The organism is Pseudoclavibacter sp. CFCC 14310 (genome assembly GCF_008831165.1).
Lineage (GTDB): Bacteria > Actinomycetota > Actinomycetes > Actinomycetales > Microbacteriaceae > Pseudoclavibacter_A.
In genome coordinates, this window is the sequence record NZ_WBKC01000001.1 from 1 (window position 1) to 230,686 (window position 230,686).

Consider the following 230,686-nt stretch of genomic DNA (forward strand, 5'->3'; position numbering starts at 1 on the left):
CCACACACCCTCACCAGCAGCAAAACCATCACCAGCAGGATACGAATACGTGCCCGAGAACACCTGATCAGCAGGCACCAAACCAGCACCATCACCAGACACGCTCTTCGTCACCGAGAACGCACCCGTCGATGTGGTGTGGATCTCTGCGATGTTCGAGTTGAACGACACCGGTGACAAGGTCCCGTTGTTGTCGTACACAGCCGTGCCCTGCGTGTTATTGAAGGCATGCTGCCCGAACGGCAGACCTGACGGAACCGACGTCGGCAGCAGCAGCGTGAAGTTCGCGAAGCTGGCGAGCTTCGCGGTCTTCACTCGGAAGGCAGTTGCCTGAGCCGGATTGGTCGTCCAGGTTCCTGTGTCCACAGCAGTTGCGTCTGTCGAGTACTCGACGGTTGCGCCAGAGGGAAGTCCCGTCACCGCACCGTTGAGAACGACGTCAAACTGGGTACCACGGTCATCGCCCTTGTAAGGCAGCCGATCGAAGATCGTGACGTCGTCGAGATCGAACGTGAACGCGTTGAGCACGTTGACCTGCCAATCAGGTGTGCTCGGCGACTTGACACCGGTCGAGGTCGACCAAGGCTCAGAGTCTGTCGCACGAACCTGTTTGCCCATGTAGAGCCCGCCAGCCGCGGTGATATTGCCATTGCCCGTATCAGCTGCAATCTGCTTGTTCGGATAGCGATCACCGCTGAGTCCGAAGGTGTCGTCCTTCACACGGTTGTCCCAAGTCTGCGTCATGTTCAGACCATCAGTCGACGAGTCTTGCGTCCAGGCCCATGACTTGGTGTCGACCGCCTGTCCGCCCGCGGCGATGAATGCCTGCGGCAGGACAGTCGTCGGAATCGTGTAGCAGAAGGAACCGTCCCACGCCGTTCCAGGCGAACGCAGCGACTGCAGCTCATCGAAGGTGAGCGTCACAACCTGCTGTTTGCCGTTGTTGACGAACTGCGAGCTGTCGACAGTGACTCCCTTGCCGATCTCAGGAGCTGCGATGTTCTCAGCGTTGGTCCCTGACTTCGGTGTGATCGTCTTTGTCGGATCGAGCTGGATGCCCTCAGGCAGAACGACCTGAAGCTTCGAGTTCTTGTAAGCCACGCCTGACGGATCGAGGTTTGCGATGCATGCACCGAAGTCGGCGTTGCCAGTGCCGTTGGCCATTGTGATCGCCTTCGGGCTGCTCACGGTCGTCATAATCGGAACCGCGTCGCGGATAATGACTTTCTCTGCATCTTCAGCAGAGAGGTCTTTCGGCGTCTGGTGATCTGTGCTTCCCAGTACCTGTGCCGTGTTCGTGGTCGTGATCTTCGGCGCGCCATCGGTATTGTCGACTGGCAGCCCAACCGTGTTCTTGTCGTTCACCTGTCGGAACGAGGCAACCGTCAAGAAGTTGGCTTTGATCTCACTGCCGCTAACGATGCCCGAACCTGCCGGCGGGGTAACGACGACACGCCATCCTGTGATGAAGTCGCCGCGTTCCAGATCGATGCGTGTGAACTCATTCCAGTTGTAGCCCGAGTCAGACCCCTTCTCAACAGGAGTGATGTTGAGGTCATCTGCGGTGGTCTTCCCCTGCGTGTCATAGCTCTGCCACTGTGGGTTCGCGTTCGTGGTGTATTCGAACGTGTACGGGAAGGCGCCCTGCTTGAGCAGATCGTTGAAGCCGATCGTCATGCGATAGACGTTGTTGTGCAGGTAGAAGTCTTTGTTCTCGTGCAGATCATTGCTGTCCTGCACGGTCATCGTGGACAGCTTGGCATCATCGTTCGTGTTGATGTAGCTGGCATCGACATGGTTGGTCGTGCCGCTGGACCACTTCTCACCACTGTTGATGGTGACGGGGTCACCGCCATCGGTGTACTTGTTGATCGAAACCTGCGTGGTCTTCGTTCCGTCGGTAATCTCGGGAGACTGCCAGCTGGCCTCAGCTGAGCCCTTGTCCGCACCTGTCTTCGACGTCGTGTCGAGCTTCACTGTATTAAGTGGCGGCTTCGAACCGACCTGGAACTTCGCCTTGTCCTCATAGAAGACAGTGAGGTAGATGTTGTTCCCCGCGGCTGAGTTGTCGAGCTTGTCCCAGCTCGGACCGTACGCTCCTTCATGCGTCCAGGTCCAAGTCTGCGAGCCGTCGGCATTCGTCGTGCTGCTCCACTTGCCACCGTTGTAGTCGGGCGACGGAGTCACCTTTACCCCTGCAGGAATCACGTCGGTCAGCTGCTGCTTCCAGCTGGTGAACGTCTTGGTGTCCTCGTTCGGGTTCTTCGTTGCGACGTTGAAGCTGTATTTCACCGTGCGGTTGTCGCCGCCAGGATAGGTTTCGCCTTTTTTCGAGACGGTGTAGTCCATGTCGCCAGTGACGTGACTGACAACCGTTGACGGGTCACCGCAGCCGGTAACCTTCGACGTGTATGTCGTCGCGCTGTCAGCGATGTTCGTGTTCGTGGGGCGAGCGCTGAAGCCGACTTGCGCCACGTCAATGTCGGCCGCGATGTGCAGAACGACCGTGTTTGTCGAGGCATTCCAGTCGAAGCCAGTGACGGGGCCCTTGGCTGCGTCGACCGGGATGCTCTCATTGACCAAGGTCAAATTCGAATCGAGTGTGACCGAGATGTCCTGAGGAGCACCCTTTTCCTTGTTAATGGCCAAGTTATAGGTCAGGTCACGATAGACAACAGTCGAGGCCGGCCCGGTGGCCGTCACTTTGCAGGCGCCAGCCGCACGTGCAGTAGGAACGTTCATGTTGAACGTGCCCGCCAAAAGCGCGAAGATACCCAAGAAAGCCAGCAAGGCTCTCAAAGGTGACTTAGCGCGCACATATGTGCCGCCACCTTCATTCAGCGAAGTCATGGTCTTACCCCTCATCTCTCAAATGCTTCGATCATCGGTGCTCGGACGCATGCGCTCCGGATGCACCATTTGCGACCGTAGCAAGAAGACACCGCCCCGAAGCATGGCCCATTGAGCGTCGTGTGGAGGCTGTATAGTCAAGGAATGGGCGTAATCAGCCCCGCAACTACGTGGAATACACACCTGGTTGGCAGATCGGCCGTCATCATGACCCCAACCACATCAGGCATAAAATCACCCCATCACACACCCCCGCACGCGCACTTCGACCCCGGCATGTGACGCAGAAGCAGAGCTCCTCTCGCATAGGCCTCGTACTGGCCGCTCCAGTCGACAGTGCACATGCGCCGAAAGGGCGAATCGCAGAACTGTGCGTGCGTGGGCCCGCGGCCTCGGCGTGCAGGGTTTGCAGTTTGTGGGCGCGCAGAACTGTGCGTGCGTGAGCCCGCAGCCTTGGCCACAGGGTCACGTGCACCGTTGGGCCGGGAAGTGCACCATTCCGCTGCAAAGGGCCCATAGTCAGCGGAACGGTGCACTTATCAGCGAAACCGTGCACAAGTGTTCGTGTGCGATCAAGCCGTACCCACACCGGCCGCCCAGATCTTGGCTGCAGTGCCTCTCAGCTGGGCGGCTAGCTACAGGCCCACTCGCAGTCCGGCCGCACTGCATCTTGGCCGCACTGCATCTTGGCTGGAGGCTAGCCCCCAGGCCTACTCGTGGCCCGGGCAGCCTGCTACAACCCCTGCGCCCCTACTCCTGGTGCGGCTGCCCGGTCGAAGCGGTGGTGCCGCCGTCGACCGTCAGCACTGTGCCCGTGATGTACTTCGCGTCGTCACTGGCCAGGAAGAGCACCGCCGGTGCGATGTCATCCGGCGTGCTCGGGCGCCCCAGTGCGATGCGATTCGTGAACGCCGAGATGTCGCGGCCGTCGGCCCACATATCGGCATTGAGATCGGTCTCGGTGAACGCCGGTGCCACTGCGTTCACTCGCACGCCGCGCTCCCCGTAGTCGAGCGCCAGCGAGCGCACCAGCCCGTTGACGGCGTGCTTCGTCGAGTTGTAGACCGACTGCCCCCAATCACCGGCAAGACCAGAGACCGATGTGATCGCAATGAAGCTGCCACGCGTCTCGGTCAGCTGCGGCAGTGCCGCCTTCGCCAGGTGGAACACCCCATCGACGTTCACGCTGAACAGTCGGCGCCAGGCGTCTTCGGCGGTCTCGGCGATGTCTCCTGTCGTATAGATCGCCGCGCAGTTCACCACGACGTCCACACGGCCGAAGCGTTCGACGACCGTGTCGATCAGCGTGCGCACGGCATCCGCATCAGAGATGTCAGTGGGAATCACCGCCGCCCGCGAGACGGGCGCATCGCCCAGCGTCTCTTTCAACGGCTCGGGTCGGCGACCGACGGCCACAACCGTGGCGCCGTTGCCCAGAAAGGCTCGTGCGATGGCGCGCCCCATGCCGCTGCCGGCCCCGGTGACGATCACCACCTTGTCATCGAGTGCGTAACGGTTGACGGTGCTTCCGGTCGCCTGGACGTGTGCAGTCATGCTCACTCCTTCTCGTAGCCCCCTCGTTTACCGCGCAGCGTACCACCCACGGAATCGCCTGCAGCGATCTCGCGCAGTCACGACTAGAATCAGTACTCATTGCAACGACACGGCACAGTATCGGCGTGCAAAGACCAAGTGCAACGATGAGGGAGTATCCAGTCATGTCCAAAGTTCTTTCGGCGCTTCCTGTGGGCGAGCGCGTCGGCATCGCCTTCTCCGGCGGCCTCGACACCTCGTGCGCGGTCGCGTGGATGCGCAGCAAGGGTGCGATCCCCTGCACCTACACCGCTGACATCGGCCAGTACGACGAGCCCGACATCGAGGGCGTCGCAGGTCGCGCGAAGCAGTACGGCGCCGAGATCGCGCGTCACGTGGATGCCAAGCGCGCGCTGGTCGAAGAGGGCTTCGTCGCACTGCAGTGCGGTGCGTTCAACGTGCGCTCGGCCGGCAAGACCTACTTCAACACCACTCCGCTGGGCCGTGCCGTGACCGGCACGCTGCTGGTGCGTGCGATGAAAGAGGACAACGTCGAGATCTGGGGCGACGGGTCGACCTATAAGGGCAACGACATCGAACGCTTCTACCGCTACGGGCTGATGGCCAACCCGGCGCTGCGCATCTACAAGCCGTGGCTCGACAAGCAGTTCGTCGCCGAGCTCGGCGGTCGCCACGAGATGAGCGAGTGGCTCGTCGCGAACGGCTACCCCTACCGTGACGCCACCGAGAAGGCCTACTCGACCGATGCGAACATCTGGGGCGCGACGCACGAGGCCAAGAAGCTCGAGTTTCTGAACGCCGGCCTCGATACGGTCGAGCCGATCATGGGCGTCGCCGCCTGGCGTGAGGATGTCGAGGTCGTGACCGAAGAGGTGTCGGTGCGTTTCGAAGCCGGTCGCCCGGTGGCGATCAACGGCGTCGAGTTCGACGACCCGGTCGCGCTCGTCTACGAGGCAAACAAGATCGGCGGTCGGCACGGCTTGGGCGTGAGCGACCAGATCGAGAACCGCATCATCGAGGCGAAGTCGCGCGGCATCTACGAAGCGCCCGGCATGGCGCTGCTGTACGTGGCCTACGAGCGCCTCGTGAACGCGATTCACAACGAAGACACCATCGAGACGTATCACAACGACGGCCGCCGCCTGGGCCGGCTGATGTACGAGGGCCGCTGGCTCGACCCCCAGTCGCTCATGCTGCGCGAGTCGCTGCAGCGCTGGGTCGGCTCGGCGATCACCGGCGAGGTGACGCTGCGTCTGCGTCGCGGCGACGACTACACAATTCTCAACACCGAGGGTCCGAACCTCAGCTACCAGCCTGAGAAGCTTTCGATGGAGCGCACGGCCGGCGCAGCGTTCGATCCTGAGGATCGCATCGGTCAGCTGACCATGCGCAACCTCGACATCGCCGACTCGCGCCAGCGCCTCGAGCAGTATGCACGCCTCGGCCTGGTGCAGGGCGAGACGGCGGCGCTGCTCGGCGAGCTCGAGAACGGCGGTGCCAGCGAGATCGCCAGCAGCGTCGACGGCGTCGACCCCAAGGCCGACAAGCTCGGCCTCTCGGCCGCGTTCGACACCGGCACCGACTGATCTCGCCGCTGCTTTCGGGCAGTGACATCGCTGAACGCCCCGCGGCGCCTCTGCTCAAGCAGGCGCCCGGGGCGTTCAGCGTTTTCAGTGACAGCCTTCGGCGGCAGCTCTCATGCTGGGGCTTTCGTCAGGCCGTGCCGCTCTGGGTCAGTGCTCAGAGAGATACGCATCCAGCCGAGCCAGCAGCGCCTCTCGCTTGCCTTCGTCGACCCAGCTGATCTCGAGTGAGTTGCGTGCCAGCTGCGCCAGATCGTCGCGTGTGAGGTGCTGTTTGTCGGCGAGCGCGACGATGTTGTCGACGACGTAGCCGCCGAAGTAGGCCGGGTCGTCAGAGGCGATCGACACCTTGACGCCGTCGTGCAGCAGCTGTTCGATCTCTGCGCCCTTCATGTCTGCGGTGACGAACGAGTTCGACACGGGGCAGCAGGTGAAGCCGATGCCGCGTTCTTTCGCCTCGGCGACGAGCATCGGGTCTTCGACGATGTTCGTGCCGTGATCGATGCGCTCGACTCCGATGGTGTGCAGCGCTGTGCGAATGTGATCGATCGATCCGACCTGATCGATGTCGCAGTGCATGGTCAGTCGGTAGCCCAGCTCGCGAGCGCGGGCGAACACCTCGGCGAATTTCTCGGGCGGGTTGTCGCGCTCGTCTGAGTCGAGCCCCACGCCGACGATGCGGTTGCGGTACGGCGCCGACGCCGTGAGCGTCTCCATCGCAGACTCTGGCGACATGTCACGCAGAAAGCACATGATCAGCGCGGCGTCGACGCCAAGCGAGGGAGCATCCTGCACAGCACGCCAGAGCCCGTCGATGACGGTCTCGAAGGCGACACCGCGGCTGGTGTGCGCCTGCGGGTCGAAGAAGATCTCGGCGTGCACGACGCCGTCGGCGGCAGCGCGGCGCAGGTAGTCCATGGCCAGGTCGTAGAAGTCGTCTTCGGTGACCAGAACGTTCATCGCGGGATAGTAGACGGCCAGAAAGCTGGTCAGATCGTGAAATTCGTAGCTCGCGCGCACCTGCTCGACTGTCGTCTGCCCGATGTCGACCCCGTTACGCTGCGCGAGACGCAGCTTCAGCTCGGGCTCGAGCGTGCCCTCGATGTGCAGATGCAGTTCGGCCTTCGGCAGGCCGGTGATGAATTCTCGGGTGGATGTCATGGTTCGGTTCTTTCTCTCGGTGCTGTGGCCGGCCCGCCTGAGGGCCTCGCGCAGCACTGCCGGTGCGACTTTCGCACGCTGTGCTCCCCCACCAGCAACCAGTCTAGGTCTAGCCGCCGTACGATGACCTGCTGTCGTCAGCCTGAACGAGTGAGATCAACCCCACGTCGATTAGCGCTCTCGTTCATCGCCGCCGACTGGTCATAGAGCGCCCCACCACTCTTCGTTGCTGCGATACCAGTCGACCGTCGCGCGAAGTCCGTCCCCCAAATCGGCGTGATGCGGCTTCCACCCCAGTTCGTCGCGCAGTCGGGTGGCGTCAATCGCCAGCCGCTGATCGTGTCCCGCGCGATCTGCGATGTGTTTCACGTGAAACGGGATGCCCCGCTCGCCCAAGATCGTGTGAAGCGTTTCGAGCACCGCAAGATTCGATCGCTGCTCGCCCGCGCTCACGCCGTAGCTCTGCCCGAGCCGACCGCGCTCGATGATCGACCAGATCGCTTCGCAGTGGTCGTCGACGTGCAGCCAGTCCCGCACGTTGAGGCCGCTGCCGTAGACAACAGCGGGCTCCCCGCGCAGCGCCCGGGTGATCTGCTGCGGAATGAACTTCTCAGGGTGCTGGTACGGACCATAGTTGTTGCTGCAGTTACTGATCGTCGCGCTGATGCCGTATGTGCGCACCCAGGCGCGCACCAGATGGTCTGCACTGGCTTTGGTCGCCGCATATGGGCTCGACGGTCGATAGGGGTCGCCTTCGCGAAACCCTTCTGCTCGTTCGTCAGGGCAAGCGCCTGCCGCCGTCTTAGATCTGCCTGCGGCACTGCTCGGGTTCAGCGGCAGATCACCGTAGACCTCATCGGTCGACACGTGATGCAGACGCACCCCATGGCGGCGAACGGCTTCGAGCAGCGTGAACGTGCCGACGATGTTGCTCTGCACGAACGGGGCGGGGTCGGCGATCGAACGGTCGTTATGGCTCTCGGCGGCAAGGTGGATGACCACGTCATCAGCATCTGTCATCTCGCCGACCAGCGCGCTCACCAACGCAGCGTCCTCGACTCTTCCGCGAACGAAGCGAATGCGCTCACGCACGTCTGCGAGCGAGCTCAGGCGCCCCGCGTAGGTCAGGGCGTCGAGCACCGTGATCTCAGCGTCAGGCCGGTGTCGCAGCGTCCAGCGCACGAGGTTGCTGCCAATGAAACCGGCGCCCCCGGTGATCAGTACGTGCATAGTGTCATGCTAGGCGACAGACCCGCACCGTCTTCGTCTTCCCGGCGCTGCACTCAGCCCAGCAGGCGTCGTACAGCACAGTCCGAATCCGATTCTCGTCCATGCTGTGCGGTCGCTGACAGAGACGATCATCAGTGCAGCTTTCGCGTGCACTGCCAGCAAGCGCTGACGGTGTTCAAGAAGGCGGCATGCCCCAATTCAGGAGACATAACTGCTATTCGGACTCCAATGGATTTCCCCTCCAGAGAAGGACTGCACTTTCCCTCCAGGAGTTCCCGGGTCGTCGCGCTCGTCTGTCGTGGGATAGCCCAGTCTTCCAGTCTCCCATCCCTGAGCTGCCCAAATGCCTTGGATGGCTCCTTTGGTGATATGCCCACCTGTGCTCGGCGACCAGTGAATCTGGGAACCACTGCGGAAACTCTGGGAAGCACCTCCGGAGAGCGCGCGCTCATCGCTTGAAGGAAAGCCGAGTTCTCCTTGTTCCCAACCAGCTGATTCGTATTTCTGCCGGATAGCCCCTCGCGTTCCGAATGTCCGTCCCGACTCCTGATCCCAGAACAGAGTCGCGGACTCGAAGCGCTGGGAGGCCCCTCCGCGTACAGAGAGCTCATCGCCGACGGGATAGCCGGCATAGGAGTTTTCCCAATTGTTCGCCCCCCAATAGGAGTTGATCGCTCCACGCGTGGCATGTGCGCCAGTTCCCGACGACCAGTGAATCTGTCCCTTCTGGAAGCTCTGGAAAACACCCCCGTCACGAAGACCACCGATCTCGTCGGTCAGAGGGAACCCGAGTTCGCCGCCCTCCCAACCGGTGGCAGCGTACTCATCGAGCACAGCGGCTTTCACCAAATGTGCTTGAGAGGAAGGAGACCAAAACACCGTCCCTCCTTCGAAACGTTGCGAGGCTCCGCCCTTCACTGCGAGCTCTTCTCCGATCGGATACCCCAAGGCCCCGAATTCCCACCCGCTGTGGGCCCAATAGTCCTGCACAGCTCCGCGAGTTGCATGCGCGCCGGACTGCGGCGACCAATGCATCTGTCCACGCTGGAAAGGCTGGTATGCACCACGACCGTCTGCAGACTTGGACTCAGTGCCGGTCGGCAGCCCAATTGCTGACCTCACAGATGCGTCTCCCAGATAGGTATCTCGGATCGCTCCAGACACCATGACTGCCCCGGTATCCGGCGACCAGAAAATGGCACCATTCTGAAACGTCTGAAAACGAGCACCTGTGCCATCGACGTCAGTGGCCTCCGCCGACTGTGGAGATCCCAGCCACTGGTTGTCGCGCCATTTCGCTCCGATAGCCCCATAAGGCGCGACGCTCTGAACCGGTGTCATCGTCACATAGTCGACAACATCCGTTCTTGTCTTGAACGCAGCGTTGTGATTGGGCCCGGGAATCCATCCCGTCTTGTCTTCAAAGACTCTCGAGTCGAAGATCAGCTGCCACGGGTAGTCATTCATCATGCGGTTGAAATCAGCGTCCGACAGCCCTAAACTCGCGGCGGTCGTCTCATACTCCGAATGCGGACTGTATCGAAGAGGCACTGGGACCCCATCGAGGAAGTAGCGAATGGAGTAGCCGTTCCACTCCATACGATAGGTGTGCCATGCACCGGCGATCTGAGCGTCGAGCTGGTTGTAGTTCCGATTTGTGTCAGTGGAAGATTTGCCTTCACAGCCGATGTGTGAGGTGTTCGTCGTAAACTGGCGGCCTGGATCTGTGAACACCTCCATCGTGTCGATCTCGGCGATGTCAGACTTATTGATCGTCGGGCTGCAGTACGGCTGATTGTTTCGCACCCAACCGGCGAAGTGCAGCCCGGGGATCGTCCCGTCGCTCATCCGGGCGCGCACTTCCATAGTGAAGGGCCCCTGGGTGCCATGCGCAGCGCTGTTGTAGATGAAATCTGTGCTCACTCGTCCCGAACTGAACACCGAGCGCTTGCCACCCTCGCATGGCTTCTCACTGACGTTCTCGTCACTGAGATCTTCGTCAACTTTGCCGTCCCCATCCACTCGGACACAATGGCGTTTTGTGATCAGCTCGAGTTTGCCGTCCTTCACTTTGACATTTGAGGCGAGGTACACCGTGTTCTGACCTCGTGGCAGCCCCTTGCCAGCGTTGCGATAGACAGACCAGTCTTTGGCCAGCAGCTCCGAAGGATCGTCGAATCCGTCTCCGGACGTGAGAGAGTACGTAGGTCGTTTGGGAAAGATATGCTCCCACTCGGTCTTTCCGCTCAGAATCGCTGTCGCTGAAACTGGTCTCGCTTCGACTCGAATCCTGACGCCTTCAGAGACTCCGTCAGACTCGGTGTATGTACCGGGTTTTGAGAAGTTCTGAGAGGCGTCCTTCGACAGAGGAACATCGCTGTCACCGACATAGATGTAGTACCGAATACCTGAGTCGGACGGAATGTAGACAGAGGAGCCGTCATCACGGAACGTCGGGCCAATCGGGGTCTTCGCGGGGAACACGTGCTCCCACGACGTCGTGCCAGACAGAATTGACGAAGCGGATACAGGCTTCGCCTCTACCCGAATCGGCTGATCCGCGACCAGACCATCGCTCGATGTGTACGTACCCGGCTTTGCGAAGTCCTGCGACGCGTCTTTCGAAAGCGTCACGTTGCTGTCACCGACATAGATGTAGTACCGAACACCTGGGTCAGAAGGAATCGTCAACGTCGATACGTCATCACGAAACGCCGGTCCACGTGGCGTCAGCACCAACCCAAACTTGTGCTGCCAGCTGCCGAGCACGTCGTCGGAGGTGCCATCGGCGAGCCTTGCCACCACGCTCACATTCGAGCCGCCGGGCATTTCATGTCTGCCTGCATCCGCCTGTGCTCCATTGATGCTGAACTTCACCCCGGCGACATCAGGAATGGTGACAGTGGTCTCTTTGTCGTCAAACGCTGGCGATGAGGCTTCGTCGAAGAACAGATGACGCCAGACGACAGTACCGGAAAGCTGCGGACTCGATCCTGCAGCCCTCGCTTCAACGCGCACGACCTGCCCTGGCACGACACCATCGGCAAGTGAGTACGTGCCTGGTTTCGAGTACGGCAGACCGTCTTTCACCACAGGCTGTGTGTCATTCCCGACGTAGATGTAATAGCGCACACCCGCATCCGACGGGATATAGACAGCAGAGATATCGTCACGGAACGTCGGACCCTTGGGGGTGACAGTCGGGACGGCAGCTGGGAACGCATGCTCCCAAGACCGGATGACTTCACCGTCTGCTGAGAACCGAGCTGCTACATCGACCGATTCGCCAGAGGCGTACTGATGGGTTCCAGGTTCGATGACATTCTCACCGACGGTGAACACGATGCCTGAAACCTCAGGAATCGTGATCTTGGCCTGCGCATCATCGAATACCGGGGCTTGGCCATCGGAGAAGAAATGCGTCTTCCAAGTGCTCTGCCCCACCACGAGATCCTGCGAGCTCGCGGGCTTCGCTGAGACTGCGACGTCAGCTCCGTTCGACAATCCGTCTGCGGCAGAATACGTGCCCGGTTTGGAGTAGTCGAGCCCGTCCTTTGCCACGAGCGACTTCTCTTCACCGACATGAATGTAGTAGCGAACTCCAGACTGGCCATAGGGAATCCTGACAGTCAGCGCAGAGGCGTTGAATTCAGGTGCCTCAGGTGTGCGAAGAGTCGGGAACTTGTGCGTCCACACCCCCACTTCGTCATTGCTCTGCGTCGAGCGCGCAGTGACAGTCGCTGTCTGCCCCTGTTGCCCAGAGACAGTGCCGGATGCATCGGTGCCGTTGACGGCGAAGGTCGCCCCGGGCAGCTGCGGCAGTGTGATCGTGGTGTTCTCGTCAGAGAACTGAGGGGCTTGGTCGGCGGTGACGAGAGCATGAGACCATGTGAGAGTACCTGTGAGAACAGTACTCGACCCCGCGGATCGAGCCTCAACCCGGATGACTGCGTTCGCAGTCACCCCATCTTCAGACGTGTATGTGCCTGGCTTCGAGTATGCCAGACCCTCTTTCACCACCGGCTGTTGGCTCTCGCCAACATAGATGTAATAGCGCACGCCGGCATCCGAGGGGATATAGACAGAGACAGCCGACCCCTCATCTCGAAATGTCGGCCCCTTCGGAGTGACGGCACCTGCTGCAACCGCATTTGCGCCCGAGGGCGTGGCAGCTGCGGGCAATGGCCCCTGCGTCACCACAAGCGCGAGAAGCGTGATGACTGCCGAAAGTGAAAAGAGCGCTGTTCTCAGCGTCTGCGAAGCATGATTCTTCCCCATCGACACAGTATATCCACAGGGTCCCTGGTCTCCTCTAGTGGGATCCAGCCAAGGAGGTCATGTTCAACGACGGTGCGCGGCGACCCACCAGACATGAAGCAGCAGCCAGACCACCGCAGCGACGACGATCGCCGCGGCAAACCCTGCGATTGCGAGGTCGAGGCCGCCCAGCAGCACGCCTGCGATCGGCAGCGCAAACTGCAGCGCGGTCTGTGACAGACGCCCGATCAGCAGCAGCCGCGGGGTGAAGTGCCCGCGAGCCACGAGATAGGCGAAGTAGGCGAAGGCGTTGCCGAAGACGTAGAGCGCAGCAGGCAGCGCATAGTGCGCGACGTCGCCGAGCACACTGTGAAAGACGCCGAGCCTGTTGATGATCGCAAGCACGGCATACGCGGCACCGGCGAGCGCTCCCCCGCCGACGGTCACGCCGCCGAGCACACGCCAGTTCAGAAACTCTCGTGAGCTGAGTCCAGAGATCTTCGGCCGCACTGGATCCAGCAGCAGCTGCACGGGGGTGCCGACGCTGGTCAGCGCCCGGTAGATGCCGAACTGACCGAGGTTGAGCCAGAAGAGCAGGGTCAGCGGCGCGAAGCTGCCGCCTGCGTCGAGCAGAATGGTGTCGCCGAGCAACGGCAGGGCCTCGCGTCGGTGGTCGCGAATCCAGCGTCCGGCGCCTCGTGGAGAACCGACCGCGAACGGGGCGAGAGCGATGAGTCCGGCAAGACCACCAGCTGCCCATCCGCAGAGCACCCATTCCAAAGCCGTGTCCTGGATTCCGCGAGCGAGCACGACGACAACGACCCCGAGAAAGCACACCGCAGTCAGCAGGTCTGAGACGATCACCCGTTTCAAGGTGACAGCCGATTTCATCGCCTCGAAGCGAAGTGCCACACGCAGCAGGCTCGCACCGACCGCGACGAACACCACAGCCCAGAGAAGTGGCTGCTCACCGAGAATCATCGCGATGATCGCACCCGCCACCGCGCCGATCAGTGCGATCGTGGTCTGAGCACCGCGAAAGTGCTCGTCGTTCACCGCCCCGCCGCGGCCCTCGACGCGCAGCCGCACGTCACTCGTCGTCGACAGCATGGTCGACCACATGATGATGAAGGCCATGTAGATGATGCTGAAGCGGCCGGACTGCTCGGCACTGAAGACCAGAAAGGGCACCAGAGGCACCAGAGCGATGCTGAGAGCTCCGGTCACAGAGCTGATGAGAAAGCGGGTCTTCATCGATTCGAGTCGTCTTTCGGGTTGTCGCCGTTCCCATCGCGCATCTGCGTCGGGAGGCGTTCAATGCATGACTTCGGCGCATCGGAGGATGCGGTGCTCCCGCTGTCATCAGGTTGGTCGTCAGATGCCTGTGAAGTAGCGATCGCGCCCTCAAGAATGGCACACCGCAGACGAAGCAGAGCAACCTCTTCGGCCAGACGCCGTGTGCGCTCCTCCGTTCGCGAAGACTCCCACGAGAGATGCACGAGAATGCCGGCCAACAATGCGAGTGTGACGGCGAACAGCAGATTCGCCGGTACCTGCACTCCCACAATCTCTGCGGCCCTGAACAGCAGGCGCGGAAAGAAGAGCAGCACAAGCGTGACCGTGCAGAGCAGCAGCCAGAGAATGGCGTACTTCTCTTTGAGCTGGCGTCGGCGCACGAGCTGAATGATCGTGAAGAAGCCGACCAGAAAGAAGAGTATTGCGAGAACTCTCATTTGAACACCGACGCTCTCTGCACGATATCTGCCGGAGGCCGATGGTCTCGCCCCCTGATCAGCGCAAAGAGCAGCGCGATCATCGATCTGCCCAGCGACCAAGCGGCAGCCAGCGGCGAATGGCTCGGCCGGCCGCCCTGTCGTGGGCGCATGCCGACCGGCACCTGAGCGACTGAGCAGCCTGCGCGAACAGCTGCGACCAGCGAGTCGATCGTGTCACCGAGGTATTCGGCCGGATACTGCCGAACGTACTGATCGATCGCCTGTCGGTTCGCGGCGCGAAAGCCCGAGGTCACATCGGTCAGCTTCGTTCGGGCAACACGAGACAGTGACGCAGCAAGCATTCGCATCGCCCAACGGCGAGGGCCTCGCACCTGGTAGTCGCCGACCGTGGAGAATCGCGCGCCGATCACGATGTCAGCCCCTCCCCGGTTCAGCCGTTCGAGAAGCTTGGCGATGTCGGCAGGGTTGTGCTGTCCGTCGGCATCGACCTGCACCGCTCGGGTGAACCCCCAGCGCTGGGCGAACGTGAACCCGGCACGCATCGCAGCGCCGACGCCCATGTTGTACGGCATCTGCAGCACGATCGCGCCGGCCTCTCGTGCCAGGCGTGCGGTCGAGTCGGTCGAGCCGTCGTCGACGACCAGCAGCGTGCAGGCCGGCCCGTTCTCCAACACGTCCCGCACGGTATCGCCGATCACCTCTGCCTCGTTCCACGCGGGCATGACGACGAGCGGCAGTCGCTCGTTCAGAACCCGCATCGGCGATGGCACAGTCTCGGTTCTCGTCAGTCTTGAGAGACGAAGTCGTTGAGCCAGGTGCGGAAGGCGGGCCCGAGATCGTCGCGCTCGCTGGCCAGCGTGACCACGGTCTTCAGATACTCGAGCTTGTCACCCGTATCGAACCGACGACCACGAAACACCACGCCCAACACCGGGCCGGCAATCGACTCATCCGCCGCCAACGTCTCCAACGCATCCGTCAGCTGAATCTCATTACCCCGACCCGGAGCCGTGCGCGCCAACACATCGAACACACCCGGCTGCAACACATACCGACCGATCACCGCAAGATTCGACGGCGACGTCCCCGGCTCCGGCTTCTCCACCAGACCCGTGATCCGCACCACATCAGCCTCACCCGTCGCCTCAACCTCGGCCACACCATACAAATGCGTACGATCAGCCGGCACCTCCAACAACGCCACCACCGACGCCCCCCGCGCCGCCTGCACATCCAACATCCGGCTCAGCAGGTCCTCATCAGCATCAATCAGGTCATCACCCAACAACACCGCGAACGGCTCATCCCCCACATGCTCACGCCCACACAACACCGCATGCCCCAAACCACGCGGCACACCCTGACGCACCGAATGCACATCAGCCACCCCAGTCGCCTCACGCACCGACGCCAACAAAGCATCCTTGCCATCAGCAGCCAGACGAGACTCCAAATACGGCGCCGCATCAAAATGATCCTCGATCGCACCCTTGCCCGACCCCGTCACCAACAACACATCAGAAAGCCCCGCACCCGAAGCCTCCTCCAACACATACTGAATCGCCGGACGATCAACCACCGGCAGCATCTCCTTCGGCACTGCCTTCGTCGCCGGCAAAAAACGCGTCCCCAAACCCGCAACCGGCACCACCGCCTTCACCGCACGCTGAGAGATTTTGTCGCCAGAGAAATCAGTCATAGGGTCGAGTCTACTCATCTCGACTAGACTGACTCGCTGCAGCACCAGGGCGACTCTGCGCTGGTTCCCGAAAAGAGAAGGATGCGATTTGTCCGCTGACCTCTACGCGGGCATGACCAAGCCCGGCCGCGGGCATGGCCTGCTCGACGTGTTTCACCGCAGATATCTGCTCAGTCTGCTCGTGCGCAAAGACGTGCAGATTCGCTACCGCGGTTCGGTACTCGGGTGGTTTTGGTCATTCTTGAAGCCGGCTGCCCAATTCGTGGTCTACTACGTCGCGATGGGTCAGTTTCTCGGTCTGAACCGAGGCATGGAGAACTTCGCCATTTATCTGTTCTCGGGCCTTGTCATCGTCAACCTGTTCAACGAAGCGTTCGGGAACGGCACACGGTCGATCGTCGAAAACGCTGCCCTCGTCAAGAAGATCTATCTGCCACGAGAGCTGTTTCCGGTCTCTTCCGGGTTCATTGCGTTGGTGAATTTTCTTCCCCAGGTCGTCGTGCTGCTCATCGTGTGCCTGTTCTTCGGCTGGCACCCCAACCTCAGCCAGATCATCGCCATGCTTTTCGGCATTGTCATCATCTTCGTACTCGCCCTCGGGCTCTCGCTGCTGTTCGGCGCGATCAACGTCAGCCTGCGTGACGCCGAGAGCATCGTCGAGATGATTCTGATGTTCACGACCTGGCTTTCGCCGGTGCTCTACACGCTCACCCTGGTGCGTGAGACGACGACGCCTTTGATCTATTTCATCTACCAGCTCAACCCCATCACGGCCGCAGTCAATCTCTTCCATTTCGCATTCTGGGCGCCGACGATCACCTCGCCAACGCCTGAGAACGTGCTGCCCTTCGTCGGTGAGCATGTGATGCAGTACGGGGTCTACGGATTGGTCATCGCCTTCGCCTTCTTGGCTGTCGGCCAGCTGGTGTTCCGTCATCTGGAGAAGAACTTTGCACAAGACCTCTGAAGACACAGCTGTGAGCACGAACCCCGCGATCGTGCTCGACCACGTCACCAAGGAATTTCATCTGCGGCACACGCACTCGATGAAAGAGACCGCGATGGCGTGGATCAAGCGCAAGCCGATCGCCGACGACTTTCAGGCTCTGAACGACGTCTCGTTCACCATCAACGAAGGTGAGTCTGTCGCACTTCTCGGGCTCAACGGCTCGGGCAAGTCCACCTCGCTGAAGCTGGTGAGCGGTGTGCTGCTGCCGACGAACGGTCAAGTGCTGACGCGCGGCCGAGTGGCTGGGCTCATCGAGGTCGGCGCTGGCTTTCATCCCGACCTCTCGGGGAGGGAGAATGTGTTCCTCAACGCGGCCATTCTGGGAATGAGTCATGAGGAGACCGAGGCTCGCTTCGATGACATCGTGGCGTTCTCCGAGATCGGGCAGTTCATCGACACCGAGGTGAAGCACTATTCCTCTGGCATGTTCGTCCGTTTGGCATTCGCCGTGGCCATCCACACCGAGATGGACACTCTGTTGGTCGACGAGGTGCTCAGTGTCGGTGACGAACCTTTTCAGAAGAAGTGCTTCGCCAAGATCACGGAACTGCAGCAGCAGGGCAAGACGCTGATGGTTGTCAGCCACGATTTGGATTCAGTGAAGAAAGTCTGTCAGCGGGGAATCCTGCTGAAACAAGGACAGCTCATCTTCGACGGACCTGTCGAAGAGACGATTTCGGCGCTCAGAGCAGGCTGATCCTCGTCATGGATAACGTGTCGTGGTGGGCGGTCGCGTCGGCCTTGGCCGCCGGATGTCTCGGGCTCAGCGTCCCCGGCCTTCTGGCTACATTGCCGCTACGGCTGCGCCCGCTGCCCCGTCTGGCTCTGGCGGCACCTGCTTCTCTGGCGCTCATCGGATGTGTTGGGGTCATCGATGGCCTCCTCCATCTGCGGTTCCACTGGTCTCACGTTCTCATCGCAGCGGCAGTCATCGCTGCGGTGCTGTGGCCCATCCGAGAGAAGAGACCTCTTTGGAGCTGTCCTCGTCTCAGTGCACTTCTCCCGGTCACAGCTTCGGCAGTGTCATCCGTCGCCTTTGCATTGGTACTGCTGCATCAAGTGCCGTCGTTCGACCTGTTCTCGCAGAGCTATGACAACCTCTTCCACCTCAACGCGACACAGTCGATTCTCGAGACGGGCAACGCCTCCTCGCTGCAGCTGCGCACCCTGATCAACACCGACCGCACGCTCAGCACTTATCCGGCAGGCTGGCACACGGCTGCCGCAATGATCTGTCAGATCACAGGCGTGAGCATCGGCGTCGCGTTCAATGCCTTGGCGATCGCCGTCGTCTCGGTCGCCTGGCTGCCCGGCATCGCCTGGCTGACCAGTCTGGTCGTCCCCCAGCGTCAGCGCACGGCTGGTCTGTGCGCATCCCTGCTGCTCGGCACGGCTTTCGGGTTCTTCCCGTACGCTCTGCTGATCTGGGGTGTGCTGTACCCGACGTTTCTTGCGTACGCCCTCTTTCCCAGCGGCCTCGCGCTGGCCATGCTGCTCGCGCACGTCTGGCTGCCCCGTTGGGCCCCAGCAGTCAGCGATCAGGTACGCCCCTGGGCTTGGAACGACCGGTGGATGCTGCTCGGACTCGCCGCAGTCTGGTGGCTGGGCGCATTCTTCACGCACCCCCGATCTCTCGTCAGCATGGTGCTGCTGATCGTGCCGCTGGTGCTGTGGATATGTGCTCGCGCGATTGCCGTCGCCTGGAAGGCAGGCGGGGCCAGGCGACGTCGGATGCTGTGGTGGCTCGGTGGGGCGTTCGCGTTCGTCTCCGTTGCGGCGGTCGCTGCCATCCTTGTGGTTTTCCGAGTCTTCCACGTTGCGTCACGACCCGTCGGCGACCATCTGAACGGCCCTCAGGCTCAAGCTGTGCAGACGGTCTGGGACGGGTTGTGGCAGGTGCTCACCCAGAATGCCTTGGTCGGTTTGGGCCTCGATATGACTGGCTCGCTGATCATTCTCGCCGTCGTCGTTCTGACAGGCCTCGTCATTGCCTTGCGCAGGGCTGATCTCAGGTGGATGGTCGTCGCCTACGCACTCATAGCCGTGCTCTTCGCGCTTGCCGCTGGGTCGAACTCCGACATGACGAAGATTCTGACCGGTCTCTGGTACAAAGATCGCTATCGACTCTCCGCACTCTTGCCACTGCTCGGCGTGCCGCTGGCGACGCTTGCTGTGCTCCGCATCGCCGCGCTGACTCGTTGGCCGCGAGTTGTGGCACTCGGGAGCGCCACAATCGTCGCTGCGTCAGGCTGGGCGGGTCTGTGGGCCCCGGTCGGCGCAGCCGCCGCTCATGAGTACCGCCTTGAGAACGTGAAGACAACGGATTTCGTTGATTCGCGGCAAATCGCCTTCATGCAGCAGGTCGCCGACGTCGTGCCCGCAGATCAGTTGCTTCTCGGAGATCCATGGGACGGATCAGGGCTGTCGTGGCTCTACGCTGACAGACGCCCGGTCTTCCCGCATCTCAACGGTCAATGGGATCCGGATCGCCTGCTCATCGCCCAACACCTCGATCAAATTGAGTCGGATCCTGCCGTCTGCACCGCCCTTCGGCATTTGAACGTGCACTACCTGCTCGTGTCCACCGGCGAGTTCGACGGCGGTGACCCTTCTGGAAACAAGTTCGCCGCGATCGATGCAGCTGTGAGCCAAGGTCTTTTCACGCCGGTGCTGAGCGACGGCGAGTCGGCACTGCTGCGCATAGACCAGTGCTCATGACACTCCACTCGCACGAAGCACAGTGCAATTACCCGTTCCACAACCTGCACCACCTCAAACAGTAGAGTGGAAAGCGTGTTTTCCCACCTGCGTCTGCCCAAGACACTTGCCATCACCGCTTCAGCAACGGCTGTCGCAGCATGCGGGTTGCTGACCACCGCGTGCGCCCATACTGACGCGAACATGGCGGATTCTCCGTCAAGCTCTGCTGCTTCGCCCTCAGCCTCGACCTCTGTGTCTGCGACGCCTTCTTCAGATGCCATGCCGAACGGTGAAGCCAGCCCGTCGCCTTCGCCACAGGGGTCTGGGACTGCGCACGAGCAGGACAACGACCCTGGTGATGGCGTAGCCCGAGACACACCAGCGCCGACACCTTCGCAGACAGCGCAAGACGGACGCGCCGAAGTCTCCGTCATTCTGACCCGGTGGAGCACATCGCGCCCCTTCGAAGTGGGCGGGTTGATCACTGATATCACTGAACAGGGCGGCACCTGCACCCTCACCGTCGCACGAGGCGAGACTTCGCTGCGGGCGTCAGGCTCAGGGGCAGCGGGGCCAAACGGTGTGAACTGTGGTGACGGCCTGAGCATCGACGATGCCGCCCTGAGCGCAGGAACGTGGAACGTCACCCTCAGCTATTCGTCGTCGGCATATGTCGGCACTTCGGCCACGCAGGAGGTCACTCTGTCATGATCCGCGTTCTCAAAACGTCTTTTGCAGTCTTGGCGACCATGGCTGTGGTGGCCGCTGCGCTCACGCTCGCTCCAGCAGAAGCTGATGAGGCCCAGGCCGCCAGCGCATGGGATTTCGATGCCGGCTACATCATTTCAGACGCCAACTTCTACGACTCCAACTCCATGACTGCGGGCGACGTGCAGAGTTTTCTCAACGCTCGAGTTCCGAACTGTGAACCATGGCGCGACAGCAACCCGCGCGACGTCACGTGTCTGAAAGACTACTCGACGCAGACGACAGCCAAACCTGCTGACACCTACTGCTCTGGATACCCGTCTCAACGACAGACCGCCGCCCAGATCATCGACGGAGTCGCACGCAGTTGTGGCATCAGTCAGAAGGTGCTCCTGGTCACCCTGCAGAAAGAGAACGCACTCGTCAATCACACGTGGCCGAGCTCATGGCGCTATCAGACTGCCATGGGCTACGGTTGCCCGGACAATGCCGCCTGCGACACGCAGTACTACGGCCTGTTCAACCAGATCTACCGAGCAGCATGGCAGTTCAAGTACTACGCCGCACACCCGAATTCCTACGCCTACCGGGCCGGCCAGAACAACTATGTGCAGTGGAACCCCAACGCCGCCTGCGGCGGTAGCACCGTCTATATTCGCAATCAGGCGACTGCTTCGCTGTACATCTACACCCCGTACCAGCCGAACAATGCCGCGAAGAACGCCGGCTACGGTTCTGGCGACGACTGCTCGAGCTATGGCAACCGCAATTTCTTTCTCTGGTACAGCGACTGGTTTGGCAGTCCGGCTGGTTACGCCACGTCCGGAGCCATCGGCGCAAAGTACACCGCGCTTGGTCGTGAGCGAAGCTATTTGGGCCCCGCCGCATCTGCTGAAGGCTCAGGGCTGCGTGGAGGCGGTGCGTATCAAGTCTTCGTTGGGGGTCAGATTCACTGGTCGCCAGCTACCGGTGCGCATGCGACCAAGCGCGGCAGCGCTATTCAGTCTTTCTGGGCAGGCCTCAGCTGGGAGAATGGCCCTCTTGGCTATCCAACCTCCGATGAGATCGTAGGGCTCAGGGACAACGGAGCCTCACAGGTATTTCAGAACGGACAGGTACATTGGTCGCCGCAAACCCCTGCGCGCATGACTCGCGGAGCGATTCAAGACCGCTGGGCCAGCAGCGGGTGGGAGTCAGGCCAAGTGGGCTATCCAGTGAGCAACGAAACAACTGGTCTGAAAGACGGTGGAGCCACTCAGCAGTTCCAGTACGGCAGGATCACCTGGAGCCCTCAAACCGGACCTTGGATTACACGAGGTGCCATCGGTGACTTGTGGGGAGAAATCGGCCGAGAAGAGAGCACACTCAGGTATCCGACGTCACCTGAATACACGAATCTCTCCAACGGAGGATCGGCGCAGGTCTATCAAGGCGGCCAGGTCCATTGGTCCCCAACGACCGGCGCACACTTGACTCGCGGGGCTATTCTCACAGCATGGGCCGGCACCGGCTATGAGCGGGGTCTTCTCGGCTACCCCGTAGCGGAAGAGCAGACAGGCCTGAGCGCCGGAGGTGCGCTCCAACGCTTCCAGAACGGTCTGTACACCTGGTCGCCACAGTCTGGTGCGCACAGCGTGCACGGAGGAATCGGTGACGCGTGGGCCGCTGCCGGTGGAGCCCAAGGGAAATTGGGGTACCCCGTGTCAGAGGAAACATCCTCACCGAGCGGCGCTCGTCAGCAGTTCCAGAACGGTTCTATCGCGTGGAACGCCACAAACAACACCACCAGCATCGCTTTGTCTTAGGCAGTCAGCTCGAACGAAGCTCGCGTTGGCGAGTCGAGGCACCATACTCACGGCGCGAGGAGTCGCTCAGACTCCCATTCGATACCGAATGATGAATGTGACGACTGCTGACAAGATCGATACCGCGCAGCATCCGATCACCCATACTCTCCAACTCTTGCGGGTGTCTACAAATCTCTGCCAGCCACCGGCCGATCCTGAGGCTGGGAGTGCCAACTTCGCAGGAATTGCAGTTGCTAGGAGCACGATTCCCAGAACAAAGAAGGGGTAGAGGTACCTCCCTTGAACGCCCTCGACGAAATTGCGCCCCAAGACAGTGAAGTTCAGGTAGAGCGTTCCAACAATGGCGCCCAAGGATACAAGAACTATGACAGATGTCGCCCAGCGGGCAAGCCGCAGATTCTTCTGGGGCAGGAATAGATTCGCGACTAGCGTGAGTGCGATGAGTGACGCGATCGGCGTGACGGCTGATGCTGCGAGAGTTCCATCGTGGAAGTATCCCATCTGGCCGAACGCCTGTGTGAACCAATCGTTTCCGTCCATGAAGAACGTTCTGATCACACTGTTCACAAAATACAGAGGGTCATGGATGACTCCCTGAAGTTGTTCGTTCGGCAGCACTTGATACCGGTCTTCTCTGACTCGCATCCACCCCATTCCGTAACCGGCCGTACCGGTCATCTTGTACCAGAAAGCGAAGAGCACAAGGGCTGCAGCCGTCACGCTCACACGGAGCCAAATCCGCATGCTCTTCACGAGGAGGAGCAGAGGGACGAGCAACACATACGTTGGCTTCATCAGTGGAAGCGCCAGTGCGGCAATGAGCAGCACAACGAGCTGAGACTTCACCAGCCGCTGCTTCAAGAAGACGTCCAGCGCAGCGATCGAGCTAAACGCAACGACCACAACGTTGGTGAGAGTGTCTGCGGAGACAATGCTCGCTTGGAACAGACCAACAGGCACGAGCGCAACCACCGCAATGAGCCACTGCATATTTCGGTTGCGCACCAAGACGATCACGAGCGCTGTCAACACCAGATAAGCGACTCCGCCGAACAGCCGCATGAGCACGATTGTCGTGAGCACGCTGAAACCACAGCCCCAGGACAATCCATAGGCGAGCAATGCAGGCAGGTATGGTACCGGCGAGTACACCTCAGTATTCGGGATGTTGACCGGCACAGTGCCTTCTTGTGCGTTGATGGCCTCGTGGTAGGCGCTTGTGACTGTAAAGTCAGGGGCCTGTGGCAGTGTATGCAGAGCATGATGCAGCTGTTCTGGAACTTCGCCTCCCCAAAGAGGCATCCCCTCGGCCTCTCCGTACTGATGCGGGAGAATCCAGCCATTCGCGATACCCGCCACGCGGTAGATGTGGTTCACCTCGTCCGGGCCTGTTCCCGCTGGCGACAAGATGGCAAAAGCCAGGATGGAACAGGCCCCCATGATGAGAAATACTGCCATCGGGCTCGCTGTCAGCGCCCAAGCACGTACGATGAACCCTTGAATCATCGTCTTCCGGGTGGATACCACGGTTCAACTCCTGTCAGAAGATTTGCAATCGCCCCAAGGTCTGGCAGCACGGCAAATCCTACCGTCTCAGAGGCGCGACATGCGGCCGACGGGCAGCGGCTATACTATATCTGCCGTATAAACACACGAAACCAAGGATTGAATCTGCATGGAATCACAGGAAGTGCCGCTAGACGTTTCTGGTTTCTCGATTGCAGCGATTGTTCCCTGCCACAATGAAGAGGCGGCGATCCGTAAGGTCGTGCTGGATCTCAAGGCTGCAGTCCCAACCATGGACATCTACGTCTATGACAACAGGAGCACTGACAACACCGCTGAAATCGCTGCGGAAGCCGGAGCGATTGTGCGTCATGAGTACACCAAAGGCAAGGGGAACGTCGTACGCCGGGCCTTTGCAGACATCGACGCAGACATTTATGTGCTTATTGACGGTGATGACACGTATGGAACCGATGCACTGCCAAGCATGATTCAAACCCTACTTTCAGGGCCCTATGATCACGTGCTCGGTGTCCGCAAAGAGACCACTCAATCGGCATATAGGTCAGGACATTCCCTCGGTAACCGTGCCTTTAACTGGCTTGTGAGCAGCCTTTTCAAGAGCCAAGTCACCGACATGCTGAGTGGTTACCGCGTTTTCTCACGACGCTTCGTGAAGTCATTCCCAGCAGTGTCCAAAGAGTTCGAGATCGAGACGGAGCTCACCGTCCACTACCTCAGTCTGCGTATTCCGCATGTTGAGGTTCCGGTTGGATTCAAGGATCGAGCCGAAGGCACTGAGAGCAAACTCCACACCTTCAGAGATGGATTCAAGATCCTCCGGCTCATCACCGACCTGGTTCGACATGAGCGCCCAATGGCCTTTCACGGATTGTTGGGGGCCCTTGTTGCACTGGTCGGGGTCGCACTCGGAGTTCCAATCCTGAACGAATTCATGGAGACCGGCCTGGTTCCGAGACTTCCGACGGCTGTGCTCGCTTCGTCTCTCGCGACTCTAGGAGTTATGATCTGGACCGTCGGTCTGGTCTTGGACGGGATCACTCGGAATCGCCATGAGAACGCTCGCCTCGTTTATCTCGCTTTGCCCAGCGTTGAACCGCGCGTTCAAGAATCTGAGTGATCACACATACAGATAGCGCAGAACACTTAGTAGTGCGTTCGCACAAACTCTATGTCGAGGAGACACGGTAAGCCGCGTGTCTCCTCGACATATTTCAGCACCCGCCCACTACCAGTAGTGAACTACTTCTGCTTGTGCCCAGGGTCTGTAACTGCATTACGTTCGAAGGTCTCTTCCCACGCCTGAACAGAGGTGAAGGCGTGATGCTCACGAGCGTACTGTTCCGACAGCTCATCCCAGCGCCCCACTAGCTCCCTGTGCAGTTTGACGGACAGTGCAAAGAGCCGACGGAACGTCTCCGGATCACGACGATACACACTGGCCCCGTTACCGTCGGAAGCTGACACCAGCGAACTGTCACTGGCAGCGATGCGCCACCATTTTGCATCTGCAGCAGAGATTCGGCTCTCTGGATGGCTGGTGCTGGGCTTCCCCTTCACCAGATTCTTGAGCATGGCAGACCCAGCCATGCTCAGCCACTCCATGCGATTCTTCGGGTCTCCGGCTGTGCGCCCTCGGCGTGCAGGTCGATCTTGGCTGACCTCGGGATAATCTGAGACATGCTTGATGAGCTGGCCGTCAGAGTACTTCTGTCGCAGCTTTCTGGCATCGGCTGCTCGGTGGCCGATCGTCTCGTGGAGATGCTGCGGGCCTTTCAGGAGATCCTGCAGGGCAAGGATGCGCAGGGCGACCGCAGAGTACTGTTGCGCCAACAGATGCTTCACATCAGTTGCGAAGCTCTCTGCAGGCAGCGAGCCTCCATGTTTGTAGCGGGAGTAGACCATGGCTGCGACCCACCTATTGCGCTGGTGGAAGTACGCTTGCCAGTCCAGCCGGTCGTCTTTCTCTACGAAGGGCATATGCCAGACACCGACACCGGGCAAGGTCACCGTCGAGAATCCTTGTCGGTCTGCACGCACGCCGTACTCGACGTCGTCCCACTTGATGAACACCGGCAGAGAAAGGCCGATCTCACGGATGACGTCAGTGGGGATCAAACACATCCACCAGCCGTTGTACCCAACGTCGATGCGTCGGTGAAGTCCCGGCGTAGTGCGCAGATCGTTCTGAGCGAAGTCAAAGTCGACGAGGTCTTCATTCACAGGACCATAACGGAACGGGTACTCCTTGACGTACTCTCCGAAGTTCTGCACCTTTGACTTCTCGTACAGGTTCAGCATGTGCCCACCGACCAGCGTCGGCTTCCGGCAGTAGTCAGCGAACGCTACGGCACGAAGAACCGCGGCAGGCTCGATGAGGATATCGTCGTCAAGGAGGATGACGTAGTCAGCTTTTGACCGCTCACCTTCGTACATGCCTCGAGCGAACCCACCTGAACCACCCAAGTTGCCCTGTCGAATAAGCGCGAACTGATCACCCAGTGCTTTCTGCGCCGCGTCGTACCCAGAAGCCTCCTGCACAAGATCCGTTCCCTGGTCGACAATGGTCAGACGAGTCAGACGGTCGTGCAACGAGGTCTCGCTGGCGAAGCGCTGCATCTGCGTCACGCAGTCATCGGGGCGGTTGTAGGTCGTGATAGATGCTGCAAACGTTCCCGGGTGATCTAGGCGACGGCATGACGAATCAACCTGCCACTCGGCCTCGATCAACTTGGAATCAGGTTCGTTGGCAACCAGTTCGTACCAAAGCCAGCCGCCGTCACCAAAGTTCTTCAGAGGCAGCTCGAACGTGGTCTCTCCCTGCGCGGAGAGCGCACCTCCGATACGGTTGAACGTTCCTCGTGAAGTCGACCGGTACACATCGATACGGATGTCACCGCTGACCACAATCTTGAGCTGGACGGCAGGCACATCGGTCCACTGCACCCAGTACGCCGCAGGAAACGCATTAAAGAAGGTGGCAAATGAGACACGCTGTCCGACAGGGAGCAATGCGGAGTAACGAGCCCGGTCAGCAAGCTGGGGATTCCCGTCTTTCACCTTGGCCCCGACTGCGACACTTCCCGAATCGGTCGCACGGCGAAGTCCAGAAAGCCTCTCGGCATCCTGCGTCTGCGTTCCGGATCCACTGAGCGCCTCGCCCCATGCAACGTATAGAGGCTCGACCAGCGGGTCAACGTCGATCGGAAAGACGGTCTTCTGAACAGTCTCCCATTTTGTATTGGTCTCAGTCCCAGTAGTTTTACTCATTGCATACCGCTCTCTGTTGCTGTCGACTCAGTTCTGAAACCAGTCACGCACGACGTTGTCGAAACGACTGAGCGCAGATCCGATTGCCATGTGCATGTCGAGATACTTATAGGTGCCGAGGCGCCCGCCGAACAGCACTTGCGGTTCTGCCTCAGTGAGCTCGCGATACCCTTCCAGCTTCTCGCGATCCTCTGGCGTGTTCACCGGGTAGTACGGCTCGTCGCCTCCACCGGCGAAACGTGAGTACTCGCGCATGATCAGGGTCTTATCGGTCTGGTAGTCACGCTCCGGGTGAAAGTGTCGGAACTCGTGAATGCGCGTGTACGGCACATTCTGATCGGCGTAATTCATGACCGAGGTGCCCTGGAAGTCGCCCGTCGGCTTGACTTCTTTCTCGAAATCGAGAGTGCGCCATGACAACGCACCAAGCTTGTGATCAAAGTATCGATCCAAGGGGCCGGTGTATACGATCGGGACCTTGCCGACCAGGGCAGTCTTATTCAAGGGCTGCGACTCGTCGAAGAAGTCCGTGTTGAGCTTGACCTCGATGTTTGGGTGATCTGCCATGCGCTCCAGCCACGGTGTGTAGCCGTCGACCGGCAGGCCCTCATGCGTGTCACGGAAGTAGTGGTTGTCATACGTGTACCGCACGGGGAGACGATTGATGATGTCCGGGCTCAGCTTCTTCGGGTCGGTCTGCCACTGCTTGGCCGTGTATCCCTTGATAAAGGCTTCGTAAAGCGGGCGGCCGATCAGCGAGATGGCCTTTTCTTCTAGGTTCTCCGGCTCTTTTCCTTCGAGCTCAGCAGCCTGCTCGGCGATGAGCGCACGGGCTTCGTCAGGGCCATAAGCCGCATTGAAGAACTGGTTGATGGTGCCAAGGTTGATCGGCAGAGGGTAGACGACACCGTTATAGTTCGCGTAGACCCGATGCTGGTAGTCGGTGAACTTCGTAAACTTGTTGACGTACTCCCACACATGCTCGTTTGACGTGTGGAAGAGGTGCGCACCGTACTTGTGGTACTCAATGCCGGTCTCTGGATCGATCTCACTGTATGCGTTGCCTCCGAGATGGTTGCGACGCTCAATGATGGTGACTTTCAGTCCGAGCTGGGTCGCCGCCCGCTCCGCGATGGTGAGGCCGAAAAAGCCGGAGCCGACAATGAGCAGGTCCACGAGGAAACTCCCTAAACAGATAAGTGCGGAATGTGCCAAACCCTTGAATAATGCCTGGACACCGTTGCCTACTCTACCAACTGAGAGGTGCATTTCTCGCGACGAGCGCACACTTCGAATCTGTGCACAGACTTTGCAGGCGGTAGCCGCCCCCTCTACAATGAACCGTCATGCCCCGCTCACCCCTGGAAGAGGCCGCCCCAAAGCCGCATTACCGCAAGGACGTTCAAGGACTCCGGGCTGTGGCAGCACTGCTCGTCGCCGTCTATCACATCTGGTTTCACAGGGTATCCGGGGCAGTCGACCTCTTCTTCTTCATTTCCGCGTTCTTCATGACGACCTCGCTGCTGCGACGGTTTGCCGCCCAAGAGACACGGCCCGCCAAAGAAATCCGTCGTTTCTGGGGCAATCTCATGAAGCGTATGCTGCCGCAGGCATGGGCAGTCTTGGTCTTCACCCTCGTTGCGGCTTGGGCCATCACCCCGATGACGTGGTGGCGCCAGCTCATCGATGAGTTCATCGGTGCGGCAACTTTCACGGTCAACTGGGTACTCGCCGCCAACGGGAATGACTACCTGCACGCCGGCGACATCGTCAGCCCTGTACAGCACTATTGGGCAATGGCCGTGCAGTTGCAGGTGTACCTCGTCTGGCCATTGCTCATCTGGGCCTTCGTGTGGCTGGCGCGAAAGCTAAAGCGCAACGCGACTGCCATGACTGCTGTAGGGCTGGCAGTCGTCGGAGTCTCATCCCTGGCCTATTCGATCTATCTCACGGGCCAGAATCAGCCCGTTGCCTATTACGACACGTTCACGCGAGTGTGGGAATTCGCAGCAGGTGCCCTGTTCGCCATCGCCCTGCCGCACATCCGACTTCCTCGGGTGCTGCGGTTCCTCGCCGGGTGGGTGGGCTTGCTTGGGCTGCTGTGCTTTGGCATGGTGTTGAACGTTTCAGCCAGCTTCCCGGGGATCGTCGCCGCGGTGCCGCTCACGTTTGCTGCACTGATCTTCCTCGCAGATGACACCGGCAGCCGATTCGGAACCGATCGACTGCTTGCATCTCGGCCTCTCGTCTGGCTGGGAGGTATCAGCTACGGCATCTACCTCTGGCATTGGCCGCTGATGAACCTGTGGCTGGCCCACAACGACCAAGCTCAGCTGACTTTTCCGCAGGGCGTGGTCGTCGTCGAGCTTGCCATCGTGCTCGCCTGGCTCACAACCCGGTTCATCGAAGCGCCGATCAGGCACTCTTCTGTTGCGAAACCGTTTCAGGCCACAGACGGCCAGACCCGTGCGGCTGTCCATCCACGTCGAAAACTCAAACTTCTGACTCCATCACGGTTTCGCCTCGCCGCATTGGGTCTCACCTTGGTCCTCGCCATCACCACTTGGGCTGGTAGCGTCAGCCATCTGACGAAGAAGAGTGACGGCACGCAGAATCCCGGTGCTGCCGCTCTCACCGTCGGCTATGACGGCCCGCAGATTTTCACGCGCCTCTCGCCTTCACTCACCACGCTGACCACACAGTGGCCTGAGGCAATCGGGGAATGCTCACGCGCAGCTGGGACTGACAACGGTCAAGACTGCCGAAACTCTGTCAGCGCTGCCCAGAGTACGCTGCGCATCGCTGCGGTGGGCGACTCCCACACCGCCACGTGGATGACTGCGCTGGCCCCACAGGCCGAGGCACAAGGCTGGGCACTGCGTCAGCTGCACATGGACATGTGCCCGTTCGAGCGAGACGGCGACGCGAAGCTCGACCCCAGCGACACCGCCAGCGTGTTCAACTGCGCTCGTATGAATGACTACCGCATGTCCACTCTCACCGAGCAACGACCGGACGTCGTCTTCACCAGTGCGAATCTGTCACAGCCAGACAGCCCGGCCTTCGTCTTGGGGCACTCATTTGCAGACACTGTGAAATCCCTCACCGCTCAGGGCATCGCGGTCATCATGGTTCGAGACACCCCTCGATACGTGGTGTCACAGAACGACTGCGCCGCACGCCTCGCCAAGACGCCTGACCTTGCCTCCACTGCATGCACAACCGACCGCAGTCTTGTGCTCGACAGTCGGCCCTTCGACGAACTGCTCCCGAAAGAGCTCACCGACGATCCTCTGGTTGCGACAATGGATCTTTCCAGCGAGTTCTGCCCAGAGAACAGTTGCCCTGCGGCTATTGGCGGAGTTGTCACCTACATCGACAACAACCATCCGACGCGTCAGTACATCGCCAGCCTCAGCAGCTCATTCGACGACCAGTTCACCAGCGCGCTTCATGAGCTCTTCCCAGATCGCGATATCACATCCGACGCCAGCGACAGCTCTCTTGGCCACGAAGACCCCCTCCTGACTGCCACCTGAGACTCAGATACCCGATCGTCTAACCTGTACAGACGATGAACTCCAAGCAAACGAACGGATACAGAACCGACATCCAGGGCCTGCGCGCACTCGCCGCCCTGCTGGTCGCCGCATATCACATCTGGTTTCACCGGGTCTCAGGCGCCGTCGACCTGTTCTTCTTCATCTCGGCGTTCTTCATGACAGCGTCTCTGCTGCGCCGCTTTACCACCGCCACGCCACGCGAGGGCCTGCGCGAGCTGCGCCGTTTCTGGGGCAACCAGTTCAAACGCCTGCTGCCCCAGGCCTGGACAGTGCTCGCCTTCACCGCGATCGCCAGCATCCTGATCACCCCGATGGCCTGGTGGCGACAGATCGTCGACGAACTCACCTCGGCAGCGATGTTCACCGTCAACTGGGTGCTCGCCGCGAACAACGTCTCATACATCCACAACGACGACATCGCGAGCCCTGTGCAGCATTACTGGGCCATGGCCGTGCAGATGCAGGTCTTTCTCGCCTGGCCGCTGCTGATCGGCCTCGCTGTGGTCGTCGCACGCCTGCTGCATCGCAGCCCCAAGAAGTTCGTCGCCGTGGCCCTGCTTCTCGTCGGCGGCGCCTCGCTGGTGTACTCGATCGTCACCACGGGCACGCGCCAGCCGTTCGCCTACTACGACTCGCTGGCCCGCGTCTGGGAGTTCGCCGCCGGCGGCCTGTTCGCCATGGTGCTCCCCTACCTGCGCGTCGCGCGCCCGATCCGTCTCGTGGCCGGCTGGGTGGGCGTGATCGGCTTGTTGGTCTTCGGTCAGATTGCGGATGTCTCCTCAAGTTTTCCGGGAGCCATCGCCGCGGTGCCGCTCACCTTCGCCGCCCTGATCTTCATCTCGAACAAGACCGGTCGCGTTCCCGGCACCTCGAGCCCCTTCGGCACCGACCGTCTGCTCTCGACCAGGCCGCTCACCTGGCTCGGCGGCATCTCCTACGGCATCTACCTCTGGCACTGGCCGCTGATGACACTCTGGCAGGCGAACACGCGTTCCACTGAGCTCAGCGCGTGGCAGGGCGTCGTGGTCATCGCCGCTGCGATCGGCCTCGCCTGGCTGACGACGACCTTCATCGAGAAGCCGGTTCGCGCCCCGCGCCAGCCAGCGGCGAGCGCGGCAGCACGTGTGCCGTTTCTCACACGGCATCCTCACATCGCCCGTGCGCTTCGTGCCAGCCGCCGCCCCGCCATCCGGGTCGTGGGCATCGCCGCCGTACTGGGCATGGTGGTCGTCGGCTGGCAGGCCGACATCAACCGCATCACCGGGCGCAGTGCGAACGCCGATAATCCCGGCGCCAGCATCCTCACCGCCGACTACCAAGGGCCCCAGCTGTTCACCACGCTGCAGCCTGCCGTCACCGGGCTCGACAACGAGTGGGCAGACTGGTCGTCACAGTGCGACCCGCTCGACGCACACGGCAGCGAGCTGATCACCTGCGTGAACCAGCCGGCCAATGACCCGACCGTGGCCGATGACGCCACCGACCCAGCGACGCTGCCGCATCGCACGATCTTCGTGGCCGGCGACTCGCACATCGACACTTGGATGACCCTGCTCGCCCCACTCGCCGACCGCAACAACTGGACGCTGCGCACGTTCATTCTCGGCGGCTGCCCGGTGCAGTCAGAGGGAACCGGCAAATACTGGCCCGATGAGACGCAGCGCATCGCTGACTGCCAGGCCATGAACGACACCATGCTCGACGCCGTCGCGACCGAGCACCCCGATGCCGTGTTCACCGTCGGCAACGTGTCGGTCGCCGACTCGCCTGACATCCATTTCGAGGATGCTCTGGTGACGCAGGTGCAGCGCATCACGCAGCTGGGCACCCCGGTCGTGCTCATGCGCGACAACCCGCGCTTCTCGACGGCGCCGAGTCTCTGTGTCTCTCAGGCGCAGGACACGATTCTGGCGGTCGACCAGTGCGCGACGCCGCGCGACCAGGTGCTCGCCGACGTCGATCTCGCCGACGTGCTGCCGCAGCCCCTGGCCGATGACCCCGGCGTGCTCACGCTCGATCTCGCGCACCTGTTCTGCACAGCCGACAGCTGCCCGCCGGCGATCGGCGGCCGGCTGATCTACATCGATGACAATCACCCCACGCGCAGCTACGTGCAGACGCTCGAACAGTGGTTCGATCCGGCATTTGCCGACGTGCTGGATCAAGCGGTGCAGCACCGCCAGGAGATCGCACACCTGGCGGCGTAGCAGTCCCCCACTGCTCGCCGTGAGGGTCAGATGTTTCACGTGAAACGTTGATTCCTCTGCGGCTCACCCGATCAAAGGCTTCAGCGCAGTCTGCTCCTCATCGGTCAGCACCTGTTCGTAGTACCGAAAGATGTTCCCGGTCATCAGTCGACGGGACTCAGTCGGGTCTCCCTGCTTGATCGCCTCAAGCAGACGCCCTGCGTCTTTGGCCGACTGCTGCACCACGCGTTGACGGTCACCGGGCTCATTCAGTCGGCTCTGCGCGATGTGCGTGAGCGCGTCGCTCAAGGCCGCGCCGCTCACTTCGATGAGACGGTTCTTGGCGGCGGCCCGAATCGCCTGGTGAAAGCGTTTGAGCCATGGCCCGAAGGCTTCTGGGCCGACCTGGCCAGATTCGAGAAGCCGATGGATCTCATCAGTCACTCGTGCGATCTCGGCGATCGCCTCGTCATCGTGATGTGCGGCAGCAAGCAGGGCCGCCTCACCGTCGATGATGAAACGAAACTGCAGCAGCTCGACCCTGGTGGTGCCGGCCTGCGAAGCCATTCTCTGCAGCGGCCCGTCGAGCACCTCGGCGGTGAACGGCAGCACCACAGGACCACGAGGGTCGCCTGGCCGCGAGTCGACCAGGCCCGTCGCGTGCAGTACCCGCATGGCCTCACGAACCGTCGATCGGCTGACAGAGAAGGTCTCGACGAGTTTGCGCTCGCCGGGAAGCCGGTCGCCGGCCTGCAGCTCGCCCGAGATCACCGCCTGCTCGATCTGCTCGACGATCTGCTCATACGCGTTCACTCGTCGAACCGGGCTGAACTCCATGCTGTCTCCTCACATCGGTGCGGCCTCCCAGCCGGCGTGGGCACCTGTGGCGCTGCAGCTCTCTTCCGGCGACATGGCAGAGTGAGAGAACAGCAGCCAGAGCTGGCCCGACCAGTATTCTACGCGTTCGCCGACGAAGGCACCCGACCTCAGCTGGCGGCGCGATCCAGGCTCGGAATGGCCTCCAGCAGACGCTCTGTGTAGTCATGCTTCGGTGCGTCGAACACGGCGTCGACGGGGCCGGCCTCGACGATCTGCCCCGCTCGCATCACGGCAACCGTCTCACACGAGTGGCGCACGACATGCAGATCATGCGACACGAAGACCATGGTCAGGTTCTCTTCGTGCACCAACTCGTCGAGCAGGTTCAGCACCTCGGCCCGCACCGACACATCCAACGCCGATACCGCCTCATCGGCGATCAGCACCTTCGGCTTCATGATCAGGGCCCGAGCGATGGCGATGCGCTGTCGCTGACCGCCTGAGAACTGATGCGGAAAGCGATCAGCCGCCTCTGCGGCAAGACCCACCCGTTTCAGCAGGGCGACGACCCGCTCGCGGCGCTCCTCGGTCGAGACTCCGCGCAGACCCTCTGAGACGATGTCGAGCACGCGCATCTTGGGATCGAGCGACCCCATTGGGTCTTGAAAGACGATCTGCACCGACTCACGCAGCCATCGCAGACGTGACTCTCTCGTCGATTCGATCTGATTGCCCAGAATCGACACCTCGCCAGACGTGGCGTTGTCGAGCCCCGTGAGCAGACGCAGCAGCGTCGACTTGCCACAGCCCGACTCACCGACGATGCCGAACCGCTCGCCTCGCCGCACATCGAAAGAGATGCCGCGCAGCGCTTCAACCGTTCGTTTGCGCCCCAGAGGGCCGCTCGAGGTTCGATAGGTCTTCACCAGATCGCGCACCCGCAGAATCGGCTCGGGCTCTGATGCGGCAACGGCATTAAAGACCTTGTCGGTAGCCGCTTCGCCAGAGGGCTCGAGCCAGGTGTGTGCGGCCGGTGTCAGCTGCGGCCTGGTCGTGCTCGAATCTCTGACAGCGGCCGGCACCTGGGCGGCGCGGTCACGAGCCTGCGAGAGATCGACCACTGTGGCGAGACGCCCGTCTGCACGTGTGCGCAGCTGTGACGCCGCCAGCAGCGCGCGCGTGTAGTGATGCTGAGGCTGGGTGAACACCCGATCGATCGGCCCGGTCTCGACGACGTCTCCTCGCTGCATGATGACGACGCGATCGCAAAGCGACGCAACGACGCCCAAGTCGTGAGTGATGAACAGCAGCGAGGCGTCATGCTGCCGCACCTGTCGACGCATCAGCTCCAGCACCTGTGCCTGCACCGTCGCATCGAGCGCCGTCGTCGGCTCGTCGGCCAGAAGCAGATCGGGGCGATTCGCCATGGCCATCGCCAGCATCACGCGCTGGCGCTGCCCTCCTGACAGTTCGTGAGGGAACGCGGTCGCGGCGCGTGCAGGGTCTGGCAGCTGCACCTCGTCGAGAAGCTCGACCGCTCGGCTTCTGCACGCCGTGCGTGGCAGAGACGAGTGAAGGCCGATGATCTCGGCGACCTGATCGCCGACTTTCATCAGCGGGTTGAGCGCGGTCATGGGCTCCTGAAAGACCATCGAGAGACGATCTCCACGCACCTTCGACCACTCCCCCTCGTCCAGCTGCGACAGGTCTCCGACGCCGTCAAGCGCGATCGTGCCAGTCGAGGTCAGCGGATCGGGCAGCAGCCCGATGATCGACAGGCAGGTCAGCGACTTGCCTGATCCCGACTCTCCGATCAGGCCGATGCGCTCGCCGCGCTGAATCGTCAGATCCAGCCCGTGTACCAGCTCTTTGCGACCGGCGTTGACACGCAGCCCGTCTATCGTCAACAGGGTGTTCATCGTGTTGCCTCCATTCGCGGGTCAAAACGATCTCGCAGGCCATCGCCCAGCAGGTTGAAGCCCAGCACAGTCACCGCGATGGCGAGACCGGGCCAGACGAGAGTGAGCGGCTGCACGTAGAGAAAGCTCTGAGCCTCCTGCAGCATGCGCCCCCACGAAGGTGTCGGTGCCGGTGTGCCCGCACCAAGGTATGACAGCGCTGCCTCGGCCAGAATGGCCACAGCGAATCCGACCGAAGCCTGCACGATGAGCATGCCCCGGATGTTCGGCAGCACGTGCCGGAAGGCGCTGAAGATCGGGCCACGACCCGCAGCACGAGCGGCCATCGAGTATTCGCGACTCAGCACCTGCAGGGTTCCGGAGCGCACGAGCCGGGCGACACCCGGTGCCGCACCGATGCCCAGGGCGATCATGGCCACTGTCGTGCTGCCACCGAACACAGCGGCCAGAATGATGGCGAGCAGCAGCGGAGGGAATGCCTGAACGATGTCGTTCCACCGCATCATGACGCCGCCGATACGTTTGCCTGACATCGCCGAGGTGATGCCGAAAGGCACTCCCAGCACGAGAGAGATGCAGACCGTCACCGCCCCGACCATCAGCGGCGGTCGAGCGCCGGCCATGATCTGACTGGCGATGTCTCGGCCGAGACCGTCGGTTCCGAGCAGATGAACGGCGCTCGGCCCTTCCAGACGATGGGTGGGGTCTGTCGCCAGCGGATCCATCGGAGTCCATACCAGCGAGACCAGTGCGAGCAGCACCATCAGCGCCACCAGGATGGCACCGACGATCAGCGATCCGTTCAGCCGCGAACTCTGTCGGCGCACCGCGGCCAGAGAGAGAGCTACGGTATTGACACTCATTCGACACTCCTCAGACGTGGGTCAACCAGCGTGTGGATGACATCGACGATTAGGTTCACCAGCAGCACCAACATGACGATCACCATCACGATGCCCTGGACCTGGATGAGATCTCGGTTGGCCACCGAGCGCAGCAGCAGGCTTCCCATGCCGGGGACGACGAACACCGTCTCGATGACGACCGCCCCAATGATCAGCGCGGGAAACTCGACTCCGGTGACCGTGATCACCGGCACGATCGCGTTGCGCAGGCCATGCCGGCGCATGGCCTGCCAGGGCTTAAGCCCCTTCGCCCTCGCGGTGCGCATGAAATCCTCTCGCAGCACATCGAGAACCGATCCGCGCATGTATCGAGAGAGGATCGATCCGCGCACCAGCCCGAGTGCGAGCGCCGGAAGGATGAGATGCTGCAGAAAGCCGACGAAATCCTCACCCGGCGCCGACCATCCGCCAGAGGGCAGCCAGCCGAGCATCACGGCGAAGACCGTCACCAGAATCAGGCCCGCCAGAAAGCTGGGAATCGAGATGCCCACCTGACTCACAGCCGAGTAGAAGGCCCCGTCAATGTGCTTGCGACGTACTGCGGCCAGCGTGCCGAGTGGCAATGCGATGATCAGGGCGACGATGATGCCCGAGAGCACAAGAATCAGAGAGACCTGCAGAGCCTCGAAGATCTGTGGGCCCACGGCGGTGTGACTCGCGTATGAGGTACCGAGGTCACCGCGCAGAAACCCGCCGATCCACTCGAAATAGCGCACGATCAGTGGACGATCGAGACCGAGCTGCTGCTGCAGCCGCTCGACATCGGCCTCGGTGGCATCCGTGCCCAGCTGCGCTCTGGCCGGATCACCGGGCATGACGCTGAGCAGCAGGAACACCACGACCGACGCCACGATCACCGACGCCACGAACGACAGGACTTTTCGTGACAGGGACACAAGCATGTTGTTCAGTCCTTTCCGACCGAGACAGAGAGAGGTCAGGTTGCCGGATGGCGGGCAGTCGGGCGCACAGGCCCAGGCTGCCCACCATCCGAGCGCGGCCTACTTGCTGACGGTGACCTGCGAGAAGTCGATGCCCGCTCCGTAGTAATCCGTGGGAAGACCTGTCACCGAGGCCTTGGAGGCCACGATGTTCGGAGTGTTGTACAGCCACACTGCCGCTGCGTCGTCGACGATCTGCTGCTGTGCCTTCTTCATGGCTGCCGTCTTCGCCGAGTCATCGGTGGCTGCCTTCGCCTCGGCGAACGCCGACTGCACGTCGGCATTGTCGTATGACCAGTAGTACTTCGGATTGCCGAAGTTCGTCATGTTGTGCGCCTCGATGTGGTTGGTCACCGTGAGGTCGTAGTTCTTGCCGGTCATCGTCTTCTCGACCCAGACCGCGGGGAACTCCTGCACCTCGAGGTTCACCTTGATGCCGACCTCCGAGAGGTTCGACTGGATGACCTGAGCGGCTGCCTGCGCATACGGGCGGTTCGGAACGGTGAAGGTCAGCGACAGGTCAGACACCCCGGCCTCTCGCAGCAGCTGCTCAGCCTGATCAGGATCGTGCTTTCCGGCTTCGCCGAACTCCTCGAACCAGGCGTCGGTGGGCACTGACGGGCCGTTGAGCACGGTGCCGTGACCGCTGGTGGCCGCGGCGAGCACGGCATCCTTGTCGATCGCGTGTGTGATCGCCTGGCGCACGCGAACATCCTTCAGCGCCGGGTTCGCCTCGTTCATCGGCATCACGACGACCGATTGCGTCGACCCTTCGGTCACGGTGTACTTCGAATCGGATTTCAACGCATCGATCTGGTCGTATGCCTCAGCCTGGAAGAGCGCGTCGGTCTCGCCCGTGCGCAGCGAGTTCGCTGCGGCCGAGGCGTCGGCGTAGTATGCCAGGTCGACTTCGGCGTTCTTCGCCGGCGTGCCCCAGTAGCTGTCGTTGCGCTTCAGCTTCATCTTGACGCCGGGCTCGTACGACACGAACGTGTAGGGGCCGGTGCCATTCGCCGTGGTCGACATGGTCGCCACCGAGTTTGGCGCAATCATCGAGCCCAGCACCGTCGTCAGCCAGAACAGCAGATCTGAGTCGGGCTTCGACAGCACCACGTCGGCCTGCGTGGGTGAGACGACTTCGACATGGTCGATCGCAGCGAGGTTCGACGGGGTGTTCGCCTTCCACTGCGGCACACGCTCAAGCGAAGCCTTCACCACATCCGCATCGAATGCAGTGCCGTCGTGAAATTTGACCCCGTCACGCAGGGTGAACGAGTACCGCAGGCCGTCGTCGCTCACCTTCCAGTCTGTTGCCAGCAGCGGCTGAATCTGGCCCTTGTCGTCCAGCTTGACCAGGCCTTCATAGACGTTGCCCGCGAGCGCCTGGAAGATGGCCGCTCCGCCGCTGGTGGTGAAGTCCAGGCCAGCCGGTGACGCGGCCATGCCCACAGTGACGGTGGCCGCGTCATCGGCCGCGCCGGAGCCTCCAGAGCCGCTGCCCCCGGCCGAGCAGGCCGAGAGAGAGATGGCGACTGCTGTCGCGACGAGACCTGCGCCGATGCGGCGCAGAGTAAGTGATCTGTTGACTGACATGCTTGCTCCTCAGGGTTGTGCAGGGGGGTTACGGTTCGACTGTGCAGAGCTCGGAATCGGTGGTCATGGAGGTGGATCAGGCCGAGAGTGTCGGCCAGGGGCGTACGGCGCTCGCCGGTCGCTCACTCTCGAAGAAGTGCGCGGCCGCCAGAGCGAGACGATCTTCATATCGGGCTGCAGCGATCTGCACACCGACCGGGCTGCCGGCCTCAGTGAATCCTCCGTTGACGCTGACTGCCGGCTGTCCTGACATGTTGTAGGTTACGCAGAATCCGATATGCGACATGGGATCGTTCACATCGTTGCTCGGCATCGGCCACTCAGCGGGGAACGCCGCACCGGGTGAGACCGGCGAGAGGATGACGTCCACATCTGCAGTCGCTGCGATCGTGCGCCGTGCGACGTCCAACTGCGCATCATGCGAGCGCAGAGCATCCTCACCGCTGATGCCGTGGCCTCCACGGCACCACTCGGCGATGAACGGCAGCAGCAGCTTGCGGCGCTCGGGATCCATTCTGCAGTAGTCGTTCCAGTGACCGATGCGCCAGAAGAGGTCGATGAGGTCGATCGTTCCGCTCTCGAGGAAGGGAGGGATCTCGACGATGGTCGCCCCGGCCCGCTCGAAGACCTCTGCCGCCTGTCGCACGACATCCAGCACCTCGGGGTCGGCCGCAGCCCCGTCGCCGACGTCGAGCACGAGGCCGATGCGTCGACCTGCCGGGTCGAACGTGAGATCCGCCCAGTCGATGCGCTGCTTCGGCAGACTGTAGGGGTCACGGTCGTCGGGCCCGGCGAGCGCACCGGTAGCCAACGCGAGGTCGGCGACGCTGCGCCCCATCGGCCCGATGTGCCGACCGAAGTACGGCGGATCAACCGCGATGCGACCGAACGTGGGTTTGAAGCCTGCGACTCCGCACCAAGATGCGGGCAGTCGCACCGAGCCGCCGATGTCTGACCCCAAGTTGATCGGGGCGTAGCCGATCGCCGCCGCCGCGCCGCCGCCGCTGCTCGAACCTCCCGGGCTCCAGGCCAGATTCCACGGATTGCGCACCGTCTCATGCAGCGACGAGACGCCCGATGAGAGCATTCCGAGCTCTGGCATCGTCGTGCGCCCCAGAATGATGGCGCCTTCGCTCTGCAGCCGGTCGATGACGGGAGCGTTCGACTCAGCGGGAACCGGCGTCGTGGCCGCCGAGCCCCATGGCGTCGGGCGGCCTTTGACCTTCTGATTCTCTTTCAGCGTGACGGGCACGCCGTCGAGCGGCCCGAGAGCGTGGCCGCTGGCCCAGCGTCTCGCCGATTCCTGTGCTGCCTCAAGAGCCTCCTCGGGAAAGCTGTCGTATATGGCGTGCAGCGCAGGTTCGCTCTTCTCGATCAGCTCGAAGCTGGCCGAGACGACGGCCTGCGGCTCGAGATCGCCCTCTTTGTAGGCGGCGACCAGTTCGGCAGCCGAAAGCCCGGTCAGGCTGGTGCCGCCGGGTTCTGCGGCCGGGTCATGTGTTGTCGAAGCAGACATCTTTGCGATCAACTCCTCGGTTGTGATGAGTCCATCGTCGGGGTCGTTTGTTACCAGCCAGTGTCAGACAACAGCCAAGTGTGTTACTGATCAGACCAGTAGCACGAGTCCACTGCTCGCTGACGCGCTGTTGGTCAAAACCACCCCGCGAGCGCTGTATCGTACGTATATGGCTTCTGTCTCAGTGATCGTGCCTGCGAGAGGGCAGGCTGCACGGCTGCGTCACGTGCTCAAAGACCTCGAGGCGCAGACGCTGCGCCCCATGGAGGTCATCGTCGTGACCTCTGCGAATCAGACCGAGCTCGAGCATCAGCTTGACCTCGCCAATCTGCAGGCTCGGGTGATCGGCGTCGCGCACGGAGCCGACGAGGCAGACGCCCTCAACGTCGGCGTGAGTTCGTCACACGGCGATCTCGTCGTCGTGCACCCAGAGAGCGCGTCGTGGGCACCCACCGTGCTCGAGTCGGCGACCGACTGGCTGCAGTCACACCCCGCGATGGATGCCGTGGGCGTCTCCGCCTCCACTGGCGAGTCCACCGTCTCAAGCTCCACTGCCCCACTCGTGTATCGGCGCACGTCACATGCCGTGCTCGGCTACTATCGCGCCCCCGAACACGGCAATGAGACCGTCGCAGAGAACTGGCTCAGGCGCCTGAACGACCGGAACCCCGTGTACGCGCTGCCGAATACGGTCACCGGGCACGGCGAACCACAGCTGCTGCTCGCCGGCGACTCGACGTCTGCCGAAGGTGCTCTGCGCATGGCCAAGCAGGGCTTCGCCCGCGTGCGCAGCCTGATCTCCAAGACCGCGACCGGTCGACTCTCCCCCTCATCGTTCACGACACGCGACGCCGCCGAAGAGCAGGAGGTCACTCTGCACTCAGCGGTGCGCATCGGCGCCGTCGCGCTCGGGGTGGTCGCCATTGCCGCGATCGCGCTGACCAGCCGTCGACGCAGCCCCGGCGAACCTGCTGACATCTGAGGCTGTCTCACGCGTGCTGCGCCGCTCCAGCAGCGCGTGCACGACCAACCCGGCCACGAGCGCCCAGAATGCGGCGCCCACACCGAACACGACAATGCCGCTGGCTGCCACCAGCATCGTGACGATCGCCTGCGTCTGCTGCCCGGCTGCTTTGAGCGCTGACGTGAGCGCCCCACCGAACGCCCCGATCAGGGCCAGACCGGCAACAGCCTCGATGAGGCCCTCAGGGGCGACGGCGACGAGAGTCGTGAGCGCACCCGCCGTCGCAGCAAGCACCAGATAGCTGCATCCACAGGTGACGGCCGCGATCCAGCGGCGGCTTCTCAGCGGATGCGCATCGGGCCCCGCCGCCAGCGCTGCGGAGATCGCGGCCAGGTTCACGGCATGCCCTCCCGCCGGAGCGGCGACGGCAGTGGCCACCCCGGTCACCAGCATGCTCTCGCGCCACGGCACATCGAATCCGTTGGCACGCATGACAGCGACGCCCGGCACGTTCTGCGACACCATCGTGACGAGGTAGAGCGGTGCCGCGATGCCGAGCACTGCTCCGAGGGTGAAGCTGGGCATGGTGAGCGACACCGAGGGCAGCATCGAGGCGAGGGCGAAGGCGGGGGCGACCGAGGCATCCGCCGAACGCCCGACGCCCATCGCGAAGGCCACGGCGATCGCCAGCGCAAGCGCGAACGCGGTGGGCACGGCCCACTTGGGTGCGAGTCTCAGCAGCACCAGCCACACCACGATCACCGGCGCGACCGCAAGGGGCGAGACGGTCAGGGCGTGCACAGGGGCAAGGCAGAGCGGCAGCAGCACGCCGGCGAGCATCGCCTGGGCGAGGGCCGCGGGAATGCGCGCGATGAGGTCGCTGAGCCCGCGCCAGAGGCCGGTGAGCAGGATCAGTACGGCGACGACGAGAAAGGCGCCGACTGCCGCTGACCATGCAGCGGGGTCTGCACTGGGGGATGCGCCGGTGAGGCTCGAACCCGCGGCGCCGGCAAGCAGAGCTGCGCCCGGCGTCGACCAGGCGAGGGTGATCGGGGTGCGGTGTCGCAGCGCGAGCCAGATGATCCCGAGGCCCTGCACAAGGCAGAGCGCGACGAGACCTGAGGTCGCCTGATCGAGGTCGGCGCCCACGGCGCGCAGGCCGGCGATGACGATGGCCGACGAGCTGGTGAAGCCGACCAGAGCCGTGGTGATGCCCGCGAGGATCGGCTGAAGGCTGCCTGAGCCTGTGCCCTCTCGTGTGGCCGCGTGGGACTGTTCCATATATGGAACATAGCGCGACGTCGGCGCACCGCCAAACTCGCAGCCCGGCCAACCTCGCAGCACTGACGAAGGCGGTGCGCCGGCAGCCGGTGCTACTCGCTGACGCGACGCCGCAGCAGCAGCATGACGCAGAGTCCGATCGTCAGCGCAACGCCGGCGGCACCGAGGCAGGGCCACACCCACTCTCCGCTTCCGCCGGTGTGCGCCAACGCATCGTTCGAGGTTTCGGCTGCCGTCTCAGACGGTGCTCCGCCCTGACTCGCCTCGGCCACATCGTTCGCGGGCGTCTGTGCCGGATTCGTGGGAGCCGGGTCTGTCGGAGCCGGGCCTGTGGGCTCCGGGTCTGTGGGCTCCGGATCGACCGGCGTAGGGTCGACCGGCGTGACCGCAGACTCGTCCTTGAGCGACACGACGCGCACCGAGGGCCTGGTGTCGTCCCAGGTGAAGAGCGCGGGGGCACCGATTGCGAACTGCACCGTAGTGCTCTGTCGGGCAGGGTTCTCAGTGAGGTCAGCGAACGACCTCCCAAGGTGCTCGCCCGCGCCGGTGCCCATGATGACAGCAGCCCCGGGGACCGCCCCGTCGGCGTTCACAAGATCGGCGGCATTCAGCACACCCGTCGTCGAAGTCGGCAGGGCACCCGTCACCAGTGCGTGCGAATCGAGCGCGACCGCGTATCCGGCGCCGTCCAGATCTCCGCTGGGCGACCCATCCATACCGCCGACCAGAAGCATCGACCGGTTCTGCATGCGTGCAGCGCCAACGGCATGCCCGAAGTGATCGTCAGAGGCGATGCCGTTGAGCCACCAGCCGCGTTGGGTCTGAACGCCCGATTCGTCAGCCGTGCGCACGCTGAATCCCGCAGTCGCTTCCGGGTCGGTCGTGACCGGGGCGTCGGAGTCTGAGCCGAGCACGACGACGGCGCTGCCGGTCTTCGGAGCGTCGGAGTCGCCGCCCAGCATCACATCGTCGAAGCCGTCGGCGTTGATGTCGCCGATGGAGACCGCCGATCCGCCCAACAGGTCATAGCCGCGCTTGGACCCTTCGATCCGATAGCCGGGCACCGCACCTGCCCCCACCTGCACAGACTGCCGAACGTCAGTCAGCACCCAGTTCACCCCCGTCGCGAAACTCTGCACGCCAGGCATCGACCATGAGGCCGACCCGACCAGCAGATCGTCACGGCCGTCGCCGTTCGCATCACCGGCTGACACCGCAGAGACGAGATCGATGCTGTCGGGATCGCCTGAGATCACCGGGGCGTCGAGCTCGTCGAGTGCACTGGTCTGCGGCAGGCCGTCGGCGCTGAGCACAGTGATTCGGCCCCGCGTGTCAGTGACACCGATTTCATCGAACCCGTCGCCATCGACGTCGCCGACGCCAATCGCGCGCGTGATCGATCCGGTCACCGTACGTCCGCGTTCGCCGAGATCATCGAGTGCCACGTCGCCGAAATCTGCTGCTCCGAAGACGATGCTGAGCGACCTGCCCTGCCGCACCACGGCGAGATCGTCATAGCCGTCTGCATTGACATCACCGGCACAGCGAAGGTCCGATCCGGTGCCCCAGTCGCTGTCGGTGATGCGCACGGGGTGGAGGTCGGTCACCGAAGAGCCGCTCTCTGCAGCACTCGCAGTGTCGTCGAGCAGCACGTACGCGGCGCTGGGCTCGGCGTCGCCGTAGCCGAACATCGCGAAGTTGCCGATGCCCAGGTCTGGCCGGCCGTTGCCGTTGACATCGCATCGAACCTGCGACATCGTGGCGCCGAAGCCCGTCGACTCCTGCCCGACAATCGTCGCGTCATGTGTCACTTCGACGGCCGCCATTGCAGCATATGCCGCCTGCGGCATACTTGCGGGCACTGCGCTGCCGAGCGCCACCGCCAGCGCGGCACAGGTCAGCGTTCGGGCACGCGAAGGTGCGGGGATGATAGACGTCTTCGTCATTTGACTGCTCTCTACGGGGGTTCGAGATCTCGCATGGGCGTTGCGTGCACGCACAAGCACAAGCACAAGCACAAGCACAAGCACAAGCACAAGCACAAGCACAAGCACAACCGTGAGAGATTAGCATGACCTTGGCAAGGCCGCACTCTCTTTCAACAGGTGACCTCTCTGTGTCTGCCGTCGCTAGACTGCGAGCATGACCTCCCGTGCGACGACCCCTCGGCCGGGCCGTGCGGCGCAGACGCGCATGGCTTCTGCGTCAGGTAGCGCATTGCCGCAGAACGGTGAACCAGCGGCAGCCGTTCTGCCAGACCTCGCAGCGATCGGCGAGCGCATCCGCAGCCTGCGCAGCGAACGCGCGATGTCGCTGCGAGCGCTGGCCGAGGCGTCCGGCGTCGGAGTGGCCTCCCTCTCGCAGCTGGAGAACGGCCAGCGCAACCCGACGCTCGCGACCCTCTATGCGCTCGCGGGTGCGCTGGGAGCTCCGCTTGCCCTGTTGCTGGATGCTCGAGCCGGCTCGTCAGTCGGGGGCCCGGGGGTCTCGGTGCGGCTGCTCGACACCGACGTCATCGGGGTCGACAGCGACAGCAGCGCACAGGTCACGATCGAGGTGTACCGACTGCACCTCGACAGTGGGGCCTCTCGCCGCTCCCCTGCACACGGCCCCGGCGTCGTCGAACATGTGCAGGTGCTCACCGGGATGCTGCGCGCGGGTCGCGAGGGTGAGGAGCGCGAAGCCTCAGCGGGGCAGAACCTGGAGTGGGTCAGCGATTGCCCGCACACCTACCGCGCGTTGAGAGGCCCGGTCGAAGCCGTGCTGGTGATCACCACTCCGCTCGTCTGACCGGGTGTTCCTGCCACGCGCCTTCACCCCACTCGCCGCGCTTGCAGCCCCCTCTGCAGCCGGCCCCCACGCAGCAGCCCAGACCCGAGCGACCGCCGCGACCACCGCATCCATGTAGCGATATTCGTGGCAAACCAGCGCCGTAACCACAAATGTCGCTGCACAGTCGGGCAATGCCGCACCCACTTTGGCAGCGCAGGCTCAAACGGTGCCCAGCCCGGGCGATGCCGGGGCCGGGGCCCAACGATCCGCCGCCCTACGAACAATCGCCTTCCGTCCAATCGCGCTCCGAACAATCGCCTTCTCTGGCAAACGACGCCCTGTGCTGGCAGAGTAACTCGTGCGCGGACACAATAGAGATATGACGATCCCCGTCAATGACGACCTTTCCCGCGCCAGGTCTCGTTTTCTGCGCGACCGACGTGCCGCTGCCGCCGAGTTCGGGCACTTGGTGCCTGAGCAGATCGCCGGCTCGTGGCGCCGTTCTGCTCAAGCATGCGTGGACGCCACAGGCGACGCGACCAAGCAGGTCACCATCACAAGCGACACCGTGCTCGCCCGCTGCGCGCAAGAGCCGATGAATCAGCTCGTGCACGCTCTCGGAAGCCTCGACGTCGGCATCGTGCTGTCTGACGAACGCTCACACGTACTCGCTCGAGCCGACTGCGGACGCGCCGCGACCACGCTGCTCAACGGCATCGACCTCGCCCCGGGCTTCGACTTCAGCGAGGGGTTCGTGGGCACCAATGGCGTCGGCACCGTCATTCAGACGCGCATGCCAATATACGTCGAGGGGGCCGCCCACTTTCAGGAGCGCTTTCTGCGCTATGTCTGTGCCGGCGCGCCCATCCTGGACCCGATCACCAGACGCCTCGCAGGAGTGCTCGATCTCACCTGCGACATTCGCGATGCCAGTCAGATGATGCAGACGGTCGCCGTGCAGACTGCGCACGCGATTGAACAGCAGCTGCTGCACGCCGCATCCCCGGTCGAGCGAGACGTCTTCGAGGCGTTCGAGGATGCCATGCGCAGCATCCCACCGCAGTCGCGCACCGCCGTTCTCGCCGTCACCGACCGCATGACGCTGCACAGCGACCAGGCTCATGCGCTGCTGACCGACGCCGAGGGCCGCGCGCTGTGCCAAGCCGCAAAACGGGCCACCTCGGCCGCGTCTCGTGCCCGATTCGTCTTCGAGCTGAGCGGATTCGAAGGCGGCGGGCCTCTGCGGGCGCCCGCACCGCCCGCGCGTACCTCCGGAGCGCTGCACGACCGTGCGTTCGCAGCGCTGCAGGTCGCCGCCGCCCGCTTCGATCGCGGCCTCGCACACGGGGTGCTGATCTGGGCGAAGCCGACTGCCGCAGGCACAGGCACAGTGCATGGCAGACGCCCCGCTGCACAGGTTGCGACATCGAACGCTCACCCGTCGTCTCAGCCTGCCGCCCCGGCTGCGACGCAGCACGGCGCATCGCTCTCTCAGCAACTCACACAGACACATCCGCCCATGCTCGTCGATCGAGTCAGCCTGAGCAGAGGAACGCGGTCGAATGCCTGGCAGCTGGCCAGACGAGAGCTCGGCACCAGCCTGCGTAGGGGTGAGGCCACGCTGCTGCTCGGCGAGATCGGCGTCGGTAAGGTCTCGCTGGTGAACGAGGTCGCCGCCGCGCAGCGGCTGCACGTACATGTGATCACAGCTGAGACGATCGAGCACACCGGTGACCTCTCGGCGATGCTCGACACTCTGACGCATGTCGGGCAGGATCCACTCGGAGACCCCGTGCTCGTACTGCGCAACGTGCATCTGCTGCCCGCAGACTCTCGAACGCAGATCGAGCGATTTCTGCGAGCGCCTCGAGTGCACGGAGACCCTGGGCGCATCGTGCTCACCGCTGAGCAGCTCACGCACGACGAGGTCTCACCGCTCTCAGCCTTGCTCCCGTTCATCGCGCGCACCGTGGTCGTACCGGCTCTGCGGGAACGTCGCGGCGACATACCGGCCATCGCCCAGAGCCTGCTCGACGCGATGCGGCCGAAGCACCGCCGAGCCCTCTCACCGGCCGCGCTGCGCACGCTTGCCGAGGGGCACTGGCCCGGGAACATCCATCAGCTCTCGGATGCGCTGCGCTCTGCGCTCGAGCAGCGCCCCGATGGCGTACTCACGCCGGCCGACCTGCCACCCCATGCCTTCAGCGCGGCTCTGCGACCGCTGACCGAGCTGGAGCGTCAGGAACGCATTGCGATCATCACGATGCTCTACCGCACTCGCGGCAACCGTTCGGCAGCAGCGCGTGCTCTGGGCATCTCGCGCGCCACGCTCTATCGGCGGCTGGCCGAGTACGGGCTCAGCTGACCGATTCCGGAGCGTTCTCCGACCCGTCAACCACGACTGAACGACCCAACAGTGCTGCACACGCGTCGCACTGTCTCAGGTTGAGACAGCAACCGCAAAAAGACGCCTCGAAGGCCGCCCGGCGACTGCCAGCATGAGATCACCGGGTGGCGATCCCGCCCAGTGTCGCATCACCGCGACACGAAATGATCTCAAGGAGGAAGTCATGAAGGGTCTTGTCTACGGCGGTCCTGGCGTTCGCGAGTGGAAGGACGTGCCGGATCCGGTCATCGAGAAGCCGACCGATGTGCTTGTCAAGATGGAGGCGACGACGATCTGCGGCAGCGATCTGCATGTGCTCAAGGGCGATGTTCCCGAGACTCCCGTCGGCACCGTGCTGGGGCACGAAGGCGTCGGTGTCGTCACCGAGGTCGGTGATGCTGTGAGCTCGATCAAGGTGGGCGATCGCCTGCTGCTGAGCTGCATGACGACCTGCGGCCACTGCGCCAACTGCCGCAAAGGTCTGCTCAGCCACTGCCTCGGCGACGAGGGTGCCGTCGGCGATGCGTGGGCTTTCGGCCACTACATCAACGGAACCCAGGCCGAGTACGTGCGCGTGCCCTATGCCGAGACGTCGTCGTACAGAATTCCCGCGGGCGTCAGCGACCGCGCGGCCATTCTGCTGAGCGACATACTGCCGACCGGTTTCGAGATCGGGGTGCAGAACGGCCAGGTCAAGCCAGGCGACACCGTCGCGATCATCGGTGCAGGCCCCGTGGGGCTCGCGGCTGTCGCCACGGCGGGTCTGCAGGGCGCAGCGAAGATCATCTCGGTCGACCTCGATGACAACCGACTGGCGCGGGCGAAGGAGTTCGGCGCCACTGCGGGCGTGAACTCCGGCGCCGCCGACTGGAAGGAACAGCTGCTGGCCTTCACCGACGGCGAGGGCGTCGATGTCGCCATGGAGGCCGTGGGCATCCCTCCCACTCTGCAGATGGCGACCGAGATCGTGCGTCCGGGTGGTCACGTGGCGAACATCGGCGTGCACGGCAAGCCGGTCGAGATCGCGATGCAGAAGCTCTGGACGAAGAACATCGGCATCACGATGGGTCTGGTGAACACCACATCGCTCGAGATGCTGCTGAATCTCGTTGCCGCCGGCAAGCTCGATGTCGAGAACTTCGTCACGCACGAGTTCTCATTCGACGAGTTCGAGAAAGCCTACGACGTCTTCGCCAACGCGGCAGAGACCAAGGCGCTCAAGGTGCTCATTCGCTGACCCGACCCGAGAATCGTCGAGACGGTGCAGCGGCGTGCGCAGGCGGCTCTGCTGTCAGCCGCAGAGCCGCTGCGCCGTCACACTGCACCGTCACGCGGTGCCGCCGCGCTAGGCCTGGTGCTGGTCGAGAAAGCGCTTCGGCACCTCGGGCTCGCCGAGACCGAGCATCAGCCGGTTCGCCCAGTTGAAGAACGCAGCGCCGTTGATGATGTCGATCACCTGCAGATCGTCGAGACCGGCCGTGCGCAGCACGTCAACATCGGCCTCGCCGAACTCGAGCGGGCTTAGCGTGAGCACCGCCGAGGCGCGCTCGATGGCGTTCCAGAGGTCGTCACCCAGGTCAGTGGCAGCTCCCCCGTTCAGCGCACCGGGGCCCACGCCTCGATCGAGCAGACGCTGCACGTCGGCCTGGCGCGAAGCCCCGGCGGCCTCCGACTCGTGACTGGCCCGCGCCGAATGCACCGAAGCGCAGTAGACACAGCCGTTCACTCGCGAGGTCACCGTCGCCGAGAGCTCGCGCTCGGCCCGGCCGATGCCGTCGTCGACGTTGAAGAAGATGTCCATGTCGGTCAGCGTGCGCGCCTCGAGGGCATCGGGGTCACGCACCAAGAGCCGGAAGTACGGGTTCTTCGCGCGCAGATCCTCCACCAGCGCCTCGCGGTGCCGATCAGTGAGCTCGTCTTCGGCGAGCGGCTCAAGCCACGGCACCCAGCCCAGCGAATGCTGCACGAAGTGCGTCGGCCGAGCGAGCTCCGGATAGATGCGCACCGGCGTGCCGACCGTGCCCAGCGTGTCAGCCGGCAGCGATGCGGGCTCACCCGTGGCATCCGCCGCTGCTGCGTGCGCCTCGTCGGCGAGCGCGATCACGTCTGCGTTCTCGTCGGTCGCAACCGACCCCGGCGGCGCCGCGTCGGGCGCGATGGCGGATGCCGGAGCCGGAGCCGTACCGGCCAGCGCCCGCAGCCCCCATGCGCTGCGCAGCTGGAACGCGAGAAAGGCGATGAGCTGCTCCAGACTGACCAGGTCGGTGGTCGACCATCCGGCCTCGCTGAGCGGCACAAGCATCTCGGGGCGTGAGTCGCGCGGGTGCAGCACCAGAATCTGCGCGAGCTGGAAGGCCGTCGACAGTCGTGCACCGAGGGCGTCGCGCTGCTCGTCGGTCAGACGCAGGTCGGGGCCGGGACGATTCTCGTTCGCCAGCTGCGGCTCGCGATAGATGCCGAACGGCCCCTGCACCCGATTGTTCGTCACGACCTCGTCGATGATGCCCGCCAGCCGCTTGACTGCGGTCTCGTCGTCGATCGCGTCAGAGAGCAGGTCGCGATAGAAGCTGCTGGCCTCGTCGAAGCCGTGCAGACCGGCCACCAGAGTCGCTACCGCATAGCGCTCGTCGTAGCCGAACGTGCCGGGCTGCTCGGGCTCGAGCAGGGCGGCGAAGCTGCGCTGAGCGTTCTCGCGCGCCTGCTGCCGATGGCTGCGCAGCTCGTCGAGAGCGCTGCCGGGCGTGATGCCGGCCAGCTGGTCGATGATGTCGACGTTCGGTTCAGTCATGATCGTTCCTTGTCTCGGGGATGCTGCGGTGCCGGTGCGGCGAAGTCGTGCGCTGGTCTGGGCTGGGCTGGTGCCCGGCTGATGCCGGGTCGTGCTGTGCCGTGGCTCACTCGGGCAGGGTCACAGCGGTCACGCAGCCATGCTCACTCGAGTGTTTCACGTGAAACACTCTTCGTGAAGGGCAGGCGACGTCCCGGGATCGCCGCGATGAGCTGCTGGGTGTACTCGGTCTCGGGATGCGCGAAGATGCGCTCCGTGGTGCCGGCCTCGACCTGCCGGCCATGGCTGAGCACGCTCACCGTGTCGGAGATCTGCTGCACGACGGCGAGGTCGTGCGAGATGAAGACATAGGTCAGAGCAAGCTCCTGCTGCAGCTTCGAGAGCAGCCGCAGGATCTGCGCCTGCACAGTGACGTCGAGCGCTGAGACCGCCTCATCGAGCACGATCAGCCGCGGCTGCAGCACCAGGGCACGCGCGATGGCCACGCGCTGCAGCTGGCCGCCGCTGAGCTCGCGCGGGCGGCGTTCGAGGGCGTCCTGAGGCAGCGCCACCAGATCGAGCTGCTCGGCGGCGCTGCGCCGACGCGACGCTTTGTCGCCGATGCCGAAGTTGGCCAACGGCTCGGCGATGATGTCGCCGATCGTCTGCTTCGGGTCGAGCGAGCTGTACGGGTTCTGATAGACGAGCTGAATGTCTCGGCGCAGCTGTCGGCGCGCCTTGCGGTCCAGCCCGAGAATGTCAGATCCATCGAAGAGGATGCTGCCCGAGGTCGGCGCGTTGAAGCCGGCGATGCTGCGGCCCGTCGTGGTCTTGCCCGAGCCGGACTCCCCCACAAGCGCATGCGTGGTGCCCGCCCGCACGGCGAACGACACGTCGTCGACCGCGACGAAGGGCTCCTTGCCACGCCCGCCACCGAACTCCTGACGCAGGTGTTCGACGCGCAGCAACGGAGCATCCGCCGCCGCGGTCGCCGAGGAATCGAGCGACGTCACAGCCGGACGCTTCCAGTGCACGGCCTCGGTGATGTGCGCGAACGAGGGCGCGTCATCGAGCAGCTGTCGGGTGTAGGCGTGCTGAGGGTTCGAGAGCACCTGCACCGCCGAACCGTGCTCGCGCACCTCGCCGTGCTGCATGACCACGACCTGGTCGGCACGATCACCGGCGACGGCGAGATCATGGGTGATGAAGAGGATGCCGGTGCCGTCCTGCGAACGCAGTTCGTCGAGCAGATCGAGGATGCGCTGCTGCACGGTCACGTCGAGCGCACTGGTGGGCTCGTCGGCGATGATCAGACGTGGCTGCAGCGCGATGGCCGCGGCGATGAGCACACGCTGCTTCATGCCGCCGCTGAGCTCGTGCGGGTATTGCCTCGCGCGCAGATCGGGCTGGTCGATGCCGACGCGCTCGAGCAGCTCGAACACGCGCCGGTTTCGGGCGTCGCGATCCTTCCAGCGGTGGATGCGCAGGGCCTCTGACACCGTCTCGCCGATGCGCTTGACGGGGTTGAGCGAGTTGTTCGGATCCTGCGGAATCAGGCCGATCTGACGCCCGCGCACCGCACGCCATTCGCGCGGCCCGAGGTCGGAGAGCACCGACGACGTCGCACGCACCGCGGCACCGTCTTCGGGTCTGTCCATGCTCACCTGATCGCCCACGCGCAGGTCGGGGCCCAGAGTGATGGTGCCGCGCACCAGTTCGGCGTTCGTCGGCAGCAGCCCCATCACGGCCTGCGCCGTGGTCGACTTGCCCGAGCCGGACTCGCCGACGACGGCAGTCACCTCGCCGGCGCGCACGCTGAGGTCGATGCCGTGCAGGGCGTCGATGTGCCCGCTGCGAGTGCGGTAGCGCACCGCGAGATCAGAGATGTTCAGCAGGTCGCTCATTGATCCGCTCCCTTCTGAATGGCCTGGCTCAGTCGGTTGGTGGCCAACACGACCAGCAGCACGACGATGCCCGGCAGCACGGTGAGCCACCAGGCGGTGGCCACGTAGTTGCGCCCTTCGGCGATCAGCAGCCCCCACTCAGGCGTGGGCGGCGGAGCGCCGTAGCCCAGAAAGCCCAGAGTCGAGATCTGCAGAATCGCGCTGCCGAACTGCAGCGCCGCGAGAGCCAGCACCGGGGCCAGCGAGTTGGGCAGAATGTGCCTGAGCAGCACGGTGCCGAAGGTGCCGCCGCTGCCGTAGGCCGCCTCGACGTACTCGCTCGCACGCACCTGCATCACCCGCGAGCGCGCCAGCCGTGCGAACGTGGCCACCGAGGTGACGCCCACCGCGATGGCGGCGTTGGTCGTGCCGAAGCCCAGCAGAATGATCACACTGAGCGACAGCAGCAGACCCGGAATCGACAGCAGCACGTCGACGATGCGCATGAGCACCGCATCCAGCGCCCCGCCGCGGGCACCCGCGAACAGACCGATCAGGCTGCCGACGACGAGGCCGACCAACACGGCGATCAGCGCGCCGCTGAGCGACTGCACCGCACCGTGCACGACGCGCGTGTAGAGATCGCGGCCAGTCTGATCGGTGCCGAACCAGTGCTGTGCGCTGGGGGCCTGCAGTGAGACTCCGGATGCCACAGTCGGGTCACCGGGGGCGAAGAGACCGGGCATGATGGCCCAGAGCACCGCGATGAACAGCACCAGCAGCGAGAGCAGCACTGTGGGTGTGCGCCAGATGCGTTTCATGACCGCACCTCCTTGCGCAGACGGGCGTCGAAGACCGGATAGAGCAGGTCGACGATCAGGTTGATGATGACGAACACGGCAGCCGAGATGATGACGACGGCCATCAGCACCGGAGTGTCTCGGTTGGCGACCGCCTGAGCGGTGATCTGACCGATGCCGGCACGACCGAAGACGGTCTCGGTCACGACTGCGCCACCGACCAGCTCGCCGAAGAGCAGACCGGCGATGGTCATGGTCGGCAGCAGCGCGTTCTTGGCCACGTTGCGCCAGAGCACCCAGCTGGTGCTCGCACCGCGAGCGCGCACCACGGTGACGAAGGGCTGCACCCTGACCTCGTCGATGCTGCGAATCAGCACCTGTGCGAGCGGGGCGGCGATCGGAATCGACAGGGTGAGCACCGGCATCACCAGCGACTGCGGGCCGCTGGCGCCGATCAGCGGAATCAGCTTGAGCTGGAACGAGAGCACCTGGATGAGGATGATGCCGATCCAGAACACCGGCACCGAGACGAACAGCGGCGGCAGTGTGCGAAAGATGCGGCGCAGCCAGGCGAACGCTCCGAACGTCGAGGTGAAGGCGATCGTCACGGCCAGCAGCACGGCGAGCGCGAAGCCCAGCAGTGCGAGCAGCAGTGTCGAGGGCAGGGCCTCTGAGAGCATCGTCGTCACCGCAGACCCGGTCTGTACCGAGTAGCCGAGCTGACCGGTCAGAAACCCGCCGAGCGAGATCAGATAGCGCAGCCAGACGGGCTGATCGGCACCGTACGAGCCGCGGATGTCAGCCAGTTGTTCGGGCGAGAGCCCGAGTTCGGGGCTGGCGTAGCGGGCCATCACGGCATCGCCGGGCAGAGCCGAGAGCAGCACGAAGGCCACGGTGTATGCGACCAGCAGCACCAGCAGCGCCTGCCCGGCGCGACGCAGAATGTAACTCATATGAGGCGATTCACCACTTCGTCCATGTTCGGCTCTACTTGTTCAGCCAGGTGCTGTAGAAGTCCGGACGGCCCACGGCCTCGGTCTTGAAGCCCTGCACGTACGACTGCAGGCCGAAGACCTGCGGCTCTTCGAAGATCGGCAGCACGTAGGCCTGCTCGCTGAGGTAGTCCTGCACCGCCTGGCTGGCGGCCTGACGTTCGGGAGCGGTGGGCTTCGACGCGACGTCCTGCAGCAGCTGCTCAAGGTGCGCGTCGCCATAGCTGCCGTCGCTCTTGTTCAGGTTCAGCAGCGTGTTGCGGTTCTCGCCGGCGAACTGGCTCTTGATCACGTCGTAGTCGGCGCGGCCGACCATCGAGTGGTACACCTGCACGGTGTCCTGATCGAGCGACGCAGCGGTCTGCGCAGCGTAGTCGCCCTGGTACAGGTTGACCTCGATGCCGATCTGCTTGAGCTGCTCCTGAATCTTGGTCACGACCTCTTTCGAGCGCGGCTGCGGCACGGCCTCGTTGAAGGTCAGCGACAGGCGCTGACCGTCTTTGGTGCGGATGCCGTCGGCCCCCGGCGTCCAGCCTGCCTCATCGAGCAGCTGCTTCGCTTTGTCCTGGTCGTACACGTAGTGCGACGACTGGTCTTTGTAGCCGGCGGCGTTCTTGGCCAGAGACGAGGTCGCCAGCGGGTAGGAGTCGGTGAACAGCGAGTCGATGATGTTCTGGCGATCGACGCCGGCGATGATCGCCTGGCGCACACGAATGTCGCTCAGACGCGAGTCGCGGAAACGGAAGTTCAGACCGTTGTTGACCCCGTTCGTGGCGGCGGCCACAAGCTGCAGGCCGGCACCGGTGACCTGTGCCTCGTCGGGTGCGGCGATCTGCCGGGCGACGTCGGCCTGGCCGGCGACGAGTGAGCCGATGCGCACGCTGTCTTCGCCCGCGAGCACGAAGTTGATCTGGTCGAGGTACGCACGACCCTGATGCGACGCCGAGGGCGGGGCCCAGTTGTAGTCGTCTCGGGCCTTCAGCGTGAGCTGCGTGCCCACCTGCTCGTCAGAGACCACGAACGGGCCCGAGCCGATCACGCCGGTGGCGTGGCCGGGGCCGAAGTCCTCGCTGCCCTTATCGAGCGTGGCGTTGGCGAGCAGCCCCGCGTTCAGCGTCGACGTGGCCTGCTCGAAGCCCGGTGCAGGCGCCTTGAAGTGGAACTTCACGGTGTGCGCATCGACGACCTCGCCGTGGTCGTAGTTGTTGATCTGCTCCGAGGCGGTGAGTTTGCGCCCCTTGTCGCCCTTGCCGAAGAGATCGAAGTTCTTGACCACGTTGGCGGCGTCGAGCGGCGTTCCGTCCGAGTAGGTGACGCCGTCTCGCAAGGTGAAGGTGTACTCGGTCGCGTCGGCGTTGACCTGCGGCAGCGAGGTCGCGATCCACGGCTTCAGCTCCAGGGTCTGCGGATCCTGGTACAGCAGACGGTCGGTGATGTTGTTCACGATTCCGCCGTTCGGGTACAGCCCCGCAGCAGGCGGATACAGCCCGTTGAACGTCTGCGCCTCGAGATAGGTGAGCGTTCCACCCGTCTTGGGGTCGCCGACCGGCTGCGACGAGCCGGAGCCGCTGGAGCATCCTGCCAACAGGGCGACAGATGAGGCGACTGCAGCTGATGCGAGCAGCGCGCGACGCAGGCGAGAGGTGCGCATGGTGACTCCTTCGGGTTCTGGGAACTGGCTTAGTTCACCCGACAACGTTCGATCGCGCCACCTTTCGCGTCACAAACTGAAACAGTGCGACACTGGGTTTCGACGCGTACGTAAGGTTCTTCAGTGCACACCACGAATTCCCTCCTCTCTTCACGCGCGGCCGACACTCGCCCGGCTGCGGCCACTCGGGCATCCATCGCCGTCGTCGGCGTCGGCCCTCGCGGCGTCTCGCTGATCGAGCGCCTGGGTGCCGCCATCGGCGTCGCGCAGAGCGCACACCCGGCACAGACCCCCGCGCCCATCGATCTGCACCTCGTCGACGATCAGCAGCTGGGCGCCGGTCGCATCTGGCGCACCGATCAGACGCGCACGCTGTGCATGAACACGCTCGCAGGCGCCGTGACGCTCTTCACCGAGCCCGGCGCGACCGTCGAGGGGCCGGTTCGCGAGGGGCCCACGATGTACGAGTGGGTGCTGCTCGCGCTCGACGCCGCACGCCGTGCGGGCATCGCGGCGACCGGGGACGCCACCTCGGCCGACCCCTTCGTCTCGGCGGATGCTGCGGCCGGGTTCGCCGCGCACGAACACGATGCGAGCGACACGGGTACGGCGCACGCATCGCATCCCACACATGCGCTGCACAGTGAGCAGCTCGCACAGATTTCTGAAGCGCATCGACGCGTCTGGGTGGAGCATCCTGCCGATCTGACCGCGCTGTCGCCGGTGCTCGACGAGATGGCCCGCACACGCCCCGAGTCGAACCCGACGCGTGCGCTCTATGGCGAGTACATCCGCTGGTGCCTGAACGTCGCCCTCGCCTGGCTGCCCGACAACGTACAGGTGCACCGCCACCATGCTCGCGTCGTCGGTCTCGCCGCTGCAGGGGCCGAAGCGGCCGGCATCGGTGAAATCGCCGGCGATGACGCCGACATCCTCACGCTCAGCGACGGCGAGCGCATCCGCGCCACGGCGACCGTGATCTCGGGCGGCTGGCTGCGCAACGCGCCCACCGTCGAGGAAGAGGCCCTGCGCCTGGCGACACACCGGCACCCGGAGCTGGTCTGGATCGCCCCGGACAACCCGATCGACCAGCCGCTCGAGAACGTGCCCGGCGGCGAGACCGCCCTCGTGCGCGGCACGGGCATGGGGTTCTTCGACGCGATGGCGCTGCTCACAATCGAGCGGGGCGGGCGGTTCGAGGTGACCCCCGAGACACGGTCGGGGCTCACCTACGTGGCCGGCGGCCGCGAGCCGAAGCTGCTCGTCTCGTCGACGCGCGGGTATCCGTTCCTGCCGAAGTCGGAGTACCACTCGCTGCCGCCGAAGGCCGACCTGCATCGGCTCGGCGCGGTCGTCCGTCGGCTCGAGAACGAGGCCGCGGCCGAGGCCCAGACCGACCGTCTCGTCGGCAGCATCGACTTCGACGCCGAGGTGTGGCCCGCGATCGTGCGCGACGCCTATGAGGCGCACGCCCGCACGCTGACGCGGGTGCGTCCGCAGGCTCTGCTCGTCGACCTCACCGAGATCGTCCACCTGATCGACACCACCCCGGCCGAGTTCGCCGCGCTCGACGCTGCGCTGGCGCCGGTGATTCCGCACGAAGACGACCGGTTCCATCCGGATCGCCTGATCACTCCCCTGGCGGGCATCGACACTGCACCACAGACCGAGGCGTCCTCCGCCGACGGGCGCGATGTCGCATCCGCCGTCGGAGCGCTCACGCAGCTGATCGGCAACCGCCTCGTCGGCGACCTGCACGAGGCCGAACTCGGCTTGGACAGCCCGATCAAGGCGGGCCTCTGGGCGTTCAGCGCCGCACGCAAGCCCTCGTCGGTGCTCGGTCGCGGCGGCCGCTTCACTTGGGAGTCGCGCTGCGGCCGCTACCACGATCTGATGAGCTTCGGCGGCATGATCGGTTCTGGGCCGCCCGCGTTCCGCAGTCGGCAGCTGCTCGCGCTGATCGACGCCGGTCTGGTGCACTTCGTCGGGGCGCACCCCACGCTGACGATCGACGAAGGCGGCGACTCGGAGGGTCCCGCGTTCGAGCTGCGCTCGCCCACCACTGGTGGCGGGCCTCTGCGCGCCCGCACCCTGATAGATGCGTGGATGCACTCCCCCGACGTGCGCATCTCGGCAGACCCGCTGCTCTCGAGCCTGCGTGCGGATGCTCGCGTGCGCCCGCACGAGCTGCGCCGCGCCGACGGCACTCGCCTTGAGGGCATCGCCCCCGATATCGATGTGGCGACGGGCTTGGTCGTGCATGCCGACGGCGAACTTGATGCACGGGTGCACGTGGCGGGCATCCCGCTCAACGAGCTACTCGGCGACGCGGTGATCAGCCCGATGCCCGGCACCGATCCGACGATGCTGCGCGAGACCGATCGCGTGGCTCGCAGTCTGGTGGCGCACGGGCTGTAGGGGTGCGGGGGCTGCGGGTCGGGGCTACCTAGGGAAGTTCTGCCGCATCCTGAGAAGCGCACTCAGAAGAGCTCGGCGAATCCTGCCTCGCCTGTCGAGGTGACGGTCACACTGCGGGGAATCCCGTTGCGTGCGATCCAACCCAGCTCGAAGAGTCGATCGGTGACCGCTGCTCCAAGTGAACCCGCGAGGTGATGAGCCTGCTCGGTCCAGTCCACGCAGTAGCGCAGGGGTCGCGAGGTCGAGAGACAGCAGTGTGCGACACCCCAGGCGGCAAGCGCCTGCGCACCGGCAGAAGTGAGCCGATAGCAGTCGCTCGTTCCCGACGATGAGAGCCGATCCCCGGTCTGCTCGGGATGATGCAGTCCATCACCACCGACGACCCAGCCTGCGGAGATGAGGTGTTGGAACAGCTCGACGCCCGCCTGACCAGCCAGATGCCGGTAGCAGGTGCGCCCGGCGCGTAGGGCGTGTGCCTGGGTGTCTTGACGCAGCGACGTAATGGGGGCACGCGGTGCGATTCGAGCAAGCGCTTCGATCACGCCTTCGATTTCGGTGGTCGCGAGACGGTAGTAGCGGTACCGACCCTGCTTCGACACGGTCACCAAGCCATGATTGAGCAGAATCGTCAAGTGGCTGCTGATTGTCGATGCAGACACACCGGCTTCTGCTGCCAAGCGGCCTGCAGGAAGTGCTCGCCCGTCGGCAAGCGCCATCAGCACCCGTGCCCGTCGTGGGTCGGCGAAAGCCACCGCGACTGCAGCGATGTCAGGCTCGCCCAGCGCTGAATCGATTCGTTCCATGCCTTGATCGTAGGCGGCGAATACTTCGACGACGGCTGAAACATCCCAGCCCGAGAATCAAGACCATGACGATGAATCTTCCACGCTGGTCCCTGTCGCTCGCACTGTGCAGCGGATACTTTCTGGTTCTGCTTGACGTCACCCTGATCAATGTTGCCCTGCCTCAGATTGGCATCGATCTGGACGCAGACACCGGTGGGCTTGCATGGGTGGTCGATGCCTACTCTGTGCCGTTGGCCGCGCTGCTGCTCGTGTCGGGCCTGCTTGGAGAACATATCGGCCACCGCACAGTCGTGCTGATCGGCATGCTCATCTTCGCATCTGCCTCTGCCGCATGCGGCTTGGCGCCGACGATCATCGCTCTCGTCGGGGCTCGCATGATTCAAGGCGTCGGGGCGGCGCTCATGTTGCCCGGGACTTTGGCCCTGCTCGTCGAGGTTAGTTCTGACGAGAGCACCCGCACCCGTCTGGTCGGGGTTTGGGCGGCCGTCGGAGGGGCGGCGCTTCCTGCCGGACCCCTGCTGGGTGGAATTCTGGTGCAATGGGCTGGGTGGCGGTCAGTCTTCTGGCTGTCAGTGCCGGTCATCGCTCTCGCGCTGATACCCGTGCTTGCCCTGCAGACGCCCGCCCGTCCGCAGCGGTCCGGCAGGTCGCGTCAATCACCCCCGCAACCACGTCAGACAGATGCGGTTCGGCTCGGCCTCGCCTCATTCGTTGCCGGGCTGATGAACCTGTGCGCTCTGGGCGGGCTGTTTCTGCTCACGCAGAACCTGCAGATTGTGCACCACCTCGACGCGCTGGCAGCAGGTTTGATGCTGCTGCCAGCGATGCTGCCGCTGCCTCTGCTCGGTGCACCGGCAGCCTGGCTCGCCACTCACATCGGCACCTGGCGTACAAGTGCGATCGGTGCACTCATCGCTGCGGTCGGCATGGCAGGGATCTCGTGGTGTCTGAGCGCGAACGCATCCAACCATGTCGGGTTGGCACTATTTCTCGCGCTGTGGGGTGCCGGTTTAGGCGTGCTCACCCCGGCTATCGTCGCCTCGGCGCTGAAGGCCACACCCGCTGCGCCAGGCCTGGCCTCTGGTGCGAGCAACACCGCCCGCCAGGCTGGAGGCGCACTCGGGATCGCCCTATTCGCAGCCGTGGCAGGCTCAGCTAGCTCGCCAGAGTTCACGGATCGTTCAGCCGCGGTGTTCATCGCTGCCACGAGTGCATTGGTGTTGGCCAGCGCCATCTGCCTCACGACCAGTCGCACGACTGCTCAGAAGTCTAGGACCTGACTAGCTGCTCACGTGCCTGCCGAACTCGGCTGATCTCAAGCCACTCCTGCAGATCAGGCGTCGAAGGCGTCGGAGATGCGATCACCGAGCTCGATGCGCGGGCGCACGTCGACATTGGTGATCTGAGTAGATGGCCCGGCATCGACGACGAAACGCACAGCACGAGCGATCTCTGCCGGATCGATGATCTCGTAGGCCGGCTTCGGCGCTTTCTCTGCTGCACGGGTCTCAGCACCCGCACTACCTGTGCCACCACGATTCATCTCGTGCAGCATCGGCGTATCGGTCGGGCCCGGGCTCACCGTGGTCACACGCACCCCGGCGTTGGCCTCTTCTTTGCGCAGCGAGTCGACGACGCCGAAGAGCGCGTGCTTCGACATGGCATAGACGGCATTGCCCGGCTGCGGATTCGACCCTGCCCCCGAGTTGATGAACACCGCGATACCGTGACTCGCCCTGAGCTTCGGCAGCAGTGCCGCAGTGAGCGCCGCCGGTGCGCCGACGTTCAGAGAGAAGTGCCGCTGCCACTCTGCGGCCGGCGCGTCAGCCACCGAGTTGCGGCGCGCGATGGCTGCGGCGTGCACCACGACATCCACCCGATCGACGACGGTCGCCAGCTCAGCGATCGCGTCGCGTTCGCCTCTCATGCTGTCGGTGACGCTGCCGCTGCCGTTCGCCTCGGCGCTGGCCACGTCATCGGCTCGGTCTGATGTGCTGCTGGACTCTCTACCAGCCGCGCCGTCTGCGACATCACGCATCTCGGCTGCGACTCGCGCGTCGAAGACGGCGGCGAGGTCGGCGGCGAACGGCTCGGCCCCGTGCTCGTGGGCAAGCTGCCGCAGGATGCTCTGGTCGCGCCCGACCGCGATCACACGATGGTCGCGGGCCAAGTCAGCGACGATGAGCCGCCCCATGCCTCCGGTGGCTCCGGTGACGATCGCGACCGGGAGGTCAACGTGGGTGCTGTCTGCTGCAGTCTCTGCCATCTCTGCGGCCTTTCTCGTCACGCCCGTCTCGCCTGCCCCCACGACATCTCGATGCTCGGTGCTGGGCGTCATCAGCGACCTGTCGGCTCACCGGTGCCGCCCGCACTCGAGCCACCGCCCGAGTTGCCGTCACGGCGTGCGCTGCCACGCTGAGCACCGCGCTCCGCCCCAGACTGATCGTCGCGATGGGTGCCTCGCTGGGCGGCCGCACGATTGCGGGCCTCGTCCAGGCTCTGCGCGACGCGCTGCTCTGTCTGCCCCTCGCGCACGGCATCCTGCGTCAGCAGTGCGGTGCGAATCTCGTCGCCAAGCTGCGAGACTCCGCCGGGGGTGCCGGGCAGCAGCACGGTCGTCGCGCCGTTGCGGCCGAGTGTGGTCAGCGTGTCGAAGTACTGCGTCAGCAGAATCAGGTTGATGACGTCAGACTCTTCGATGCCCTCATGTCGCAGCTCGGCGATCGACGCATGCAGACCGTCGATGATCGCCTTGCGCTGATTCGCGATGCCCTCGCCCTGCAGCTGCTTCGCTTCGGCCTCGGCTCGCGCCTCGGTGACCACGCGGATGCGATCGGCCTCGGCGAGATCCTGCGCGGCGACGCGTTCGCGCTGAGCGGCGTTGATGCGGTTCATTGCCGACTTCACGCTGGCGTCGGGATTGATGTCGGTGACCAGCGTCTTGATGATCTGGTAGCCGAACTCCCCCATTTCGCCGGCGAGCGCCGCGCCCACGGTCTGCGCGATGTCGTCTTTGCGCTCGAACGCCTCGTCGAGCTGCAGGTTCGGCACAGTGGCCCGCACCGCGTCGAAGACGTAGCTCTTGATCTGAGCCTCGGGATCATCGAGGCGGTACCACGCGTCGGCGACCCGCTGAGGCAGCACCGCGTACTGCACCGACACCAGCACGAGCACGAACACGTTGTCTTTGGTCTTGGTCTCGACCTGCAGGTCGAGCTGCTGCACACGCAGCGAGACCACGCCTGCCTTCTTCTCGATGAGTGGGATCTTGACGTTCAGACCCGGTTGTGCGATTCGCACGAAACGGCCAAAGCGTTCGATGATGGTGTTGGTCTGCGTCTGCACGGTGAAGAACGTGCCAAAGGCGAGCAGAATCAGGATGACGATGACGACGGCGAGAACGATGATTCCCATGGGATCACTTGCCCTTCAGGCTTCGGTGATGACTGGCCTCGCGCGCCGAGACGCTGCGGACCGCGGTTGCGCACATTGTACCGAAGCCCTCCGACAGCGTGTTGGCGCGCTGTTCCGATCACAGATGGTGCACGCCACTCCGACCTTCTGTCCTTTCGTTGCTCAGCTGCCTGCACGGCGACCGCACCCGCATCCGACGCACGAATTCACCACTCACCCAGGCGTGACGTTTCACGTGAAACATTCGCCGGCAAGTCGTCACCGATGATGGGGATGTCATGGACACGGATGCGGAACTATCGCGACCGCTGGGGGTCGCCTCAGAGGCTCTCAGCTCCGGCATCAGACCTGCAGCGGGAGGTAGAGTTCGTCGCCTAGGGGATCTCAGTGGCTGTGGCGGCAGAGGCGGCTCCGCGCAGACCGGTCACAGAGCTAAAGTGATCCCATGAGTTCCGAGACATCCGCATCCACATCTCCCATCACCTTCTTCGGTGCCGCCTGGTGCGGTGACTGCAGACGGGCCAAGGCCTTGCTCGATGACCTCCACGTGACCTACGACTATGTCGACCTCGTCGCAACTCCGGAGCGAGCCGAAGACGCGAAACGCATCAGTGGCCGCACCAACATCCCCGTCATCGCCTTCGCCGACGGCACCCACCAGGTCGAGCCGTCGAATGCCGAGCTCGAAGCCAAAGTGCGCGAACTCGGGGTCGTGCCCGAGTAAGGTCGTTGCGTCGCCACGGGGAGCTCCGTAGCTCAGTTGTAGGTCGCTGTCTCCTCACCTTTCGTGGGCGAGTATGACACGATCCACAGATGCGGAAAACCGCTCCGTCGCAATGCCAGGTGGGGCGATACTGTTGTCTTCATGACTGTCTCGGTGATCATCCGCACACATAACCGTCCCTGGTTCCTCCGCAGGGCACTTTCAGACATTGCGGCGCAGACGACTCCCCCCGACGAAGTGATCGTCGTGAATGACGGTGGTGAGAGCGCCGCCGTCGAGACCTCAACAGCCGAGTCCCCTCTGCAGATCCGCGTCATCACCAACGAGACCAAGCTCGGGCGCGCCGCCGCAGCCAATGTCGGAATACGCGCGGCGAGCAGCGACCTCATCACCATGCACGACGACGACGACACCTGGGCACCGACGTTCTTGGAAAAAACCACGACTTGGCTCGCCAAGAACCCGGAGTCTCCCGCGGTAGTCACCAAGATCGACATTATTGAGGAGTCTGTAACCGATGCCGGCGTGGTGACAGTCACTAGGCAGTACGCCTTCCAGCCACAGCTGCACGAAGTTACTCTCTTCGACCTCCTGCACACGAACCGCTTCACGCCGATCGGGTTCGTGTATCGCAAGGAGCTACACGATGAGCTCGGAGCTTTTGATACGTCCCTGCCAGTCGTCGAAGACTGGGACTGGCACATGCGTATCGCCGCGCGAGGGCCTATACCTGTCATCCAGACAGACTCAGCTCTCGCATTCTGGCGCCAAAGGCCGACCAGCACGGGCTCTGCAGGCAATAGTGTCGTTGTCGAGGCAGACGACCACGGCCGTTATGATCTCCTCCGCCGCGATGAGGCCCTGCGGAACGATCCGTCCGGAATCGGTGGGCTCCTCTACGTCACTCGATACCTCGATGATCGATTCCGTGAAACGCATGAGCACCTGGACCGGGCGCAAGGCGAAGTCCGCGAACTTCACGCACGGGTCGAACACCTCGAGAAAGCCATTCGAGACACGAGCGTGATCGAGTTCGCTCGGCACAAGTGGGAGAGGCTGCGTCGCCGCCACTGATCACACAGACGCCACCGACAGCCAAGTGAGTCAAGATCGAGCGTGCCGTCTCCAGTAGAGCCACCCCGCCCCTACAAACTCAGGCATCGCATGCGCTCAGGTAGCGGCAGTGTGCTGGCACTGAGGATACCTAATCGGCATCATGAGCTTTCCCGGCGACACCTGCGTAGACACCACTCGGCTCATGCGGCGAGCTCCAGACGAGCATATCGTCGCGCCAGTAGACGCAGGGCTCACCCCCGCGCATGCGGGGAACTCTGATACTTCGAACTTTCAGCTTGCGCAGATCGGGATCGCGTCGAATGCCGAGCTCGAAGCCAAAGTGCGCGAACTCGGGGTCGTGCCCGAGTAGGCTCGACACATGACGAAGAAACCCGCCTCGCAGGCTGCCACATCCGCATCGAAAACACCTGCGTCGAAACGTGGCCGTGAGATCGCCGTCACCGTCGTCGGCGTCACACAGGTCGCTCTCGCGGCCATCGCCGCTGCCGATCTGTCGCATCGGCGCTCAGATGAGGTGCACGGGCCGAAGATGGTCTGGTCGCTCGCGTTGAACATCCCGTGGGCCGGCCCGCTCTCGTACTTCGCGCTCGGCCGCAAAGACCCCACGTCTCTGCCCCGATTCAAGTGATCAGTTCGCTCGGCTAGACCGCGCGTCACGAAACGACGACCCTGGTGTGCTCCCAGTGCGCCACAATAGACGCATGAGCACCGCTGCAACCGCCACTGCATCCAACGACGACGAATCTCGTCGACCCGTCGACGCCTCTCGCTCCGAGAGCAGAGCGCCTGCTGCTGACCCGGCCGGTGCCGGCGGCTCTGTGCGCGACACGACGCCCGGCACCATCGGCACCCCGCTCACCCCGCATGCGACCCGCGCGCTGCTGCTGGGCTCCGGCGAGCTCGGCAAAGAGGTGACCATTGAACTGCAGCGTCTCGGCATCGAGACGGTCGCTGTCGACCGATATGCGAACGCACCGGCGCATCAGGTCGCCCACCGCGCACACGTGATCGACATGCAGGATCCCGCAGCACTGCGCAGTGTGCTCGAGACCGAACGACCTGACCTGATCATTCCCGAGATCGAGGCCATCGCGACCAGCGTGCTCGCCGAGATCGAAGCCGAACAGCCGTGGCCGGTTCGGGTGGTGCCCACCGCTCGCGCGACCGTGCTCACCATGGATCGCGAGGGCATCCGCCGTCTCGCGGCCGAGACCTTGGGGCTGCCCACCAGCCCGTACCGCTTCGTCGATTCGGTCGACGAGCTGCGCGTGGCCGTCGGCGAGCTCGGTCTGCCTGCGGTCATCAAGCCCGTTATGTCGTCGTCGGGTCATGGCCAGTCGGTGCTGCGCACACTCGACGACGTCGACGCTGCGTGGGATGCCGCCCAGACCGGGTCTCGCGGCCACGCTGCCGAGGGGCATGCTGTGCGCTGCATCGTCGAGGGCTTCGTCGACTTCGACGACGAAATCACCCAGCTCACAGTGCGCCACACCGGTGGCACCACGTTCCTCGACCCCGTGCACCACCTGCAGGTCGACGGCGACTACGCCGAATCATGGCAAATGCCGCATTCCGACACCTCATCCATGCCATGTTCCATGCCTCGATCGGTGGGCGACACAATTCCCATGTCTCGATCGGCGAGCGCCGCAGAGCTGCTTCCCAGCTCAGAGGGGCACGCCGAGAACCGTCCCCGCTACCAGGAAGAGGCCGCCCTCAGCGAGGCGATCGTCACCAAGGCCCGCGACGTCGCTCGGCGCATCACCGACGCGCTCGGCGGCTGGGGTCTCTTCGGGGTCGAACTCTTCGTCAAGGGCGACGAGGTCATCTTCAGCGAAGTCTCTCCCCGACCGCACGACACCGGGCTCGTCACGCTCGTCAGCCAGGATCTCAGCGAGTTCGCCCTGCACGCCCGCGCCGTGCTCGGGCTCCCCGTGGCCGAGCCTGAGCGCTTCCCAGGCGCGGCGGCGAGCGTGCCCGTCAAGGTCGCCGGCAGCGGCGTGCCGGTGTTCAAACATGTGGATGCGGCACTCGCCGCCGCCCCGACCGCGCAGCTGCGTCTCTTCGGCAAGCCTCGAGTCGACGGCGAGCGCCGTGTGGCGGTCGCTCTCGCCCGCGGAGCGAACGTCGATGAAGCCCGAGCACGCGCCCATGCGATCGCGAACGCCCTGCAAGTCGATCTCATCTGACCGACGGGCATAGCCGAACAGCGCCCACCGATTCGGCCAGAGAGCTGGGTACTCAGCATGGCCTCGTTGCCCGAAACGGCACGAGTGCGTATGCCCGAACCCCCGCCCGAGTGACCGCAGAGAGACCCGGACGAGAATGTTTCACGTGAAACATTCGCGAGCACGTGTGAGCACGTCAAGACGTTTCACGTGAAACGTCTGCAGCGCGTGTGGACTAGAATCGCGCTCCATGACCACACCTACACTCGAACGCAACCTACAGAACAGGCACCTGCAGCTCATCGCCATCGGCGGAGCCATCGGCACAGGCCTGTTCATGGGCAGCGGAAAGACCATCTCGCTGGCCGGCCCCAGCATCCTGCTCGTCTACGCGATCATCGGAACAATGCTGTTCTTCGTGATGCGCGCACTCGGCGAGCTGCTGCTCTCGAATCTGAACTATCGGTCGTTCGCCGATTTCGCCGGCGACCTGCTCGGGCCATGGGCGACGTTCTTCACCGGCTGGACATACTGGCTGTGCTGGGTCGTCACCGGCGTCGCCGACGTCATCGCGATCACCGGCTACACACGCTTCTGGTTTCCAGACATTCCGCTCTGGGTGCCCGCGATCCTGCTGATCGCCCTGCTGCTGGCTCTCAACCTGCCCACCGTGCGCAACTTCGGTGAGATCGAGTTCTGGTTCGCACTCATCAAGATCGTCGCCATCGCCGCACTCGTCATCGTGGGCATCATCATGCTCGTGACGCACTTTCAGACGCCGTCGGGCGACACCGCCTCGATCACGCACCTCTGGGATGAGGGAGGCTTCTTCCCGACCGGTTTCTGGGGCTTTGTCGCCGGATTCCAGATCGCCGTCTTCGCCTTCGTGGGCATCGAGCTCGTCGGCACCGCGGCCGCCGAGACACAGAACCCCCAGACGACGCTGCCGAAGGCGATCAACTCGATTCCCTGGCGCATCGTGCTGTTCTACCTGGGCTCTCTCTTCGTGATTCTGACAGTGAACCCGTGGAACAAGATCGACCCGACACAGTCACCCTTCGTCAACATGTTCGCGATGGCCGGCATCGGCATCGCCGCACACGTCGTCAACCTGGTCGTGCTCACCTCGGCCGCATCGTCGGCGAACAGCGGCATCTACTCGACCTCGCGCATGGTCTACGGCCTCGCCACCCAAGGCCACGCACCCTTCTGGCTCAGCGCCCTGAGCAAGCGTCGCGTGCCGAAGAACGCGCTGTTCTTCTCATGCACCTTCCTGCTCGCAGGCATCGTGCTGCTCTACGCCGGCGACTCGGTCATCGGCGCGTTCACGGTGATCACGACCATCTCGTCGGTGCTCTTCATCTTCGTCTGGACGATCATCCTCTGCAGCTACCTCGCCTATCGACGCAAACGCCCCGAGCTGCATGAGAAGTCGACCTACAGGCTGCCCGGCGGCATCGTCAGCGTGATCGTCGTGTTCGTCTTCTTCGCGTTCCTGCTCTGGGCGCTGACACAGGAACAGGACACCCTGCAGGCACTCATCGTCACGCCCGTCTGGTTCATTCTGCTGGCGGTCGTCTACTTCTTCATGCGGCACCGCATCAGCACCAACAAGACCGACCTGGCCGAGGTGGGCGTCGACATCACACCTCGCACCGAGCCGGTGCCCGGCACGAACAACGACGTGCCCGCCGACCGACCGGACACATCGACGAAGCGCGACTGACGCATCCGTCGCCCGACGCGGCGAGGCCCGCACCACGGAGCGTGGCCGCACCACAGAGCATGACCACACCGCAGAGCGTGACCGCACCGCAGGCACCAGGAAAGTGACAGAATCGACGATATGACCAGCTATCAGCCCGAGCCCGGGCACGTCACGATGTTCACCACTCCCTGGTGCGGGTACTGCCGCAACCTCAAGGCGCAGATGCAGCGTGCCGAGGTGCCGTTCGAAGAGGTCGACATCGAGCAGCACCCCGACGCTGCCGAGATCGTCAGCAAAGTGAACGGCGGCGACCAGACCGTGCCGACGCTGCTCTTCGCAGACGGCAGCGCGGCGACGAACCCCTCGCTTGCGCTGGTGCGTGAGCGGCTGGGTGCCGCGTAGCGGTCTCGCTCTGCGGCGGATGCCGTGGTCGCGCCGCCTCGCGCGGTCAATTCGTGCTGCCCCAACGGGCGACGTAAGATCGTCAGTGGACCGCCTCGCCGACGTCGGTCCGTCTGAGCCACAAGATATTGACGCAAAGGAGCTCATATGGCCGCCAAGAAGGCTGACCTGTCCAGCATCGAACTTCCCGAGGAGTTCTCGGGCATCAGCGTGCAGAAGCTGCAGGATGTCAGCGACGCCCTGCAGAAGGCGGCCGACGCCGCGCTGCTCGCCGCCGAGACCGGCACCGAGCCCGCACAGTGGCGCCGCCTGTCGGTCTCGACGCTGACTTCGACGATCTCGCGCACCGCGATCGAGACGATCATGCGCGTGACGAACATCCACCCCGCCACACTGCGTGCGCAGCTGACCGCTGCCGCTGCGATCAACGCCGAGCAGATCGCACGCGGCGCCGAGCTCGACGCCGCCGAGATCAAGACGTCGGTCGCCGCCTCAGAAGAGGCCCTGCGCCTGCTCGAGGCCGCCATCCAGCACCTCACCGAGGTCATCGGCGACTGAGGCCCCGCTGCCACAGAAGAAGAGGCCCTGCTGCCGCTGCCCCACCGCGAGATACGGTGCGGCGACGACCGCAGGGCCTTTTCGTGTGCCCGAAACGGTTCTGTGGCTCAGCCCTGCTGCTCGGCCCACCAGGCCTGCAGTCGTTTCGTCGCCTCTTCGAGGCCCAGTGGCCCCTCGTCGAGGCGCAGGTCGAGCAGGAACTTGTAGGCCTTGCCCACGACAGGCCCCGGCTCGACCCCCAAGACGCTCATGATCTGCTGCCCGTCGAGCTCAGGGCGCACCGCCGCGAGCTCCTCCTGCTCGTTCAGGTATTCGATGCGCCACTCCAGCTCGTCGTAGGCGGCGCGCAGCCGAGCCGCCTTACGCTGGTTGCGCGTGGTCATGTCGGCTCGCGTCAGGCAGTGCAGACGCTGCAGCAGTGGGCCGGCGTCGCGCACATAGCGCCGCACTGCGGCATCCGACCATTCCTGCTCGCCGTAACCGAAGAAGCGCATATGCAGCTCGATGAGCCGAGCGACGGGCTTGATCACGTCTTTCTCGAAACGCAGCGCCTTAAGCCGCTTGGTCGCCAGACGGGCGCCCACCAGGTCGTGGTTGTGAAAGGTCACCACGCCGCCGGGTTCAAGACGACGCGTCGCCGGCTTGCCGATGTCGTGCAGCAGCGCTGCGATGCGCAGCACCAGATCCGGCTGATCGCCTTCGAGGTCCATGGCCTGCCTCAGCACGGTGAGCGAGTGCTCATAGACGTCTTTGTGGTGATGGTGTTCGTCGGTCTCGAGGCGCAGGGCGGGCAGCTCGGGCAGCACATGGTCGGCGACCCCGGTGTCGACCAGCAGACGCAGACCGCTGATGGGGTCGTCCGAGAGCATCAACTTGACCAGCTCGTCGCGCACGCGCTCGGCAGAGATCATCGTGATCGTGGCAGAGCGCTCGGCTGCGGCGTCATAGGCCTCAGGGTCGACGGTGAACCCCAGCTGAGCCACGAAGCGAGCCAGGCGCATGATGCGCAGCGGATCGTCTGCGAACGAGACCGCGGCTGGCCCGGGCGTGCGCAGCACGCCGGCGAGCAGGTCGCTCACGCCGCCGAAGGGGTCGACCACGGCTCGTGCGGGAAGTCGCACCGCGATCGCGTTGACGGTGAAGTCCCGCCGTTTCAGATCGTCTTCGAGGTTGTCGCCGAACTCCACCGTCGGTTTGCGTGTCTGGTGATCGTAGGAGTCAGCCCGATACGTGGTGACCTCGACCTGCTGACCGTCGATGCGCGCCCCCACCGTGCCGAAGGCCCGGCCGATGTCCCAGTGCGCCGTCGCAAGCGGCTTCAGCACCGCGAGCGCCTCATCCGGGCTCGCACTCGTGGTGAAGTCGAGATCGACCCCCTGATGACCGAGCAGCGCATCGCGCACAGAGCCGCCGACCAAAGAGAGCTCGAAGCCCGCCTTGTCGAAGGCGCGTCCGAGCTTCAGCAGCGTCGGAGAGTCGAGCACCCGATGCATCGCTCCCATCGCCTCGACGATGCTCTTCGGCTGCTGCTGCGACTCGGCCTGCTGGTTCTCGTTCATATCCTGACAATCTTCCCACAGCCTGCCCGGAATCGACCCGGAGCTCGCGCCGGTAGAGTAGAGACGCACAATTCGAAGGGTACTCATGCACGCAGAACGTCGCGGCCGCTCGGCTGGTCAGTCCTCTGCGCCCCTTCGGCCCGCACCGGCGGCAGCACCTGCCCGGCGGTTGGGGGCGATCGGCGGCATCCTGCTGTCAGGCGCCCTGCTCTTCACCGCGACGGCTCCGGCAGCGCATGCCACAGCCACCTCGCCAGCAGCGAGCGCCAAAGCAGACGTCACCACGGCATCCGCCGTCACGCCTGCTGGCCGTGACAAAGCCACGACCCAGCCCACTCGGGTCTCAGCCAGCGACGTGCAGCTGAGCATCGACAATCCCCCACGCGCGCTCGATGCGCACAGCCCCTTGAGCATTACGGCGACGGTGACCAACAACGGCGACGAACCGTTGGTGTCTGCGATGGTCGAGTTCTATCTGGGCAACCGACTGATGACCACCACCACGCAGGTGCGCGACTGGTATGACACCGCGAGCGCCACCGGGCCGAGCAACCGTGCGACGAAAGTCGGGGGTCGGCCCATGCAGACCATCGAGCCGGGCACCAGTGCGACCGTGACCTTCGACGCCGACGCCGATCGACTGCCCACCTGGCAGTTCGCCGACGACAAGGGGGTGCTCGGCTACGCGGTGCGCCTCACCTCGAACAGCAGCGACAGCGTCTGGCAGCAGAGCACGCTCGCCTGGAACGTCACCCAGAGTGACGTGCGGCCGCTCAACGTCATCGTTCCGATCACCGCGCCCGTGGCGGCTGACCGTTTCTACACGGCCGAACAGCTGGCCCAGCTCACCGGCGCCGACGGCGAGCTCACCACGCAGATCGACGCGCTCGACTCGTTGAACGTCCAGCTGGCCGTCGACCCCAAGATCCTCGCCAGCATCGCGCTGCTGGGCACGAGCGCGCCGGCGGATGCGCTGGCGTGGAAGCAGCGGCTCGATGCCTTCCCCGAGATCATGCCGCTCATCTGGAGCGACGCCGACGTGCAGGCGCTCTCTGCGGCAGGAGTGTCTCAGATCGGCGACGACCTGCTCGGCGGCGGCGTGGCAGGCAGCACCGACCAGCCGCTCGTGCTCGCACAGGCGCCTGGCGACCTCTCCTCCTCAGGGCTCAGCGTGGTCAGTGGCCAGCGGCCGCTCATCATCAGCACCGATCGACTGCAGGACAGCTCGGCCGATGTGAGCCTGCGCCGGCTGCAGGGCACGCCGGTGATCGGAGCCAACCACAACCTCATCGATGCGCTGCACGACAGCCTCGAGAGCGACGGCGCCCAACAGCAACGCGACCTCGACCGCATCACGGCGATGGCGACGACGCTCGGCCTGGCCACACAGGATTTCTCGACGGTCACCACCGTGCTGCCGCGCGGCTGGAGCCAGCAGGCCAAGCAGGCCGGCGACGCGCTCAGATCGGTCGCCGGCTCCGGTGTGCGTTTCCAGCCGGGGGTTCAGATCACCCCGCACCACGACGCACAGAACGGCGGCGACACCGGCGATCAGAGCGACGGGCACGACGCCCCGCAGACCGATCTCGACACCTCGTCGCAGACCGCCGAGCAGGACGACCTCAGCCCGCTGGGCGAGCTGGCTCAGGCCGCCTCGTCGGTCGATCGCCTCGCCTCCGTCTCGGCCGACCCTCAGAGCGTGCACAGCACGTTCCTGCAGCAGACCGCCTCGCTGTGCGGCGCGGGCTGGACCCGCAACGACACCTGGCGCCAGGCGGTCACCGCACAGGCTGCCGAGAGCGCCGCTCAGCTCGATGCCGTCGCAATCACCTCGACGACCAACCTGACCCTGGTCTCGGGCAGCTCGCAGATTCCCGTGGCCGTGCGCAACGACACCGGACAGCCGGTGACCGTCCAGGTGCACATCTCCCCCAGCACCGGCCGCGTCACGACGAAGTCTCCCGTGAGCCTCACCATCGACCCGCACAGCGCAGCCACCGCACAGGTGCCAGTGCGGGCGATCGCCAACGGCAGCGTCGTGCTGAACATCGGCATCACCAACGACCACGGCGACCCGATCGGCGAGACGGTATCGCGGCCGATGGACGTCCAGGCGCAGTGGGAGGGCATCGGTCTCGGCATCGTCGGCGCCGCCGTCACCCTGCTCTTCGGCTTCGGGCTCGTGCGCAGCCTGATTCGGCGCCGACATCGACTGTCGGCCGACGGCGAGCCGCCCGCCGAGCATCCCGACCACACGACGGAGACCCCGACCCGATGACCGCCAAACCCGCCTCTGTGGGGCGCAGCTCGCTCGTGCTCGCCCTCGGCACCGCCGTCTCACGACTGCTCGGCTTCGTGCGCACGTTCCTCATCGTGGCGGCACTCGGCGTCAGCACCACCGCGTCCAACGCCTTCATGACGGGCAATCAGATTCCGTCGCTGCTGTACCAGCTCACCGCAGGCGGCGTGCTCACCGCCGTGCTCGTGCCCCAGATCGTGCAGGCGACCCGCGGCGCGGACGGCGGCCGCGGCTATATCAACAAGATCATGACGCTGGTGCTCTCGGCGCTGCTCATGGTCACGCTGCTGCTCACGCTGCTCTCGCCCATGATCACCAAGGCGTTCACCGGAGGCTGGTCGGGAGACAACCTCGCCCTCGCCACCGCGTTCACATACTGGTGCATGCCTCAGGTCTTCTTCTACGGCCTCTATGCGCTGCTCAGCGGCATCTACAACGCCCGTCGGGTCTTCGGCCCGTACACCTGGGCTCCCGTGCTCAACAACGTCGTCTCGATCGCCGGCTTCCTCGTCTTCATCTGGCTCTTCAGCGCCGACCCCCAGGGCAACACCCCGGTCAGCGACTGGACGCCCGGCATGATCTCGACACTGGGACTCTCGGCGACGCTCGGCGTCGCGCTGCAGGCCGCGATCATGTTCGCCTGGTGGCGCAGAGCCGGTCTGAGCTTTCGGCCTGACTTTCAGTGGCGTCACACCGGGCTCAAGCCCACGTTCGTGGCCGCCGTGTGGATTCTGGGCATGGTCGCGCTCGACTGGCTGCACTCCTTCGTGAAGACCGTCGTGGCCAACTCGACCGAGCCGTATCGCACCCCCGGCGACACCACGCTGATGGGCCTCACCAGCTTCGAGACGGCCAGCCTGCTGCAGCTGGTGCCGCACGGCATCATCGCCGTGTCGATCGCCACCGTCTACTTCACGAGGTTCAGCGAGCACGCGGCGTCACACGATCACGTCGCCTTCACGCGCGATCTCTCGGCCAGCCTGCGCCACACCGGGGTGCTCACAGTGTTCGCCGCCGCCGCCATGACCGTCGTCGTCATGCCGATGGCCCGCATCTTCACCACCGGAGACTTCGCCCAGAACCAGGCCTTCGCCCGCGTGCTGCTCGTGCTGATGCCCTTCTTGATCGTGGTGAGCGCCAACCTCTTCGCCATCCGCGCCTTCTATGCCCTGGACGACACCAGAACTCCGTTCTTCGTCGCCCTGGTGCGCATGGCGCTGGTACTGCCCTGCTACTGGCTGACCACCCGCGGAGACCCGCATTCGGTGGTGTTCTTCGAGACCCTGGTCTCCGGCTGCGCCATCGCCTTCGACACCGTGGTGCTCTTCTGGCTGCTGCGCCGCCGTCTCGGCGGCATCGACGGCCGCCATGTCGTGCGCGTGCACGTGCGAATGCTGCTCGGCGCCGTGGTCTCGGCGGCGGTCGGCCTCGGGCTGATGGTGCTGCTCGGCGCATTCGCCCCCGGTGGCTTCGCCCTCGCCTCAAAGGTCACAGCGGTCGTGAGCTGCGTGCTGCTCGCGGTCGTCATGGGCGTCGTCTACATCGTCATGCTGCGTCTGCTTCGTGTGGATGAGCTGGGCACGCTGCTGCGTCCGGTCGGCAAGATCTTGGGTCGCCTTCGCAGCCGCGGATGACCTCACGGCGGGAATAGGCGTCTTCGATCCGAGGTTGACCTGAGATGTGGGTCGAGAGCCGGTCGACACAGCCGTAGGCTGGAGGTCGGCCTGCGATTCAGGCCCCGCAGCCGACGCTCAGCGTGCGGCCGCGGTCACATCACGAGAGCACAGGAGACATTCCACATGAGCGTGCATGACGTCGTCATCATCGGTTCCGGCCCCGCTGGCTGGACCGCAGCCATCTACACCGCCCGTGCCGGTCTGAAGCCTGTGGTGATCGCCAGTTCGGTCGAGACCGGCGGCGAGCTCATGAAGACCACTGCGGTCGAGAACTTCCCGGGCTTTCCCGACGGCGTGCAGGGGCCCGACCTCATGACCCAGATGCAGCAGCAGGCCGAGCGCTTCGGCACCGAAGTCGTCTACGACGACGTGACCGACGTCAAGCTGCTCGGTGACACGAAGGTGCTCACCACGAGCCTCGGAGACACCTACGAGGCCCGTTCTGTCATCATCTCGACCGGTTCGGCCTACCGCCGACTCGACCTGCCGAACGAAGACCGACTCTCTGGGCACGGCGTCTCGTGGTGCGCGACCTGCGACGGCTTCTTCTTCCGAGACAAGGTCATCGCCGTCGTCGGCGGTGGCGACTCGGCGCTCGAAGAGGCCACGTTCCTCACCCGTTTCGCGTCGAAGGTCTACCTGATTCACCGGCGCGACGAGCTGCGCGCATCGAAGATCATGCAGCAGCGCGCTCTGGCCAACGAGAAGATCGAGCCGATCTGGAACTCCCAGGTCGTCGCGATCGAAGGCGAGGATGAGCTGCGCTCGGTCGAGCTGCAGAACACCGTGACCGGCGAACGCAGCACGCTCGACATCGAAGGGCTCTTCATCGCGATCGGCAACGACCCGCGCACCGATCTCTTCGCCGACCAGGTCGACCTGACCACCGAGGGCACCATCGCCGTCGAAGGGCGCAGCTCGCGCACCAGTGTGCCCGGCGTCTTCGCGGCCGGCGACGTGCTCGACGCCACCTACCGCCAGGCGATCACCGCCGCCGGCTCGGGCTGTGTCGCGGCGATCGACTGCGAGCACTACCTCGCCGACCTGGACGACCAGGCCGATGAGGCGGGGGTGCCCCTGGCATCCGCCGAAACCGCAGCAGTCTGACCCGAGGCCTCAGACCAACACTGAACTCAAAAGGAGCTGACATGACCGTCATCAATGTGAACGAATCCAACTTCAAGCAGCAGGTGCTCGACGCCGACGTGCCCGTGCTCGTCGACTTCTGGGCGGAATGGTGCGGCCCGTGCCGTGCCATGGCGCCGGTGCTCGAAGAGTACGCGAACGACCACGAGGGCAAGATCGTGATCGCCAAACTGAACGTCGACGAGAACCCGAACCTCGCCGGCCAGTACCGCATCACGTCGATTCCCGCGCTCAAGCTGTTCTCGAAGGGCGAGGTCGCCACCGAGGTCATCGGCGCCCGCCCCAAGGCGCAGCTCGAGAAGGATCTCGCCGAACACGTGGCCTGAGCGAATCTCGCTGACCCCTCTCCCTGCTCCCCGCCGCGCGGGTCTCCACCCCTCGGAGACTCACGCGGCGGGGAGTTCTGTATCATCGCCACCCGTTCGGAATGTGCGACACGCGCGCCATGCGGGTGCTCTGTGACCTGCGCGACACATGAGGAGGTTATGCTGGTGCAATCTGGAGGTACAACGGTGTCCGATAATGCAATTCCGTCCACGAACTCGTCGCAGAGCTCAATTCGTCTCGACCCTTGGCTCGATCAGTATGCAGAGCGAGCCTCCGGGCTCAGTGCCTCCGAAGTCCGCGCCCTGTTCGCCGTCGCCTCACGCCCTGAGGTGGTATCGCTCGCCGGTGGCATGCCCTTCGTCTCGGCGCTGCCGCAGGAGTACCTCGGCGACGCCGCTCGCATCGCGACCACCACGCGTCGCGGCGAGGCCCTGCAGTACGGCTCAGGGCAGGGCATTCCGCACTTTCGCGAGCAGATCTGCGACATCATGAGCCTGGAGGGCATCCACGCTCACCCCGACGACGTGGTCGTGACCACCGGCTCGCAGCATGCGGTCGACCTCATGTCGCGCATCTTCCTCGACCCCGGCGACGTCGTCATCGCCGAAGGCCCCAGCTATGTCGGCTCGCTCGGCATCTTCCGCTCGTATCAGGCCGAGACCGTGCACGTGCCGATCGACGACGACGGCCTGCAGCCTCAGGCGCTGCGTGAGACGATCGCGCGGCTGGAAAAGGCCGGCAGGCGCATCAAGTTCCTGTACACGATTCCCAACTTCCACAACCCTGCGGGTGTGACGCTGACGATGGAGCGTCGACGCGAGGTGCTCGACATCTGCCATCAGCACGGCATCCTCGTGCTCGAAGACAACCCGTACGGGCTCCTCTGGTTCGATCGTGTGCCCCCTGAGGCCATCCGCTCGCTCGACAGCGACGGCGTCGTGTATCTGGGGTCGTTCTCGAAGATCTTCGCCCCGGGCTTTCGCCTGGGATATGTGCTCGCACCCCATGCGGTGCGCGAAAAGCTCGTGCTCGCCAACGAATCCGCAGTGCTCTCGCCGACGACCTTCGGCCAGGTCATGGTCTCTGAGTACCTCGAGCACAACGACTGGCGCGGGCAGATCGACACCTTCCGCGGCCTGTACCGCGATCGGCGTGATGCGATGATCTCGGCTCTGGACGAGTTTCTGCCGACCCTCGACAAGACGCATCCCAACGGCGGCTTCTACATCTGGCTGTCACTGCCTGAAGGCTTCGACTCCAAAGAGATGCTGCCGCTCGCCGTACACGAGCTCGTCGCCTACACCCCGGGCACGGCCTTCTATGCCGACGGCACCGGCCAGGACAAAATCCGGCTGTCGTTCTGCTACCCGACACCGGCAGAGATTCGCACCGGCATCGAACGACTCAGCCGTGTGGTGCACCGTGAGCAGGATCTGCTCGCCACCTTCGGCACGTCCCGCCCTCGCACCGACGCGCAGCACGGAGTGAGCACTCCCTCGCCAGACACCGTCTGAGTACAGGACATACCCACCCGGACGCGAGCCGAGAGCACGGACCGACCATCGCATCCCACGATGCGATCGTGATGAGACTGAGAGAGGCAGACCGATGACCGCAGAGAACGTCAGCAGCGAGAACGCCACCGCGAGTGACGTCAGTGAGAGCGAGGCCGAGGCGCTGAATGTTCTGGTGCTCGCCGGCGGAATCTCTCACGAGCGCGAGGTCTCAGTGCGCGGCGGCAACCGCGTGGCCGAGGCCATTCGCCGTGCCGGCGCGCAGACCCGCGTGCTCGAGCCGAACGCTCGCCTGCTCGATGAGATCACCGCGGCGGCACCCGACGTGATCTGGTCGGTGCTGCACGGTGCAAGCGGCGAGGATGGCGCGCTGCGTGACGTGCTTCGGCTGACCGGAATTCCGTATGTGGGCAGCGGTCCGGCAGGGGCACGTCTGGCGTGGGACAAGCCCACTGCCAAAGAGATCGCCCGTCGTGCCGGCGTGCAGACGCCGGAGTGCGCCGTGTTTCCGCGCGAGACGTTCAGCGAGCTCGACGCGCACAGCGTGCTCACGGCCGTGGCCGATCGCTTCGGGTATCCCCTGGTGCTGAAGCCGGTCAAGGGCGGTTCGGCACAGGGCGTCTCAGTCGTCGAGCACGCCGACGAGCTGCCTCGCGCACTGGTCGACGCGTACAGCTACTCAGACGGGCTGCTCGTCGAACGCCATATCAGCGGCACTGAGGTCGCCGTCAGCATCATCGACACCGGTGACGGCCCAGAGGCCCTGCCCATCGTTGAGATCAGCCCGTTGAAAGGCCGATACACCTACGAGGCGCGCTACACCGCCGGTGACACCGATTTCTATGTGCCCGCACGGCTCACCGAAGAGGTCGCCGACCGGGTGGCCGCCGACGCCGTCACCGTGCACACCGCACTCGGGCTCGCCGACTTCAGCCGCATCGATCTGATCGTCGACGCCGAGGGCACGCCCTGGTTCATCGACGCCAACGTCACACCTGGGGCGACTGAGACCTCGCTGGCACCGCTCGCGATTCGTGGCGCGGGTCGCACTGAGGGCGAGGTCTATCTCGACATCGCTCGCGCTGCCATCTCGCGCGCACAAGCCTGAGCTGGCGAGCCGAGCGTCGCGAGATGTTTCACGTGAAACATCTCGCGAGACGCGGTGGTCATCTCTCGATCAGTGCTCGCCGAAGCCCTTCACCCCGAGCGCGCCCACGATGCGGTTCAGATCTCCCACCGTCGCGAAGTCGATGACGATCTGCCCCTTCTTCTTCGACAGAGAGACACGCACGCGCGTGTCCAGCTGGTCTTCGAGACGCTCCGCGACTTCGTGCAGCTGATCCTGGATTCCACCGGCACGTGCCTTGGCTTTGGCCTGACGTCGTGGCGTGCGCTCACCCAGCTGCTCGGTCTCACGCACGCTCAGCCCCTCGTGAATGACCTTGTCTGCCACCTTGTCGATGTCATGAGTCTCGGCCAGAGACAGCAGCGCACGGGCATGGCCTGCCGAGAGCACTCCCGCAGCGACCTTCGACTGCACGCCCGTCGGCAGCTTCAGCAGGCGCAGGGTGTTGCTCACCTGAGGGCGTGACCGCCCGATGCGCTGGGCAAGCTGCTCCTGTGTGATGCCGAAGTCCTGCATCAGCTGCTGGTAGGCGCTCGCCTCTTCGAGTGGATTCAGATTCGAACGATGCAGGTTCTCGAGCAGAGCGTCGCGCAGCATGTCTTCGTCGGCAGTCTCGCGCACGATGGCTGGAATCGCCTCGAGACCGGCTGCCTTTGAAGCGCGCAGCCGGCGCTCACCCATGATGAGTTCGTACCCGCCTTCTTCACGACGGCGAACCACGATCGGCTGCAGCACCCCGAACTCGCGGACGGAGTGCACCAGCTCATCGAGCGCCTCTTCGTCGAACTCCTTGCGAGGCTGCACCGGGTTCGGCACCACGTCGTGAGGCGAGACTTCAATCAGGGTCAGGCCGGGCACCGCAGCAAGATCTGTCTCTGCCGGTGTCTGCTCCACCGTGTCGACGGATACGCCCTCTGCCGCAGCCGCCTCGTCTGCGGCACGCAGCACTGCCGATGCGGCTGTGTTTCGCTCCTGCTCGACGACTTCGATGCGCACATCTGCCTCGCTGACCTCGACAGCGTCGGGTGCAGGCACAGTCTTCGCCGTCTTCTGGCGGCGACTCTTCTTCGAGGCATTCGCGCTGTCAGAACCGCCTGCAGCAGTCGGATCAGCGCGCTCACGACGACTGCTGCCGCGACGAGACGCCTCGAAACCGCGTTCTGCAGCCTCTGCGGCCTCGACGTCGGAGTGCGCCTGCCCTCCTGCGGGTGCGCCGTCGAAGAAGACATCGACTGGGCGCTTGCGAGCGTCAGAAGCCGTCTCAGGCCGACCGCCACGACGCTGCTCCGTGTGTGTGGGGATCAGCGAGCTGATGCCGCGACCGAGACCACCTTTTCTACCGGCCATGATGCTCCTCTCGCTGGCTGAGCTCTGCAGCCGCTTCGATGTATGAGATCGCTCCCTTTGACCCCGGATCATACGCGATGACGCTCTGCCCATAGCTGGGTGCCTCGGCGATGCGAACCGTACGCGGAATCACCGCTTGCAGCGTCTCTTCGGTGAAGTGTGATCGCACCTCGTCGGCGACCTCTTCAGAGAGCCGTGTGCGGGCGTCGTACATCGTGAGCAGAATCGCACTGAGGCACAGATCCGGATTCAACTGGTCGTTGATCAGCAGAATGTTCTTCAGCAGCTGGCTCAGCCCTTCGAGCGCGTAGTACTCGCACTGAATCGGAATGAGCACTTCGTGCGCCGCCACGAACGCATTCACCGTGAGCAGCCCGAGACTAGGCGGGCAGTCGATGAAGATGAAGTCGAAGTGCGTCTCACGGTCTTGGCTCAGGCCGTCGATGGCCTGCCACAGTCGATACTCGCGCGACGGCAGTGACACCAGCTCGATCTCGGCGCCGGCCAGGTCGATGCTCGACGGCGCACAGTACAGCTGATCGTTCTCTGCGCTGGGAACGATCACCTCGCCGAGCCTGGCATCGCCGATCAGAACGTCGTAGATGCCCACGCCGCCCTCACGGATGTTCACGCCCAGCGCGCTTGAGGCGTTGCCTTGAGGGTCCAGGTCGATCACCAGCACGCGCATACCGTTCAGTGCCAGAGCGGCAGCCAGGTTGACGGTCGTCGTCGTCTTGCCGACTCCGCCCTTCTGGTTCGTCACACTGAAGACGCGCGTACGACTGGGCTTTCTGAAGTCGAGTTCGGCCACGGCCTTGCGGCGTCTCGACAGACTGGCCAGTTCTTTGGCCAGCGGTGTCGAGTCATCGAATTCCACGCGTGTTTCACCCTCGCTCGAGATCTAGATCATGCCCGATGCAGATGCCCACCGGGTCATCATTGGACGTGTTCAGTTTAGTGCCCGGTGCCGACATTGACACGACGTCGGTGTTTCACGTGAAACACCCTCACCGACGACGTATCGAGAAAACCGTGCGCCCCGAGCGACGTTTCACGTGAAACATCACTCGGGAGGCGGTCACGACTCTTCGTGCACGCCGGGCGCAGGCATGCCCTCGGCGTCTTCGAGATCGGGAGTCTCGCCGACCGGGTACTCCCGAGGCCAGCCCAATCCGCGGGCGCCGTCTGGCGAGCCGACCGGGGACCCGAGCCCTTTCGCCACATCAGCCGGGATCTCTGGGAGCTGCGTGCTCTCGTCACTCATCACATTCTCCATCCGGGTTCGTGACCGCGCTCACGATGCGACCGCGCTCTATTCGTCTTCAATGGTCGGCAGCGTCGCGCAGACCACCGTGGTCGGCTCGCTCAGGTAGTCGGCGCCGAGATGTTCGACATGGACGTCCTGCAATGCGAACTTGCGAATCGGCTTGCTCGCCGCTTCGATCTCGGCCGCAGCGGAGCGGCCTTTCATCAGCACCAGCGAACCGCCTGGCCGCAGCAGCGGAGCCGTCCAGCCGATCAGCGTCTTCAGCGCGCTGACCGCTCGAGCCGTCACCACGTCGACCATGACCTCGTCGGTGACCTCCTGCGAACGCGCGCGAATCACCCGTACGTTCGTCAGCCCCAGCCGTGCACTCTCGTCTTCGAGCCATGTGCAGCGCCGCTCCATGGGATCGATCAGGGTGAACTCGGCGTCTGGGCGGATGATCGCCAGCACCAAGCCCGGCAGTCCCGCTCCGCTGCCGACGTCGGCGACACGGGCACCCTCGGGAATGCGCTCTTCGACTGCTGCGCAGTTCAGCAGATGCCGACTCCACAGCCGACCGTACTCGCGCGGCCCCAGCAGACCGAGACGTTCGCCCTGCTCATAGAGATCGTTGGCGAGCTGCACGAGCTGCACACGCGCGACGGGAAAGCGTTCTGCGACGACGTCGGGCTCGTCTTCGAGCTCGCCGATCTGCTGCTGATCGCTCGACATCAGTTCGATGCCTCGTCTGCCGACGACCCCTGCCCGTCTGACTCGTGCTCAGAGGTCGCCTCATCGCCACCGAGTGTCAGCACGACATGGCGACGACGACCCTCACCCTCTGAATCGCTCTCGAGGCCCTCGGCCCGCGCGAAGTCGTGCACAAGCTTTCGCTCGTACGAAGACATGCCGGGCAGCGCCACACGATCGTCACCCGACTGCAGCCGCTCGGCTGCATCCTGGACGAGCTCTTCGAGTTCGTGCTCACGCTGCTCTCGCGAGCCCTGCACGTCGAGCACCAGGCGACTGAACTCACCCGTCTTCTGCTGCACCGCGAGACGCGTCAGCTCCTGCAGCGCCGACACCACGCGTGGCGACGCCAGCGTCGAAAGGTTGGAGTCTTCGTCGTCGGAGTTCACCCCGATGTATGCCCGCCCGCTGCGCACCTCGATGTCGATGTCACCGTCGAAATCGGCGATGTCGAGAAACTCCTCGATGTAGTCAGCCGCGATATCGCCCTCGATCTCGAGTGCGCTGCGCGTCTCGCTGCTCTGCTCGTCGCTCATCGCTTGCCCTTTCTCTTGCTCCGGCTCGACTTCGAGCCTTTGCCCTTGCCCTGGCCAGCGTTCTGCTGGCTCCGGTCACCCTGTTGGCTCGTGTTCTCGCCCGGCTGAGCGCCCTGCGGGCTGCTCTGCTTCGAGCCTGATGCGGATGCCGAAGCTGCGCCCGAATGGTCGCTTTCGGTCGACTTCGCACCGGCCGCGCCGTCGCGCTGCTGATCGGTCAGCTGCCCGCCCTGCTTCTTGGCGCGGCTCTTGCCCACCGGCTGCTGGCGCTGCCCCTGCCCACGCCCTTCATGCTTGGCGAGCTCTTCGCGCTGACGATCGGTCAGCTTGCCTTTGGCCTCAAGACGGCTCTGTCGAGCGAAGTACGCGACGCTGCCCGGCGTTGGCATGCTGCGAATCACAATGGCCTGCTGCACCATGGTCCAGAGGTTCGAGGTGAACCAGTAGATCAGCAGACCGATCGGAAAGGCCACACCTGAGAAGATCATCAGGAACGGCATGCCGTACATGAGCATCTTCTGCTGCCGGAACATCGGAGACGCCTTCGTCTCTTCTGAGATGTTCTTGCCCATGATCTGAATACTCGTGTACAGCTGCGACGAGACCATGAAGATCACCAGCACGACGGCGAGCAGCACGACCTGCCACTGAATCGGATCGGCGTTGATCGAGTTCATCAGCGTGGTCGACAGCTGTGCGCCGAAGATCGAGCCATGCTGAAAGTCATTGGCCAGGTCGCCGTTCAGCACGCCGATGCCGCTGTGCCCCTGCGCGGCCTCATGCAGAACGGTGTACAGACCGAAGAACACCGGCATCTGCACCAGCATCGGCAGACAGCCGGCCATCGGGTTCGTGCCGGCGTCTTTGTACAGAGCCATCTGCTCCTGCGCCATGGCCTGGCGTGACAGCTGGTCTTTCTTGCCTTTGTACTTCTGCTGCAGAGCGCGCACCTTCGGGGCGAGCTCCATCGATGCACGGGAGGACTTGATCTGCTTGACGAAGAGCGGGATCATCGCCGCACGCACGATGAGCACAAGACCGATGATCGAGAGCGTCCACGCCCAGCCCGAAGAGGCTCCCAAGCCGAAGATGTTGACCCAGACCCAATGCCAGCTCACGAGCACGAGCTCGATGAGCCACTTGATGGGCCACAGGATGCTACCGATGAGATCCACGTGTTCTTCTTTCGTCTGAAGCGGTCAGCTGGTCTTTAGTGATGTCGGGCACTCAGTGCCACGGCTCAGTGCGGTCACCGCCGATGGTGAAGGCCATCGTCATGCGCGTGATGCGTGTGCTGGGGCTCATGACGACCTGACGGCACGGGATCGACGCCTCCCGCGGAGAACGGCTGACAGCGCAGCAGCCGCCACACCGTGAGCCCCGTGCCGATCACGAACCCTCGACGTTCGAAGGCTTCGAGGGCGTAGGCCGAGCAGGTCGGATAGTAGCGGCAGACGTCTCCATAGAGCGGAGAGATGAATCGGCGGTAGCCACGCAGCACCAAGACGGCAAGACGACGCGGCAGCATCCAGACGAAGACCCCGACCTCGCACAGCAGTGTGGAACAGGGAACAGGACTGACCGTCATGACGCCCTCTTCGTTTCGGTACGACCGATCACGGAATCGCGAACCTCGTTACGCAGTTCGCCATAAGTGGCCCGCGCCGCATTGGGCTTCGCTCGTACGACGATCAGCCATCCTCTGGGAGCCGTCTCGAGCAGTTCGTGAGCGATCTCACGGAGTCTGCGTTTCACGAGATTGCGTTGGACGGCATTGCCGACCGCCCGGCTGGTGACAAACCCGATTCTCGTGGTCGTGTCGTCGTCGGTGGCCAGCAGGTGCACCAACAGGTGCCTGGTGCCACGACGACGACCGCGACGACTCACTTTGGAGAAATCAGCGGATGTTCTCAGTCGATGCGGTCGGTCGAGCATGCGTATTACGCAGCGAGCTCTGTGCGCCCCTTGCGACGACGTGCCGACAGGATCGAGCGGCCGGCGCGGGTGCTCATACGAGCGCGGAAGCCGTGCTTCTTGGCGCGACGACGGTTGTTGGGCTGAAACGTTCTCTTGCTCATGATCTCTCCGAAAGATGGTAAAAGGGCATGCCGATATACTCGGGCAACTAGCGGTTAAACCTACCGATCAACCCGGTACAGGTCAAGCCGACAAACATGACAATCCACAATCATGCACACAGAACGAGCCGAACCCGGCTCTGACACGCCGAAATCCGCGCACGAAGATTTGCGAAGAGCATCCGAGCGCGCTAGCGTATCCGGAGCGGCTCAATAGGAGTGGCTTTCCACAGTTATACACATGTGGTTAATCCTGTGCATAACCCTGTGGAATCGTGACAAAGGGCCGGGAGTGCATCATGCCGCAGATCGATGCGACAGCAGACCCGGAGGGCTTCTGGCAGCAGATGGCCGACGCCCTGCAGTCCGACCCTGACATCACCGGACAGCTCTCCGGCTTCATCGGGCTGATCCATCCCAAAGGCGCCATCGGCGACACCATTCTTCTCGAAGTGCCAGACGAACTCGCCCGAGAGATGATCGAACATCGGGCGCGCAACGCCATGATGCGTGCGCTCACCACAGTTCAGCCCGATGGCCCCGCCATCACCAGCTTCGCCGTGGTCGTCAACTCGTCGCTGCGTGAGATGGTCAGCAAGCAGACGCCGCAGAAGCCCTCGACCCGGCAGCCGAGTCTGCATGCGCTCGACATCGATCCGCATGCTCCCGCCCCGTCGTCGACGACGGACGCCGCTGCTGCGCCCCAGCCCGGAGCTGCGGCCGCGAGCGTCACCGGCCTCATCACGGCCGACATGCCTGGGGCGGAGGCGAGCGGCACATCCGCCACACAGCCCTCGGCGACCACGTCGCCGGCAGCGCCGATTCGACCGAGCGTGCCCACCGTGCAGGCGACCGCACCGAAGCCCACGGCCGGCGGCAACGGGAACCGACTCAACCCGAAGTACACCTTCGACAGCTTCGTGATCGGCGCGTCGAACCGCTTCGCGCACGCTGCTGCCTTCGCCGTCGCCGAGACCCCGGCCAAGGCGTACAACCCACTCTTCATCTATGGCGAGTCCGGACTGGGCAAGACCCATCTGCTGCATGCGATCGGCCACTACGCGATCAGCCTGTTTCCCGACATCCGAGTGCTCTATGTGAGCTCTGAAGAGTTCACCAACGACTTCATCAACTCGATTCAGCGCAACGAGGCGGCCGAGTTCCAGTCGCGCTATCGCGACATCGACGTGCTGCTCATCGACGACATCCAGTTTCTGCAGGGAAAGGACTCCACTCAGGAGGCCTTCTTCCACACCTTCAACAATCTGCACGATCACAACAAGCAGTTGGTGATCACCAGCGATCTGCCGCCCAAACAGCTGACCGGCTTTCAGGAGCGCATGACCTCGAGATTCGAGTGGGGCCTCACAACCGATGTGCAGGCGCCCGATCTCGAGACGCGCATCGCGATTCTGCGCCGCAAGGCCGAGAGCGAACAGATGGAAGTGCCCGGAGACATCCTGGAGCTGATCGCCAGCAAGGTGTCTTCGAACATCCGCGAGCTCGAGGGCACGCTGCTGCGAGTGATCGCCTATGCGAGCATCGAGCAGAAGCCGATCGACTTTCCCCTGGCGCAGACGGCGCTGAAAGACATGATCACGCTGGCAGACGACAACTTGGTCGACCCCGACACGATCATTCAGACCACGGCGACCTATTTCTCATTGAGCGTCAACGACATCGTCGGCACCTCACGCTCACAGCAGATCGCGCTGGCTCGCCAGATCGCGATGTACATCTGCCGTGAGCTCACCAGCCTCTCACTGCCCAAGATCGGGCAGATCTTCGGCAATCGCGATCACACGACCGTGATGTACGCCAACAACAAGATCTCGCGCCTGATGCAGGAGAAGCGCAACATCTATACCCAGGTCACCGACATCTCGACCGCTGTGAAGCAGGCGCACCGCTAGATCGCCGGCTGTGCCCGGCTGACGGTTCGCTCTCCCCTTCTCAGGGCCATCCCTTCCTTCTCAGGGTCATTCAGGGTCATCCCTTCAGCGTCAGAGGATGCGGCCGCCGTCGACCCACAGCGTGCGTGTGCCCTTGCCAGCCTGGACGCACATCTCCTCTGGTGCGCCCTCGCTCCAGAGCGACGATCCACGCCTCTCCTATACACACTCCTGCGCACCTGCATGCCCCCACTGCGCACGGTTCGAGCCGCAGGAGGGCACATTTCGCCGGCCCGGACAGTCTCTCAATCGCACTCTGGACAAGGCCGCGAAGGTGAACGACAGGTTTCTGGCGGATGATCGAGTTATCCACAATCCACAGGTCAATTCCACAAGTTACACCGGTGTAGTTCTGGGCGGCCGCAACTATCCACGGGTTTGTCCACACCCTGTGGATAACTAGAGAAAACAGCAAATGCGCGACTTTATCCACATATCTCTCCACAGATCTGTGGATAACTGGGTGAAACTGGGGAGAAATCGCCGGTTTTTGTGTACAGACGCCGCTTCTGGCAAAACCCGGGCTCTTTTCTCCACAGCGCTCTCCACAAGCTGTGCACAAACTACATCGATGTCGTTCCCACGTTTTCTGTGGCCGACAGCAGGTCATGCACGGAATCCACAAGCGTTGTTAACCTTGCAGAGTTACATCTTTCAACAGCGAACTCTCTACGAACCTTCTCTTCCCCACTCGGCAGGCCTGGGAAAGATATGCTCATGAAGAGCGAGCGTCGTGGCCGACGCAGCGCTGCTCCAGCACATTGCAGAAGAGCAGCTCTGCTGCACGTCTGTTTCAGCCTCGCTTGCTGATTCTCAATAAGAGACGCGTGCTCTGCTCTGATGTTCGTTGTCTCAGCGGCTCTGAGCAGACGGGAACACCTCGAGCCGCACGCTGACACACCAGAATTGTGTCGACGCAGAATTGTGCGAAGATGGTGGGTGCGCTCACGCGCATACCAGTACCTCTGTGCCTGTGATCGGCGACACGCCGCGCACCAGGCCGAACCGTCGATCGTCTCAGTGACGAGACGTCGCGCGGGTGCAGCGGTATGCGCTGGCCAAGACAGCAGTTCCGACAGAGAGGCATCCGTGAAACTCCAGATCAATCGTGACCTGCTCGCAGAGGCTGTCTCTTTCGCGGTGAAGCTGCTGCCTCAGCGCACGACCCTGCCGATCCTCGGTGGCATTCTTCTCGAAGCACAGGGCGGCGATCTGCATCTGGCCACCTTCGACTACGAGGTCTCATCGCAGACTGCTGTGGCGGCAGACATCGAGACAGAGGGCAGCGTGCTGGTCAGCGGACGCCTGCTCGCCGACATCTCGTCGAAGCTTCCCGGCGACGACGTCACCCTCTCGCTCGAAGACGGAAAACTGCTCGTCGTCAGCGGCGCAGCACGCTTTGAGCTCTACACCATGCCGCTCGAGGAGTACCCGAGCCTGCCGCAGATCGATCAGTGGGTCGGCACGGTCGACGCCGAGAAGTTCGCCGACGCGATCGCCCAGGTGGCCGTCGCCGCATCACGAGACGACGTCACGCCGGTCATCACCGGCGTGCAGATCGAGATCGACGAGAGCGAACTCACGTTCCTGGCCACCGACCGCTACCGCGTCGCCGTGCGCGGCATCGAGTGGAACAACGACGAACAGGCTGAGGGCAACGCTCTGGTTCCTGCGCGCACACTGAACGAGGTCGCCAAGACCTTCGCCCATCAGGGCAGCGTCAAAGTCGCTCTGATCAAGAACGACGATCGCGAGATCATCGCGTTCAGCGCGAACCGACGCACCGTCACGTCGCTGCTGATCAAAGGCAACTACCCGCCCGTTCGCCGGCTGTTCCCCGAGACCGTCGAGAACTACGCCGTGGTCAACACCGCCGAGCTGATCGAGGCCGTGCGCCGCGTCTCGCTGGTGCTCGATCGCGAGAGCCCGCTGCGCTTCACCTTCAACCTCGACGGCGTCACGCTCGATGCGGCAGGCAACGACCAGGCGCAGGCTCGAGAGCGTGTCGAGGCGTTTCTCACCGGTGACGAGGTCGTCATCTCGATGAAGCCGCAGTTTCTGATCGACGGGCTGAACTCCACTCGCTGCGAGTTCGCCAAGATGGCCTTCACAAAGACGGACAACCCGCACAAGCCCGGTCCCGTGCTGATCACGGGCCAGACCAGCAAAGACGGCGAGCAGCCGGGTGCGTTCAAGTACCTGCTGCAGCCGAACCTGCTGCTGCGCTAGCGAGCCGCTGTGTACGTGCAGTCGCTCCAGGTGCACGACTTTCGCAACTACACGCGCGCCGAGCTCACTCTGGGGCCGCAGATCTGGGTCTTCGCCGGCCGAAACGGCCAGGGCAAGACCAATCTCGTCGAGGCGGTGCGCTATCTTTCGGTGTTCGGCTCGCATCGCGTCTCAAACAATGCTCCGATGGTGCGTGCCGGCCAGCGCCAGGCCGTGGTGCGTGCGACAGTGCTGCACGAGGGCCGTCAGCTGCAGATCGACGCGCAGCTGAATCTCGACAGCCCCAATCGCATCCGCATCAACCGTGCCCCCAAACGCGTGGGCGAGGCGCAGGGCCAATTCTCGACGGTGCTCTTCGCTCCCGAAGATCTCGCCTTGGTCAAAGGCGGCCCAGAGGTGCGGCGGCGTGCTCTCGACGAGCTCTGCGTGGGCACCCGCGCCCGTTTCACCGAGACGCTCGGCGACTATGAGCGTGTGCTGCGACAGCGCAACACCCTGCTGAAATCGGCGCGGGCGGCACGCACCGCGGCCGCAGGGCTCAACACCCTCGACATCTGGGACGAGCAGCTCGTCGACCTCGGAGCCCAACTGCTCGTGCAGCGCGCCGACCTGGTCGCTCGCCTGGTCGAACCGCTCAACCGCCTCTACGACCTGATCGCCGACACCGACGCCAGAGCCACCGCGCAGCTGGTCACGAACACGGTGGCCGATCGCCCGGGCGACCTCGAGCATGTGCGCTCCGCGTTCGCCGACCGTCTGCGCGCCGCTCGCGACACCGATCTCGACCGCGGCGTCACCACGGTCGGGCCGCACCGTGACGACCTGCTGCTGTCGATCAACGATCTGCCTGCCCGCGAGTATGCGAGTCACGGTGAGAGCTGGTCGCTCGCGCTCGCTCTGCGGCTCGCCGGGGCCGAGGCGCTGCGCCTGGCCTCCCCCGCAGGCGACCCCGTGCTGATTCTCGACGACGTGTTCGCCGAGCTCGACAGCGCCCGCCGCAGCCGACTCATCGAGCTGGCTGCGGGCTACGAGCAGGTACTGATCACCGCCGCGGTGCTTGACGATGTGCCGAGCTTCGGCGATCGTGAGACGAGAACGGTGCACGTGGCTCATGGCGAGCTGACCGGCGACGGGGTCGTCTACGGAAACGTCGAGGGCGCGCCTGCGGACGACGAGCACCCGAACGCAGAGCGAGGTGACGATGGCCGAGATTCGCGATGAGGCATCCCTCGTCTATCTGCGCATGCGCCGCATCTTCGCCCGCCGCGGTGCCCGCACGGGCGCCCGGAACCTTCGCGGCGACGGGTCGGACGAGCCCTTCGCGGCCGGCCGCGACTTTCGCGGCATCGGCCAGGTGCTCGGTCGGCTCGCCCAGGATCGCGGCTGGGAGCCGACGCTCGAGAAGGCGCGGCTGGCGAGCGAATGGCACACCATAGTGGGCGAGGACGTCGCGCAGCGCACCAGCGCGCGGCTGAACGGAACCGTGGTCGAGGTGCGCTGCGAGTCGACGTCGTGGGCGGCCAGTCTGCGGCTGATGAAGAGCCGTCTGATCGGCCGCATCGCCGAGCTGCTGCCCGAGGTCGAGGTCACTGACATGCGATTCATCGGGCCGGATGCGCCCTCGTGGAAGCGAGGCATCCGCTCGGTGAACGGGCGCGGGCCGCGCGACACCTACGGATGACTCTCTGCCTGCCTGTTCGCGGTGGGGTGCGGTCGCGGATCGTACGAGCGGCGTCTGAACGCGAACCCCTTGATCTGGCGTGGGTCTGTACGCGGAGGACTGGTCATTCGCTCTGAGGCGGCAATACGGCCCGTTGAGACGGATTCTTGATAGAATGGGTGAGTTGAGCTGTGACGATTCTGCGTCAGAGTCGGTCACACCACAGAACCAGGAGCACCACGTCGCGATGACTCAAGAGCCGCATTCCTACGATGCCAGTGACATCACCGTTCTCGAAGGCCTGGAGGCGGTTCGCAAGCGCCCCGGCATGTACATCGGATCGACCGGCCCGCGCGGGCTGCACCATCTGGTGTACGAAGTCGTCGACAACGGCGTCGATGAGGCCCTCGCCGGTTTCGCGACGCACATCGAGGTGACGCTGCTGCCCGACAACGGCGTGCGTGTGGTCGACAACGGACGCGGCATTCCGGTCGCCGAGCACCCCACTGAGCACAAGTCGACCGTCGAAGTGGTCATGACGGTGCTGCACGCGGGCGGCAAGTTCGGCGGCGGCGGCTATGCCGTCTCTGGCGGTCTGCACGGCGTGGGCATCTCGGTCGTCAACGCGCTGTCGGTCAGAGTCGAGACCGTCGTCAAACGCGACGGCTACGTGTGGCGTCAGTCGTTCCGCGACGGCGGGCAGCCGGTCGCCGCACTTGAGCGTGGCGAGGCCACCACAGAGACCGGCACGTCACAGACGTTCTGGGCCGATCCCGAGATCTTCGAGACCGTGGTCTACGACTTCGAGACCCTGCGGCAGCGCTTTCAGCAGATGGCCTTTCTGAACAAGGGACTGACCATCACCCTCACCGACCTGCGCGGCGAAGAGCCGGTCGAGGTCAAGTACCACTACGAACACGGTCTGGTCGACTACGTCGAGTTTCTGAACTCGAGCAAGAAGGCCGAGGTCATCAACGACCCGATCATCGACTTCGAGGCCGAAGACACCGAGAAGCGTCTGTCGCTCGAGGTGGCCATGCAGTGGACGACCGCGTACACCGAGAGCGTGCACACCTACGCCAACACGATCAACACCTATGAGGGCGGCACGCACGAAGAGGGCTTCCGTGCCGCGCTCACCACGCTGATCAACAAGTACGGGCGTGAGAAGGGCATCCTCAAAGACAAAGACGAGAACCTCTCGGGCGACGACGTGCGAGAGGGACTCACCGCCGTCGTCTCGATCAAGCTCGGCGAGCCGCAGTTCGAGGGTCAGACCAAGACCAAGCTCGGCAACACCGAGGCCAAGGCGTTCGTGCAGAAGGTCACCGGAGAGCAGCTCGCCGACTGGTTCGACCGCAACCCCCAGCAGGCCAAAGACATCGTGCGCAAAGGCATGCAGGCCTCGCAGGCACGTCTCGCCGCACGCAAGGCCCGTGAGGCCACCCGGCGCAAGAGCGTGCTCGAGTCGGGCGGCATGCCCGGCAAGCTCAAAGACTGCTCGTCGAAGAACGCTGAGATCTGCGAGATCTTCCTCGTCGAGGGCGACTCGGCAGGCGGCTCTGCGGTGCAGGGCCGAAACCCCGAGACTCAGGCGATTCTGCCGCTGCGAGGCAAGATCCTCAACGTCGAGAAGGCGCGTCTTGACCGCGCACTGCAGAACAACGAGATCCAGGCCATGATCACGGCGTTCGGCGCCGGCATCGGCGAGGAGTTCAACTACGACAAGCTGCGCTACCACAAGATCGTGCTGATGAGCGACGCCGACGTCGACGGCGCACACATCGCGACGCTGCTGCTCACGTTCTTCTTCCGCTACATGCGGCCGCTGATCGAGCAGGGCCACGTCTTTCTCGCCCAGCCTCCGCTGTATCGACTCAAATGGAGCGACCGAGAGCATGAGTTCGCCTACTCCGACGAAGAGCGTGACGAACTGCTCGCCGAGGGCAAGGGCGCGGGTCACCGTCTGCCGAAAGACTCCGGCATCCAGCGGTACAAGGGCCTGGGCGAGATGAACTACGAAGAGCTCTGGGAGACCACCATGAACCCCGAGTCGCGCACGCTGCTGCAGGTGCAGCTCGAAGACGCGGCCCAGGCCGACGAAGTGTTCTCGGTGCTGATGGGTGAAGACGTCGACTCACGACGCACCTTCATCCAGACCAACGCGAAAGACGTGCGATTCCTGGACATCTGACGATCGTGACGCGCTCAGGCGCGTGACCCCAGCATCCGCATCGCACACTCGAATCGCACAGACGAAAGAGACAAGCAGAACATGGCAGACGACACACAGGGCCCCGAGAACCCGGGCACCGACGACCAGAGCACCGGCGTGACGCCGAACTCGGGCGTCTCGTTCGGCAGCGCAGGCAGCACCCACAACCACGGGCACATCTCGCAGGTCGACCTCAACGTCGAGATGCAGAAGTCATACCTGGACTATGCGATGAGCGTCATCGTGGGGCGTGCGCTGCCCGACGTGCGCGACGGTCTGAAGCCGGTGCACCGCCGCGTCATCTACGGCATGTTCGACGGCGGCTACCGACCTGACAAGGCCTTCTCGAAGTGCTCGCGTGTGGTCGGCGAGGTCATGGGCCAGTATCACCCGCACGGCGACTCGGCGATCTACGACACCCTCGTGCGCCTGGTGCAGCCGTGGAGCCTGCGCTATCCGCTCGCGCTCGGCCAGGGCAACTTTGGCTCGCCGGGCAACGATCCCGCCGCCGCGCCGCGATACACCGAGACGAAGATGGCGCCGCTCGCGCTCGAGCTGGTGCGCGACATCGACGAAGACACGGTCGACTTCCAGGACAACTACGACGGCAAGACGCAGGAGCCGGTCGTGCTGCCCAGCCGGTTCCCGAACCTGCTGGTCAACGGCTCGGTGGGCATCGCCGTCGGCATGGCCACGAACATCCCGCCGCACAACCTGCGTGAGGTCGCCGAAGGCGTGCAGTGGTCGCTCGAACACCCGGATGCGTCGCGCCAAGAGCTGCAGGATGCCCTGATTCAGCGCATCAAGGGCCCGGACTTCCCCACCGGCGCGCTCGTGCTGGGCCGCAAAGGCATCGAGCAGGCCTACCGAACCGGTCGCGGGTCGATCACGATGCGCGCTGTGGTGAACATCGAAGAGATCCACAACCGCACCTGTCTCGTGATCACCGAGCTGCCGTACCAGGTGAACCCCGACAACCTGGCGATCAAGATCGCCGAGCTCGTGAAAGACGGACGCGTCTCGGGCATCGCCGACATTCGCGACGAGACCTCGGGCCGCACCGGCCAGCGCCTGGTGATCGTGCTCAAGCGCGACGCGGTGGCCAAGGTCGTGCTGAACAACCTGTACAAGCACACGCAGCTGCAGGACAACTTCGGCGCGAACATGATCGCCCTGGTCGACGGGGTGCCGCGCACCCTCTCGATCGACCAGTTCATCAGCCTGTGGATCACGCACCAGATCGAGGTCATCGTTCGGCGCACCAAGTTCCGTCTGCGCAAGGCCGAGGAACGCGCCCACATCTTGGAGGGCTACCTCAAGGCCCTCGATGCGCTCGACGAGGTCATCGCTCTGATTCGCGCATCCGCCACCGTCGAAGACGCCCGTGAAGGCCTGAAGAAGCTGCTCGGCATCGACGACCTGCAGGCGCGCGCCATTCTGAACATGCAGCTGCGTCAGCTCGCGGCGCTTGAGCGGCAGAAGATCACCGATGAGTACAACGAGCTGCAGGCCAAGATCGCCGAGTACAACGCGATTCTGGCCAGCGAGGCGCGCCAGCGCGAGATCGTCGGCGAGGAGCTCGGCGAGATCGTCGCCAAGTACGGCGACGATCGCCGCACCGCGATCCAGCTCGGCTTCGACGGCGACATGTCGATGGAAGATCTGATTCCCGAAGAAGAGGTCGTCGTCACGATGACCCGCGGCGGGTACATCAAGCGCACCCGCTCGGACAACTACCGTTCGCAGCACCGCGGAGGCAAGGGCATCAAGGGCGCACAGCTGCGGGCTGACGACATCGTCGACCACCTGTTCGTGACCACGACGCACCACTGGCTGCTGTTCTTCACCGACGCCGGGCGGGTCTACCGTGCGAAGGCGTACGAGGTTCCCGAGGCGGGACGCGACTCGAAGGGACAGCACGTCGCGAATCTGCTCGCGCTGAACCCCGACGAGACGGTCACGCAGGTGCTCGACATCTCGGGCTACGACCAGGCGCAGTACTTGGTGCTCGCGACGCGCAACGGTCTGGTCAAGAAGACCCGGCTCGAGGCCTACGACTCACCGCGTTCGGCCGGTCTCATCGCCGTGAACCTGCGTGATGACGACCAGCTCGTCTCGGCGCTGCTGGTGAACGACGACGACGAGATCCTGCTTGTGTCGCGTAAGGGCCTGAGCCTGCGCTTCGTCGCCGACAACGACACGCTGCGCCCGATGGGCCGCGACACCTCGGGGGTGAAGGGCATCACCTTCCGGGCGGGCGACTCGCTGCTGTCGGCGTCGGTGATTCCGGCCGATGCGGATGCCGCGGAGCAGTTCGTCTTCGTGGTCACCGAGGGCGGATATGCGAAGCGCACCGCGGTCGACCAGTATCGCGTGCAGGGTCGAGGCGGCAAGGGCATCAAGGTGGCCAAGCTGAACGACGACCGCGGCGATCTCGCCGGAGCGCTCATCGTCTGCGAGAACGACGAAGTGCTCGTGGTGCTCGCGGGTGGCAAGGTGATTCGCTCGTCGGTCGCGGAGGTGCCGGCCAAGGGACGCGATACGATGGGTGTCGTCTTCGTGCGCGCCGACGGAAAAGACCACGTGATCTCGGTCGCACGCAACGAAGAGCACAGCCTCGATGAGGCTGAGGCCGTGGCTGATGCCGAAGCGGGTGCCGAGGCAGCCGCAGCGGTCGAGCCGTCAACTGAAGACACTGATCAGCCCGCTGTGGCTGAAGAGCAGTGAGAGGAACCCACAATATGAACATGACTCCCCCGCCGGTGGGTGGCTCTGGCCCGAAAGCCTCACGTCGTCTGGTGCACCTGCGCCTGTCTGGCATCAACGCCTGGTCGGCGCTGAAGGTGTCGTTTCTGCTCAGTCTGGCGCTGATGATCGTCGAGCTGGTCTGCTCGTTCGTGCTGTGGCTCTTCGTGGCTCAGCTGGGCATGTTCCAGCCGATCAACGACCTGCTGTCGACGACGACGAGTGACGGTTCTGAGAACGTCGCGCGCATCTTCAGCTTCGGTCGCGTTCTGGGTCTGACTCTGCTGGCCGGTGTCGTGACCGTGATCTTCGGCACGCTCGGCGGCGGGCTGATGGCCGTGATCTACAACGCGGTGGCGCGCATCGTGGGCGGCGTGAAGCTCACGTTCAGCAACGTCAAGTAGCGATTTCACGGGTCGAGATGCCCGCGTGCATCTCGACTTGTGCGCAGCGCCGTTTATACGTTAAGCTTTTCTGGTGCTGTGCATTGGGCCTATAGCTCAGGTGGTTAGAGCGCTTCGCTGATAACGAAGAGGTCCCTGGTTCAAGTCCAGGTAGGCCCACCAATGCGCATACTTGTGGGTTTGGTCGTCTCAGACTCATCCAGACTCACAGGTTGAGCACGCGGGGCCTTAGCTCAATTGGTAGAGCGCCTGCTTTGCAAGCAGGAGGTCGCGGGTTCGATTCCCGCAGGCTCCACGTCAGCAGTACCCCAACGCCCCGTCTTCGGACGGGGCGTTCTTCGTCCTTTCTGGCTTCTTCGTCTCTTCTGTTTTCTTCGTCCTACTGGTTTTGCACGGGATTCTCACACCCCCTGCGTCTGTGTAGCGATTTTCGTGCTCAAAGGTCGATATTTCCGCAAAAAGTGTAGATCGGATTGCTCCCGAGTGCGCTGTGCGCGTGTGCGGGAGGTCACCTCACAATCGCATCCCCGTCGTCTCACAATCGCATCCCTCGTTGAGTCAGCGCGCTGCGCAGCCGCGCAATGGCCAAGGCGGGGCGATTGAAGACGTGGTCGGCGGTGAGCACGATGACGATCCAGCCGGCGGCCTGCAGCTGCTCTCGACGCTCCGCATCGCGCAGAAAGCGCTTGCGGTCTGCGAAGTGGTGGCCACCCTCGTACTCGTAGCAGACGCGAAATCGCTCATACGCGCCGTCGACGCAGGCAATCCAGGCTCCGGTGTCGTCGAAGAGATCCTTGTTGAGCGCAGGTTCTGGGAGACCCGCCTGGACGAGGATGAGCCGAACCCATGACTCCGGTCTGGACCAGGAATCCTCGCGTACGTGTGTCAGTGCGCGGCGCAGCGTGTGGGCGCCCGCTCGGTGGTAGCGGTCGACTGCGTGGCGCAGTTCGGTCAGCGTGGTGAGCGGAGGTCGTTGCAGCGTCCGCCTGACGGGCCACGGCCGACGGTCGATGCGCACGGCAGCGTCTGCGGCCGCGACAAGATCGAAGAGGCCCAGGCTGTCGGCCAGAGATGCCCAAGTGTCGGCGACGTTCACCAGCGGCATCCACTCGCGCACGATGCGCTGAGTGCCCGGCGTCAAGAGGTGGCCTCTGACTCCTTTCACACGGGGCCTCCGGCCGGGGTGCGTCGTCGCCAGGTGGATGTCATGGTGCGAAAGCCGCGGAAGCGGCAGTCCGAAGAGCAGCGCAGCGGTGGAATGGCTGAAGCACTGGTCAGGAGTCAGGAGATAGGAGTATGCGTGCGCAAGTGTGCGGATCAGCTCGTGCTGGCGCTGCACCGACAGCGCCGACGGGTGCTGGTTGGGATGCTGTGGGAGCTGCCAGTGCATGAGCTCAGCAGCCTCGCCCTGAGCGCGGACACCGCGAAACGGCGTGTAGAGATCGGCGCCACGAAGCCGCCAGGGGGAGACGCCGCAGGCCAACGCCTGTGAGACGGAGAATACGTTCGGAAGAACGTCTGGGAGTGGCTTCGCACGGCGGGTCATGCACTCATGGTGAACCAAGCACGGTCAGCCGGTCGACGTGTAGCGATAGATGTGGGAAACCTTGGGGTAAACCACGAATTGTGCGTAGTGGGCTGGTGCTGGTGGTGGTGCTGGTGCTGAGGGTGCGAGATGGTTGGGGCGCTGGTACTGCTCGGGGCGGCAGATGAGTGCGCAGCGACTCAGAACTGGTGCTCGGGGCCGGGGAATGCGCCGGACGCGACCTCTGCGGCATACGCCCGCGCAGCATCCGTCAGAACGCCGCGAACGTCGGCGTACTGCTTGACGAAGCGCGGCATGCGGCCGGCGCGCAGCCCCGCCATATCCTGCCAGACCAGCACCTGAGCGTCGCATTCGGCGCCGGCGCCGATGCCGACGGTCGGTATGTGCAGGGCGGCGGTGACCTCTGCGGCGACGGCCGCGGGCACCATCTCGAGAACGACGGCGAATGCCCCGGCGGCCTCGAGCGCTCGTGCCTCGGCGACGAGGCGGGCGCCGTCGTCTCCCCTGCCCTGCACACGATAGCCTCCGAGCTGATGCTCGGACTGCGGGGTGAAGCCGATGTGCGCCATCACAGGAACGCCGCTGCGCACGAGCTTCTCGACCTGCGGCACGACTTCAAGCCCGCCTTCGAGCTTCACCGCGTGTGCGCCAGCTTCTTTCATGAAGCGTGCAGCGGTGAGGAAGGCCTGCTCGGGCGACGCCTGATACGACCCGAAGGGAAGATCGGCGACGATCAGCGCGCGTTTCGCCGCTCGTGAGACGCCACGAGTGAGCATGATCATTTCGTCGACGGTCACCGGCAGCGAACTCTCGTTGCCCAACACGTTGTTCGACGCGGAGTCACCGACGAGCAGTACGGGTATGCCGGCCTCTTCGAAGATCTGCGCGGTGTACATGTCGTACGCGGTGAGCATCGCCCATCGCTCGCCGCGCTCTTTCATCTGCTGCAGGTGCGGGATGCGCACTCGGCTCGTCGGCTTCGGTGCTGCAGTGCCGTACGGTGCGGGCTGATCGCTCACGCGGATCCTCTGTTCGTCAGTCGGCGCACGAAGGCACGACTCTCAGAAAGCGTCGGTGCTCGTGCGGGGGCCGTGGTTCAGCGTAGTCGTCTGAGAGGCGGGTCGTATATGCCAACAGTGGTATATACGACCCGCCTCTCGATCATGGTCAGTGTGCGTGCACCGACCGCCGTCGTGTCTACTTCTGGTCGAGGCCCTTGCCGGAGGGCGACACCAGGATCTTCACGGCCCTCTCATTGCGATGGATCAGCGTGTCGAAGCCCTCGTCGACCAGGTGATCGAGCGCGATCTTGCCGGTGATGAACGGCTTGAGGTCGATCTTGCCGCTCTCGACGAGCTTGATCGTGGCCGGATGGCTGTTCACGTAGCCGATGGTGCCGCGGATGTCGAGCTCTTTCATCACGATCTTGTGCATGTCGAGCTCGGCCTTCTTGCCCCAAATCGACACGATGACGATGACGCCGGTCGGGCGCACGGCGTCGAGCAGGGTGTCAAGCACGACCTGGACGCTGGTGCACTCGAACGCGACGTCGGCACCCTTGCCGTCGGTGAGCTTGCGGGTCTCTTCGACCACGTCGACCTCGGCCGGGTTGAAGGCGTAGTCGGCGACGCCGGCGTCGAGAGCCTTCTGGCGGCGCAGCGGGCTGAGCTCGGAGATGATGACCTTCACGCCCAGCGCGTGCAGCACGGCTGCGGTCAGCTGACCGATGGGGCCTGCACCGCCGACGATGGCGGTCTGGCCCTCCTGAACGCCGGAGCGCTCGACGGCGTGATAGGCCACGGAGAGCGGCTCGATGAGTGCGGCCTGATCAAGGGGCAGACCTGCATCGATCTTGTGCACCCACCGGCGGCGCACCACGACGTTCTCGGCAAGGCCGCCACCGCGACCGGCGAGGCCGATGAAGTTCATGTCTTTCGAGAGGTGGTAGTCCTTGCTCTCTGGGCCGGTGTAGACGTCGTCGCTGATGATGTACGGCTCGACGACGACGTGATCGCCGACCTTGAGATCGTCGATGCCTTCGCCGACCTCGCTGATGACGCCTGAGAACTCATGCCCGAGGGTGACGGGAGCCGACTCTCCCGAGATGGGATGCGGATGGCCTGCCGGGGGCACGAAGATCGGGCCGTCGAGGAACTCGTGCAGGTCGGTGCCGCAGATGCCGCACCAGGCGACATCGATGCGCACCGTGCCGGGCTTCAGCTGCTGGGGCTCGATGTCTTCGATGCGAATGTCGCCGCGGTCGTAAAAGCGTGCTGCCTTCATGGTGTGGTTGTCTCCCTTGCGTGGCGCGACAGCACACGCACGGCGGCTGTCGCAGTGTTGGGTCGACGGATTCCCCCGTCGGCTTAAGTGTATCGGCGGTGAGACGACGACCTCTGAACAGCAGAGAAACAGCCGCGAAGTGTCTTGTTCTGGGACACTTCGCGGCTGTTAGTCAGCAGTGCTGATCGGTGCAGACGAGAGAATCAGAGATCGTCGTCGAACTCGTCGTCGATGCCGATCCAGTGTTCGTCGGCCAGCGTCACCGCACGCACGATGGCGACACCGATGCCGACGACGGCCGCGATGCCCAGCGTCGGCAGCAGCCACCGCCCGGCACCCGCCTTCTTCGGCTCGGTTGCGTCGGCGACCTGCTCGGACACCTCGTGCGTTGCCTGCTTCGCCTTCTTGGCCGCCTTCTTGGCCGCTTTCTTCGTCTGTTTCACCGATTCGACCGCAGCATCTTTCACCTCTGCCGCAGTTTGCTCGGCGCTCTGCTTGAGATCGGCCGCCCCGCGGCGCACGTTCTCGGCGACATCGGCGTTGACCGGTGCCTCTTTCAGTGCTTCGAGCACGGCTTTCGCAGTGCCGACAGCCGTGATCGCGGCGGGCACCACATCGCTGTAGAAGCGCTCTTTTGCGACCTGTGTGGTCTGGCCGGCGACCTCTGCGCCTTTCTGCGCCAGGGGTTTGACGGTGTTGTTCGTGAAGTGCTCGAAGTCTCGGATCGCCTTTTCGAGGCGCGTCTTGAGCTGTTCGACGTTCTCAGTTGCCTTGTCTGCCATGGTGTGACCTCCTGTGCCCATTGTGCCATCTCAGGCAGCGGCCGTCAGACATCTGTGACAAACTCAACGCATCTTGCCAGCATCGCCGGTTGTGCGAGAATCGACGCATGACTCAGCACACGCATACTGCGACTCTGCACACGAACCACGGTGACATCGTCATCAACCTCTTCGGCTTTCAGGCACCGAAGACCGTCGAGAACTTCGTCGGTCTCGCCACCGGCGAGAAAGAGTGGAAGCACCCGGGCACCGGCGAGACTCAGACCACTCCCCTGTACCAGAATGTGATCTTCCACCGCGTGATCCCAGGCTTCATGATCCAGGGCGGCGACCCGATCGGCACCGGCACCGGCGGCCCGGGCTACGCCTTCGACGATGAGATTCACCCCGAGCTGCAGTTCACGAAGCCCTATCTGCTCGCGATGGCCAACGCCGGCCAGCGCGGCGGGCATGGCACCAACGGCTCGCAGTTCTTCATCACCGTCGACGCGACCCCATGGCTGAACGGCCACCACACCATCTTCGGCGAGGTTGCTGACGACGCCTCGCGCAAGGTGGTCGACGAGATCGCCGCCGTCGCCACTCAGCCCGGCGACCGCCCGGTCGAGGACGTGGTCATCACCGGTGTCGACGTCGTCAAGGCCTGACGCATGCCGTCATTGACCCAGCGGGTGCGTCGGGCGTTCCAACGTCCTGGCGCACCCGTAGTCAGCTATGTGATCATCGCCCTGTGCGTGCTGGGCTATCTGCTGCAGCTCGTCGTGCCCGGCTTCACCTCGCTGATGCAGTTTCACAGTGCATATGTCGGCACCTTCTTTCTCGCCGGCCCTGAGTCCGGCTTCTCCGGACTGATCCCCTTTGAGCCCTGGCGTGCGGTCACCTACGGCTTCGTGCACTCCACGCTCGGAGTGCTGCCGCTGCATCTGCTGCTGAACATGTACACCCTCTGGATCTTCGGCACCATTCTCGAGCCGATGCTCGGTCGCGGACGCTTCATCACGCTCTACGTCTTCGGTCTCGTGGGCGGCGCACTGGGTGTCTACCTGCTCTCGCCACAGACAGCGGTGATCGGCGCATCAGGCGCGCTCTTCGCAATGATGGGCGCGCTGCTGGTGATGCAGCGTCGACTGGGTGGTCAGACGACTCAGCTGCTGGTGCTGCTTGCGATCAACTTCTTCTACGGGTTCTTCGCCGGTGGGGTCAGCTGGCAGGCGCACCTCGGCGGTCTCGTCGTGGGGCTGCTCAGCGGGCTCATTCTGGCCGAGACGCGTCAGCCCAAAGACCGCACGCTGCGCATCGTCTACTTCGTCGTGCTCGGCGTGGTCATGGTGGTGCTCTTCGCGATCGCCCCGGGGATGCTCTGGCAGCGCTAGGTGGTGATGTGGTCGTTCACCGGCACCGCGGCCGAGGTCAGCGCCAGCGAGTGGTCATCAAGAAGCCGACCATCAGAATGCCGAAGCCGACGAGGATGTTGCCCTGGCCGAGGGCCGGGATCGGCCACTGGGCGCTGAAGCTAATATAGAAGACAATGATCCAGAGCAGGCCGATGGCCATCAGGCCGAACATGACGAACTTGAACCACGGTGGGTTCGGTTTCGTGTTCTTCGACCGGCCGGCCGTCTCGGTCGAATCCTGCCGGTCGGAGTTCTTTTTCTTGTTGTTCGCCACGGAAGTACAGTGTAGCCCAAGGAGTGCAGACTTGTGAGTGAATCGATGTCGCGCCGAGAGCGCCGCCGCAGCGAGCAGCCGCGCCGCGCACGTCGCTCGGTAGGGTCGGCCATCGTGACGGTGATCGGCGAGCTCATGCTGACAGCGGGTGTGCTCGTGCTGCTCTTCATCGGCTGGAAGATGTCGCTCAACGACTCCAACATCGACCGCTCTCAGGAGAGAGCCGCAGCAGGCATCTCGCAGGGCTGGCAGCAGGAGGCAGCCCCAGGAACGGGCGGGCAGGCCACGTCGACGCCGGGCGACCCGAGCATCCACCCAGAGGGCAACGACATCTTCGGAGTGCTCTACATTCAGAGACTCGGCGACCAATGGCAGCGGCCGATCGCTCGGGGAGTCGAGAAGAAGCCCGTGCTCGACCACATCGGCTTCGGCTGGTATCCCGATACGAACATGCCCGGCCAGGTCGGCAACTTCGCGGTCGCCGCACATCGTGGCGGTCAGGGATCGAGCCTGCGCTACGTCGACAGCCTCACCGTCGGCGACAAGATGGTCGTCGAGACCAAAGACGGCTGGTACACCTACACCTACCGCAACACCGAGTACGTCATGGACGTCGACGTGAACGTGCTGAATCCGGTGCCGCAGAGCAGCGTGCAGGCCACTGACCGGCTGCTGACGGTCACGAGCTGCAACCCGTATCCCTTCACGAACGGTGAGCGGATCATCTCGTACGGTGTGCTCGACAACTTCCAGCCGCGCTCGGCCGGGGCGCCCGCGTCACTGGACTATCTGCAGAAAGGCTGACCCATGTACGGACTGATCTGGAGAATTCTGCCGGGCCCGTGGCCGGTCAAACTGCTGCAGTCGCTGATTCTGGTCGGCGCAGTGCTCGCGTTGCTCAACTGGGTCGTCTTTCCCTGGGTGAACACCCTGGTCGACACCGGCGAAGCGACGGTGGGTTGATGAGCGACATTCTCGTCGTCGACAACTACGACAGCTTCGTCTATACGATCAACGGCTACCTGCAGCAGCTGGGCGCGACGACGACGGTCGTGCGCAACGACGAGCTGCAGACCAGTGATCTCGACGAGGCTCTGGGCCGCGTCGCCGGGCTGTTGATCTCGCCTGGACCGGGAGCCCCGGCCGATGCCGGAGTGAGCCCCGATGCCATTCGCTGGGCTGCGGCACATCGCCTGCCCATGCTGGGCGTCTGCCTGGGGCACCAGGCGCTGGCCGAGGTGTACGGAGCCACGGTGTCGAACGCCGAGCAGCTGATGCATGGCCGGCTCTCGAACGTCGTGCATGACGACGTGCCGTTCTTTGCGGGTGTTCCCGAGCGGTTTCAGGCCACGCGATACCACTCACTGGCGGTGGTGGATGCCACGGTGCCGCCCGAGCTGCAGGTGACGGCTCGCACTGATGACGGGGTGATCATGGCGCTCCAGCATCGTGAGCTGCCTCTGTGGGGTGTGCAGTACCACCCGGAGTCGGTGCTGACCGAGCACGGCTACCGTCAGTTCGGAAACTGGCTCGAACTGGCCGGCGTCAAGGGGGCTGCGGAACGCGCCGCCCACCTCAGCCCGCTGATCAACGAGGCGTGAGCCGCCGAGCCGACTACGGAGCCGGCGGTGCCGACGACTCAGGGGCCGGTGCCTCACTCGACGGCGACGGTGGTGGTGCGCACTTCGAGCTGTCAGCCATGTAGTAGTACAGGATGACCTCGGTCGAGGCGTTCGCAGCCAGTTCGGTACCCGGTTTCGGGTCAGAGTACTGCACGGTGTAGGACGAGGCCTGGCAGCGGCGCACCGGCTGTGGCCGGGCAGAGAGCCCGAGGTCGCGCAGCTGGCTGATCGCGTCGTTGATCGGCTTGCCGACAAGATCGTCTGGGATGACGACACGGCCGGAAGAGACCTGCAGGCGCACCGAGGTTCCGGAGCGCACCTGGCTCTGGGCAGTGGGCTCAGAGGCGATCACCTGACCGGTGGGAATGTCGCCGTTGATCACCTGCGTGATCTGACCGATCTGCAGACCGGCATCGGTCAGCTTCTTGGTGGCTTCGTCCTGAGTGAGCTTCGAGACGTCGGGGATGGTGACCATGGGGGCGCCGCTGGAGACCTTCACCTGCACGTCGCTGCCGGCCAGAGCCAGGGCGCCTGCAGGGGGGTCGGTCTCGATGACGCGACCAGGCGAGACCGAGTCGTCGGTCTGATCGACCTTGACCGGGTTCAGCCCGCGGTCTTTCAGCTGCTGCTCGGCGGTCTGATAGGTGGCTCCGGCCAGGTTCGGAACGGCGACCTGAGCCCCCTCGGGGCTGGCGATGCGCGGCTGCAGCAAGGCGAGCCAGAGAACGGCGATGACGCCGATGACGCCCACGCCGATCACGATGGCCCAGATGGTGCCGATGCCTCCCTTGCGCAGCTCGCGATCGATGAACCGCGACGAAGGGTCGTCGTCTTCAGGGTCGAGATCGAGCGCGTCGTCGATGGGGGAGTCTTCGAGAATCAGAGTGCTCGCCGCATCGTAGCTCGGGCCGCGAGTGGGCAGACCCTGCGCCAGTCGATCGACGTCGGCTCGGAAGTCTTCGGCGGTCTGGTACCGACGCGTCGGGTCTTTCGCGAGGGCCGACAGAATGACGCGGTCGTCGTTCTCGCCGAGAGCGTCGTTGAGGCTGCTCGGGGTCGGCGCGGTCGCGTTCACATGCTGATAGGCGATCGACGCCGGGCTGTCGCCCTTGAACGGCACACGACCGACGAGCATCTCGTACAGGATGACGCCGACGCTGTAGAGGTCTGAACGACCGTCGACACGGTCGCCGCGAGCCTGTTCAGGTGCGAAGTAGAGTGCGGTGCCGACGACCGAACCGGTCTGGGCGACGGTGCCCTCGCTCTCGCTGAGCGCACGCGCCACGCCGAAGTCCATCACCTTTGCGTCGCCGCTCGAGGTGATCATGATGTTGCCGGGCTTGATGTCGCGGTGGATGATGTTGGCCCGGTGCGAGTACTCGAGGGCACGCAGCACCTGGTCGGTGATCTTCAGCGCCTCGGCGCGGTCGATCGTGCCCTTCGCGAGCTTCTCTTTGAGCGTCTGCCCCTCGACGTATTCCATGACGAGGAACGGCACCTCTTGAGGGCGCGCGTTCGGCCCCGTGGCGATCATGTCCTGCCCGGCATCGTACGTGCGCACGATGTACGGGCTGATCATGCGAGCTGCAGCGGTGGTCTCATTGCGAAAGCGCTTCTGGAAGATCGGATCATCTGCCAGCTGAGGTCGAAGCAGTTTAATGGCCACGGTGCGACCAAGTCGGGTATCGGTGCCAAGGTAGACGTCACCCATACCACCGTGCCCGATGAGACGGCCGACTCTGTATCGGCCGCTCAACAACGGCTGTTCACTCATACACCCACCTATAGACAGTAGATTCCGTCGGCCAGTCTAGCGGAAGCACGGCAGCTGCCACCGCAGACAGGCTTTGGTGAGACAAATTGCTGTTCGCATATGCTTCAGACGGTGTCGCTGGTCGCCGGGCAAGTGCTGCCTGTGAGCGCATTGAGATGAACAGCGTGACAGCCGAAGATCGTCTGCAGACTGGGGAACTGGATCAGCTGCACTTACCTGTCGGCGCAGGTGTTGGCGTAGGAGTTGCCGTCGAAGGTGGCGTCCAAGTGTGCCCGGCGTTCTCACAGGACGCCTTGTCCGTGTAGGAGGATGCCGGTTTCGTGTACTGGCCCACCGTCACGCTGATGCTCACACCAGGCTGGAAGGTGCCGGCCTCATGGCTGAGCACTTTGCCGTCTTGGTCTTGCGAGTTCACCGACTGTTCGACTTGGTTGACCGAGAGCCCCTTGCCGTTCAACTGGGCCCGCACAGCGGCGATGTCCTGCCCGACGAATTCGTCGGCCGCAATGGTCACCGTGTTCTGCGTGGGTGTCGGTGTCGGCGTTGGTGTCGGACTCGGCGTGCGCGTCGGCGTCGGAGACGGCTTCTCAGAGGGAGTCTCTGAGGGCGTCTCAGTCACCGTCGGGCTCGGGGCCGGCGGTTCGGGCGCACTCTGATTGGCCAGCAGCGCCCAGACGCTGCCACCGGCGACGAGCAGCAGGAGCACGATCAGCGCGACCAGGGGCCACGTCCATTTGTTGCGCTTCTTCTTCGGCTTGCTTTTTTTGGCATCGTCGACCTGGGTTGCGCTGGCGTCGAGCAGCGGCTGCCCGTTCTGTGTGCCGATGATGGCAGTGGCCGGCTGGGTGGCATCCTGTGTGGTGCCGATCAGCGCGGTCTCTTCGAGCGCGGTGGTCTGCTGCCCGGTCGGCGTGACCTGCGGAACCTCCATGGCCGCAGTGCGGATGTCGCCCACGCGCAGTGCCTCAGCAGCTTTGGCCAGATGCGTGGCCGACTGCGGGCGGTCGGCGGGGTTCTTGGCGATGCAGCTCATCACGAGCTTGTTCACCGCGGCAGGCACACTGGTGGGCAGCGGCGGGGGAGTCTCGTTGATCTGGGCCATTGCGATGGCGACCTGGCTCTCGCCGGTGAAGGGCCGACGACCGGCCAGGCATTCGTAAGCCACGATGCCCAGCGAGTAGATGTCGGTGGCCGGTGACGCCGGGTGACCGCTCGCCTGTTCGGGCGAAAGGTACTGCACAGTGCCCATGACCTGCCCAGTGGCCGTCAGGGGCACCTGATCGGCGATGCGGGCGATGCCGAAATCGGTGATCTTGACATGGTGATCGGGCGTGATGAGCAGGTTGCCCGGTTTCACGTCGCGGTGCACGAGACCCACCTTGTGCGCGGCGGCAAGCGCCTGCGCGGTCTGGGCGACGATGTCGAGCACCTGGTCGACCGGCAGAACGCGCTCGTGTTCGAGCACGTTCGACAGCGGTTCGCCGGGCACGAGCTCCATCACCAGATAGGCGCTGCCCTTCTCTTCGCCGTAGTCGTAGACGCTGGCGATGCCCTCATGGTTCACGAGTGCGGCATGCCGAGCCTCGGCGCGAAAGCGCTCCAAGAACCCGGGGTCGCCCATGTACTCGTCTTTCAGAATCTTGATGGCGACGTCGCGACCGATGACCTCGTCATAGGCCTTCCAGACCTCGCCCATTCCGCCGACCGCGATACGGCTCGTGAGCTTGTATCGTGCGCCGTACGTGAGGCCTTCTGTGGGTCTCATCTGTCTAACACCGCCTTCATGATCTTCTGCGCCATGGGAGCCGCCACCCGGTTCGAGCCCTCTGAGTCACCGTAAGCGCCGCCCTCTTCGACCACGACCGCGACTGCGACCTTGGGATCGTTCGCCGGCGCGAAGCCGGTGAACCAGAGATTGTACTGGCTCTCTTTGGTGGTCTCAGCGGTGCCCGTCTTTCCGGCGACCTCAACCCCGTCTATTCTTGCACCTGAAATCTCGCCCGATGAGACATTGTTCACCATCATCGATGTGAGAGTCTGTGCGTTCTCTGCAGATATGGCCTGGTTGAGCTTCTGCGGAGAGAACTGCTGTGTGACCGACAGATCGCGGCCGCGCACGGCGTCGATCAGCCCGGGCTGCATGCGGGCGCCCTTGTTGCCGATCGTGGCCGAGATCGAGGCGACCTGCAGCGGCGTGACGCGCACATCGTACTGGCCGAAACTGGACAGCTGCAGCTGCGCGGTGCTCATGCCGGTCGGGTATCGACTCGCGGTGACGTCGAGCGGAATCTGCTGGTTCTCGCCGAAACCGAAGTCTTTGGCCGTCGAAGCGACCTTGTCTTCGCCCAGCTGCGGCCCGAGCTCTGCGAACGGGATGTTGCACGAGTACTGGAGCGCGGTCTTCAGCGTGGTCTCGGCGCCGCCGTTGCCGCAGGCGCGCTTGGTGACGTTGTAGATCTGTGTGCTGGTGCCGGTGAGGGTGAGCGAACCGGGGTTGGGGAAGGTGCTCTCGGGCGTGTAGCCGTTCTCGAGTGCGGCCGCCGACATGATCAGCTTGAACGTCGACCCGGGAGGATACGTGTCACCGCCGATCGCGCGGTTCACCAGAGGCTTGTCCTCCGCCGCATTGAGCTGATCGAAGACCTGGTTGGCCTGAGCGGTGTCGTTGTCGGCGAGCTTGGCGGCGTCGAAGCCGGGCTTCGAGACCATCGCGAGGATGCGTCCGGTCGAGGGGTCCATGGCGACCGCTGCGCCCTTGCGATCGCCCAAGGCATCCCACGCGGCCTTCTGTACGGCCGGGTCGATCGTCAGCACCACGTCGGAGCCCCGCGGCTCGGTGCCGTTGATGCGGTCGACGAGCTGGTCGATGGTCTGACCGCGGCTGGTGCCGGTCAGCGTCAGGTTCTCGGCGCTCTCGATGCCGGTCGGAGCCAGGCTGTGCGAGTACCAGCCGGTGACGGCCGAGTACATCTCGCCGCCGGGGTAGCTGCGGGTGAACCGGTACTGGTTGTCGACCGGGTCGGACTGCGCGATCACCTGGTTGCCGACCACGATGCTGCCGCGCTGCACCTTGAAGCCGTCGAGGATGGCGCGCGAGTTTCGCGGGTCGCTGTTGAGCTGCTCGCCGAAGATGCCCTGAATCAGGCTCGTCGACACGAAGAGCGAGATGAAGAGCAGGAAGACGACGATCGCGACCCGGCGCAGACGCGTGGTCATGAGTGGGCCTCCTTCTCGGCAGGCGAGCCGACGGCGGATGCCGGGGCAGCGTCCGCCGTGCTGCGCAGGGCCCCGAATCGGTCGGCCTGCGAGCGAATCGAGTCGGTGATGCGCAGCAGCAGGGCCATGATGACCCAGTTCGCCAGCAGACTCGAGCCGCCGGCTGCGAGGAACGGTGTGGGCAGGCCGGTGAGCGGGATCACCCGCGTCACACCGCCCACAACGATGAACACCTGCAGGCAGAGCACGAACGACAGCCCGGTGGCCAGCAGGCGGCCGAAGTCGTCGCTCGCGGTGAAGCCGACGCGCAGCCCTCGGCCGACGAGCAGCAGGAACAGGCAGAGGATGGCGAAGATGCCGATCAGACCGATCTCTTCGCCGATGCTGGTGAAGATGTAGTCAGAGCGAGCGAGCGGGGTCAGCTGCGGGTAGCCACGCCCCCAGCCGGTGCCGAACATGCCGCCGTGCGCCTGACCGAAGAGTCCCTGCACGAGCTGGTAGCTGCCGCCGTACTGCTGGTTGTAGAGCGTGTCGTCGAGCGGGTCGATCCAGGCGTGGATGCGGCCCTGCACGAGCGGAATGAAGCGGTAGGCGGCGAGGCCGCCGGCGACGAACATGAGCAGCCCGATGACCACCCAGCTGGCCAGCCCGGTGGCGACGTAGAGCATCACCAGGAAGAGGCCGAAGTAGAGCAGCGAGGTGCCGAGGTCTTTCTGCACCACCAGCACGGTCATCGCCATCGCCCAGACGACGAGGATCGGCCCGGAGTCTTTGGGGCGCGGGAAGGTCATGCCGGCGAAGCGGCGGCCGGCAGCGGTGATGCTCTCGCCGCGTGCGACCAGGTATCCGGCGAAGAAGACCGCGAGCGTGATCTTCGCGTACTCGCTGGGCTGGAAGGTGACCGGCCCCAGCTTGACCCAGAGCTCGGCATTGGTGCCCAGCGATGTGCCGATGCCCGGAATCATGGGCAGGACCAGCAGCACGATGCTCGCCAGCATGAACACGTAGGTGTATCGCTGCAGCACGCGGTGGTTGCGCAGAAAGTACAGCACGACCGCGGCGATGACGACGGCTGCCGTCGCCCAGAGCGCCTGTCGCATCGCGGGGGTCGAACCGGTCGACCCCTGGGCGATGTCGATGCGGTAGATCGCGACGATGCCGATCGAGTTCAGCGTCGCGGCGATGGGCAGGATGATCGGGTCGGCCTTCGACGCCCGCACACGCAGCACGATGTGCAGGGCGAGCACGGCCGCCCAGAAGACGGCGCCGATGACGAACGGGGGAATGTCGAGCGCGCCGAGCGCGCCGAGCTGCACGGCTGCCAGACCGAGTGCCGAGACGATGGCGCCGAGAACGAGCAGCATCAGCTCGATGCCGCGCAGATTCCGGTCGACCAGACGCAGGTTGTGCTGGCGGCTCACTGGGCGGCCCCGTTCGTCGTGGCGCGCGGCGACGCGCTGCCGTCAGGATGCGCGGTCAGGGGAGTTTCATCGGGCTCGGCGACCGAGACCGGCCCGGTGCCGTCGTCGGGCTGCGGGCTCTGCGTCGACTGCGGCTGCTCGGTGCTGTCGCGTCGGCGGTGCTCGCTGTTCAGCTCACCGAGGCGACTGGCGGCCGCGTCGAGCGAGGGGAAGGCCACCGTCTCGCGCACCTGCTGCTGCGTGAGCTCGTCGAGGTCAGACATCGGAATCTGCGGCAGCCGCGAGTCGTCGACGGTGTGACTGAGCCTGAACGGGCCGACCTGCTGATTCACACCCTGGTAGATGACGGCGTAGCCGGCGTCTTCGCCGATGTAGTACTGCGTCTGCGTCCAGCGCCAGCCGAGCCAGGCGCCGAGGCCGATGCCGCCGATGATCAGCACGCTCAGCACGCTGACCACGACCCGGCGCAGAACGGTGCGGCGTCTGGTCTCGGCGATCAGCTCGTCGAGGTATTCGTCGGCCTGCGACTCGAACTGAGTGGGCTCGAGTCGTCGCGGCTTGAGATGGCTGGCCGCCTCACGCAGGGCGTGCAGGCTCTGCGCCTTCTGTGTGCGGATGCGTTCGAGGTGGTCGAAGCGCACCTCGCGTGCCGCCGCGCCCACGATGACCGGATGCCCGGGTGTGCCGTGCGGAGTGGCGTCGGGGTCGGCATCGGGCTCGACCAGCACCACAGTGCAGTTGTCAGGCGCACCATTGCGCAGCGCGAGCTCGAGCAGATGCGCGCAGGTCATATCGGCGCTGTCGCCTCGTGCCAGAGTCTTGGCGATCGCCTCGTCGCCCACCGGCCCGCTCAGACCGTCGGAGCAGATCAGCAGTCGGTCGCCGGGGTTGATCTGCTCGGTGAAGACGTCGATGTCGGGATTGGCCTCGATGTCGCCGAGTACGCGCATGATGACCGACCGTCGGGGGTGCACCAGCGCCTCTTCTGGGGTGATGCGACCGGCGTCGACCAGACGCTGCACGAAGGTGTGGTCTTTGGTCAGCTGGGTGAGTTCACCATCGCGCCAGCGATAGATGCGCGAGTCGCCGATGTGCGCGATGACCGCGGAGTCGTCGACGGCGAGAAAGCCCGAGAACGTGGTGCCCATGCCGGTGAGCTCCGGGTAGTCGGCCACGGTCTCGGAGAGCGTCGCGTTCGCCCGCCGCAGCGCCAGCTCGATCGCCTTCGCGGCCTCGTCGACGGTGTCGAAGCGTCGGTCGAGGTCGACCAGTGACTGCACGGTGAGCGCCGAGGCGATGTCGCCGCCGGCGTGTCCGCCCATGCCGTCGGCGACGGCGAACAGGTACTGACCGGCGATGGCCGAATCCTGGTTGTTGCGCCGCACCTTGCCGGTGTGGCTCAGCGCAGTTGCTCTCAGCACGGTCATGAGATCAGCCTCGCAGCTCCATGACGGTGGTGCCGATGGTGATGGGCACTCCGATGCCGACCGGCGTCGGGCGCGAGATGCGCTGACCGCCGACCATGGTGCCGTTCGTCGAGCCGAGGTCTTCGACCATCCAGGTGTCGCCGCGTTTCGACAGGCGGGCATGGTGCGTCGAGGTGTAGTCGTCACGCAGCACGACGCTTGAGTCCACGCTGCGACCGAAGGTCAGGGCATCCTGGCTGAGCGTGAGCTGGCGACCGCGCACCGGACCTGCGGTGAACACGAGGTGGGCGGGCGTGCCTGTCGAGGCTGCGGATGCCGCACGGCGTCCCGAGGCCGCAGGTGCGGCAGGCGCAGCGGCAGGAGAGACCGCCGGAGCCGAGCCGGCGCTCGCGGCTGCTCCGCGCATCCGCTTGACCTTCGGGCCGAACAGATCGGAGCGCACGGCCCAGATGACCGAGAAGACGAACAGCCAGAGCAGCACCAGAAACACGGCGCTGATCAGCAGGTAGAGCAGCTCGCCGCTCATCAGCCCACCGCCTTCGGTGCCCGATGGTATGAGATCAGGGTCGAGCCGACCACGAAGTCGAGGGGGCCGGCGAGCTCCAGGGTCGTGATGCGCTGGCCGTCGACCTTGGTGCCGTTGGTCGAGCCGAGGTCGCGCAGCACGACGGTAGTGCCGTCCCAGGTCACACTGGCGTGCTGCTTCGAGACCGCTGAGTCGTTGACGGTGACGTCGCACTCATGGCTGCGCCCGATGGTCGTGACCCCATGGCGCAACGGGTAGGACTGCCCCTGCACCTCGAGCACCGGTACGAGGGTGACGTCGCCGACGGTGGTCGAGCTGGTCACGTCGAGCATGCCGACGCTCTGACTGTCGTCGGGCACGATGGCCACGGTGAGCGGGCCGGGAAACTGATACCCCTGCTGGTGGGCATAGGTGTGCAGGTCGGCGACGAACTGGTTCGCCAGCGAAGAGCCCTGCGCCCTGAGACGGTCGAAGTCGGCCTGGCTGATGCGCACGCGCAGGGCGTTCGGCACCAGAATCGTGTCACGCGAGAGGATGCGCGTGTTCGAGTCGAGCTCTCCCTTCAGCGCAGAGAAGATCTCGAGCGGCTGCAGGCGGGAGCGAAACGTCTTGGCGAAGGCGCCGTTGACAGCACGCTCCAAGCCGCGTTCCACGTTATCGAGTAGTCCCACTCGTCTCCTCACACCGATCTGTCGCAGCTATGGTACCCGGTTCAGCTGTGAGACGAGGAGTCGAGTTGCCGAGCAGCATCGTTTTCATGCTAATCTGTTCCAGTGCAGTCGCGCAGTTCGACCCAGTCGGAGTGTGCAATGCCCGAGTGGCGGAATTGGTAGACGCGCTAGCTTCAGGTGCTAGTGATCGCAAGGTCGTGGGGGTTCAAGTCCCCCCTCGGGCACAGGCTCATCTCAGTGAGATGAGAGAAACCCCCGGAACCTCAACGGTTTCGGGGGTTTCTTCGTCTCTGCGCGTTTCTGCTCAGGCAGGTGGGCCCGCATCGCAGATCGACGACCCTATGAAGGAGACGAAGATGGCACGCAGGGCAGCATGGCGAGCTGGGCACAGCCCGACGATCATCGGGCACCGCGGCGCGAGCAGCGAGGCGCCAGAGAACACGCTCGCGGCGTTCGATGCGGCGGTGGATGCTGCCGCACGCGAATCGGGGCCGGGTGCGCCCGCCTGGATCGAGCTCGATCTGCAGCACACCGCTGACGGCGAGGTGGTGGTGATCCACGACGACGAACTCGATCGCACGACGTCGGGGCAGGGAGCCGTCTCGGCACGCACCTCGGCCGAGCTGCGCACGCTGGACGCCGGCACCTGGTTCGATGCGGCGTTCGCCGGCCAGCGCATCCCCACGCTCGCCGAGCTGGCCGAGTGGATCGCGGCCAACCCGACCGCCCACGTACTGGTCGAGTACAAGGGGGCGTGGTCACCCCAGCAGATCACGCCGACGGTCGCGAGTTTCGAGGCGGCCGGAGTGGGGGAGCGTCTGGTGCTGCAGAGCTTCGACCCGAGGACGGTGCGTTCGCTGCAGCTGCGCGCCGGCGACTACGCCCTCGGGCTGCTGATCGATGAGACCGCGCACTACCCCGAGATCGAGACCGCCGAACTGCTGAGCGTCTCGGCGGTGAACCCGCGCTGGAGGCGTGCGCTCGCCGAACCCGACCTGGTGCGGGCGGTGCACGAGCGACTGGGCGCCCAGATGGCGGTGTGGACGCCGGACGAGCCTGTCGACTGGGATGCGCTGGCCGCGGCCGGCGTGGATGCGATCATCACGAATCGTCCGCGCGAGGCTCGCTCGCACCTCGGCTGAAACGGTCGCGTGCAGCGGCGGCCTTCGGCCTGTGCCGGCTCGAGACCGTGGCTGGCCTCGAGCCGGCGCCAGCGCGTCAGTGCTTGTCGCCGTCGGTGTCGAGCGGGTTCGGGTTGCCCGAGGCGATGTTGGCCTCGTGCACCTCGCGGGCGATCGTGACCTCCGGGGCCTCACTGCCCTCTGCCTCGGCGAGCTCGTCGGCCATAGGCCGGCTGGCCACCACGGGGAAGGCGCCGGTGAATCCGATGCGCTCAGTGGCGATGCGCTTGACCTCGGAGCGGCAGGCATACCAGCCGATCACCAGAAGCGGGATCACGATGAGCATCGACGCCAGCGTGTAGGTGCCGGTCGGGTAGTCGAGGCCGATGAGCACGATGACCAGCAGCAGGAACGCGAGTGTGGCGTAGTTCGTATATGGCGCACCCGGCATACGAAACTTCGGCCGTCGGTAGAGACCCTGCTTCGAGAGCTGGTAGTAGCGCAGATGCGCGAGCGTGATCGTGGCCCAGCCCGAGATGATGCCGATCGAGGCGAGGTTCAGCACGATCTCGAAGGCCTGCTCGGGAACGAACATGTTGAGCACGACGCCCATGAGAGTCACGATCGCGGTGAGCAGGATGCCGCCGTAGGGCACGCCCTGAGGCGAGATCTTCTGTGCGAACTTGGGCGCCGAGCCGGCCATCGACATGGAGTGCAGGATGCGTCCGGTCGAATACATGCCGGCGTTGAGCGACGAGAGAGCGGCGGTGAGCACCACCAGCTCCATGATCGGAGCGGCCGCATCGATGCCGATGTGGCTGAAGAAGGTCACGAACGGGCTCTCGCCGGCACTGTATGCGGTGTAGGGGAGCAGCAGCACCAGCAGCAGCACCGAGCCGACGTAGAAGACGGCGATGCGCACGATCACGGTGTTGATCGCCTTCGGGATGACCTTGCGGGCGTCTTTCGTCTCGCCAGAGGTGGTGCCGACGAGTTCGATGCCTGCGTAGGCGAACACGACGCCCTGCATGATCACCAGGGCAGGCAGGATGCCATTGGGGAACATGCCGCCGTTGTCGAAGATCAGCGTGAAACCGCGTGGATCGCCGGTCGGTGTGCCGAAGATGACGAAGATGACGCCGAGTACCAAGAAGAGGACCAGCGCACCGACCTTGATCAGCGCGAACCAGAACTCCATCTCACCGAACACTTTGACCGAGATGAGGTTCATGCCGACCACGATGATGAGTGCCAGCAAAGCGATCGTCCACTGCGGAATCGAGGCGATGAACGGAGAGTACTGCCCGAACCATTTCACGTAGATCGCGATCGCCGTCACGTCGACGATCGAAGTGGTCGCCCAGTTGACCCAGTACATCCAGCCGCTGACGAATGCCGCCTTCTCGCCGAAGAACTCGCGGGCGTACGAGACGAAAGATCCCGAAGAGGGACGGTGAACGACCAACTCGCCGAGCGCTCGCAGAATCAGGTAGGCGAACACGCCACAGAAGGCGTAGATGATCAGCAGAGACGGGCCGGCCTGTGCGAGACGGCCGCCGGCGCCGAGAAAGAGACCCGTGCCGATCGCGCCGCCGATCGCGATCATCTGGAGCTGGCGTGCCCCGAGGCCCTTGTGAAAGCCGGCTTCCTCTTCGATGAAGATGTTCTCTTCGGGTGCAGCGGTGGTGACGGTGCCCGTATTCGGTGAGAGGCCGTCGGGCTTCGAGTGCTGTTGTGTCATCGGTTCTCTCCCTCGTGTGTGTTCGACCGTTCTGTGAGAACGACGTCTTTGACCTGATCGAGATGGAAGCGCATGGCGTCTTCTGCCTCGGTGATCGACCCTTGGGCGATCGCGGCGACGATGCTGCGATGCTCGTGCTCAGAGGGAAGACGGCGGTTGGAGCCGTCGTTCAGCTGGCCGGACTGCAGGGCGAGAGCCGCTTTGATGCTGCGCAGCACGGTGGTGAAGACGAGGTTGCCCGAGGCCTCGGCGATCGCGAGGTGCAGCTCGGTGTCCTGCCTGACCCATTCGTCGGGATCATCAGTGCGCTGCATGCTCTCGATGAGCCCCTGCATATGCTCGAGGTCGTGCTCAGAGCGGCGCACGGCAGCGAGACCTGCGGCCGGAATCTCGATGTGCGGCCTGGCCTCGACGAGGTCAGTGGCGCCGAACCCGGCGAAGTCGACTTGTGAGATGGGTTCGGTCGCGATCACGAAGGTGCCGACCCCGACTCGTGTGGCCGTCGTGCCGCGCACCTCGAGGACGCGCAGTGCTTCGCGCACGACCGAACGGCTGACGCCGAACCGTGCGGCGAGTGCGGCTTCTGAGGGCAGGCGCTGGCCGACCTTCACCACCCCGGCACTGATGGCGTGTTCGAGGTTCTGGCGAACATACTCGGTGGCACCGAGACGGTTGGCCGGTGGCACTCCTGCAGTCTGGCTGTCGGACAGGTTCATGAGAACAAGCTTGAGAGGTCTGCGTTTCCCCGGTGTTACACGGGTGCATCGACCTGGTTGCGTGGTCAGACCACGCAGGAGAAGGCGTGCCGGCCGGCCGACCGACTCGGCGCGCGAGTCAGCGCTTCTTGCCGCCGAAGATGCCGCGGATGACCTCGCGCACCACGGTCTGGAACGTGCGCGACTTGACCACGTCGTCGATCACGTCGGCAACACCGTGCTCTTTGGCGGTTCGGGAGCCTGAGCGCGATGTCGACCGAGACTCGCGCTCGCGGGCGGCCTCATCGCGCTGGCGCTCGCGCTCTGCTCGGTCGGCGGCCTTGGCATCCGCATCGGCCTGCTTGGCGGCCGCCGCGTCAGACGCAGCCTGCGAGGCGGCGTCGATGCGACCCTGCAGCTTCGCGGCGGCGCCCTCGGTCTGCGCAGGCGTGCCGTACTTGGCCTGCAGGGGCGAGGATGCGATGGCCTGGGACATGGCGTCTGCCGGCATCGGATCCATCGAGCCCTGCGGGGCGCGAACACGCGTCCAGGCGACCGGGGTCGGCGCGCCCTTGTCGTTGATGACGGTCACGATCGCCTCGCCGGTGCCCAGCTGCGTGAGCACCTCGCCGAGCTGATACTCGCTGGTCGGGTAGGTCGAGACGGTGGCCTTGAGCGCCTTGGCGTCATCGGGGGTGTGCGCACGAAGGGCATGCTGGATGCGGCTGCCGAGCTGGCCCAGCACGTCTCCGGGCACGTCTTTCGGCGTCTGTGTGACGAAGAAGATGCCGACGCCCTTCGAACGGATCAGGCGCACGGTCTGCGTGATCGTCTCGACGAAGCTCTTCGAGGCTCCCTTGAAGAGCAGGTGCGCCTCGTCGAAGAAGAACACGAGTTTGGGCTTGTCCTGGTCGCCGACCTCGGGCAGCGCACGGAAGAGCTCGGTGAGCAGATACATGAGGAAGGTCGAGAACACCGCGGGGCGATCCTGCACGCCGGGCACCTCGAGCATGCTGACCACGCCGAACTCGGTCGTCGCGCCGTCTGCGCCGGTCACAGATGCGGTGCGCAGAAAGTCGGTGACCTCGACGGCGGGCTGGCCGAAGAACACGTCTGCGCCCTGTCCGGCGAAGTTCACGATCTCGCGCAGGATCACACCGGCGGTCTGCGGCGAGAGACCGCCGATGCCCTTGAGCTCGGCCTTGCCTTCGTCGCCGGTGAGCCAGCTGAGCAGAGTGCGCAGGTCGTCCAGGGTGATCAGGGGCAGGTCGTTCTGCTTCGCGTAGTGGAAGACGAGGCCCAGGCTCGACTCCTGCGTCTCGTTGAGGTCGAGCACACGGGCGAGCAGCGTCGGGCCGAAGCCGTCGACCGTCGCGCGCAGCGGCACGCCCTGGCCGACGCCGCCCAGTGAGAAGAACTCGGTGGGCGTCGCGACGGGGTGCCAGTCCTGGCCGATGCCCTGCGTGCGTGCGGTGAGCTTGTCACTGGGAGTGCCGGCGACGGCGAGGCCGGAGAGGTCGCCCTTGATGTCTGCGGCGAAGACGGGCACGCCGTTGGCGGCGATCTGCTCGGCCAGGCCCTGCAGTGTCTTGGTCTTGCCGGTGCCGGTGGCGCCTGCGATGAGGCCGTGGCGGTTCAGCATGCCGAGCGGGATGCGCACCTGCACGTCTTTGAGCGGCTCGCCGTTGACGAGTGCCCCGATGTCGAGCGTCGTGCCTTCGAAGGTGTAGCCGGCCTTGACGGCGTCGACGGCCTGCTGCGAGAGCGGGCCGGATGCCGTGGTCGCGCTGGGCTGGGCTGCGGACTGTGCTGCTGGTGCCGCAGCTGTCTGTGCCGCGTCGGTCTGCTCAGTATCGGGCTGAGCTGCTTGCGCGTCTGCGGGCTGGGACGCTGGAACCGGTGCGGCCTCCTCAGTGGATGCGGGTGCGGGTTCTGGTGCTGCAGCGTCTGCGGGCTGCTCCGTGCTCTTCTCGGCCATGCAGTAAGTCTACGGCCGGGGCTCAGCTGTTGCCGCTGCAGACACTCTTGCGGCAAGGCGGCCGCCGCCACGGATTGCACTTCGCCGCCGTGGATTGCACTTCGCCGCCGCCGATCGCTCGTTGATGCCACGGATCGCTCGTTGCTGCCACGGATCGCTCGTTGCTGCCACGGATCGCTCGTTGCTGCCGCCGATCGCTCGAAGTGGGGCCGATTCGGAGCGAACGCGGTGCATCTGGAGCGAACGGCGGTGCGGATACAGCGCAGGAGCTGCTGGAGGCCGCAAGTGGGTCGTGGGAGGTGCGGGCACAACAGCGCGTCTGCCGACTACGTGGGGTGTCGTGCAGCCGTGCAGCGGTTGTTGTGGAGAACGACCCGCTTAACCACAAGAAGTGCTGCACCGATTGGGTGAAAACTAGGATCATCCCCACTCGCGTGTATCAGTCAGACGGGGATCTGAAAAGGCCTCAAGTACCAGCCTTGACTATGTCAGTGCGTGCCGCTATCGGGTAGAGGGCTTGGTCGCCGACTCCAGCTCGACCGCGACCGAGGTGGGCGTGAACATGTCTGGGTGAATCTCTTTGATGAGTGCCCCAGGTGTGGTGTCCAAGGCGAACGCGATGCGTGTGAGCGAACGCAGACTGATCGTCTGGCGCCCTGACTCGTAGGCCCGCACGTTGGCGGGGTCGATCTGTGCGAGTTCGCCCAGCCTGTCTTGGGTGAGCTGCTGATCGGTGCGACGATCCCGAATCCTCTGCCCGATGATCCGGGCAGCTTCTGAGGGTACTCGTGCCATTCCACTAGGTTCGCGAGTCACCTGAACACGGGCCAGAGTACGAGTACCCGCGTGTCCAGCAGTGCCTTCGCACCGGGTACCCGTACCCTGTTCTCGTGTCTGTTGGGGATGAAGCGCGCGCGAACGAACGACTGGTCCGTTCTCGTCAGCGAGTTGCTGACCACGGCGAGGTCTTCACTCCTCGTTGGTTGGTGGATGGCATGCTCGATTTGGTCTCGGATGAAGCTGCTCGCATCGACTCGCGATTCCTCGAACCTGCGTGCGGGTCGGGCAATTTCCTGGTTGCGGTACTGGAACGCAAGTTGGCATCCGCTCAGAAGAAGCACGGACGCAGCGAGTTCGAATTCCGCCACTCAGCCCTGCTCGGGCTCATGTGCTCGTACGGCATCGAACTGCTCCCCGACAACGCCGCGGAATGTCGCGCCAATCTGCTGCAGCTGTTCACGAAGACGCTCAAAGTCTCTGCAGACGACATCTGGTCTCGCGCTGCTGCGGCCGTTCTCGACGTGAACATCGTGCGCGGTGATGCGCTCGCGATGACCACGTCCAACGGCGAACCGATCGTCTTTCCCGAATGGGGCTATCTCGGGCGAGGCAAGTATCAGCGCCGTGACTTCGCCTACAAAGACCTCACGCAGCGCTCGCTTGCCGACGGCACACTCTTCGAACAGTTCGACGAAGAGACCCTCTTCGCTCCGGTGACCACGTATCCCGTGATGACCGTCGAGCAGATCGCAGATCTTCACACGTCGCAGTCTCAGCCGTCACAAGACGAGCAGAGGTCGAACGGGAACTAAGGGGAGGCCACGTATGACCGATTCAACCGTCATGACGCCGAGAGTAGCGCCGAAACGGGCACCATTGTCGCTGGGTGAGCACAACCCGGATGTGCTCACCTGCATCGCGAATCTGTCGAACGACGAGGTGTTCACTCCGCCCACATTCGCGAACGAGATGCTCGACTCACTCGAGCAGCCGTGGGCAGACGCCCATGATGGAGCGAGCATCTGGGCCGACCCTGACGTGACCTTTCTTGACCCGTTCACGAAGTCGGGCGTCTTTCTGCGTGAGATCACCAGTCGCCTTGTCGCCGGCCTGGCTGGGAAGATTCCGGATCTGCAGCAGCGCGTCGATCATGTGCTCACCAAGCAGGTCTTCGGCATCGGCATCACTGAGCTGACCGCGCTGTTGGCGAGACGAAGCGTGTACTGCTCGAAGGATGCCACCGGCAGGCATTCGATTGTGAAGAGCTTCGAGCGTGACTGGGGAAACATCTGGTTCGAGCGTACCGAGCACACCTGGGAGCATCGCAAGAGAGTACGGCAGGCGAACCCTCTGACCGGCGACGACGAGGTCGTCGAGCAGATCGGCACGGGAAGGTGTCGATATTGCGGGGCTGCCGAAGGCGAGTACTCACGCGACGACGATCTTGAGACTCATGCCTACGCGTTCATTCACACTGACGACCCGAAGCGTCGTCTCGCCGAGATCTTTGGAGCCGACATGCATTTTGACGTCATTATTGGGAACCCGCCCTATCAATTGAGTGATGGTGGATTTGGTACGAGTGCGGCACCGATATATCAAGAATTCATCGAGCAGGCTCAAGTGCTAGATCCGCATTTTCTGACCATGGTTGTGCCAGCACGCTGGTACTCTGGTGGCAAAGGACTAGCTACCTTCCGCTCGAAGATGCTTGGAGATCGTCAGGTCGTCGAGCTTCATGATTTCCCAGATAGCCGTGACTGTTTCCCTGATGTAGATGTTGCGGGCGGTATCTGCTACTTCCTGTGGGAGCGCGGAGTTGACCGTGATTGCGAAGTGGTAACTCATTTAGGTACCTTGCAGACCGCTATTACTCGGCCTCTGTTGGTGGCTGGGTCAAACATCTTCATTCGAAGAAACGAAGCACTCAGTATTCTGCGGAAGATCGCCAGCAAGGATGGGATTCCAAGTCAACCTGACTCGGTCGCTCTATGTCCAGAAAAACAGTTCCAACGACGAGTGAGCTCGCGTAAACCCTATGGATTGGCAACCAACTTTCGTGGGAAGGGCGAGCCGTCAGCTGACAACGACGTACGCGTGATCCGGAGTGGCGGAGTCGACTGGTTAGCTATCAAACAGATTACCTCAGGAAGATCTAGCATTGATCGTTGGAAAGTCTTCACCTCTAAGGCTTCTCACGATCATGGAGGACAAGGCGATAAGAATGGTAGAAGGCGAGTCTTATCACGGACGGAGATTGCTCCGCCGAACTCCATTGTGACTGAGTCTTATATTCTGCTTGGAATATTCAGCTCAAAAGAAGAGGCGCAGTGCTGTCTCACATATGCCTGCACACGCTTTTTCCGATTCTTAGTCTCGCTGAGGTCATCAACCCAAGATATTACAAAGGAACGCTTCTCTTTCGTTCCAGATCAAGTTTTCTCACATCCTTGGACAGACGAAGAACTCTACGCAAAGTACGGGCTTACTGACGCAGAGATCGACTTCATCGAGTCGATGATCAAGCCGATGGAACTCGAGCCGAGCAGCGAGGCCGACAATGCCTGAGCTTCTCGACGGACAAGAACTCCTTCCTGACAAGCCAGAGGCGCGCCCGCGCATCTATGCGTGGTCATCAGACGAGGTCGCCGAACGGTGGCGTGGATGTCTGAAAGTCGGGCAGACCACGCGCGACGTGAACACGCGCATCCATGAGTCACAGGGCCAGGCGCAGGTCGCATACTCGCTCGAAGTGAACGAATCGGCTGATCGCGCTGACGGCTCGGTCTTCACCGATACCGAAGTGCGCCGACGTCTGATCGAGAAGGGGTACGAGAACGTCGTCTATGGCTCCAGCCGCGAATGGATGCGCTGTGACGCTGCGGCAGTGCGCACGGCGATTGCAGAACTGCGTGACGGACGCACCTACTCGGGAGCGCACCACCAGGACTTCGCGATGCGCGAGGAACAAAGTGCCGCGGTTGAGAAGACGATCGGGTACTTTAACTCGGTCTGGGCCCAGGATGACGATGCTGTGCCGGAGTTCCTATGGAATGCCAAGATGCGCTTTGGCAAGACGTTCACCGCATACAAGCTTGCCAAGCGGATGCGGGCCAACAGGGTGCTGGTCGTTACGTTCAAGCCAGCCGTCGAGGACTCCTGGCACAGCGATCTCGCATCCCACGTCGATTTCGACGGCTGGCAGTACTACTCTCGCGCCACCGGAGGTGACCCGACCGAGGCCGACCCACGGCGTCCGCTTGTCTTCTTCGGGTCGTTCCAGGATTTGCTCGGACGAGACAAAGCGGGAAACTTCAAACCCAAACATGCATGGCTGAGCGATGTGATGTGGGATCTCGTGATCTTCGACGAGTACCACTTCGGGGCGTGGCGAGATACCGCGAAAGAGCTCTTCGAGGGCGAAGACGATACGACTCAGCGCAAGGCAGAGGCTCAGGAGTTCACCAAAGACCACGCCACTTTCGCTGATGAGATGGAGGAGAAGGGTCACGATGAAGACACCTTCGTTCCCATTGCGGCGCGCGCCTATCTCTATCTGTCGGGCACGCCGTTCAAAGCGCTCGCGACCGGCCGCTTCATCGAAGAACAGATCTACAACTGGACTTATACCGACGAGCAGCGAGCCAAACAGCGGTTCGCGACCCAGCATCCTGATGAACCGAACCCGTATGCGTCGCTGCCCGAGATGCGCCTGCTGACGTACAAGATGCCAGACGAACTCATCGCGATCGCCAACCAGGGCGAATTCGACGAGTTCGATCTGAACGCCTTCTTCGAGGCGCGTGGCGAAGGCGACGAAGCCGAGTTCGTGCACAAGAACGATGTGCAGAAGTGGCTCGATATCATCCGAGGCAGCTATGCGCCGACGCAGATCGACGACTTGAAGCGTGGCTCGAAGCCGCCGCTGCCCTATTCCGACGTGCGCCTGCTGCCGTATCTGCAGCACTCACTGTGGCTGTTGCCGCGTCAGGCGTCGTGCGCTGCGATGAAGAACCTGCTGGCCGAACGGCAGAACGTGTTCTGGTATGACTACGCAGTGGTGAACGTTTCTGCCCCTGAAATCGGTGTGGGGCTGGACGCGTTGCCGCCGGTGCGCGAGGCGATCGGCAGTGGGTTCGATACCAAGAGCATCACGCTCACCGTTGGCAAGCTCACGACCGGAGTCACGGTGCCTCAGTGGTCGTCGATTCTGATGCTGCGGAACCTGCAGGCGCCGGAGACCTATTTTCAGGCAGCGTTCCGCGTGCAGTCGCCGTGGGTGATCCGCAACCCGGATGGCGATGATCCTGCGGCACTGGAGATTCTCAAACCGGTGTGTTTCGTCTTCGACTTCGCACCCACGCGCGCCCTGCGCCAGATCAGTGAGTATGGCATCGGGCTCGATCCGCAGGAGCCGAATCCAGAGCGGGCCGTCGAAGAGCTCGTGCGCTTTCTGCCGGTGCTCTCGTACGACGGCATCAACATGGTGCGCGTGGATGCCGGCGGCATTCTCGACATGGCGATGGCCGGAACGTCGGCGACGTTGCTCGCCCGCAAGTGGGAGTCGGCCGTCTTGGTGAACGTGGACAACCAGACGTTGAAGAAGATCATGAGCGACGAGGACGCCATGCGGGCGGTGATGAACATCGAGGGCTTTCGTGCGCTGGGGTCTGACGTGTTCGAGACCGTGGTCAACAAGAGCGAGGCGGTCAGCAAGGCGAAGCGTGAGAAGGGCGATGATCTCGGCAAGACGGAAAAGAAGGAGCTCTCTGCTGATGAGAAAGAGATCAAGTCGAAGCGCAAACAGATTCAAGAGAAGCTGATCAAGTTCGCGACGCGCATCCCGGCGTTCATGTATCTGACCGACTACCGGGAGCAGCGCCTGGACGACGTCATCACAAAGATCGAGCCGGATCTGTTTAGGCGAGTCACCGGGCTGACCGTGGCCGACTTTGAATTGCTCAGAGGCATTGGTGTGTTCAACGGCCAGCGCATGAACGAGGCGGTCTTCGCGTTTCGCCGCTACGAGGATGCATCGTTGTCATACACGGGCATCGACTCGCACAAGGGCCTGCGTAGCTATGGGCTGTACGACACCGTGGTGGGCAAGGACGCGGTCTGAGCCGTGAGGCTCAGACGAGGCGGAGCCACTCGGAGTGGTCAACGGCAGGATTCGCAGGCATGGTGACGTCGTAGCCGAGGCTGGCCAGCGCCTCAGCTGCAGCGCTAGGAGAGTCTCTGACGGCAGCCTGAAGCTGTTTGCGGCGGTATCGTTCACGACCGTTCTGGAGCACCTGTTCGAAATCCGCTCGAACATCAATGTTGAGCTCTGAAGCCACGACTTCGAGAACATCCTCGATACAGGGCCGCATCCGTTGGCCGCCGAGAGGGAAATGGAAGTTTGACAGGCGGGGGAGTCTGCCTTCTTTGAGGTACCGCTGGCGTCTGGACTTGGACCGCGAACTTGTTCCTCCGAGCAGGGCTTCGATCATGTCGTCGCGGTGGCCGTGCACATTAAGATGCGCGCGGGGGACGCTGCGAGCGTCAACGTCGAAGTCGTAGCGAAAGAAGGGCGCGCCTGTGCCGTCGGGAACGACTGCAAACGATGACCGTTGTACTTTCAACCAGTCACCGCGCGTGTTGGTGACCAGCCGATAGTCGATCTCGAATCGAAAGGCTGGTTTGTCATCGACCCGGAGCTCTATGCCATGTGGGTCAGCGGTCGTCAACTGATAGGTCGCGTTGTTGACTTCTGCTGTGAGCTCGAGCCCGAGGTCACCCGTCGGGAGCACTCCTGCAAGAGTCTCCATGAGCTCCAGTGCGAAATCCGCAGCTTGCTGCCAGAGCGGCAGCGGGGCATTGTTCACTTGCCGTGCAGCAGGAAAGTCAGACCGTCGAGCCGGCGCATGGCTGCTCGTTCGTCAGCTGTGAGGGCGTCGCGTTCATCTTTGGAGCGAAGCATCTCAAGCGGGCCGAACTCGCGTGTGATTTCGTCGATCTCTCGTCGGAGCTCGGACGGCGTCACAGTGCGTCGATGCAGCTTTGCACTGCCTACAGTGAGAGTTGTCATAAGAGGCTCCTTCGTGCTGGTTACTGGCACTCTACATGCTGCGACTGACACGACTCTCCAAGCTCGTCTGTCGTCGCCACGGATCGCTCGTTGCTGCCGCCGATCGCTCGAAGTGGGGGCGATTTGGAGCGAACGCGGTGCATCTGGAGCGAACGGCGGCGGCGACGCCGCAGGAACTTCTTCGGGGCTGTGCCATCGCTGCAGCCGTGTAGCAGTTCTTGTGGCGAACGGGCGCTTTCCCCACAAAAGGTGCTGCAGAGCCAGGCCCTAGTCCAGCGGCGGCATCGGCTTCCAAGAGCGATCGCGGTAGATCTTTCGCGCCCCGCGCATCCCTTTGAACAGCGCCGACAGCCCCGACTTGAACGAATGGTCGACCGTGACGATGCGGATGACCTCTTTCGCGAGCGTCAGCAGCGTGCCGAAGCCGAAGACGAACCGGTTGTAGTCGCCATGCAGGCGAAAGTACCGCGCCATGTAGCCGCGGTTGCGCATGATGTGAAAGCGCACCATGTCGCTGGTGCCGTTGAGCTTGCGGGTGCCGAGATCGAGCCGTTTGATCTCGCGGGTGCGCCGCAGAATGAAGGTGTTGACCAGCGCCGGCGTCGTGACCTTGGAGGTCAGGTAGCCATAGACGGTGTCGTCCCAGTAGATGAAGAAGCGGGGATCGGGCAGCCCGACCTGCCGCACGACGTCGCGATGAAAGAGCCCGCCCTCGAAGCAGACCGTGTTCATCGGCAGCCAGTCTTGGGCGCTGAAGTCGTCTTTGGCCACCGGGTTCGGAATGCCCAGCGGCACGTTGAAGTCGAACTGCCAGTAGAACGGCGACCCGTCGTAGTTGTACCTGCGCCCCTGAATGACCTTGAAACGGTCGGTCCACGGGGTCAGCCGCTCGATCGCCTCGGGCAGCACGGCCACGTCGTCGTCCATCAGCCACAGCCACTCGGCGCCCAGGTCGTAGGCGATCTTCGTACCCGCGCTGAAGCCTCCGGCCCCGCCGGTGTTCTCTTCTTGGGGCGCGTAGACGAGGCGATCGCGGCCGTCGGCGCGTTTGCCCAAGCGCTCGCGGTACGACTCGACGATCTCGCCGGTGTCGTCGTGCGAGGCGTTGTCCACGATCACGATCCATGAGGGCGAGGTCTTGAGCTCAGTGAAGCTGTCGAGCAGTACGCGCAGCAGCTTGGTGCGCTTGTACGTGACGACGACGATGGCGACGTCGAGCGGATGCCGTGGCGCGGGAGTGCCCTCGGCTTGCGGCTGCGACTCAGCGCTCACGTCGACCCGACTCCCGTTCACAGTTCATGGCGGTGGGCCTGGGATTCGAACCCAGGGAGAGTTGCCCCTCACTTGTTTTCAAGACAAGCTCCTTCGGCCGCTCGGACAGCCCACCATGTCGGTCTCGCCGCGCGGCCTTATCAGTCGAGATCGGGATGCGAGAGCAAGAGACAACCAGACCATTATACAAGACAAGGGCCGGCCCCGCGTGGATGCGTCTTCTGGCTCTGTGGCGACGAGAGCGCTCGTCAACCGACGATCGAATGAATCAGATCGGCGACACCGTCGCCTTCGAGATCGGCCACGACTCGGTTGGCCATCGCTTTGACCTCGGGCAGTGCGTGCCCCATGGCCGCACCGATGCCCTCTTCTGCCGCCCAGGTGATCATCTCGATGTCGTTGAGCCCGTCGCCGACGACCGCGACGCGGTTGCGCGGGATGCCGAGCCGGCGCCGCACCTTCTCGAGCGCCGTGCCTTTGTTCACGCCGAAGGGTGCGATGTCGAGCCAGGCCGACCAGCCCACCGAGTAGCTCACCTGGTGCAGGCCGATGCCCTCGACGATGCGCTGAAACTCGGCGGTGTCATGCGCGGGAGAGAACACGACGACGCGTGTCACAGGGTGTGAGCGCAGGTCGTCGAGCGACACCAGCTCGGCGGGAGCGCTGAAGGTGCCCGCGTTGAACGGGCGGAAGAACCGCCAGCCCTGGTCGGCGTCTTCGACGGCATACTTGGCGTCAGGCAGCGAGGGAACCAAGGCGTCGATGACCGGTGCCGGGTCGAAGAGCGTCATGTCGACGACGCGCCAGTGCCCGGTGCACTCTTCGTGCGGCTCGACGCCGCTGTCGTCGACCGCCCGAGTGCGGATGCCCTGGGCGGCCTGACCTGTCGGCTCGCGCATGCCGCAGACGAGCGCACCGTTCGAGCACACGCTGTATTCGGCGGTGAGGCCCAGTTCGCGGTAGATGCCTGTGACACCCTGAATGGGGCGCCCTGTGGCGATCATCACGACGTGGCCAGCGGCCTGTGCCATGTCGATCGCGCGCTGTACGGCGGCGCTGGCACGGTTGTCTGCGTCAACCGTGGTGCCGTCGAGGTCGAGTGCGATCAGCCAGCGGCCCTCATCATGCACAGGCGGCAGCGGGATGCTGCCGGTCTCGGGAAACGAACCCTTGCCCGGGGCGTGCCAAGGCAGTGCGTTGCCAACCATGTTGCTCCTCTTCGTTCACCCGCACAGTAGCCCATGCCGGTGACACTGTGGCGAACGGAGCGGGGCGTCAGGCGCCCGGCGTGATCGCCTCGATGCCGCCCAGATACGGGCGCAGTGCTGCCGGCACGCGCACCGATCCGTCGGCCTGCTGGTGGTTCTCGAGAATCGCCACGAGCCAGCGCGTGGTCGCGAGAGTGCCGTTCAGGGTGGCGACCGGAGCCGTCTTGCCGCCTTCTTCGGGGCGGTATCTGATGCCCAGGCGGCGTGCCTGATAGGTGGTGCAGTTCGACGTGCTGGTCAGCTCGCGGTAGGTGTGCTGCGTCGGGATCCAGGCTTCGGTGTCGAACTTCTGAGCGGCTGATGAGCCCAGATCGCCGGCGGCGGTGTTGATCACTCGGTACGGCAGCTCGACCTTCTGCAGCATCTGCTCCTCCCAGCTCAGCAGTCGCTGATGCTCGGCGAGAGCCTGATCAGGCGTCGTGTAGACGAACATCTCGAGCTTGTTGAACTGGTGCACGCGCAGGATGCCCCGGGTGTCTTTGCCATGCGAGCCGGCCTCGCGTCGGTAGCAGGTCGACCAGCCGGCGTAGCGCTTCGGCCCGGCTGTGAGGTCGATGATCTCGTCGGAGTGATACCCGGCCAGCGCGACCTCGCTGGTGCCGGTGAGGTACTGGTCGTCTGCGTCGAGGTGGTAGATCTCGTCGGAGTGCTGATCGAGGAAGCCGGTGCCCTGCATGATCTCGGGGTTCACGATCGTGGGTGTGATCATCGGGGTGAAGCCGTTCTCGATCGCCTGGTCGAGTGCGAGGTTCAGCAGGGCGAGCTCCAGCCGAGCGCCCCAGCCGGTGAGGTAGTAGAAGCGCGCGCCGGAGACCTTCGCGCCGCGCTCCAGATCGAACAGCCCGAGGTGCTCGCCGATCGCGACGTGGTCTTTCGGCTCGAAGTCGAACTGCGGGTGCTCGCCGATCTCGCGTTCGACGGTGAAGTCGTCTTCGCCGCCTTCGGGCACCCCCTCGAGCACGAGGTTCTGGATGCCGCGCACGGCGACCGAGAACTGCTCTTCGGCCTTGCGTGCGCGCCCCTCGGCCTGCTTGACCTGGTCGGCCAGCTCTCTGACCTGAGCCACAAGTGCGGCCTTCTCTTCTTTCGGCGCCTTGGCGACCTGCTTGCCGAAGGCGTTCTGCTGAGCACGCAGAGTCTCGAACTCGGTCAGCGACACCCGGCGCGAGGCATCGGCCTCAAGAGCCTGGTCGACAGCACTGACATCGCCTCCACGGGCGCGCTGGCTCTCGCGGAAGAGATCTGGGTTGGTACGCAGCAGTTCGACGTCAATCACCCCACCAGCGTAAACCACCCGCGCAGCACGCGCAGGGCAGCCACAGCAGGCATTCAGAATGCGCGGCTACGATTGAGGGCATGGTCAGATCCCCGGGCGCGAAACGTCGTCGAGCCGCCGTGGTCTACAACCCGGTGAAACTCGACCGTGTGCGCCTGAATCCGATCGTCGAGCGTCAGGCCGAACGCCACGGCTGGGGGTCGACGCTCTGGCTCGAGACCTCGGCCGACGACTCGGGCGCCGCTGCGGCCCGTACTGCGCTCGAACAGGGCGTGCAGCTCATTCTCGTCGCCGGCGGCGACGGCACTGTGCGCGTGGTGGCCGAAGAGGTCGCCGATTCAGGCGTGCCCGTGGCACTGATTCCCGCAGGCACCGGCAACGTCCTCGCGCGCAACCTCGAGCTGCGCCTCGCGAACGTCGAAGACGCGATCGAAGTCGCTTTCACCGGCCAGCCGCGAGCCGTCGACGTCGGCGAGGCCCGCATCCGCCGTGTCGACGGCCAGATCGAGACCAAGGCGTTCGTCGTGATGGCAGGCCTCGGCCTCGACGCCGAGATCATGGTCAGCACCAGCTCACGCGGTAAGCGGCTCTTCGGCTGGGTCGCGTACGTGACCGGTGCGCTGCGCGCGGTCAACCGGGCCGAACGCTTTCGCGCGCGCATCACCGCCGACCGGCGCCGCGACATGCGCACGCGCTCGCACACGGTGCTGATCTGCAACTGCGGCATGCTGCCCGGCAATCTGCTCTTGGTGCCCGACGCCTCGATCGACGACGGCGAGCTCGACGTGCTCGCGATCTCTCCACGGAGGCTCAGCGACTGGTTCGGGCTCTGGCGGCGCATCGTGGTCGAGCATCAGCTGACGCGTTCGCGCACCGGCCAGCGTCTGGTCGAGCTCGGCGGAACCCACCGGCTCACCACGCTCTCGCACACGGTGGGCAAGACCATCGATGTGAGCGTCGAACGGGTGGTGCCGTGCGAGCTGGACGGCGACGTCTTCGGCGAGGCGATCGGTCTCGAAGCGCGGATCAGACGCGGGGCGCTGTTGGTGCAGGTGCCTGCCGGGCTCGCCGACTGACCGCAGCCTGCAGGCGGCCACTCGCGCAGCGCCGCATCAGGGCTTGAGATAGTCTGGCGCGTCGGGCAGCCCGAACACCTTCTCGAGCGTGTGCACGTCGTGCTGTCGCATCCAGCTGGCCAGGGGCACGCCGACGTAGCGGTAGTGCCAGGCCTCTTCCATGTATCCCGTGGTCTGCTCCTGGCCGGTCTCGTAGCGCTGTACGAAGCCGAAACGCCAAGAGTTCTGCTGCAGCCAGGTGCCGAGCCCGGTGTGAGCGAACTCGTTGCACAGCTCGCACGGAGGCTGAGTCTCGTTGATGTCGCAGGCCAGGCCCGTCTGGTGCTCGCTGTGGCCTGGACGTGACGAGTAGCGGTCGGCGGCGGCCTGCCCGTCGCGTCGTTCGTACGTCTCGTAGAGGGCCTGCTGCCGCTGATAGCTGCGGAATCCGCTGATGATCTGGATGCCCTGGCCGAGTTCGCGCTGAGCGGCGGCGTCCATGTCGTGCAGTGCGGCCGCCGCGTCGTGCCGCAGGCGCTCGCCGTCACGGTTCACCGAGACGTTGACGGTGTCGAGATCGTCAGGCTGCCAGTCGATCGGAGAGAGCGGGCGCGCCTTGTTCGTCACGACCCAGATCGAGGAGGGATCGTCGGTGGAGTGCTGGGTGAGGTCGAGATCGGTGTCGAGCGGAGGGAGCGCCGACGTGTCAGACCAGTTGATCTGCTCGTGCGGCTCGGCCGCGGATGGCGGCTCGGTGGCGACCTCGTCGCTCTGGGCCGCGGTGGATGCGTCGCCTTCGCCGCGTTCGAGCAGCGGCACCAGCGCGATCATCAGCACGGCCAGCAGCGTCATGGTGATGGTCGCCACACGAATGCGCAGCTGACGGCGATGTTCGGCGATCTGGTGCGGATGTTGCCCCGGGCGCAGCTGGGCGCGGCGACCGGGTGGAGTGGGGAGACGGCGGTCGATCACTGCAGAAGCGCCTCGTACCACTGGGCGGCGTCTTCATAGTCGTCGTTGGTCTGATGCGGCATGGGCTCGCAGGCTTCGCGCGTCGCTCGTGGGTAGGAGCCCAGGAACACGACGTTGGGGCTGAAACGGTGCACACCGCGCAGCGCCTCGGCGACTCGGGCGTCGATGGCGTGCCCCTCGAGATCGATGTTGAAGCGGTACCGGCCGAGTTCGTCGCCGATGGGGCGCGACTCGATGCGAGTCATGTTGATGCCGCGGGTGCTGAACTGCTCGAGCAGTCTCAGCAGCGCTCCGGCCTCGTCGACCGGCAGCTCGGCGATCAGGCTCGTCTTGTCTGCTCCGGTGGGTGCGGGCAGACCGCGGTCGGGGCCGAGCAGCACGAACCGGGTCACGGCGTTGCGGTTGTCGCCGATGTCACGGGCGAGCACCTCAAGGTCGTAGTGATCGAGCACCCGTTCGCCGGCGATGGCGGCGTCGATGTTCTGATCGTGCAGCGCGCTCGCGGCGGCTGCGGCGTTCGACGGCGCCGGCAGAAAATCGTGTTCGGGCAGATGGTCGGCCAGCCAGGTGCGGCACTGCGGGTACGACATCGGATGCGTGGTGAGGTGGCGCACCTCGCTCAGGGTCGTGCCAGGTCGGGCCAGCAGATGGAAGGTGATGGGCACCAGGCGTTCGCCGAGGATGCGAACGCCCGGCATCGTGGCCAGGGCGTCGAGCGTGGCGCTGACGCCGCCCTCGATCGAGTTCTCGATGGGGATCACCGCGTGGGTCGACCGACCCGTGGCGACGTCGTCGATGGCCTGAACCACCGAGGTCACCGGCTGCCACCGACCCAGGTGCTCGGGGTCGACCTGGCGCAGTGCGTCTTCGGTGAAGGTGCCCGCCGGGCCCAGGTAGCTGTAGACGGCCTGCGTCGTGGAATCGGTCATGCACTCATCGCTTTCACCTGTGACTTCAACCCATCTGAGGCTGAATCGCGCCGTCGGGCGGCTGTGCAGCAGCCCGAACGTCAGCGCAACTCAGTCTACGAGGTCTGGAAGGCTGCGACTGAGCGTCGCCGGTAGACTCCTCGGTGTGCTCTCACCGCTGCTCTCCCGACATCCTCGTGCCCGCGGTCGCGCTGGTGGTCGTCTCCGCCGTGTGCCCCGCGCCGTCGTCACAGGTGCATTCGCTCTGACGCTGAGCGTCGCCGCCAGCGGGTGCACGACGCCCACCGTTCCGCAGACCACGACCGGGCCGCTCGAGGTGCGCATCGCCGCCGGGCTGTCGCTGCCAGACGGTGTCGCCGAACGATTCGAGCAGCAGACCGGCATGTCGCTGTCGGTCGACGACTCGCACAGCGCCGACGATCTGGCGGCACATCTGCATGATGGCGACGCCGATCTCGTCCTGGGTGTGAGCGCCGCGAACTCCTCGGGCATCGACGGCGACGCCGGTCTGGTCTCGTATGTCTCGCCTCGTGCCGGCGACGGGGCCGCAGACTTCGCGCTCGATCGCAGCGACCGGCTCACCGCGGTCAGCTACGACTTGGTCTGTGCGCTGGTCGATGGCTCTGCGGTGGCTGCCAACGGCAGGCCGGCGCCCACATCGCTGCACGACGTCGTCGCTCAGTCCGACCGCCTGGTGATGCCCGACCCGGCCAGCGACAGCTCGGGCCTGGTGGCGCTCGCAGCCGTCGACCGGCAGAGCAGCGGCACTGACCAGCTGACCGACTCCCTGCGCCAGCTCGGTCAGGCGCAGATCGAACCCACCGAGACGCAGGCGCTGCAGGCCTCGTCAATGGGCGGGGGCGATCGCCCGGTGGTGTTCGCCTCGGCGATGCGCGCCGTCGATATATTCCCTCAGGGGAATATTGATGCGGTGACCTCGACATGCACGCCGCGGGTGCGCTACGCCGCGATAGTGGCGGGCTCCGCACACGTCAACGAGTCGCGCAAGCTCGTCGATCTGCTGCTCGACGATGGGGTGCAGAGCGACATCGCGCGCTCGTGGAGCGCACTGCCGGTGCAGCGCAACGCATCGGTGCCGCAGCAGTATCAGCGCTTCGTCGACGGCTACGCGGCCACGGCATCCGGCGCCGATCTCGCAGTGCTGCAGCAGCAGCTGCCCGCGCTGCTCGACGCGTGGCAGCAGCAGACCCCCGCGGTCAGGCCTCGCTGATCAGATCGTGGTGATCCGGTCGCCCAAGCGCGCTGCGGTCACTTCGACGGCGTCGGGGTTGCGGTCGATCAGCACGAAGCGCCGATCGAGCTGGGCCGCGACTGCTCCGGTGGTGCCTGATCCGCAGAAAAAGTCGAGTACGAGATCGCCCGGCCGACTCGAGGCCTGCACGATGCGACGCAGCACGCCTTCGGGCTTCTGCGTGGGGTAGCCGGTGCGCTCCGACCCGCTGGTGGGCACGATCGTGTGCCACCAGACATCTGTGGGCAGCTTGCCTCGTGCGGCCTTCTCGGGGGTGACCAGACCCGGTGCCATGTACGGTTCTCGGTCGACGCCGGTCGAGTCGAAGAAATAGCGATCCGGGCGTTTCACGTAGACCAGAATCGTGTCGTGCTTCGCCGGCCAGCGTCGCCGCGACTTGCCTCCGAAGTCGTAAGCCCAGATCAGCTCGTTGAGAAAGCAGTCGCGCCCGAAGACGGCGTCGAGCATCACCTTGGCATAGTGAGCCTCGCGATAGTCGAGGTGCACATAGAGCGTGCCGGTCTCGTCGAGCAGCCGCCAGGCCTCGATCAGCAGCGGCTCGAGAAACCCCCAGTAGTCGTCGAAGCGGTCGTCGTACTCGCGCAGTCGACCGCGCACGGCGCGATACGAGGCGCCCTGAAAGCCGGTGCGCAGCCGTCCGGCCGGCTGTGCCGTGGATGCCGTGGTCGCGCCGGCTTGGGAGGCCGCGGCCCCGCATGTGCTCGGCTCCGAGGCGTCACCATCAGCCGGCGCTTGGCCGTCTGACTCGTCGTTCACTCGTCGAGCGGACATGCGCTGCGATGTCTGCCGCCGGCCGGTGTTGAACGGCGGGTCGATGTAGATGAGCTGGCAGCAGCCGTCGTCGAGCATGGGCAGCACGTGGCCGCTCTCGCCCTCGATGAGCAGCCCGTGCCCCGAAGCCAGACCGCGCGTCAGCTCGGTCAGTTCGGCGGCCGTCGTGTCAGTCGTGCTGTGGGTCACAGCTGCTGCTCGATCCAGGCAATGATGTCGCTGATCACCTGATCACCGTCGACCTCGTTGAAGATCTCATGCCGCATGCCCTCGTAGAGCCGCACGTCGACGTGCTGCAGACCGACGTCTCGATAGGCCTGCGCGAGTCGTTCGACCGACTTCGGGCTGCCGACCGGGTCGTCGGCGCCGTTGGCGATCAGCAGTGGGATGTCGCTGCGGATGCGCGGCGTGGGCCGGGTGAACAGCCGGAGAGCGTCCCAGAAGCCGTGGCTGGAGAGCACGGTGCGGTCGGTGGTCAGGGGATCTGCCGCGAAGGCTCGGCCGACTTCGGGACGACTGCTGAGCCATTCGTAGCCGCTGGCACCAGGGGCGTCCCATCGCCGGTTGAAACGGCTGGGAGTCACCCACCCGGGCTGGCAGTAGGCGGTTCCTGTGAGCACTGCGGCAGAGTACGTCTGCGAGCGGATGTTCAGCAGGTGCTGGGTGATGAACGAGCCCCAGCTGTGCCCGAAGATGACCGGTGGCCGGCCGTCACCGAGCTCTGCAGCGGCTCGCGAGACGGCGAGCACGGCGAGGATGGTGGCCTCGAGGCCGCCTTTTCTCAGCCGCCCCATCGCTCTGAGCGTGTCGGTCTGTGCGGCCACGGCGGGGTCGTCCTCCGGTACGTCAAGCAGCGCCGCCGCCCCGGTCGCACCGTGGCCGCGATGATCGTCGGCTACGACGTCGCACCCTGCCGCAGTGAGCCGACCTGCGATCGCGATGTAGCGACCGGCGTGCTCGCCGATGCCGTGCACCAGCTGCACCACACCGCGCGACCGCTCGGACTCGGTGCGCCACACATAGTGGTAGTTCGCAACGCCCCAGCGGTCGATCATGGTGTGCACTTCGGCACCCGATCGCCGCAGGTGATCGAGGTACTGTTCGAGCACCTGTGCAGTCGCTGTCATGAGGTTCACTGTAGCGGCATCACTGTTCTGTGCCGACCGGAAACAGATAGGCTGTGAAATCATGCGCAAGGTCCTGCTCTATTACCTTTTCACTCCGGTCGCTGACCCCGAGGCCGTGCGGCTCTGGCAGATCGCGCTGTGCGAGGGGCTCGATCTGCGCGGACGCATCATCGTCTCGGAGCACGGCATCAACGGCACGGTCTGCGGCGACATCGAGTCGTGCCGCGCCTACGTTCGGCGAACACGCGAGTATCAGCCGTTCCACGACCTCGAAGTGAAGTGGTCGTCGGCCGACGAACAGGTCTTTCCGCGCCTCCGGGTCAAGGTTCGCGCCGAGCTGGTCTCGTTCGGCGCTCCCGGAGAGCTCCGGGTCGACGAACACGGCGTCGTGGGCGGCGGGCGGCATCTCAGCCCGGCACAGGTCGATCAGCTGGTCGCCGAACGCGGCGACGAGGTGGTGTTCTTCGACGGGCGCAACGCCTTCGAAGCCGAGGTCGGACACTTCGCTGGCGCCGTCGTGCCGCCAGTCGAGCACACCCGAGACTTCGTCGAGGTGCTCGACCGTGGTGACTACGACGACCTCAAGCACCGGCCGATCGTGACCTACTGCACCGGCGGCATCCGCTGTGAAGTGCTCTCGGCGCTGATGCGCGCTCGTGGGTTCGACGAGGTCTACCAGATCGACGGCGGCATCGTCCGGTACGGCGAGCAGCGTGGCGACGACGGCCTCTGGCAGGGGTCGCTCTATGTCTTCGACGACCGCAAGACGATCACATTCAGCGACCACGCAGCGCAGGTGGGCCGCTGTGCGCTAACCGGCGCCCCGACCACGACTTACTACGACCTCGACCGTCTGCCAGACGACCTCGTCACCGCTCTCGGGCACGCGCCCGGCGACGTGGGGCAGGTGCTGCTGTGCGATGACGTCGTCGCCCGCTACGCGAAAGCTCGGTAGGTGATGCTGAACTGGCTGCCTGACGTCAACCTGGTCGACGGCACGCTCGTCTCGACCCTGCGCATCGTCGTGTTCGCAGGCATCGTCGCGCTGCTGGTGTCGATGTGGCGCCGATGGAGAACGCTGCTCGTGGTGATCGGCATCGCCGTGGCGAGCGGCGGCCTGGGATGGTTGGGGGCCTGGCTCGTCTCAGACGTGTTCAACGTGTTCGGCGTCAGCATCGGCGCCGTCGCCATGCGGCGGGTCGGTCTGGGGTTCGCCGAGCTCGGCCTGCTGATCTCTGTGATCGTCGTCGCAGGCAGCTGGCGCAGCTGGCGGCGATGGGTCGCTCTGCTGGTGGCGGTCGCCTCGCTGTGCTTCACCGCTCTGCAGGTGAACTCGACCTTCGGGCAGTACCCGACGCTGCACGCCGCACTGGGCATCTCGAAGTTCGGTCCGGCGAACGACTCGCTGCTGCGCACCTCTGATCTCTCGCTCGGCGACTGGCGCGGTCGGCACCATGACCTGCCCGATCACGGCACGGTCGTCTCGGTGCACATTCCGACGCAGGCTTCGAACTTCCGCCCTCGCGACGGCGTGGTCTACCTGCCGCCCGCAGCCGTCGCCGACGACCCGCCGCAGCTTCCGGTGATCGTGGCCATGACCGGGCAGCCCGGTGCGCCTGACGACATGTTCACCGCCGGCCAGCTGCAGCCGGTGCTCGATGCCTACGCCGCCAAACACGATGGCATCGCCCCCATCGTCGTCGTGCCCGATCAGCTCGGCGACGCCTACCAGAATCCCATCTGCGTCGATTCGCAGCAGATGGGACAGGTCGAGACCTACCTCATGCAGGATGTGCCCGACTGGATCTCGCACCACCTGCCGGTGAGCACCGAGTCGAGTCAGTGGACGCTCGGCGGATTCAGCCAGGGCGCCACCTGCACCATGCAGATGGGACCCGCGAACACGGCGCGCTTCGGGCACCTCTTCGCGATCTCGAGCGAGATGCAGCCCAACAACGCACCCGAGGCCGAGATGATCGATCAGTACTTCGGGGGCGACCGCAGCGCATTCGTCGCCAAGACTCCGCTCGGGGCGCTCGCACAGCATCCGGCCCAAGGTCAGGACGTTCTTCTGGCCGCCGGCAGCAACGACGCCGACGCGCAGGCCGCGATCGCCAAGTTCGTTCCGGTCGCGAAGCAGTCGGGCCGTGAGGTGCAGACCTTCATCTCGCAGGGCACCGGCCATGACTGGTACACGGTGCGCGCAGTGCTGCCGCCGATCATCGATGCGCTCGGGAACCGGCTCGGCCTGGCCGATCAGGAGGAGCCCGCCCAGACCTGGCCCAACGTCGTGAGGGCGACGCCATGATCGACGAGATGAGACGCCTCTTCGCTGCCGTGCCGCGCTGGCTGCGCGCCCGACCGCTCACCGTGACGGTGGTGATTCTGCTGATCGCCGCCAACGTGCTGGTGCGGGTGCTCGACCAAGTGCTGGGCACGTCGCTGCGCACCGACCTGTCAAGCGTCAGCGTCATGCAGACGGTGGCCGGGCGTGCGCTGTTCGTTCCGGTCTCGATGCTGATCAGCGAGCGGTGGATGCTGGTGGCGGTGCACGTTGCGCTCACCCTGGTGCTGCTGGGCGTCGCGGAGCGCCGGCTGGGCTGGCTGCGCGCGCTGGTCGGACTCGTCGTCGCCGGCCTCGGCGGCACGGTGATCGGCATGCTGCTGCTGCTTGCAGGGCTGCACATCAACGAGCTGTGGTCGCTGAGCCTGGTCGCGCAGTCGAGCAGCACGGTGTGGGCGCCGCTGACCGGCGTGCTGCTGGCCGCGACCGGCGTCATGAACGTGTTCTGGCGTCGTCGGGTGCGTATGGTCGGCTACTCCGTTCTGATCGCGCTGCTGCTCTTCGGCGCGACCCCGGGCCACCTCTATGCGCTGCTGGCCGCGGTCATCGGGCAGCTGTTGGGCATGTGGTGGGGCAGAGACCGTCACGTGCACGTGGTCGGCCGCAGCTCGCACCACGAGGCCCGTGTGCTGCTGGCGACGATGGTCGCGGTACTGGGCGTCGGCCCGGTGCTCACCGTGTTCTCGGCGATGCCGATCGGCCCGCTCGCCCCCCTCGGTCTGCTGCTCAGCGAGGGTGACATCGACATCAGCGGGTCGGGGCCGAACTCCGACCACCTGGCACGGTGCCTCGCCAGCGACCAGCTCACCGGGTGTCTGCACGAGTTCTCGGTGGCGCGCGTCTCGACGATCAGCGGCATCGTGGTGACCATTCTGCCGACTCTGCTGCTGCTCGTGAGCGCGTATGGCATCCTGCGCGGCCGTCGCGTGGCGGCCTGGATGGCCATCGGCATCAACCTCGCCTACTCGCTGCTCTCGCTCTGGTACTTCCTGATCGGGCCGTTCCTGATCGGCGGGCTGTCGCTCAACCACCATCACGGGGTCGGCGAGATCACCTTCGTGCTGCTGGCCTCGGCGCTGGCCCCGCTCGTCGTCTCGGCGATGCTGGTGGGCGGGCTCAGGCACCTGCAGCTGCGCCCGTCGCGCCGACGTCTGATCGGTGCGATCACCGCCAGCCTCGGCACCTTCGTGCTGCTTTCGGCGCTGTATCTCGCCGTCGGTGTGGCGCGTCCCGGAGATTTCACGCCGCAGGTGTCGTTGGGCGGGCTGCTGGCCGACCTGCCCGAGCGGTTTCTGCCCGCCGGGTTCCTGGGTCTCACACGACCCGGCTTCCTGCCGGTGGAGGCGCTCGCCAGCACGATCTATCACTGGATGGGCCCGGTGACCTGGCTGGTGGTCGTCATCAGCTCGATCTCGCTGCTGCAGGTGGTGCCGCCGCGTTCGGAGCGCGCGGCACGGGCGAAGGTCGACGATCTGCTGCTCAAAGGCGGCCACTCGCTCTCGTTCATGGCCACCTGGCCGCACAATACGTACTGGTTCTCGTCGACCGGACGAGTCGGCATCGCCTATCGTGCGTCGCACGGCGTCGCGCTCACTGTGGGCGAGCCGTTCGGCGCTGAGAACGAGATCGATTCGGCCACGCTGGAGTTCGTGCGCTTCTGCGACGATCACGCGCTGGTGCCGGTGTTCTACAGCGTGCATGACCACTGCCGCGACCTGCTGGCCGCGCACGGGTGGAGCTCTCAGCCGGTCGGCCTGGAGTCGGTCATCGACCCGGTGCACTGGCAGACGAAGGGCAAGCGCTGGCAGGATGTGCGCACGGCGATCAACCGCGCCAAGCGTGAGGGAGTGACCGACCGCCTGTCGGTGTTCGCCGACCTCTCGCTGGCCACCCAGCTGCAGATCAAGGCCATCAGCGAGGAATGGGTCAGCGAGAAGGCGCTGCCCGAGATGGGCTTCACGCTCGGCGGCGTCGAACAGCTGCGCGACCGCCGGGTGCGCCTGCTGCTGGCCGAGAACGAAGACGGTCAGGTGCTCGCCGTGACCAGCTGGCTGCCGTTCTGGCGCGACGGGCGGGTCGTCGGATGGACGCTCGACTTCATGCGCCGCCACCCCGACAGCTCGAACGGCGTGATGGAGTTTCTGATCGCCCGCATGGCCGAGCGGCTGCAAGAGGAGGGCGAGGCCGAGAGCATGAGCCTCTCAGCGGCACCGCTCGCCGGTCTCGACGAAGACGACGGCTCGGCGCTCTCCCGCCTGCTGGCCGCGATCAGCGGCGCCCTGGAGCCGGTCTACGGCTTTCGCTCGCTGTTCTTCTTCAAGCGCAAGTTCCAGCCCGAAGAGCAGCAGATCTCAGTGGTGTATCCGGATGCCTCGGCGCTGTCGTCGATCGCGCTCGCCGTCACCGAGGCGTACGTTCCGGGCATGCGTCTCGATCAGCTGGTGACTTCGCTGCGGCGCAGTGAGGCGACGAGCGACGTCTCACTCAGTTAGACATCCCTTCACACGAGCGGCTACCATAACCACACGAGGTCATGCGCAGCGGTGCCGTAGCCTGCGACACCGGTAGACGGCTGGCCTCTCGACAGAGAGGAACGACATCATGAGCTTTCTCGGATTCCTTCTGCTCGGCCTCATCGCCGGCGCCATCGCCAAAGCCATTCTGCCCGGCAAGTCTGAGGGCGGCTGGATCTCGACCCTGGTACTTGGCATCATCGGTGCGATGCTCGGCGGCTGGCTGGGCAACGTGCTCTTCGGCGCCGAAATGAACCGCTTCTTCTCGATCGGCTCTTGGGCTCTCGCCATCGGCGGCTCATTGATCGTGCTGCTGATCTGGGGCGCGATCACTCGCAAACGCAGCTGAGCCTGCCGTGGCAGAGACCCGGCGCTCGGAACATATCACCTGCAGCCGTGTGACGGTCGACGGCGGCGAGATCTCGATGCTGCATCTCGCCGCCGTGACCGGTGTGAGCGCGTCTCGGCGCTTCGTCGTGCTGCACGGCATCGGCATGGCGGGCAATACCTTCAGCGGTCTCGCCGAGCGGCTCAGCTCGGCAGGAGAGGTCTGGGCACCCGACATGCCCGGCTTCGGCGACTCTCCGGAGCGCCCGACCCCGTTGAACATCCCGCAGACCGCCGACCTGCTCGCCCAATGGATGCGGGTGGCCGGTGTGCCGACCCCGGTCACGCTGGTCGGGCACTCGATGGGCACTCAGGTGGCCGCCGAGATCTGCGTGCGTCACCCTGAGCTCGTCGACCGCCTGGTGCTGATGGCGCCGACGGTCGACGCCTCGGCGCGATCTGCGGCGACGCAGGCGCTGCGCATGGCCGACGACCTGCGCGACGACAGTCTGCGCGTGCTGGGCCTCGGTCTGGCGAACTACGTCAAAGTGGGCCCGAAGTGGTTCGCCGACAAGCTTGGCATCATGCTCGACCATCGTATCGAGCAGGTGCTGCCCCAAATCCGTGTCCCGACGCTGGTGCTGCGTGGCAGCGATGACAAAGTCTGCCCCGAGCCCTGGGTGCGGCACTGTGCGCAGCTGACTCCCGGAGCGACGTTCGTGCAGCTGCCCGGTGTGGGGCACGAGACGATGATCGCGGATGCCGACCCGGCTGCCGAGGCCATCCTGGCGTTCCTGCGTGCCTGCGACGCCGATCGGGCAGAGGCCGCGCAGAGGCGTGGCAACACGCAGGCGTCGCGCCTCACCTGAGGCCGGGGGCTGCTGTGCCTGGCGCTGTGGCCAGCTCCCGTCGGACTATTCGCGCTGTGTGGTGAGCCGCGAATCCGGGTTCAGACAGCAGCACCCCCGCACAGCGAATGCTGTGCGGGGGTGCTGCTGCGGTCGGCTGGTCCGTCTGTGCTGGCCAGCCGGGTTCTCTCAATGAGAACGTCGGGCGAGACCGATCAGAACGATCCGTCGATGTCGGTGACGACGACGACCTTCTCGTTCACGAACTCCTTGATGCCGAGGTCGATGAGCTCATGGCCGTAGCCCGAGTTCTTGACGCCGCCGAAGGGGATGTCGGCCTTCACGCCGGTGGGCTGGTTGATGTAGACCATGCCGGTGTCCAGGCGACGAGCGACGTCCTGAGCACGGTGGATGTCCTGGCTGAACACCGAACCGCCCAGGCCGAACGGCGAGTCGTTGGCGATGCGCACGGCGTCGTCTTCGTCCTTGGCACGGTAGAGCTGCGTCACCGGGCCGAAGAACTCGGTGTGGAACGCATCGGTGTCTTCGTCGATCTCGGTGAGGATGGTCGGCTGGAAGAACGCGCCCTGAGCCGGCACGTCGGCGGCGAGGGTCTCGGCCTTGGCGCCGTCTGCGACGGCCTGCTCGACCTGCGCCTTGAGATCGTCAGCGGCCTTCTGCGACGACAGCGGGGCCAGAGTGCTCTTGGGATCCATAGGATCGCCGGCGACGAGCTTGGCAACGCCCTCGCGGTAGCGGGCGACGAACTTGTCGTAGACCGCGTCGACCACGATGAGACGCTTCGACGAAACGCAGACCTGACCGCCGTTCCAGTGGCGGCCGAAGACGGCCCAGTCTGCGGCCTTCTCGACGTCGGCATCCTCGAGCACGATGAACGCGTCGGCGCCGCCGAGCTCCAGAGTGCTCTTCTTGAGGTGCTTCGCGGCCAGCCCGGCCACGAGCGAGCCGGCCTTCTCGCTGCCCGTCAGAGCGACGCCGCGCACGCGCGGGTCGGCGATCACTCGCTCGGTCTGATCATGCGGCAGGAACAGGTTGGTCAGCAGGCCTTCAGGGGCGCCCGCCTTGGCGAACAGGTCGACCATGGCCAGCGCCGACTGCGGAACGTTCGACGCGTGCTTGAGCACGATGACGTTGCCGGCTGTGACCTGCGGGGCCGTGATGCGGATGACCTGGTAATAGGGGAAGTTCCAGGGCTCCACGGCGAAGATGACGCCCAGCGGGTCGCTGACCAGCTGCACGTCGGTGTCGCCGAAACCGGCGGCGGGCAGGAAGCGAGGCTTGAGCGCCTCGGCTCCGAACTTCACGTAGTAGTCGAGCATCTGCGCGCAGAGCTCGACCTCGAGCTCGGCCTCGCCGATGAGCTTGCCCATCTCAAGGGTCAGAATCTCTGCGTATTCGCGTTTGTTGTCGCGCAGAATCTGTGCCGCGCTGGCCAGAATCTCGGCACGGTGCTCGAAGCTGGTCTCGCGCCAGTCGAGGAACGTCTTGTGCGCCTGCTCGAGTGCGGCGTCGACCTCCTGCTCGGTGGCGTTCGGGAACTGCTTGACGACCTCACCCGTGAACGGGTTGGTGGTTGCGTATGCCATGAACCTCTTCTTTCTCGATGCGACGACGAAGACCTCGGGTGCCTTGCGGGCACGAGATCGGCCGGGTGCAGACCCGGATTCGTCGTCGCCGTCGTGTGGCGGTCGGGAACGGCCGCCAGGATGTCCGAATCATTTTAGTGGTCAGGCCACATGATCCGGTTGCCATAGTCATGAACGCTGAGAGGCGGATTGTATTCCGATGCGGCCAAAATGCCAATTGCAACGCTCTGCAACCCGAGCACACCGATCTGCAGGCAGGGCAGTCAGTAGACTGCCGAACGTGAGCGCGCACAACGGAACAGCACAGCAGCCCGATCAGCCCGGCCAGCCCGACGACCAGAGCCGACACCGACACGGCGAGTACAAGCTGCCCGGCGGCAAGCTGGTCGTCGTCGATCTGCAGGACGTCGACGGCTTCATTCGTGGATTCCAGCTCTCCGGAGACTTCTTTCTCGAGCCCGACCACGCCCTCGACGCGATCAACGCGGCGGTCGAAGGCATGCCGGCCGACGCATCCGCCCGTGCGCTGCAGCAGCGCATCGAGTCGGCACTGAGCCCAGAGGTGCACCTCGTCGGCGTCACCGTGCCGGGCATCGTCACGGCCGTGCGCCGAGCGATCACGCATGCCACGACCTGGCGCGACCACGACTGGCAGCTGGTGCGCACTGATCCGCTGCCCCCGCGGGTGCATCTCGCCCTCGACCAGGTGCTCACCGAGGCGGTCGCCGCCGGCGAACTCAAGCCGACCCTGCGCATCTGGAACTGGAACCAGCCCGCGATCGTCATCGGCTCGTTCCAATCGGTGCGCAATGAGGTCGACCTCGAGGCGGCAGCCCGCTTCGACGTGCCGGTGGTGCGCCGCATCTCGGGCGGCGGTGCGATGTTCATGGAGGGCGGCAACGTGGTCACCTACTCGCTGTATGCGCCGGCCAGTCTGGTCGCCGGCCTGAGCTTCGAAGACTCCTACGCCTTTCTCGACTCGTGGGTGGTCACGGCGCTGCGTGAGCTCGGCATCGACGCCTATTACAAGCCGCTCAACGACATCGCGAGCACCGCAGGCAAGATCGGCGGCGCCGCGCAGAAGCGCATCTCCGGGCGCGGGCGCACCAGCGGCGGCGTGCTGCACCATGTGACCATGAGCTACGACATCGACGCCGACCGCATGGTGCAGGTGCTGCGCATCGGTCGAGAGAAGCTCAGCGACAAGGGCATCCGCTCGGCCAACAAGCGCGTCGACCCGCTGAAGTCGCAGACCGGTCTGCCCCGTGAGGCGATCATCGACCACATGTGCGAGGTGTTCGCCAAAGAGCACGGACTCACCGCCGGCACGCTGTCGCCCGAGCACCTGGCGGCGGCCGAAGAGCTCGCCGCGACGAAGTTCTCGAGCGACGAGTGGCTCTACCGAGTGCCCTGAGCTGACTGCGCTCAGCCGCCGGCTCTGAGCTACCGCCGGCCCTGAGCTACCGGCCCCGAGCCGCGCACTCAGCCAGCTGCTCAGTCGCTCAGCAGCACCAGTTCGTCGCTGCCGCGACGCACGCGCGGGGCGACCTCGCGCTCACGGGCGCCCTCGTCGAGCTGGTCTGGAGACGCGTGCCGACCGGCGACGGTCACGGTGAAGACCTGCATCTCGTCTGGCAGCTCGAACTCGTCGTGCAGGCCGCTGGCGTCGATGCCCGAGATCTGGTGGGTGTCATAGCCGTCGTACTGCAGCTGCAGAGTCTGGTTCGCGACGGCGAGACCCAGATCGTACGCTGCGGTCGGCAGCGTGTGCCCGTCGGCCTCGATGTACGCCGCGTTCACGATGACGAGGCCTGCCCGGTGCACCCAGGCCTGGTTGAAGGCGGTCAGGTGCGGCAGCACGCGGTCGAAGATCGCGCCGCGTCGGCCGTCTTCGCCGCGACGCCCGATGACGAAGCGCCAGGGCTGGCTGTTGAACGCAGAGGGCGCCCAGCGCGCTGCCTCGATCGCTGCGGCGATCGCCGACTTGTCGACGGTCGCGTGTTCGTCGAAGGAGCGCGGACTCCAGCGGGCGGCGATGGCCGGGGCGAGATCGGCGTCGGTGACGGCGTGGCGAGCGGTGGATGCTGTGGTCGAAGACATGTGGCTCCTGCGTGTGTGCGTGGTCGAGAAGGAAAGTGCCTGCACAGCGCAGTGTAGGCCCTGCGGCTGGTCGGCTCCATATACTCCTATCATGACGTCACGACGAGGCAGCAGACAGCGCCTCACGCGCAATCTGATCCTGCTGGCCCTTGTGGCGGTGCTCGCGATCTGGGTGTTCGTGCAGCGCGGTTTCGACGCGAACGAAGCCACCAGCCCTGCTGCGCACGATGCCGGGGCGCACACCTCGGCATCCGCCGCACCGAACGAGAGCGGAGTATCGCGCGCCAAGCCGAGCGAGGCCGCCCCGAAAGACACCTCGCTCGACGCCCCGGGGGCGCACGCAGGCAGCTCGGGCGACATCAGCGGGCTCAGCCGGCTGCAGGGCACCGACCATTTCACCCGCCACGCGCTCACCCATATTTTCTCTGGTGAGATCAGCCGTGCAGGCAAAGCGGTCGGCTATCACTCGCAGGCGTTCACCGGAACGAAGGGCGCGGTGGTCGGCGGCACCGAGACCCCTCCCGACACGCAGGGGGTCTACACCGCCCAAGTGACGGTCGACGGGCGGGCCAAAGCGGGCAACCGCGGTTTCTCGACGTTCTACCCGACCTCGATGAGCGCGCAGCAGGTGGTCGACGCGATCAATGAGGCGTATGACAGTCGTCGCGCGCAGGGTGACGCGTTCGTCGGGCGCGGCGGCGGGCTCACGATACAGATGGCGCTCGACGACCGAGGGCGCATCATCACGGCGTACCCGGTGCAGCGATGAGTCACGCCCACGAGTCAGCAGACGATGCGCTGCAGCAGCGCGATCTGCGCCATGAATTCGCCGAGATCCGCTTTGACGACGGCACGGTGGTGCCTGAGATCCGCTTCGACGACCCCCGGGCCCGACTGGTCGGGCGTCTGCTGATGAACGATCTGCAGGGGCGCGACGCACAGGGAGCGCTCGACCTGATCGACCGGGTGCTGGCCGGCAGGCTGCCGGTGGCCGAGATCGCGGGAAACACGACTCGTGCCGTGGTCGGCCCGCAGACGACCCGACTGATCGATGACATCGGGAGCCCGGCCGACGGGGCCAATCGGCTGCAGACTGACGTCGCTACCTCTTCTTTGCGCGCGATCATCGTAGAGTGGTTCGGGTATGCCGCCCGCGCGCGCGCGCGGCACGCACAGGCCCTTGAGCCAGACGAGACCGAATACGATTGTGCACTCGGTTCTGCGTCTCGCGGTCGGTCCTCGTGCGATCACGAAGCAGGGGAAGAGCACGGAGCATGACTCGTCGACGCAGTGACCTGCTCGCGCAGGGGGGTGCCGCAGCGCTGAAGCCTGCGCGCGGCATCGGGTGGCCCATCACGGTCGTCGTCGCCTCGATTCTGCTGTCGCTCGCGGCGTGGGTGGCGTGGGGGCCGCTGCCGGTGCAGTCGGCGAGCATCGCCTTCGCCGACACCTCGCTGCAGCAGGTGGATGCCGGCGCAGAGTCCGCAGACACCGCGGCGGTCGGCGGCGGTGCGGGCGCTGGTGCTGATCAGCCTGCCGATGCCCAGCTGGCCTGGCCGTCGACCGGAGCCGGAGCGTTCGTGCTGCGCAGCCTCGGCGATCAGCCTGCGGCGAGCCAGGTGAGCGTCTCGATGACGCACGGCGAGCAGAAGGCCTACTCGATCGCGAGCGTGACGAAGCTCGTCACCGCGCTGCGCGTGCTCGATCGTCGGCCGCTGCAGGTCGGCGACCAAGGGCCGTCGATCACGATGACGCAGGCCGACGAAGACCTCATGAAGAGCTACGTGGAGCAGAACGGTTCGGTCGAGCCGGTGACCGTCGGCGCGTCGATCAGCCAGTTCCAAATGCTCGAGCTGTCGCTGCTGCCGTCGAGCAACAACTACACCACCAGCTTGGCGACTTGGGCGTTCGGCAGCGTCGACGACTATCTGGAGAGCACCCCGGCCTGGTTGGAGGAGAACGGCTTGGGCGGCATGACGATCGCCGACCCGACCGGAATCGACGAGCGCAACCAGGCGACCCCAGAGCAGATCGTGCACTTGGGCGAGCTCGCGCTGGCGAACCCGGTGGTGCGTCAGATCGTCTCGACGCAGACAGCTGACATCCCAGGGGTCGGCGAGATAAAGAACCACAACTCCCTGCTCGGCCAACAGGGTGTCGACGGGCTGAAGACCGGCAGCCTGGCCGACGTGTTCAATCTCGCCTACTCCGCCCATTTCACCGTTGACGGGGTTCCGTTCGAGCTGATCGGAGCCGCCCTCGGCAGCACCGAAGACCATGCGAAGCTGCAGCCTGAGGTCGATCAGCTCATTCAGTCGATCAGGCAGTCGATCATCTCGCGTGATGTGCTCGTCGCCGGTGAGTCGGCAGGAACGCTGACCACGTCGTGGGGGGCGTCGGCTGATGCGCAGTCTGCGGCCACGGTGCACGTGCTGAGCTGGCAGGGCACGCCGGTCACGGGGCGGTTCGTCGGCGCATCGGTGCAGGCTGGGGCGCGATCCGGATCACAGGTGGGCACGGTGCTGATCGAGCGAGCAGGCGAACAGGTCGGCTCTGCGCCGGTGCTGATCTCTCAGTCGATCGACGACCCGGGGCTCGACTGGCGCATCGCCAATATCGGGCTGCTGCCCGGCCCGGCCTGGTCGATGATCACCGGCCAGACCGGGTCATAGCTCGGCGGCGTTCATTCGGCGAGAATCACCAGATGCGAACGCGCTCGTCGCTGCCCAGCCACAGCCGATCGTCTGCGGCGACCGAGAACACCTCGTGAAAGGCGTCCAGGTTGCGGGGAATCTGGTTCGCGCGCAGGTCGTTGGGCGAGTGCGGGTCGATGGTGAGCAGACGCACTGCCTCTTCCGGGCGACGCTTCTCGGCCCAGACCTGCGCCCACGACAGAAAGAACCGCTGCGGGCCGGTGAGATCGTCGATGACCGGCGCCTGACGGGCGGCCTGGGCCACGGCATCCGCCGCTGACTGCGCAGGGTCGACGCCCAGCGACAGCAGGTATGCCTGCCAGGCGATCGAGAGGCCGCTGAGGTCGGCGATGTTCTCACCCAGCGTGAGCGCGCCGTTGACTTTGTGGCCGGGAGCGTCGAGCGGCTCGAGCGCGTTGTACTGCGCGACGAGCGCGGCGGTGAGCTTCTCGAAGGCTTCGCGGTCGGTCGCGCTCCACCAGTCGACCAGTCGACCGTCGCCGTCGTACTTCGAACCCTGGTCGTCGAAGCCGTGGCTGATCTCGTGGCCGATCACGGCGCCGATGCCGCCATAGTTCGCGGCGTCGTCGGCCTTGGCGTTGAAGAAGGGCGGCTGCAGAATCGCGGCCGGGAACACGATCTCGTTGAAGCCGGGGTTGTAGTAGGCGTTCACGGTCTGCGGGGTCATGAACCACTCGTCGCGGTCGATCGGACGACCGATCTTGCCCAGCTCACGCGCCTGCTCGTAGCGCCCGATCGCACGCACGTTGCCGACCAGGTCGTCGCGGTCGATCTCGAGCGTAGAGTAGTCGCGCCACTTCACGGGGTAGCCGATCTTCGGGGTGAACTTCGCGAGCTTCTCGAGAGCCAGACGCTTGGTGTCGTCGCCGAGCCAGGTCAGCGAGTCGACCGAGCGGCGGTAGGCCTCGATGAGGTTCGCGACGAGCTCGTCCATGCGGTGCTTCGCCGTCGGAGGGAAGTGCTGCGCGACGTACTCGCGCCCGACGGCCTCGCCCAAGCCCCCCTGCACGAGCGAGACGCCGCGCTTCCAGCGGGGGCGCAGCTCGGGGGTGCCGCTCAGCGTGCGGCCGTAGAAGTCGAAGTTGATCTCGACGAAGTCGTGCGAGAGGTAGGGGGCGGCACCGCGGATGACGTTGACGGCGAGCCATGATCGCCATGCCGGCAGCCGGTCTTCGGTGAGCAGGGCGGCGAGACCCTCGAGTGCCGACGGCTGTGCGACGACGACCTCGGCGAGCACCTTCGGGTCGACCTGCGCGGCCTCGAGATAGGCGCTCCAGTCGATGTTCGGCGTCGCGGCGACGAGCTGGTCGAACGTGCGCAGATTGTAGGTCTTCTCGATCTCGCGGCTCGCGACGACGTCCCAGTGTGCGGCCGCGATGTCGGTCTCGAGCTGCAGCACGTCGCGGGCTCGCTCGGCGGCGGCGTCGACGCCGGCGAGCTCAAGCAGCACCTGCAGGTAGATCAGGTACTTGCCTCGCACGTCGGCGAACTGCTCTTCGCGGTAGTACGACTCGTCGGGCAGGCCGATGCCGCCCTGCATGACGAAGGGCACATAACGGTCGGGCTGCCCCGGGTCGTTGTCGACGTAGAGCCCGAAGAATCCGCTCGAGCCGCGCTCCTCGGCGCGGCCGACCGCGGTCACGAACTCGGTGACGGTCTGCGGTGCCAGCGCGGCGGCGATGTCGTCGGCGATCGGAGCAGCGCCCAGCTGCTCGGCGCGGTCTTCGTCCATGAAGCTCGCGTAGAGATCGCCGATCTTGCGGCGGTCGGCGGTCGAGGCGTCGTCTGCGTTCGCGTCGGTCTCGGCGTCGGCCTCGATGATCGTGCGAATCGCGTCTTCGGCCGCCTCGGCGAGCTGCAGGAATGCACCATAGCGCGACTTGTCGGCCGGAATCTCGGTGCGTTCGAGCCAGCGTCCGTCGACGTGCAGGTAGAGGTCGTCCTGCGGGCGCACCGCAGGGTCGAGGTCGGTGACGCGGATGCCAGATGAGAGGTCGGCGGGCTGAGAGTCGCGAGAGGCAGCAGAAGTCATGCCCACAGCATAGTTGTCGACGTGGCGGTGTCCGCCTGTCTGCCCGCACCCGGTCGATTTCCCTCGCATGCGGCCGCAGAGTGTGCCTAGCATGGAACATGGTCAATCCTTACGATGAACTGCCACAGGTTCCCTCATTCACGCTCACCAGCGACGACGTCGTCGACGGTCAGACGCTGAAGTCGGCCCAAGTCGGGGTCGGCGCCGGCGGAGAAGGCCGGTCTCCGCAGCTGTCGTGGTCGGGCTTCCCCGCCGGCACGAAGAGCTTCGCGATCACGGCCTACGACCCCGACGCCCCCACCGCGAGCGGCTACTGGCATTGGGCGGTCTATGACGTACCCGCCTCGGTGACCTCGCTGGATGCCGGTGCCGGCAACGCCTCGACCGGCGGCGGATCGCTGCCCGCGGGTGCGATCGCCCTGACGAACGACTCGCTCGGTCGCGACTTCGTCGGTGCCGCACCGCCCGTCGGGCACAAGCCGCACCACTACTACTTCGTGGTGCACGCCGTCGACGTCGACCATCTCGATCTGCCAGAGAACGCGACGCCGGCCGTGCTGGGGTTCAACCTCTTCTCGCACACGCTCGCGCGCGCGACGCTGGTCGGCGTCTACCAGCGCTAGCGCGATCGAGGCGCTACCCCGGCGACGTGTCAGGCGTCGCCGCTAGAGTGCCTGTATGACCGAACCGCGGCACAGCCTCGACCGGCGCATCACGGCCCTCGCGGTTCCGGCGCTCGGCGCGCTCGTCGCCGAGCCGGTGTTCACGCTGATCGACTCGGCGATGATCGGCCACTTGGGCGCTGCTCCGCTGGCCGGGCTCGCAGCCGCGGCGAGCATCCTGCAGACGGCGGTCGGCCTGATGGTCTTTCTCGCCTACGCGGCCACACCCCTCGTCGCACGTCGCTTGGGCCAGGGGCGGCCCACCGAAGCGCTCGCCGCCGGCATCGACGGGCTCTGGCTCGCACTCCTCACCGGCGTCGCGCTCTCGGTCGTGGGGTGGTGGGCCGCCGACCCGCTTGTGGCGATGCTCACCCCTGACTCCGAGGTGGCCTCCCACGCGCATGCGTATCTTCGCGTCTCGCTGTTCGGCCTGCCGGCGATGCTCGTCGTGCTCGCAGCGACCGGCGTGCTGCGCGGTCTGCAAGACACCAAGACGCCGCTGGTGGTGGTCGCAGCGGGCATGGGTGCGAACGTCGGACTGAACGCGTTCTTCATCTACGGGCTGGGCTGGGGCGTCGCAGGCTCGGCGCTGGGCACCGTCGTCGTCCAGTGCGGCATGGGCTTCGTGCTGGCCGGCATCGTCGTGCGGCGCGCCCGTGCCGTCGGTGCTGGCCTGCGGCCCGAATGGGCGGGTGTGGGCCGCTCGATGCGCGAAGGCGGCTGGCTGTTTCTGCGCACGGCGACGCTGCGCGTGGCACTGCTCGCGACGGTCTGGCTCGCCGCGCGTCTCGGCACTGACACCCTCGCCGGCTACCAGGTGCTCTTCTCGCTGTTCAGTGCGTTGGGCATGGCCTTCGACGCGCTCGCCGTCGCCGGTCAGGCGCTGGTCGGGCTCGAACTCGGCGAGCGTGAGCGGCAGCGACGAGAGTCGGCAGACGCCAGAGCCTCGAAGGGCTCTCCGACGGCTCCCTTCGGCGTGCGCGTGGTGAGTCGACGGCTGCAGCAGTGGGGCGTTCTGGTCGGGGCAGCGCTGACCGTCGTCTTCGTGGCTGCCTCGCCGTGGGCCGGGCGAGCGTTCACGAGCGACCTGGGTGTGCTGTCGATGCTGACCCCGGGGCTGATCGCGATGGGGGTGACGCTGCCGCTCGCCGGGTACGTGTTCGTGCTCGACGGCATCCTGATCGGCGCCGGCGACGGACGCTATCTGGCGCTGGCCGGGCTGCTCAACTTGGCCGGCATGGCTGTGTGGATGGCGGCGGTGCTCTGGCTGCTCGACGGCGCCATGGTCGCCGATCAGTGGAAGCTCGTCGCGGTGTGGTCGTGCTTCGGCGGCGGGCTGATGATCATGCGCGCCCTCACTCTCGGGCTGCGTCTGCGGGGCGACCGCTGGGTGCAGCGCGCCTAGAACAGCCGCTCGTCGGCGTCGTCGGTGCCGCGCATGGCCTCGTAGTCGAGCACGAGGCAGCGGATGCCGCGGTCCTCGGCCAGGGTGCGCGCCTGCGGTTTGATCTCCTGTGCGGCGAAGACGCCCTGCACGGGGGAGAGCAGCGGGTCGCGGTTCAGCAGCTCGAGGTAGCGGGTGAGCTGCTCCACCCCGTCGATGTCACCTCGACGTTTGAGCTCGACCGCGATGTGCTCCCCGTTCACCCCGCGGGCCATGATGTCGACCGGCCCGATCGCGGTGGCGTACTCTCGGCGCACGAGTTCGCATCCCTCGCCCAGCAGCTCGATCTGTGCCGCGAGCAGCTCCTGCAGGTGCGCCTCGACCCCGTCTTTGATCAGTCCGGGGTCGGTGCCGAGCTCGTGCGAGGTGTCGCTGAGAATCTCGTGGATGCCCACGATCAGCTGGTCTGACGTCTTGCGCTGGGTGACGCGCCAGACTTCGGTGACGCCGACCTTGCGCTGGTCGTCGTCGGGCTCGTCGACGGTCAGGCTGCAGGGCGGTGACATCCAGTTCAGCGGCTTGTACGAGCCGCCGTCGGCGTGCACGAGCAGCGAGCCGTCGGCTTTGAGCATGAGCACACGGGTGCCGAGGGGCAGGTGAGACGTGAGCCGCCCGGCGTAATCCACCGTGCAGCGAGCAATGACGAGACGCACATCGGCATTGTAGACGGGCAGACAGGCGTTTCACATGAAACATCGGCACACTAGTAGAGTTTGTAGATCAGACTGACCTGGCGAAAGGGGCCTTGATGGCGCAGTCGCGACGAGAGCGACGTGAGGTTGAACGTCGCCTGGCGAAGGCGTCCTCCGCTGCGAACGACAACCGCTTCACCGCGGTCGCACGCCACGGTGCGCTCGCGCCGGCCGGAGGCGGCCCCAAGGCGATCTTCAAGTGGCTCGCCCTCTGCGTGACCATGGTCATCGTCGGAGGCATCGCACTCGCCGGGCTGATGGTCTGGTCGGTGCAGAAAGACATCGGCTACTTCGACTTCACGAACGTGGACGGCAGCCCGCAGGTCGCCACCGTCGACGGCCCGGTCAACTTTCTGCTGATCGGCTCTGACACCCGCAAAGACCAGGGTGAGGGCTTCACGGCCGAAGACAAAGACGCCGACCTGGCCGACGTCATCATGCTGCTGCACGTCTCGGCCGACCATCAGACGGCGACCGCAGTGAGCTTTCCGCGAGATCTGATGGTCTCGATGCCCGCGTGCCCCAAGACCGACGGCAGCGGTGGCACCTACCCGGCGCAGAGCCGGGTGCAGATCAACTCGACCATCTCGTACGGCGGGCCGAGCTGCACGGCGCTCACCATCGAGAAGCTCACCGGCGTCGACATCGGCTTCGTCGGAAAGATCGACTTCAAGGGCGTCATTGAGATGTCGAACGCGATCGGCGGCGTGCCCGTCTGCGTGACGAACGACATCAACGACAACGACTCCGGTCTGCACCTGACGGCCGGCGAGCACACGATCCAGGGGTCGGACGCTCTGGCGTTCCTGCGCAATCGCCACGGCGTGGGCGATGGCAGCGACCTCGGGCGCATCAGTTCGCAGCAGGTCTATCTCTCGTCGCTGGTGCGCACGATTCAGACTCAGGGTGCGCTCACGAACCCGGTGCGGCTCTACGACCTCGCCTCTGCCGCAGCCCGCAACATGGAGTTCTCGTCGAACCTGAAAGACACCGGCATGCTGGTCTCATTGGGTGCGACGGCGGCTGGCATCTCGCTCGACAACGTCGCTTTCGTCCAGGCCCCAGTGACCGAAGACCCCCGCGACCGTAACCGCGTCGTGCTCGATCCGACGCTGTCGACGCCGCTCTTCCAGGCGATCGCCTCGGGCGAGGGCGTGCGGCTGAACGAGAACAGCAAGACGGGCATCGGATCAGAGACGGTGGGTGAGGCGCCTGACGCCGCCGCCTCGCAGCCGGCAGATGCCGCGCCGTCGACGTCAGCGCAGCCCTCGCCCGCCTCGGGGTCGCCTGCGCCGGAGGCCTCGCAGCCGGCGACGGTGCTTCCAGAGGGCATCGTCGGGCAGACTGCCCGAGACCAGACCTGTGCGGTGGCCAACCGGTAGGTCTGCGCTTGAGCGGTGTGGCGCGCCCGTGCGAATCCGCTATGATGACATGGTGCCTTTCGCGGGCACATCTGGAGACGTCGCATAGTCTGGCCTAGTGCACCACCCTGCTAAGGTGGAGTCCCGAATTTCGGGACCGAGGGTTCAAATCCCTCCGTCTCCGCACTTCCTCGAAGAACCCGAACCCCGCATAACTACTGGGGGGCAGGGCTTTCTTCTTGTTTCGTGACGGTGCTCTCTGCCCACAATTTGCCCACACCTGCAGCGCGAGCTGCATGATTGAGGGCGTTCCCAACAGCGTCGAGGTCGGTGTCGAAGAGGTCGCTGTACGTATCGAGGGTGACCGACGCGGAGGCATGTCCGAGCATCCGCTGCACGGCCTTCACATTCGCGCCGGCCGAGATCGCCAGACTCGCTGCAGTGTGCCGCAGGTCGTGGACAGTCATCGGCTCGAGCCCGGCGTGAGTAAGCGCGGTCTTGTACCAGGAGCGCTTCTTTGCGCCTGTGCCGGGTCGGTGCAGGAACTGCCCAGAATCGCCTGGGAAGAGCAGGCTGTCGGATTGTAGGCTGTGTGAGAGCTCTGTGAGTCGTTCTAGGAGGAAAGCAGGCACGGGCACGTCGCGGTGTTCGTACGTCTTGGGTTCCCCGACGTGAATGGTCGACCCCACCTCGATGGCGGCTCTCGTCACTCTGACCCGCCCGCGTTTCGCGTCGAGGTCGCAGCGGCGCAGCGCGATGGCCTCACCCCACCTCAGCCCGGTGTAGGCCAGCACGAGCACGAGCAGAGCCCTCTCGCCGGACGCTGACGCCAGCGCAGCTACCTGCTCGTGCGAGAGGTAGCGTCGGGGCTTCTCGGTCTTGCGTGGCAGCTGTACGCCGGCGCACGGGTCGATGGTGATGCGGTGGTCACGGATGGCGGTGGTGATGATGCCGTGCAGGACACCGAAGGCTCGGATCACTACGGTTGGTGACTTGCCCTGGTCGCTGAGCTTGGACACCCACTGCTGTACCGCGCTGAACGTGATCGATCGCAAGGCGACATGACCCCAGACCGGTTCGACGTGGTTGCGCCATGCCGCCTCAAGTGGCGCATAGCTCGAGGGCTTGAGTTGCTTCTTCGTGTCGAGCCATGCCTCGGCGAGCGAGGCGACCTTGGCGCGCCCCAGGGCCGGATCAACGAACGCACCTTGAGCATCGGCGACCTGCACGGTGGCGAGCCACTGCTGGGCGTCGCGTTTCGTCGTGAAGCCGCGCTTGTCAGTGCTCGAGTGGTCTGGCTTGCGGTATCTGACCCGCCAACGCTTCCCGGCTTTCGTCTGGTACGGCTCGATGCTGGCCATTGCTAGCGTTTCGTTGTGGCGGCCTTGAAGAATGCACCAGGCTTAGGTGAATTAGCGAATGCTGTCCCGTGCTCAAGAGCCAGAGCAGCATCCCACGCAGCTTCGAGTACATCCTCTGGTGCAGTAATTAACTCGGCTGTCTTCTTCGGGATTGTCTTAGCCCTCAACTGGTCGAGGTTCTTCGCCAGATCGAAGCGTAGACCGTAATAGTACGCAAGCGCCCGGATTGCTTGGTCTCGTGCGCGCTCGACGCGAGTTGCCAGATAGTCAACGTTGAGGCGTTTCTCGTCAGAAAGAGAGCCGATCGGTTGTCCGATGATCTCAGCAAGGGCGAGCGCTTCGGAAAGGGAGACGCCCCGTTGCCCCCGTTCAAGTGAGCTGAGTGTATTCCTGTTCCATTCGAACCCGCGCTCCTGCATCTCTCGAAGAACGTCGCTCTGTTTGAGGTCAAGTCGCTCTCGCGCCACTCGGAACTGTTCGGCAAAGACGACATCGCTGTGTGAAGGAGTAGCCATGGAGTCACGATAGCAGTGTTGCATCACGATGAACGAGACTGTACACTCACAACGTGACCCAATCACGATATATGTGATTCACTCAACGAAAGGATGCAGGGTGACAAACACCGATTTGCTCAAGCCCAGTGAGGCGAGCGAGTACACGCGTCTCAGCGTCGCCAACCTGGCTCAGATGCGATACCTCGGAAAAGGTCCCAAGTACCTCAAGCCGACGCCGAGAGTTGTGCTCTATCGACGCGCAGACCTCGACGCATGGCTCGAAGGTAGCGAACGCCAGGGCACGGCCGAGGGAGCTGTGGCATGACCGACCAGGCAAAGAAAAACCCCGGTGGTGCGCCAACACCAACCGGGGCGAACGATTCGATCAATCAGCTAGAGGAAAGAACCGATATGTCCACATCATACCTTGACTACGAGATCGTAGAGCGTGAATCTGAGAGCCACTGCCGGCTGTCTAGGGATGACAGATCCGGTTCATGGGCTCGCTTCTACTTCCGTTTGCAGCGCATACCCGGCGACAGAGTTCTCAGGGTTTGGTACTTCCGAGGCTCGACCCGGAAGGAGAGGCGCCTGGCGCTGCTGACGGCGAGGGTCTATCTCAAGTACGGGTGCATCCGCAATGTGCCCGCGAAGGCATGGCGCAGATGGAAGTTCAAAGCACGCGACGGTTACTACTTCTCATCACCAGACTTGGGCGACTTCATCGATACCGAAGCCTCGTTCGAGCAGATCGCCCTTGATCTCGAACTGGACTTCGCGTGCCCGGTCGAGGTCATGGATGCCCGTCAGCGTGAGGCGGTCGAACATGCGTAAGTTCACCTTCAGCGACGTGACCTTCCCCAGCGTCTTGACGGTCGACACCATGACCAATCACAAGGGCGAAGAGCTGATCGTCATCGGCATAGAGCAGAACACCATTACCCTGCGCCCAGACCAGCTCGGGCCCGTGCTGCTCGCCCTGATCGACGCCGGCACCTCGATCACCGAACGCAAGACCCTGCAACGACCGGTCGACTACTGCGCTGAGCCTGCTATCGACGGCATCGGGGGCGGACTATGAGCACCGAAGCTCGAGACATCCTCGATGACCTCAAGGCCCGTTTGCTTCCCTTGTTCACGCGGTACGGCTTGCTGACTGGCGAGCAGTGCGATGTGCCACTCAACATCCTGCGCCAGATCGCAGCGAAAGACGGTGATCTCAACGTGGTCGAGTGCCGCGACAACATCGGCTTGTTCGGCCAGACCGTGCAGATGGTTGTGAGGCTGATCGTGGCCGAGGAACGTGCCGACCGTGCTGAGGCTCGGGCAGGTGATGCCCTGTGACATGGTTCGTTCTCGCGGCCCTGCTGGGGCTGGTGCGCCTGCTCTGGGCGCCGGCTGACAACACGCTGCTGCTGGCCAACGTGGTGCTGCTGATCGTTGGCACCATCCGCATTCTCACCCATGACCTGATGACCTCTGAGGAGGAACTTGATGACGACCGCATTCGACAGGCTGATGACAGCGTTCGAGACTGCTGGGCTGAAGGTCAAGCACACCGGGCCGCGTAGCGCTTCGGCTCAGGCGCCGGGCCATTCGGCCAAAGACCTGTCGGTGTCGATCAAGGGCATCGACGGGCAGGTGCTCGTGCACAGCTTCAGCGACCCGACAGCCGACGTGCTGGCTGCGGTCGGGGTGCAGCCGGCTGATCTGTTCGACGAGCCTCGTGGCGTGAAGTACGAGTACCGTACCGAGTCCGGAGCTCTGGCTCGCACGGTCTACCGGTCACCCGGCAAGGTGTTCCGCCAGGACATCGTCGACAAGAGCGTGACCCCGCTCTATCACCTCGACGAGGTGACTGCGGGTGTTAGGGCTGGCAAGCGCATCTGGGTGTGCGAGGGTGAGAAAGACGCCGACGTGCTGCGCTCTCTGGGCGAGGTCGCCACGACCAGCCCACAGGGCGCGCAGTCCTGGGAGAAAGCCGACTACACGCCGCTTGCTCACGCCCTGCAGGTGACCATCGCGGCCGACGATGACGAGCCCGGCAGGAAACGGGCAGAGGGTCTGTATCAGCGCCTGCAGGAGATCTGTAGCGGGTCTGTGAACGTCGTGCTGCCGGCCGAAGGCTGCAAGGACATCGCCGATCACATCATGGCCGGCCACGGGCCGAACGACCTGCGCACAGTGTCGACGCACAGGCCCGCACGGCGGGTCGCGCTGACCAAAGCCTCGGACGTGACTACGACGCACCAGTCGTTCGTCGCAGCGGATCTCTGGCCCGAGGACGTGCTCTCTCTGGTCGCTGGTCGTGCCGGTGAGGGCAAGTCCACCTGGGTACTGCACAAGCTCGCCCAGGCCACCCGTGGCGAGCTTGAGGGTGACTACCAGGGGCAGCGTCTGACTGTGGCGATCACTGCCACCGAGGATGCCAAACCGTTGCAGAGGCTTCGCCTTGAGGCGGCAGGCGCGGATCTTGACCGGGTGCTGTTCCTCGACGCGCTGCTCGACGTGGCCGGCGAAGACGTCGAGGGCGTGCCCCGCATTCCCGAGGATCTGCCGCAGATCCGCCGCGAGCTTGACCGTGCGAGTGTGAAGGTCTGGGTGATCGACCCGCTGACCGGGCTGATCGCCGGTGACAGCAATCGTCGTGACGATGTTCGTGCCAGCCTTGACCCGCTGGCTGCCATCGCCCGCGACCTGCACATCGCGATCGTCGGCGTGGCACACTTCGGCAAGGGCGGCGGCCGCGCCAGCGACAAGGTGAGCGGATCTCACGCCTTCCGAGATACCGTGCGCAGCCTAATCCTGATCGCCACCGATGACGAGACCGGCGACCGCGTGCTCACCCTGGACAAGTCGAACTACTCGACCGCTGCCGGAAAGTCCTGGGCATTCCGACTCGAGAACACCGAGGTGGCGACCAGTGACGGCACCATCGAGGACATCGCTCACGTCGAAGAGATCGGTGAGACCGAGATGTCTGTCAGCGAGATCATCAACCGCGAACCCGCAGGTGACGATGACGGCGAGGACAGAAACGCTGCCCAGGCGTTCATCCTCGACTACCTCAAGAACATCGACGGGCTCGAAGCGAAAGCCGGCGACGTACTCAAAGCAGGCCGCGCAGCAGGGTTCTCAGACAACGAGCTCAAGCATGCCCGCAAGCGCTCGAAAGACCCGAGGATCGCTTCGCGCAAGTCTGGGTTCGGCGCTGGCTGGGTCTGGGGCATCGACGAGGACGGCGCCCAAGGTGCCACGAAGGTGCCCAAGGTGCCTGCATTCGAGAACGTGGCATCTTCGGCACCTTCGGTGGCACCTTCGCCACGCACCGACAACATCGCCAGGCTGGCCACGGCACAGAGGCACGCGCATCTGCAGGTCGTCGATGAACACACGGCGCTCTGCCCTGTGCACAACATCCCGCTCGTGGACAACGCCTGCGCGCAGTGTCTCGCCCAAGTGAGAGGAGAGCACGGTGCCTGACACCTGGACAGCCCCAGACGGCAGCATCTGGCCACTCACCGGCTACTGGTGCCCCGAGTGCCACATGCCCATGCGGCAAGCCGCGGCGACCAGCCTGGGCATGCACCCGTGCTGCACACCGGCCTACCGGCAAGCCATCGCGACACCCATCGAACACGAGGTGCAGCATGCCTGAGCTCAGAGGTGTCTACGCCGAGCAGTCGACCTGGCGTGACCCTGACGGCAGCACAAGACCCATCATCCGCATCTACTGCGCAGGACGGTTTCTCACTGCGATCGAACCAGACCACGCCTACCGGCTCAGCGATCAACTCGTCGACACCGCCGAGACAATCAACGGCCACCACGACACGGAAGGAAATACCCATGACTGATCGCAGGGATCCACAGAAGAAACTCTTGCAAGATGTCATCCGGTTCAAAGCTCAGCGGAATGAGGCCCGCCGGACTCTGGCGGGGCAAGCAGTTCTTGTCCGGGAGCTTCGGGCACAACTGCTCGCTGTGCGTTTGGCTGGCCGTCTGCTGCGAACCGATGACTTCCAGCGCTTCGTAGGCGTTGACAACGTACTCGACGAGCACGGCCGGATCGACTGGGTCAAGGTTGATAACCGTGTCGACGACCTGTTGCGTCGTAGGCCGGAACTCGCCGCGAAACCCGATAGAATAGACCAAGGCGAAGCGTTGTGGAGGCAGGGCCCCCACGCTTGCAGCCAGCATCTCCCCGGTGGGGAACACGAAGTCGAGGCAGTGCCCGCTCGTGATCTTTCCAGCATGTCATCGGAGATCTCATGACACATCACTATCCACAAACCTGCGAGCAGTCCGTCGGTGCGCCTCCTTGGGCACGAGCGCTGCTCAACCAGGTCAATGCAGACAACCCACCCACGCGCGGCGCTACTATCGTTGGCCCCTACCGTACAAAGGCGCCACAGCAGCGCAAGCAGTCGGTCCGACAGGCTGAGAAACCCCGCGAGCTCACAGTCGAGGAGCTCTACGAGCTGGCATGGGGCAATAAGGGCACCACTACCCAGGAGCAGGAGCATCCTCGGGGAGGTGCCCACTGATGGCCGCGTCAATCAATCGTTTCATTCTCGGAACTCACACCTACCAAGTGACAGCCACTGCTGTAGTCGCTCGCCTCGTCAATGGGCAAGAGACGTACGTCTACCACGGTGGGATGCTCCCGCCAGAGACCGACCCCGCACAAGTCCAGCATCTGCTGACGGCAGGGCTCATCCGTGAGATCGGAGGTGCACGCTGATGAGCATCAACTACGTCGAACTCATCAAATTCCAGGCAACGGCAGAAGCAGCAGGCATCAAAGTGCCCGGCTCCATCACCCGAGCTTTCGAGCTGCTTGAGGCCGTCGAGAAGCACGCACAGGAGCCAACCGGCAGTCTGCTCGGACTCACCGACAAGCAGGCATGCCAAAGAGTAACCGACATCGCACTACGCAGACATACCACTGCGAACACGTGGGAGATAGGCCTCGGTGCAGGTGTTGCATCCTTCCGCGACCAGCTACTCACAGAAGTACGCGAAGCAGTCCTGCCCGACCTCGACCAGATCGTCACTGACCTTCAGCCGCGCTTCGACGAGATCGTCGCTCCACTGACCACAGCAGCACAAACGTACGGGTTCACCTGGGGTACTACCTCTGACCAAGTTATCGACCTGGCCGACGAACACGCATCCCAGACATGGAGAGACGTGCGCACAGCCTGGGCAGCCATACGCCCCATCGCCACACTGCGCACGACCATCAGCGAGACGTTCGAGCTCAGCCCGACACCTGCCGAGGTCGACGGCATCCTACTGCTGCAGGGGCGAAACAGAATGGCCAACAAGCTCGACCACTCCATCTCGTTCGCAGCAGAAGATAACTGGTCACTCGACGGAACCTACTGTGTGAACAACAGCCTCAACAACGGCATCGACTGGCTCGCAATCGCACGTGGAGGGCTCAGACTCAACACTCCCACCGACGCGGCCACCAAACTCGAGCAGCGACGCACGCACATCCTGCAGAGCTGACCACAAGACCGGGACGGGCAGAGGCTCGGATGATGCCCAACGGCATGCCTCACCCGCCCCGCCCGCACACATCAACCTCTCCTTTCGGGAAGATGTGCACAGCGGGCGCCAGCACGGCCGTCTCAATCACACGAGGCGGCCGTGCTTCACACTCTGAGGGATTAGCCTCTTGTCACAACGGTGACACCAATGTGAAGGAGCCAGGAACGGCGCCAGCCACTCACGCAGCACCTGGCATCGAGACCGCCGAAAAATCCAGCACGATCGACTGACCGGACCACCTCCCGCGCGCCGTGTTCCTCTCTCCCCGGGGTTGTAATAGGGGGTCGCGCGCGCGCGAAGCTCCGGCCTCGAAGTACCCAAAGTCAGCATCCCGGCATTAGTTGCGCCGAGAAGAATGGTGCGGGCCAAGGCGCAGAGGCAAAATCTGCTTAGTCTCAGTGGGACACAGCGGTTCACCGCGGTCAACGGGAAGGGCGTCCATGCTGTGGGGATAGACGAACCAGGCAACACGGGGGTATGCAGGACGAACCGCACCGCCAGTGTGCGAAGATTGACCTATGAGCGAAGAACGGGGACACTTCGGCCTCCTGGAGTTTGCAGGTGGGCGGTTTAATACAGACGGTATGCCCGTAGCCGCGCTGCAGGAACTCCGACGTTTTGAGGTTTTGCTCGAAGAGGTTGCAGTTGAGCTCTATAAGCGCGAGCATCCTCGCCGAGAGCGTATCGCTCGTGGCTTTCGAGCCAGTTTTGACCTGCGAGTAGCAGATTTTCGGGCTGGGTGTGTCGAAGCGGTTCTCACGCGGCCGCAGGCTAACGATACAAAGCTCGACATCGCAGCCACGGACTATTTCGAACGATCTCGCAACTTGGTTTACGATGAGATTCAATCTTTTGCTCAAACTCACGAGTTCACCAGCACATTTCCAGTACAAGCGCGATCCCGTCTTGCAGTTTTGGGGCGAGGCCTGCGCGAAAGCGAGAATATTGCGCTCCGGTCTCAGGACGGCTCAGAGTGGGCACGGCTTAATTCGGAGCTGCGAACACTCTTGGCTGAGGTGGTCGAAGACTCGCCTACGATCAAGGACACCGTAGTCCTCGGCCAAATTACTGGTGTCGAGTCAAGTCCGCACCAGGTTTCGGTCCTCCTTTCTGATGAACAGCGCATCGTTCGCGGATCATTCAAAGACCCAAGTCTGTGGGCCGACCTCCATACCCTGTCAGGCTATAAGCAGCGCGCTCCGATGGTTGCCATTTCTGCCAAGGTGCAACTGACATCGACTGGCGAGATAGAGGGCCTTCAGGATATCTTCAACGCCGAGAAGGCGTTGCCGCCAGATCTTGCTGAGCAAATCGAATCCTTAGCCGGACTAGAGCCGGGGTGGTTCGATGGGCACGGGGAGGGCATATCCGCAAGTGTAGTCGACCGCGTCGAACGTCTAGCCGAGGTGATTAGCACGTCGAATCATAGAAACGTGTCGATTTTCCCAAGGCCGGACGGAGGAGTTCAGATTGAATGGCGTGATGCTGAGTTTGAAATTGATGTTCTCTCTGATGGGTCCGAAATCGCATATGCCCTTGCTGATGAACGGGATGCCGATGGCGAGCGGACCTTTACGTCGGAGGAATCTCCGGAACGGATAATTTCTTGGTTATATGGGGAGACAGATGTCTGAGAATGGATTTGTTCCATTGAGCCCGGGAGAGAAAGTCATCTCTGACTCTGATTTTGAACGCGACGAGTGTGCGTGGAGAAATGTGCATCCCAATCATCACCGTGGAGACGATCTCACCTCGCAGGTTTATGAGCCTTCAGAGGATGACGCAGGAGAACGATCTACTGCACGGGAGAAATTGGTAACGGCAGAAGGCCACTTCAACGAGTACACGCAAGGTGGTCGCTCAAGTGATGGAGTTTGTGCGGTACCGCTGAGCCGGATTCAATCCGCGGGTCTGCGCTGGATCGATGATTCTGCGAATGTTTCGGAAGTGACGGGCCATGCATCCATCGACTTCCGTCTCCAGCCGGCGCCAAGGAGTAAGCGAAGCATCAAGAAGCTTGCTCGAGAGCTGAAAGAGAATGCAAGTTGGGCTCATCGCAAGACCAACGAACAGCCCGACGGCGCTGAAGGGTAACGTCTATCTGCCCGACCTGCGCTGCATTCAGCAAACATGTGAGGTAGGCGATCTGCCAATAGCTCCCCGGAAGAGAACGCGCTCTAGCAGAGGGAAAGATGTTAGAAAGTCAAGGGTTACTTTCGTGCCCACGTTTTGCCCACAGTCTGCTGTGATCCAGCGACATCGATGTGACCACCATCCCACCTGTTTACTAGAGTCAAGATGGTTCCCGCATCGGGGCCAGACAGCGAAGCGGTTTCAAATCCCTCCGTCTCCGCGCTGAGTCGAAGGCCCTGCATCCCACAGAATCACCGGGATGCGGGGCCTTTGTTATCGTGTCTTCAGAAACGTGAGAGCCATCTGTTCGCTGCCGCTGCTAACCTGTCTTCGAGGCCTGAATGCCGGCCTGCGGACGAGGGAGCAGTACCCGCATACGACAAGACTGACTCGTAGGAGGGTCACGTCGTGGCATGGATCATACTCATCGCATCAGGTCTGCTTGAGACCGTCTGGGCGGCAGCGCTCGCGGCGTCGCGAGGTTTTCGCAGACTCTGGCCCAGCATCCTCTTCGTCGTCGCGTTCAGCGCGAGCATGGCCGGCCTCGCATATGCAATGTCGGTGATCCCGACCGGCACGGCCTATGCCGTCTGGGTGGGCATCGGCGCATGTCTCACGGTGGTCTGGTCGATGGTGAGCGGTCGAGAACGCGCCTCGATCGCGCGTGTGCTGCTGCTCGTGCTGCTCGTCGCATCCGTCATCGGCCTGAAGGTGGTGAGCTGATGCCGTGGGTCATCCTCGTCGTGAGCGGCGTGCTCGAAGCTGTCTGGGCGACCGCGCTCGGAAGCTCCCAGGGGTTCACGCAGCCGGTCGCGGTCATCGTCTTCTTCGTCGCACTGGTGATCAGCATGGCTGGTCTGAGTCGTGCGGCTCGTACGATCCCGATCGGCACCGCCTACTCGGTCTGGGTGGGCATCGGTGCGGTGCTGACGGTGGTCTTCGCGATGGCGACGGGTGCCGAGTCGTTCTCATGGCCCAAGGCGGCCTGCGTCGGCGGTGTCGTCGTGGCGGTGATCGGGTTGAAACTGGTGCGGTCGGATGCGGTGGTTGCGAAAGACGCGGAGCCGTCGCCTAAAGAGTGAAGGTCAGCGCGTAGAGCGCGGCGAAGATCACCGCGGGCAGATAGAGCAGGATGCCCAGCGCCCACGAGACGAACACCTTGGTCGAGCGGGAGCTCCACGACCCGGCCCCAATGACAATGTGCAGCGCGATGCCGAGCACGAGCACGACCGGAAAGCCGTAGACGAGCACCACCAAGAAGATCAGCGGGGCGTATGGGCCGGGAGAGGTGACGGCCACCAGGGCGTACCAGATCGACGCGACTGCCAGCGGTAAGAGTGGCAGTGCGATGCTCAGGCGCCGTGCCCACTGCTCTCTGCGGTTGAGCCGGGGGCTGGCGGGGTTCTCAGCAGTCATCTTCAGTCGAGTCTATCGGACAGCATCCATATGAGGCGTGCTTCGGCGCCATTCCGGGGCTCGCGGGGGCGGTGACTGCAGTCGTCGAATGTCAGAGGGTGTGTGTTGAATCAGGACATGGAAGCCACAACGCACCTCGCGCAGCCCTCGCAGCCAGACCCGCTGCAGGCCTTGATCGCGCTCGGTCGCGTGGCCGGCGCGGTCGGTGCGCAGACCGGAGCGCCTGTGGCGGCATCTGGGCCTGCGTCGACGTCTGGTGCTGTGTCGGGGGCCGAGCATGCTGACACGAGTGGGCCCGGCTCGCGCTGGGGCGACCTGACAGGGGATGCCTTGGTCGCGGCCGTCGAACTCGTCGAGCACGCAGGGCGCGCCATAGATTCGCTGCGTGTGCAGGTGGCCGGTGAGGTGGCTCAGCGGTGCGCGGCGTGTGACAGCGACGAGCGTCTGTCGACGAAGTACGGACAGCGCACTGCGGCAGAACTCATCGAGTACGTGGCCGGAGTCTCGGCTCGGGAGGCACGCCGTCGGGTGCGGCTCAGCGAGCAGCTGCTCGGGCGAACGAGTGACACCGGCCTACCGTTGCCTCCGCTCTTCGCGCAGGCTGGTGCGGCGCTTGCGGCCGGTGACCTCGGCGTCGAAGCGGCCGAGGCCATCGTGAGCGAACTGGGCAAAGCGGCTCCCCGGGCTGATCTTGAGCTGCTGGATGCAGCCGAGTGCGCGCTCGTCGACGGGGCGTGCCCGCAGCGCGAGTCTGAGCAGACGAATGTCGGCTCACCGAATGCTGCAGGCGACGACGATCATGGTGAGTCGGGATACCTGCAGCGTGTGCCCGGCCTTTCCGCAGATCTGGTTCGGGTGCAGGCGCGAGCTTGGCGAGAGGCGCTCGACCCCGATGGGGTGCAGCCACGAGAAGACGAGGCGGTCAATCGACGCGACTTCTGGATTTCATCTCGGGCTCGCAACGGGCTGCATGCTGTGCGGGGTACGATCCCAGCTGATGTCGCAGCTCGTGCGCTCGCGGTCTTCGACGCCTGTCTCAGTGCGAAGACCCCGCCGCGGTTTCTGCGTGACGTCGTCGGCGGTGCAGATGCGACAGGTGATGAACACCGAGATGGCGTGAGCGGCAGTCGACCGACCGAGACGCGCACGCTCGGCCAACAGCGCGCCGACGTCTTCGCCGCCATGGTCGCCGCGCTCACCGGCAGCCCAGAGTTCCATATGCCGCCTGCGGTGATCGTGACGATCCCGGCTGCGGATCACTCTGCCAGTGGTTCTGCCAGTGGCTCTGGCTCATCTTCTGCAGAGGCCGCTCTCTCTGGCAGATGCTGTGGCATCGGACCGGTCGCCGAGACCGGCAGCATCTCGGGCGTCGACGACCCGGTCGCCGCGCAGACGATCGGTCGAATGGCCTGTGACGGCGGCGACCAGCTTGCACGGCTCGACGCACAGGGAGCCCTCGTCTCGCTCACGACGACGCAACGGGTGTTCAGCACGCACCAGCGGCGGGCGATCGCGGCTCGAGACGGTCACCAGTGCGCGATTCCGGGCTGTCGCATCCCTGCTCATGCGTGTGAGGCACACCATGTCGTGCCCTGGCAGCAGGGCGGTAAGACGCATGTCGGCAATGGCGTGCTGCTGTGCTGGTGGCACCACCGTCACATCGACAACGGAGCCTGGCAGATCACGATGTGCGAAGGCAGACCGCAGATCCGGCCGCCGCAGATTCGTTCGCTGCTGCATCAGACCGCACGTCGAAGGCGATGAAGAGGGCATGTTCACAGCGTCCGCTCAGCTCAAGTCATTGCACACCGGGCAAACTTGCACGTAGGGTAATTTCATGCCCGTCTCTTCTGCACCACAATCAGCGTCGCGTCCCGACGCTGTGCGTGAGCCTGGCCGACGCGAGCTCAATCGCGCGGCCACCCGAGCGGCAATCATCGATGCCGCCATCAGCCTGGTGCTCGAGCATGGGCGCGATCACGTGAACGTCGAGCAGATCGCCGAGCATGCAGGGGTCTCACGACGTACCTTCTTCAACTACTTTCCCGGCATCGACGCAGCGCTCAATGCGCCCACCGAAGACCTGCTGGTCAAGGCCCGACAGCAGATCGAGAATCGTCCCGCTGACGAATCCGTCATCGATGTCGTGATGCAGGTCTTCTCCAGCAGCGTCACGTCCAGCTATCTGCAGCAGTGCCTCGAACTGGCTGCTGCCCTCGACGGGCACGCCGAATTCCTGCAGTACGAACTGATGGCGTGGGATGAGGCGGAATCCCGGTTCGTCACCGCGCTGCAGCAGCGCGCGCCTGAGGGGATGCCACGCATACGCCTGGTGGTGTTCGTCGCGTCGGTGCTGGCGAGCTGCCGTGCGACCATCAACGTCTGGCTCGGCGAGCGACATCAGGGCGCAGCGGCAATCGGTGCCGCTGACTCGTCTCGTACGCACGTGCCTTTCGCAGGCGCTGCGCTCACCGACGCCGACCTCATCAACCTCAAAGACCAGCTGCTCGAAGCAGTCAAGACCGTGCGCGATGGATATCAGGATCTCTGATGCTGACCCCCTACCCGCAGACCGCGCTCTAGCCCGCCCCCACACGAAGGAATCTCTCCATGGCCTCACTGCTCTACCGACTCGGGCGCTTCAGCGCGGCGCACCGGCGCATGGTCGCATCGATCTGGCTGATCATCATGATCGCGGTGGGCGGGGCGGTCGCCGCCTTCGCCGGCACGACCAGCAACAACTTCACGATCCCGGGCACCCAGTCACAGACGCTGATCGACCGACTCTCCGATCGCATCCCCGCGGCATCGGGCGGCACCGGCAGCATCGTCTTCGATGCGGGCGAGGGAATGCAGTTCACCGACGAGCAGAAGGCGGCCATCGGGCGTGCGCTCGCCGACGTGAAGCAGCAGGACGCCGTCGCCACTGTGATCGACCCGTTCGAGACGCAGCAGCAGCTTGAGTCCGGCCGTCAGCAGATCGATCAGGGCAAACCCCAGCTCGACGCCGCAAAGGCGCAGCTTGACGCCGGTCAGCAGCAGCTGGATGCGGCGAAGAGCCCCCTCACTCAGCTCGAGCAGGCCCGCGACGCCGCGCAGCAGGCGGCGCAGCAGGCTGCTGATGCCGGGCAGTCCGCTGCAGCCGCGCAGGCCACCGCGCAGGCCGACGCCCTGACTGCGCAGCTCGAGGCCGCGCAGCAGCAGCTGGCGCCCCAGCAAGAGAAAATCGACGCCGGTCGCGCCGAACTCGACCGACAGCAGGCCGAACTTACTCGTGCCGAGCGCTCTCTCGATGCCGCATCCGGGGTGCAGCTGGTCTCAGACAACGGCCGCATCGCACAGGCGCAGGTGACCTTCACGACTTCGTCCGACAACGTCTCGGCCGAAGACAAAGAAGCCGTCGTCGAAGCCGTCAACCAGGCTCTCGACGGCTCTGGCGTGACGCCTCAGTACAGCACCGAGATCGCGTCGAGCATCTCAGGCCTGTTCGGCCCGGGCGAGGCGATCGGAATCCTGGTCGCCGCGATCGTGCTCGTCATCATGCTCGGCACGCTGATCGGTGCCGGTCTGCCGCTGCTCATGGCGATCGTCGGAGTGGTCGTCGGAGTCGGCACGACCTTCGCCCTCACCGGTGTGATCGAGATGACCTCGGTCTCGCCGATGCTCGCGCTGATGCTCGGCCTCGCCGTCGGCATCGACTACTCCCTCTTCATCGTCAATCGCCATCGCATCCAGCTGAAACAGGGCATGCCGATGCACGAGTCCATCGCACATGCCTCGGGCACGTCGGGCAACGCCGTGCTCTTCGCCGGGCTCACCGTGGTCATCGCGCTCGCCGCACTGGCCGTTCCCGGGCTGCCGTTCCTGACCGTGATGGGTCTCGCCGGTGCCGGCACGATCATCGTCGCCGTGCTCGTCGCGCTCACGCTGACGCCGGCCATGCTCGGCTTCGTGGGGATGCGCATCCTGAGCCGCCGGGAGCGGCGTGCGCTGCAGAGCTCCAGCGTCGACCCTGCCGCTGAAACGGCAGACGCAGCGGCAGAGCAGGCACCGAAGGCCTCGTCGCAGGCTGCCGCACCGTCCGCCTCGAAACGTTCGTCCAAGGCGGGCCCGCGCTGGGGGCGCATCGTGACTGCGCATCCGTGGCTGGCGCTTCTCGCCGGAGTCATCATCGCCGGGGTGCTTGCGCTGCCCGCCGGCCAGCTGCGGCTCGGGCTGCCCGACGGCAGCTCCGAAGAGCCCAGCAGCACGGCGTACAAGTCGTACCAGCTGATCAGTGAGAACTTCGGGGCCGGCTCGAACGGACCGCTGGTCGTCGTGGCAGAGCTGCCCGAGAGCGTCACCACGGCCGAGCAGCAGGAGGATGCCTCACTCGACCTGGCCGATCATCTGCGTTCGATCGACGGGGTCGCTGCCGCGGTGCCCGGCGGAGCGAGCGACGATCACCGCACCGCTGTGCTGCAGGTCGTCTCGAACGACGGCCCGTCGACGGAGCAGACCGAGCAGCTCGTCGAGCGCATTCGCGCCGATGCCGCCGAGATCGAGCAGCAGACCGGCGCGCAGGTCGGGGTGACCGGGCTCACCGCAGCGAACATCGACGTGTCGAAGAAGCTCGGTGACGCCCTGCCGCCGTATCTTGCGATCGTGGTCGGGCTCTCGCTCGTGCTGATGATTCTGGTGTTCAGGTCGGTGCTGCTGCCGGTGCTCGCGACGCTGGGATTCCTGCTCTCACTGGCCGCCAGCCTCGGAGCGGTCGTGGCGATCTACCAGTGGGGATGGCTGGGCTCTGTCTTCGGGGTGCACGACCCGGCCGCGGTGCTGAGCTTCCTGCCGATCATCCTGATCGGCGTGCTCTTCGGCCTGGCCATGGACTACCAGATGTTTCTGGGGTCAGGCATGCGCGAGAGCTTCGCACACGGGGCGACCCCGCGCCAGGCAGTGCTGCACGGCTACAAAGTCGGCGGTCGCGTGGTCGCGGCTGCGGCCATCATCATGATCAGCGTCTTCGCCGGGTTCGTCTTCTCGGAGCTGACCATGATTCGCCCGATCGGCTTCGCGCTCGCGTTCGGCGTGCTGATCGACGCGTTCCTGGTGCGCATGACGATCGTGCCTGCGGCGCTGTACCTGCTGCGGCGCTCGGCCTGGTGGATTCCCAAGTGGCTCGACCGCATTCTGCCCGACGTCGATGTGGAGGGCGCGAAACTCGATGCGCTGAAGTCGTCGTCGAAGCCGGCGCGGTGAGTCGTCAGCCGCGCTCCAGGGTGCCCAGCACGTCGCCGGCGTCGTCGAAGGCCGTCATCCGGTCGCCCTCGACGCTGACTTCGCGCGTCTTGTCAAGCCAGTCGAGAATGACGCTGCATCCGCGCAGCGTGTGCATGTCAAAGCGGAGCGTCGTGCGATCCTCGCCGCTTGGCGAGAAGCTGCCAGAGAGATTGTTGCAGTTGTCCGATCCGATGAACGTTCCGTCGTCGGAGAACGTCAGATAGGCACCCGTCGGGTCGTCTTTCCACGAGCCGATGAGGGAGGCCTGGAGGTCGGGAATCGCAGACGAAGCGACAGGTTCGTCAGCAGCAGAATCTGACGAGGTGGGTGTGGGGTCAGACCCCGAGGAGCCGCAGCCTGCGGCTGAGAATGCGATGGCGGTCACGAGTGTGACGGTGGCGAGATGATGCAGGCGCATGATGAACCCTCTCAGTCGAAGAAGCTGGGTCTTGCTGTGATTGTTGCACAGAGTTGACTAGAAATTCACAGCCATCTGATAGTCTCGCGTCGGCTGTTGAAATAGACGGCTGTCAAGACAACGACATGCTTTGCGCTGACTGGGGGGAACGCAGAGACGCTGTCCTCGGGCAGTGTTTGCTCCCGCGTCGCAATGAAGCTGACGAGAGGAACCAATGAAGTCGAGCTGGCTGAAGAAGTCGGTGGCCGCAGTCGGGGCGCCACTGGCGGCCCTGACTGTCACAGGCGTGTTCGCCACGTCTGTGGCCGCTCAAGAGAACACCACATCTGACACTCCGGGGAGCGCAGAGGCGCTGATCTCCGAGGTGCAGAACCAAGGGCCTGAGAAGGCCGAGCTGCTGCAGGGTGCGGCAACCAAGGCCGACGGCAAACTCATCGCGATCGTGAACACGGGCGACGACCAGAAGCTGAACCAGGCCGTAGAGCTCAAGACGCAGCTGGAAGACAAAGGCGTCGAGGTTTTGACCTCAGAGAAGGGTCTCACCGCGCTCGCGGGCGACGACCTGGTCGGCGGCGCAGGCTTCGCCACACCTGGTGCTCCGACGGCTGAAGGGCTGCCGTACGGGCTCTGCTCAGTCGGCTTCTCAGCGTGGTCCCCGAAGGGCGACCCGGCCTTCATCACTGCTGGTCATTGCTTCCCCAATACCTATGGCGACACGGTCTACCGGACTGATCCTCGGCATGACGAGGCGTTCGCCGGTGCAGGCAGCGCAGCGTCCGCAGACTTTGCCGGCGTGGCTCTCGGAACCAAGAAGTTTGCCCAGTTCGGCGGCCCGAACGGGACTGCCGGGGCGGAAGGCGACAAGAACTCGATCGACATCGCCGCTGTCGATGTGACTGATCCCTCCGCACGGACGCTCCCCGAAGTCACCGATTGGAGCACCGCATCCACTGGCGATCTCTCGGGCAGCACGTCAGTCGTGACCTCAGTGGGTGCAGCTCAGATCGGACAGTCGGCGACGCGCTCAGGGCGTACGACGAAGCCGAGCACGGGTGCCGTCTCAGCTGTGGACGGATGGATGCAGGTCGACAACAAGTTTGTGCACGGCTTCATGTTGGATGCATCGGCTGATCACGGTGACTCTGGCGGGTCGATCGTCCAAGGCACCAAGGCAGTCGGCGTGGTCTCAGGCGGAGGCGACGTCACCTACAGCGACGGCACGAAGAAGACCATCGTCTGGGGCGCATCTCTCGTCGACTCGCTGCCTGCGACCGGTGGATACAGCATCGCGCTGCATCTCGACGCGCCGAAGGTCACGACTCCGGCAGGTGCGAAGGTCGAACTCGGGTCGCCGATCACCGGCACCGCCCCGGCCAACACCAAGCTCGTCGTGGAGAACGGCGGCAAGACCACGAGTGTCGACGTCGACGGCAACGGCAACTGGTCGTTCCCGGTTCAGGCCCCGGCAGGAAAGCAGAGCTTCACCCTGCATGTCACTGACAAGGACAAGGGCTTCAACAAGTCGGCCACGGTCGAGACCTCGGTCGAGGCCGTCGTGCCCGCACCGGCCATCACGACACCGGCTGACGGCTCCACCGTCGCCGGGCCGCTGAGCGTGATCGAGGGCACCGGCGTCGCCGGAGCCACCGTCACCCTGACCGGCGACGTCACGCAGACGACAACGGTGGGTGCAGACGGCAAGTGGAGCGTCAAGCTCGACAACGCCCTGGACTACAGCAACGATCAGTACACCGTGAATGCCGTGCAGAAGCTCGGCGAGGTCGCCTCTGAGCAGGCAGCCACCTCGAAGTTCAAGGTGGTTCCCGCAGCTCCAGTCATCGAGAACCCGATCAACGGCACGGAGTTCGCCCACGATCAGCTGCCGACCACGATCAGCGGCACCGGCATCGCCGGAGCCGAACTCGCTGTGACCGTGCGCTCCGAACCACAGACCGTCACCACTGAGGTCGGCGAAGACGGCAAATGGAGCATCGCCGTCCCCGCTGGTCTCGAGGCCGGTCAGCACAGCATCACCGCAGTGCAGACCGTCGACGCAGTCGCGTCGCTTGAGGCTCAGGCAGCCTTCAGCATCCAGTCTGCACCGACGCCGGGCGGCACGGATCAGCCCGGTGGCGACCAGCAGCCTGCCGGCGACAAAAAGCCGGCCGCTCCTGCCGCCGAGGAGCCGGTGAAAGACGGCACGCTCGCACACACCGGTGCCGAGGCCGGGCAGTTCGGTCTGCTCGCCGCCGGCGCGGCCGCCATCGCGCTGGCAGGCGCAGGCGTGCTGCTGGCTCGTCGTCGCAGCTCGCAGCGATGAGTCTGACCCTCGACTGAGGGTCGCAGCACGATGACATCGCATCGGTGAGAGGGCCCCACCATTGGTGGGGCCCTCTTCTGCTTCCTGCCTGGGCTGCAGTTCGCGCCGGGGCCTCGAGCTTGAGTCGGGGCTTCGAGTTTGAGCCGGACCTCATGCGTCTGGCATACTGATGCAGCTGCGCTGTCATCCCCCAACGCGACACGCATCTGTTCCTGCACCTCCGACAATGCGAACACCCGTTCGCACCACACCGCGACGCTCCTGACAACGCTCAAGGCGACGCGCTGCGCGACCACCTGAGCCAGCATCCCCAGCCGATTTCGCAGTCGGGACGGCAGGCCACACATCGCGAGGCGTGCACCACCGAGTCGAGAGCGCTCGCAGAGGCTCAGGGCCGATGTGCTCGCCGGGCCGCTGACGTGTCCCCGCAGCAGAGAGACGCTCATGACTCTGCTCAGACTGCTGACCGCATTCACGAAGCGCTACTGGCCCTGGGTCGTGGCGGTCTTCGTGCTCCAGCTCGTCTCGACGCTGGCTGCGCTGTACCTGCCCAGCCTGAACGCCGAGATCATCGACGACGGCGTGAGCCAGGGCGACACCGATCTGATCTGGTCGATCGGCGCGAGGATGCTCCTGGTCTGCTTCGTCCAGGTGGTCACCGCCGTCGGTGGCATCTGGTTCGGTGCGCGCACCGCCATGGCCGTGGGGCGCGACCTGCGTGCCGGTGTGTTCGACACCGTCACGTCGATGAGCGCGCAGCAGGTGAGCGGACTCGGTGCCGCCACGCTGATCACCCGAGGCACGAACGACGTGCAGCAGGTGCAGATGCTGCTGCTCATGACCCTGAACTTCATGGTGTCGACCCCGATCATGTGCATCGGCGGCATCGTCATGGCCGTGCGCGAAGACGTCGGGCTGTCGTGGCTGGTCTGGGCGTCGGTGCCGCTGCTGCTGGTCATCGTGGGCTTTCTGGTCGCCCGACTCATGCCGCTCTTCCGCGGCATGCAGGATCGCATCGACGACATCAACGGCGTGCTGCGCGAACAGATCATCGGCATCCGCGTTGTGCGGGCGTTCGTGCGCGAACCGCATGAGACCACACGTTTCGCCGGCGCGAATCGACGTCTCACCGACGTCTCACTGAGAGTCGGCGCCATCTTCGTGCTCATGTTCCCCGTGATCGGCATGGTGCTGCACCTCGCGACCGCAGCAGTGCTGTGGTTCGGCGGCCACCGGGTTGACGCAGGCGAGATGCAGGTCGGTTCGCTCACCGCATTTCTGCAGTACCTGCTGCAGATTCTGATGGCCGTGATGATGGGCACTTTCATGGTCATGATGATTCCGCGCGCCGTCGTGTGCGCCGAGCGCATCGACGAAGTGCTGAGCACTGAGCCCGATCAGACCGAGCCCGAGCACGAACGCGAGGTGCCGCGCATCGGCGTGGTCGAGTTCGACGGCGCGGGCTTTCGCTACCCGGGTGCCGAGCAGCCGGTGCTCGCAGACCTGACCTTCACCGCGCGTCCCGGCGAGACGGTTGCGATCATCGGCTCGACGGGGTCGGGCAAGACCACGCTGCTCAGCCTGATTCCGCGACTGATGCAGGCGACCGCCGGCGAGGTTCGCATCGATGGCGTGCCGGTCGACGAGCTCTCGCGCCGTCAGCTCGCCGAGCGGGTGAGCCTGGTCACACAGCGGCCGTTTCTGTTCTCGGGCACGATCGCGAGCAACCTGCGCTTCGGGCGCGAGGACGCAACCGACGACCAGCTCTGGCAGGCGCTCGAGGTCGCACAGGCGGCCGATTTCGTGCGCGAGCATCCCGACGGCCTCGAACGCCGCATCTCGCAGGGCGGCACCAACGTCTCGGGCGGCCAGCGGCAGCGACTCTGCATCGCGCGCACGCTGGTCGCGCACCCCGACGTCTACCTCTTCGACGACTCGTTCTCAGCTCTCGACGTGGCGACGGATGCGCGGCTGCGGCGCGCCCTGAAGCCTGCGCTGGCCGGGTCGACGGCGATCATCGTGGCGCAGCGCGTCGCGACGATTCGCGAGGCGGATCGCATCCTCGTGCTCGACGACGGACGCATCGTCGGTCAGGGCACGCACGATGAGCTGCTCGCCTCGAACGAGACCTATCAACAGATCGTCAGATCGCAGCTGTCGGCAGAGGAGGTGGCGTGATGAGCGAACGCGCAGACAAGCGAGACGCGGCACAGACGAAGGCCGCGGCCTCACACGTGCACGAACCCGATGACGAGGACTTCACACCGACGCCCGGCGACGGCGACATGTTCGGAGACGCCCCAGCGGTCACCAAGGCCCAGCACTTCTGGCCGTCGGTGCGACGCCTCTTCGGCCTGCTCGCGCCGCACAAGCTGCCGCTCGTGCTGGTGCTGCTGTTCGTCACCTGCTCGGTGGTGCTGAACGTCTGGGCGCCCAAGGTGCTGGGGCAGGCGATGGACACCATCTTCAACGGCGTCGTCGGCAGCCAGCTGCCGCAGGGCGTCAGCCGAGATCAGCTCGTCGAGCAGATGCGTGCCCAGGGCAACACGCAGATGGCCGACATGCTCGCCAACATGGACGTGGTGCCCGGCATGGGCATCGACTTCACCCGACTCGGCGTCATCATCGTCATCGTGCTGGGCATGTATGTGATCTCGTCGGCGTTCATGTGGGCGCAGGGCGAGGTGCTCAACCGCATCACCATGCAGGCCGTCAGCAAGCTGCGCTCTCGGGTCGAAGACAAACTCAACGCGCTGCCTTTGAGCTATTTCGACACTCGCAAACGCGGCGATCTGCTCTCGCGCGTCACCAACGACGTCGACAACGTGCAGAACGCCCTGCAGCAGGCCTTCGCCCAGCTCGTGCAGTCGGCGCTGAGCGTCATCGGCGTCACGGTGATGATGTTCGTCGTCTCGTGGCAGCTTGCGCTGGTCGCCCTGCTCGCGCTGCCGCTCGCCGCTGTGATCACGGGCGTGATCGGCGTGCGCTCGCAGAAGCTCTTCGCGGCTCAGTGGAAAGAGACCGGCCAGCTCAACGGCACCATCGAGGAGTCGTTCTCAGGGCACGACCTGGTGACCATCTTCGGGCGCAGCGACCGCATGGAGCAGGCTTTCACCGAGCAGAACGGCCGCCTCTACCAGGCGTCGGCGGGCGCGCAGTTCGTCTCGGGCATGATCATGCCGGTGATGCAGTTCGTCTCGTACCTGTCGTATGTGGGCATCGCGGTGCTCGGCGGGCTGAAGGTCGCCTCGGGCACGATGACGCTGGGCGACGCGACCGCGTTCATCCAGTACTCGCGCGAGTTCACTCAGCCGCTCGCACAGATGTCGGGCATGGCCAACATGCTGCAGTCGGGCGTCGCCTCGGCCGAGCGCATCTTCGAGCTGCTCGACGCTGACGAACAGGATCCCGACACCGTCACCGAGGAGCTTCCCGAGCATCCGACCGGGCGCGTCACCTTCGACGACGTGAGCTTCAGCTACGACCCGGAGGAGTCGCTCATCGAGCACCTCTCGTTCGAGGCGCAGCCGGGCCAGACGATCGCGATCGTCGGCCCGACCGGGGCAGGCAAGACCACTCTGGTCAATCTGCTGATGCGGTTCTACGAACTCACCTCGGGGCGCATCCTGCTCGACGGCGTCGACATCACAGACATCTCACGCGCCGACCTGCGCTCGCAGACCGGCATGGTGCTGCAGGACACCTGGCTGTTCAAGGGCAGCATCCTCGAGAACATCCGTTACGGCCGACTCGATGCGACCGACGACGAGGTCGTGGCCGCGGCACAGGCCACCTTCGTCGATCGCTTCGTGCGCCAGCTGCCTGATGGCTACGACACCGTCATCGACGAAGAGAACGGCAGCATCTCGGCCGGCGAACGTCAGCTGATCACCATCGCGCGAGCGTTCCTCGCCCGACCGACGCTGCTGATCCTGGACGAGGCGACCTCTGCGGTCGACACCCGCACCGAGGCGCTGGTGCAGCACGCGATGGCTGCCCTGCGCACCGATCGCACCTCGTTCGTGATCGCCCACCGACTCTCCACGATTCGTGACGCCGACACGATTCTGGTCATGGAGCACGGCAGCATCGTCGAGCAGGGCAGTCATGACGAGCTGCTCGAACAGCACGGCGCCTATCGTCGCCTCTATGAGAGTCAGTTCAGCGGCGCGGCCGAGTGAGCGGGACTCAGCCGCTGCTCGCGCGGCTGTGACGCCCTTCGGCTGACGACTCGGGCGAAGCGGCAGGGTAACGTTGAGGCGAGCATCGCCGCCGACATGAGGAGCCCACCACCGTGAACGCCCTGCAGATCAACGCCGCTCTCGCCACTGACGTCGGTCTGCGGCGCAGGCTGAACGAAGACTCCGGCATCGCCGAGCGACCGGTCTATGCGGTCGCCGACGGCATGGGCGGGCACGACTCGGGCGAGGTCGCGAGCGAGCTGGTGGTCGAACGGCTGGGTGCGCTGGCAGCGGCTTCGACCGGTGGTGCGACATCGGCGGATGCGGTGGCGGATGCTCTGCGGCAGGCCCAGCGCGAGGTTGCCGAGCTCTCGGCGAGTCGCCCCCATGGGGCAGGGTCGACCGTCAGCGGCGTCGCGCTGGTCGAGTCGGCAGGCGAGCCGCACTGGCTGGTCTTCAACGTGGGCGACTCGCGCGTGTACCGGTCGCGCAATGGGTCTCTGGTGCAGTGGACGCGCGACCACTCGCAGCTGCAGCAGTGGCTCGACGCCGGTCGCATCACGCCCGAGCAGGCCGCAGAGAGCTCACGAAGCAACGAGATCACGAAGGCGGTCGGGGGCGACGACTCCGATCCCGACTTCTTTCTGGCGCCGGTCGTCACCGGCGAGCGGCTGCTCATCTGCTCTGACGGGCTGCACGGTCTGGTCAGCGCCGAGGCGCTGCGGGCCTCGCTCGTGATGGGCGGCACTCCCCAGACCACGGCCGACTCGCTCGTGGAGCGTGCGCTGATCGCCGGGGGCACCGACAACGTCACGGTGATCGTGGTCGACGTGGTGTCTGGCGGGCTGCTCAGCGATCCGGAGTCGCCCAGCGAAAGCCTCGCCTCACGGGCCGACGCGGCGCTGGTGCACAACAAGCGTCGAAGCGCGGCTCATCATGAAGTCGAGCACTCCGCAGAGACCGGCGACACCCGCTATGTCTCTCGATCGAGCCGACGGGCGCGAATCCTCACTGAGGCAGACGAGACCGTGCTGATCACTCCCAGTGAGTCCGGCGACGACCTCGACGACGACCTCGACGACGACACCGTCGTGATCAGGCGCGGGCCGACTGCTGTCCCAGACGAGTGTGTCGTCGAACACATCGACGACACAGTGCCGGTCGGCCGGGCCTCCGACGGGGCCGACACCAGGCCGATTCGCCGCGAGCGGCGTGCGCGAGCATCCGTCGAACGTTCGCAATAGTCATTTCGACGTGTGTCTTCGCCCTCCTGTGCCTTAGAATCGCTAGAGACTTCGGGAGGGTGACATGGGCAAAAGACTGCCGTCCGCTCCTCCTGCGCTTTCCGGCTGCACCTATGTGCGTCCACTGGGAACCGGCGGCTTCGCCGATGTCTTCCTGTTCGAACAGGACATGCCCCGTCGCCCCGTCGCAGTGAAAGTGCTGCTCTCCGACGTCGTCGACGAAGACGTCGTGCGCATGTTCAACGCCGAAGCCGACGTCATGGCGCGGCTCAGCTCGCATCCCGCGATTCTCAACGTCTATCAGGCGAGCATCGCACCCGACGGTCGCCCCTACCTGGTCATGGAATACTGCCCGACGGGCGTCTCCCCGGCCTACCGCGAACAGGTGCTGCCGCTGCCGACGGTGCTCGACATCGCGGTGCGCATGGGCAGCGCGCTCGAGACCGCACACCGGGCGGGGGTGCTGCATCGCGACATCAAGCCTTCGAACATCCTCTTCACCTCGTTCGGCACGCCGGTGCTCGCCGACTTCGGCATCGCGACCTCGCTCTCCGGCCGCCACGCGACCGATCTGTTCGCCATGTCGGTGCCATGGAGTGCCCCGGAGGTCGTGCGCGAGCAGACGAGAGGCACGGTCGCCACCGAGGTGTACTCACTGGCCGCGACCGTCTACACCCTGCTGGCCGGGCATTCGCCGTTCGAGATACCGGGCTCTGGGCGCAACTCGGCAGACCGGCTCAAGGCGCGCATCGTCAAAGGCCGCATCACGCCGATCAACCGCGAAGACGTGCCGCCCGTGCTGCAGCAGCTGCTGCAGCGATCGCTGTCGACCAATCCTGCCGAGCGGCCGGCGACCGCGCTCGAGTTCGCCCGCGCGATCCAGCAGATTCAGCAGCAGATCGGCGTCGTGCCCACGCAGCTCGAAGTGGCTTCGTCAGAGTGGGCGGGCGCCGGGTCGGTGCTCGGGTTCGATGACGCGGCGCTGCGCGGACCGAAACGTGCGGCTGTGCCGGTGGCCTCGGGCCGGCGGCGGCACGGGCGCAGCGTGCGCGAGCTGGCGACGCAGACCGAGGTGGTCGATGAGGCCCGAGGCGCTTCGGGGCGGGGCCGACTGTGGCTCTGGTCGGGCGTGACCGCTGCGCTCGTCGTGATCGCGGTGGCCGTCACCGTCTGGGTGGTCGGGCAGTGAGCCCGGCGGGGGAAGGCGCGGTCGGCGTCGCAGGTGCGAACGCCGGCCTGCAGCGCCTGCTGCGCAGCCGGTGGACGCGGTGGATCGCGCTGTTGGTGATCGTCTCGCTGGCAGCGGTGGGCGTCATCGTCTGGCGCGGAGTGCCCACCCAGCAGGCCGACTTGGGAAACCCCACAGTGTGGTCGGTCAACGGTCGGGGTCCGCTCTACGGGCAGGTCAACACCGACGTCACCGAATTGGGGGCGATTCACGCGGGTGACCCGAGCGCGTTCAAGATCAGCGGTGTGCTGCAGAGCGGCTCCGACGTCGTGCTCTACAGCGATCAGCAGAAGCTGAAGACGGTCGACCCGACGAATCCGGTGAGTGTCGACGACCCGCAGGATGTCACGGCGGCGCCCTTCGACGCCGATGTGATCGTGCCCTCCGGCGGCTACGTCGCCTTTCTGAACCGCAAGACCGGCACGCTGGGCGCGGAGTCGATCGGTGATCTGGCCAGAGGAGTCTCGCCGTCGCCGATCAATCGGCGTGAGGGCGATGAGACCGAACGCTTCGTGGCCGGTGCCGTCACCGAGCGGGGGCGCCTCTTCGGGCTGAGCAGCGCGGGAGACCTCGTCGAGTTCGACGTCACCAGCGACAAAGAGGTCGCTCGCCGGTCGACCGACGGACCGACGTCGGGTGACAAAGTCGAGATGACGGTCTTCGGCGAGCATTGGGCCGCCCTCGACCACAGCGACAGCGGTGCGACGCTGTGGATCGACGGCACCCAGGTGGATGCTCAGCTCGGCGCGGGTGCACGGCTGGCCGTCGCCGATGCAGAAGCCGACCAGCTTGCGACATCCGACGAATCGGGGCTGCGCACCTTCGACGCGCACGGCTCTCACGGCGACATCAGCGTCGATGCGCAGGGCGCTCCCGCCGCCCCGGTCTGGGAGGCCGGCTGTCTGCATGCCGCCTGGGGGTCGGGCAGCGCGATGTCGGTCTCGGACTGCGGCGGTGATTCGCAGTCGCTCGACGTGCCGACTCAGGCGGCTGTGAGCGCGAGCCAGCCGGTGTTCCGACGCAACAACGGCGGCTTCGTGCTCAACGACGTCGCCTCCGGGCTGATCTGGCAGCGTTCGGGCGACGACTGGACACTGGTGCCGTCGTCGGTCGCCTGGCAGCGTGATGACGACCAAGAAGAGACCAGCGACGCGCAGCAGAACCAGGACGCCCGGCAGAATGAGTGCCCGATTCCGGCCAGCGGCGCCAACGCCGAGTTCGGCGTGCGGCCCGGGCAGCTCACCACGATTCCCGTTCTGGTGTCGGCACTCGATCCGAATCCGCAGGACACGATCTCGATCGTGCCGTCGGCCGACAGCCCGAAGTGGAATGCGGGCGGTCTCGGCGATCTGTCGGCGGTCAACGACGATCAGGCCGTCGCGCTCGCGCCGACGGCCGCCGAGGGCAGCGGCACGATCGGCTTCGTCATCACCGACGGCTCCGACTGCCGGGTGAACGCCGAGGCCAAAGTCACCGTGCACCCGATGAGCGAGAACAGCGCACCGGAGTATCGCGCGGTCAACGACCAGTCTTTGGCCAACCTGCAGGTCGCTCCCGGCGGCTCACTGCGGTTCAACGGGCTGAACGGATGGGTCGATCCCGACGGCGACCCGGTCTACGTGACGCAGGCCACCGCATCCGTCGGCACCGCCGCAGCCACGCCGTCGGGCATGATCGCCTACAAGGCCGACGACGACCAGCCCGCCGGACGCGTCGTGATCACCGTCGAGGTCTCCGACGGCCGCGGCGGCGTCGCGACGCGAGACGTGCCGGTGACCGTCGCCGACTCCCCGCTGCTCAAGGCGCGCTCGTTCTCGCGCACGGTCACTGTCGGCACCTCGCCGTCGATCGACCTCAGCGAGTTCGTCAGCGGTGTCTCGGGTGGTGGCGTCGAGGGCAGCCGCGTCGAACTCAGCCGCGCCACCGTCGACGAGAGCCTGCAGTCGAAGGTGCGCGTGCAGCCCAGCAGCGACTCGCTCTCGGTGAGCGTTATGGCGAGCGAGGCCGGAGTCTACCCGGTGACGTATGAGGTGAAGTCGGGGTCGAGCCAGGCGACCGCGACGATGCTGATCACGGCCAGTGCCGCCGAGAACAAGATGAGCACCCCGCCCATCAGCGTGTTCCTGCGGCCCGACGAAGACGTCACTGTTGATCCGCTGCAGCCGGTGAGCAACCCCGGCGGGCGAGTGCTGATGGTCGGCGACGGCCAGCAGTACTCGTTGGCCGACCCGAGGTCGTCGCTCAATGCGGCGGCCGTCGGCGGAAGCTCGCTGCGGGTCAGCGGGCAGACTCCCGACAAGCTCCCTGGCCGCATCGGCACGTTCACCTACGCGGTGACCGACGGGGCGCAGACGATCACCGGTCAGGCGACGGTCTTCCAGCTCGACGAGAGCCTGTCGACGAAGCCGGTCGCCGTCGCCGATCAGGTGACGGTGCGGGCGGGCGATCAGATCGACATCCCGGTGCTCGACAACGACGTCGCCCCGGCGGGAGGCACTCTGATGCTCGACCCGCGGCAGACCACCGACGATCTGCCGGGTCTTGCCTTCCCCTCTGGCTCAGTGCTGCGCTATCTGGCGAGTGACACGCCGGGCAGCTATACGATCGACTACCGGACGTATTCCGCGGGACACCCGGGAGAGGGTTCGATCGGCCGAGTGAACGTGCGGGTGACCACCGAGGACGGCAACCAGCCGCCGACCCCCAAGAACATCGACGCTCGTGTCGAGGCGCGCAGCAGCACGATGATCAGCGTGCCGAGCTTCGGCGTGGATGCCGATGGCGACGACGTCAGCGTGGTCTCGGTCACGCAGCCGGGACAGGGTGGGTCGGCGCAGGTGCTCGCGGACGGGCGGGTGCAGGTCAGCAGCACCGATGACGCCGGGCCGATCGAGTTCGACTACACCGTCGCCGATTCGCGCGGAGCGACCGGTACCGCGCACATGCGGGTCGGTGTCATCACGAACACCACGCTGGCTCCCATCGCCTACAACGACTACGTCGAAGCCGCTCCCGGCACCGATGCCGTGACGATCGATCCGACGCTCAACGACACCCGCGTCGGCGACGAGAAGCTCGAACTGCAGTCGGCCGACGAAGTGGTGTCAGCGGCGGCAGAGGGTGACGCGGCGCGATCGCCGGTCGAGGTCTCTGACAACACGGTCACGCTGCACCCCGGTCGGTCCGTCGGCAAGACCGTCTTCACATACACGGTGCAGAGCGCAGGCGGCAGCACCGCCACTGGAAGCATCGTGCTGAACGTCACCAACGACGCCCTGCCGCAGTACCCGGTGCTGGTCGACACAGTGATCGGCGCCGGAGAGATCGACGGCGACTCGTTCGGCGCCGACGTCATCGCCAACAAGCTGGTCTGGTCGGGCCCTGACCTCTCGATCGAACTGCGCGGATCTCCCGACGGCATGCGTCTCGACGGCGATCGGGTGCAGGGGTCGCTGAGCGACCACCGGCAGATCGTGCCGATTTCGGTCACGGCGCCCAAAGGCGACGCCGAACAGGCCCCGCAGACGTGGGCGTTCGTCCGCGTGCCGAAGAAAGACGCCCTCCGGCCGCAGCTCAAAGACCCGACCAAGGTGTACGAGGTGCGCGAGCAGCAGCAGGTCTCGGTGAATCTCGTCGATGAGATCGGCCGGCTCAGCGGTCGCACGCTGCAGGTCAACGCGGCCCGGGCATCCGGCGCACGTTCGCAGGCGACCTGCTCGTCATCCGGCACCACGGTCACCTATGCGGCCGGCGGCGACAGCCAGGTCGAGCGTGACACGTGCAGCGTCGAGGTGCAGTGGGCCGGCGACGACGGCACCCGCAGCACTGTCGCTCTGCCGATGAGGATCACACTCGACAACCCGCCGCCCGAGATGCGCGCGCAGCAGATCGCGGTCGTCGCGCCGGCCGAGTCCAAGACCGTCTCGCTGACCGACTCGGTGCAGTGGACCGACGACAAAGGCAAACTCGGCTTCCAGTGCGGGCCGGCGTCTGGCGCGCCCGGTGTCACGGTGACCTGCAGCGGCTCTTCGGCGACGATCACGGTCGCCGCCGACGCGCAGCAGGGGTCAGTGGCCGGCTTCGACGCGAAGATCGTGTCGCCGTCGTTCGCCCCGCAGCCCGGTGCGAGGCTCAGCGTGCAGGTCGGCACGCTGCCGCCGCAGACGCTGTCGGCGGCCGGCCTGTCGATCGATGTCTCGGAGGGCGACGGCGGCGCGGCTTCGGGCAGCGTCGACGCGCTGGCTCCGAACGGTTCGATCAGCAAATATCGCCCGGTCGAGCTGACCGGTGTGAGCTTTGCCGGCGCCGCAGGAGTGACCGCTTCGATCAGCGGCTCGAACATCTCGGTGCAGGTCGCGGCGAACTCCCCCGGCGGCGTGAAGAGCGGCACCTACCAGGTCAGAGACGCGCAGGGGAACACCGGTCAGGGGCGCATCGAGGTCAACTACCAGGCGCGGCCGAACAGGCCGAGCGTCAGACTCGACACGGTCGGTGACGGCACGGTCACACTGGCGATCGCCCAGAGCGAGACGCTGAGCGTGCCGGCCGTGACCGGCTTCAACGTGACCTACGGCGGCGGCTCGAAGAACTGTGCCGTCGGCGGCACCTGCACCATCGGCGGCCTCAAGAACTTCGAGAACCAGACCTTCACCGTCGCTGCGGTCAACGACGTCGGGTCGTCGCGTGAGACGGCGTCGGTGTCGGGCTTCGCGTACAAGGCGCCGTCGACGCCCAGCATCGGCACCGTCGCACCCTCTGGCGACCGCCAAGCGAGGATCGAGGTCAGCGTGCCCGACGACAGCGCCTCGACCATCACCCTGACCAGTGAGAGCGGCAGCTCCTCCGGGCTGGGAGGCTCGGGAGGAACCACCACCATCGGCGTGAACAATGCGCCGACAGGAGTCACCGTCACCGCATCCGCCCGCGACGTGCCGACCGGACTCCGCCAGGCGCCCGCAACCACCGCAGGCACCGCGACGACCTCTGCCTACGGCGTCGGCAAGCCGGGCATCTCCGGCGTCTCTGCGTCGGCCCAGAACGGTTCGGTCTCGGTCACCGGCGACATCAGCGCCCAAGGCGGTCAGACCAAATACTGCTGGATCGTCAACGGAGAATGCAGACGTGAGGGGTCTGGCGGCAACGCGGCGACCACGTTCGGCCCGAGTGACCTGAAAAAGAACATGCCGAACACCTTCGTGCTGCAGGCCGAAGGTCTCGACGCTGAGGGCAGAAGCGTCGGGTGGGACACGACATCGCAGTCGAACAGTGTCTCTGCGACACCGATCACATTCCCCTCGAGTGCAGGCAGAGTCAAGTATCGGGTGAACAACGACGGCACGTTCGGCGGTCTGGCCGACAGCGAAGACGACGGCTTCACTGCCGTGGGCGAGGGCCCGCTCCCGAGCGCATCGAATCAGAGCTACACGATTCGATGGAGATTCTCCGACGGCACGACCGACAGCCAGACCTACACCGTCGGCCCAGCCGGCAAGCCGCAGTACCCCTTCTCCATCGGGGAGTCGAGCGGCTGGCAGAGCGGCACCGTGGAGCACACCTTCACCAGTGCGGCAGAGTGGACCTTCACGCTGCCTGCGATGCCGACCGTCAATGCCTCGAGCGGTGACTACGAGGTCACGGTGCAGTACCGCAAAGGCGGCGGGAGCTGGCAAGAGCTGGAGGCAGGCACCACATCTGTCAAGCTGCCCGAGGGCACGGCGACCTACACGTTCCAGTGGTCCGTGAAGTTCAAGAACCAATTGGAGAATCCGAATTCAGCCGAGCGGCAATTCACCCTGAAGACGCAGGCCTATGAGCCGCCTGCCCCTGCCCCGGAGCCTGAGCCTGAGCCTGAGCCTGGAGGCGGCGAGGGCGGCAGACCCGCGACCACCCCGTGACGCTCGTGATCGCCACACGCGGTCAGCGCGAGGTCACCAAGCATCCATCGAAACAGGAGAACGCATGAGCAGCAGCATCACCGCCGGGCAGTCGGCGTGGTTCGGCGACACCTTCGGGCGCCTCGTCGACAACGTCGAGCAGGCGATCGTGGGCAAACGCCACGTCATCGAGCTCGCCTTCACCGCGCTGCTCACCCGCGGGCACCTGCTGCTCGAAGACGTTCCGGGCACCGGCAAGACCGCGCTTGCCCGGGCGCTCTCGCGCACCGTGCAGGGCACTTCGTCGCGGGTGCAGTTCACCCCGGATCTGCTGCCTGGCGACATCACCGGCATCAGCGTGTACGACCAGAAGCGCGGTGAGTTCGAGTTTCACAAGGGCCCGATCTTCGCGAACATCGTGCTCGCCGACGAGATCAACCGCGCCTCGCCGAAGACCCAGTCGGCGCTGCTCGAGGTCATGGAAGAAGGGCAGGTCACCGTCGACGGCGTCACCCGGCCGCTCGACAGGCCGTTCATGGTGATCGCGACGCAGAACCCGATCGAGCAGGCAGGCACCTACCGCCTGCCCGAGGCGCAGCTCGACCGCTTTCTGATGAAGACCTCGCTGGGCTACCCCGACTCGGCGTCGACCCGTCGCATCCTCGAAGGCGCCGCCGTCACCACCGATCAGATTCCCGGCATCATTCTGCCCAAGGCCGTCAACGACATGATCGCGCTCACCGCCGGTGTGTTCATCGAACCGGTGCTCATCGACTACATCACACGGCTGGTCGAAGCGACGCGTGACGCGGCGCAGACGAGGCTGGGCGCCAGTGTGCGCGGCGCTCTCGCACTGGCCAACGTGTCGCGCACCTGGGCGCTCGCACACGGGCGCAACTTCGTCACGCCAGACGACATCAAGGCGCTGGCTCTGCCGGTGCTCGGGCACCGCATCATCCTCGACCCCGAAGCCGAGTTCGACGGCGTCACCGCCGACCAAGTCATCGGGCAGGTTCTGCTCGACACCGCTCCGCCGACGCAGGGGGCTGCCCAGTCGTGACCTTCGACCCCAGCACTCGCACCTCGACGCGCACCGAGACCGTCACCAGCTTCGCGCAGGGCAGCGTCTCGACGCGTGCTCGCGCACGGCTGAGCGTGTTCGGCGCGCGTTCCGTGCGCAGGGCCCGGCGGTGGATGCGGCATGCCGTCCGGTGGCTCGGCGAGACCGTGACGGCGGCGGGGTGGGTCGCCGTCGCGGTCGCCGTTCTGGCGACGCTGCTGGGGCTGAGCCTGGGGATCGTCGAGTGGCTGGTCGCCGGGCTCGCCGCATTGGTGCTGCTGCTGATCGGATCGGTGTTCCTCTTCGGGGCGAACGCCTACCAGATCGACCTCGGTGTGCTGGAGGATCACGTCGTCGCCGGTGACGAGGTGACCGGCGACATCACCGTCACGAACGTCTCGCGGCGGCCTGTTCTGCCGGGGCGTCTGGAGATTCCCATCGGCGCCGCCCTGGCCGAGACGCACGTGCCCCTGCTGCTGGCGGGAGCCACGCATGCGCAGCGCATCGGCATCCCCGCCCAGCGTCGCGGCGTCATCGCCGTCGGGCCGGTTCGCTCGGTGCGCGCCGACCCCATCGGACTGCTGCACCGTGACATTCAGTGGACCAAGAGGCACACGCTCTTCGTGCACCCGAAGACCGTGTCGCTGCCGACGACCGCCAGCGGCTTCGTGCGCGACCTCGAAGGAACGCCCTCATCGGTGCTGGTCAGCGACGACATCTCGTTTCACGCCGTTCGCGAGTACATGCCGGGAGACGCCCCGCGCAACATCCACTGGAAGTCGACGGCCAAGACCGGCACGCTCATGGTGCGTCAATACGAAGAGACGCGTCGTTCGAAGGTCGGCGTCGTGCTCGGCATGGCAGCTGACGACTTCGCCGCCGACGATGAGTTCGAGCTCGCGGTGAGCGCCGCGGCGTCGATCGGCGTGCGTCTCATTCGTGACCGGCGAGATCTCGACGTGGTGGTCAGCGCAGAGGTGCCCGAGTCGGCCCGGCGAGTCATCCGGTCGGCACGTCGGCTCAGCACGTTCACGCCGATCACTCTGCTCAACGACTTCAGCGGGGTCGACCGCAGCGCCCAGATGATGCGCCTCGACGAGGTGGCCACGCTGACCGCCCAGCAGATCGACGGGCTGTCGCTGGTGTTCATGGTGTGCGGCTCGTCCCTCTCACTGCACGATCTGCAGACGGCAGCGCACCGATTCGGTCTCGACACCGCGGTGGTCGTGGTGCGCGTCGACCTCGACACCGAGCCCGGGGTGCAGCGCATCGGCGACATCACCGTCTTCACGCTGGGCGTGCTCGACGACCTTCGGCATCTGATGGCGAGGGTGGTGCAGTCATGAGTGACGTGGGTCAGGCGCGGGCCGTCTCACGTGCACAGCTGGTCGCCACTCTGGTGTTCACCAGCGTCGTGCTGGCGCTCGTGATCATCGGTTCCTGGCCGATCTATCGCAAACCCACCCTCTTTGTGGCCGGCGCAGCGGCGCTCGTCGCAGGTCTGGCCGTCGGACTCATCATCGTGCGGCGGCGCCTGCGGGCACTGCCGGCACTGGCACTCGCGCTGGCGACCTACGCCGTCGTCGGGCTGCTGGCAGCGGTGCCGTCGACGTGGTCGGCGCTGCCGGCCACCTTGGGTGACGGCGCGCTCGAGGTGCTGACCGCTCCGGTCACGGGCTGGAAGAACCTGCTCACGATCACGATTCCGGTCGGCGACTTTCAGGGCATGCAGCTGCCGCTCTTTCTGGTCGTCTACGTTGCGGCCCTGCTCTCTGTGCTCTTCTCGCTGCGTCTGGTGCGGTTCTGGGGGCTCGCTCTGGCGGCGCTCGCGGTGGCGCTGCTCTTTCCGACGGTCTTCGGCGCGCGCGCCGCCGCCGAGACGGTGACGGTGCCGCTGCTCTCCCTGCGTGCACCGGTGCACCTGATCTGCGGCCTGCTGGGCCTCGGCCTTCTGCTGGCCTGGCCGATCGTGCGGCAGCGACGGCAGCGCCTGGCCGCTCGCGTCGCCTACGTCAGCGATGTGCTCGGGGATGCCGAGGGCGAGACCGCTCGAAAGTCGACCGATGCCGCGAAGGTCGCCGTCGCGTCCTCAGGCAGGCGCGCCGCACGACTGCGACGGATCGCTCTGGCCGTCGGCATGGCCGTCGTCGCCGCGGTGGTGGCCGGAACGGTCAGCGGCCCGCTGCTCGGCGACCGCGATCGCATCGTCGGCCGCAGCGTCGTCGAACCCGAGACGCAGGTTCCGCCGCTGAACAGCCCGCTGGCGGCCTTCCGCCGCAACTTCACCGCGGCGCATCTGAACCAGACGCTGCTCAGCGTCAGCGGCGACGCACCGCAGCGGCTGCGGTTCGCGACTCTCGGCGAATACGACGGGCAGGTCTTCCGCACGGCAGATCCCGAGCAGAGCAACAGCGCCGACACCGCGTTTCGCCGGGTGCCGTTCGTTCTTGACACCGCTGGCGCGACGCGCGACGCGACGGTCACGGTCGGTGACTACCAGTCTGTGTGGGTGCCCCTCGGCGAGCAGCTCGAGCAGCTGCACTTCGACGGCGGCGACCAGCGGTCGCTCGGCAGCCGGTTCTTCTTCAGCGACCGTCTGCAGTCGGGCCTCCAGCTCGCCGATCGGGCGGGCCAGCAGGGTCTTCGCTCGGGCGACGAGTACACGTTCTCGTTCGCCCCGAACGACGAGCAGCCGTCGTCTGAGGTGGGCCCGGGAGTCGGCTCGGTCGACGGGGTCAGCGCCGATCTGATGCCCGCGCTCAACGAGTGGGTCGCCCAGAAGCGCGAGGGCGGGGCCACGCTCGGCGAGGTGCAGCGGCTGAATCGGCTGCTCATCCAGCGCAGCTATCTGGGGCACAGCAAGGATGATCCGGGCCACGATGAGAACAGCTGGCTGCCTCGGGACTATCAGTTTCGCAGCAGCGACGCCGGGCATACGCGTGCACGTATCGACGGGCTGTTCGCCTCTATGCTCGATAGCCGCTATCTCGACTGCTCGAGCACGGTGTCGCAGTGCGCGGCCACGGTCGGCGACCAAGAGCAGTATGCGACGGCGACCGCGCTCGTCGCGCGGGTGGTCGGCTTTCCGTCTCGGGTCGTCTACGGGGCGAAGGTCGACGACGACGGCCAAGTGCGGGGCCGGGATGTCACGGCCTGGGCAGAGGTGCTCACCAGCGACGGTCGGTGGGTCGCCATCGACGCCGACCCGCGCACCGACAACCGCTTCGTCGAGAACCCAGACCAGAACGCGTTCAAACGGTACAGCCCGACGACGGCTCAGCAGAACGCAGGGCAGGTGCCGCCGCCGGACAAAGACCCGTCGGGGGGAGACCTCGGGTCGGATGTGGCCAGCGGCAGCCAGACACTCGCTCAGGTGCTCGCGATCGTGCGCCTCGCCACGACGGTGCTCTTCTGGGCTGCGCTGATCACGCTGCCGCTCTGGGGAGTGCTGCTGCTCAAGCTTCTGCGACGTCGCCGTCGTCGTACTCGGGGCACCGCTGACCAGCGCGTCGTCGCCGGCTGGGACGAACACGTCGACAACATCGTCGACGCCGGGGGCAGCGCGCCGATTCGGGCCACGCGACGCGAGATCGCCGAGCCGTTGAGCAGCGAGCGCCGACAGCTCGCCGACCTCGCCGACTGGGCGGCGTTCTCTGGAGTCGCACTGAGCACCGAGCAGGCAGCGGAGTACTGGCGACTCGTCGACGCCGAGCGTGCTCGGATGGTGGCGGGCAGAACCCGCTGGCAGCGGTGGAAGGCGCGGTTGTCGCCCAAATCGCTGACAGGATATGTTAGACGCGTGCGCATTCTCGCACAGGTGCCCCAACGTTTCCGCTTGGGGCTGGGAAGAGGAAAGACAAGATGACGAATCCGCAGTTTCCCTCGTACGGATCCAACGACTGGACCGGTGGTCCTTCCCTCGCCCAGCAGGCGGCCGATCCGGCCACCTCGCCGGAGCAGATGCGCGTCATCATCCAGCAGGATCCCTCGCTCTCCGCGGTCGTGGCGGTGAACCCGAGCGTCGATGACGCGCTGCGAACCTGGCTGTGGGAGTACGGCGGCGACGACGTGCGCCAGGCCATGACCGATCAGTACGAGCAGGCTCTGCAGGCGCAGCAGACACTCGCGACGCAGGCGACGGCCGACGACGGCTTCGGTCAGCAGGAGGTCGTGGTCGAGCAGGTCGTGCAGGCAGCGCAGGCCCAGGCGCAGACGGACTCGTGGTACCAGGAGTCGGCCCCGGTGATCGACTCGGTGCCCGGGTTCACGGCTGCGCAACCGCCAGCCGATGGGGCTTTCGGCACGCCGCAGGCACCGGCACAGGCATTCGCGGCAGAACAGCAGGCGCCGTTCGCCGAGCCCCAGCATGCGCTCGAGCCACAGCCCGCTGCACAGCAGGAGTCCCCGATCTTCGGCGGTGCTGAGAGCTTCGGCTCGACGGGCTTCGGCACCGCCTCCGACGTCGAAGACGACGACGTCGAGAAGACTGTGCTGGTGCGCCGCAATCATCGTCCGGTCAGCCGCCTGCTGCTGGAGTCTGGTGACAGCGTCGAGATCGAGGCCGATGTGGCGATTCTGGGACGCAACCCACGAGGTGAGTTCAGCCGACGTGATCAGATCGTGCGCATCCCCGATTCGCACAAGACGATCTCGAAGACGCACGCCAAGCTGGAATGGGTCGACGGCGGCTGGTTCATCACCGATCTCGAGTCGACGAACGGCGTGACGCTGGGCACGGCCGACGATGAGGTCGAGATCACCCCGAACACCGCGACTCCGCTCGACGGCCCGTTCGCGCTCGGGCTCTACCGTATGGAGCTCAAAGTCGATCGCTGATCGCGGCCAGGCGCCAGCCGATCAGAGCTTGTGCGACGGGTGTGCAGTGTGTATAGTGATTCTTCGGACATGCGCCCGTAGCTCAGCTGGATAGAGCGTCTGACTACGGATCAGAAGGCCGGGGGTTCGAATCCCTTCGGGCGCACCACCGAAAAGGCTCCGCTGCGGCGGGGCCTTTTTCATACCCGTGCGATGAACATGGACGCGAGAGAACATGAGCGCGAAGTGAACACCGAGCAGCTGAATCAGGTGCGTGCGCTGCTCACACAAGCGGTCGAGTCGCTGCGTGCGGCCGGAGCCGACGATGAGGCGCTGGCCCGTTATGTGGCGCCGCGTCGACGATGGATGTTCACCCGCCGCGCCCGTCTCGAACCCGTCTGCCGTGTCTGGCGCATCGGAACGCTCCTGGTCGACGAGGCAGGCGACGCGTGGATCGTCGGCACGACGACTCGGGCGGTCGAACCGGCGTGGCCGCGCAACACGGCGCTCGCGATCGAAGAGCGCCGACAGCTGCAGGAACTCGCCTGGAATGGCCCCTTCGAACCCGGCGACACGGTGAACTTCGAAGCTGTGCCGATCGACCTGAACAGCAGCGGGCACGGTGAGACCGAGGCGTGCCCCTTCGTCGAGGTCGACGGCGAGATCATGGTTCGGTGGGATCCCCACACGACGGGCACACGGCTGCAGCCGCTGGCAGAGTACCTGGCCGAGCAGGTTCGCCTGCGCATCGACCCGTTCAGTTAGACGGCAGTCCGAGATTGCGCAGGGCGTCACGCAGTCGTTCGCGCCCGTAGAAGTCGGCGTAGTCGGCGAAGTGCTCGGTGATGTAGCTCTCCCAGTCGAACTCGCGCCCGTAGTCGGCGAAGAAGCCGTTGATGCGCTCGGCATAGGCGTCCAGTCCGGGCAGCACGTCGGCGTCGTACTGCTCTTGATGCACGACGACCTCGGGCAGCGGGCGCGGGCGAATCTTCGCGCGGTCGGTCGGACTCGGCCACCCCAGCGTCATGCCGAAGGCGACGGCTGCGTGCGACGGCAGTGCGAGGGCGGCTGCAGTCTCTTCGGGGTGATTCCTGGCTCCGCCGATGTACGTGATGCCCAGGCCCAGAGACTCGGCTGCGACCGCGGCATTCTGTGCGGCGAGCGCGGCGTCGATGAACGCGACCAGCGTGGCCTCGAGCAGTGCGCCGCCGACGAACGGCTGTTCGGCGCGTTCGGCCAGCGCCGCAGAACGGTGCAGGTCGGCGATCCAGAACAGCAGCACAGGCGCCTTGTCGATGAAGGGCTGGTTGCCGATCAGCGGCTTCAGCTGCTCTTTGCGAGCCTCGTCGCGCACGACGATGACGCTCCACGAGTGCTGATTCGAGCTGGTGGATGCGGCCTGTGCGGCGGTGAGAATCGCGCGCAGTTCGTCGTCGGTGACGTCGCGGTCGCTGAACCTGCGCACCGACCGATGCTGCAGCTGTCGCAGAATCGTCGGGTTCACGGCGTCGAACGTCGGCGCACCGTCACCTCCGAAGCGCACGCGCAGCGCCTCGACGAGCTCGTCGCGCGTCGGCTGGTGCAGGTCGGGATTCTGACTGGTCGTTGCGTCTGCGGCTTCGCTCATGCAGTCATGCTATCTGGCTGAGCCGATGCTTGCGCATGTCTCAGCGCGACGCGGCGTTCACCGCGTCGCCGATGCGCTTGAAGATCTCGGTGAGAATCGGCAGTGGCGTGGCGAAGTTGATGCGGATGAAGTCGGCTGCGCTCGGGCCGGTGGCGGCTCCGTCGGTGACCGCGACGCCGGCCTGCTCGAGAATGAAGTCTCCGAGCGGCCGCGGCAGACCATAGTCGCGCAGATCGATCCAGGCGAGAAAGGTTCCTTCGGGGCGACGGTAGTGCGCTCGAGGCAGGTGTGTGGCCACCAGCTCGTCGACCACGCTGCGATTGCGGTCGAGATAGGCGATGAGGTCGCCGAGCCATCCGCGGCTCTCATTGTAGGCGACGGTGTTCGCGACGACTCCCAGCGGGCTTGCCGCGTCTTCGGGCCAGTAGCGCACCTGTTGCCAGATGCGCAGGTCGTCGTCGTTCGAGAAGATCACCTGGGCGGTCTTGAGGCCCGCGAGGTTCCAGGCTTTCGATGCACTGGTCACTGTGATCGTGTGAGAAGCCGCGGCCTCGTTCACCGAGGCGTAGGGCACGTGACGCCTGGGGGCATAGACCAAGGGAGCATGGATCTCGTCTGCGAACACCCTGCCACCGTGGTGTTCGACGACCTCGCTGATGGCGACGAGCTCGTCGCGTGTGTAGACGTGCCCGGTCGGGTTCTGCGGGTTGACCAGCACGAGCACCTCGCCACCTGCGCGGAAGGCCCGATCGAGCGCGTCCGGGTCGAGGCTCCCGTCGGCCTCGAGCGGCACCTGCACCGTGTCACGCTGCCAGGCCTGCTCGGGCAGAAAGAGGAAGGGCATATACGCCGGGGTCGGCAGAATCACCTTGCTGTCCGACCTGCGCGTGAAGTGCTGCAGCGTCACCTCGAGACCGCTGACCACGTCGGAGAGCCGGCCCACATGGTCGGCGTCGAGCTTCCATCCGTAGGCATCGCCGTGCCACTTCGCAGTGGCCTCCTGCAGGGCCAGCGCCTGCTGCGGCACCAGGTAACCGAAGCGGCCCTCGCGCACCCAGCGCTCGAGCGCCGCGGTGATCTCGGGCGCTGCGCCGAAGTCCGACTCGGCGATGAACGCCCCCACGGCATTCGGATAGTGTGCCCACTTGCGGCCGCCGACGGCGCGCAGTTGGTCGATCGTGATGGCGTCCCAGCTCGTTGCGAGCTCGTCGAAGGCGGATGCGTCGGTCATGTGGTTCCTCTCGGGTGCAGCGCTCGATTGGCTGCGAATTCCAGTACGGTACAGGTTCAATGATGCGCTCGACACGGTGTGAGAGGGGTCGCCGCTGTGGGATGAGCCAGCTGCCCCAGGGGAAGAGGGCAGCCGGCCCGCACTCAGAAGAGTGCTGCGCCACAGCAGGCGCTGTGCGTTTCCGCACGCCCACAGCACTTGCAGATCGTGGTGTGGGCCCCTACAAAGATACCGATCGGCGGGGCGTCAGAGCAAGCGACTCAGTCGGCTTTGACGGCCACGTCGGCGTGTCGGTCGAAGCGGTAGCCGATGCCGCGCACGGTGCGCACGATCTCTTGGTAGTCGCCCAGCTTCGCGCGCAGGCGGCGCACGTGCACGTCGATGGTGCGCTCGTTCGGCACGCCCTCGGCCTCTTCGTCCCAGAGGTCGGCGAGCAGGTCGTTGCGGTGCACGGTCTCGCCCTCATGCTCGACGAGGTGCCCGAGCAGGTGGAACTCCTTGTAGGTCAGTGCGACCTCCTGGCCGTCGACGAGCACACGCTGGCGAGAGAAGTCGATGACGACACCGCGGCGATGCGTCTGGCGTTCCTGCTGCCGTGCGCGCTGGGCCGCAGGGTCGCGCAGAGCCAGCCGCACGACATCCACATCGCGGCCGCCCGCGCCGCGCGGTGCGATCGCGAGCGTCGCGTGCGTCTTGATGTCGGGCACCAGCGCCTCGGCGGTCTCTTTGAGAGCGGCGACGAGCTGCTGCAGGCTGACGCCGCTGGCGGCTGCGCTGACCTCGTCGAAGCCGACGTAGAGTGCGAAGCCGCGAGCTTCGACGTTCTCGTCGCGGCGGGCGTGCGGATGCTGCCCGTGGTCTGTCTGACGGGAGGCCGGTCGCGTGGTGTGCGCGCTCTGGGTGTGTGCGCTGCGGGCGCCGTTGCCGGTCTGCACGTCTTCGGTGAGGCTGCGCTGATCGTATGAAGTGGTCATGAGTGAGTCCTTGGTGTCGTGAGCGATGTCTGTGTGCGGATGCTCGCGCGCTGCCGTCTGATCGGACGCGGGATGCTCCGCGGGGTGAGCGCCGGTATGGTTCGACCGGTGAGGCTGCGGAGTGTCTGACAGTGGGTCAGTGTGCGCTTCGAACCGGTCTGGCTGCTCGGAGGGGTGTCGGGTCAACGACACATTCGGGACGCTTCGGCCGCCATGCGCATCATCGAGCGGCGGCTCACTGCCACCTCGATGCGTGCTGCGCTGGTGTGGTCGAAAATGCTCATGGCGTCCAGTCTGCGATACCGAAGGGGATGAGTCAAGGCGGGTCGTCGGATGTGACGAACAATGACGATTGTGACGCTGGGGTAAGTTGGACGTGGCGCTGCACAGCCGATCCGTGAGTGAGGAACCTTTCGTGAACATGCCTGTCTCCCCCGTTTTCGAGCAGTGGATGGATGCCGCACTCGAGGAGTCGCGAGGCGCGCTCGAGACCGGAGACGTCCCGGTCGGGGCGATCATGCTCGACGCGCTCGGCAACGTCATCTCGGTGGCGCACAATGAGCGCGAGAAGCTCGAAGACCCGACCGCTCACGCCGAGGTGCTGGCGATTCGCCGTGCGGCGAGGGCGTGGAACAGCTGGCAGCTGCCGAATACGACCCTGGTCGTGACGCTTGAGCCCTGCGTGCTGTGCGCAGGTGCGATTCTCTCGGCCCGCATCCCGCGCGTCATCTTCGGCGCCTGGGACGACAAAGCGGGTGCTGCCGGGTCGGTCTACGACCTGCTGCGTGATCGACGGCTCAATCACCAGGTCGAAGTCATCGGCGGCGTGCGCGAGCAGCAGAGCACTGCGCTGCTGCAGGAGTTCTTTCAATCTCGGCGCTGATCTCCGATCGTTTATCTTTGCGACACAACCTCAATGCCGAGGCGGAAACAGGTAGCCTGAGAGTGAAGGCGGGGGCAGTTGGCTCCGCCGAACCTTGAGGAGGCAGGCCAGAATGACCAAGAAGATCGTGATCGGTGTCGACGGCTCAGAACCGGCTCGCGCAGCGCTGCGCTGGGGCGTCGGTTACGCCCAGCGCGCGAAGACCGAGGTCGAGCTGTTCTACGTGATCGACCTCACCCCGTTCTCTGACACGCCGGTGTTCGAGAGCGAGGCTCTTACTGAAGGGCAGAAGCTGCTCGATCAGGAGGTCGCATATGCGAAGTCCGTCGCACCCGATGTCACTTACACCACCAACCTCGCTCCCGGCACGCCCACTGCGGTGTTCGAAGAGGAGTCGAAGGGCGCCGAGCTGATGGTCGTCGGCACCCACAAGGGCAGCAAGCTGCCGAACGTGATCTTCGGGTCGAAGCCGATCCGCCTGGCCGCGTCTGCGCATTCGCCCGTCGCCGTCGTGCCCACCTATGATCTGGGCGAGCGCCACGGGGTCTACGTCGCTGTCGACGGCAGCCCCACGGGCAATGTCGCCCTCGAATATGCGGCTCGGGCTGCGGATTCGCTCGGCGAGACGCTGCACATCATCTCGGCATGGACGATTCCCGCCATGCCGGCCACCGATGTCGCATGGAGCGCACAGATCATCGAAGAAGTGCGCAACGAGTCGCGCGCCGTGCTGCAGGGTGCGAAAGATCTCGTATCGGGCATGCTCCCCGACCTGAAGATCGAGACGCAGCTCATCGAGGCCGAGCCGGTGCGCGGCATCGTCGAGGCCGCCAAGCATGCTGCGCTGCTCGTCGTGGGCAACCGCGGGCGCAAGGGCCTCACACGTCTTTTCCTCGGGTCTGTCAGCCACGGTGTGCTGAACAACATTCCGTCGCCGGTCATCATCGTCCGGGCCGACGAGAACCTCGAGAAGTAGGCGCTCACTCGCGTCTCAGCGTCGACTGGTAGAGGTCAGCTGAGAGAACGGGCCGCTCCACAGCTGTGGGGTGGCCCGTTCTGCGTCTGGCGTTGAGCGGTCTTCAGCTCTCTGCCGTCGAGTTGAGCGACTGGCGTGTGAGGTCGATGAAGGCGCGGGCAGCCGGAGTCAGCGAACGAGCCGTGCTCCATGCGAGTCCGATGGTGCCGTCGATGCGAGGTGTGATCGCTCTCACGGTGAGGTCGTCACCTCGATATCGCAGGATGACCGATTCCGGCACGACGGCCGTACCGAGTCTGGCGAGGGCGAGGCGCAGCAGGAGGTCGGGGTCACCTGATTCGAAGGCGATGTGCGGCCGGGCTCCGATACCTGCGAATGCCGTGTCGAGGCGATCTCGGAGCCCGGTTCCGGTGCTGGGAACGATGAGCGGCTGATCGACGAGCGCGTTCAGCGGCACTGACAGCTGTGCGGGGAGGGGGGAGCTGCAGCTGACGGCGACAAGCTGTTCACGGGCGAGTTCCAGCGTCGCAGTTTTGTCCCCGGGCAGGGCGGATCCCAGCCCGACGAGCCCGACTTCCGGGCGCGCATGGCTCAATCCGTCGAGGAGTCGGGCGCTGGTCAGCTCGCGGAGTGTGATGTCGACATCGGGGTGTTCGGCACGGAAGGCGGCAAGCAGTGCGGGCAGGTCGACGGAGGCGGAGCTGATGGTCGAGATTGTCCCGATGGTGAGGTGCCCCGTGACCAGACCGGCGACGGCAGAGACGCTCGCAGCGCCGGATTCCGCGGCATCGAGAGCGGCCTGCGCATAAGGCAGGAAGGCTTCGCCTGCGGCGGTGAGGCGGACTCCGCGTGACACTCGATCGAGCAGCGGCTGGCCGAGCTCACGTTCGAGCTGGCGCAGCTGGGCGCTGACTCCGGGCTGAGTCACATGCAGCTTTGCGGCCGCACGAGTCACATTTCCCTCGGCCGCGGTGGTCACGAAGTATCGCAGATGACGCAGCTCCATAACTGTGCATTATATCTACGAGACAATATGAGTATTGGAAGTATTCGCTGGGTGGGCCGACCATTGTCAGCATGACTGTTGGACACTCTCGCAAAGGGCTTCAAACGACCCTGATCTTCCTGGCCGTTCTCTCAACTTCCGTCGCGAGCCTGGGCACGCCGCTGCTGCCGGCGGTTCAGGAACACTACGGCGTCTCGTTGTCGGAGTCACAGTGGGCACTGACGATCACGTTGCTCGTCGGTGCAGTCGTCACGCCGGTGATCGGGAGGCTGGGGTCGGGGCCGGCGCACAGAGCCACCACAATCGGCGCGGTTGCAGGCATGACCGTCGGCTGTGTGCTCGGAGCGCTTCCAGCAGGATTCCCCGTGTTCCTGCTCGGGCGGGCGATCCAAGGGCTCGGGCTCGGGCTCGTGCCGCTGGCGCTTGCGACCGCTCGCAATGATCTTCCCGTGGAACGTCGGGCGAGGTCGATCGCCGCGATCGGCGTCACGACTGCGGCGGGCATCGGCATCGGATACCCGGTCGTGGGTGCGCTCGCCGAACTCGGGGGTGTGGCTGCGCCCTTCTGGTTCGTTGCCGCACTCAGTGCGGTCTGTCTGGTCGCGGTCATCCGTGTGCTTCCCGCCACGACGGCCGGACAGAGCCATGTGGGGCTCGTCAGCTCTGCTCTGCTTGGCACAGGACTGACCCTGACGCTGGTGGCGCTCTCTGAGGGAGCCGAGTGGGGGTGGGCATCTGCGCCGGTCATCATGCTGGCGATCGTCGCTCTGGCTCTGCTGGCGGTCTGGGCGCTCTGGGAGCTGCGCGCCGCGCATCCACTGATCGATCTGCGGATGTTCAGACGGCCGGCTGTGGCCAGTGCGAATGTCACCGTGTTCTTGGTCGCGATCGGGTTCTACCCACTGGCGCCCCTGGTGGTCCGGCTGGTGCAGGCTCCGAAGTCGACCGGCTACGGATTCGGAGCGTCGATCCTGACAGCAGGGCTGCTGCTTCTGCCGTTCTCGCTGGCGAGCTTCGCGGCCTCACACCTCGTGCCCATGTTGACCAGACATCTCTCGTACGAGATCATCGTCGCGCTGGGCTGCCTGTTCCCGCTGTCATCGTATGTGGTCTTTCTCTTCGCGCGCTCCACGTATCCGGAGCTGATCATCGCAATGGCGCTCAACGGACTCGGCGTCGGACTCGTCTACGCGATCAATCCGCTGCAGATCGCCGATGGGGTTCCGCCTGCAGAGACCAGCAGCGCGATGAGCACATATCAGCTGAACCGCAGTGTCGCGTATGCCGTGGGCAGTGCGCTCAGCGCCACTTTTCTCATCATGGCGACGGCGAATGGGGAGAGCTTCGCGCAGCCCTCCGGCTATGACGGCTCGGCAGAGTTCAGCATCGCCGTGCTGGCGCTGGCCTTCGTGGCCAGCGTGGCGTTCGCGCTGAGCGCTCGTCGACGGCGCCGAACCGCTTCAGTTGCGTCTCGGTGAGACGGATGAAACCTGCCGAAAGACCCCGGAACGGCTGGGCACTATGCAGCCGTGCGCAGGACGTCGGGCTCGATGAAGATCGTCGTGGCGATCGGCACCTGTGCGCGAATGCGCCCCTCGATCGCATCGATGGCCTGAGCCAGCTCGCGCGCCGACTCCGTCGGAGGCACCGCGACCTTCATCGCGACGAGCAGCGCATCGGGCCCGAGGTAGAGCGTGCGCAGATGAATGATCTGATCGACATCGTCACCGGCCAGCACGGCGGTGCGAATGCGGTTCAGGTCGGCGTCGGTCGCGCCTTCGCCGATGAGCAGGCTGCGGGTCTCGGCACCGAGCACGAGCGCCACCACGATGAGCAGGACGCCGATGGCGATCGTTCCCACGCCGTCCCAGACGCCGTTGCCGGTGAGCACAGTGAGCCCGACGCCGAACAGGGCGAGAACCAGCCCGGTCAGAGCGGCGGTGTCCTCCAGGATGACCACGGGCAGCTCCGGGGCCTTCGCACGCCGGACGAACTCCAAGACGCTGCTGTCGCCGCGTGCGGCCTTCGACTCGCGTAGTGCGGTGCGCAGCGAGAGTGACTCCAAGACGATCGACACCACGAGCACCGCGATCGGCAGCCACCAGTTGTCGAGCGGATGCGGATGCATGATCTTCTCGAAGCCCTCATAGACGGCGAAGAGACCGCCGAGGCTGAACAGCACGATCGACACCACGAATGCGGCGACATAGCGTTCGCGCCCGAAGCCGAACGGATGCTCAGGCGTGGGCTCGCGGCGCGCCTTACGCCCGCCGACGAGCAGCAGCAGCTGGTTGCCAGTGTCAGCTAGGGAATGCACTGACTCGGCGAGCATCGAGCTGGACATCGAGATCAGGTAGGCGACGAACTTCGTGACGGCGATGCCCAAGTTGGCCAGCAGCGCTGCGATGATCGCGCCGGTGCCCTCCTGCCGTGGCTCGGGTGTGTTGGCAGGAGTGGGTGTGCTGGCAGGAGCGGGTGTCGCTGCTGACGCGTTCGTTGTCATCCTTTCAGAATACTCGTCGCGCTGCGGTGCGGGTCCGCACGCTACTACACTGACCACCATGACTGAGAGCGCATCTGAGAACCTGCATCCGACATCCGCTGTCGCAGCTGACGCCGGCTCGCCGTCGGCGGCTGCACCGAACTCGTTTCCTGCGATCGCCTTTCTCGGCGTCGGCTCGATGAACGGCGCGATTCTGCACGGCCTGATCGCCTCGGGCATCCCCGTGGCCGACGGAGCCGACGACGGCATCCGTGCGACCAATCGCTCTGCGGCGAAGGCCGACGCCCTGGCCAGCGAGTACAGCGGCCGCGTGCATGCGCTCAGCGGCGAACGCGAGGCCGACGCCAACTCGGCGGCGGTGCGCGGGGCGGGCATCGTCGTGCTGGGCGTGAAGCCGTATCAGGTCTCAGAGGTGCTGCGTGATATTCGCGGCGATCTCGCGCCGGGGGCGATCGTGGTGAGCGTTGCCGCGGGCGTGACCATCGCCTCCATGGTCGGCGCGCTGCCTTCGGGCACGCCGGTCTTTCGCGCCATGCCGAACACCCCGGCCCGAGTGGGCGCTGGGGTGACGGGGCTGGCCGCCGGGCCCGGCGCCACCGAAGAACAGCGGATGCTGGTGAAGTCGCTGTTTGAGACGGTGGGTGCGGTGCTCGAGATTCCCGAGTCGCGCATCGACGACCTGGCAGCGGTGTCGGGGTCTGGGCCGGCCTACCTGTTCGCGTTCGTCGAGCAGTTCGAGCAGGCGGCACAGAACATCGGCTTCACCGCCGACGAGGCCAGGCTGCTCGCCGATCAGACTGTGATCGGTGCCGCACGTCTGCTCGACGAGAGCGGGCAGACCGCCGAACAGCTGCGCATCGCGGTGACCAGCCCGGGCGGCACGACGCAGGAGGCGCTCGCAGTGATCTCGCGGGGCGGTCAGGTCGAGAACCTCACCGAGGCGCTGCATGCGGCGATCGATCGGGCGCAGGAGATGGCGGCTGAGAACGCCTGACGCCCGCCGAGGCTCGTGCCTGGAGCCGGGCCGAGCTGTGTGGGGTCGGGCTCAGCGGTCGAGGTTGGCGAAGCGCTCGATGTCTGCGACGCGGCCTGAGACGATCACCAGGTCGTGATTCGTGATCACGGTGTTCTCGGTCGCATAGGTGAACTCTTTGCCCGGTGACTTCACGCCGACGACGGTCACATGGTACTTCGACCGCACGATCGAGCGCCCCAGCGGCTTGTCGCGGATGATCTTCGGGGGGTACAGCTTCACGATCGCGAAGTCGTCGTCGAACTGGATGAAGTCGAGGAGTCGGCCGCTGACCAGATGCGCGACGCGATTGCCCGCCTGCGCCTCGGGGTAGACGACGTGGTTGGCGCCGATGCGCGCGAGGATCTTGCCGTGCGACTGCGTCGACGCCTTGGCCCAGATCTGCGGCACCTTCAGGTCGACGAGGTTCGCGGTGATCAGCACGCTCGCCTCGAGCGTGCCGACGGCGACCACAACGATCTGAAAGTGCCCGATGCCGATCTGCTTGAGCGCCTCGGGGTTGCGGGCGTCGGCCTCGACGGTGTGCGTGACGCGCTCCGACCACTTCTGCACCAGAGACGGGTTCGTGTCGACCGCCAAGACCTCGCGATCGAGTCGGTTGAGCTGACCGGCGGTGGCGGCTCCGAACCGCCCCAGACCGATCACGGCCACTGGTGCGTCGACGGCGATTCTCTCAACCAACGATCGGCCTCTCTTCTGGGTGCTTGTACAGCTGGCGACGCGATGAAGACGCGATCGCCGCCGCCAACGTCACTGTACCAACACGGCCGGCCCACATCGTCGCAGAGAGCACCACGATCGCGGGGGTGGGCAGCTCTTGGGTCACGCCGGTGGAGAGACCGCAGGTCGCGAACGCCGAGATGACGTCGAAGAGCACGTCGGCCAGCGGCCGATCGGTGAACGGCAGAATCGCGATGGTCGAGGCCAGGACGATCGTCGTGCCCCAGAGCACGATGCTCACGGCGACGCGCAGCACGTCGTTGGGGATGCGGCGGTCGAAGGCCTGGATCTCGCCCTGACCGCGCGCCTCGGCCAGGGCCGCGAGCAGCAGCACGGCGACGGTGGTCACCTTGATGCCGCCGGCCGTTGAGGCCGAGCCGCCGCCGATGAACATGAAGAGCTGACTCATCAGCAGGCTGGAGTCGTTCAGCTCGGCCGGGTCGAAGAGTGCGAAGCCGCCCGAGCGGGTCATGGTGGTGTAGAACAGCGCTTCGAAGGGTCGACTCCATGCGACGCTGTCGCCGAACGTCTCAGGGTTGTTCCACTCTGAGAGCGAGAACGCCAGCGTGCCGAGCAGCGCCATGGCCGCCGTGGCGACCAGGGTGAGCCGCACGTGCAGGCTCCAGTGCGGGTGACGGGTGCTGCGCTTCAGCACAGCCCGAAGGTTGCGCATGATGGTGTACACGACCGGGTATCCCAGCGAGCCGGCGAACACGCCGAACACCAGCATCCCCATCAGCCACGAATTCGACTCGTGAGCGGCCAGACCCTCGGGAAAGGGCGTGTACCCCACGTTGTTGAACGCGCTCACCGAGAGATAGACGCTGTCATAGACCGCCGTGCCGAACGAGGCGCCGCCGATGAGCAGATTCGGCAGGATGCCGACGAACAGCACGAACTCGACGATCAGCGATGTGAAGAGCACGGTGGTGAGCAGCCCGCCGACCTCGCCGAGACGGATGGCCTGACCCTCGCTGACCGGGCCGGCGTGCGTGCGCAGCGGGTTGGTGTCGCTCGCCGCGATGAGCCGCTGGCGCAGGCTGAGGCGCCGCGTGACCACCATGCCGAGCATCGAGGCCATCGTCAGCACACCGATGCCGCCGATCTGTGCGCCGATCAGGATCACCGCATTGCCGAACGGCGACCAGTGCGTGGCCATGTCGACGACCGCGAGCCCGGTGACGCAGACGGTGCTCGTCGCCGTGAAGAGCGACTCGTGCAGAGGAGTCCACGTGCCGTTCGCGCTGGCCATCGGCGTGCTGAGCACGAGTGTGACGATGAAGATGATCGAGGTGAACGCCAGAATCGCGAAACGCGAGGGAGAGCGCCCCGCATAGGTCTTGAGACGGTCGGTCAGGCGACGCAGACGTGTCTGCCCCGCACCGATGCCGACTTCAGCGGCCATTTCTGCTCCCGTGGTTCGTGATCGGCCGCACTTCGCCGATGCCCTCAAGCCTATCTCTCATGCTGGGGTGCGTGCCTCCTGCACGGTCGGCGGTGCTGCCGCGTCGGGTCTTCGCGCAGACCGGTGTCGCAAGCGCGGCCGATTGGCTAGCCTAGAGGGCATGAGCTCGGTATTCGAAGCCGTCAGCGAGCAGACTCGTCGACGCATCCTCCAAGCCCTCCACGATGCGGGAGCGGAGCTGAGCGTCTCCGAGCTGGTCGACCAGCTCGAGGTCAGCCAGCCGACGGTCTCGAAACACCTCAGAGTGCTGCGCGACCACGACCTCGTCGAGGTGCGCGAAGACGGCCAGCGGCGGCTGTACCGCATCAATGTCACAGCGCTCGATCCGGTGCGCGAGTGGATCGACGAGTTCTACCCCGAACCCGAGCCCACGGGCCTGGCCACGGTGACCGTCGGGGCGACCGGCGGCAGCGAGGGGGCATCCCCATGCCCGACCGACGGCGCACAGTTCAAAGACGACGACCCGCTGGCCGCGCGTCTCGGCACACCAGAGCACCCGATCGAACGCGGGGTGGCGCAGACGCTCGGTCAGGTCGCCGCAGCGGTCGCGCGGCCGTTCATCGCCGGTGCGCGGCGGGTCGGCCGGGCGTTCGGCCGCCGCTGAGGTAGTGCCGGCGTGCAGCTGCTGGTAGAATAACCGGGTTGAGCAAAAGGTCGGCACCCGACCAGAACATTCAGTGAGGTTTCCCTATGGGTTCAGTGATCAAGAAGCGCCGCAAGAGGATGGCTAAGAAGAAGCATCGTAAGCTTCTGCGCAAGACGCGCCACCAGCGTCGCAACAAGAAGTAGGTCGCAGGGTTCGCGAACGGTCTTCGACCGCGCGAACGCGTGTTGACCAGGGCGTCAGGATTCCTTCCTGGCGCCCTTCTTCGTGCCCTGTTCGTGTGCGTCGGGGTGTGCGTGCCCGGTCAGGCGTCAGGGCGCTGGCGTCGGGTGAAGCGGCGGATGCTCCATCCGTTCTGCAGAGCCAGCGTGCGCAGCTGCGCATCTGGGTTCACCGCGACCGGATGCCCGACCAGCTCGAGCAGGGCGCGGTCGTTGATCGAGTCGGTGTAGGCATACGAGTCGGCGAGGTCGTAGCCGTGGGCCTCGGCAAGTGCGCGCACGGCGACCGCTTTCTGCCCGCCGTGACGCACCGGGCCGGCGAAGCGTCCGGTGAGCTCGCCCGTCGGCGTGAGCTCGAGCTGCGAGGCGATGGCGCCGGTGCAGCCGAGGCGTTCGGCGATGTAGTCGGCGATGAGCGAGGGGGATGCCGTGGCGATCCAGACGTCGCGACCTGCCGCCCGGTGGCGTGCGATCAGGCCGGGAATCTGCGGCCAGATGCGCTTGGCGATGTAGCGGCCGTAGATCGACGGCATGAGCGCACGCAGGTCGTCGAGACGGTGCCCTGCGGCGATGCCCAGCGCGCGATCCTGGATGTCGGTGAGCTTGCCGGTGTTCTCGCCGCGGTGCGAGAAGCGAAACTGCTGCCAGGCGAACGACCAGATGTCGCGATAGCGGATGACACCCTGCTTGACGGCACCCTGCCCGAAGTGGAAGACAGCGGAGCCGCGCACGATGGTGTTGTCGAGGTCGAAGACGGCGATCTCGGCAGAAGGGGAGGCGGATGACATCACCGCATATCCTACCTGCCCGCGCCGAGATGAGACGTGTCGGAGCCTCGATGACTCGCCGAGATTCCTAGAATCGAGACATGACCATCGATGTGCTGCTGCTGGGCAAACCCGGATGTCACCTCTGTGACGACGCTCGCACGATCGTCGCAGAGGTGATTGCCCAGGCGCGAGAGGCAGGCGAGCCGGTCACGCTGCGCGAGCGGAGCATCCTCGATGACGCAGACCTGCAGAGGCGCTTCGGCGAGCTGATCCCGGTCGTCTTCATCGGCGACCGACAGGTCGCGCAGTGGCATGTCGACCCGGCGCGGCTGCGGTCGCAGATCGATCAGGCCGTCTCAGACTCCTGAATGTCCAGGGTCTTGCGCAGCGGCCGGTTCGGAATGAACAGCACTGCGATGACGGTGAGCACCGACAGGCAGGCAGAGATCAGGAAGATGCGGCCGGTGGCGTCGCCATAGGCGCTGGTGACGATGTCGCGAGCGAAGTCGGGCAGCTGGGAGAGGTCGAGCCCGGATGGCGCGCCTGACGTCGCCTCTGCCGCCTGAGCGCCGGGCCCTAACGCGGCGAAGCCGCTGCTGACCAGATCGCCGACTCGATTCGACAGCACGGTGCCCAAGACGGCGACACCGGTCGCACCGGCGAAGGTGCGGATGAACGCGACCATGCTGCTGGCCGCACCGACGTCGCGCACGCTCACGGTGTTCTGCACGACGAGCACGAGGTTCTGCATCAGCATGCCCATGCCGAGGCCGAGCACCGCGATGCGGCATCCGGTCTGCCACATCGGCGTCTCGTGCGTGGTGAAGGTGAGCATCGTGAGCGCGGTCGTCACCAAGAGGCTGCCGACGACGAGGAACACCTTCCAGTGGCCGGTTCGGCTGATCAGCACGCCGGTGCTGATGCTCGCGGTGATCATGCCGATGACCATCGGCAGCTGCAGGAGGCCGGCGGCTGTGGGGGTCTGCTGCAGAGCGATCTGAAAGTACTCGCCCAGATAGGTCGATGCGCTGAACAGTGCGACGCCGATCGGAATCGACGCGATCAGCACCAGCGCCGTGGTCCGGTCACGCAGCAGCCCGAGAGGGATGATCGGCTCGGCGACCCTCGACTCGACGAAGAGCGTGGCGACCAGCAGCAGCACACCGCCGATGACCATGGCGAACGAGGCCGGCGAGACCCAGTCGAACGAACCTCGGGGGCCGGCGAACGAGACCCAGATGAGCAGCACGCTGACGCCTGAGGTGAGCAGCAGCGAGCCGGCCCAGTCGATGTGCACCGGGCCGGTGCGCACACTCGGCACTTTCAGCGTGAACTGCAGCAGCACCAACGAAGCGATCGCGAAGGGCACGCAGACGAAGAACGTCCAGCGCCAGCCGAGCGCGCTGTCCACGATGAGACCGCCGACGAGGGGGCCGCTGGTCTGCGCGACGGCGATGACCGCGCCGATGAGACCGGTGTAGCGGCCGCGGTCGCGCGGAGGGGTGATCGTGGCGATGATCGCCTGGGCGAGGGCCATCAGACCGCCCATGCCGAGGCCCTGCAGCACGCGCGCGCCGATCAGCCAGGGCATTCCGTGGGCGAACCCGCAGGCGACCGAACCGATCGTGAAGATGATGATCGCGAGCTGCACCAGCGTCTTCTTGTTCAGCAGATCGGCGAGTTTGCCCCAGATCGGAGTCGAAGCGGCGTTTGCGAGCAGAGCTGCGGTGATGACCCATCCGTACTGAGACTGCGAGCCGTGCAGGTCTCCGACGATCTGCGGCAGCGCGTTGGCCACGATGGTCGTGCTGAGCATCGCCGTGAACAGCGCGAGCAGCAGACCGACGATGACCTTCGCGACCTGCCTGAACGTCAGATTCTGGGTGGCGCTGTCGGGCACTGGGATGGCTGCAGAGCTGTCAGGTGTGTTGGATGCGGGGGACAAACAGGCCTCGGTTCAAAGGTACGTGGTGGATGGTGGGGCGGCGGGGCGAATCAGCTGCCGCCAGCTGGCTGTGCGTCGTCGTCTGGGCGTGCGTCTGCGGCGCCTCGTTCGAGGCGGTCGCTGAGCAGGCCGAGTGCCTGCACCGCCTCGGCAGCCTGCACCTCGTCCCAGACGCCGATGCGGTCGATCAGCCGTCGCGCTCTGAGCTGCTGTGACTCGTGCAGGCGCTTTCGGCCGTGCTCGGTGATCGTCACGATACGTGCACGAGCGTCGTCTGGGTCGGCGACGCGTTCGACGAGGCCGTGCTCTTCGAGCTCGGCGATGTGCCTGCTCAGCACCGACGGGGTGAAGCCGATCTGCTCGCCGACCTGCGCGGCACGGCAGCTGCCGTGATTCAGCAGTGCCTCGAGCACCAGGCTGAGCGGAACGTTCAGCGCGCCTGCCTTCGTGGCCTCGAACGACACCGCACGGGCGTTGCGGATGAATCGAGCGGTCTCACTCACGAGCTGGATGGCGGTCTGGTCTTGCACGAACATCAGTATAGATAGTTGGTTGCAGAACGCAACTAATTGCCGCGGCAGGTCTCACATCGCTGCGTCACCTCTGGCTCGGCAGGTCTCACGGCGCCCGCGTCACCTCAGAGCGGGCGTGCCGCGCTCAGGGTCGTGTGACCGCTGCGCTGTCGGCGAGCGTGAAGTACTGTCGATCGCGATACATCAGCGGCCCCGACTCTGGGCCTTCGTGCACGTCGAGCACTTCGGCCACGATGAGCTGCGATCGCCCGACAGTGAGCGTGTCGAGTGCACGGCTGCGCAGGGCCACTGGGGCGTCGAGCAGCAGGGGCTCGCCGGTGGGCAGAGTGCCCCAGCGCTGCTCGGGAGTGAAGCGGGGTTCGCCGCTGCGCGCGAAGGCGTCGGCCACGTCAGCCTGACCCTCGCCCAGCAGGTGCACGACGAAGGAGTCGGCGCCGATGATCTGCCCGGCCGACCCGCTCGACTTCGTCACCGAGAACACGAGGGCCACCGGGTCGACCGAGACCGAGGCGACGCTTGAGACGGTCAGCCCGAAGCGTCCGTCGGCCGATTCGGCGGCGACGATGGCGACACCGGCGGGATGCCGGCGAAAGGCGTTCTTGAACCCCTGGACGAGGTCGGTCATGAGTGGCTCCTTCGTAACACGTCTGCCTGCTGTGGCGAACGGCTGCTCTGCCGTGCCCGGGCTCATGTCATCTGATCGGCACAGTACTCGCTGACCGCACAGCGCGAAAGAGCCGAAGCGGAACGTCTCTGTCACGAGACGCAACGCTCCGGCCCTGCGGCGCTGCTCGGCCGCGGTCTCGACGTCAGTGGCTATTCTGCGACAGCCGACTTCTGATCGGGCTGCTGCGCGTCGCCCTTCTTCTCTGGCTTCGCGTCGACGCCGGCCTCCTTGCGCTGCTGCGCAGAGATCGGGGCCGGGGCGCCGGTCAGCGGATCCTGGCCGTTGCCCGACTTCGGGAACGCGATGACGTCGCGAATCGAATCGGTGCGCGAGAGCAGGGCGTTGATGCGGTCCCACCCGAAGGCGATGCCCGCGTGCGGCGGAGCCCCGAACTTGAAGGCGTTGAGCAGGAAGCCGAACTTCTCCTGGGCGTCTTCGGCCGAGATGCCGAGGAACTCGAAGATGCGCTCCTGCACGTCGGTGCGGTGGATGCGCTCGGAGCCTCCGCCGATCTCGTTGCCGTTGCAGACGATGTCGTAGGCGGTCGAGAGCGCGTGCTCAGGATCTTCTTCGAAGCGGTCGATCCACTCAGGGGTCGGCTTCGTGAAGGGGTGATGCTCACTCGTCCAGGCGCCGGCGCCGACGGCTACGTCGTCATCGCCCTCTTCGCCGACGCGCTTGAACATCGGGAAGTCGACGATCCAGACAAACGAGAACTCGTCGTCGTTCAGCAGGCCGTTGCGGCGGGCGATCTCGACACGAGCCGCGCCGAGCAGCTCCTGCGAGGGCTTGACCGATCCGGCGGCGAAGAAGACTGCGTCGCCGGGCTTCGCACCGACGGCGGCGGCGAGACCGTCGCGCTCCGACTCCGAGATGTTCTTGGCCACGGGGCCGGCCAGGGTGCCGTCTTCTTTGAACGTCACGTAGGCGAGGCCGCGCGCACCGCGCGAACGGGCCCAATCCTGCCAGGCGTCGAACTGGCGACGCGGCAGCGACGCGCCGCCCTCGTAGACCACGGCGCCCACATACGGGGCCTGGAAGACGCGGAACGGGGTGTCTGCGAAGAAGTCGGTCAGCTCGGTGATCGGGTTGCCGAAGCGCAGGTCGGGCTTGTCCGAACCATAGAGGCGCATGGCGTCGGCATAGGGCAGGCGAGGAATCGGTCGAGGAATCTCGACGCCGATCTCGGCCCAGACTGCGGTCAGCACGTCTTCGGCCAGAGCGATGACGTCTTCCTGCCCGCCGAAGCTCAGCTCGGCGTCGAGCTGGGTGAACTCGGGCTGGCGGTCGGCGCGAAAGTCTTCGTCGCGGTAGCAGCGGGCGATCTGGTAGTAGCGCTCGAGACCGGCGACCATCAGCAGCTGCTTGTACAGCTGAGGCGACTGCGGCAGGGCGTACCAGCTGCCCGGCGACAGGCGTGCGGGAACCACGAAGTCGCGAGCGCCTTCAGGTGTCGACCGCGTCAGCGTGGGGGTCTCGACCTCGACGAAACCGTGCGCGTCGAACACGCTGCGGGCGGCGCGGCTGACCGCGGCGCGCAGGCGCAGAGCCTTCGCCGGTGCCGGACGACGCAGGTCGAGGTAGCGGTACTTGAGCCGCACATCGGAGCTGACGCTCTCGGTCTCTTCGGTGCCGGCCAGGGCGGTGGAGACCTGGAAGGGGAGGGCGGCGGAGGGTGCGAGCACCTCGACCTCGGTGGCGACGACCTCGACCTCGCCGGTGGCGAGCTTCTCGTTCGCGTTGCCTTCGGGGCGCAGACGCACATCGCCGACGACCTTGACCACGAACTCGCTGCGCAGCGGGTGTGCGACGGCCTCGTCATAGATGACGACCTGAGCGATGCCGGTCGAGTCACGCAGATCGATGAATGCGACGCCGCCGTGGTCGCGCCGACGATCGACCCACCCTGCCAGCGTGACGGTCTTTCCTACCAAGTCTTTGCCGAGCGACCCGGCCTCGTGCGTACGCAGCACAGATGTCCTTCCGAAGAATGTGATGTCCCGTCGATTCTACTGTGCCGAGCCGTGCCAGGCTCGGCATCATCTGCGCGGATTGGACTTCGCCGCCACGGATTGGACTGAATCGCTCGCTCTGCGCGAGATCGGTGCAGGCAGCTGCGATCCCCGCAGGTGACGCGGCTCGCCGACTCGCACGCGCGCGCAGGGTTGCGTAGAATGCCGCATATGTCTCCCAGACGCATCCATTTGGTGCGCCACGGCGAAGTCTTCAACCCCGACGGCGTGCTCTACGGGCGGCTGCCCGGGTTCCGGCTGTCCGACCGCGGCGAGCTGATGGCGAAGACCACAGCCCGGGCGCTCGTCGACGACGGCCGCCCGATCACTGCGCTGTATGCATCGCCGCTGCAGCGCGCGCAGGAGTCTGCCGCGCCGTTCGTCGACCTCACCGGTCTGCCGCTGCAGACCGACGATCGCCTCATCGAAGCCGGCAACCAGTATGAGGGCACGGCTCGCAAACCGGGCCTGCACCTGCTGCGAGACCCCAAAGAGTGGCGTCGGGTCTACAACCCCTTCCGCCCGAGCTGGGGCGAGCCCTACCGGCACATCGCCAATCGCATGATCGACGTGATGCGCGCCGCCTGGCTTGCGCGCCAACGTGAGGTCGACGACCATCGGGCGCAGGATGCCGGTCTGGACGCCGACCCCGATGCCGACATCGTGATGGTCAGCCATCAGTCGCCCATCTGGATGGCGCATCGTGCGATCGCCGGCGACGCACTCTTTCACAACCCCGCACACCGCCGCTGCGCGCTCTCGAGCGTGACCAGCTTCGAGTACGACCCAGAGCACGACGTGTTCCACGAGGTCGCCTACTGCGATCCGGCGGCGGATGTGCCCAGCATCGACCAGGGAGCCGTATGACCCCGGGCATCCGTCACTACGACAGCCGTTCCGCGCAGAGCCGTTCCGCACAGAACCTCTCCACAACGCACGCCGCCCAGCAGCGCGCAGACCGACCGCAGGCACGCCGAGCGGCCGGCCGCGGCATCCGTCGTCTGGTCGCCGCTGCGCTCGCAGCAGGCGTCGCCCTCTCGCTGGCGGCGTGCTCGAACGCAGACCCGCTCGCCGAACAGCAGTACGGCGACTCGGCCGACAAGGGCTACATCTCGGGCACCGGCGCGGTGAAAGAGTTCGCTGCCGACCAGCGCCCGGCACCCGTCACCTTCTCGGGCACGACCGAAGACGGTCGGCAGATCACCCAAGACGAGCTCTCAGGCAAAGTCTCGGTGGTGAATTTCTGGTACGCGGCCTGCCCGCCGTGCCGTGCTGAGGCCGGTGACCTGAAGACGCTGCACAGCGAATTCGAATCGCAGGGCGTGGAGTTCTTGGGCGTGAACGTTCGCGACGGCGGCGAGACCGCGCAGGCCTTCGAACGCAACTACGGCATCGACTATCCCTCGGTGCTCGACGCCGAGGCGGCCGGAGGCACCGTTCAGGCCGCCTTCGCCGCGGCCGGCGTGCCTCCGAAGGCCGTTCCGACGACCGTGGTGATCGGTCGCGACGGCCGGGTCACTGCGACGATTCTGGGGCAGCTCGACGCCGGCACGCTGCGGGCGCTGATCAAGACTGCCGTGGCCGAGTAGATGGGCGGCTCTCTCGCCGAGATCGTGCTCTCTGGGTCGCTGTGGGCGGGCGTGCCGATCGCGCTGCTCGCGGGGCTGGTCAGCTTTCTGTCTCCGTGCGTGCTGCCGCTGATCCCGGGATACCTCGCCTATGTGGGGGCGGTGACGCCGGGGCAGCAGGTCTCGGCTCGGCCCTCGACTCCTGCCTCGACATCCCCCGCGACTCAGACCGCGACTCAGCCGCTGACATCACCCAGCCGCTCGCGCACTCTCGTGGGAGCGCTGCTCTTCGTGCTCGGCTTCGCCCTGGTCTTCGTGATCGTGGGCGGGGCGATCGGCACGCTCGGCATGTTCCTGCTCTCGTACGAGAAGATCGTGACTCGGGTGCTCGGCGTGCTGGTGATGGCGCTCGGTCTGGTCTTCGTCGGACGATTCGGATTCATGCAGCGCACGATCAAGCCCGGCTGGCAGCCGCGGCTCGGTCTGATCGGCGCGCCCCTGCTCGGCATCGTGTTCGGGCTCGGCTGGACGCCGTGCATGGGCCCGGTGCTCGCCGCGATCCAGACGCTCAGCTTCACCAGCGGCGACGCCTGGGTCGGCGCCGTGCTCAGCTTCGCGTTCGCGCTCGGCCTCGGCGTGCCCTTTCTGCTGATCGCCGCCGGGTGGGGGTGGGCCAACCGTTCGCTGGGCTGGGCCCGTCGACACGTGCGCGCGATCAATCTGGCAGGCGGCGCGCTGCTGATCGTGCTCGGCCTCGCTCTCGCCACCGGCCTGTGGACCGCGTGGATAAACACTCTGCAAGGATGGATCGGTGCATATGTCACGCTCATCTGAGAACTCCGCCGAGGCCGAGCAGGCCGAGGCCGCGAAGAAGGCCTCCGCCGCCGACCGCGCTCGAGCCGAGGCCGACGCCCGGGCGACCACGCTGTCGACCGGCCGGCAGACCGAGGCACTGCCGCAGGATGTCAAACTCGGCTTCGGCGGCTGGCTGCGGTTTCTCTGGCGACAGCTGACCAGCATGCGCATCGCCCTGCTGCTCCTGCTGCTGCTGGCGATCGCATCGGTGCCCGGATCGATCGTGCCGCAGCGCGGCGCCGACCCCAACGGCGTCACCAAGTACTTCAACGAGCATCCCGACCTCGCGCCGGTGCTCGACAAGCTGAGCCTCTTCGACGTGTACGCGTCGCCGTGGTACTCGGCGATCTACCTGCTGCTGTTCATCTCGCTGATCGGCTGCATCGTGCCGCGCATCAAGCTGCACGCCAAGGCGCTCTTCTCGAAGCCGCCGAAGACGCCGGTGCGGCTGGGTCGTCTGGCCGGCTACCAGCGCGTCGAGCTGCCGTCGACGGCGGATGCCGTGGCCGCGACGCCGGAGCAGGTGATCGCCACAGCAGATCGGCTGCTGGCCGGGCGCCACTATCGTCGTGCCCGCTATGACCGGCCCGAGTCGAAGCGCTGGCCCGCCGCAGTGAGCGTGAGCGCCGAGCGCGGCTATCTGCGCGAGACCGGCAACCTGCTCTTTCACGTCGCCCTCGTCGGCGTGCTGATCGCCGTCGGCATCGGCGGCGGCATCTCGTATCACGGACAGCGTGTGATCGTGCAGGGCGGCACCTTTCCGAACACGCTGAGCAGCTACGACTCGTTCAGCCCAGGCCGCTGGTTCTCTTCGGAGCGGCTGAAGCCCTTCGCCATCACCCTGGACTCGTTCGAGACGAAGTACGCCGAGACGATGACCGACATCAAGAGCGGTGCCTACGGACAGCCGCTCGACTACACCGCAGACGTGACCGTGCACCACGCCGACGGCAGCGAGGCGCCCGGCCAGATCAAGGTCAACCAGCCGCTGAACGTCGACGGCACCGACGTCTTTCTGCTCGGCAACGGCTATGCGCCCAAGATCACCGTGCGCGACCCACAGGGGCAGGTCGTGTTCTCCGACCCCGTTCCGTTCCTGCCACAGGATTCCAACCTCACCTCGATGGGTGTGGTGAAGGTCACCGACGTGGCTCCGCAGCAGATCGGCATGCTCGGCTATTTCTATCCCACTGAGGCGTCGGCGCACGAGGGCATGTCGATGTCGGTCTACCCGGCGCTGGACAACCCGGTGCTCAGCCTCAATGTCTACGTGGGCGACCTCGGCGTCGACCAGGGCGAACCCAAATCGGTCTACACCCTCGACCCCGACGGTCTCGAACAGATCGCCGGCGGGCCGAACTCCGGCGACGGCGGCAGCGTGGCGAAGTCGCTGCGGCTGACACCCGGGCAGACCGTCGACCTGCCGGGCGGCCGTGGCACGGTCACCTTCGACGAGGTGCGGCCATACGTCAGCCTCGAGATGCGTCACGATGCGAGCCAGGTGTGGGTGCTCGGCTTCGCGCTCCTCGCGGCCGCGGGGCTCATCGCCTCGCTCTTCGTGCCCCGTCGCCGCATCTGGGTGCGCGCGTGGAGCGAACCCGTGCCCGCAGCCGGGCCGAACCCGGCAGGCGAAGGCGAGACGGCATCCGCCGACGGCACGCGCACGGTCTTCGAGATCGGCGGCCTCGCTCGCGGCGACGACCACCTGCTCGAAGACGCGGTGCGCAGCATCGCCGCCCGTCTCGCGCGGGCGCACGACGACACGAACGACAACCGGCCCCAGGCCGGCGACGCGGTGAAGAAGGGCTAGGCTAAGCAACCATGGATCTGGCGCAACTCGAGGAATGGTCGATGACCGCGGTCGTCACCGCTGGCATCATCTTCGGCCTCGCATTCATCTTCTATGCGTACGACTTCGCGGTGCGTACGGCGGGGCGGGCATCGGCGCGCACGCACAAGAGCCTGCGCATCGGCACATCGCTGTCCTGGCTCGGGTTCGTCGTCATCGTGGCGGCGGTCGTGCTGCGCGGCGTCGCGGCACAGCGTGTGCCCTGGTCGAACATGCACGAGTTCTCGATCACTGCGGTCGCGATCATCGCAGGCGTCTATCTGTTCGTGAATCTCTGGCGCGACGTCAGCTTCACCGGCATGTTCGTCACCGGGTTTCTCGTGATCGTGCTGCTGCTCGCGACGACCATCTGGTACACCGCGGTCAAACCGCTGATGCCCGCACTGGAGTCGGCCTGGATCGTGATCCACGTGCTGGTGGCCATTCTCGGCACGGGCTTCTTCGCGGTGGGCGCCGCACTGAGCGCACTGCAGCTCGTGCAGGCCCGACGTGAGGCCAAACCCAAAGACCAGCGCCGAAAGAACGCCTACCTCGATGCGCTGCCGTCCAGCGAGAAGCTCGAGCAGCTCTCGTTCACGGTGATCATCATCGGCTTCGTGCTCTGGACGTTCACGCTGATCTTCGGCGCGATCTGGGCGCAGAAGGCCTGGGGACGCTACTGGGGCTGGGACGTCAAAGAGACCTGGACGCTCATCATCTGGGTGGTCTACGCGGGCTACCTGCATGCCCGCGCGACCCGCGGCTGGCGTGGCACTCGCGCGGCGGTGCTGGCCATCATCGGGTTCGCCTGCGTGCTCTTCAACTTCGGCGTGGTGAACACGCTGTTCAAGGGGCTGCACGCCTACGCCGGGCTCGGCTGACCCGCTCGGGCAAGGCCTCTGGCTCAGTCGGCGTCGGGTGAATCGCGCGTGAGCTGCGCGTAGCAGTCAGCGATCCGCTCGCGCCACCATCCGGTGCGTGCCGTGCCGGCGTCGAGCTGGCGCAGCGCATCCGCATCGACTTCGGGCCACCCCGGGGCGATCGCGAAGTCGTGCACCAGCGGGCCGGCCACGACATCCCGATCGAAGAACGCACCGGTGCCGAGCCCGCAGGCGTGCTCAAGTGTCGGCAGTGCGGCCGCTACGCGCGCGCCGAAGGCGATGCCGACCGCCGTGTCGAGCGCCGACGAGACGACCGCGGGAAGCCCGGTCTCTCGCACGATGTCGAGCACCCGGCGTGCGCCGCCGAGCGGCTGGGCCTTCACAATGATGAGGTCGGCGGCACCGAGAGCGGCGACCCGCATCGGGTCTTCGGCCTTGCGGATGCTCTCGTCGGCCGCGATCGGCACAGCGACTGCGGCGCTCGCGAGCATCTCGCGCAGCCGGGCGAGCTCTTCGACCGTCGCGACCGGCTGTTCGGCGTACTCGAGCCCGAAGCGCTCGAGCTGGGTGAGCGCTGCGAAGGCCTCGTCGAGCGACCAGCGCCCGTTGACGTCGATGCGGATGCGCACGTCGTCGCCGACGACCTCGCGAACGGCTCGCAGGCGGGCCCGGTCGTCTTCGAGGGCCTCGTCGAGCGCGGCCACTTTCACCTTGACCGTGTGCAGCCCGGCGAGATCGCCGTAGCGCGCCATGACCTCGGGCACCTGTGAGGCTGGCACGGCAGGCATCGTGGCGTTGACCGGCACGCTGTGCCGCACCGGCTCGGGCTGCGTCTGCCAGCCGGCGTCGAGCGCGGCGGCCAGCCATGTGCTCGCCTCGGCGGTCTCGTACTCCAGAAACGGCGAGAACTCGACCCAGCCGCCGGGCGCCTCGAAGAGGGCGGCCTCACGCACCGTGACGTTGCGAAAAGGCGTGTTCATGGGCAGCGAGACGACTCGCAGCGTGTCGAGCAGCTCGTCGAGCGGGGGCAGTGTGCTCATGTGCCCACGTTACTCCACGGCGTCTGTGACGTTCTGCGTGCCAGGCGCTCAGCGTCAGCGCGGTGCTTCGATCGCGGTGCACCGATCTCGGTGCGTGCAGGGGTCATCTGAAGAGACATGAGTGTATTTGGCATGGAGTATTCGAAGTGGAGTATGCTCGCATCTGTCGCGCTGAGAGGTGCTGCGACACACATGCCGCAGCACACAGCACGTTCCAGCTTGATGCCGACAGGAGTGACGCATGCCCAGAGACCGGCCACTGAGCTCGATGGCGATCATGGTCATCGCTCTGCTCGAAGAGCAAGGGGCGACGCACCCGTACGAGCTGCAGCAGGTGATGCTCAGCCGTGGGGCCGACCGATATATGCGTCTCACCACCGGCACGCTCTACCACACAGTGAATCGCCTGGCCGAACAGCAGCTGATCCGTGCGGTCGGCACGCAGTGCGAGGGCAACCGGCCCGAACGCACCGCGTACGAGGCCACCGAAGCGGGCATCGAGGCTCTGCGCGATCGCGTCGCCGACCTGCTGAAGACGCCGGCTGACGAACACCCGGTGTTCGCCGTGGCGATCGCCGAAGCCCATCATCTGCCTGCGCCGCTGATCGTCGAGCTGCTGCAGCGTCGAGTCGAGCATCTCAGCGAGATCGAGGCGCTCATCGATTCGAACCTCGCCAGCGCCGAGGCCGCCGGTGCCGCACGCCGCTATCTGCTCGGCGCCCACTATCGAAAAGCCCTCGTGACAGCAGACCTGACCTGGACCCGTCAGCTGATCCACGACATCCGCACCGAGCACCTCGAATGGGAGAACAAGTGAACACCGCAAAACCGTCTGACCACGACGTCATGACGCCCCCCGAGACCCCACACGGCCCGTGGCCGGCGCTGTGGGCGCTGATCATCGGCTTCTTCATGATCCTGATCGACACGACCATCGTGTCGGTCGCGAACCCGAGCATTCAGCACGGGTTGGGCATCGACGTCAATGAGGTGATCTGGGTCACCTCTGCATACCTGCTCGCCTATTCGGTGCCGATGCTGGTGGCTGGTCGTCTCGGCGATCGTTTCGGCCCGAAGCGGGTCTACCTGGTCGGGCTGGTGATCTTCACCCTCGCTTCGCTGTGGTGCGGTCTCTCCGGCTGGCTGCCGGGCAGCGGCTTCGTCAACATCATCCTGGCGCGAACGATCCAGGGGTTTGGTGGGGCGCTCATGACGCCGCAGACCATGGCCGTGGTGCAGCGGGTGTTTCCGCCGCATCGCCGTGGCAGCGCCATGGCGGTCTGGGGCTCGGTCGCGGGTCTGGCCACGCTGGTCGGGCCGCTGTTGGGCGGTCTGCTGGTCGACAGTCTGGGCTGGGAGTGGATCTTCGTCGTCAACGTGCCGATCGGCGTCATCGGCTTCGTGCTGGCCGTCTGGCTGGTGCCCGACCTCAAGTCGCATCGCGAGAGCTTCGACTGGTTCGGCGTCGCACTCTCGGCGGTCGGCGTGTTCCTGCTGGTCTTCGGCATTCAGGAGGGCAACCGCTACGACTGGAACCTGTGGGTGATGCTGTCGATCATCGGCGGTGTGGTCTTCCTGATTGCATTCGTGCTGTGGCAGCGCGCAGAGCGCGTCGCTCCGTTGGTGCCGCTGCAGCTCTTTCGCGATCGCAACTTCTCGGTCTCGAGTACCACCATCACCTTGATCGGTCTGAGCATCACTGCGATGTTCATTCCGTTGGTCTACTACTTTCAGATCGTCCGAGGCCTCACTCCGACTCAGTCAGCGCTGATGACCCTGCCCGCCTCGGTGCTCGGCATGCTGTTGGCCCCTATCTCGGGGCGGCTGACCGACCGGGTGCACCCGCGCCTCCTCGCGGCGACGGGCACGCTGTGCTCGGCGCTGGGCATGTGGGCCTACCTGCTCGTCATGCACACAGACACGCCGTGGCAGCTGCTGCTCGTGCCGTCGATGATTCTCGGTCTCGGCAACGCCTTCATGTGGGGGCCGGTCAGCGCCACCGCCACCAGAAACCTGCCGATGAAGCTGGCGGGAGCGGCATCCGGCGTCTTCAACACGGCTCGCCAGATGGGCGGCGTCATCGGCGCTGCGGCGATCGCCGCCGTGATGACATCGCGACTCGATCACTACCTGCCCGGTGCGTCTGGGGCTGCCAGCGCCGGAGGCTCCGCAGGCTCGCTGCCCGAGATCGTCGCCACTGGCTTCACCAGTGCGATGTCAGACTCCATAATCCTGCCCGCGGTCGCTCTGACGGTGGCCGGGCTGGTTGCCCTGCTCTATCAGCGGCCGAACCACTTCGGCGGCCGGGGCACGCCGAGCGTCGAGACCGACGGCAGTCCCGCCGCAGCGGCTGCTGCCCGGCAGACCGACTAACGTCGATCTGCGCGCTGACTGATCGCGGCCCAGATGCCCCCGATGATCAGCAGCGCGCCGAAGCCGATCAGCACCGAGATGATCGCGATGGTTGGGTCGATCGTGAACGGCAGTGTGAGCGAGGCGACCACGAGCACAGCCGCCACGATGACGATCAGCCCCCAGACGACGGTGCCGATGCGCGGGCCGGGGCGTCCCGGCGCCTGCACCGGCGCCTGCTCGGGTGTCTGCACCTGAGTCGGTGCGTCGGCGGGCGCAGCGGGCGCTCCAGCCTCAGCGGGCGCTCCAGTCTCAGGGGGCGCTCCAGCTGCGGCGGATGCCGTGGTCGCGCCGAGCGGCTCGTGCAGCGGCTCGTGCAGCGGCAGGGTGTCGTGCATGTCTTCGGCGTTCGTCTTCGGCTGCTGGTCGGGATCGCGCGGTTCGGGTGTGGTGGGAAGTGACATCGGAATGACCTTTCGAGAAGAGGATCGGGGAGCGGGCTCAGCGCGTTCGTGCGGGTGGCCGAGGGTCATCGTGCCGGCTGCAGGCTCATCGTCGAGGCGATCAGATGCGCGTTGACGGTCACGCCCGCAGAATCGTCGGTGTCGCCTGAAACGACCCGACCGTCGCGCACCACGGTGATCGAGCTGAAGCCGAGACCCGAGCGCTGCTCGGACTCACCTCCGGGCAGCGCGTCTTGGTTCAGCGTGCTGACGGTGGCCGTCGTCACGATGCGGAACGTGCCCGAATCGGGAATCATCAGAGACAGCGTGCCGGCCGTGCTTGAGACGTCGATCGGCGCCGGGGTGTGCGAAGCGTCGTCGAGCGCCCGAAGATCGAGCCGGCCGGTCGAGGCGACCATGGAGAACGACGGTGCCGACGCCTCGTCGACCAGGTCGCTCGGCTGCACACTCCAGTGCGCGTCGCCGGCGACCGTTACGGGTCCGGTGCGCACGACGGTCAGCGGGCTGAGCGTCAGCGTGGCGGCAGCGGCGACCACGGCGAGAAAGCTCAGCACGCCGCCGCGTCGACCCATCAGCCCGAGAACCGTGATCGTGACGCCGAGCACGAGCAGTGCTGCGGCGAATCCGAGTGCGACGGCGGTGAGCGCGCTGATCTCCGAGCTGATCATCGGCGCGAGACCGCCGACCGCCCCGCCGACGACGAGCGCGATGCCGAAGCCGATCGAGACGGCCGCGCTGCCCGGCCGGCTGCGTTCATGCGAGAGACGTGCGCGTTCCGCTGCCGCCTGACCCTGCATCCGCGCCTGCTGGGCCTGCTGCCGCCCGCGTGCTCGGGCCTCTTCGTGCGCTGCTCTCGCCTGCGCACGACCTTGGGCGTTCGCGGCGGCGAACGCGGCCTTCGACTGCTGTGCGGCGTCAGAGAAGGCGTCACGGGTCTGCTGCGCAGCGTCGTCGTATGCGGTGGGCTGAGGGCCGCCGCCCGACCGGCTCGCGCGCCGGATCAGCCAGACCACCAGCCAGATCAGCGCGGCGGTGACGGCGATCGTCCAGATCACGCGCAGGGCGATGGCGAGGCCCGACAGGTGCAGCACATCGTCATCCCAGAACCAGCCGATGCCGAACCCGTGACCGCCGATCGGGGTGAGCAGCAGCAGTACGACGGCGCCGAGACCCACCCACACCCCGGTGCTCGCGCGGCCCTGCAGCGCCTCTTCGAGATGGATGCGACCGTCGGCCGCCGGCAGCAGCAGCCAGGCCGTGAGGTAGGTGAGCACGCCGATGCCGCCGACGAAGAACAGTGCGACGGCGATGCCGCGTACGATCAGCGGGTCGATGCCGAAGCGATGCGCGATGCCGGAGCACACGCCCGCGAACCATCGGTCTTCGCCACGGGGCACCCCGAGGCCGCGCAGCCAGGGGAAGAAGCCGGTCTGCCGGCTCTGGTCGCCGTGGTCGGTCTGGGCTCCATGGTCTGTCTGGGCGCCGTGGTCGGTCTGGGCACCGTCGCCGGAGTGGCCGGCGTCGGCAGGGCCTTCGGGCGCTGGAGGTGTGGGGTGAGCGTTCATGTTCACCAGTGTGCGTGCCGGGTCGGGGCCGCCGCTATCAGGGATCACCCTGATTTCTGCTCAGGGCACTCTCCCCTGCGGGGATTGCTCCCTGCCACCACGGATCGCTTCTTGCGACCACGGATCGCTCCGAAACGGCCGTTGACGAGCGATCGCGGTAGAGAGCGAGCGATCCCCGCAGGCGTCCGTGGTTGGATGGAGGCATGAGCCCACCCGTCTCGCAGCGCCGGATGCTGCGCACGCGCCCGCGTGTGCTCGGCGGCGTGTGCGCGGGGCTCGCGGAGCATCTGCACGTCTCGGTGCAGGCTGTGCGCATCGGCATGGTGGTCGCGGCCCTCTTCGGCGGCGCCGGCATCGTGCTCTATTTCTGGCTGTGGCTGCTGGTGCCGGACGCCGACGACCCGGCACGTCAGCCACCCGCCGCCTCGGTCGCGGGCAGCATCCTGCAGCGACCCGGCGATGCAGCTCGGACAACGTCGGATCCCGCATCTTCCACCAGCCGTCGTTTCAACCCGGCCGTGCCGCTGCTGATCGGCGTCGGGCTGCTCGCGCTCGCCATCGCCGTGGCGACCGGCAGCGTGCCGCTGCAGATTCTGATTCCCGCCGCGATCGCCGTCGTGGGCCTGGTGCTGGCCTGGCGTCGGCTCATCAGCGACGGCGCAGCTGGAACGCGGGAGGTGACCTGGCAGGTCATCGGCGGCGCGGCGCTCGTCGTGGTCGGTGTGATCCTGCTCGTGCTGCCGGGCGGCGAGGGGCGACCCACCGGCGTGCTCGGCGGCGCACTCGCGGTGCTGGCAGGTGCCGGCGTCGCGCTGGCGCCGTGGGTCGTCAAAGTGATGCGCACGCTGGCCAACGAGCGGGCGGAGCGTGCTCGGGCGAACGAGCGAGCCGACATCGCCGCGCATCTGCATGACTCGGTGCTGCAGTCGCTGGCGCTGATCCGGCAGAAGTCTGCCCCGGACAGCGACGTCGCACGCATCGCCCGGCGCCAGGAACGCGAGCTGCGCGACTGGCTGTTCGTGCGCGACACCGGGCTCACAGACGAGGAGCGCGCCGAACCGAGCGACGTCGGCGCACGGCTGCGCGCGATCGCGGAGCGGCTGGACGAGGAGCACGGCTGCACCTTCGACGTGGTGACGATTGGGGATGTCGTGGTCACCGGGGCGCTGCGCGGGAGCGGCGGTGCCGACGCCCTGGTGGCAGCCGCAAACGAGGCGATGACGAATGCCGCCCGGCACGCCGGCGGGCGCATTTCGGTGCTGGTCGAGGGCGGTGTCGACGCGGGTGCGGCGGCTGCGGATGCGATGCCACGTCGCCGGCTGAGCGTGACGGTGACCGATCGCGGCCCGGGGGTCGATCTCGGTGCGATTCCCGATGACCGACACGGCATCCGCTCGTCGATCATCGCGCGCATGCGGCGGTCTGGCGGGCAGGCGCGCATCACCGCCGGCCCGGGCGGTCACGGTACGCGCGTGGTGCTCACCCTCGATGAGCAGGACGCGATGACGACGGAGCGGGGCGGCAGATGAACGAGACGGATGAAGCACGCATCAGCGTCGTGCTGGTCGAAGACCACTCGATCTTTCGGGCGGGGCTGCGCGAGTCGCTCGCCGACGACCTGGCAGTGGTCGGCGAGGCTCCTGACGTCGACGCCGCCGTGCGGGTGATCGGTGAGGCCCAGCCGCAGATCGTGCTGCTCGACGTGCATCTGCCCGGTGGTCAGGGCGGTGGCGGAGCAGAGGTGATCGAGCGCTCGCAGCGTTCGGCGCCGCACACGCGCTTTCTCGCGCTGAGCGTCTCGGACTCGGCCGAAGACGTCGTGCGAGTGATTCGCGCCGGTGCTCGCGGCTACATCACGAAGAGCTCCTCGGCCGAAGAGGTCTCTGACGCGGTACGGCGGGTGGCCGACGACGACGCGGTCTTCTCGCCGCACCTCGCCGGGTTCGTGCTCGACGCGTTCGGAGTCGCCAGCGGAGAGACCGCGCAGGCCGACGACGAACTCGACCGGCTCACCCGGCGCGAGCAGCAGGTGCTGCGCCTGATCGCACAGGGCTACACCTACAGAGAGATCGCGGCCGACCTCTTCATCTCGGTCAAGACCGTCGAGACGCATGTCTCGTCGGTGCTGCGCAAGCTGCAGATGTCGTCGCGGCACGAGCTGACCGCGTGGGCGCTCGCCCGCCGGCTGCTCTGACCGAGCGCGACCGGTGGCATGCGGTTCAGCCCACGGGGTCGGCATGATGCGCCAGGGTGAACTCCGCATCCTGCCACGGGCTCGCACCGGTGAGTGCCAGATCGGCGAGGGCCTGACCCCAGACGGGAGCGAACTTGAAGCCGTTGCCCGACATGCCGGCGGCGATCGAGATCCGTCCCTCGCCGATGGTGTCGATGATCGGCCGGCTGTCGGGGCTCTGAGAGTCGGGGTGCACCGACCACCGGACGGGCTCGGGATCGAGACTCGGGAAGATGCGCTGCGCCTGAGTGCCGAGCCAGCGCAGCTGCTCTCGCGAGAGAGTCATCGGACGACGGGCCGGATTGGCCACCGTCGGCAGGTGCAGGTGCGGGCTGACCTTCACGCTGAAGCCGTCGATGCTCGGCGCGCCGAAGGCGTGCATGTCGCCGAAGTCGCGCATGAACCCCGGCAGCCTCGCGGGCAGAAAGGCCGAGATGTCGGCGGGCATGAACCAGGCCAGTGCAAAGTTCGCGACCGTCAGCATCCGGCTCAGGCCCGGCACCAGACGAGCCGTCCACGGGCCGGCCGTCACGATCACGTGACCGGCTTCGACCGCGCCGGCAGAGGTCTCGATGCGAACCCCGGTGCCCGTCGGACTCAGCGAGGTCACGACGGTGTTGTACAGCACCTCGGCGCCGTCGGCCTGGGCCTGTCGTGAGGCCGCGAAGACCGCGCTCTCCGGGCGCACGACGCCGGCCAGCTCGTCGAGGAAGCCCTCGTCGCCGTGGTCGACTGCGAACTGAGGGTACTGGCGTCGCAGGTCGTCGGCGTCGAAGTGTCGATGGGGCAGGTCGAACTCCTCGGCGGCGCTCAAGGCCGCGTGAAGATCCGGGTGCCCGCTGGGAGCGATGTGGATGGCACCAGCCGGAATGAGGAGATCACGAGCTGCGAGTCGCCCGAGCTCGAGCCACCGGGTGCGCGCTTCGAGCAGCGCCGGGGTGAGATGACGTCCCTCTTTGGCGGCGACGCGGAACAGTCGGGACTCTCCGGTGAAGGCGCCGTGGGTGTGCACCGTGCCGTACTGCTCGATGCCGAGCACGCGCAGCGTGCTCGCGGATCGCCGTCGTGCTGTGGAGAGCGCCCAGAGCGCCATGGAGCCGATCGTGCCGACGCCGACCACGGCGACGTCGACGACTCTGGCAGCTGGTGTGGAGTGCTTGATCATCCGGGTGCCGGCCTTTCGCCGGGGTTCGGCACGCTGCCGTCTCCGCTCCATCGCCGGGTCGGCTGCAACGGCACATGAAGGGCGGACAACGCCATTGTGAACCTCTTCTGCCGAACGGGAGGTGAAGCCGTGTCGCTCGAACCTGCACGGAATAAGAACCCACCATTGTTATACGAACGTATTGTTTCGGCGCTCTTCCAAGCATGTTTCCACTGGGAAACACTGCGGCTCTGCCAGACCGACCGCTAGAATCGGCGTCGTGAGCGACGCGAACAACTCGACCCCGGCATCCACCCCAGAACATTCGGCAGAACACGCGGCCGCATCGGTCTCTGAGACCTTCGACGCGACGCAGTGGCGCGCAGTCGCGGGCTTCGAAGACTTCGCCGACGTCACCTACCACCACGACGTCAGCGGCCGCATCGCGCGTGTGGCGATCGACCGGCCCGAGGTGCGCAACGCGTTTCGCCCCCGCACCGTCGACGAGCTCTATCGTGCGCTCGACGACGCGCGCTGCAACCCGCGCATCGGCGTCGTGCTGCTGACCGGCAACGGCCCCAGCCCGAAAGACGGCGGATGGGCGTTCTCGTCGGGAGGCGACCAGCGCATCCGCGGCCGCGACGGCTACAAATACTCAGACGACGAGACGCACGTCGACGCCGCCGACCAGGCCCGCTCGGGGCGCCTGCACATTCTCGAAGTGCAGCGGCTGATCCGGTTCATGCCCAAAGTCGTCATCGCGGTGGTCGGCGGCTGGGCAGCCGGCGGCGGCCACTCGCTGCACGTGGTCTGCGACCTCAGCATCGCGAGCCGCCAGCACGCGCGCTTCATGCAGACCGACGCCAACGTGGGGTCGTTCGACGCCGGCTACGGGTCGGCCCTGCTCGCCCGGCAGGTGGGGCAGAAGAACGCCCGCAGCATCTTCTTCCTGGCCGAGGAGTACGACGCGCAGCGCGCCTATGAGATGGGTGCGGTGGACACCGTCGTCGATCACGACCAGATCGAGGTCGAGGCGCTGCGACAGGCGCGGGTGATCCTGACCAAGTCGCCGACGGCCATCCGCATGCTCAAATTCGCGTTCAACGCCGCAGACGACGGCATGGTCGGTCAGCAGATCTTCGCCGGCGAGGCCACGCGCCTCGCCTATGGCACCGATGAGGCCGTCGAGGGCCGCGACTCGTTCCTGCAGAAGCGCGACCCCGACTGGAGCCCGTTCCCGTGGCAGTTCTGACCCCGCTCGAGGTGGCGTCGGCACCGGGGCTGGCGCGACCGCTGGTCGTGGTCGACGCCGACCCGATGTCGCTGTTCACCGCGCTGCCCGACGTGCTGGCCGGGCAGGGGCCGGCGCTGCTGCCGTCGCCCGCTGAGACGGCGGATGCTGAGCGTGCGTTCGTCGAGCAGGCCGGCGGTCTCGAGGGTATGGAGGTCGCCGTCGACCCCGACGTCGCCGTCGTCATTCGCACCTCGGGGTCGACGGGGCGTCCCAAGCGCGTGGGGCTCTCGGCGCAGGCCTTGGTGTCGAGCGCGCGGGGCACGAACGAGATTCTCGGAGAAGGGCACTGGCTGCTCGCCCTGCCGGCACACTATATCGCCGGGCTGCAGGTGCTCGTGCGGTCGCTCGCAGCAGGCACCACCCCGGTCGTCGCACACCACCTGCGCAGTGATTGCGTCGACCGGCACTTCACCCCAGAGGCGTTCGTCGCGGCGACCGACGAGCTGGTGGCGCAGGCCGCTGCCGAGGCGCAGCCGAACGCGTCCGCGCGGGCAGACGCCCCCAGCGCATCCGCCGCACACCTGCTCACCGCGCTGGTGCCGACACAGCTGCATGTGCTGCTCGAAGACGCCGCCGCGCACCCGGCGACGCTCGACGCCCTGCGTCGATATGCGCACATCATGGTCGGCGGGCAGCGTTCGGCGCCCGGTCTGCTGCAGGCCGCCCGCGACGCCGGCATCGACGTGGTCACCACGTACGGCAGCTCCGAGACGGCCGGCGGCTGCGTCTACACGCTCGCCGATGGTTCGCAGCGGCGGGTGGGTGACACTACACTTGCAGTCAGAGACGGCAGCGTCTTCGTCTCGGGGTCTGTGCTTGCCAGCGGCTATATCGCCGACCCCGAGCGCACTGCACAGACCTTCGTCGAGCACGGCGGCAGCCGGTGGCTGGCCACCGGCGACCTCGGCGACCTGACTAAGGGAGTGTTGACCGTGACCGGACGCGACGATCAGACCATCATCACGGGTGGAGTCAAACTCGACCTCAACGAGGTGCACGACGTGCTGCACAGCCTGCCCGGCCTGGACGATGCCGTCGCGGTTCCCTTCGACGACGAGAAGTGGGGCACCCGCTTCGCCGTCTACGCCGACGGGCGCAACCGGGTCAAGCGCATGACGCGAGAAGAGCTGAACCTCGTGCTGCGCGAGCGTCTCGGGCGCCATGCCGGTGCCGCCGCAATCACATACTTCCCCTTCGGGCTGCCTCGGCTGTCGAGCGGCAAGGTCGATCTGCGCTCGCTGCACGAGACGGCCGAGGCGCTGGCGGGTTCGGCGCTCGCAGCTCAGCGCCCCTCTCCCAAAGACTCCATCTGACCGCAACGACCGGCCGCCTCATGACTGATCGATGACGAATTGACGAGAAAGACCCCCGCTGCATGAACTTTCAGGATCCCTCCGGTTCCCTGACCCGCCGAGCCACGTTCGGCGACTGGCTCGAAGGCGCGAGACTGCGCACGCTGCCCCTGGCGATCGCCCCGGTCGTGGCCGGGTCTGGCGTTGCCGGCCATTACGGCCGCTTCAACTTGCTCTTCGCGGTGCTCGCGCTCGCGGTGGCGCTGCTGCTGCAGATCGGGGTGAACTACGCCAACGACTACTCCGACGGCATTCGCGGCACCGATGAGCATCGAGTCGGTCCGGCCCGTCTGACCGGCGGCAAGCTGGCGAAGCCCCTGGTGGTCAAGGCGGCGGCCTTCGTCTGCTTCGGACTGGCTGCAGTGCTCGGCCTGTGGCTGTCGTTCGCCTCGGGGTTCTGGTGGTTTCCGATCATCGGGCTGGTGGCCATCGTCGCGGCCTGGTTCTATACCGGCGGCTCACACCCCTATGGCTACGCCGGTCTCGGCGAGGTCGCCGTCTTCGTCTTCTTCGGTCTGGTCGCCACGATGGGCACCGAGGTCGTGCAGACCGGCGCGCCCAGCTGGGTCGGCGTGTGGGCCGCCGTGGCCATGGGGCTGTTCTCGTGTGCGGTGCTGATGATCAACAACATCCGAGACATCGAGACCGACCGCGTGGCCGGCAAGCACACGCTCGCGGCCCGTCTCGGTCGTCGCAATGCGAACATCGCCTACCTGCTGATGTGCGGGCTGCCCTTCGTCATCGCAGCGGTCGCACTGCATCCGGATGCGTCACTCGGGTGGATCTCGCTGGCTGCGGTGGTGCCGGTCGCCTTCGCCGTGGTGCGTGGGCTGCACCCGCGTTCGCCGCGAGACCAGATCGCCTCGCTCAAATTCACCAGCCTCGGAGCGCTGGCCTTCGCGGTGCTGCTCGCCGTCGGCCTGCAGCTCTGAGCTCAGGCGCCGGGCTTCGCAGCGTCGTCAGGCTTCGCAGCGTCGTCGGGCTTCGCCGGCCGGTCTGCACGGCCATCGGCCTGCCGCTCGGCCTCGTCGAGTTCGGCGTCTTCGATGTCGTCGGCCACGCGACCGAGGCGACGCTTCGCCCGCACCTCTTCAGGGTGAGCCTTGCGCCGGGCGAGCTCGTCGCTGAACGCCTGACGCTGTTTGCCGAGCACGAGGTATGAGACCAAGAGGCCGACGACGACGGCGATCAGGGCGGCGACGAACGGGTTGAATCCCAGAAGCAGCAGAATGATGAGCGCGACCAGCACGATGCCGACGCGCAGCAGAGTGTAGACGAGCCAGGCGGGAAGCTTTTTCACGCCCTTGAGTCTAGAGGCTCCGCTCATGACGAGCCTGTGCGGGCACGTCGCGAGATTCGAGATCAGATACGTCACCCAGCTCGCTGACAGCGGTCTCGCGTACGATAGACGGCATGGTACGCATCGGAATCGTCGTCGCTCTCGTGGCTCTGGCCGCCATGGTGGTGGCGTTCATCGATGCCGCCCTGACGCCTCGCGGCACCACCGGCGTGATGCCGAAATGGGCGTGGATGATCGTGATCGTGCTGCTGCCGGTCATCGGGGCGGTGCTCTGGTGGTACGCGGGTCGTCCGCGCGCATCGGTGACCGCCGAGGGCTCATCGTCTGCACAGCAGGGTCGGCCCGGTGGTGCGGGCTCGTCGCACGACGATGCCGGCGGCGTGCGCCCGACAGTCGAGCTTCCCAGCGAGAGCGCGATGCACGGCATGACGGCAGACGAGCGCATCGCCTGGCTCGAGCAGCAGCTGTCCGACCTCGAAGAAGAGAACGATCGGCCGAACGGCGGAGACAAATCCTCGAAGGGCGATCAGTGACCGCCGCTGTGGCGGCATCCAGCGAATTCGCAACGGCCCTGCTGCTGGCGCTCGTCGAGCGCGGCGTCGAGCACGTCGTCGTGAGCCCGGGGTCGCGGTCTCAGGCGCTCGCACTCGCCGCGGCAGAGCTCGAGGCCGCTGGCCTGCTTCACCTGCACGTGCGCATCGACGAGCGAGATGCGGCGTTTCTGGCGCTCGGCATCGGCATGGCCACACGACGCCCGGCGGCCGTGATCACGACCTCGGGCAGCGCTGTCGGCAATCTGGTGCCTGCCGCGATGGAGGCCTCTCGCGCACAGGTGCCGATGCTGCTGCTCACCGCAGACCGGCCGGCCGAGCTGCGCGGCACCGGAGCCAACCAGACCACTCGACAGGCGAACATTCTCGGTGATCTGGCGACGCTCGACCACGACCTCGCTGAGGGAGACTACGCGCACGACCCAGTGGGTCTCGCGGTTCGACTCGCCTGCGAGGTGCTGCCGTTCGCCGAGCTCAACCGACCCGGCATCGATGACGAACACATCTCGCTGCGCGGGCCCATGCAGGTGAACGTGCAGTTCGTCGAGCCGCTGTCGGGGCGCCACACCGAGACGAGCGCGCTGCAGGCGCTGGTGCGCCGTCGTATCGACGACGAGCGGCCACAGCATCCGCTGCTGAACGCGACGCGCAAAGAGGCGGCCACCGTGCCGGCGCGCGGCACCGTGCTGGTCGCCGGGTTGGGCGCCGACGTCGATCTGGTGCGAGCGGCTCGTGACGCCGGCGTGCCGGTCATCGCCGAGATCACGTCGGGAGCGCGGCAGTGGCACACCGTCAAGGGCTACCGAGAGTGGCTCGATCACGGAGCCGACGGCGCGTGCAGGATGATCGTCACCGGCCTGCCGTCGCTCTCGCGGCAGGTGTGGCACTTCGCCGAACGCGCCGACGTGCAGGTGATCGCGGTGGCTCCGGCCGGGCGTGAGCACTTCTCTCCAGGGCATCGGGCGCGTCGCGTCGACCTGCTGCGGTTCGAAGCGAGCGCGCAGGGGGGTGACGCACACGGCGACGGCGCAGCGGATGCCCCCGGTGCGCCGGTCGTCGCCGATGCGTCGCTGACCGGTGAGGCCCTCACCCGCGAAGCGGTCATCGACGCGGTCTGGCGCCATAGCCGCATCGATGCCCCGAGCGCCGATGCGATCTATCTCGCCTCGTCGCACATGGTGCGCGTGGCGGACGAACGCGTGGGGGCGAGCGCCGTTCCCGTATTCGGGCATCGAGGTCTCGCCGGCATCGACGGCACGATCTCGGCCGCCTCGGGCGTCGCTGACGCACGGCGTGCAGCCGGTGTCGGCGCGCTCACGCGCCTGGTCATCGGCGATCTCGCCTTCGCGCACGATGTGGGCGGCCTGCTGCGCCCGGAGTGCGAGGCCGCACCGCCGCTGCAGATCATCGTCGTCAACGACCACGGTGGCAGCATCTTCGCCGGCCTCGAGGTCGCGACCGCAGACCCGGCGCTCTATGAGCGGGTCGTGCGCACGCCGCAGCCGCTGCGCGTGCGAGAGACCGCCGCGGCCTACGGATGGGCCTACCGTCAGGCGCGCGACGTCGCCGAGCTCGACGGTCTGGTGGCGGCCGGAGAGCCGGGCATCGTCGAGGTCGTGATCGACGCGTGACTGCGGCCGCCGAGCCCGATGTCGTGCGCGTCGGGGTGCTGCTCGCCGGGGGAGTGGGCGCTCGCGTGG

196 protein-coding genes, 6 tRNA genes and 1 riboswitch (1 of these 203 cut by a window edge) are annotated in these 230,686 nt (G+C 65.3%); of the genes, 113 read left to right on the top strand and 89 right to left on the bottom strand.

Annotation, left to right across the window (positions count from 1 at the left end; translation table 11 throughout):
- Together F8O06_RS00005 and F8O06_RS00010 are read right to left on the bottom strand one after the other, a co-directional pair.
- The coding region (locus F8O06_RS00005; RefSeq protein WP_158036906.1) for a hypothetical protein at positions 1-2,742 on the bottom strand (2,742 nt) is incomplete at its 3' end.
- 858 nt (positions 2,743-3,600) lie between these two features.
- The gene (locus F8O06_RS00010; RefSeq protein ID WP_158036907.1) at positions 3,601-4,404 is read right to left on the bottom strand and encodes an SDR family NAD(P)-dependent oxidoreductase; all 804 of its coding nucleotides are present in this window, start codon (positions 4,402-4,404) and stop codon (positions 3,601-3,603) included.
- Between the two features lie 164 nt (positions 4,405-4,568).
- Here F8O06_RS00010 and argG point away from each other — a divergent pair, with 164 nt between their 5' ends.
- Entirely contained in the window at positions 4,569-5,990 is a 1,422-nt protein-coding gene (gene argG, locus F8O06_RS00015) for an argininosuccinate synthase (RefSeq protein ID WP_158030493.1), read from the top strand.
- Positions 5,991-6,137: 147 nt separating this feature from the next.
- Here argG and add read toward each other — a convergent pair whose 3' ends face one another.
- From add to F8O06_RS00050, 7 genes are all read right to left on the bottom strand, one after another.
- The gene (gene add / locus F8O06_RS00020; protein WP_158036908.1) at positions 6,138-7,148 is read right to left on the bottom strand and encodes an adenosine deaminase; all 1,011 of its coding nucleotides are present in this window, start codon (positions 7,146-7,148) and stop codon (positions 6,138-6,140) included.
- A gap of 201 nt (positions 7,149-7,349) precedes the next feature.
- A complete protein-coding gene (gene rfbB, locus F8O06_RS00025) occupies positions 7,350-8,378 on the bottom strand; it encodes a dTDP-glucose 4,6-dehydratase (protein ID WP_158036909.1) in 1,029 nt (342 codons plus the stop codon).
- A 198-nt stretch (positions 8,379-8,576) separates the two neighbouring features.
- Positions 8,577-12,656 carry a family 16 glycosylhydrolase gene (locus tag F8O06_RS00030; RefSeq protein WP_158036910.1) on the bottom strand — a complete coding sequence of 1,360 codons (4,080 nt, stop codon included), beginning with the start codon at positions 12,654-12,656 and terminating at the stop codon, positions 8,577-8,579.
- A 63-nt stretch (positions 12,657-12,719) separates the two neighbouring features.
- On the bottom strand, positions 12,720-13,889 hold the full coding sequence (locus tag F8O06_RS00035; RefSeq protein WP_158036911.1) for a hypothetical protein: 1,170 nt from the start codon (positions 13,887-13,889) through the stop codon (positions 12,720-12,722).
- Positions 13,886-14,368: a DUF2304 domain-containing protein gene (locus F8O06_RS00040; RefSeq protein ID WP_158036912.1), complete on the bottom strand. Its 483-nt coding sequence runs from the start codon at positions 14,366-14,368 to the stop codon at positions 13,886-13,888. The genes F8O06_RS00035 and F8O06_RS00040 overlap by 4 nt, the downstream gene beginning before the upstream one ends.
- On the bottom strand, positions 14,365-15,129 hold the full coding sequence (locus F8O06_RS00045; RefSeq protein WP_225733296.1) for a glycosyltransferase family 2 protein: 765 nt from the start codon (positions 15,127-15,129) through the stop codon (positions 14,365-14,367). Before F8O06_RS00045 ends, F8O06_RS00040 begins: the two co-directional genes overlap by 4 nt.
- Before the next feature lie 26 nt (positions 15,130-15,155).
- The gene (locus F8O06_RS00050) at positions 15,156-16,070 is read right to left on the bottom strand and encodes a UTP--glucose-1-phosphate uridylyltransferase (protein WP_158036913.1); all 915 of its coding nucleotides are present in this window, start codon (positions 16,068-16,070) and stop codon (positions 15,156-15,158) included.
- Between the two features lie 112 nt (positions 16,071-16,182).
- On the opposite strand from F8O06_RS00050, the gene F8O06_RS00055 reads away from it, so the two are divergent.
- The 5 genes from F8O06_RS00055 to F8O06_RS00075 all read left to right on the top strand — a co-directional run bounded on the left by F8O06_RS00055 (position 16,183) and on the right by F8O06_RS00075 (position 22,292).
- Positions 16,183-17,037 carry an ABC transporter permease gene (locus F8O06_RS00055; RefSeq protein ID WP_158037524.1) on the top strand — a complete coding sequence of 285 codons (855 nt, stop codon included), beginning with the start codon at positions 16,183-16,185 and terminating at the stop codon, positions 17,035-17,037.
- Positions 17,021-17,776: an ABC transporter ATP-binding protein gene (locus tag F8O06_RS00060; RefSeq protein ID WP_158036914.1), complete on the top strand. Its 756-nt coding sequence runs from the start codon at positions 17,021-17,023 to the stop codon at positions 17,774-17,776. The genes F8O06_RS00055 and F8O06_RS00060 overlap by 17 nt, the downstream gene beginning before the upstream one ends.
- 8 nt (positions 17,777-17,784) lie before the next feature.
- On the top strand, positions 17,785-19,797 hold the full coding sequence (locus F8O06_RS00065) for a DUF6541 family protein (RefSeq protein ID WP_318655866.1): 2,013 nt from the start codon (positions 17,785-17,787) through the stop codon (positions 19,795-19,797).
- Between the two features lie 261 nt (positions 19,798-20,058).
- Positions 20,059-20,490 carry a hypothetical protein gene (locus F8O06_RS12105; protein ID WP_192496771.1) on the top strand — a complete coding sequence of 144 codons (432 nt, stop codon included), beginning with the start codon at positions 20,059-20,061 and terminating at the stop codon, positions 20,488-20,490.
- Positions 20,487-22,292, top strand: a complete 1,806-nt coding sequence (locus tag F8O06_RS00075) for a hypothetical protein (protein ID WP_158036917.1) — start codon at positions 20,487-20,489, stop codon at positions 22,290-22,292. Before F8O06_RS12105 ends, F8O06_RS00075 begins: the two co-directional genes overlap by 4 nt.
- Before the next feature lie 66 nt (positions 22,293-22,358).
- Here F8O06_RS00075 and F8O06_RS00080 read toward each other — a convergent pair whose 3' ends face one another.
- A complete protein-coding gene (locus F8O06_RS00080) occupies positions 22,359-23,822 on the bottom strand; it encodes a DUF2142 domain-containing protein (protein WP_158036918.1) in 1,464 nt (487 codons plus the stop codon).
- Positions 23,823-23,970: 148 nt separating this feature from the next.
- On the opposite strand from F8O06_RS00080, the gene F8O06_RS00085 reads away from it, so the two are divergent.
- On the top strand, positions 23,971-24,942 hold the full coding sequence (locus F8O06_RS00085) for a glycosyltransferase (protein ID WP_158036919.1): 972 nt from the start codon (positions 23,971-23,973) through the stop codon (positions 24,940-24,942).
- Positions 24,943-25,064: 122 nt separating this feature from the next.
- On the opposite strand, the gene F8O06_RS00090 is transcribed toward F8O06_RS00085, so the two are convergent.
- A complete protein-coding gene (locus F8O06_RS00090) occupies positions 25,065-26,882 on the bottom strand; it encodes a glycosyltransferase (protein WP_225733297.1) in 1,818 nt (605 codons plus the stop codon).
- A gap of 237 nt (positions 26,883-27,119) precedes the next feature.
- Complete coding sequence (gene glf / locus F8O06_RS00095; protein ID WP_225733298.1) at positions 27,120-28,268, bottom strand: UDP-galactopyranose mutase; 1,149 nt, start codon at positions 28,266-28,268, stop codon at positions 27,120-27,122.
- Between the two features lie 170 nt (positions 28,269-28,438).
- Here glf and F8O06_RS00100 point away from each other — a divergent pair, with 170 nt between their 5' ends.
- Positions 28,439-30,631 carry an acyltransferase family protein gene (locus F8O06_RS00100; RefSeq protein WP_158036921.1) on the top strand — a complete coding sequence of 731 codons (2,193 nt, stop codon included), beginning with the start codon at positions 28,439-28,441 and terminating at the stop codon, positions 30,629-30,631.
- 35 nt (positions 30,632-30,666) lie between these two features.
- The gene (locus F8O06_RS00105; RefSeq protein WP_158036922.1) at positions 30,667-32,862 is read left to right on the top strand and encodes an acyltransferase family protein; all 2,196 of its coding nucleotides are present in this window, start codon (positions 30,667-30,669) and stop codon (positions 32,860-32,862) included.
- A gap of 63 nt (positions 32,863-32,925) precedes the next feature.
- On the opposite strand, the gene F8O06_RS00110 is transcribed toward F8O06_RS00105, so the two are convergent.
- The 6 genes from F8O06_RS00110 to F8O06_RS00135 all read right to left on the bottom strand — a co-directional run bounded on the left by F8O06_RS00110 (position 32,926) and on the right by F8O06_RS00135 (position 40,534).
- Positions 32,926-33,678, bottom strand: coding sequence for a FadR/GntR family transcriptional regulator (locus F8O06_RS00110; protein ID WP_158036923.1), 753 nt, complete (start codon positions 33,676-33,678; stop codon positions 32,926-32,928).
- Between the two features lie 149 nt (positions 33,679-33,827).
- Complete coding sequence (locus F8O06_RS00115; RefSeq protein WP_158036924.1) at positions 33,828-35,579, bottom strand: dipeptide ABC transporter ATP-binding protein; 1,752 nt, start codon at positions 35,577-35,579, stop codon at positions 33,828-33,830.
- Positions 35,576-36,442 carry an ABC transporter permease gene (locus F8O06_RS00120; protein WP_158036925.1) on the bottom strand — a complete coding sequence of 289 codons (867 nt, stop codon included), beginning with the start codon at positions 36,440-36,442 and terminating at the stop codon, positions 35,576-35,578. The genes F8O06_RS00115 and F8O06_RS00120 overlap by 4 nt, the downstream gene beginning before the upstream one ends.
- Positions 36,439-37,386: an ABC transporter permease gene (locus F8O06_RS00125; protein WP_158030473.1), complete on the bottom strand. Its 948-nt coding sequence runs from the start codon at positions 37,384-37,386 to the stop codon at positions 36,439-36,441. The genes F8O06_RS00120 and F8O06_RS00125 overlap by 4 nt, the downstream gene beginning before the upstream one ends.
- Positions 37,387-37,485: 99 nt before the next feature.
- Positions 37,486-39,018: an ABC transporter substrate-binding protein gene (locus F8O06_RS00130; RefSeq protein WP_158030472.1), complete on the bottom strand. Its 1,533-nt coding sequence runs from the start codon at positions 39,016-39,018 to the stop codon at positions 37,486-37,488.
- 76 nt (positions 39,019-39,094) lie between these two features.
- Positions 39,095-40,534, bottom strand: a complete 1,440-nt coding sequence (locus tag F8O06_RS00135) for an amidase (RefSeq protein WP_158036926.1) — start codon at positions 40,532-40,534, stop codon at positions 39,095-39,097.
- A 169-nt stretch (positions 40,535-40,703) separates the two neighbouring features.
- Here F8O06_RS00135 and F8O06_RS00140 point away from each other — a divergent pair, with 169 nt between their 5' ends.
- The gene (locus tag F8O06_RS00140; RefSeq protein WP_192496772.1) at positions 40,704-41,516 is read left to right on the top strand and encodes a glycosyltransferase family A protein; all 813 of its coding nucleotides are present in this window, start codon (positions 40,704-40,706) and stop codon (positions 41,514-41,516) included.
- Here the strand turns inward: F8O06_RS00140 and F8O06_RS00145 are convergent.
- A complete protein-coding gene (locus tag F8O06_RS00145) occupies positions 41,415-42,779 on the bottom strand; it encodes a benzoate/H(+) symporter BenE family transporter (protein WP_158036928.1) in 1,365 nt (454 codons plus the stop codon). The genes F8O06_RS00140 and F8O06_RS00145 overlap by 102 nt on opposite strands.
- A 92-nt stretch (positions 42,780-42,871) precedes the next feature.
- Positions 42,872-44,725, bottom strand: coding sequence for an FG-GAP repeat domain-containing protein (locus tag F8O06_RS00150; RefSeq protein ID WP_158036929.1), 1,854 nt, complete (start codon positions 44,723-44,725; stop codon positions 42,872-42,874).
- 196 nt (positions 44,726-44,921) lie between these two features.
- Here F8O06_RS00150 and F8O06_RS00155 point away from each other — a divergent pair, with 196 nt between their 5' ends.
- From F8O06_RS00155 to F8O06_RS00165, 3 genes are all read left to right on the top strand, one after another.
- On the top strand, positions 44,922-45,569 hold the full coding sequence (locus tag F8O06_RS00155; RefSeq protein ID WP_225733299.1) for a helix-turn-helix domain-containing protein: 648 nt from the start codon (positions 44,922-44,924) through the stop codon (positions 45,567-45,569).
- Positions 45,570-45,930: 361 nt separating this feature from the next.
- Positions 45,931-47,916 (top strand): sigma-54-dependent Fis family transcriptional regulator, encoded by a 1,986-nt coding sequence (locus F8O06_RS00160; protein ID WP_158036930.1) that lies wholly within the window; start codon positions 45,931-45,933, stop codon positions 47,914-47,916.
- 205 nt (positions 47,917-48,121) lie between these two features.
- A complete protein-coding gene (locus tag F8O06_RS00165; protein WP_158036931.1) occupies positions 48,122-49,174 on the top strand; it encodes a zinc-dependent alcohol dehydrogenase family protein in 1,053 nt (350 codons plus the stop codon).
- Between the two features lie 108 nt (positions 49,175-49,282).
- Here F8O06_RS00165 and F8O06_RS12495 read toward each other — a convergent pair whose 3' ends face one another.
- The 5 genes from F8O06_RS12495 to F8O06_RS00190 form a co-directional block, all read right to left on the bottom strand.
- Entirely contained in the window at positions 49,283-50,725 is a 1,443-nt protein-coding gene (locus F8O06_RS12495; RefSeq protein WP_158036932.1) for an alkylhydroperoxidase domain protein, read from the bottom strand.
- A gap of 143 nt (positions 50,726-50,868) precedes the next feature.
- Positions 50,869-52,608 carry a dipeptide ABC transporter ATP-binding protein gene (locus F8O06_RS00175; RefSeq protein ID WP_158036933.1) on the bottom strand — a complete coding sequence of 580 codons (1,740 nt, stop codon included), beginning with the start codon at positions 52,606-52,608 and terminating at the stop codon, positions 50,869-50,871.
- Positions 52,605-53,408, bottom strand: a complete 804-nt coding sequence (locus F8O06_RS00180; protein WP_158036934.1) for an ABC transporter permease — start codon at positions 53,406-53,408, stop codon at positions 52,605-52,607. Before F8O06_RS00180 ends, F8O06_RS00175 begins: the two co-directional genes overlap by 4 nt.
- On the bottom strand, positions 53,405-54,340 hold the full coding sequence (locus tag F8O06_RS00185) for an ABC transporter permease (RefSeq protein WP_158030461.1): 936 nt from the start codon (positions 54,338-54,340) through the stop codon (positions 53,405-53,407). Before F8O06_RS00185 ends, F8O06_RS00180 begins: the two co-directional genes overlap by 4 nt.
- Positions 54,341-54,374: 34 nt before the next feature.
- Positions 54,375-56,030 (bottom strand): TIGR04028 family ABC transporter substrate-binding protein, encoded by a 1,656-nt coding sequence (locus tag F8O06_RS00190; protein WP_158030460.1) that lies wholly within the window; start codon positions 56,028-56,030, stop codon positions 54,375-54,377.
- 123 nt (positions 56,031-56,153) lie between these two features.
- On the opposite strand from F8O06_RS00190, the gene F8O06_RS12110 reads away from it, so the two are divergent.
- Positions 56,154-58,448, top strand: coding sequence for an FAD/NAD(P)-binding protein (locus tag F8O06_RS12110; RefSeq protein ID WP_192496773.1), 2,295 nt, complete (start codon positions 56,154-56,156; stop codon positions 58,446-58,448).
- Between the two features lie 62 nt (positions 58,449-58,510).
- On the opposite strand, the gene F8O06_RS00205 is transcribed toward F8O06_RS12110, so the two are convergent.
- Positions 58,511-59,251, bottom strand: coding sequence for an ArsR/SmtB family transcription factor (locus F8O06_RS00205; RefSeq protein WP_158036935.1), 741 nt, complete (start codon positions 59,249-59,251; stop codon positions 58,511-58,513).
- A gap of 65 nt (positions 59,252-59,316) precedes the next feature.
- On the opposite strand from F8O06_RS00205, the gene F8O06_RS00210 reads away from it, so the two are divergent.
- Positions 59,317-60,534: an MFS transporter gene (locus F8O06_RS00210; protein ID WP_158036936.1), complete on the top strand. Its 1,218-nt coding sequence runs from the start codon at positions 59,317-59,319 to the stop codon at positions 60,532-60,534.
- 53 nt (positions 60,535-60,587) lie between these two features.
- Here the strand turns inward: F8O06_RS00210 and F8O06_RS00215 are convergent, their stop codons facing one another.
- Positions 60,588-61,520, bottom strand: a complete 933-nt coding sequence (locus F8O06_RS00215) for an SDR family NAD(P)-dependent oxidoreductase (RefSeq protein WP_225733300.1) — start codon at positions 61,518-61,520, stop codon at positions 60,588-60,590.
- A 71-nt stretch (positions 61,521-61,591) separates the two neighbouring features.
- Entirely contained in the window at positions 61,592-62,668 is a 1,077-nt protein-coding gene (locus tag F8O06_RS00225) for an SPFH domain-containing protein (protein WP_158036937.1), read from the bottom strand.
- A 445-nt stretch (positions 62,669-63,113) separates the two neighbouring features.
- On the opposite strand from F8O06_RS00225, the gene F8O06_RS00230 reads away from it, so the two are divergent.
- The 8 genes from F8O06_RS00230 (at position 63,114) to F8O06_RS00265 (ending at position 69,305) form a co-directional block, all read left to right on the top strand.
- Positions 63,114-63,392 carry a glutaredoxin family protein gene (locus F8O06_RS00230; RefSeq protein ID WP_158036938.1) on the top strand — a complete coding sequence of 93 codons (279 nt, stop codon included), beginning with the start codon at positions 63,114-63,116 and terminating at the stop codon, positions 63,390-63,392.
- 141 nt (positions 63,393-63,533) lie between these two features.
- Positions 63,534-64,466, top strand: a complete 933-nt coding sequence (locus F8O06_RS00235; RefSeq protein ID WP_158036939.1) for a glycosyltransferase family 2 protein — start codon at positions 63,534-63,536, stop codon at positions 64,464-64,466.
- Positions 64,467-64,608: 142 nt separating this feature from the next.
- Positions 64,609-64,818, top strand: a complete 210-nt coding sequence (locus tag F8O06_RS00240; RefSeq protein ID WP_158036940.1) for a hypothetical protein — start codon at positions 64,609-64,611, stop codon at positions 64,816-64,818.
- Between the two features lie 9 nt (positions 64,819-64,827).
- Positions 64,828-65,097 (top strand): PLDc N-terminal domain-containing protein, encoded by a 270-nt coding sequence (locus F8O06_RS00245; protein ID WP_158036941.1) that lies wholly within the window; start codon positions 64,828-64,830, stop codon positions 65,095-65,097.
- Positions 65,098-65,170: 73 nt separating this feature from the next.
- Entirely contained in the window at positions 65,171-66,658 is a 1,488-nt protein-coding gene (gene purT, locus F8O06_RS12310; protein WP_225733301.1) for a formate-dependent phosphoribosylglycinamide formyltransferase, read from the top strand.
- A 229-nt stretch (positions 66,659-66,887) separates the two neighbouring features.
- Positions 66,888-68,363, top strand: coding sequence for an amino acid permease (locus F8O06_RS00255; protein WP_158036942.1), 1,476 nt, complete (start codon positions 66,888-66,890; stop codon positions 68,361-68,363).
- 120 nt (positions 68,364-68,483) lie between these two features.
- Positions 68,484-68,747: a mycoredoxin gene (locus F8O06_RS00260; RefSeq protein ID WP_158030444.1), complete on the top strand. Its 264-nt coding sequence runs from the start codon at positions 68,484-68,486 to the stop codon at positions 68,745-68,747.
- A 147-nt stretch (positions 68,748-68,894) separates the two neighbouring features.
- The gene (locus F8O06_RS00265) at positions 68,895-69,305 is read left to right on the top strand and encodes a hypothetical protein (RefSeq protein WP_158036943.1); all 411 of its coding nucleotides are present in this window, start codon (positions 68,895-68,897) and stop codon (positions 69,303-69,305) included.
- A gap of 107 nt (positions 69,306-69,412) precedes the next feature.
- Here F8O06_RS00265 and F8O06_RS00270 read toward each other — a convergent pair whose 3' ends face one another.
- A complete protein-coding gene (locus F8O06_RS00270; RefSeq protein WP_158036944.1) occupies positions 69,413-70,864 on the bottom strand; it encodes a CCA tRNA nucleotidyltransferase in 1,452 nt (483 codons plus the stop codon).
- Between the two features lie 85 nt (positions 70,865-70,949).
- Here F8O06_RS00270 and F8O06_RS00275 point away from each other — a divergent pair, with 85 nt between their 5' ends.
- The 6 genes from F8O06_RS00275 (at position 70,950) to F8O06_RS00300 (ending at position 78,934) form a co-directional block, all read left to right on the top strand.
- Positions 70,950-73,142 carry a DUF6049 family protein gene (locus F8O06_RS00275; protein WP_158036945.1) on the top strand — a complete coding sequence of 731 codons (2,193 nt, stop codon included), beginning with the start codon at positions 70,950-70,952 and terminating at the stop codon, positions 73,140-73,142.
- Positions 73,139-74,797: a murein biosynthesis integral membrane protein MurJ gene (murJ, locus tag F8O06_RS00280; RefSeq protein ID WP_158036946.1), complete on the top strand. Its 1,659-nt coding sequence runs from the start codon at positions 73,139-73,141 to the stop codon at positions 74,795-74,797. The genes F8O06_RS00275 and murJ overlap by 4 nt, the downstream gene beginning before the upstream one ends.
- A gap of 171 nt (positions 74,798-74,968) precedes the next feature.
- Entirely contained in the window at positions 74,969-75,946 is a 978-nt protein-coding gene (trxB, locus tag F8O06_RS00285) for a thioredoxin-disulfide reductase (protein WP_412973459.1), read from the top strand.
- Between the two features lie 41 nt (positions 75,947-75,987).
- Positions 75,988-76,311 (top strand): thioredoxin, encoded by a 324-nt coding sequence (gene trxA, locus F8O06_RS00290; protein ID WP_158036948.1) that lies wholly within the window; start codon positions 75,988-75,990, stop codon positions 76,309-76,311.
- 159 nt (positions 76,312-76,470) lie between these two features.
- Positions 76,471-77,826 carry a PLP-dependent aminotransferase family protein gene (locus tag F8O06_RS00295; RefSeq protein ID WP_158036949.1) on the top strand — a complete coding sequence of 452 codons (1,356 nt, stop codon included), beginning with the start codon at positions 76,471-76,473 and terminating at the stop codon, positions 77,824-77,826.
- A 94-nt stretch (positions 77,827-77,920) separates the two neighbouring features.
- The gene (locus F8O06_RS00300) at positions 77,921-78,934 is read left to right on the top strand and encodes a D-alanine--D-alanine ligase (RefSeq protein ID WP_158036950.1); all 1,014 of its coding nucleotides are present in this window, start codon (positions 77,921-77,923) and stop codon (positions 78,932-78,934) included.
- Positions 78,935-79,003: 69 nt separating this feature from the next.
- Here the strand turns inward: F8O06_RS00300 and F8O06_RS00305 are convergent, their stop codons facing one another.
- The 9 genes from F8O06_RS00305 to rpmH form a co-directional block, all read right to left on the bottom strand.
- Positions 79,004-79,948: a ParB/RepB/Spo0J family partition protein gene (locus F8O06_RS00305; protein ID WP_318655646.1), complete on the bottom strand. Its 945-nt coding sequence runs from the start codon at positions 79,946-79,948 to the stop codon at positions 79,004-79,006.
- Positions 79,949-80,288: 340 nt separating this feature from the next.
- Positions 80,289-81,176: a ParA family protein gene (locus F8O06_RS00310; protein WP_225733303.1), complete on the bottom strand. Its 888-nt coding sequence runs from the start codon at positions 81,174-81,176 to the stop codon at positions 80,289-80,291.
- 201 nt (positions 81,177-81,377) lie between these two features.
- Positions 81,378-81,563, bottom strand: a complete 186-nt coding sequence (locus F8O06_RS00315; RefSeq protein ID WP_158036953.1) for a hypothetical protein — start codon at positions 81,561-81,563, stop codon at positions 81,378-81,380.
- 48 nt (positions 81,564-81,611) lie between these two features.
- The gene (rsmG, locus tag F8O06_RS00320; protein WP_158036954.1) at positions 81,612-82,277 is read right to left on the bottom strand and encodes a 16S rRNA (guanine(527)-N(7))-methyltransferase RsmG; all 666 of its coding nucleotides are present in this window, start codon (positions 82,275-82,277) and stop codon (positions 81,612-81,614) included.
- Positions 82,277-82,831, bottom strand: coding sequence for a protein jag (locus F8O06_RS00325; protein WP_158036955.1), 555 nt, complete (start codon positions 82,829-82,831; stop codon positions 82,277-82,279). Before F8O06_RS00325 ends, rsmG begins: the two co-directional genes overlap by 1 nt.
- Positions 82,828-84,006 carry a membrane protein insertase YidC gene (yidC, locus tag F8O06_RS00330; protein WP_158036956.1) on the bottom strand — a complete coding sequence of 393 codons (1,179 nt, stop codon included), beginning with the start codon at positions 84,004-84,006 and terminating at the stop codon, positions 82,828-82,830. Before yidC ends, F8O06_RS00325 begins: the two co-directional genes overlap by 4 nt.
- Positions 84,007-84,080: 74 nt before the next feature.
- Complete coding sequence (gene yidD / locus F8O06_RS00335; RefSeq protein ID WP_158036957.1) at positions 84,081-84,419, bottom strand: membrane protein insertion efficiency factor YidD; 339 nt, start codon at positions 84,417-84,419, stop codon at positions 84,081-84,083.
- Positions 84,416-84,766, bottom strand: coding sequence for a ribonuclease P protein component (gene rnpA / locus F8O06_RS00340; protein WP_158036958.1), 351 nt, complete (start codon positions 84,764-84,766; stop codon positions 84,416-84,418). The genes yidD and rnpA overlap by 4 nt, the downstream gene beginning before the upstream one ends.
- A gap of 5 nt (positions 84,767-84,771) precedes the next feature.
- Positions 84,772-84,909, bottom strand: a complete 138-nt coding sequence (gene rpmH / locus F8O06_RS00345; protein ID WP_158030428.1) for a 50S ribosomal protein L34 — start codon at positions 84,907-84,909, stop codon at positions 84,772-84,774.
- Positions 84,910-85,256: 347 nt separating this feature from the next.
- Here rpmH and dnaA point away from each other — a divergent pair, with 347 nt between their 5' ends.
- The 9 genes from dnaA to F8O06_RS00390 all read left to right on the top strand — a co-directional run bounded on the left by dnaA (position 85,257) and on the right by F8O06_RS00390 (position 96,409).
- The gene (gene dnaA, locus F8O06_RS00350; protein ID WP_225733365.1) at positions 85,257-86,822 is read left to right on the top strand and encodes a chromosomal replication initiator protein DnaA; all 1,566 of its coding nucleotides are present in this window, start codon (positions 85,257-85,259) and stop codon (positions 86,820-86,822) included.
- Positions 86,823-87,950: 1,128 nt separating this feature from the next.
- Positions 87,951-89,090, top strand: coding sequence for a DNA polymerase III subunit beta (dnaN, locus tag F8O06_RS00355; RefSeq protein ID WP_158036960.1), 1,140 nt, complete (start codon positions 87,951-87,953; stop codon positions 89,088-89,090).
- 9 nt (positions 89,091-89,099) lie between these two features.
- A complete protein-coding gene (recF, locus tag F8O06_RS00360; protein WP_158036961.1) occupies positions 89,100-90,311 on the top strand; it encodes a DNA replication/repair protein RecF in 1,212 nt (403 codons plus the stop codon).
- A complete protein-coding gene (locus tag F8O06_RS00365; RefSeq protein ID WP_158036962.1) occupies positions 90,292-90,771 on the top strand; it encodes a DUF721 domain-containing protein in 480 nt (159 codons plus the stop codon). The genes recF and F8O06_RS00365 overlap by 20 nt, the downstream gene beginning before the upstream one ends.
- 226 nt (positions 90,772-90,997) lie before the next feature.
- Positions 90,998-92,944 carry a DNA topoisomerase (ATP-hydrolyzing) subunit B gene (gyrB, locus tag F8O06_RS00370; RefSeq protein WP_225732938.1) on the top strand — a complete coding sequence of 649 codons (1,947 nt, stop codon included), beginning with the start codon at positions 90,998-91,000 and terminating at the stop codon, positions 92,942-92,944.
- Positions 92,945-93,025: 81 nt separating this feature from the next.
- Positions 93,026-95,692, top strand: a complete 2,667-nt coding sequence (gyrA, locus tag F8O06_RS00375; RefSeq protein WP_158036964.1) for a DNA gyrase subunit A — start codon at positions 93,026-93,028, stop codon at positions 95,690-95,692.
- A gap of 20 nt (positions 95,693-95,712) precedes the next feature.
- Positions 95,713-96,114 (top strand): DUF3566 domain-containing protein, encoded by a 402-nt coding sequence (locus tag F8O06_RS00380; protein ID WP_192496774.1) that lies wholly within the window; start codon positions 95,713-95,715, stop codon positions 96,112-96,114.
- Between the two features lie 85 nt (positions 96,115-96,199).
- Positions 96,200-96,276 (top strand) — tRNA-Ile (locus F8O06_RS00385).
- A gap of 60 nt (positions 96,277-96,336) precedes the next feature.
- Positions 96,337-96,409 (top strand) — tRNA-Ala (locus F8O06_RS00390).
- Between the two features lie 240 nt (positions 96,410-96,649).
- Here F8O06_RS00390 and F8O06_RS00395 read toward each other — a convergent pair.
- From F8O06_RS00395 to F8O06_RS00410, 4 genes are all read right to left on the bottom strand, one after another.
- Positions 96,650-97,660, bottom strand: coding sequence for a hypothetical protein (locus tag F8O06_RS00395; protein WP_158036966.1), 1,011 nt, complete (start codon positions 97,658-97,660; stop codon positions 96,650-96,652).
- Between the two features lie 179 nt (positions 97,661-97,839).
- Entirely contained in the window at positions 97,840-98,679 is an 840-nt protein-coding gene (panB, locus tag F8O06_RS00400; protein WP_158036967.1) for a 3-methyl-2-oxobutanoate hydroxymethyltransferase, read from the bottom strand.
- Between the two features lie 178 nt (positions 98,680-98,857).
- The gene (locus F8O06_RS00405; RefSeq protein ID WP_158036968.1) at positions 98,858-99,943 is read right to left on the bottom strand and encodes a 2,3-butanediol dehydrogenase; all 1,086 of its coding nucleotides are present in this window, start codon (positions 99,941-99,943) and stop codon (positions 98,858-98,860) included.
- A gap of 203 nt (positions 99,944-100,146) precedes the next feature.
- On the bottom strand, positions 100,147-100,725 hold the full coding sequence (locus tag F8O06_RS00410; protein WP_158036969.1) for a hypothetical protein: 579 nt from the start codon (positions 100,723-100,725) through the stop codon (positions 100,147-100,149).
- Between the two features lie 107 nt (positions 100,726-100,832).
- On the opposite strand from F8O06_RS00410, the gene F8O06_RS00415 reads away from it, so the two are divergent.
- Together F8O06_RS00415 and F8O06_RS00420 are read left to right on the top strand one after the other, a co-directional pair.
- Entirely contained in the window at positions 100,833-101,372 is a 540-nt protein-coding gene (locus tag F8O06_RS00415) for a peptidylprolyl isomerase (protein ID WP_158036970.1), read from the top strand.
- A 3-nt stretch (positions 101,373-101,375) separates the two neighbouring features.
- Entirely contained in the window at positions 101,376-102,098 is a 723-nt protein-coding gene (locus tag F8O06_RS00420; protein ID WP_158036971.1) for a rhomboid family intramembrane serine protease, read from the top strand.
- A gap of 37 nt (positions 102,099-102,135) precedes the next feature.
- On the opposite strand, the gene F8O06_RS00425 is transcribed toward F8O06_RS00420, so the two are convergent.
- Positions 102,136-102,393 carry a cell division protein CrgA gene (locus tag F8O06_RS00425; RefSeq protein ID WP_158036972.1) on the bottom strand — a complete coding sequence of 86 codons (258 nt, stop codon included), beginning with the start codon at positions 102,391-102,393 and terminating at the stop codon, positions 102,136-102,138.
- A 33-nt stretch (positions 102,394-102,426) separates the two neighbouring features.
- On the opposite strand from F8O06_RS00425, the gene F8O06_RS00430 reads away from it, so the two are divergent.
- Genes F8O06_RS00430 through F8O06_RS00435 form a run of 3 tightly spaced genes read left to right on the top strand, consistent with a single transcriptional unit; the run spans position 102,427 to position 103,994 of the window.
- Complete coding sequence (locus F8O06_RS00430; protein ID WP_225733304.1) at positions 102,427-103,197, top strand: class E sortase; 771 nt, start codon at positions 102,427-102,429, stop codon at positions 103,195-103,197.
- 3 nt (positions 103,198-103,200) lie between these two features.
- Positions 103,201-103,356 carry a hypothetical protein gene (locus F8O06_RS12120; protein WP_192496582.1) on the top strand — a complete coding sequence of 52 codons (156 nt, stop codon included), beginning with the start codon at positions 103,201-103,203 and terminating at the stop codon, positions 103,354-103,356.
- Positions 103,356-103,994, top strand: a complete 639-nt coding sequence (locus F8O06_RS00435; RefSeq protein WP_158036973.1) for an anthranilate synthase component II — start codon at positions 103,356-103,358, stop codon at positions 103,992-103,994. Before F8O06_RS12120 ends, F8O06_RS00435 begins: the two co-directional genes overlap by 1 nt.
- Before the next feature lie 13 nt (positions 103,995-104,007).
- Here F8O06_RS00435 and pknB read toward each other — a convergent pair whose 3' ends face one another.
- The 7 genes from pknB to F8O06_RS00470 all read right to left on the bottom strand — a co-directional run bounded on the left by pknB (position 104,008) and on the right by F8O06_RS00470 (position 113,050).
- Complete coding sequence (gene pknB, locus F8O06_RS00440) at positions 104,008-105,789, bottom strand: Stk1 family PASTA domain-containing Ser/Thr kinase (RefSeq protein WP_158036974.1); 1,782 nt, start codon at positions 105,787-105,789, stop codon at positions 104,008-104,010.
- A 202-nt stretch (positions 105,790-105,991) separates the two neighbouring features.
- Positions 105,992-107,554 carry a serine/threonine-protein kinase gene (locus F8O06_RS00445; RefSeq protein WP_158036975.1) on the bottom strand — a complete coding sequence of 521 codons (1,563 nt, stop codon included), beginning with the start codon at positions 107,552-107,554 and terminating at the stop codon, positions 105,992-105,994.
- Positions 107,551-109,005, bottom strand: a complete 1,455-nt coding sequence (locus F8O06_RS00450; RefSeq protein WP_158036976.1) for a peptidoglycan D,D-transpeptidase FtsI family protein — start codon at positions 109,003-109,005, stop codon at positions 107,551-107,553. Before F8O06_RS00450 ends, F8O06_RS00445 begins: the two co-directional genes overlap by 4 nt.
- Positions 109,002-110,426, bottom strand: a complete 1,425-nt coding sequence (locus F8O06_RS00455) for an FtsW/RodA/SpoVE family cell cycle protein (protein WP_225733305.1) — start codon at positions 110,424-110,426, stop codon at positions 109,002-109,004. Before F8O06_RS00455 ends, F8O06_RS00450 begins: the two co-directional genes overlap by 4 nt.
- Positions 110,423-111,853, bottom strand: coding sequence for a PP2C family protein-serine/threonine phosphatase (locus tag F8O06_RS00460; RefSeq protein ID WP_158036977.1), 1,431 nt, complete (start codon positions 111,851-111,853; stop codon positions 110,423-110,425). The genes F8O06_RS00455 and F8O06_RS00460 overlap by 4 nt, the downstream gene beginning before the upstream one ends.
- A gap of 4 nt (positions 111,854-111,857) precedes the next feature.
- Entirely contained in the window at positions 111,858-112,379 is a 522-nt protein-coding gene (locus tag F8O06_RS00465; RefSeq protein WP_158036978.1) for an FHA domain-containing protein, read from the bottom strand.
- Entirely contained in the window at positions 112,379-113,050 is a 672-nt protein-coding gene (locus tag F8O06_RS00470; protein WP_158036979.1) for an FhaA domain-containing protein, read from the bottom strand. The genes F8O06_RS00465 and F8O06_RS00470 overlap by 1 nt, the downstream gene beginning before the upstream one ends.
- A gap of 140 nt (positions 113,051-113,190) precedes the next feature.
- Between F8O06_RS00470 and F8O06_RS00475 the strand changes: the two genes are divergently transcribed.
- Together F8O06_RS00475 and F8O06_RS00480 are read left to right on the top strand one after the other, a co-directional pair.
- Positions 113,191-113,274: transfer RNA gene (locus tag F8O06_RS00475), tRNA-Leu, on the top strand.
- Between the two features lie 132 nt (positions 113,275-113,406).
- A complete protein-coding gene (locus tag F8O06_RS00480) occupies positions 113,407-114,192 on the top strand; it encodes a glycerophosphodiester phosphodiesterase (RefSeq protein WP_192496775.1) in 786 nt (261 codons plus the stop codon).
- 76 nt (positions 114,193-114,268) lie between these two features.
- Here F8O06_RS00480 and F8O06_RS00485 read toward each other — a convergent pair whose 3' ends face one another.
- The 4 genes from F8O06_RS00485 to F8O06_RS00500 all read right to left on the bottom strand — a co-directional run bounded on the left by F8O06_RS00485 (position 114,269) and on the right by F8O06_RS00500 (position 119,380).
- A complete protein-coding gene (locus F8O06_RS00485; RefSeq protein ID WP_158036981.1) occupies positions 114,269-115,912 on the bottom strand; it encodes an amino acid permease in 1,644 nt (547 codons plus the stop codon).
- Positions 115,909-116,628 (bottom strand): FadR/GntR family transcriptional regulator, encoded by a 720-nt coding sequence (locus tag F8O06_RS00490; RefSeq protein ID WP_158036982.1) that lies wholly within the window; start codon positions 116,626-116,628, stop codon positions 115,909-115,911. Before F8O06_RS00490 ends, F8O06_RS00485 begins: the two co-directional genes overlap by 4 nt.
- 118 nt (positions 116,629-116,746) lie before the next feature.
- On the bottom strand, positions 116,747-118,585 hold the full coding sequence (locus F8O06_RS00495) for a helicase HerA-like domain-containing protein (protein WP_158036983.1): 1,839 nt from the start codon (positions 118,583-118,585) through the stop codon (positions 116,747-116,749).
- A gap of 501 nt (positions 118,586-119,086) precedes the next feature.
- Positions 119,087-119,380 (bottom strand): helix-turn-helix domain-containing protein, encoded by a 294-nt coding sequence (locus F8O06_RS00500; RefSeq protein WP_158036984.1) that lies wholly within the window; start codon positions 119,378-119,380, stop codon positions 119,087-119,089.
- Positions 119,381-119,475: 95 nt separating this feature from the next.
- On the opposite strand from F8O06_RS00500, the gene F8O06_RS00505 reads away from it, so the two are divergent.
- Genes F8O06_RS00505 through F8O06_RS00515 form a run of 3 tightly spaced genes read left to right on the top strand, consistent with a single transcriptional unit; the run spans position 119,476 to position 124,487 of the window.
- Positions 119,476-120,177, top strand: coding sequence for an N-6 DNA methylase (locus tag F8O06_RS00505; RefSeq protein WP_225733306.1), 702 nt, complete (start codon positions 119,476-119,478; stop codon positions 120,175-120,177).
- Between the two features lie 13 nt (positions 120,178-120,190).
- Complete coding sequence (locus F8O06_RS00510) at positions 120,191-121,933, top strand: Eco57I restriction-modification methylase domain-containing protein (protein WP_225733307.1); 1,743 nt, start codon at positions 120,191-120,193, stop codon at positions 121,931-121,933.
- The gene (locus F8O06_RS00515) at positions 121,926-124,487 is read left to right on the top strand and encodes a restriction endonuclease (RefSeq protein WP_158036985.1); all 2,562 of its coding nucleotides are present in this window, start codon (positions 121,926-121,928) and stop codon (positions 124,485-124,487) included. Before F8O06_RS00510 ends, F8O06_RS00515 begins: the two co-directional genes overlap by 8 nt.
- A gap of 10 nt (positions 124,488-124,497) precedes the next feature.
- On the opposite strand, the gene F8O06_RS00520 is transcribed toward F8O06_RS00515, so the two are convergent.
- The 6 genes from F8O06_RS00520 to serS all read right to left on the bottom strand — a co-directional run bounded on the left by F8O06_RS00520 (position 124,498) and on the right by serS (position 129,251).
- Complete coding sequence (locus F8O06_RS00520; protein ID WP_192496776.1) at positions 124,498-125,232, bottom strand: hypothetical protein; 735 nt, start codon at positions 125,230-125,232, stop codon at positions 124,498-124,500.
- Positions 125,229-125,435, bottom strand: coding sequence for a hypothetical protein (locus F8O06_RS00525; RefSeq protein WP_158036987.1), 207 nt, complete (start codon positions 125,433-125,435; stop codon positions 125,229-125,231). The genes F8O06_RS00520 and F8O06_RS00525 overlap by 4 nt, the downstream gene beginning before the upstream one ends.
- A gap of 267 nt (positions 125,436-125,702) precedes the next feature.
- On the bottom strand, positions 125,703-126,707 hold the full coding sequence (locus F8O06_RS00530; protein WP_158036988.1) for a glycosyltransferase: 1,005 nt from the start codon (positions 126,705-126,707) through the stop codon (positions 125,703-125,705).
- A 27-nt stretch (positions 126,708-126,734) separates the two neighbouring features.
- Positions 126,735-126,822: transfer RNA gene (locus F8O06_RS00535), tRNA-Ser, on the bottom strand.
- Positions 126,823-126,955: 133 nt separating this feature from the next.
- Entirely contained in the window at positions 126,956-127,915 is a 960-nt protein-coding gene (locus F8O06_RS00540; RefSeq protein WP_158036989.1) for an HAD hydrolase family protein, read from the bottom strand.
- Positions 127,916-127,982: 67 nt separating this feature from the next.
- Positions 127,983-129,251, bottom strand: a complete 1,269-nt coding sequence (gene serS, locus F8O06_RS00545; RefSeq protein WP_158036990.1) for a serine--tRNA ligase — start codon at positions 129,249-129,251, stop codon at positions 127,983-127,985.
- A gap of 80 nt (positions 129,252-129,331) precedes the next feature.
- Here serS and F8O06_RS00550 point away from each other — a divergent pair, with 80 nt between their 5' ends.
- On the top strand, positions 129,332-130,327 hold the full coding sequence (locus F8O06_RS00550; protein WP_158030387.1) for a diacylglycerol/lipid kinase family protein: 996 nt from the start codon (positions 129,332-129,334) through the stop codon (positions 130,325-130,327).
- 36 nt (positions 130,328-130,363) lie between these two features.
- Here the strand turns inward: F8O06_RS00550 and F8O06_RS00555 are convergent, their stop codons facing one another.
- On the bottom strand, positions 130,364-131,278 hold the full coding sequence (locus tag F8O06_RS00555; RefSeq protein WP_158036991.1) for a D-alanyl-D-alanine carboxypeptidase family protein: 915 nt from the start codon (positions 131,276-131,278) through the stop codon (positions 130,364-130,366).
- Positions 131,275-132,207, bottom strand: coding sequence for a prephenate dehydratase (pheA, locus tag F8O06_RS00560; RefSeq protein WP_158036992.1), 933 nt, complete (start codon positions 132,205-132,207; stop codon positions 131,275-131,277). Before pheA ends, F8O06_RS00555 begins: the two co-directional genes overlap by 4 nt.
- Positions 132,208-132,352: 145 nt before the next feature.
- Between pheA and F8O06_RS00565 the strand changes: the two genes are divergently transcribed.
- Positions 132,353-133,438: a substrate-binding domain-containing protein gene (locus F8O06_RS00565; protein WP_192496777.1), complete on the top strand. Its 1,086-nt coding sequence runs from the start codon at positions 132,353-132,355 to the stop codon at positions 133,436-133,438.
- On the opposite strand, the gene F8O06_RS00570 is transcribed toward F8O06_RS00565, so the two are convergent.
- Entirely contained in the window at positions 133,439-134,329 is an 891-nt protein-coding gene (locus tag F8O06_RS00570; protein ID WP_158037537.1) for a DNA-methyltransferase, read from the bottom strand.
- 107 nt (positions 134,330-134,436) lie between these two features.
- Positions 134,437-135,378 carry an alpha/beta hydrolase gene (locus F8O06_RS00575; RefSeq protein ID WP_192496778.1) on the bottom strand — a complete coding sequence of 314 codons (942 nt, stop codon included), beginning with the start codon at positions 135,376-135,378 and terminating at the stop codon, positions 134,437-134,439.
- A 61-nt stretch (positions 135,379-135,439) separates the two neighbouring features.
- On the opposite strand from F8O06_RS00575, the gene F8O06_RS00580 reads away from it, so the two are divergent.
- From F8O06_RS00580 to F8O06_RS00600, 5 genes are all read left to right on the top strand, one after another.
- The gene (locus tag F8O06_RS00580; protein ID WP_158036995.1) at positions 135,440-136,333 is read left to right on the top strand and encodes a rhodanese-related sulfurtransferase; all 894 of its coding nucleotides are present in this window, start codon (positions 135,440-135,442) and stop codon (positions 136,331-136,333) included.
- 3 nt (positions 136,334-136,336) lie between these two features.
- On the top strand, positions 136,337-137,686 hold the full coding sequence (locus tag F8O06_RS00585) for an alpha/beta hydrolase (RefSeq protein WP_225733366.1): 1,350 nt from the start codon (positions 136,337-136,339) through the stop codon (positions 137,684-137,686).
- A gap of 8 nt (positions 137,687-137,694) precedes the next feature.
- On the top strand, positions 137,695-140,214 hold the full coding sequence (locus F8O06_RS00590; protein ID WP_192496779.1) for a bifunctional lysylphosphatidylglycerol flippase/synthetase MprF: 2,520 nt from the start codon (positions 137,695-137,697) through the stop codon (positions 140,212-140,214).
- A 109-nt stretch (positions 140,215-140,323) separates the two neighbouring features.
- On the top strand, positions 140,324-140,584 hold the full coding sequence (locus tag F8O06_RS00595; RefSeq protein ID WP_158030379.1) for a GlsB/YeaQ/YmgE family stress response membrane protein: 261 nt from the start codon (positions 140,324-140,326) through the stop codon (positions 140,582-140,584).
- Positions 140,585-140,591: 7 nt separating this feature from the next.
- Positions 140,592-141,431, top strand: a complete 840-nt coding sequence (locus F8O06_RS00600) for an alpha/beta fold hydrolase (protein WP_158036998.1) — start codon at positions 140,592-140,594, stop codon at positions 141,429-141,431.
- 194 nt (positions 141,432-141,625) lie between these two features.
- On the opposite strand, the gene F8O06_RS00605 is transcribed toward F8O06_RS00600, so the two are convergent.
- Positions 141,626-143,017: an NAD-dependent succinate-semialdehyde dehydrogenase gene (locus F8O06_RS00605; protein WP_158030377.1), complete on the bottom strand. Its 1,392-nt coding sequence runs from the start codon at positions 143,015-143,017 to the stop codon at positions 141,626-141,628.
- Positions 143,018-143,384: 367 nt separating this feature from the next.
- Here F8O06_RS00605 and F8O06_RS00610 point away from each other — a divergent pair, with 367 nt between their 5' ends.
- A complete protein-coding gene (locus F8O06_RS00610; RefSeq protein ID WP_158037539.1) occupies positions 143,385-144,431 on the top strand; it encodes a biotin/lipoate A/B protein ligase family protein in 1,047 nt (348 codons plus the stop codon).
- 80 nt (positions 144,432-144,511) lie between these two features.
- Here the strand turns inward: F8O06_RS00610 and F8O06_RS12125 are convergent, their stop codons facing one another.
- On the bottom strand, positions 144,512-145,117 hold the full coding sequence (locus F8O06_RS12125) for a nitroreductase family protein (protein ID WP_192496780.1): 606 nt from the start codon (positions 145,115-145,117) through the stop codon (positions 144,512-144,514).
- Between the two features lie 91 nt (positions 145,118-145,208).
- Here F8O06_RS12125 and F8O06_RS00620 point away from each other — a divergent pair, with 91 nt between their 5' ends.
- The 3 genes from F8O06_RS00620 to F8O06_RS00630 are packed head-to-tail and all read left to right on the top strand — an operon-like array spanning position 145,209 to position 147,789.
- Positions 145,209-145,886: an EndoU domain-containing protein gene (locus tag F8O06_RS00620; RefSeq protein WP_192496781.1), complete on the top strand. Its 678-nt coding sequence runs from the start codon at positions 145,209-145,211 to the stop codon at positions 145,884-145,886.
- On the top strand, positions 145,883-146,395 hold the full coding sequence (locus tag F8O06_RS00625) for a hypothetical protein (protein ID WP_158037000.1): 513 nt from the start codon (positions 145,883-145,885) through the stop codon (positions 146,393-146,395). Before F8O06_RS00620 ends, F8O06_RS00625 begins: the two co-directional genes overlap by 4 nt.
- The gene (locus tag F8O06_RS00630) at positions 146,392-147,789 is read left to right on the top strand and encodes a D-alanyl-D-alanine carboxypeptidase family protein (protein WP_158037001.1); all 1,398 of its coding nucleotides are present in this window, start codon (positions 146,392-146,394) and stop codon (positions 147,787-147,789) included. The genes F8O06_RS00625 and F8O06_RS00630 overlap by 4 nt, the downstream gene beginning before the upstream one ends.
- A gap of 25 nt (positions 147,790-147,814) precedes the next feature.
- Here F8O06_RS00630 and F8O06_RS00635 read toward each other — a convergent pair whose 3' ends face one another.
- The gene (locus tag F8O06_RS00635) at positions 147,815-149,863 is read right to left on the bottom strand and encodes a M13 family metallopeptidase (protein ID WP_158037002.1); all 2,049 of its coding nucleotides are present in this window, start codon (positions 149,861-149,863) and stop codon (positions 147,815-147,817) included.
- Positions 149,864-149,961: 98 nt separating this feature from the next.
- On the opposite strand from F8O06_RS00635, the gene F8O06_RS00640 reads away from it, so the two are divergent.
- Together F8O06_RS00640 and F8O06_RS00645 are read left to right on the top strand one after the other, a co-directional pair.
- The gene (locus F8O06_RS00640; RefSeq protein ID WP_158037003.1) at positions 149,962-150,486 is read left to right on the top strand and encodes a YbhB/YbcL family Raf kinase inhibitor-like protein; all 525 of its coding nucleotides are present in this window, start codon (positions 149,962-149,964) and stop codon (positions 150,484-150,486) included.
- Positions 150,487-150,541: 55 nt separating this feature from the next.
- Positions 150,542-151,930, top strand: a complete 1,389-nt coding sequence (locus F8O06_RS00645) for an MATE family efflux transporter (protein WP_158037004.1) — start codon at positions 150,542-150,544, stop codon at positions 151,928-151,930.
- On the opposite strand, the gene nucS is transcribed toward F8O06_RS00645, so the two are convergent.
- Positions 151,927-152,622: an endonuclease NucS gene (gene nucS / locus F8O06_RS00650; protein WP_158030370.1), complete on the bottom strand. Its 696-nt coding sequence runs from the start codon at positions 152,620-152,622 to the stop codon at positions 151,927-151,929. The genes F8O06_RS00645 and nucS overlap by 4 nt on opposite strands.
- A gap of 95 nt (positions 152,623-152,717) precedes the next feature.
- Here nucS and F8O06_RS00655 point away from each other — a divergent pair, with 95 nt between their 5' ends.
- Together F8O06_RS00655 and F8O06_RS00660 are read left to right on the top strand one after the other, a co-directional pair.
- Positions 152,718-154,043: an LCP family protein gene (locus tag F8O06_RS00655; protein ID WP_158037005.1), complete on the top strand. Its 1,326-nt coding sequence runs from the start codon at positions 152,718-152,720 to the stop codon at positions 154,041-154,043.
- Between the two features lie 73 nt (positions 154,044-154,116).
- Positions 154,117-154,206: transfer RNA gene (locus F8O06_RS00660), tRNA-Ser, on the top strand.
- 31 nt (positions 154,207-154,237) lie between these two features.
- Here the strand turns inward: F8O06_RS00660 and F8O06_RS00665 are convergent.
- On the bottom strand, positions 154,238-155,383 hold the full coding sequence (locus F8O06_RS00665) for a tyrosine-type recombinase/integrase (RefSeq protein ID WP_158037006.1): 1,146 nt from the start codon (positions 155,381-155,383) through the stop codon (positions 154,238-154,240).
- Positions 155,384-155,385: 2 nt separating this feature from the next.
- Entirely contained in the window at positions 155,386-155,898 is a 513-nt protein-coding gene (locus F8O06_RS00670) for a helix-turn-helix domain-containing protein (protein ID WP_158037007.1), read from the bottom strand.
- Between the two features lie 100 nt (positions 155,899-155,998).
- On the opposite strand from F8O06_RS00670, the gene F8O06_RS00675 reads away from it, so the two are divergent.
- The 13 genes from F8O06_RS00675 to F8O06_RS00735 all read left to right on the top strand — a co-directional run bounded on the left by F8O06_RS00675 (position 155,999) and on the right by F8O06_RS00735 (position 164,654).
- Positions 155,999-156,205 (top strand): helix-turn-helix transcriptional regulator, encoded by a 207-nt coding sequence (locus F8O06_RS00675; RefSeq protein ID WP_225733308.1) that lies wholly within the window; start codon positions 155,999-156,001, stop codon positions 156,203-156,205.
- On the top strand, positions 156,202-156,714 hold the full coding sequence (locus F8O06_RS00680; protein WP_158037009.1) for a hypothetical protein: 513 nt from the start codon (positions 156,202-156,204) through the stop codon (positions 156,712-156,714). Before F8O06_RS00675 ends, F8O06_RS00680 begins: the two co-directional genes overlap by 4 nt.
- Entirely contained in the window at positions 156,707-156,961 is a 255-nt protein-coding gene (locus F8O06_RS00685; RefSeq protein WP_158037010.1) for a hypothetical protein, read from the top strand. The genes F8O06_RS00680 and F8O06_RS00685 overlap by 8 nt, the downstream gene beginning before the upstream one ends.
- Positions 156,958-157,224, top strand: a complete 267-nt coding sequence (locus tag F8O06_RS00690; RefSeq protein WP_158037011.1) for a hypothetical protein — start codon at positions 156,958-156,960, stop codon at positions 157,222-157,224. The genes F8O06_RS00685 and F8O06_RS00690 overlap by 4 nt, the downstream gene beginning before the upstream one ends.
- Positions 157,221-157,451, top strand: a complete 231-nt coding sequence (locus F8O06_RS00695) for a hypothetical protein (RefSeq protein WP_158037012.1) — start codon at positions 157,221-157,223, stop codon at positions 157,449-157,451. Before F8O06_RS00690 ends, F8O06_RS00695 begins: the two co-directional genes overlap by 4 nt.
- Entirely contained in the window at positions 157,375-159,363 is a 1,989-nt protein-coding gene (locus F8O06_RS00700; protein WP_158037013.1) for an AAA family ATPase, read from the top strand. Before F8O06_RS00695 ends, F8O06_RS00700 begins: the two co-directional genes overlap by 77 nt.
- Positions 159,364-159,530: 167 nt before the next feature.
- Positions 159,531-159,737: a hypothetical protein gene (locus F8O06_RS00705; RefSeq protein WP_158037014.1), complete on the top strand. Its 207-nt coding sequence runs from the start codon at positions 159,531-159,533 to the stop codon at positions 159,735-159,737.
- Positions 159,730-160,155, top strand: coding sequence for a hypothetical protein (locus F8O06_RS00710; RefSeq protein ID WP_158037015.1), 426 nt, complete (start codon positions 159,730-159,732; stop codon positions 160,153-160,155). Before F8O06_RS00705 ends, F8O06_RS00710 begins: the two co-directional genes overlap by 8 nt.
- A gap of 468 nt (positions 160,156-160,623) precedes the next feature.
- Positions 160,624-161,397 (top strand): hypothetical protein, encoded by a 774-nt coding sequence (locus F8O06_RS00715; protein ID WP_158037016.1) that lies wholly within the window; start codon positions 160,624-160,626, stop codon positions 161,395-161,397.
- 560 nt (positions 161,398-161,957) lie between these two features.
- Positions 161,958-163,073, top strand: coding sequence for a hypothetical protein (locus tag F8O06_RS00720; RefSeq protein ID WP_158037017.1), 1,116 nt, complete (start codon positions 161,958-161,960; stop codon positions 163,071-163,073).
- Positions 163,066-163,533, top strand: coding sequence for a hypothetical protein (locus tag F8O06_RS00725; protein ID WP_158037018.1), 468 nt, complete (start codon positions 163,066-163,068; stop codon positions 163,531-163,533). The genes F8O06_RS00720 and F8O06_RS00725 overlap by 8 nt, the downstream gene beginning before the upstream one ends.
- 369 nt (positions 163,534-163,902) lie before the next feature.
- Positions 163,903-163,967, top strand: a riboswitch (guanidine-III (ykkC-III) riboswitch).
- Positions 163,968-163,980: 13 nt separating this feature from the next.
- Entirely contained in the window at positions 163,981-164,295 is a 315-nt protein-coding gene (locus tag F8O06_RS00730) for a DMT family transporter (protein WP_158037019.1), read from the top strand.
- The gene (locus F8O06_RS00735) at positions 164,295-164,654 is read left to right on the top strand and encodes a DMT family transporter (RefSeq protein ID WP_158037020.1); all 360 of its coding nucleotides are present in this window, start codon (positions 164,295-164,297) and stop codon (positions 164,652-164,654) included. The genes F8O06_RS00730 and F8O06_RS00735 overlap by 1 nt, the downstream gene beginning before the upstream one ends.
- On the opposite strand, the gene F8O06_RS00740 is transcribed toward F8O06_RS00735, so the two are convergent.
- Positions 164,644-164,988, bottom strand: a complete 345-nt coding sequence (locus tag F8O06_RS00740) for a hypothetical protein (protein WP_158037021.1) — start codon at positions 164,986-164,988, stop codon at positions 164,644-164,646. The two genes, F8O06_RS00735 and F8O06_RS00740, sit on opposite strands and share 11 nt — an antisense overlap.
- Before the next feature lie 117 nt (positions 164,989-165,105).
- On the opposite strand from F8O06_RS00740, the gene F8O06_RS00745 reads away from it, so the two are divergent.
- The 3 genes from F8O06_RS00745 to F8O06_RS00755 all read left to right on the top strand — a co-directional run bounded on the left by F8O06_RS00745 (position 165,106) and on the right by F8O06_RS00755 (position 170,229).
- Positions 165,106-166,752 carry an HNH endonuclease gene (locus F8O06_RS00745; protein ID WP_158037022.1) on the top strand — a complete coding sequence of 549 codons (1,647 nt, stop codon included), beginning with the start codon at positions 165,106-165,108 and terminating at the stop codon, positions 166,750-166,752.
- 73 nt (positions 166,753-166,825) lie between these two features.
- Complete coding sequence (locus F8O06_RS00750) at positions 166,826-167,539, top strand: TetR family transcriptional regulator (RefSeq protein ID WP_158037023.1); 714 nt, start codon at positions 166,826-166,828, stop codon at positions 167,537-167,539.
- Between the two features lie 59 nt (positions 167,540-167,598).
- Entirely contained in the window at positions 167,599-170,229 is a 2,631-nt protein-coding gene (locus F8O06_RS00755; RefSeq protein ID WP_158037024.1) for an MMPL family transporter, read from the top strand.
- A gap of 4 nt (positions 170,230-170,233) precedes the next feature.
- Here the strand turns inward: F8O06_RS00755 and F8O06_RS00760 are convergent, their stop codons facing one another.
- Positions 170,234-170,668 (bottom strand): META domain-containing protein, encoded by a 435-nt coding sequence (locus tag F8O06_RS00760; RefSeq protein ID WP_158037025.1) that lies wholly within the window; start codon positions 170,666-170,668, stop codon positions 170,234-170,236.
- Positions 170,669-170,882: 214 nt separating this feature from the next.
- Between F8O06_RS00760 and F8O06_RS00765 the strand changes: the two genes are divergently transcribed.
- From F8O06_RS00765 to F8O06_RS00820, 12 genes are all read left to right on the top strand, one after another.
- A complete protein-coding gene (locus F8O06_RS00765; protein ID WP_158037026.1) occupies positions 170,883-172,988 on the top strand; it encodes an Ig-like domain-containing protein in 2,106 nt (701 codons plus the stop codon).
- A gap of 444 nt (positions 172,989-173,432) precedes the next feature.
- Complete coding sequence (locus tag F8O06_RS00770) at positions 173,433-175,166, top strand: ABC transporter ATP-binding protein (RefSeq protein WP_158037027.1); 1,734 nt, start codon at positions 173,433-173,435, stop codon at positions 175,164-175,166.
- Positions 175,166-177,169 carry an ABC transporter ATP-binding protein gene (locus F8O06_RS00775; RefSeq protein ID WP_158037028.1) on the top strand — a complete coding sequence of 668 codons (2,004 nt, stop codon included), beginning with the start codon at positions 175,166-175,168 and terminating at the stop codon, positions 177,167-177,169. Before F8O06_RS00770 ends, F8O06_RS00775 begins: the two co-directional genes overlap by 1 nt.
- Positions 177,170-177,282: 113 nt before the next feature.
- Positions 177,283-178,413, top strand: coding sequence for a PP2C family protein-serine/threonine phosphatase (locus F8O06_RS00780; protein WP_158037029.1), 1,131 nt, complete (start codon positions 177,283-177,285; stop codon positions 178,411-178,413).
- A 64-nt stretch (positions 178,414-178,477) separates the two neighbouring features.
- Positions 178,478-179,602 (top strand): serine/threonine-protein kinase, encoded by a 1,125-nt coding sequence (locus F8O06_RS00785; protein ID WP_158037030.1) that lies wholly within the window; start codon positions 178,478-178,480, stop codon positions 179,600-179,602.
- Positions 179,599-185,535, top strand: coding sequence for an Ig-like domain-containing protein (locus F8O06_RS00790; RefSeq protein WP_158037031.1), 5,937 nt, complete (start codon positions 179,599-179,601; stop codon positions 185,533-185,535). Before F8O06_RS00785 ends, F8O06_RS00790 begins: the two co-directional genes overlap by 4 nt.
- Before the next feature lie 64 nt (positions 185,536-185,599).
- Positions 185,600-186,574 carry an AAA family ATPase gene (locus F8O06_RS00795; protein WP_158037032.1) on the top strand — a complete coding sequence of 325 codons (975 nt, stop codon included), beginning with the start codon at positions 185,600-185,602 and terminating at the stop codon, positions 186,572-186,574.
- The gene (locus F8O06_RS00800) at positions 186,571-187,920 is read left to right on the top strand and encodes a DUF58 domain-containing protein (RefSeq protein WP_158037033.1); all 1,350 of its coding nucleotides are present in this window, start codon (positions 186,571-186,573) and stop codon (positions 187,918-187,920) included. The genes F8O06_RS00795 and F8O06_RS00800 overlap by 4 nt, the downstream gene beginning before the upstream one ends.
- Positions 187,917-190,439 (top strand): transglutaminase-like domain-containing protein, encoded by a 2,523-nt coding sequence (locus F8O06_RS00805; protein WP_158037034.1) that lies wholly within the window; start codon positions 187,917-187,919, stop codon positions 190,437-190,439. Before F8O06_RS00800 ends, F8O06_RS00805 begins: the two co-directional genes overlap by 4 nt.
- Complete coding sequence (locus tag F8O06_RS00810; protein ID WP_158037035.1) at positions 190,436-191,410, top strand: FHA domain-containing protein; 975 nt, start codon at positions 190,436-190,438, stop codon at positions 191,408-191,410. The genes F8O06_RS00805 and F8O06_RS00810 overlap by 4 nt, the downstream gene beginning before the upstream one ends.
- A 71-nt stretch (positions 191,411-191,481) precedes the next feature.
- A tRNA-Arg gene (locus F8O06_RS00815) sits at positions 191,482-191,558 on the top strand.
- A gap of 77 nt (positions 191,559-191,635) precedes the next feature.
- Positions 191,636-192,154, top strand: coding sequence for a hypothetical protein (locus tag F8O06_RS00820; protein WP_158037036.1), 519 nt, complete (start codon positions 191,636-191,638; stop codon positions 192,152-192,154).
- Here the strand turns inward: F8O06_RS00820 and F8O06_RS00825 are convergent.
- The 3 genes from F8O06_RS00825 to F8O06_RS00835 all read right to left on the bottom strand — a co-directional run bounded on the left by F8O06_RS00825 (position 192,147) and on the right by F8O06_RS00835 (position 195,221).
- Positions 192,147-193,016 carry a nitroreductase family protein gene (locus F8O06_RS00825; RefSeq protein WP_158037037.1) on the bottom strand — a complete coding sequence of 290 codons (870 nt, stop codon included), beginning with the start codon at positions 193,014-193,016 and terminating at the stop codon, positions 192,147-192,149. The genes F8O06_RS00820 and F8O06_RS00825 overlap by 8 nt on opposite strands.
- 40 nt (positions 193,017-193,056) lie before the next feature.
- On the bottom strand, positions 193,057-194,247 hold the full coding sequence (locus F8O06_RS00830) for a MalY/PatB family protein (RefSeq protein ID WP_158037038.1): 1,191 nt from the start codon (positions 194,245-194,247) through the stop codon (positions 193,057-193,059).
- 260 nt (positions 194,248-194,507) lie between these two features.
- Positions 194,508-195,221: a winged helix-turn-helix domain-containing protein gene (locus tag F8O06_RS00835; RefSeq protein ID WP_158037039.1), complete on the bottom strand. Its 714-nt coding sequence runs from the start codon at positions 195,219-195,221 to the stop codon at positions 194,508-194,510.
- Positions 195,222-195,642: 421 nt separating this feature from the next.
- Here F8O06_RS00835 and tadA point away from each other — a divergent pair, with 421 nt between their 5' ends.
- Entirely contained in the window at positions 195,643-196,104 is a 462-nt protein-coding gene (gene tadA / locus F8O06_RS00840) for a tRNA adenosine(34) deaminase TadA (RefSeq protein WP_192496782.1), read from the top strand.
- Between the two features lie 112 nt (positions 196,105-196,216).
- Positions 196,217-197,080: a universal stress protein gene (locus F8O06_RS00845; protein WP_158037041.1), complete on the top strand. Its 864-nt coding sequence runs from the start codon at positions 196,217-196,219 to the stop codon at positions 197,078-197,080.
- A gap of 103 nt (positions 197,081-197,183) precedes the next feature.
- Here the strand turns inward: F8O06_RS00845 and F8O06_RS00850 are convergent, their stop codons facing one another.
- Complete coding sequence (locus F8O06_RS00850; protein WP_158037042.1) at positions 197,184-198,086, bottom strand: LysR family transcriptional regulator; 903 nt, start codon at positions 198,084-198,086, stop codon at positions 197,184-197,186.
- A gap of 71 nt (positions 198,087-198,157) precedes the next feature.
- On the opposite strand from F8O06_RS00850, the gene F8O06_RS00855 reads away from it, so the two are divergent.
- On the top strand, positions 198,158-199,564 hold the full coding sequence (locus tag F8O06_RS00855) for an MFS transporter (RefSeq protein ID WP_158037043.1): 1,407 nt from the start codon (positions 198,158-198,160) through the stop codon (positions 199,562-199,564).
- A gap of 41 nt (positions 199,565-199,605) precedes the next feature.
- Here the strand turns inward: F8O06_RS00855 and F8O06_RS00860 are convergent, their stop codons facing one another.
- The gene (locus tag F8O06_RS00860) at positions 199,606-200,589 is read right to left on the bottom strand and encodes a cation diffusion facilitator family transporter (protein ID WP_158037044.1); all 984 of its coding nucleotides are present in this window, start codon (positions 200,587-200,589) and stop codon (positions 199,606-199,608) included.
- A 58-nt stretch (positions 200,590-200,647) separates the two neighbouring features.
- Here F8O06_RS00860 and proC point away from each other — a divergent pair, with 58 nt between their 5' ends.
- Positions 200,648-201,583: a pyrroline-5-carboxylate reductase gene (proC, locus tag F8O06_RS00865; protein ID WP_158037045.1), complete on the top strand. Its 936-nt coding sequence runs from the start codon at positions 200,648-200,650 to the stop codon at positions 201,581-201,583.
- A gap of 51 nt (positions 201,584-201,634) precedes the next feature.
- Here the strand turns inward: proC and F8O06_RS00870 are convergent, their stop codons facing one another.
- Together F8O06_RS00870 and F8O06_RS00875 are read right to left on the bottom strand one after the other, a co-directional pair.
- The gene (locus tag F8O06_RS00870; RefSeq protein ID WP_158030343.1) at positions 201,635-202,303 is read right to left on the bottom strand and encodes a potassium channel family protein; all 669 of its coding nucleotides are present in this window, start codon (positions 202,301-202,303) and stop codon (positions 201,635-201,637) included.
- Complete coding sequence (locus tag F8O06_RS00875; RefSeq protein WP_158037046.1) at positions 202,296-203,747, bottom strand: TrkH family potassium uptake protein; 1,452 nt, start codon at positions 203,745-203,747, stop codon at positions 202,296-202,298. Before F8O06_RS00875 ends, F8O06_RS00870 begins: the two co-directional genes overlap by 8 nt.
- A gap of 160 nt (positions 203,748-203,907) precedes the next feature.
- Between F8O06_RS00875 and F8O06_RS00880 the strand changes: the two genes are divergently transcribed.
- Both F8O06_RS00880 and F8O06_RS00885 read left to right on the top strand, forming a co-directional pair.
- Positions 203,908-204,411, top strand: a complete 504-nt coding sequence (locus tag F8O06_RS00880) for an ArsR/SmtB family transcription factor (protein WP_158037047.1) — start codon at positions 203,908-203,910, stop codon at positions 204,409-204,411.
- 86 nt (positions 204,412-204,497) lie between these two features.
- Complete coding sequence (locus F8O06_RS00885; protein WP_003792170.1) at positions 204,498-204,596, top strand: 30S ribosomal protein bS22; 99 nt, start codon at positions 204,498-204,500, stop codon at positions 204,594-204,596.
- Between the two features lie 119 nt (positions 204,597-204,715).
- Here the strand turns inward: F8O06_RS00885 and F8O06_RS00890 are convergent, their stop codons facing one another.
- Positions 204,716-205,420, bottom strand: a complete 705-nt coding sequence (locus F8O06_RS00890; protein ID WP_158037048.1) for an HAD family hydrolase — start codon at positions 205,418-205,420, stop codon at positions 204,716-204,718.
- Between the two features lie 80 nt (positions 205,421-205,500).
- Here F8O06_RS00890 and F8O06_RS00895 point away from each other — a divergent pair, with 80 nt between their 5' ends.
- Positions 205,501-205,770, top strand: coding sequence for a glutaredoxin family protein (locus F8O06_RS00895; protein ID WP_158037049.1), 270 nt, complete (start codon positions 205,501-205,503; stop codon positions 205,768-205,770).
- Here the strand turns inward: F8O06_RS00895 and F8O06_RS00900 are convergent.
- The 4 genes from F8O06_RS00900 to aspS all read right to left on the bottom strand — a co-directional run bounded on the left by F8O06_RS00900 (position 205,749) and on the right by aspS (position 210,520).
- The gene (locus F8O06_RS00900; RefSeq protein WP_225732939.1) at positions 205,749-207,302 is read right to left on the bottom strand and encodes an MFS transporter; all 1,554 of its coding nucleotides are present in this window, start codon (positions 207,300-207,302) and stop codon (positions 205,749-205,751) included. The two genes, F8O06_RS00895 and F8O06_RS00900, sit on opposite strands and share 22 nt — an antisense overlap.
- 95 nt (positions 207,303-207,397) lie before the next feature.
- The gene (locus tag F8O06_RS00905) at positions 207,398-207,877 is read right to left on the bottom strand and encodes a MarR family winged helix-turn-helix transcriptional regulator (RefSeq protein WP_192496783.1); all 480 of its coding nucleotides are present in this window, start codon (positions 207,875-207,877) and stop codon (positions 207,398-207,400) included.
- A gap of 127 nt (positions 207,878-208,004) precedes the next feature.
- Positions 208,005-208,505: a flavin reductase family protein gene (locus F8O06_RS00910; RefSeq protein ID WP_158037051.1), complete on the bottom strand. Its 501-nt coding sequence runs from the start codon at positions 208,503-208,505 to the stop codon at positions 208,005-208,007.
- A 191-nt stretch (positions 208,506-208,696) separates the two neighbouring features.
- Entirely contained in the window at positions 208,697-210,520 is a 1,824-nt protein-coding gene (gene aspS / locus F8O06_RS00915) for an aspartate--tRNA ligase (protein ID WP_158030336.1), read from the bottom strand.
- 210 nt (positions 210,521-210,730) lie between these two features.
- Here aspS and F8O06_RS00920 point away from each other — a divergent pair, with 210 nt between their 5' ends.
- Genes F8O06_RS00920 through ccsB form a run of 5 tightly spaced genes read left to right on the top strand, consistent with a single transcriptional unit; the run spans position 210,731 to position 215,691 of the window.
- Positions 210,731-211,426, top strand: a complete 696-nt coding sequence (locus F8O06_RS00920) for a histidine phosphatase family protein (protein ID WP_158037052.1) — start codon at positions 210,731-210,733, stop codon at positions 211,424-211,426.
- A complete protein-coding gene (locus tag F8O06_RS00925; protein WP_158037053.1) occupies positions 211,423-212,148 on the top strand; it encodes a TlpA family protein disulfide reductase in 726 nt (241 codons plus the stop codon). Before F8O06_RS00920 ends, F8O06_RS00925 begins: the two co-directional genes overlap by 4 nt.
- A complete protein-coding gene (locus F8O06_RS00930) occupies positions 212,149-212,961 on the top strand; it encodes a cytochrome c biogenesis CcdA family protein (protein ID WP_158037054.1) in 813 nt (270 codons plus the stop codon).
- Positions 212,945-214,792, top strand: a complete 1,848-nt coding sequence (locus tag F8O06_RS00935; protein WP_225733309.1) for a cytochrome c biogenesis protein ResB — start codon at positions 212,945-212,947, stop codon at positions 214,790-214,792. Before F8O06_RS00930 ends, F8O06_RS00935 begins: the two co-directional genes overlap by 17 nt.
- Positions 214,793-214,803: 11 nt before the next feature.
- Positions 214,804-215,691: a c-type cytochrome biogenesis protein CcsB gene (gene ccsB, locus F8O06_RS00940; RefSeq protein ID WP_158037055.1), complete on the top strand. Its 888-nt coding sequence runs from the start codon at positions 214,804-214,806 to the stop codon at positions 215,689-215,691.
- A 23-nt stretch (positions 215,692-215,714) separates the two neighbouring features.
- Here the strand turns inward: ccsB and F8O06_RS00945 are convergent, their stop codons facing one another.
- Positions 215,715-216,731 carry an o-succinylbenzoate synthase gene (locus F8O06_RS00945; protein ID WP_158037056.1) on the bottom strand — a complete coding sequence of 339 codons (1,017 nt, stop codon included), beginning with the start codon at positions 216,729-216,731 and terminating at the stop codon, positions 215,715-215,717.
- 241 nt (positions 216,732-216,972) lie between these two features.
- Here F8O06_RS00945 and F8O06_RS00950 point away from each other — a divergent pair, with 241 nt between their 5' ends.
- Positions 216,973-217,548 carry a PadR family transcriptional regulator gene (locus tag F8O06_RS00950; protein WP_158037057.1) on the top strand — a complete coding sequence of 192 codons (576 nt, stop codon included), beginning with the start codon at positions 216,973-216,975 and terminating at the stop codon, positions 217,546-217,548.
- A 29-nt stretch (positions 217,549-217,577) separates the two neighbouring features.
- Positions 217,578-219,104, top strand: coding sequence for a DHA2 family efflux MFS transporter permease subunit (locus tag F8O06_RS00955; protein WP_158037543.1), 1,527 nt, complete (start codon positions 217,578-217,580; stop codon positions 219,102-219,104).
- Here the strand turns inward: F8O06_RS00955 and F8O06_RS00960 are convergent.
- Positions 219,101-219,547 carry a hypothetical protein gene (locus tag F8O06_RS00960; RefSeq protein ID WP_158037058.1) on the bottom strand — a complete coding sequence of 149 codons (447 nt, stop codon included), beginning with the start codon at positions 219,545-219,547 and terminating at the stop codon, positions 219,101-219,103. The two genes, F8O06_RS00955 and F8O06_RS00960, sit on opposite strands and share 4 nt — an antisense overlap.
- Positions 219,548-219,612: 65 nt before the next feature.
- A complete protein-coding gene (locus tag F8O06_RS12455) occupies positions 219,613-221,112 on the bottom strand; it encodes a PspC domain-containing protein (protein ID WP_158037059.1) in 1,500 nt (499 codons plus the stop codon).
- 203 nt (positions 221,113-221,315) lie between these two features.
- On the opposite strand from F8O06_RS12455, the gene F8O06_RS00970 reads away from it, so the two are divergent.
- Together F8O06_RS00970 and F8O06_RS00975 are read left to right on the top strand one after the other, a co-directional pair.
- On the top strand, positions 221,316-222,641 hold the full coding sequence (locus tag F8O06_RS00970; protein ID WP_158037060.1) for an ATP-binding protein: 1,326 nt from the start codon (positions 221,316-221,318) through the stop codon (positions 222,639-222,641).
- Positions 222,638-223,306, top strand: coding sequence for a response regulator (locus tag F8O06_RS00975; protein WP_158037061.1), 669 nt, complete (start codon positions 222,638-222,640; stop codon positions 223,304-223,306). Before F8O06_RS00970 ends, F8O06_RS00975 begins: the two co-directional genes overlap by 4 nt.
- A 25-nt stretch (positions 223,307-223,331) precedes the next feature.
- Here the strand turns inward: F8O06_RS00975 and F8O06_RS00980 are convergent, their stop codons facing one another.
- On the bottom strand, positions 223,332-224,510 hold the full coding sequence (locus F8O06_RS00980) for an FAD-dependent oxidoreductase (protein ID WP_158037062.1): 1,179 nt from the start codon (positions 224,508-224,510) through the stop codon (positions 223,332-223,334).
- A gap of 259 nt (positions 224,511-224,769) precedes the next feature.
- Between F8O06_RS00980 and F8O06_RS00985 the strand changes: the two genes are divergently transcribed.
- From F8O06_RS00985 to F8O06_RS00995, 3 genes are all read left to right on the top strand, one after another.
- Complete coding sequence (locus F8O06_RS00985) at positions 224,770-225,741, top strand: 1,4-dihydroxy-2-naphthoyl-CoA synthase (protein WP_158037063.1); 972 nt, start codon at positions 224,770-224,772, stop codon at positions 225,739-225,741.
- On the top strand, positions 225,729-227,096 hold the full coding sequence (locus tag F8O06_RS00990) for an AMP-binding protein (RefSeq protein ID WP_158037064.1): 1,368 nt from the start codon (positions 225,729-225,731) through the stop codon (positions 227,094-227,096). The genes F8O06_RS00985 and F8O06_RS00990 overlap by 13 nt, the downstream gene beginning before the upstream one ends.
- A gap of 62 nt (positions 227,097-227,158) precedes the next feature.
- Complete coding sequence (locus F8O06_RS00995) at positions 227,159-228,067, top strand: 1,4-dihydroxy-2-naphthoate polyprenyltransferase (protein ID WP_158037065.1); 909 nt, start codon at positions 227,159-227,161, stop codon at positions 228,065-228,067.
- A gap of 2 nt (positions 228,068-228,069) precedes the next feature.
- Here F8O06_RS00995 and F8O06_RS01000 read toward each other — a convergent pair whose 3' ends face one another.
- Entirely contained in the window at positions 228,070-228,435 is a 366-nt protein-coding gene (locus F8O06_RS01000) for a DUF4229 domain-containing protein (RefSeq protein WP_192496574.1), read from the bottom strand.
- A gap of 113 nt (positions 228,436-228,548) precedes the next feature.
- Between F8O06_RS01000 and F8O06_RS01005 the strand changes: the two genes are divergently transcribed.
- The 3 genes in view from F8O06_RS01005 to F8O06_RS01015 are tightly spaced (each overlapping or abutting the next) and all read left to right on the top strand, a layout consistent with a single transcriptional unit that may run on beyond the window.
- A complete protein-coding gene (locus F8O06_RS01005; RefSeq protein WP_158037067.1) occupies positions 228,549-228,968 on the top strand; it encodes a PLD nuclease N-terminal domain-containing protein in 420 nt (139 codons plus the stop codon).
- Positions 228,965-230,617 (top strand): 2-succinyl-5-enolpyruvyl-6-hydroxy-3-cyclohexene-1-carboxylic-acid synthase, encoded by a 1,653-nt coding sequence (menD, locus tag F8O06_RS01010; protein ID WP_192496784.1) that lies wholly within the window; start codon positions 228,965-228,967, stop codon positions 230,615-230,617. Before F8O06_RS01005 ends, menD begins: the two co-directional genes overlap by 4 nt.
- Positions 230,614-230,686 carry the 5' end (the start) of an IspD/TarI family cytidylyltransferase gene (locus F8O06_RS01015; RefSeq protein WP_192496785.1) on the top strand. It continues 695 nt past the right edge of the window, so only the first 73 of its 768 coding nucleotides appear in the window; the start codon lies at positions 230,614-230,616; its stop codon lies off the right edge, out of view. Before menD ends, F8O06_RS01015 begins: the two co-directional genes overlap by 4 nt.

Excerpts from the sequence above, each read along its gene's own strand:
- F8O06_RS00010 (WP_158036907.1), bottom strand. The coding sequence starts at position 4,404 with ATGACTGCACACGTCCAGGCGACCGGAAGCACCGTCAACCGTTACGCA.
- argG (WP_158030493.1), top strand. The coding sequence starts at position 4,569 with ATGTCCAAAGTTCTTTCGGCGCTTCCTGTGGGCGAGCGCGTCGGCATC.
- add (WP_158036908.1), bottom strand. The coding sequence starts at position 7,148 with ATGACATCCACCCGAGAATTCATCACCGGCCTGCCGAAGGCCGAACTG.
- rfbB (WP_158036909.1), bottom strand. The coding sequence starts at position 8,378 with ATGCACGTACTGATCACCGGGGGCGCCGGTTTCATTGGCAGCAACCTC.
- F8O06_RS00030 (WP_158036910.1), bottom strand. The coding sequence starts at position 12,656 with ATGGGGAAGAATCATGCTTCGCAGACGCTGAGAACAGCGCTCTTTTCA.
- F8O06_RS00035 (WP_158036911.1), bottom strand. The coding sequence starts at position 13,889 with ATGAAGACCCGCTTTCTCATCAGCTCTGTGACCGGAGCTCTCAGCATC.
- F8O06_RS00040 (WP_158036912.1), bottom strand. The coding sequence starts at position 14,368 with ATGAGAGTTCTCGCAATACTCTTCTTTCTGGTCGGCTTCTTCACGATC.
- F8O06_RS00045 (WP_225733296.1), bottom strand. The coding sequence starts at position 15,129 with ATGCGGGTTCTGAACGAGCGACTGCCGCTCGTCGTCATGCCCGCGTGG.
- F8O06_RS00050 (WP_158036913.1), bottom strand. The coding sequence starts at position 16,070 with ATGACTGATTTCTCTGGCGACAAAATCTCTCAGCGTGCGGTGAAGGCG.
- F8O06_RS00055 (WP_158037524.1), top strand. The coding sequence starts at position 16,183 with ATGACCAAGCCCGGCCGCGGGCATGGCCTGCTCGACGTGTTTCACCGC.
- F8O06_RS00065 (WP_318655866.1), top strand. The coding sequence starts at position 17,785 with ATGGATAACGTGTCGTGGTGGGCGGTCGCGTCGGCCTTGGCCGCCGGA.
- F8O06_RS12105 (WP_192496771.1), top strand. The coding sequence starts at position 20,059 with ATGCCGAACGGTGAAGCCAGCCCGTCGCCTTCGCCACAGGGGTCTGGG.
- F8O06_RS00075 (WP_158036917.1), top strand. The coding sequence starts at position 20,487 with ATGATCCGCGTTCTCAAAACGTCTTTTGCAGTCTTGGCGACCATGGCT.
- F8O06_RS00085 (WP_158036919.1), top strand. The coding sequence starts at position 23,971 with ATGGAATCACAGGAAGTGCCGCTAGACGTTTCTGGTTTCTCGATTGCA.
- F8O06_RS00100 (WP_158036921.1), top strand. The coding sequence starts at position 28,439 with ATGCCCCGCTCACCCCTGGAAGAGGCCGCCCCAAAGCCGCATTACCGC.
- F8O06_RS00105 (WP_158036922.1), top strand. The coding sequence starts at position 30,667 with ATGAACTCCAAGCAAACGAACGGATACAGAACCGACATCCAGGGCCTG.
- F8O06_RS00110 (WP_158036923.1), bottom strand. The coding sequence starts at position 33,678 with ATGGAGTTCAGCCCGGTTCGACGAGTGAACGCGTATGAGCAGATCGTC.
- F8O06_RS00115 (WP_158036924.1), bottom strand. The coding sequence starts at position 35,579 with ATGAACACCCTGTTGACGATAGACGGGCTGCGTGTCAACGCCGGTCGC.
- F8O06_RS00120 (WP_158036925.1), bottom strand. The coding sequence starts at position 36,442 with ATGAGTGTCAATACCGTAGCTCTCTCTCTGGCCGCGGTGCGCCGACAG.
- F8O06_RS00125 (WP_158030473.1), bottom strand. The coding sequence starts at position 37,386 with ATGCTTGTGTCCCTGTCACGAAAAGTCCTGTCGTTCGTGGCGTCGGTG.
- F8O06_RS00130 (WP_158030472.1), bottom strand. The coding sequence starts at position 39,018 with ATGTCAGTCAACAGATCACTTACTCTGCGCCGCATCGGCGCAGGTCTC.
- F8O06_RS00135 (WP_158036926.1), bottom strand. The coding sequence starts at position 40,534 with ATGTCTGCTTCGACAACACATGACCCGGCCGCAGAACCCGGCGGCACC.
- F8O06_RS00140 (WP_192496772.1), top strand. The coding sequence starts at position 40,704 with ATGGCTTCTGTCTCAGTGATCGTGCCTGCGAGAGGGCAGGCTGCACGG.
- F8O06_RS00145 (WP_158036928.1), bottom strand. The coding sequence starts at position 42,779 with ATGGAACAGTCCCACGCGGCCACACGAGAGGGCACAGGCTCAGGCAGC.
- F8O06_RS00150 (WP_158036929.1), bottom strand. The coding sequence starts at position 44,725 with ATGACGAAGACGTCTATCATCCCCGCACCTTCGCGTGCCCGAACGCTG.
- F8O06_RS00155 (WP_225733299.1), top strand. The coding sequence starts at position 44,922 with ATGACCTCCCGTGCGACGACCCCTCGGCCGGGCCGTGCGGCGCAGACG.
- F8O06_RS00160 (WP_158036930.1), top strand. The coding sequence starts at position 45,931 with ATGACGATCCCCGTCAATGACGACCTTTCCCGCGCCAGGTCTCGTTTT.
- F8O06_RS00165 (WP_158036931.1), top strand. The coding sequence starts at position 48,122 with ATGAAGGGTCTTGTCTACGGCGGTCCTGGCGTTCGCGAGTGGAAGGAC.
- F8O06_RS12495 (WP_158036932.1), bottom strand. The coding sequence starts at position 50,725 with ATGACTGAACCGAACGTCGACATCATCGACCAGCTGGCCGGCATCACG.
- F8O06_RS00175 (WP_158036933.1), bottom strand. The coding sequence starts at position 52,608 with ATGAGCGACCTGCTGAACATCTCTGATCTCGCGGTGCGCTACCGCACT.
- F8O06_RS00180 (WP_158036934.1), bottom strand. The coding sequence starts at position 53,408 with ATGAAACGCATCTGGCGCACACCCACAGTGCTGCTCTCGCTGCTGGTG.
- F8O06_RS00185 (WP_158030461.1), bottom strand. The coding sequence starts at position 54,340 with ATGAGTTACATTCTGCGTCGCGCCGGGCAGGCGCTGCTGGTGCTGCTG.
- F8O06_RS00190 (WP_158030460.1), bottom strand. The coding sequence starts at position 56,030 with ATGCGCACCTCTCGCCTGCGTCGCGCGCTGCTCGCATCAGCTGCAGTC.
- F8O06_RS00205 (WP_158036935.1), bottom strand. The coding sequence starts at position 59,251 with ATGGAACGAATCGATTCAGCGCTGGGCGAGCCTGACATCGCTGCAGTC.
- F8O06_RS00210 (WP_158036936.1), top strand. The coding sequence starts at position 59,317 with ATGACGATGAATCTTCCACGCTGGTCCCTGTCGCTCGCACTGTGCAGC.
- F8O06_RS00215 (WP_225733300.1), bottom strand. The coding sequence starts at position 61,520 with ATGGCAGAGACTGCAGCAGACAGCACCCACGTTGACCTCCCGGTCGCG.
- F8O06_RS00225 (WP_158036937.1), bottom strand. The coding sequence starts at position 62,668 with ATGGGAATCATCGTTCTCGCCGTCGTCATCGTCATCCTGATTCTGCTC.
- F8O06_RS00230 (WP_158036938.1), top strand. The coding sequence starts at position 63,114 with ATGAGTTCCGAGACATCCGCATCCACATCTCCCATCACCTTCTTCGGT.
- F8O06_RS00235 (WP_158036939.1), top strand. The coding sequence starts at position 63,534 with ATGACTGTCTCGGTGATCATCCGCACACATAACCGTCCCTGGTTCCTC.
- F8O06_RS00240 (WP_158036940.1), top strand. The coding sequence starts at position 64,609 with ATGAGCTTTCCCGGCGACACCTGCGTAGACACCACTCGGCTCATGCGG.
- F8O06_RS00245 (WP_158036941.1), top strand. The coding sequence starts at position 64,828 with ATGACGAAGAAACCCGCCTCGCAGGCTGCCACATCCGCATCGAAAACA.
- purT (WP_225733301.1), top strand. The coding sequence starts at position 65,171 with ATGAGCACCGCTGCAACCGCCACTGCATCCAACGACGACGAATCTCGT.
- F8O06_RS00255 (WP_158036942.1), top strand. The coding sequence starts at position 66,888 with ATGACCACACCTACACTCGAACGCAACCTACAGAACAGGCACCTGCAG.
- F8O06_RS00260 (WP_158030444.1), top strand. The coding sequence starts at position 68,484 with ATGACCAGCTATCAGCCCGAGCCCGGGCACGTCACGATGTTCACCACT.
- F8O06_RS00265 (WP_158036943.1), top strand. The coding sequence starts at position 68,895 with ATGGCCGCCAAGAAGGCTGACCTGTCCAGCATCGAACTTCCCGAGGAG.
- F8O06_RS00270 (WP_158036944.1), bottom strand. The coding sequence starts at position 70,864 with ATGAACGAGAACCAGCAGGCCGAGTCGCAGCAGCAGCCGAAGAGCATC.
- F8O06_RS00275 (WP_158036945.1), top strand. The coding sequence starts at position 70,950 with ATGCACGCAGAACGTCGCGGCCGCTCGGCTGGTCAGTCCTCTGCGCCC.
- murJ (WP_158036946.1), top strand. The coding sequence starts at position 73,139 with ATGACCGCCAAACCCGCCTCTGTGGGGCGCAGCTCGCTCGTGCTCGCC.
- trxA (WP_158036948.1), top strand. The coding sequence starts at position 75,988 with ATGACCGTCATCAATGTGAACGAATCCAACTTCAAGCAGCAGGTGCTC.
- F8O06_RS00295 (WP_158036949.1), top strand. The coding sequence starts at position 76,471 with ATGCTGGTGCAATCTGGAGGTACAACGGTGTCCGATAATGCAATTCCG.
- F8O06_RS00300 (WP_158036950.1), top strand. The coding sequence starts at position 77,921 with ATGACCGCAGAGAACGTCAGCAGCGAGAACGCCACCGCGAGTGACGTC.
- F8O06_RS00315 (WP_158036953.1), bottom strand. The coding sequence starts at position 81,563 with ATGAGTGACGAGAGCACGCAGCTCCCAGAGATCCCGGCTGATGTGGCG.
- rsmG (WP_158036954.1), bottom strand. The coding sequence starts at position 82,277 with ATGTCGAGCGATCAGCAGCAGATCGGCGAGCTCGAAGACGAGCCCGAC.
- F8O06_RS00325 (WP_158036955.1), bottom strand. The coding sequence starts at position 82,831 with ATGAGCGACGAGCAGAGCAGCGAGACGCGCAGCGCACTCGAGATCGAG.
- yidD (WP_158036957.1), bottom strand. The coding sequence starts at position 84,419 with ATGACGGTCAGTCCTGTTCCCTGTTCCACACTGCTGTGCGAGGTCGGG.
- rnpA (WP_158036958.1), bottom strand. The coding sequence starts at position 84,766 with ATGCTCGACCGACCGCATCGACTGAGAACATCCGCTGATTTCTCCAAA.
- rpmH (WP_158030428.1), bottom strand. The coding sequence starts at position 84,909 with ATGAGCAAGAGAACGTTTCAGCCCAACAACCGTCGTCGCGCCAAGAAG.
- dnaA (WP_225733365.1), top strand. The coding sequence starts at position 85,257 with ATGGCCGACGCCCTGCAGTCCGACCCTGACATCACCGGACAGCTCTCC.
- F8O06_RS00365 (WP_158036962.1), top strand. The coding sequence starts at position 90,292 with ATGGCCGAGATTCGCGATGAGGCATCCCTCGTCTATCTGCGCATGCGC.
- gyrB (WP_225732938.1), top strand. The coding sequence starts at position 90,998 with ATGACTCAAGAGCCGCATTCCTACGATGCCAGTGACATCACCGTTCTC.
- gyrA (WP_158036964.1), top strand. The coding sequence starts at position 93,026 with ATGGCAGACGACACACAGGGCCCCGAGAACCCGGGCACCGACGACCAG.
- F8O06_RS00380 (WP_192496774.1), top strand. The coding sequence starts at position 95,713 with ATGACTCCCCCGCCGGTGGGTGGCTCTGGCCCGAAAGCCTCACGTCGT.
- F8O06_RS00395 (WP_158036966.1), bottom strand. The coding sequence starts at position 97,660 with ATGACCCGCCGTGCGAAGCCACTCCCAGACGTTCTTCCGAACGTATTC.
- F8O06_RS00405 (WP_158036968.1), bottom strand. The coding sequence starts at position 99,943 with ATGAAGGCAGCACGCTTTTACGACCGCGGCGACATTCGCATCGAAGAC.
- F8O06_RS00410 (WP_158036969.1), bottom strand. The coding sequence starts at position 100,725 with ATGGCAGACAAGGCAACTGAGAACGTCGAACAGCTCAAGACGCGCCTC.
- F8O06_RS00415 (WP_158036970.1), top strand. The coding sequence starts at position 100,833 with ATGACTCAGCACACGCATACTGCGACTCTGCACACGAACCACGGTGAC.
- F8O06_RS00420 (WP_158036971.1), top strand. The coding sequence starts at position 101,376 with ATGCCGTCATTGACCCAGCGGGTGCGTCGGGCGTTCCAACGTCCTGGC.
- F8O06_RS12120 (WP_192496582.1), top strand. The coding sequence starts at position 103,201 with ATGTACGGACTGATCTGGAGAATTCTGCCGGGCCCGTGGCCGGTCAAA.
- F8O06_RS00435 (WP_158036973.1), top strand. The coding sequence starts at position 103,356 with ATGAGCGACATTCTCGTCGTCGACAACTACGACAGCTTCGTCTATACG.
- pknB (WP_158036974.1), bottom strand. The coding sequence starts at position 105,789 with ATGAGTGAACAGCCGTTGTTGAGCGGCCGATACAGAGTCGGCCGTCTC.
- F8O06_RS00445 (WP_158036975.1), bottom strand. The coding sequence starts at position 107,554 with ATGAGACCCACAGAAGGCCTCACGTACGGCGCACGATACAAGCTCACG.
- F8O06_RS00450 (WP_158036976.1), bottom strand. The coding sequence starts at position 109,005 with ATGACCACGCGTCTGCGCCGGGTCGCGATCGTCGTCTTCCTGCTCTTC.
- F8O06_RS00460 (WP_158036977.1), bottom strand. The coding sequence starts at position 111,853 with ATGACCGTGCTGAGAGCAACTGCGCTGAGCCACACCGGCAAGGTGCGG.
- F8O06_RS00465 (WP_158036978.1), bottom strand. The coding sequence starts at position 112,379 with ATGAGCGGCGAGCTGCTCTACCTGCTGATCAGCGCCGTGTTTCTGGTG.
- F8O06_RS00480 (WP_192496775.1), top strand. The coding sequence starts at position 113,407 with ATGGCACGCAGGGCAGCATGGCGAGCTGGGCACAGCCCGACGATCATC.
- F8O06_RS00485 (WP_158036981.1), bottom strand. The coding sequence starts at position 115,912 with ATGACACAACAGCACTCGAAGCCCGACGGCCTCTCACCGAATACGGGC.
- F8O06_RS00490 (WP_158036982.1), bottom strand. The coding sequence starts at position 116,628 with ATGAACCTGTCCGACAGCCAGACTGCAGGAGTGCCACCGGCCAACCGT.
- F8O06_RS00495 (WP_158036983.1), bottom strand. The coding sequence starts at position 118,585 with ATGGCCGAGAAGAGCACGGAGCAGCCCGCAGACGCTGCAGCACCAGAA.
- F8O06_RS00500 (WP_158036984.1), bottom strand. The coding sequence starts at position 119,380 with ATGGCACGAGTACCCTCAGAAGCTGCCCGGATCATCGGGCAGAGGATT.
- F8O06_RS00510 (WP_225733307.1), top strand. The coding sequence starts at position 120,191 with ATGACCGATTCAACCGTCATGACGCCGAGAGTAGCGCCGAAACGGGCA.
- F8O06_RS00515 (WP_158036985.1), top strand. The coding sequence starts at position 121,926 with ATGCCTGAGCTTCTCGACGGACAAGAACTCCTTCCTGACAAGCCAGAG.
- F8O06_RS00525 (WP_158036987.1), bottom strand. The coding sequence starts at position 125,435 with ATGACAACTCTCACTGTAGGCAGTGCAAAGCTGCATCGACGCACTGTG.
- F8O06_RS00540 (WP_158036989.1), bottom strand. The coding sequence starts at position 127,915 with ATGGTTGGCAACGCACTGCCTTGGCACGCCCCGGGCAAGGGTTCGTTT.
- F8O06_RS00550 (WP_158030387.1), top strand. The coding sequence starts at position 129,332 with ATGGTCAGATCCCCGGGCGCGAAACGTCGTCGAGCCGCCGTGGTCTAC.
- pheA (WP_158036992.1), bottom strand. The coding sequence starts at position 132,207 with ATGACCGATTCCACGACGCAGGCCGTCTACAGCTACCTGGGCCCGGCG.
- F8O06_RS00570 (WP_158037537.1), bottom strand. The coding sequence starts at position 134,329 with ATGCTCGACGACGGCTGCTGCCAGCTCATCTACATCGACCCGCCGTTC.
- F8O06_RS00575 (WP_192496778.1), bottom strand. The coding sequence starts at position 135,378 with ATGACAGCGACTGCACAGGTGCTCGAACAGTACCTCGATCACCTGCGG.
- F8O06_RS00580 (WP_158036995.1), top strand. The coding sequence starts at position 135,440 with ATGCGCAAGGTCCTGCTCTATTACCTTTTCACTCCGGTCGCTGACCCC.
- F8O06_RS00585 (WP_225733366.1), top strand. The coding sequence starts at position 136,337 with ATGCTGAACTGGCTGCCTGACGTCAACCTGGTCGACGGCACGCTCGTC.
- F8O06_RS00590 (WP_192496779.1), top strand. The coding sequence starts at position 137,695 with ATGAGACGCCTCTTCGCTGCCGTGCCGCGCTGGCTGCGCGCCCGACCG.
- F8O06_RS00595 (WP_158030379.1), top strand. The coding sequence starts at position 140,324 with ATGAGCTTTCTCGGATTCCTTCTGCTCGGCCTCATCGCCGGCGCCATC.
- F8O06_RS00605 (WP_158030377.1), bottom strand. The coding sequence starts at position 143,017 with ATGGCATACGCAACCACCAACCCGTTCACGGGTGAGGTCGTCAAGCAG.
- F8O06_RS12125 (WP_192496780.1), bottom strand. The coding sequence starts at position 145,117 with ATGTCTTCGACCACAGCATCCACCGCTCGCCACGCCGTCACCGACGCC.
- F8O06_RS00620 (WP_192496781.1), top strand. The coding sequence starts at position 145,209 with ATGACGTCACGACGAGGCAGCAGACAGCGCCTCACGCGCAATCTGATC.
- F8O06_RS00625 (WP_158037000.1), top strand. The coding sequence starts at position 145,883 with ATGAGTCACGCCCACGAGTCAGCAGACGATGCGCTGCAGCAGCGCGAT.
- F8O06_RS00630 (WP_158037001.1), top strand. The coding sequence starts at position 146,392 with ATGACTCGTCGACGCAGTGACCTGCTCGCGCAGGGGGGTGCCGCAGCG.
- F8O06_RS00635 (WP_158037002.1), bottom strand. The coding sequence starts at position 149,863 with ATGACTTCTGCTGCCTCTCGCGACTCTCAGCCCGCCGACCTCTCATCT.
- F8O06_RS00640 (WP_158037003.1), top strand. The coding sequence starts at position 149,962 with ATGGTCAATCCTTACGATGAACTGCCACAGGTTCCCTCATTCACGCTC.
- F8O06_RS00645 (WP_158037004.1), top strand. The coding sequence starts at position 150,542 with ATGACCGAACCGCGGCACAGCCTCGACCGGCGCATCACGGCCCTCGCG.
- F8O06_RS00655 (WP_158037005.1), top strand. The coding sequence starts at position 152,718 with ATGGCGCAGTCGCGACGAGAGCGACGTGAGGTTGAACGTCGCCTGGCG.
- F8O06_RS00665 (WP_158037006.1), bottom strand. The coding sequence starts at position 155,383 with ATGGCCAGCATCGAGCCGTACCAGACGAAAGCCGGGAAGCGTTGGCGG.
- F8O06_RS00670 (WP_158037007.1), bottom strand. The coding sequence starts at position 155,898 with ATGGCTACTCCTTCACACAGCGATGTCGTCTTTGCCGAACAGTTCCGA.
- F8O06_RS00680 (WP_158037009.1), top strand. The coding sequence starts at position 156,202 with ATGACCGACCAGGCAAAGAAAAACCCCGGTGGTGCGCCAACACCAACC.
- F8O06_RS00685 (WP_158037010.1), top strand. The coding sequence starts at position 156,707 with ATGCGTAAGTTCACCTTCAGCGACGTGACCTTCCCCAGCGTCTTGACG.
- F8O06_RS00690 (WP_158037011.1), top strand. The coding sequence starts at position 156,958 with ATGAGCACCGAAGCTCGAGACATCCTCGATGACCTCAAGGCCCGTTTG.
- F8O06_RS00700 (WP_158037013.1), top strand. The coding sequence starts at position 157,375 with ATGACGACCGCATTCGACAGGCTGATGACAGCGTTCGAGACTGCTGGG.
- F8O06_RS00705 (WP_158037014.1), top strand. The coding sequence starts at position 159,531 with ATGCCTGAGCTCAGAGGTGTCTACGCCGAGCAGTCGACCTGGCGTGAC.
- F8O06_RS00710 (WP_158037015.1), top strand. The coding sequence starts at position 159,730 with ATGACTGATCGCAGGGATCCACAGAAGAAACTCTTGCAAGATGTCATC.
- F8O06_RS00715 (WP_158037016.1), top strand. The coding sequence starts at position 160,624 with ATGAGCATCAACTACGTCGAACTCATCAAATTCCAGGCAACGGCAGAA.
- F8O06_RS00720 (WP_158037017.1), top strand. The coding sequence starts at position 161,958 with ATGAGCGAAGAACGGGGACACTTCGGCCTCCTGGAGTTTGCAGGTGGG.
- F8O06_RS00725 (WP_158037018.1), top strand. The coding sequence starts at position 163,066 with ATGTCTGAGAATGGATTTGTTCCATTGAGCCCGGGAGAGAAAGTCATC.
- F8O06_RS00735 (WP_158037020.1), top strand. The coding sequence starts at position 164,295 with ATGCCGTGGGTCATCCTCGTCGTGAGCGGCGTGCTCGAAGCTGTCTGG.
- F8O06_RS00740 (WP_158037021.1), bottom strand. The coding sequence starts at position 164,988 with ATGACTGCTGAGAACCCCGCCAGCCCCCGGCTCAACCGCAGAGAGCAG.
- F8O06_RS00745 (WP_158037022.1), top strand. The coding sequence starts at position 165,106 with ATGGAAGCCACAACGCACCTCGCGCAGCCCTCGCAGCCAGACCCGCTG.
- F8O06_RS00750 (WP_158037023.1), top strand. The coding sequence starts at position 166,826 with ATGCCCGTCTCTTCTGCACCACAATCAGCGTCGCGTCCCGACGCTGTG.
- F8O06_RS00755 (WP_158037024.1), top strand. The coding sequence starts at position 167,599 with ATGGCCTCACTGCTCTACCGACTCGGGCGCTTCAGCGCGGCGCACCGG.
- F8O06_RS00760 (WP_158037025.1), bottom strand. The coding sequence starts at position 170,668 with ATGCGCCTGCATCATCTCGCCACCGTCACACTCGTGACCGCCATCGCA.
- F8O06_RS00765 (WP_158037026.1), top strand. The coding sequence starts at position 170,883 with ATGAAGTCGAGCTGGCTGAAGAAGTCGGTGGCCGCAGTCGGGGCGCCA.
- F8O06_RS00770 (WP_158037027.1), top strand. The coding sequence starts at position 173,433 with ATGACTCTGCTCAGACTGCTGACCGCATTCACGAAGCGCTACTGGCCC.
- F8O06_RS00775 (WP_158037028.1), top strand. The coding sequence starts at position 175,166 with ATGAGCGAACGCGCAGACAAGCGAGACGCGGCACAGACGAAGGCCGCG.
- F8O06_RS00785 (WP_158037030.1), top strand. The coding sequence starts at position 178,478 with ATGGGCAAAAGACTGCCGTCCGCTCCTCCTGCGCTTTCCGGCTGCACC.
- F8O06_RS00795 (WP_158037032.1), top strand. The coding sequence starts at position 185,600 with ATGAGCAGCAGCATCACCGCCGGGCAGTCGGCGTGGTTCGGCGACACC.
- F8O06_RS00805 (WP_158037034.1), top strand. The coding sequence starts at position 187,917 with ATGAGTGACGTGGGTCAGGCGCGGGCCGTCTCACGTGCACAGCTGGTC.
- F8O06_RS00810 (WP_158037035.1), top strand. The coding sequence starts at position 190,436 with ATGACGAATCCGCAGTTTCCCTCGTACGGATCCAACGACTGGACCGGT.
- F8O06_RS00825 (WP_158037037.1), bottom strand. The coding sequence starts at position 193,016 with ATGAGCGAAGCCGCAGACGCAACGACCAGTCAGAATCCCGACCTGCAC.
- F8O06_RS00830 (WP_158037038.1), bottom strand. The coding sequence starts at position 194,247 with ATGACCGACGCATCCGCCTTCGACGAGCTCGCAACGAGCTGGGACGCC.
- F8O06_RS00835 (WP_158037039.1), bottom strand. The coding sequence starts at position 195,221 with ATGACCACTTCATACGATCAGCGCAGCCTCACCGAAGACGTGCAGACC.
- tadA (WP_192496782.1), top strand. The coding sequence starts at position 195,643 with ATGCCTGTCTCCCCCGTTTTCGAGCAGTGGATGGATGCCGCACTCGAG.
- F8O06_RS00845 (WP_158037041.1), top strand. The coding sequence starts at position 196,217 with ATGACCAAGAAGATCGTGATCGGTGTCGACGGCTCAGAACCGGCTCGC.
- F8O06_RS00850 (WP_158037042.1), bottom strand. The coding sequence starts at position 198,086 with ATGGAGCTGCGTCATCTGCGATACTTCGTGACCACCGCGGCCGAGGGA.
- F8O06_RS00855 (WP_158037043.1), top strand. The coding sequence starts at position 198,158 with ATGACTGTTGGACACTCTCGCAAAGGGCTTCAAACGACCCTGATCTTC.
- F8O06_RS00860 (WP_158037044.1), bottom strand. The coding sequence starts at position 200,589 with ATGACAACGAACGCGTCAGCAGCGACACCCGCTCCTGCCAGCACACCC.
- proC (WP_158037045.1), top strand. The coding sequence starts at position 200,648 with ATGACTGAGAGCGCATCTGAGAACCTGCATCCGACATCCGCTGTCGCA.
- F8O06_RS00875 (WP_158037046.1), bottom strand. The coding sequence starts at position 203,747 with ATGGCCGCTGAAGTCGGCATCGGTGCGGGGCAGACACGTCTGCGTCGC.
- F8O06_RS00880 (WP_158037047.1), top strand. The coding sequence starts at position 203,908 with ATGAGCTCGGTATTCGAAGCCGTCAGCGAGCAGACTCGTCGACGCATC.
- F8O06_RS00885 (WP_003792170.1), top strand. The coding sequence starts at position 204,498 with ATGGGTTCAGTGATCAAGAAGCGCCGCAAGAGGATGGCTAAGAAGAAG.
- F8O06_RS00890 (WP_158037048.1), bottom strand. The coding sequence starts at position 205,420 with ATGTCATCCGCCTCCCCTTCTGCCGAGATCGCCGTCTTCGACCTCGAC.
- F8O06_RS00895 (WP_158037049.1), top strand. The coding sequence starts at position 205,501 with ATGACCATCGATGTGCTGCTGCTGGGCAAACCCGGATGTCACCTCTGT.
- F8O06_RS00910 (WP_158037051.1), bottom strand. The coding sequence starts at position 208,505 with ATGACCGACCTCGTCCAGGGGTTCAAGAACGCCTTTCGCCGGCATCCC.
- F8O06_RS00920 (WP_158037052.1), top strand. The coding sequence starts at position 210,731 with ATGTCTCCCAGACGCATCCATTTGGTGCGCCACGGCGAAGTCTTCAAC.
- F8O06_RS00925 (WP_158037053.1), top strand. The coding sequence starts at position 211,423 with ATGACCCCGGGCATCCGTCACTACGACAGCCGTTCCGCGCAGAGCCGT.
- F8O06_RS00930 (WP_158037054.1), top strand. The coding sequence starts at position 212,149 with ATGGGCGGCTCTCTCGCCGAGATCGTGCTCTCTGGGTCGCTGTGGGCG.
- F8O06_RS00935 (WP_225733309.1), top strand. The coding sequence starts at position 212,945 with ATGTCACGCTCATCTGAGAACTCCGCCGAGGCCGAGCAGGCCGAGGCC.
- ccsB (WP_158037055.1), top strand. The coding sequence starts at position 214,804 with ATGGATCTGGCGCAACTCGAGGAATGGTCGATGACCGCGGTCGTCACC.
- F8O06_RS00945 (WP_158037056.1), bottom strand. The coding sequence starts at position 216,731 with ATGAGCACACTGCCCCCGCTCGACGAGCTGCTCGACACGCTGCGAGTC.
- F8O06_RS00950 (WP_158037057.1), top strand. The coding sequence starts at position 216,973 with ATGCCCAGAGACCGGCCACTGAGCTCGATGGCGATCATGGTCATCGCT.
- F8O06_RS00955 (WP_158037543.1), top strand. The coding sequence starts at position 217,578 with ATGACGCCCCCCGAGACCCCACACGGCCCGTGGCCGGCGCTGTGGGCG.
- F8O06_RS00960 (WP_158037058.1), bottom strand. The coding sequence starts at position 219,547 with ATGTCACTTCCCACCACACCCGAACCGCGCGATCCCGACCAGCAGCCG.
- F8O06_RS12455 (WP_158037059.1), bottom strand. The coding sequence starts at position 221,112 with ATGAACGCTCACCCCACACCTCCAGCGCCCGAAGGCCCTGCCGACGCC.
- F8O06_RS00970 (WP_158037060.1), top strand. The coding sequence starts at position 221,316 with ATGAGCCCACCCGTCTCGCAGCGCCGGATGCTGCGCACGCGCCCGCGT.
- F8O06_RS00975 (WP_158037061.1), top strand. The coding sequence starts at position 222,638 with ATGAACGAGACGGATGAAGCACGCATCAGCGTCGTGCTGGTCGAAGAC.
- F8O06_RS00980 (WP_158037062.1), bottom strand. The coding sequence starts at position 224,510 with ATGATCAAGCACTCCACACCAGCTGCCAGAGTCGTCGACGTCGCCGTG.
- F8O06_RS00995 (WP_158037065.1), top strand. The coding sequence starts at position 227,159 with ATGAACTTTCAGGATCCCTCCGGTTCCCTGACCCGCCGAGCCACGTTC.
- F8O06_RS01005 (WP_158037067.1), top strand. The coding sequence starts at position 228,549 with ATGGTACGCATCGGAATCGTCGTCGCTCTCGTGGCTCTGGCCGCCATG.